The sequence below is a fragment of the Magnetococcus sp. PR-3 genome (assembly GCF_036689865.1).
Lineage (GTDB): Bacteria > Pseudomonadota > Magnetococcia > Magnetococcales > Magnetococcaceae > Magnetococcus.
The window spans coordinates 1-170,616 of record NZ_JBAHUQ010000008.1; the positions used below are offsets into that span (position 1 = coordinate 1).

Annotated in this window: 133 protein-coding genes, 2 tRNA genes, 1 other RNA gene and 1 pseudogene; 49 read left to right on the top strand and 88 right to left on the bottom strand. The window is 48.5% G+C overall.

Features of this window, described 5'->3' with window-relative positions; genetic code table 11:
* Positions 1-113: 113 nt before the first annotated feature.
* Complete coding sequence (locus V5T57_RS06460; RefSeq protein ID WP_332890359.1) at positions 114-515, bottom strand: hypothetical protein; 402 nt, start codon at positions 513-515, stop codon at positions 114-116.
* 199 nt (positions 516-714) lie between these two features.
* Between V5T57_RS06460 and V5T57_RS06465 the strand changes: the two genes are divergently transcribed.
* Together V5T57_RS06465 and metG are read left to right on the top strand one after the other, a co-directional pair.
* A complete protein-coding gene (locus V5T57_RS06465; RefSeq protein WP_332890360.1) occupies positions 715-1,182 on the top strand; it encodes a helix-turn-helix domain-containing protein in 468 nt (155 codons plus the stop codon).
* Between the two features lie 273 nt (positions 1,183-1,455).
* Complete coding sequence (gene metG / locus V5T57_RS06470; RefSeq protein ID WP_332890361.1) at positions 1,456-3,519, top strand: methionine--tRNA ligase; 2,064 nt, start codon at positions 1,456-1,458, stop codon at positions 3,517-3,519.
* A gap of 152 nt (positions 3,520-3,671) precedes the next feature.
* Here metG and V5T57_RS20875 read toward each other — a convergent pair whose 3' ends face one another.
* From V5T57_RS20875 to V5T57_RS06490, 6 genes are all read right to left on the bottom strand, one after another.
* Complete coding sequence (locus V5T57_RS20875) at positions 3,672-3,929, bottom strand: hypothetical protein (protein WP_442918173.1); 258 nt, start codon at positions 3,927-3,929, stop codon at positions 3,672-3,674.
* Positions 3,930-4,219: 290 nt separating this feature from the next.
* Positions 4,220-4,438, bottom strand: a complete 219-nt coding sequence (locus tag V5T57_RS20880; protein ID WP_442918174.1) for an IS630 transposase-related protein — start codon at positions 4,436-4,438, stop codon at positions 4,220-4,222.
* Between the two features lie 446 nt (positions 4,439-4,884).
* The gene (secG, locus tag V5T57_RS06475; RefSeq protein WP_332890362.1) at positions 4,885-5,250 is read right to left on the bottom strand and encodes a preprotein translocase subunit SecG; all 366 of its coding nucleotides are present in this window, start codon (positions 5,248-5,250) and stop codon (positions 4,885-4,887) included.
* 85 nt (positions 5,251-5,335) lie between these two features.
* The gene (gene tpiA, locus V5T57_RS06480; protein WP_332890363.1) at positions 5,336-6,103 is read right to left on the bottom strand and encodes a triose-phosphate isomerase; all 768 of its coding nucleotides are present in this window, start codon (positions 6,101-6,103) and stop codon (positions 5,336-5,338) included.
* Positions 6,104-6,468: 365 nt separating this feature from the next.
* Positions 6,469-7,656, bottom strand: coding sequence for a phosphoglycerate kinase (locus V5T57_RS06485; RefSeq protein ID WP_332890364.1), 1,188 nt, complete (start codon positions 7,654-7,656; stop codon positions 6,469-6,471).
* A 60-nt stretch (positions 7,657-7,716) separates the two neighbouring features.
* Positions 7,717-8,277, bottom strand: coding sequence for a ubiquinol-cytochrome C chaperone family protein (locus tag V5T57_RS06490; protein WP_332890365.1), 561 nt, complete (start codon positions 8,275-8,277; stop codon positions 7,717-7,719).
* Between the two features lie 422 nt (positions 8,278-8,699).
* On the opposite strand from V5T57_RS06490, the gene V5T57_RS06495 reads away from it, so the two are divergent.
* From V5T57_RS06495 to V5T57_RS06540, 10 genes are all read left to right on the top strand, one after another.
* On the top strand, positions 8,700-9,389 hold the full coding sequence (locus V5T57_RS06495) for an outer membrane protein assembly factor BamE (RefSeq protein ID WP_332890366.1): 690 nt from the start codon (positions 8,700-8,702) through the stop codon (positions 9,387-9,389).
* Between the two features lie 2 nt (positions 9,390-9,391).
* Positions 9,392-10,108, top strand: coding sequence for an MTAP family purine nucleoside phosphorylase (locus V5T57_RS06500; RefSeq protein ID WP_332890367.1), 717 nt, complete (start codon positions 9,392-9,394; stop codon positions 10,106-10,108).
* A gap of 159 nt (positions 10,109-10,267) precedes the next feature.
* The gene (locus V5T57_RS06505; protein WP_332890368.1) at positions 10,268-11,530 is read left to right on the top strand and encodes an amidohydrolase family protein; all 1,263 of its coding nucleotides are present in this window, start codon (positions 10,268-10,270) and stop codon (positions 11,528-11,530) included.
* Between the two features lie 57 nt (positions 11,531-11,587).
* Complete coding sequence (locus tag V5T57_RS06510; RefSeq protein WP_332890369.1) at positions 11,588-15,103, top strand: tetratricopeptide repeat protein; 3,516 nt, start codon at positions 11,588-11,590, stop codon at positions 15,101-15,103.
* Positions 15,104-15,404: 301 nt separating this feature from the next.
* Positions 15,405-16,622, top strand: a complete 1,218-nt coding sequence (locus V5T57_RS06515; protein WP_332890370.1) for a 6-phosphofructokinase — start codon at positions 15,405-15,407, stop codon at positions 16,620-16,622.
* Positions 16,623-16,947: 325 nt separating this feature from the next.
* Positions 16,948-20,796, top strand: coding sequence for a DUF3683 domain-containing protein (locus V5T57_RS06520; RefSeq protein ID WP_332890371.1), 3,849 nt, complete (start codon positions 16,948-16,950; stop codon positions 20,794-20,796).
* 87 nt (positions 20,797-20,883) lie between these two features.
* Entirely contained in the window at positions 20,884-23,535 is a 2,652-nt protein-coding gene (pepN, locus tag V5T57_RS06525; protein ID WP_332890372.1) for an aminopeptidase N, read from the top strand.
* 80 nt (positions 23,536-23,615) lie between these two features.
* On the top strand, positions 23,616-23,972 hold the full coding sequence (locus V5T57_RS06530; protein ID WP_332890373.1) for a PilZ domain-containing protein: 357 nt from the start codon (positions 23,616-23,618) through the stop codon (positions 23,970-23,972).
* Between the two features lie 157 nt (positions 23,973-24,129).
* Positions 24,130-25,374, top strand: a complete 1,245-nt coding sequence (locus V5T57_RS06535; protein ID WP_332890374.1) for an urea ABC transporter substrate-binding protein — start codon at positions 24,130-24,132, stop codon at positions 25,372-25,374.
* Complete coding sequence (locus V5T57_RS06540) at positions 25,371-27,746, top strand: ATP-binding protein (protein WP_332890375.1); 2,376 nt, start codon at positions 25,371-25,373, stop codon at positions 27,744-27,746. Before V5T57_RS06535 ends, V5T57_RS06540 begins: the two co-directional genes overlap by 4 nt.
* Here V5T57_RS06540 and V5T57_RS06545 read toward each other — a convergent pair.
* The 10 genes from V5T57_RS06545 to V5T57_RS06590 form a co-directional block, all read right to left on the bottom strand.
* Positions 27,741-28,118 (bottom strand): iron-sulfur cluster assembly protein, encoded by a 378-nt coding sequence (locus V5T57_RS06545; RefSeq protein ID WP_332890376.1) that lies wholly within the window; start codon positions 28,116-28,118, stop codon positions 27,741-27,743. The two genes, V5T57_RS06540 and V5T57_RS06545, sit on opposite strands and share 6 nt — an antisense overlap.
* Before the next feature lie 11 nt (positions 28,119-28,129).
* A complete protein-coding gene (gene sufU / locus V5T57_RS06550; protein ID WP_332890377.1) occupies positions 28,130-28,588 on the bottom strand; it encodes a Fe-S cluster assembly sulfur transfer protein SufU in 459 nt (152 codons plus the stop codon).
* 3 nt (positions 28,589-28,591) lie between these two features.
* A complete protein-coding gene (sufD, locus tag V5T57_RS06555; protein ID WP_332890378.1) occupies positions 28,592-29,914 on the bottom strand; it encodes a Fe-S cluster assembly protein SufD in 1,323 nt (440 codons plus the stop codon).
* On the bottom strand, positions 29,911-30,696 hold the full coding sequence (gene sufC, locus V5T57_RS06560) for a Fe-S cluster assembly ATPase SufC (protein WP_332890379.1): 786 nt from the start codon (positions 30,694-30,696) through the stop codon (positions 29,911-29,913). Before sufC ends, sufD begins: the two co-directional genes overlap by 4 nt.
* A gap of 12 nt (positions 30,697-30,708) precedes the next feature.
* The gene (gene sufB, locus V5T57_RS06565; RefSeq protein ID WP_332890380.1) at positions 30,709-32,154 is read right to left on the bottom strand and encodes a Fe-S cluster assembly protein SufB; all 1,446 of its coding nucleotides are present in this window, start codon (positions 32,152-32,154) and stop codon (positions 30,709-30,711) included.
* Between the two features lie 44 nt (positions 32,155-32,198).
* Complete coding sequence (locus V5T57_RS06570; protein ID WP_332890381.1) at positions 32,199-32,666, bottom strand: SUF system Fe-S cluster assembly regulator; 468 nt, start codon at positions 32,664-32,666, stop codon at positions 32,199-32,201.
* A 99-nt stretch (positions 32,667-32,765) separates the two neighbouring features.
* Positions 32,766-34,865, bottom strand: coding sequence for an SUMF1/EgtB/PvdO family nonheme iron enzyme (locus V5T57_RS06575; RefSeq protein WP_332890382.1), 2,100 nt, complete (start codon positions 34,863-34,865; stop codon positions 32,766-32,768).
* Positions 34,866-34,935: 70 nt separating this feature from the next.
* Positions 34,936-35,472, bottom strand: a complete 537-nt coding sequence (locus V5T57_RS06580) for a hypothetical protein (protein ID WP_332890383.1) — start codon at positions 35,470-35,472, stop codon at positions 34,936-34,938.
* Positions 35,473-35,843: 371 nt separating this feature from the next.
* A complete protein-coding gene (locus tag V5T57_RS06585) occupies positions 35,844-36,059 on the bottom strand; it encodes a hypothetical protein (protein WP_332890384.1) in 216 nt (71 codons plus the stop codon).
* Between the two features lie 77 nt (positions 36,060-36,136).
* Positions 36,137-37,237, bottom strand: a complete 1,101-nt coding sequence (locus V5T57_RS06590) for a glycosyltransferase family 4 protein (protein WP_332890385.1) — start codon at positions 37,235-37,237, stop codon at positions 36,137-36,139.
* A gap of 82 nt (positions 37,238-37,319) precedes the next feature.
* Here V5T57_RS06590 and V5T57_RS06595 point away from each other — a divergent pair, with 82 nt between their 5' ends.
* Positions 37,320-37,652, top strand: a complete 333-nt coding sequence (locus V5T57_RS06595) for a hypothetical protein (RefSeq protein ID WP_332890386.1) — start codon at positions 37,320-37,322, stop codon at positions 37,650-37,652.
* 3 nt (positions 37,653-37,655) lie between these two features.
* On the opposite strand, the gene V5T57_RS06600 is transcribed toward V5T57_RS06595, so the two are convergent.
* Both V5T57_RS06600 and V5T57_RS06605 read right to left on the bottom strand, forming a co-directional pair.
* Positions 37,656-38,024: a YbaN family protein gene (locus V5T57_RS06600; protein WP_442918177.1), complete on the bottom strand. Its 369-nt coding sequence runs from the start codon at positions 38,022-38,024 to the stop codon at positions 37,656-37,658.
* Positions 38,025-38,076: 52 nt separating this feature from the next.
* Positions 38,077-39,327 (bottom strand): DUF1015 domain-containing protein, encoded by a 1,251-nt coding sequence (locus V5T57_RS06605; RefSeq protein WP_332890388.1) that lies wholly within the window; start codon positions 39,325-39,327, stop codon positions 38,077-38,079.
* A 301-nt stretch (positions 39,328-39,628) separates the two neighbouring features.
* Between V5T57_RS06605 and V5T57_RS06610 the strand changes: the two genes are divergently transcribed.
* On the top strand, positions 39,629-40,504 hold the full coding sequence (locus tag V5T57_RS06610; protein ID WP_332890389.1) for a phosphate/phosphite/phosphonate ABC transporter substrate-binding protein: 876 nt from the start codon (positions 39,629-39,631) through the stop codon (positions 40,502-40,504).
* A 125-nt stretch (positions 40,505-40,629) separates the two neighbouring features.
* On the top strand, positions 40,630-42,939 hold the full coding sequence (locus tag V5T57_RS06615; protein ID WP_332890390.1) for an ATP-binding protein: 2,310 nt from the start codon (positions 40,630-40,632) through the stop codon (positions 42,937-42,939).
* Between the two features lie 49 nt (positions 42,940-42,988).
* On the opposite strand, the gene V5T57_RS06620 is transcribed toward V5T57_RS06615, so the two are convergent.
* Complete coding sequence (locus V5T57_RS06620) at positions 42,989-43,858, bottom strand: hypothetical protein (protein ID WP_332890391.1); 870 nt, start codon at positions 43,856-43,858, stop codon at positions 42,989-42,991.
* Between the two features lie 177 nt (positions 43,859-44,035).
* Between V5T57_RS06620 and V5T57_RS06625 the strand changes: the two genes are divergently transcribed.
* A complete protein-coding gene (locus tag V5T57_RS06625; RefSeq protein ID WP_332890392.1) occupies positions 44,036-45,073 on the top strand; it encodes a glycosyltransferase family 2 protein in 1,038 nt (345 codons plus the stop codon).
* A gap of 2 nt (positions 45,074-45,075) precedes the next feature.
* Here V5T57_RS06625 and V5T57_RS06630 read toward each other — a convergent pair whose 3' ends face one another.
* Together V5T57_RS06630 and V5T57_RS06635 are read right to left on the bottom strand one after the other, a co-directional pair.
* Positions 45,076-48,492 (bottom strand): acyl-[ACP]--phospholipid O-acyltransferase, encoded by a 3,417-nt coding sequence (locus V5T57_RS06630; RefSeq protein ID WP_332890393.1) that lies wholly within the window; start codon positions 48,490-48,492, stop codon positions 45,076-45,078.
* 9 nt (positions 48,493-48,501) lie between these two features.
* Positions 48,502-49,104 (bottom strand): TetR/AcrR family transcriptional regulator, encoded by a 603-nt coding sequence (locus tag V5T57_RS06635; RefSeq protein WP_332890394.1) that lies wholly within the window; start codon positions 49,102-49,104, stop codon positions 48,502-48,504.
* A 272-nt stretch (positions 49,105-49,376) separates the two neighbouring features.
* Between V5T57_RS06635 and V5T57_RS06640 the strand changes: the two genes are divergently transcribed.
* Entirely contained in the window at positions 49,377-49,736 is a 360-nt protein-coding gene (locus V5T57_RS06640) for a DUF805 domain-containing protein (RefSeq protein WP_332890395.1), read from the top strand.
* 15 nt (positions 49,737-49,751) lie between these two features.
* On the opposite strand, the gene V5T57_RS06645 is transcribed toward V5T57_RS06640, so the two are convergent.
* The 10 genes from V5T57_RS06645 to V5T57_RS06690 form a co-directional block, all read right to left on the bottom strand.
* A complete protein-coding gene (locus tag V5T57_RS06645; protein WP_332890396.1) occupies positions 49,752-50,687 on the bottom strand; it encodes a YbgA family protein in 936 nt (311 codons plus the stop codon).
* Positions 50,684-51,508: a hypothetical protein gene (locus V5T57_RS06650; protein WP_332890397.1), complete on the bottom strand. Its 825-nt coding sequence runs from the start codon at positions 51,506-51,508 to the stop codon at positions 50,684-50,686. The genes V5T57_RS06645 and V5T57_RS06650 overlap by 4 nt, the downstream gene beginning before the upstream one ends.
* A gap of 133 nt (positions 51,509-51,641) precedes the next feature.
* The gene (pgi, locus tag V5T57_RS06655) at positions 51,642-53,285 is read right to left on the bottom strand and encodes a glucose-6-phosphate isomerase (protein ID WP_332890398.1); all 1,644 of its coding nucleotides are present in this window, start codon (positions 53,283-53,285) and stop codon (positions 51,642-51,644) included.
* A 282-nt stretch (positions 53,286-53,567) separates the two neighbouring features.
* On the bottom strand, positions 53,568-54,416 hold the full coding sequence (nfo, locus tag V5T57_RS06660; RefSeq protein WP_332890399.1) for a deoxyribonuclease IV: 849 nt from the start codon (positions 54,414-54,416) through the stop codon (positions 53,568-53,570).
* A 9-nt stretch (positions 54,417-54,425) separates the two neighbouring features.
* A complete protein-coding gene (locus V5T57_RS06665) occupies positions 54,426-54,734 on the bottom strand; it encodes a hypothetical protein (protein ID WP_332890400.1) in 309 nt (102 codons plus the stop codon).
* 108 nt (positions 54,735-54,842) lie between these two features.
* Entirely contained in the window at positions 54,843-55,175 is a 333-nt protein-coding gene (locus V5T57_RS06670) for a hypothetical protein (protein WP_332890401.1), read from the bottom strand.
* Between the two features lie 46 nt (positions 55,176-55,221).
* A complete protein-coding gene (locus tag V5T57_RS06675) occupies positions 55,222-56,400 on the bottom strand; it encodes a hypothetical protein (protein ID WP_332890402.1) in 1,179 nt (392 codons plus the stop codon).
* A gap of 3 nt (positions 56,401-56,403) precedes the next feature.
* Complete coding sequence (locus V5T57_RS06680; protein ID WP_332890403.1) at positions 56,404-57,234, bottom strand: hypothetical protein; 831 nt, start codon at positions 57,232-57,234, stop codon at positions 56,404-56,406.
* Positions 57,235-57,318: 84 nt separating this feature from the next.
* Positions 57,319-57,405: transfer RNA gene (locus V5T57_RS06685), tRNA-Leu, on the bottom strand.
* A gap of 103 nt (positions 57,406-57,508) precedes the next feature.
* Positions 57,509-58,690: an O-succinylhomoserine sulfhydrylase gene (locus V5T57_RS06690; RefSeq protein WP_332890404.1), complete on the bottom strand. Its 1,182-nt coding sequence runs from the start codon at positions 58,688-58,690 to the stop codon at positions 57,509-57,511.
* 144 nt (positions 58,691-58,834) lie between these two features.
* Here V5T57_RS06690 and V5T57_RS06695 point away from each other — a divergent pair.
* Positions 58,835-58,921 (top strand) — tRNA-Leu (locus V5T57_RS06695).
* Between the two features lie 1,213 nt (positions 58,922-60,134).
* Here V5T57_RS06695 and V5T57_RS06700 read toward each other — a convergent pair.
* Entirely contained in the window at positions 60,135-60,665 is a 531-nt protein-coding gene (locus tag V5T57_RS06700) for a cereblon family protein (protein ID WP_332890405.1), read from the bottom strand.
* A 235-nt stretch (positions 60,666-60,900) separates the two neighbouring features.
* Here V5T57_RS06700 and V5T57_RS06705 point away from each other — a divergent pair, with 235 nt between their 5' ends.
* A complete protein-coding gene (locus tag V5T57_RS06705) occupies positions 60,901-61,215 on the top strand; it encodes a hypothetical protein (RefSeq protein ID WP_332890406.1) in 315 nt (104 codons plus the stop codon).
* 105 nt (positions 61,216-61,320) lie between these two features.
* Here the strand turns inward: V5T57_RS06705 and V5T57_RS06710 are convergent, their stop codons facing one another.
* From V5T57_RS06710 to V5T57_RS06720, 3 genes are all read right to left on the bottom strand, one after another.
* Positions 61,321-62,859 (bottom strand): HD domain-containing phosphohydrolase, encoded by a 1,539-nt coding sequence (locus tag V5T57_RS06710; protein ID WP_332890407.1) that lies wholly within the window; start codon positions 62,857-62,859, stop codon positions 61,321-61,323.
* Between the two features lie 193 nt (positions 62,860-63,052).
* Positions 63,053-63,790 carry a hypothetical protein gene (locus V5T57_RS06715; RefSeq protein ID WP_332890408.1) on the bottom strand — a complete coding sequence of 246 codons (738 nt, stop codon included), beginning with the start codon at positions 63,788-63,790 and terminating at the stop codon, positions 63,053-63,055.
* Between the two features lie 270 nt (positions 63,791-64,060).
* Entirely contained in the window at positions 64,061-64,987 is a 927-nt protein-coding gene (locus V5T57_RS06720; protein ID WP_332890409.1) for an OmpA family protein, read from the bottom strand.
* A gap of 374 nt (positions 64,988-65,361) precedes the next feature.
* Between V5T57_RS06720 and V5T57_RS06725 the strand changes: the two genes are divergently transcribed.
* The 4 genes from V5T57_RS06725 to V5T57_RS06740 all read left to right on the top strand — a co-directional run bounded on the left by V5T57_RS06725 (position 65,362) and on the right by V5T57_RS06740 (position 68,859).
* Positions 65,362-65,592 carry a hypothetical protein gene (locus V5T57_RS06725; protein ID WP_332890410.1) on the top strand — a complete coding sequence of 77 codons (231 nt, stop codon included), beginning with the start codon at positions 65,362-65,364 and terminating at the stop codon, positions 65,590-65,592.
* A gap of 17 nt (positions 65,593-65,609) precedes the next feature.
* The gene (locus V5T57_RS06730) at positions 65,610-66,374 is read left to right on the top strand and encodes a competence/damage-inducible protein A (RefSeq protein WP_332890411.1); all 765 of its coding nucleotides are present in this window, start codon (positions 65,610-65,612) and stop codon (positions 66,372-66,374) included.
* 84 nt (positions 66,375-66,458) lie between these two features.
* Entirely contained in the window at positions 66,459-67,487 is a 1,029-nt protein-coding gene (locus V5T57_RS06735) for an ABC transporter ATP-binding protein (RefSeq protein ID WP_332890412.1), read from the top strand.
* Complete coding sequence (locus tag V5T57_RS06740; protein ID WP_332890413.1) at positions 67,477-68,859, top strand: hypothetical protein; 1,383 nt, start codon at positions 67,477-67,479, stop codon at positions 68,857-68,859. Before V5T57_RS06735 ends, V5T57_RS06740 begins: the two co-directional genes overlap by 11 nt.
* Here V5T57_RS06740 and V5T57_RS06745 read toward each other — a convergent pair.
* Together V5T57_RS06745 and V5T57_RS06750 are read right to left on the bottom strand one after the other, a co-directional pair.
* Entirely contained in the window at positions 68,856-69,275 is a 420-nt protein-coding gene (locus tag V5T57_RS06745; protein ID WP_332890414.1) for a GIY-YIG nuclease family protein, read from the bottom strand. The genes V5T57_RS06740 and V5T57_RS06745 overlap by 4 nt on opposite strands.
* A 2-nt stretch (positions 69,276-69,277) precedes the next feature.
* Positions 69,278-70,534 carry a NupC/NupG family nucleoside CNT transporter gene (locus V5T57_RS06750; protein WP_332890415.1) on the bottom strand — a complete coding sequence of 419 codons (1,257 nt, stop codon included), beginning with the start codon at positions 70,532-70,534 and terminating at the stop codon, positions 69,278-69,280.
* Between the two features lie 76 nt (positions 70,535-70,610).
* Between V5T57_RS06750 and V5T57_RS06755 the strand changes: the two genes are divergently transcribed.
* Entirely contained in the window at positions 70,611-71,366 is a 756-nt protein-coding gene (locus V5T57_RS06755) for a hypothetical protein (RefSeq protein ID WP_332890416.1), read from the top strand.
* Between the two features lie 88 nt (positions 71,367-71,454).
* A complete protein-coding gene (locus V5T57_RS06760; protein WP_332890417.1) occupies positions 71,455-72,402 on the top strand; it encodes a chemotaxis protein in 948 nt (315 codons plus the stop codon).
* A gap of 88 nt (positions 72,403-72,490) precedes the next feature.
* Here V5T57_RS06760 and V5T57_RS06765 read toward each other — a convergent pair whose 3' ends face one another.
* From V5T57_RS06765 to V5T57_RS06775, 3 genes are all read right to left on the bottom strand, one after another.
* Positions 72,491-72,799 (bottom strand): anti-sigma factor family protein, encoded by a 309-nt coding sequence (locus V5T57_RS06765; protein WP_332890418.1) that lies wholly within the window; start codon positions 72,797-72,799, stop codon positions 72,491-72,493.
* Positions 72,800-73,098: 299 nt separating this feature from the next.
* Positions 73,099-73,914 carry a Crp/Fnr family transcriptional regulator gene (locus tag V5T57_RS06770; protein WP_332890419.1) on the bottom strand — a complete coding sequence of 272 codons (816 nt, stop codon included), beginning with the start codon at positions 73,912-73,914 and terminating at the stop codon, positions 73,099-73,101.
* A gap of 108 nt (positions 73,915-74,022) precedes the next feature.
* Entirely contained in the window at positions 74,023-76,494 is a 2,472-nt protein-coding gene (locus V5T57_RS06775) for an O-linked N-acetylglucosamine transferase family protein (RefSeq protein ID WP_332890420.1), read from the bottom strand.
* A gap of 353 nt (positions 76,495-76,847) precedes the next feature.
* Here V5T57_RS06775 and V5T57_RS06780 point away from each other — a divergent pair, with 353 nt between their 5' ends.
* The 3 genes from V5T57_RS06780 (at position 76,848) to V5T57_RS06790 (ending at position 81,510) form a co-directional block, all read left to right on the top strand.
* Positions 76,848-79,733: a molybdopterin oxidoreductase family protein gene (locus V5T57_RS06780; protein ID WP_332890421.1), complete on the top strand. Its 2,886-nt coding sequence runs from the start codon at positions 76,848-76,850 to the stop codon at positions 79,731-79,733.
* A 45-nt stretch (positions 79,734-79,778) separates the two neighbouring features.
* Positions 79,779-80,465 (top strand): 4Fe-4S dicluster domain-containing protein, encoded by a 687-nt coding sequence (locus V5T57_RS06785; protein WP_332890422.1) that lies wholly within the window; start codon positions 79,779-79,781, stop codon positions 80,463-80,465.
* Between the two features lie 70 nt (positions 80,466-80,535).
* On the top strand, positions 80,536-81,510 hold the full coding sequence (locus V5T57_RS06790) for a dimethyl sulfoxide reductase anchor subunit family protein (RefSeq protein WP_332890423.1): 975 nt from the start codon (positions 80,536-80,538) through the stop codon (positions 81,508-81,510).
* Positions 81,511-81,962: 452 nt separating this feature from the next.
* Here the strand turns inward: V5T57_RS06790 and V5T57_RS06795 are convergent, their stop codons facing one another.
* A complete protein-coding gene (locus tag V5T57_RS06795) occupies positions 81,963-82,934 on the bottom strand; it encodes an SO_0444 family Cu/Zn efflux transporter (RefSeq protein WP_332890489.1) in 972 nt (323 codons plus the stop codon).
* Between the two features lie 633 nt (positions 82,935-83,567).
* On the opposite strand from V5T57_RS06795, the gene V5T57_RS06800 reads away from it, so the two are divergent.
* Complete coding sequence (locus V5T57_RS06800; protein ID WP_332890424.1) at positions 83,568-86,216, top strand: ATP-binding protein; 2,649 nt, start codon at positions 83,568-83,570, stop codon at positions 86,214-86,216.
* Positions 86,217-86,387: 171 nt separating this feature from the next.
* The gene (locus tag V5T57_RS06805) at positions 86,388-88,529 is read left to right on the top strand and encodes a putative bifunctional diguanylate cyclase/phosphodiesterase (RefSeq protein WP_332890425.1); all 2,142 of its coding nucleotides are present in this window, start codon (positions 86,388-86,390) and stop codon (positions 88,527-88,529) included.
* An 802-nt stretch (positions 88,530-89,331) separates the two neighbouring features.
* Here the strand turns inward: V5T57_RS06805 and V5T57_RS06810 are convergent.
* Complete coding sequence (locus V5T57_RS06810; RefSeq protein WP_332890426.1) at positions 89,332-89,928, bottom strand: NapC/NirT family cytochrome c; 597 nt, start codon at positions 89,926-89,928, stop codon at positions 89,332-89,334.
* Between the two features lie 556 nt (positions 89,929-90,484).
* On the opposite strand from V5T57_RS06810, the gene V5T57_RS06815 reads away from it, so the two are divergent.
* From V5T57_RS06815 to V5T57_RS06830, 4 genes are all read left to right on the top strand, one after another.
* A complete protein-coding gene (locus V5T57_RS06815) occupies positions 90,485-92,326 on the top strand; it encodes a GNAT family N-acetyltransferase (RefSeq protein WP_332890427.1) in 1,842 nt (613 codons plus the stop codon).
* 692 nt (positions 92,327-93,018) lie between these two features.
* A complete protein-coding gene (locus tag V5T57_RS06820) occupies positions 93,019-93,321 on the top strand; it encodes an STAS domain-containing protein (RefSeq protein WP_332890428.1) in 303 nt (100 codons plus the stop codon).
* Positions 93,322-93,623: 302 nt separating this feature from the next.
* Positions 93,624-94,538 carry a type IV pili methyl-accepting chemotaxis transducer N-terminal domain-containing protein gene (locus V5T57_RS06825; protein WP_332890429.1) on the top strand — a complete coding sequence of 305 codons (915 nt, stop codon included), beginning with the start codon at positions 93,624-93,626 and terminating at the stop codon, positions 94,536-94,538.
* Positions 94,539-94,676: 138 nt separating this feature from the next.
* Positions 94,677-96,734 carry a methyl-accepting chemotaxis protein gene (locus V5T57_RS06830; protein WP_332890430.1) on the top strand — a complete coding sequence of 686 codons (2,058 nt, stop codon included), beginning with the start codon at positions 94,677-94,679 and terminating at the stop codon, positions 96,732-96,734.
* A 134-nt stretch (positions 96,735-96,868) separates the two neighbouring features.
* Here V5T57_RS06830 and V5T57_RS06835 read toward each other — a convergent pair whose 3' ends face one another.
* From V5T57_RS06835 to V5T57_RS06885, 11 genes are all read right to left on the bottom strand, one after another.
* The gene (locus tag V5T57_RS06835; protein ID WP_332890431.1) at positions 96,869-97,690 is read right to left on the bottom strand and encodes an alpha/beta hydrolase; all 822 of its coding nucleotides are present in this window, start codon (positions 97,688-97,690) and stop codon (positions 96,869-96,871) included.
* 71 nt (positions 97,691-97,761) lie between these two features.
* The gene (locus V5T57_RS06840; protein ID WP_332890432.1) at positions 97,762-98,193 is read right to left on the bottom strand and encodes an NUDIX hydrolase; all 432 of its coding nucleotides are present in this window, start codon (positions 98,191-98,193) and stop codon (positions 97,762-97,764) included.
* 139 nt (positions 98,194-98,332) lie between these two features.
* Positions 98,333-99,526 (bottom strand): nickel pincer cofactor biosynthesis protein LarC, encoded by a 1,194-nt coding sequence (gene larC / locus V5T57_RS06845; RefSeq protein ID WP_332890433.1) that lies wholly within the window; start codon positions 99,524-99,526, stop codon positions 98,333-98,335.
* Between the two features lies 1 nt (position 99,527).
* Positions 99,528-100,307, bottom strand: coding sequence for an energy-coupling factor transporter transmembrane component T family protein (locus V5T57_RS06850; RefSeq protein ID WP_332890434.1), 780 nt, complete (start codon positions 100,305-100,307; stop codon positions 99,528-99,530).
* A complete protein-coding gene (locus V5T57_RS06855) occupies positions 100,288-101,889 on the bottom strand; it encodes a type IV pilus assembly protein FimV (protein WP_332890435.1) in 1,602 nt (533 codons plus the stop codon). The genes V5T57_RS06850 and V5T57_RS06855 overlap by 20 nt, the downstream gene beginning before the upstream one ends.
* Positions 101,890-102,274: 385 nt before the next feature.
* A complete protein-coding gene (locus tag V5T57_RS06860; RefSeq protein ID WP_332890436.1) occupies positions 102,275-103,294 on the bottom strand; it encodes an aspartate-semialdehyde dehydrogenase in 1,020 nt (339 codons plus the stop codon).
* Positions 103,295-103,420: 126 nt separating this feature from the next.
* Positions 103,421-104,497 (bottom strand): 3-isopropylmalate dehydrogenase, encoded by a 1,077-nt coding sequence (leuB, locus tag V5T57_RS06865; RefSeq protein WP_332890437.1) that lies wholly within the window; start codon positions 104,495-104,497, stop codon positions 103,421-103,423.
* A 72-nt stretch (positions 104,498-104,569) separates the two neighbouring features.
* Positions 104,570-105,211, bottom strand: coding sequence for a 3-isopropylmalate dehydratase small subunit (gene leuD, locus V5T57_RS06870; RefSeq protein WP_332890438.1), 642 nt, complete (start codon positions 105,209-105,211; stop codon positions 104,570-104,572).
* Between the two features lie 53 nt (positions 105,212-105,264).
* Positions 105,265-106,668, bottom strand: coding sequence for a 3-isopropylmalate dehydratase large subunit (gene leuC / locus V5T57_RS06875; protein ID WP_332890439.1), 1,404 nt, complete (start codon positions 106,666-106,668; stop codon positions 105,265-105,267).
* A 794-nt stretch (positions 106,669-107,462) separates the two neighbouring features.
* Positions 107,463-108,131 (bottom strand): HAD family hydrolase, encoded by a 669-nt coding sequence (locus V5T57_RS06880; RefSeq protein ID WP_332890440.1) that lies wholly within the window; start codon positions 108,129-108,131, stop codon positions 107,463-107,465.
* On the bottom strand, positions 108,128-109,114 hold the full coding sequence (locus tag V5T57_RS06885) for an RluA family pseudouridine synthase (RefSeq protein ID WP_332890441.1): 987 nt from the start codon (positions 109,112-109,114) through the stop codon (positions 108,128-108,130). Before V5T57_RS06885 ends, V5T57_RS06880 begins: the two co-directional genes overlap by 4 nt.
* 380 nt (positions 109,115-109,494) lie before the next feature.
* Here V5T57_RS06885 and V5T57_RS06890 point away from each other — a divergent pair, with 380 nt between their 5' ends.
* Positions 109,495-112,461, top strand: coding sequence for an Rne/Rng family ribonuclease (locus tag V5T57_RS06890; RefSeq protein ID WP_332890442.1), 2,967 nt, complete (start codon positions 109,495-109,497; stop codon positions 112,459-112,461).
* Between the two features lie 179 nt (positions 112,462-112,640).
* On the opposite strand, the pseudogene rpsU reads toward V5T57_RS06890, so the two are convergent.
* Positions 112,641-112,829: pseudogene (gene rpsU, locus V5T57_RS06895) on the bottom strand (30S ribosomal protein S21); the annotation flags it as partial.
* Between the two features lie 303 nt (positions 112,830-113,132).
* Between rpsU and V5T57_RS06900 the strand changes: the two are divergent.
* Together V5T57_RS06900 and V5T57_RS06905 are read left to right on the top strand one after the other, a co-directional pair.
* Positions 113,133-113,411: a hypothetical protein gene (locus V5T57_RS06900; protein ID WP_332890444.1), complete on the top strand. Its 279-nt coding sequence runs from the start codon at positions 113,133-113,135 to the stop codon at positions 113,409-113,411.
* A gap of 143 nt (positions 113,412-113,554) precedes the next feature.
* Positions 113,555-114,922, top strand: coding sequence for a sulfotransferase domain-containing protein (locus tag V5T57_RS06905; protein WP_332890445.1), 1,368 nt, complete (start codon positions 113,555-113,557; stop codon positions 114,920-114,922).
* Between the two features lie 68 nt (positions 114,923-114,990).
* Here V5T57_RS06905 and V5T57_RS06910 read toward each other — a convergent pair whose 3' ends face one another.
* The 3 genes from V5T57_RS06910 to rpoE form a co-directional block, all read right to left on the bottom strand.
* A complete protein-coding gene (locus tag V5T57_RS06910; RefSeq protein ID WP_332890446.1) occupies positions 114,991-116,463 on the bottom strand; it encodes a DegQ family serine endoprotease in 1,473 nt (490 codons plus the stop codon).
* 141 nt (positions 116,464-116,604) lie between these two features.
* A complete protein-coding gene (locus V5T57_RS06915; protein WP_332890447.1) occupies positions 116,605-117,084 on the bottom strand; it encodes a SoxR reducing system RseC family protein in 480 nt (159 codons plus the stop codon).
* A 96-nt stretch (positions 117,085-117,180) separates the two neighbouring features.
* Positions 117,181-117,804 (bottom strand): RNA polymerase sigma factor RpoE, encoded by a 624-nt coding sequence (gene rpoE, locus V5T57_RS06920; RefSeq protein ID WP_332890448.1) that lies wholly within the window; start codon positions 117,802-117,804, stop codon positions 117,181-117,183.
* Positions 117,805-118,178: 374 nt separating this feature from the next.
* Here rpoE and nadB point away from each other — a divergent pair, with 374 nt between their 5' ends.
* Positions 118,179-119,804 carry an L-aspartate oxidase gene (gene nadB, locus V5T57_RS06925; RefSeq protein ID WP_442918178.1) on the top strand — a complete coding sequence of 542 codons (1,626 nt, stop codon included), beginning with the start codon at positions 118,179-118,181 and terminating at the stop codon, positions 119,802-119,804.
* A gap of 161 nt (positions 119,805-119,965) precedes the next feature.
* Here the strand turns inward: nadB and V5T57_RS06930 are convergent, their stop codons facing one another.
* The 5 genes from V5T57_RS06930 to folE2 all read right to left on the bottom strand — a co-directional run bounded on the left by V5T57_RS06930 (position 119,966) and on the right by folE2 (position 124,892).
* Positions 119,966-120,763, bottom strand: a complete 798-nt coding sequence (locus V5T57_RS06930; protein ID WP_332890450.1) for a bacteriohemerythrin — start codon at positions 120,761-120,763, stop codon at positions 119,966-119,968.
* 327 nt (positions 120,764-121,090) lie between these two features.
* Entirely contained in the window at positions 121,091-121,738 is a 648-nt protein-coding gene (locus V5T57_RS06935; RefSeq protein WP_332890451.1) for a chemotaxis protein CheX, read from the bottom strand.
* A gap of 15 nt (positions 121,739-121,753) precedes the next feature.
* Positions 121,754-122,230 carry a chemotaxis protein CheX gene (locus tag V5T57_RS06940; RefSeq protein WP_332890452.1) on the bottom strand — a complete coding sequence of 159 codons (477 nt, stop codon included), beginning with the start codon at positions 122,228-122,230 and terminating at the stop codon, positions 121,754-121,756.
* A 124-nt stretch (positions 122,231-122,354) separates the two neighbouring features.
* Entirely contained in the window at positions 122,355-124,079 is a 1,725-nt protein-coding gene (locus V5T57_RS06945) for a proline--tRNA ligase (RefSeq protein ID WP_332890453.1), read from the bottom strand.
* Between the two features lie 3 nt (positions 124,080-124,082).
* Positions 124,083-124,892 (bottom strand): GTP cyclohydrolase FolE2, encoded by an 810-nt coding sequence (folE2, locus tag V5T57_RS06950; RefSeq protein ID WP_332890454.1) that lies wholly within the window; start codon positions 124,890-124,892, stop codon positions 124,083-124,085.
* A gap of 161 nt (positions 124,893-125,053) precedes the next feature.
* On the opposite strand from folE2, the gene V5T57_RS06955 reads away from it, so the two are divergent.
* The 6 genes from V5T57_RS06955 to clpA all read left to right on the top strand — a co-directional run bounded on the left by V5T57_RS06955 (position 125,054) and on the right by clpA (position 132,400).
* Complete coding sequence (locus V5T57_RS06955) at positions 125,054-125,956, top strand: ATP-binding protein (protein ID WP_332890455.1); 903 nt, start codon at positions 125,054-125,056, stop codon at positions 125,954-125,956.
* Positions 125,953-126,864, top strand: coding sequence for an NAD(+)/NADH kinase (locus tag V5T57_RS06960; RefSeq protein WP_332890456.1), 912 nt, complete (start codon positions 125,953-125,955; stop codon positions 126,862-126,864). Before V5T57_RS06955 ends, V5T57_RS06960 begins: the two co-directional genes overlap by 4 nt.
* Positions 126,865-126,867: 3 nt before the next feature.
* Positions 126,868-128,547, top strand: coding sequence for a DNA repair protein RecN (gene recN / locus V5T57_RS06965; RefSeq protein ID WP_332890457.1), 1,680 nt, complete (start codon positions 126,868-126,870; stop codon positions 128,545-128,547).
* Between the two features lie 238 nt (positions 128,548-128,785).
* Entirely contained in the window at positions 128,786-129,238 is a 453-nt protein-coding gene (locus V5T57_RS06970) for a hypothetical protein (RefSeq protein WP_332890458.1), read from the top strand.
* Between the two features lie 379 nt (positions 129,239-129,617).
* Positions 129,618-129,932 carry an ATP-dependent Clp protease adapter ClpS gene (gene clpS / locus V5T57_RS06975; protein ID WP_442918175.1) on the top strand — a complete coding sequence of 105 codons (315 nt, stop codon included), beginning with the start codon at positions 129,618-129,620 and terminating at the stop codon, positions 129,930-129,932.
* Positions 129,933-130,075: 143 nt separating this feature from the next.
* Complete coding sequence (gene clpA / locus V5T57_RS06980) at positions 130,076-132,400, top strand: ATP-dependent Clp protease ATP-binding subunit ClpA (protein WP_332890460.1); 2,325 nt, start codon at positions 130,076-130,078, stop codon at positions 132,398-132,400.
* A 144-nt stretch (positions 132,401-132,544) separates the two neighbouring features.
* On the opposite strand, the gene V5T57_RS06985 is transcribed toward clpA, so the two are convergent.
* The 5 genes from V5T57_RS06985 to V5T57_RS07005 all read right to left on the bottom strand — a co-directional run bounded on the left by V5T57_RS06985 (position 132,545) and on the right by V5T57_RS07005 (position 138,687).
* Positions 132,545-132,784: a hypothetical protein gene (locus V5T57_RS06985; protein ID WP_332890461.1), complete on the bottom strand. Its 240-nt coding sequence runs from the start codon at positions 132,782-132,784 to the stop codon at positions 132,545-132,547.
* 26 nt (positions 132,785-132,810) lie between these two features.
* Positions 132,811-134,589 carry a single-stranded-DNA-specific exonuclease RecJ gene (gene recJ, locus V5T57_RS06990; RefSeq protein WP_332890462.1) on the bottom strand — a complete coding sequence of 593 codons (1,779 nt, stop codon included), beginning with the start codon at positions 134,587-134,589 and terminating at the stop codon, positions 132,811-132,813.
* Positions 134,589-135,734, bottom strand: coding sequence for a hypothetical protein (locus tag V5T57_RS06995; protein ID WP_332890463.1), 1,146 nt, complete (start codon positions 135,732-135,734; stop codon positions 134,589-134,591). Before V5T57_RS06995 ends, recJ begins: the two co-directional genes overlap by 1 nt.
* Positions 135,735-136,111: 377 nt before the next feature.
* Positions 136,112-137,428, bottom strand: a complete 1,317-nt coding sequence (locus V5T57_RS07000) for a homoserine dehydrogenase (RefSeq protein WP_332890464.1) — start codon at positions 137,426-137,428, stop codon at positions 136,112-136,114.
* 65 nt (positions 137,429-137,493) lie between these two features.
* A complete protein-coding gene (locus V5T57_RS07005; protein ID WP_442918179.1) occupies positions 137,494-138,687 on the bottom strand; it encodes an aminotransferase class I/II-fold pyridoxal phosphate-dependent enzyme in 1,194 nt (397 codons plus the stop codon).
* 393 nt (positions 138,688-139,080) lie between these two features.
* On the opposite strand from V5T57_RS07005, the gene V5T57_RS07010 reads away from it, so the two are divergent.
* The 3 genes from V5T57_RS07010 (at position 139,081) to V5T57_RS07015 (ending at position 143,863) form a co-directional block, all read left to right on the top strand.
* Complete coding sequence (locus tag V5T57_RS07010; RefSeq protein ID WP_332890466.1) at positions 139,081-142,158, top strand: ATP-binding protein; 3,078 nt, start codon at positions 139,081-139,083, stop codon at positions 142,156-142,158.
* Positions 142,159-142,711: 553 nt separating this feature from the next.
* Positions 142,712-142,960, top strand: a complete 249-nt coding sequence (locus tag V5T57_RS20885; protein ID WP_442918176.1) for an Hpt domain-containing protein — start codon at positions 142,712-142,714, stop codon at positions 142,958-142,960.
* 525 nt (positions 142,961-143,485) lie between these two features.
* Positions 143,486-143,863, top strand: a complete 378-nt coding sequence (locus tag V5T57_RS07015; RefSeq protein WP_332890467.1) for a response regulator — start codon at positions 143,486-143,488, stop codon at positions 143,861-143,863.
* Between the two features lie 108 nt (positions 143,864-143,971).
* Here the strand turns inward: V5T57_RS07015 and V5T57_RS07020 are convergent, their stop codons facing one another.
* Complete coding sequence (locus tag V5T57_RS07020; RefSeq protein ID WP_332890468.1) at positions 143,972-144,208, bottom strand: hypothetical protein; 237 nt, start codon at positions 144,206-144,208, stop codon at positions 143,972-143,974.
* A 347-nt stretch (positions 144,209-144,555) separates the two neighbouring features.
* Between V5T57_RS07020 and V5T57_RS07025 the strand changes: the two genes are divergently transcribed.
* A complete protein-coding gene (locus tag V5T57_RS07025; RefSeq protein ID WP_332890469.1) occupies positions 144,556-146,007 on the top strand; it encodes a formate dehydrogenase subunit gamma in 1,452 nt (483 codons plus the stop codon).
* A 526-nt stretch (positions 146,008-146,533) separates the two neighbouring features.
* On the opposite strand, the gene V5T57_RS07030 is transcribed toward V5T57_RS07025, so the two are convergent.
* The 19 genes from V5T57_RS07030 to V5T57_RS07120 form a co-directional block, all read right to left on the bottom strand.
* Positions 146,534-148,579, bottom strand: coding sequence for a sodium-translocating pyrophosphatase (locus tag V5T57_RS07030; protein WP_332890470.1), 2,046 nt, complete (start codon positions 148,577-148,579; stop codon positions 146,534-146,536).
* A gap of 257 nt (positions 148,580-148,836) precedes the next feature.
* Positions 148,837-149,478 (bottom strand): adenylate kinase, encoded by a 642-nt coding sequence (locus tag V5T57_RS07035; RefSeq protein WP_332890471.1) that lies wholly within the window; start codon positions 149,476-149,478, stop codon positions 148,837-148,839.
* A 43-nt stretch (positions 149,479-149,521) separates the two neighbouring features.
* Positions 149,522-149,818, bottom strand: coding sequence for a succinate dehydrogenase assembly factor 2 (locus V5T57_RS07040; protein ID WP_332890472.1), 297 nt, complete (start codon positions 149,816-149,818; stop codon positions 149,522-149,524).
* 10 nt (positions 149,819-149,828) lie between these two features.
* Entirely contained in the window at positions 149,829-150,467 is a 639-nt protein-coding gene (locus tag V5T57_RS07045; RefSeq protein ID WP_332890473.1) for a pentapeptide repeat-containing protein, read from the bottom strand.
* An 18-nt stretch (positions 150,468-150,485) separates the two neighbouring features.
* Positions 150,486-151,364, bottom strand: coding sequence for a 2-oxoacid:ferredoxin oxidoreductase subunit beta (locus V5T57_RS07050; protein ID WP_332890474.1), 879 nt, complete (start codon positions 151,362-151,364; stop codon positions 150,486-150,488).
* Complete coding sequence (locus tag V5T57_RS07055; protein ID WP_332890475.1) at positions 151,364-153,082, bottom strand: 2-oxoacid:acceptor oxidoreductase subunit alpha; 1,719 nt, start codon at positions 153,080-153,082, stop codon at positions 151,364-151,366. The genes V5T57_RS07050 and V5T57_RS07055 overlap by 1 nt, the downstream gene beginning before the upstream one ends.
* Before the next feature lie 64 nt (positions 153,083-153,146).
* Positions 153,147-154,019 carry a succinate--CoA ligase subunit alpha gene (gene sucD, locus V5T57_RS07060; RefSeq protein ID WP_332890476.1) on the bottom strand — a complete coding sequence of 291 codons (873 nt, stop codon included), beginning with the start codon at positions 154,017-154,019 and terminating at the stop codon, positions 153,147-153,149.
* Between the two features lie 2 nt (positions 154,020-154,021).
* Positions 154,022-155,188 (bottom strand): ADP-forming succinate--CoA ligase subunit beta, encoded by a 1,167-nt coding sequence (gene sucC, locus V5T57_RS07065; RefSeq protein ID WP_332890477.1) that lies wholly within the window; start codon positions 155,186-155,188, stop codon positions 154,022-154,024.
* A 179-nt stretch (positions 155,189-155,367) separates the two neighbouring features.
* Complete coding sequence (locus V5T57_RS07070) at positions 155,368-157,029, bottom strand: FAD-binding protein (RefSeq protein WP_332890478.1); 1,662 nt, start codon at positions 157,027-157,029, stop codon at positions 155,368-155,370.
* Positions 157,030-157,036: 7 nt separating this feature from the next.
* Positions 157,037-157,786: a 4Fe-4S dicluster domain-containing protein gene (locus tag V5T57_RS07075; RefSeq protein ID WP_332890479.1), complete on the bottom strand. Its 750-nt coding sequence runs from the start codon at positions 157,784-157,786 to the stop codon at positions 157,037-157,039.
* A gap of 356 nt (positions 157,787-158,142) precedes the next feature.
* The gene (locus tag V5T57_RS07080) at positions 158,143-158,940 is read right to left on the bottom strand and encodes a hypothetical protein (RefSeq protein ID WP_332890480.1); all 798 of its coding nucleotides are present in this window, start codon (positions 158,938-158,940) and stop codon (positions 158,143-158,145) included.
* Between the two features lie 179 nt (positions 158,941-159,119).
* Positions 159,120-160,757 (bottom strand): thiamine pyrophosphate-dependent enzyme, encoded by a 1,638-nt coding sequence (locus tag V5T57_RS07085; protein WP_332890481.1) that lies wholly within the window; start codon positions 160,755-160,757, stop codon positions 159,120-159,122.
* A 62-nt stretch (positions 160,758-160,819) separates the two neighbouring features.
* Positions 160,820-162,853 (bottom strand): 2-oxoacid:acceptor oxidoreductase family protein, encoded by a 2,034-nt coding sequence (locus V5T57_RS07090; RefSeq protein WP_332890482.1) that lies wholly within the window; start codon positions 162,851-162,853, stop codon positions 160,820-160,822.
* Positions 162,854-163,075: 222 nt separating this feature from the next.
* Positions 163,076-163,678: a recombination mediator RecR gene (recR, locus tag V5T57_RS07095; RefSeq protein ID WP_332890483.1), complete on the bottom strand. Its 603-nt coding sequence runs from the start codon at positions 163,676-163,678 to the stop codon at positions 163,076-163,078.
* A 5-nt stretch (positions 163,679-163,683) separates the two neighbouring features.
* Entirely contained in the window at positions 163,684-163,986 is a 303-nt protein-coding gene (locus tag V5T57_RS07100; RefSeq protein WP_332890484.1) for a YbaB/EbfC family nucleoid-associated protein, read from the bottom strand.
* A gap of 170 nt (positions 163,987-164,156) precedes the next feature.
* A complete protein-coding gene (gene dnaX / locus V5T57_RS07105) occupies positions 164,157-165,887 on the bottom strand; it encodes a DNA polymerase III subunit gamma/tau (protein ID WP_332890485.1) in 1,731 nt (576 codons plus the stop codon).
* An 80-nt stretch (positions 165,888-165,967) separates the two neighbouring features.
* Positions 165,968-166,065: signal recognition particle sRNA small type (gene ffs, locus V5T57_RS07110), an RNA gene on the bottom strand.
* A gap of 257 nt (positions 166,066-166,322) precedes the next feature.
* Positions 166,323-167,357 carry a CobW family GTP-binding protein gene (locus V5T57_RS07115; RefSeq protein WP_332890486.1) on the bottom strand — a complete coding sequence of 345 codons (1,035 nt, stop codon included), beginning with the start codon at positions 167,355-167,357 and terminating at the stop codon, positions 166,323-166,325.
* Between the two features lie 46 nt (positions 167,358-167,403).
* On the bottom strand, positions 167,404-167,595 hold the full coding sequence (locus tag V5T57_RS07120) for a YgaP family membrane protein (protein ID WP_332890487.1): 192 nt from the start codon (positions 167,593-167,595) through the stop codon (positions 167,404-167,406).
* 349 nt (positions 167,596-167,944) lie between these two features.
* On the opposite strand from V5T57_RS07120, the gene V5T57_RS07125 reads away from it, so the two are divergent.
* A complete protein-coding gene (locus V5T57_RS07125; RefSeq protein WP_332890488.1) occupies positions 167,945-170,566 on the top strand; it encodes a bacteriohemerythrin in 2,622 nt (873 codons plus the stop codon).
* Positions 170,567-170,616 lie beyond the last annotated feature (50 nt).

The window sequence follows — 170,616 nt, forward strand, 5'->3', positions numbered from 1 at the left end:
TTTTGAGAATACTTCGCATCTTAAGAGATGCCGGGGGCTGGCAGGCCCCCGGCGAAGGAATGAGTTTGCACAGCCATTCCCCCAAACCCACGATTAAGGACCGTCCAAGAACCTCACCGTGGAAAAGATCTTACCGGGATAAAATCCCGGTCTAATTCTTTCCGCTTCATGAACCAGACTTTACGGCTTTTCGGGTTCCCATCAAAACAAACCACATGCTTGTTTTTCATAGCCCACTCCTTAAAACCACCCGACTCACGAAGCAGACTATCACCGACTTTTTGAATCTCATCCCCAAGCCCCATAAGAACAAGCTCCCAGCGGATTTCATTCCACTTTACAAGTGTGCCATCCCATGGAATCACACTTATTTTTTTAGGCTTCCCCTGATAAAGCTGGCTCATACCCACCCCCAAAGCAGAGATGCAGAAACCACAAAACAGAGGATAAAAACCACATAACCTAAATTTTCTATTGTTTTGTCCATCGTTCGCCCCTTTGGTGAGAATTTGCACCCCAACCTTTCCCTTTTTATCGAGATAGGGGAGCCGGTTTCGAACCCGACCCCCCAGGGGGGCAAACTTGTGCAGAAACGTGCTTGTTGCTTACCGCGATACAAACATGGCAGCTTTGTTCTTGTCAACTGTCACTAATCAAAATAGGCTATTTTTTCATAAACACCCTGATTTTCAGGGCGTTCAATAGGGGCAGACTATGAAAACCATCGATATGTATTGTGATTTGGCTATCAAACGCCAAGGATTGAAAAATGATACAGCCTTGGCTAATGAAATAGGGATTGGGCGTGCTGCAATCTCTCAATGGAGAACAAAACGAACCGTTCCCAGCGACGAAACCATGATTAAACTGGCAGAACTCGCCAAAGAAGACCCAGAACTAGCACTCTTACACCTTGCAATGTGGCGAACCGAAGGCGAGGCCCATTTAGTTTGGCAACGAATTTTAAAAGGAATTTCAGCAGCAGGGTTGGCTTTTATGATGGCATTACCATCGAACAGCAGTGCGGGAACACTACCCGGATACGAAGATACATCGAATTGCATGCAAGGTAATACAATACATCTTATGCGACACTATGGCAGAACCCTAAAGGAGAGCTCCAAAACCAACCAGCTCAAGTTACATTTAGTTACAAATATAGAACCAACAGCACTATACTAAATACGCGAATATAGACAAGGCAAAAAGGTAAACTCTAAAATACATACTCGAATACAGATACCCAAGTCATCACCGCACAGTCTCGTTGTAATCAGACTCAGTAATAATTCACAGATCATGCCAAATAGCAGTCATAGTCATGCTTTTTCCTGAGCTTCACCTTTCTTCTTTTATCTCACATAAACCGGCCTGCTATCACTTCTTTTTAAAGGCTACTCCTGGTAGCATGAGCGCTTCATCGCTCACCCTATCTCAATAAGATGTGAAACCGACATGCGCCGAATTCTGGTAACCAGTGCTCTTCCTTATGCTAATGGACATATTCACCTTGGACATCTGGTTGAATATATCCAGACAGACATCTGGGTCCGCTTCCACAAATTACGTGGAGAAGATTGCATCTACATGTGTGCCGACGATACCCACGGCACGCCTATCATGCTTCGCGCGCAAAAAGAAGGCATTACACCAGAGCAATTGGTTGGCCAGATGCATGAAGAACATGCTAAGGATTTCAGCTCCTTCCATGTTGAGTTTGATGAGTATTACACCACAAACTCAGAAGAAAACCGGCTTCTATCCGAAGAAATTTATCTCAAAAACCGTGACGCCGGCCATATTGAAGTTGATACCATCCAACAAGCCTATTGTGAACATGATGCCATGTTCCTACCAGACCGATTCATCCGAGGCATCTGCCCTCACTGCGGTGCTGAAGATCAATATGGTGATAGCTGTGAAGTGTGCAGCGCCACATACCGCCCGACAGAGCTTAAAGAGGCCAAATGTGCTGTTTGTGGTTCGCAGCCTGTTGAAAAATCATCTGAACACTACTTTTTCCGGTTGCAGGATTTTTCTGACTACCTCAAAGAGTGGACAAAGTCTGGTACCTTACAGCCTGAAATGTCTGCCAAACTAAATGAATGGTTTGAACAAGGCCTTAAACATTGGGATATCTCCCGTGATGGACCCTATTTTGGTTTTGAGATTCCCGATGCTCCAGGTAAGTACTTTTATGTCTGGCTGGATGCTCCAACAGGCTATATGGCGACGACATGGCACCACTGCAAAAAGACCGGCAAGAGTTTTGAGGACTATTGGCGCCGTGATGATAAGGCAGAAGTCTACCATTTCATAGGTAAGGATATTCTCTACTTCCATACACTATTCTGGCCTGCCATGCTTCACGGTTCTGGCTTCCGTGTACCTACCGCTGTCTATGCCCATGGCTTTTTGACTGTCAACGGCCAAAAAATGTCCAAGTCCCGCGGTACTTTTATTAACGCGCGGGAGTATCTGGAACATCTAAATCCAGAATATCTTCGTTATTACTATGCGGCCAAGCTCACCTCCAAAGTAGATGACTTAGACCTAAGCTTGGATGATTTTGTCTTAAGGGTAAACAGTGACCTGGTCGGCAAAGTGGTCAATCTAGCCTCCCGTACCGCTGGTTTCATTTTTAAGCGTTACGACGGTAAGCTTTGTGAAACCTATCCTGAAGATGGCGGCTTGTTTAAGCAGTTTCAGCAAGCGGGAGAAGAGATTGCTGATCTGTATGAAAAACGGGAATTTTCTAAAGCGATGAATGCAATTATGCGTTTGGCTGACAGTGCAAACCAATATGTTGAGAATAATGCACCGTGGGTATTGGCCAAACAAGAAGGGCAAGAACAGAAACTGCAGGAAGTCTGTTCCGTCACTCTAAACCTGTTCCGATCTTTAATGATCTATCTCAAACCTGTATTACCACACATGACCACACAGGTTGAGGCCTTTTTCAATGCCGCTACACCGTTCCGTTGGCAAGATTTGAACGCTCCCCTAGAAGGTGGCGCAACAATCAACAAGTTCAAACACTTAATGAGCCGAGTTGAAAAAGATAAAGTTGAGGCTATGGTCAAGGCTTCCCGAGCCGAAGCCCCCTCCCCTACGCCAGCAGAGACTAAAAAGAAGACAGAGAATAAGAGCAAAAAGAAGGCAAAAGTTGACCCCAACGCCCTTGCTGAGACCATTGATTTTGATACCTTCATGCAAGTGGATCTGCGTGTCGCACGCATTGTAGCGGCCAATCATGTAGAAGGTGCAGACAAGCTTCTGCAGCTCACCTTGGATTTAGGGGAAGAGCTGGGTCAACGCAATGTCTTTGCAGGTATTAAAGCGGCATACGCTCCGGAAGATCTAGAGGGACGATTAACTGTTATGGTGGCAAACTTGGCACCACGTAAAATGAAATTTGGCATGTCTGAAGGCATGGTTTTGGCTGCTGGTCCTGGAGGAGAGGATATTCAAATTCTCTCACCGGATAGCAAGGCTAAACCAGGACAGCGCATTAAATAGCCCAGTACCTTTTTTCAACAGAACGCCATGTAAAAGGGAAAGCAGCCTCTGCTTTCCCTTTTTCTTTTCTTACTATAGTCACCGCAAACCATAGCTAGACATCATGAATGGCTCTAACATTGGTGGTGGCACAGTGAACTCTCTACGTTTTTTCAAGAGTGCGAATGTTTGCTCAATAGGGTTGAGATCTGGGCTGTACGGGGAGAGCGGGAGGCGTACATGACCTTCTCTTGCCAGTATTTCACTGTCATACACCATTTATTGTGGAAACTAGCCTTATCCATAACGATTACACTGGGCTCTTTCAATTGAGGCCATAGCATCTTTTTAATCCATACCTCAACCAACGGAGCATGACACGAACCCTCAAAGATCATGGGCGTTAACCACCCATTACCGCGTTGGGCCATGATCAAGTTGGTTCATTTACACTTACCCCCCGCAAAGTCACCATAGACCTTCTTACCCTTTGGTGCCCACGCATGACGGCGAATCACCTCTTCTTCAAATCCGCTTTCATAAAAATAGACTATACTTTCATGACCACACTTCTCCCAGTGATGATACAGATCAGCCCAATAGTACGCTCTTTTTCTGTATATCTCTCAGTGAAGCACTTCGTTTTTTTACTGGTCCCAAGCTTCCTTAGCGCAGCACTAATGGTGGTGTCACAAATCCCGAAATGAACGGCGCGCTCTCTTCACAAAGCATCTGGATAGGCTTTGACATGCTCTAGCAAGGCTGCCTTGTTTAACTTTTGCTCGCTTGGAACGCGTGGGGTTGGTTCTAGGCTGTCTCGTGACAACCAGTTGTAAATCGTCGCTCGACTTACTTGAAAAATCCGGGCAGCCTCGGCCTTCTTACCTCCAGATTCCACAAAGTCGATTACTCGTTGGCGTAGTTCTATGTCATAGCTCATAATCGATAATCATGCACTGTCGAACTTTGATTTTCGATAGCTATAGCTTACGATCTTTGGTGTCTCTCATTTGTTAAGCCTAACTTAACAAGATCAGCTTTACTTTAAATTATTCTTACCTGCTAAAAACACAACCAACCGTCAATACAAGTATAGTTTCCCCCCCCTACCCCATGATGGATACACCAAGGCTCACACCCAATCAGGGCAGGCAGATAATTGCTTGCTCTGGTTTGCACCGCAAAAAAAGAGATCATCTTCCGTGCAGGTATTTTATTACTGCTTGGCGATCGATGGAATAATGCTTTAACGGCCACGTGGATTACGGCCAACTTGAAGGGGAAAAGGCTCACAAGCAATAAAAAGGGGCTTATTTCTCATAACAGAGAAACAAGCCCCTTTGATCAAACAATATGTCTGCAGCAGGACGGAACAAAAAGTCCTGATTACTGAACAGGGATAGGCTTCGCACTACCACTGGTTTCAGGTTTGGCTTCTTTTGGAACAATCGGCGCAACAGGTGCTTGCTGCTCTTGAGCAGCCGGAGCTTTAACCCCTTCCATCACAGAGGAAGATCCACCATCTGAGGTGGTGATGAAGGCCAGAGTCAGGCTGGTAAGCATAAATACCGTACCCACACCTGCGGTAAACTTACCCATAAAGCTTCCGCCGCCAGAGGCTCCAAAAACACTCTGAGAAGAGCCACCACCAAAAGCAGCGCCCATATCGGTACCGCTGCCTTTTTGCAGCAACACAACACCGATCAGGATAAAGCAGGCCATCACATGGAGTACAGTAATCAGCAGGGTCATGGTAGGTCGGGCTCCAAAAGCAAGACAGCGAAAGAGGTCACCCACTCCGCTGCCAAATCTGTTCATTCGGCAACTAAGCCGCGTATTATGCCGTTAAACCATCAATGATGGCAAGGAAATCATTCGCTTTTAATGCAGCACCACCAATTAACCCGCCATCAACATCTGCTTGTCCTAACAATTCCTTAGCGTTACCGGGCTTCATGGAGCCGCCATAAAGAATACGAACATGGTCAGATACATTGGCACCCAGCTCTTTAGCCAACAATTCACGGATAAAGGCATGTGCGGCTTGGGCCTGCTCTGTGGTTGCCACTTTACCGGTACCAATGGCCCATACAGGCTCATAGGCTACGACCAACTGCTGCTGCTGTTCTTGCTCCGCAGGCAGACTTGGCAAACAGGCAAGAATCTGTTTTTGCAGAACCTGCATGGTTTGCTCGGCTTCACGCTCCTCTAAGGTTTCCCCCACACATAAAATGGGCGTTAAACCATCGCGGTAGGCTGAGGCCACCTTCTCTGCCACTAAGGCATCGGTTTCACCAAATAGGGTTCGACGCTCAGAGTGCCCTAAAATCACATAGCTACACCCGACATCTTTGAGCATTTCACCAGAGATTTCCCCAGTAAAAGCCCCGCTGGTGGCCACCGCCATATTCTGCGCACCCAGATCAACACCTGAGCCAGTGACAACCTCTGACACCGCACTAAGTACAGTGAAGGTTGGACAGACCAGAACATCACATGCTGGCTTACGTGCAGCAACACCATCCCTGACATCACCTGAAAGGGTTTTCGCTACATCGGTTATACCATTGAGTTTCCAGTTGCCTGCAATCAGAGGTCGCCGCATTGTGTCTACTCCACGCATGGATAAGAGGTTTTTTAGAGATAACAGTGTTAAATCAAACTAAAAGATAAGCCCACTCACGTTCTACGATCACAGAGCTCATATTCACATCAAAACATGGAGTGTGACACTTTGCTGTGAATGGATGATGACAACAAAGGCACACCATCATTAAAACAGCAAACCTATTCCCATTCTCCTAAAGAACCTCTCCAGCACGACTTGGAATAACGCCAAGTCAGGGTTCCTTTAGACAGAACCCCATCAAATAGAGTCCCTGTTCTGACCTAAAAGCTCCAGGAGGTCGGAACATAAAACATGCAAAACAAACGGAGCAGGGTCAACAGACCCCCGCCCCGCTTTAAACCCTATTTATCATCCAGAGAGACAATACCAGGAAGCTGTTTACCTTCCATCAGCTCCAAAGAAGCACCACCACCTGTGGAAATATAAGAAAGTTGCTCAGCAATACCCGCTTGCTTCACAGCGGCAGCGGTATCTCCACCACCGATGACGGACAAACAATCACTCTGCGCCAGAATATTCCCAATATGGTTGGTACCACTGGCAAAGGCTTCCATTTCAAAGACCCCCATAGGCCCGTTCCAAGCAACGGTTTTAACCCCTTCAAGCTCAGCGGCAAAACGCTTAACACTCTCAGGGCCTATATCCAGCCCCATCCAGCCTGCTGGTAGCTCTTTAACGGAACAGATTTTGGTATTAGCGTTGGCATCAAAGGCATCAGCAGCTACACAATCAACGGGTAGCAGTAGCTCTACCCCCTTCTCTTTGGCTTTGGCTAAGGTTCTTTCTGCCACCGGTAACATTTCATCTTCACACAGAGAGTTACCAATCTCATAGCCCATAGCCTTAAAGAAGGTAAAAGCCATACCCCCACCGATGAAGATTTTATCCATCTTATCCATCAGTGCTTCAATAACATCAATCTTTCCAGAAATCTTCGCGCCACCTAAAATCGCCGCAACAGGGCGCTCAGGGTTACCCAAAGCTTTATTGAAATAATCGATCTCATCGGCCATTAAAAAACCAGCGACCGCAGGTCGTACATGTTCGGTAATGCCAACATTTGAAGCATGGGCCCGGTGAGCGGTTCCAAAAGCATCGTTGACCACCACATCAGCCAGCTTGGCAAACCCTTTGGACAGTTCAGCATCCCCTTTGGTCTCACCTGCATGAAAACGTACATTCTCAAGCAGTACGACGTCGCCATCGTTCATGGCAGCAACCATGTTCTCAACTTCAGGCCCGACACAATCAGGTGCCAATGGTACCGGTTTACCCAACAGCTCAGCCAAGCGCTCCCCAGCGGGTTTTAGAGAGAATTCAGCCTTTCGCTCTCCTTTTGGACGCCCTAAGTGAGAGGCCAAAATGACACGAGCCCCCTGCTCAACGGCATATTGAATCGTGGGTAGCGCCCCTTGAATACGTTTATCGTTACGGACCGAACCATCCTCATTGAGGGGGACGTTAAAATCCACACGCATAAAGACCCGTTTACCTTTGATCTCAATATCACGAATGGTGCGCTTGTTCATGAGGACCTCATCTTACATGGAAGAGATTTCGTAAGAGCGAGAAAGTAAGCCTTTATGGCTTTACTCCGCTGGCAAAAGCTGAACAGGAGGCTGTGTAACCAGTTCAAGCTTGGCGATATCATCCAGACTTTGAAACAACAGATCAACCCTGCTATCGCTCAGATCTGCGTTTCCATCCAGAATATTGCGAATAATGGCATCTTTCATGGCGGCGTCATTATCTGTTTCAATGGCACTTACATAAACATTACGCCGGCCATGAGCGTGAGGTAGCAGTTTTTTCATCCGCGCCCCTAAACGCACATCCAATACCCCCCGATCACGCAAGCTGTAATCAAACCCCTCAAAGGTGACATTCCACAAAGCTTGGTTGAGCAAAACAGCTTGGTTTTGGGAACATTTAGCCTTGATATGGGCCTGTGCGGCACTTAACCAAAAGACCGCAAGCTCAAAGTGTAGATCAAAGGAGGGCTCCATATTCAGCCCATTGTCTTTACTCAACGCCACAGCCCGATCCGCAACATGATTATAGAGATCGGTTGCCCAAGGTTTAAGGGCATCTTCCAATTTTTCTTGGTCAGATTTACCGATAAAAGGGAGTAAACGTTTCAAAAAAGACATAATCAAGTGGGCTCCAAACCCAAGAAAGTTCGTACATAGAGATTAGCCCCCTTCATTAAACAAATCCCGTCAGGAAATGCCTAAAGAGGTAGACACAAATCGCTCACAGTGTACACCCCTGCCTATCTGGCGCAAGGGCCGCACTGTAGGTCATAAAGGCTAAGTTGACCATTATTCCCCCATATGCCTAGAGCTGGTATATACCATGCATTGTAAAAAAGCATGTTAAACTGTGTTGTGTTGGCAAAATAATCGCTGCCAGATGTGGGATAATTGGCGCTTCTTCGGTACGCCCTTGTTCCAAATGGCTCCCCATGATAGGTATGAGGCGTAGTCAGCGATGATTTTGTGTCACATAACACACCCCTTTGCCTTGGTTTTTCCTTGTGCAGTGCTTTTCATACGGTCAGGACCTCTTTAACATGCTTAAGCAGACTCTTTTCTATCTCGCCATCACCTTGGCTCTGGGGCTCTCAGGCTGTAAAACGCCCCATGTGGACAAAGGTTCCATCTTGAACCCCACAGCCTTGGCGCAGTTACAGGAAAACCAATCCAACGTGCGGGATGTTCATAAACTACTGGGCCCCCCTACCCTTGTTAACATGTTAGAGACTCCCCGCTGGATCTACGTCATGGATCGTCGTAAAGAAGGTGAACAAGCCTTGAATAGGGTTGAGATCACTTTTGATCGTTCTGGGGTGGTCCGTAAAATCAATCGGAACTTTGAGGATGAGTTACACAAACCTGTGGTCACGGAAAAGCTCTCCGACAAGCCCGTCACCTGGTGGAAGCGGGCTTGGAGTGAGGCCAAAGGGGATATTATTGTTCACCCCAAAGGATCCCCAGAGTGGTTGAAAAAAGATCTTTCTGCGCAGGATGAAACCGTTAAAATTCATCAAAAGCTTTGGAAGCGCATTAAAAACTTTGGCACACAGCCGTTCAAACCTAGCAGCACAGCGGTTTCAGAAGCTGAAGCGTCTGCCATGGAAGCTGAAAAAGAGAAGGAGAAAGGGCTGTGGGGGTGGATTAAAAATGACAAAACCCCACCACCGCCTGCAGAGCTACGCGACCCAACTGTCTCAGAGAAGCTACCCAGCTGGATGAAAGAATAAGCATGTCTTCTCAACCAAAAATTGCGGTCATTGGCGGCACCAGCCTGCTCGAGTCGCCACTCTTTAGTCAAGCTAAGGAACACCAAATCACGACCCCTTTTGGTAATATCACCCTGCTCGAAAAAGAGCGTTTGGTATTTTTACAGCGGCATGGTTTAGGTCATTATACCCCCCCTCACTTGATCAACCATAAAGCCAACTTAGCGGGGCTTAAGGAGCATGGTATCACCCATGTTCTTGCCGTGGGGTCCGTGGGGAGTATGAAACTGGAGTACCCCCCCGGTACTTTTTTGATCCCAGACGATTTTCTTGGGTTGGATGTCACCCCCACTTTTTTTGAAGATGCCCGTGGCCATCAGGTACCAGGATTTGACACCCCTTGGCGTCAACAAATTCTGAATGCCTGGCCTGCACAGATGAATGGTTCAGTCGTTAACGGGGGGGTTTATTGGCAAACCCGAGGTCCTCGCTTTGAAACCCAGGCAGAAATCCGCATGCATCAACCGTTTAGCGATGTGGTGGGGATGACCGTTGCCAGTGAGTGTGTGTTGGCCCGTGAAATAGAACTGCCTTACGCCGCAATCTGTATTGTGGACAACTATGCCAATGGTATTTCGGATGAACCCCTGACCTATGAGGCTTTTAAGGCCAAGGTTGCGGAAAATGAGGCCCGTTTGATATCTTTATTGCGCGCACTCCTTGAGCAACTTCCAAGCTAAGCCTATAGAGTTTTAAGGCCATAAAAAAACCACCCTGGCGTATCATGGGTGGTTTTTTTATGGCCTGCACACTAAGTTCCGCTCAGCTGCCGTGGACAGCTCCCCCCCACTTCGGTCACAATGCGCTGTGCGTGATAACCCCAATTTCGAAAGTGTATAATGGATCTCTACGTTAGCAATGTTCGTCATCCGGATCTTGGCCTAATCAACATGGTTGTCCGTGGTGGTTGTATTGCAGCCATGGCAACAGACCTTGCCCAACCAGCAGATGTACAAAACTGCCTAAATGCCAACAAGCAACTGGTTTTACCTGGCCTGGTCAATGCCCACACCCACGCGGCCATGACACTTTTCCGTGGATATGGGGATGATATGCCGCTTATGGAGTGGCTAGAAACCCGAATTTGGCCAGCTGAAGCCAAACTCACAGAAGAGGATGTCTACTGGGGTACCAAACTGGCCTGTTATGAGATGATCCGTTCTGGAACACTCCATTTTCAAGATATGTACTGGCACTTCCACGGTGTTGCCCGTGCGGTAGAAGATAGCGGCATTCGTGCGGGTGTAGGTGCCATCTTTATTGATGTCGCCGGCGCAGATCAAGCCCAGCAGTTTAAAACCCAGGCAGAAACGCTGCTAGAGGAGCGGGCTCGTTACTCGGATCGTGTCGAGTATGTACTCACGCCTCACGCCATTTATACGGTCAGCCCAGACACCTTGCGGTGGGTGGCCGATTTTTCCGAAAAACATCAACTCCCGGTACACATTCATCTCTCTGAGACTCAGCATGAGGTGGATACTTGCCTAGAGCAGCATGGCGTACGTCCCACGCAGCATCTGCATAATCAAGGTTTACTCACCCCTCGAACTTTTTTAGCCCATTGTGTTCATATGGAAGATGAAGAGCTTGATCTCATTGCACAAAGTGGAGCAACCGTGGTCACCAATCCGGTTTCTAATATGAAGCTGGCGGTCGGGGGGGTATGCCCTCTTGATAAAATCATGGCGCGTAATATTCCTGTCGCTATGGGTACCGATGGTACGGCATCTAACAACAGTCTGGATCTTTTCCAAGACATGAAGGTCTTAGCCCTTATCCAGAAGCATCAGCAGAATAATCCCACAGCAGCACCAGCGGCTGAAGTATGGGAAATTGCCAGTGGCAAAAAGACCCATTTATATGGGGAGCACGGGCGCGTCACCGTTGGAGATCGTGCTGACTTTATCCTGGTTGATCTGAATGATACAGAGACCGTGCCCCACCACTGTCTCACCTCTAACCTGGTTTACGCCGCCACAGGACACCAAGTTCGCAGTGCGGTAGTTGATGGCCGAGTGGTGATGAACAATCGTGTGATTGAGGGCGAGGATGAAGCAAAACGGCAAGTGGAAGAACGGGCACATAAGTTGTGCCAGAGCTGATGTTTCACAAAGATAGAACGTTATTTAATGGGTGCTTAAACCCAGAGGCAAGAGAATATGCTTAAGACCGAAACCCGGATCACACTAACACTCACCCCTAATGGTGAGGCACTTGATCTTTCTTGGCTTCAAGAAGATGAGCCGCTGGGGAACAAGCAGCAGATTACCCCAGAGATGATGCAGCCTTTACAGGCCGCCCTCAGTGGTTACTGGCAAGCTTGCGCCCGCTCCACCACCCCTGATCTTTTGCAAGAAGCGGCTTTACAAGCAGCTAGCCAGGAGCTGAAAGCACTGTTAATCACACCTATTTGGGATGATCTAGCGGCTCTGCTCCCCATGGATGGTGATCCTCCTCTATTGATCAGCTTCACCAGTTCAGACCCCGAGCTTTTGGCGTGGCCGTTTGAACTGATAATGTTGGAAGATGCCCCTAAAACACCGCTGGGCTTGCGTGGCGACCTCTCTTTACGTCGCCTACCCGCAGGGTGTAACGATTCCGTACGTTGCTGCACCACACTGCCCCCTGCACCACTACGGACCTTTTTTCTGTCACACGCCAGTGCCGATGCCGCGGCCCTTGGACAAGAAGAAGAAGCCTTTTTACAGACCATGGGACGTGCCATGGCCATGGATAATCTGGAGATCATTCCCCGCGTGGGCGATGATATCCTTATTGATGACATCCGTCAGGCTATTCACCACTTTCAACCCCATGTGATTCATCTTAATGGGGCTGTGGTTCTTGATGAACGCAACACCCCTATGTTGATTCTTGATGGCCCTAAAGGCCATGCTCAACAGGTTACCGCTAACCAGTTTGAGGAGGAGGTACTACGCAGCAGTGGTGCCCAGGCTGTCATTATTTCCGCCCGCCTCAACCGCAGTGGTGAAACCCCCATGGCGGCGATGCATGCCTTTGCCCATCGATTAAGTGGCTTGGGTGCTCCGTTTGTTATGGTCTGTGGCCATACACTGGCCACCGAGGCAGGTAGTGACTTCTTCACCCCATTCTATGGAGCCTTGGCCGCGGGCTTGCCGCTGGATACAGCACTTACCCGTGCCTATCAAGGCGTTAAGGCCGCGGAAGGATTGACCGGTCACTATACAGCCGGCGCACCTGTTCTATATGGGCAAAACGCCCGTTCTATGCTGCTAAACCATGCACCCGATGCACCGCGCATTCACCCAGAACCGATTAAAGAGCACTTCCCAGTGCCTGATCAGGCCATTTTTAAAGTGCCACAGCCTTTTACAGGGCGACGCATGGAACGGATGGCCCATGAAGAGGCTCTGCACAGTGGTGCCACCCAATCTCTTCTACTTTATGGGCCGGAAGGGGTCGGTAAAAGTGCCTTGGCCTCTCTATTTGCCTGGAGCCTTTCCCGCGGGCAACATATCCCGATCGTACTCAGCGGCTCACCGGCCAACCCCATCACGGTACACCGGTTGGTAGAAGCGGTGGGGCAGGTTCTTATTCGCCATGATCTGCACGAGGAACATCAACTGCTGGATAGTGAACAGCTGGGTCTCGAGAACCGACTAACCTTTATCGTTGAGCTGCTCAATCGACGCTTATGTGCTGTGCTCTTTCTTGATGGCCTGGATCACTCCATTAATTCAACAGGCCATTTCTCCGACCCTCTGTTAAAAACCTGGCTTTCTACCCTGCTTATTCGTTTGAGTGGTGTTTCACGTTTGATCGCCACCAGTCGCATTAAGCCTCAGTGGGAAGCGACTGTTTTACCCCATACGGTTGTTACCCATGAACTTGAGAGCATCCCAGATGCGGACTTCCTCAAGGGATTTTTCAACCATGCCGGTCTGGTGCGCCGCTTGGCTGCTGGTGACCTGCAATGGTCGCAAGTAGAACGTCTGTATGCGCTGTTTTTGGCCACCTTTGCCCCTGTTCGTTTGCTGCTAAATTGGGCGGATGCCCTACCCGCCGATGAACTGGCCAAACAGTGTGAGCTCATCCTAGCGCACAACAAAGTAGAGCTGGACCCCTACGGCAACCATGCACCGGGTCGTGATGCCAATGGGCAGGGTTTGATGCAAGCTATTTTAGAGAGCGCCGCAGAGGAGGATGCCAAAGCATGGCGCACATGGGCCATTACCCGTGCCTGGCTCCCTCAGTCGAGCTTTAAAGATCTGTGTGATGAACAAGATGCAGAGACCTTAAACCTTGCCTTAAACCGATGGGCCGAACAGGGGATTGCGCAGACCATTCCAGGTACCGACACCAGTGAACCACTCTACCGTCTTGCACCCTTTGTACGTGAGGCTTTGCAATCCACCGACTTGGGTATTGATGAAAGCACCTGCAAACGTCAGCACGCCCGTATGGGGGAGATTCTTAAAACTCTGATTATCACCGACCGTAGCGGTCAGGTTGGTAGCAGTTGGTTTGACCTACTCCTGGAAGCCCGTGAACACTACTATTTGGCGGATGAACCAGAGCGGTATTTTGAGTTTACTGAATCCGCAGGTACAGCCCTGGCCCGTCATGGCCATATTGATGCAGCCATTCGTCTGCATATGGAATCTCGTGAACGGACAGGTGAACCAGCCCCTATGGTGGCCATTGCCCGCTTACATTTGGAAACCAACCGGGCTGATGAGGCGCATACTTGGCTGGAACGTGCAATTGAAGCCTCGACAGGGGGAAAATACCCTCAAGTAGAAGGAGCCGCCTTACAAACCTTGGCGGCTATGGCGATCTCCATTCGTAATACAGAGCAAGCCACAACCTGGCTTAACCAAGCTTTGGCCATACAACGTGAGTATGGCGATGCTGCCGGTGAAGCCGCCAGCCTTAATCAGCTGGCAAGCATGGCCATGGCCGATGGTGATCTAGGTACAGGCATGAAACACCTACAAGCCGCCCTGCCTTTATGGAAAGCAGCAGGTAACCGGGTTAATCGGGCGGCAACGCTCCACCAGCTTGGTATACTCTTTTTACAGAGCGGAGAGATGAAAGAGGCGCTTAAGAACCTGGAAAAAGCTTTGGCCCTCTATCGTCTGATGGGTAACGCCCAAGACTTGGGGATGATTCTCTCTCAACTTGGTGGCATCTATTTCCAAAAAGAGAGCATGGATACCGCCAAAGAGTACTTTGAAGAAGCCCTGGAGCATCTACAGCAAGAGTCCAGCTTGGTACCACAACTGAGCTTTGTTCTACATCAGCTGGCCACCATCCACCTAAACAGTGGTGCGTTAAAAGAGGCTGAAACCCACCTAAAACAAGCCTTGCTCTTAAAGCAAAAACTGGATGATCGCCGGGGAGAAGCCGCGGCATTCTTCCAGTTAGGCCGTCTGGCTAAAGAGAAGGATAAAGTGGAAGAGGCCATGCGGCTTATTGGTATCAGCTACCAAATTGATACTGAGATTGGCAATCCTGACGCCCATCAGGAGCTCGAGGTGTTCAACCATATTGCCAAAACCATGGAAATTCCAGAATATGAAGCTGACATGATTATGCAAGAGGCCTGGGAAAGCTATGGAAAAGACCGAGGCCAAACCCTGATTGCGGAGATCTTCCCGATCCCCAAAACCATCCCCATTCAGGCTATGTAAACGCAACGGTATTTTACCCCAAAGCCCCGGTAACCCTGTTACCGGGGCTTTTTTTTACAAGACCACGCCCCCAGCCAGGCCTAACGCTTATGCATGGTGCTGCAAATAGAAACCAAGGTTTCGCATACTGCCTAAAAACAGGGCATTTAAGCCGCTCACCATCATGTCATCGAACATTCTTTAACTCTTTACAGCCAAAGGGGTGTAACGACTCCCCCAGCCGTTGTACTATGTCTAGGTTAATGATTTTGGCGGCCCCTGGCGGCATTGGTGGTTGTCCCATCCCATTAGGAGATCCTGCATGAAAAGCGGTAAAGTTCTCATCGCACAAGGTGGCGGCCCCACCGCTGTTATCAACCAATCTCTGGTTGGTGCGGTCCTGGAAGCACAACGCTATGCCCAGGTTGATCGTATCTACGGTGCGGTACACGGTGTTCGCGGCATTATTGATGAAAATTTCATGGATCTCTCCATGGAAACTTCCGGTAATTTAGAGCGTGTCGCCAACATGCCCAGCTCAGCACTGGGTTCCACCCGTGATAAACCTGACCGTGAGTACTGTGCGGAGATGTTTAAGGTGCTTAAAGCCCATGACATCCGCAGCTTCTTCTACTGTGGCGGCAACGACTCTTCCGATACAGTCCGTATCGTCCAAGAGTTTGCCAATGAAGCCAATTATGAATTCACGGCCATGCATATCCCAAAGACCATTGATAATGATCTGATGGCCAATGACCATACCCCCGGTTTTCCCTCTGCTGCCAAGTTTGTGGCCAGCGCCTTTGCTGGGGTAAACTTAGACAACCGCGCTCTACCTGGTGTCTATGTGGGCGTTGTGATGGGTCGTCATGCAGGCTTCCTGACTGGTGCTGCAGCCATGGCACGGGTATTCCCTGATGATGGTCCACACCTCATCTACGTACCTGAGCTGACCTTTGACATGGATAAGTTCCTGGCCGATGTCAAAACGACCTACGAAAAGTACGGACGTTGCATTATTGCGGTTTCTGAAGGTATTCATGATGCAGATGGAACGCCCATTGTGACCAAGCTGCAGGAAGATGTGGAGCGTGATGCCCACGGTAATGTTCAGCTTTCAGGGACCGGTGCCTTGGCTGATCTGTTGTGTGATGAAATTAAATCCAAGCTTGGCATCAAACGTGTCCGTGGAGATACCTTTGGCTATCTTCAGCGCAGCTTCTTAGGTGTGGTTTCTGAGGTTGATGCCCGTGAAGCCCGTGAAGTGGGACAAGCTGCTGTGCAACAAGCTCTGGTCAACAATGCCAGTGGCACCATGACCATTAAGCGAGTTGGGAACTATGCCTCTGCCTACCAACTGGCAGATGTTAAAGAGGTAGCTGCCCTGACCAAGGTTATGTCAGATAACTTCCTCGCCGCTGCTGGCAATGATGTGACCGGGGACTTTATTGAATATCTGCGCCCCTTACTGGGTAAAAATCCCTTAGAAAATGCGGCCCGATTGATGGCCCCTACTGTTGAGAAAATTCTCAATAAATAACCATGGGTGGTTGTACATGATCGCCAGCCCGTCATTGAATCATTCAATGACGGGCTGTTTTCATTGATAAACATGCATCAGGGTTTGATCTTTTGCCCCTTCTAGGGTAAAAAAAGGAACTTCATATCAGCCTTGAATATCTGATCATCGTTGATCTGTTTTGGTTTGAACTCCATCGCTTCATACCAGTTATCCAACGCTCCCCTGTTTTATGAGCGATTTACCCAGCGGCCCGCTTTTGTGCGACAGGCCGCTAACCCTGGTTTTATAAGCGGTTTGTGACGATACCCCATCCCTTTGTAAGGATGGATCTGGAGAGTTTCCCATGCGTCTGCGCGAGATCCCGTATAACTATACCTCTTACTCCGATCGTGAGATTGTCATCCGCTTATTGGATGAATCCATGTGGGAGGTTCTTAATCGCTTGCGCAAACAGCGCAAAACGGGACGTAGCGCCCGAATGCTGTTTGAAATTCTTGGCGATATCTGGATGGTCACCCGTAATCCTCTGATCCAGGATGACCTACTGGCCGACCAAGGGCGCCATGACTCCATGCTGCAGACCTTGCGAGATCGGGTCCGACAGATGCGCGAACGTGCTGTGGGGACCGATGCCACACCCGATGTCCATGAGCTTATCGACCGCACCGACGAAGCGGTACGCAGTTTTGATAGCTGGCTGAAAGAGGCGGGGCAACTGCGGGAGCGATCAGCCAAACGCTTTGCCAGAGACTTACCCAAAAATAATGTGGATTTTTCGGGGACTGCACGGGTATCTCATGTAACCGATGCAACAGACTGGCGAGTAGCCTACCCCTTTGTGGTGCTTACCCCAGATACTGAAGAAGAAGTTGCGCTGGCGGTACGTGCCTGTATTGAGCTTGATCTGATCATTGTTCCACGGGGTGGTGGTACCGGTTATACCGGGTCAGCGGTACCTCTGTATGAAAATACCGCGGTGATTAATACAGAAAAGCTGATCCAAATTGACCCCGTCACACTACGTGATGCACCAGGTGTTGATGAACAGGTCGCGACGGTTTTTTGCGGTGCCGGTGCGGTAACCCTTCATGTTTCCAATGTGGCTGCTGATAGTGGCTATGTCTTTGCTGTGGATCCAACCTCGCAAAGCTCCTGCACCATTGGTGGAAATATTGCCATGAATGCGGGTGGGAAAAAGGCTGTCTTATGGGGTACGGCCATTGATAACCTGCTCTCATGGCGCATGGTTGAACCCACGGGGAACTGGTTGGAGGTCACCCGCCTGCAACACAACATGGGTAAGATCCATGATGTCCCTGAGGCATCCTTCCGTGTTGCCCGTTATGGAGCCGATGGCAAAACCCCCCTCGGTGACCCAGAGGTCATTACCCTACCGGCCCATGAGATCCGTAAACCCGGTCTAGGTAAAGATGTAACCAACAAAACACTCGGTGGCCTGCCAGGAATCCAGAAAGAGGGTTGTGACGGCATGGTCACCAGTGCCGTTTTTGTTGTTCATAAAATGCCCGCCAGCACCCGTACGGTCGCATTGGAGTTCTTTGGCCATGATCTCTCAGAAGCTGTACCTGCCATTGTTGAGATCAAAGACTATCTGGATGGAGGAGCCGGTGATACCCGCTGTGCGGGCCTGGAACATCTAGACGATCGCTATATCAAAGCCGTTGGCTACAACACCAAATCCTCCCGTCAGCAACAGCCCAAGATGGTCTTGATCTCAGATATCGTAGGGAATGATGATGCGGAAGTTCAAGCTGCTGCAGAGCATGTGGTTAAACTGACCCAGGCACGTAATGGTGAAGGGTTTATTGCGGCCACCCCAACGGCCCGTAAGCGCTTTTGGGCTGACCGTAGCCGTACCGCGGCCATTGCGGCCCATACCAACGCCTTTAAAATTAATGAAGACGTTGTTATACCGCTGGATAAACTGGCGGAATACAGTGCAGGTATTGAACGCATCAATATTGAGCAGTCCATCCATAACAAATTGCGCACCATCGCTACGGTACGTCACTACTTCACCAATGGTGACTTTGGTAAACATCTTCCAAAAGGGTACCCTGCCAGTTCAGAGAGTGAAGAGATTATCCAGACTAAAGTGGAAGCTGCCCTTAAAATTTTGGATGATATTGCAGCTCAATGGCAGGCTTTTTTGGCCAATCTGGATACGCCATGTGGTGAGATGCAAGCACTGCTCTCATTACGCACAGTTTCAGAGTATCGATCAGATGAATCTCTGCTAAAAATCATGCTTCGCCATGCCATGCGTATCTCCTACCATCAGGAGATTGCGGCCCCTGTGAAAAATCTCTTCAGTGGCGAGCTGTGGGATGGTGTGCGGGCGCATCTGGACCACATACATCAAGATGTACGCTCCAGCCGGTTGTTTGTTGCCCTGCACATGCATGCTGGGGATGGTAATATCCACACCAACATACCGGTCAACTCCAACGATTATCAGATGCTTACCTCTGCAGAAGAGGTGGTTGATCAGGTTATGGAGCTCTCCACCAACCTGGGGGGGGTTATCTCGGGTGAGCACGGTATTGGCATTACCAAAGCGCAATATATCCCTGAAGAGGCCCGAGAGGCTTTCCGTGTTTACAAAAGTAAGGTAGACCCCGCAGACCGCTTTAACCGGGGTAAACTAACCCAAGGCTTTGACCTGTCCGAGGCCTACACCCCCTCCTTACGTTTGGTCCAGCAAGAAGCATTAATTTTACGCGAAAGCGCTTTGGGGGATCTAAACGACATGGTCCGCAACTGCCTGCGTTGCGGTAAATGTAAGCCTCACTGCTCAACCCACGTGCCACAAGCCAACCTGCTCTATTCACCACGTAATAAGATCCTGGCCGCAGGCTTGATGATCGAGGCCTTCCTCTATGAAGAGCAAACCCGACGGGGTATCTCTGTACGACATTTTGAGGAGATGAATGACCTAGCTGATCACTGTACCGTTTGCCACAAATGCTTCAACCCCTGCCCTGTTAATATTGATTTTGGCAAGGTCACCATGGCCATGCGTGGGGTGTTGAGCAACCGCAAACAGCGTGTGACCAGCATCGGCAGTAAAATGGCCATGCAGTTTCTCAATACCAATGATCCAAAAGCCATTAAATTGATGCGCAGTACCGTCATTAAAGGCGGCTATACCGCCCAGCGTATGGCGCATAATTTGGCGAAAAAAAGTCTGCATGTTGGTACGGATAAAGAGCCACTTCCCATCAATACCACAGGACGCCCCAACCTTCAGACACAAGTGTTGCATCTCATCAAGCGACCTTTGCCTGAACAGCTACCGCCAACCACCATGCGGGCTGAGTTTGATTTAGAAGATGGGCGTTATGTACCACTGTTTAGGGACCCTACCCATAAAGAGAGCGCTAGAGAGACCGTTTTCTATTTCCCAGGCTGTGGTTGTGAGCGGCTCTTTAGTGATGTTTCTATGGCGGTAATGGCCATGCTCAACCATGTGGAGGTCAATACGGTTCTGCCTCCCACATACACCTGTTGCGGCTACCCACAAGCAACAGCAGGCAATGAAGAGCAGAGTCGAAAAATCACCACCGATAACCGCGTTCTGTTCCACCGGGTCGCCAACCAACTCAACTATCTGGATATCAAAACCGTCTTGGTCTCGTGTGGAACCTGCCTGACGCAACTGGAAAAATATGAGTTTGAAGCAATTTTCCCCGGTTGCCGTGTTATGGATATTCATGAATATCTCATGGAAAAAGGGGTAACCCTGGGCGAACAAGGGGCAGGACGTAAGTATCTGTTCCATGACCCCTGCCATACCCCATCCAAAGTGCATGATGCCCATGAGGTGGTTAAAGCAGTGACCAACGCAGAGGTATCCCATACCGAACGGTGTTGTGGAGAGGCCGGTACATTTGCCGTCACCCGCCCAGATGTCTCCACGTCGGTACGGTTTATTAAAGAGCAGTCTATTGGTCAGAGCCGTGATCAGTTGAAACTGGCCCAGGATGAATCTGCGACCCTGCTCACCACCTGTCCAGCCTGTGTGCAAGGGCTCTCTCGCTATAGTGATACCACCCAAACAAAAACCCGTTATGTGGTTCAAGAGTTGGCCGACCATCTGCTGGGCACCCGCTGGAGAGATCAGCTGAAATCACAGGTAGATAGCGGTTGGATGGAGAAGATTTTACTGTAGTGAAATCAGCATCAGAGGCTTTTGGCCTCTGATGCTTGTCACATGCTTAAAGCACTCATTTCATCATTATCATACTTGGAGTAATCCATGTCTCAACGCACGGCACATAACCTCAAAGATTATGCCCCCCCTCACTTTTTGGTGGAGCAGGTGGAGCTGACCTTTGAACTGGATCCCTCCAAAACCCGCGTTGAGACGGTTACACAATACCACCGACATCCAGATGCTCCCGTTGATGCACCCCTTATTCTCAACGGAGAAGAGCTGGAACTAGAAAGTTTGGAGATTGAAGGACAACAGGGACCAGCACTCTATAGCATTGAGAATGACCTGCTCACCCTGACCCCACCAAGTGAGACGTTTACCTTACGCTGTGTCACCTATATTGCCCCTGATAAAAACAGCGCCCTGGATGGCCTGTATATCTCCAGTGGCATGTTCTGCACTCAATGTGAGGCTGAAGGTTTTCGCAAGATTACCTACTACCCAGACCGACCAGATGTCATGGCCAAGTATACGGTCACACTTATTGCAGATGCCAACGCCTACCCTGTACTGTTGAGCAATGGAGATAAAACCGCCACTCAGCAGCTTGATGATGGGCGCCACAGTGCAACTTATGTCGACCCCTACCCAAAACCCAGCTACCTCTTTGCACTGGTTGCTGGCGACCTGGCGCTACTTGAAGATCATTACACCACCGCCGAAGGGCGTGAAGTGACGCTGCAGCTCTTTTCAGAGGCACATAGCATTGATCAATGCGACCATGCTATGGAAGCCCTGAAAAAATCCATGAAGTGGGAAGAAAAGCGCTATGGCCTAAGCTATGATCTAAATACCTATATGATTGTCGCTGTTGGTGACTTCAATATGGGTGCCATGGAGAATAAAGGGCTCAATGTCTTCAATACCAAATATGTGCTCGCAGCACCCCATGTCGCGACCGATACCGAATATGAAGCGGTCGAAGGGGTTATTGCCCATGAATATTTTCATAACTGGACAGGTAACCGCATCACCTGTCGTGACTGGTTTCAATTGAGCCTTAAAGAGGGGCTGACCGTCTACCGCGACCAGAGCTTCTCTTCGGACATTGTCTCCGGTCCGGTTCAGCGTATTCAGGATGTACGCATACTGCGCAATCATCAGTTTCCAGAAGATGCTGGCCCAACGGCACATCCTGTACAGCCAGAATCCTATATTGAAATCAATAACTTTTACACAAGCACTGTCTACAACAAAGGGGCTGAAGTCATCCGCATGATGGAGACCCTGCTTGGCTGGGAAGCTTTCCGTAAAGGTATCGATCTCTATGTGGCACGTCATGATGGTGAAGCGGCAACGGTCGAGCAGTTTGTCTCATGTATGGAGAATGCCTCGGGCCGTGATCTAAGCCAGTTTAGACTATGGTATGTACAGGCAGGTACGCCAGAACTGACCTTTAATAGTCTCTATTTTCCCGAGAGCCAGCGCTATGTACTGAATGTTGCTCAGCACTGCCCTGCAACGCCTGGACAGAGCAGTAAAGCCCCGATGCACATTCCCATTCGCATTGCCCTACTGGACCCTAAAGGGGAAGCACAAACGCTTAAATTGGTTGAGGATGAGCACCCCTTAGGTAAAGAGGCAACCTTAGAACTAACCCAAAGTGAAGCAACCTATACGTTTGAAGGGCTTAGCCATCCACCAACCCCATCTTTAATGCGTGGTTTTTCTGCACCGGTAAAATGGGATGCCGCTTTGGATCATGAACAGCTGGCCTTTTTATGGGCCAATGATAATGATCCATTTAATCGATGGGAATCCGGGCAGATTCTGTCCGTATTAACCATTCTGGATATGGTGGAAAAAACTCAAAAAACGGGTCAGCTCCCTGATCTACCCAGTAGCTTTGCTGAAGCCTTTGAAACGGTGATTAAAGACAGCAGTAGTGACCCAGCCCTACTGGCGCTCTCGTTAACCCTGCCAACAACCGGCTACATAATGGACCGCATGGATAAAGCGGATCCCCATATCGTCTATAAAGTCCGCCAACATTTGCGTCAATCCCTGGCTACTCGTTTCCGTCCACTGTTCCTGAATCTGTATGGCCGTTATTTCAGTGAAGATGCCTATACCTACAGCCCAGACGCTGCGGGTGCCCGAGCATTAAAAAACCTAGCTCTGGACTATCTATTGGAAAATCCAGAACCGACGGTACTGGCTTTGGCGCGTAAACAGTTTAAACAAGCAGATAACATAACGGACTGGCTTGGTGCCTATGGTCCACTTTTACGCTGTGGCTGTGGTGCCAGTCATGATTTGACGGATGCACTCTATGACCGCTGTAAAAATTCCGCCAATGCTTTGGATAAATGGTTTGCCACGCAAATCAGTATGGTACCAGGCGAGCACGGTTTAGCGACCGCCCAAGCCCTGGCCAAACATCCTGATTTTTCCTGGAGCACCCCCAATAAAGTACGCGCTGTGGTGGGGAGTTTAAGTGGTGCCAACCCCACGGCTTTTCATGCCTTGGATGGTTCAGGTTATCGTTTTTTGCAAGAGGTTATCAGCCAGCTGGATGAAAAAAATCCCCAACTGGCCGCCCGCTTATGTGCCTACTTTACACGCTGGCGCCGCATGGTACCGGAACTGTCATCTTTAATGCGTCAATCTTTGGAGGTGCTGGTCTATAAACCAGGGCTTTCAAACGATACCTATGAAATTGTCAGTAAGAGTTTGGATGATTCCAGCACATAAGGGTTGACATCTTCCACGACTGAGGAAAAATGGAGAGGAGGATTGTTTTACACCGCCTCTCCAACACGTATGGGGTACACATGTCTGAAGAAGCCAAAAAGCCAGATGAAGAAGAACAGGATGAGGTTACCCGACAAGAAGAGCGCAAGCCCTTTGTCACCGAACTGATCTTTCATGCTGAAGATGGTACGATTTATACAGGGCAAACGACCGATGTAAGCCTTAGTGGTGCCTTTTTACACACCCAATTACCCGAAGGGACCAAACTGGCCCATGGGGATGAAGGGGTTGTGGAGGTAACCTTAGACCAAGGAGGAAGGAGCTACACCATGTCCTTTCCCTGTCGTGTGGCCCGTATTACACCGGCAGGCATTGGTTTGTTTTTTGATGAAGTTGACGAAGAAAGCGATCTGGACCACGGCTCCATTGAACTGTAAGGCCTGACATTTATTATTCTGCTTGTCTGTTTGATCACACCTTCTCCGAGCTGACCCTCCTGGCCATCACCCTGGCCACCTGAGGTTGCCTTCAAAAGCCTGCCCAAAAATTCTGCGTTTTGTTAGTATTGAGGTTATCCGCAATACTGGAGACGATATGAAACGTTACCATGCCATAGGGGGAGTGGTAGGGGCCGTACTCTGTACGCTTGTCCTTGCTTTTTTTACCCTCAACAGCACAGCTGCGCCTATTCGAATTGGGGTGCTCCATGCCCTAACAGGGACCATGGCCAACAGTGAAGCACCCCTTGTTGATGCCCTTAAGTTTGCAGCTCATGAGATTAACCAACAAGGTGGCCTACTGGGGCGAACCCTTGAAGTTGTGGTTGCGGATAGCCGGTCTGATTGGGAGCATAGCCGTAAACAGGCTCTACGCTTGATCAAAGATGAGCAGGTTGCAGCCCTGTTTGGGTGTTGGACATCAGCCTGCCGTAAAGCGGTTTTACCTGTTGTGGAAATCCATGATCACCTACTCTTCTACCCTCTCCAATATGAAGGTTTAGAATCCTCACCAAATCTAATTTATACCGGCTCTGCACCCAATCAACAGATCATTCCAGCGTTTCAATGGGCGCAAGAGAACTTTGGACCTAAGATCTATCTCGTGGGGTCAGACTATATTTTCCCACGAGCAGCCAACATGATCCTAAAGGATATTGCCCCTCTGCTGAACGGTCAGGTGGTGGGAGAGCGCTATCTACCACTGGGCTCACCTGATGTCGATGAAATTATCGCCGATATTCGAGCCAAAAAACCGGATATTGTACTCAATAGTATTAATGGTGATAGTAACCTTTTCTTTTTCCGTCACTGGCAGAAACAGGCTTCCCCAGCTAATCCCATACCGATTCTATCCTTTAGTGTCGCGGAGGCACTGGGCCAACATATGCCAAAAGCGCTCACTGGGCACTACCTAGCTTGGAGTTATTTTCAAGAGATTCAAACACCGGAAAACAAGGATTTTTTACACCGTTTTCAACGCTTCCATAAAAGCCAACAACCCGATCACCCAACCCATGTCATGGATGACCCCATGGAAGCGACCTACATTGGCCTAAATTTGTGGGCACAAGGTGTTCGAGATGCCCAAAGCATACACCCCAAAACCGTTCGCCAGAGTTTGAGCCGGCAAAGCTTTGCTGCACCACAAGGCATTGTGACCATTGACCCACAAACCCGCCATCTTTGGCGAAACATACGCATAGGACAGTTCCAGCCCGATGGTCGTGTTAAGGTGGTTTGGGCTCAACCACGCCCTATCCGCCCCACCCCCTTCCCGACATTTCATACTAAATCGTACTGGAAAAAACTGCTTTTCAAAGAGCTTGGGGTGAAGCTATGAAGCTTTTTAAAATTCCCCTATCTCAGCGCTTATTACTCTCACTTATTCTTTTCTCTTTATTACCTGTAGCTGTTGTTGGTTATGGTCTACTTAATATTTTTGAGTACTCCATGCGCCAAGAGATGACGCAACGTATGGCACATTTGGCAGACCAGAAGACAGACCAAATTCGTGACTACCTAAATGGCCGTATGCGCGACATTCAACTTTTGGCACAATCTCCAACCGTGCAACAAGACCTAACCTTATTTACAACCCGTTTTCATGAAGGCTACTCCTCGAAAGAGTATCAAAATCTTAACCATGAAAAGCGTGAGTTTTACTTAAACTTTATGGAACAGTTTAAGTACTATGATCTCTTCATGATTGATGTGAAGGGGGATGTGGTTTTTAGTGTATTACAAGAGGCTGATTTTGCGACCAACCTCAAGCATGGCCTTTATCGCCAATCTGAGTTAGGACAAGTTTTTAGCCAGGCACAAACACAACTTTCCGCCAATATTTCTAACATTAAGCCTTACACCCCTTCTGCAGAACCTGCGGTTTTTATGGCAGTCCCTGTTATCAAGGATACAACTCTTTTGGGGGTCATCGCCCTACAGATTGATATCAAACATTTTCACCAAGTTGTCGCTGATCGCATAGGGATGGGCAAGAGTGGAGAAACAGTGATTGCTCACCGTCAAGGAGAGTATGCCCAGTTTGTGATGCCCCTGAAACATGATCTGCACTCAACCTCTATTCATTCAGTCAAGCTTGGTGATCAACAAGGACAACCCATTCAGTTAGCGGTTAAGGGAGAACATGGTAGCGGTGTTCAACAAGATTACCGTGGGATTACCGTCTTGGCAGCGTGGCGCTATATACCAGAGATGCGCCTGGGTATGGTGGTTAAAGTCGATCAACGAGAAGCGATGGCCCCCGTACACACCATACGCAGTTATGGAATATGGGTGGTGACGACACTGCTGCTTCTGGTTGGTCTGTTTGGCTCAGCACTGCACCGTTCGATCATCCAGCCTCTTCAGCTCTTAAGTCACGCCACAAGCCAACTGGCTGCGGGGCAGATGGAGAACCGGGTTTCGATCCAAAGTCAGGATGAAATAGGTCAACTGGCCACCGATTTTAATGCCATGGCTGACCATCTACAACAGAGCCATGAAGAGTTGGAAAAACGTGTACAAGCAAGAACCTTGGCACTCACACACGCTAAAGATGAAGCACAGAAGGCCAGCCAAGCCAAAAGTGCTTTTTTAGCCTCCATGAGCCATGAAATTCGTACACCCATGAATGTTGTTATTGGTATGAGTGATATCCTGCTGGAGCGTATTCAAGATCCGACACAGCAAGCTCATTTAATAAAACTCCAACAAGCTGGCGATAGCTTATTGGCACTGATTAATAACATTCTCGACCTCTCAAAGATTGAGGCAGGCCGCTTAGAACTTCAAAATAGAGCTTTTGATCTCATTCCCTTAATAACAGAGACAACTGAACTGTTTAGCTTAAGCTGCCAGGACAAAGGACTCGATCTTATTTGTCAAATAGATGCAGATTCTTCTCTGTGGATACAAGGTGACCCAGATCGCCTACGACAAATCATCATGAACCTGCTTTCTAATGCCATTAAATTTACAGAAAAAGGTTCCATCCAGGTCAAGCTGACTCTGCATACAGATTGCTTTGAACTCTCCGTTATTGATACGGGAATGGGGATTGAAGCAGAGTATCAACACCATATTTTTGAAAAATTCACCCAGGTAGACCCAACCGCGACGCGCCGGCATGGGGGCACTGGGCTTGGTTTGTCTATCAGTAAAGAGCTTGTGACATTAATGGGGGGTAGCATCCATTTAACGAGTCAAATCAAGCAAGGGTGTCAATTTACGCTTAATATACCGATGCAGACCTGTAAACCTGTTCAACAAAAAGCCCCCATTTCACCCCCATCACAGCATACCGAACCATCTTCAACGGTCTGTTTACATATACTGATTGTTGAGGACTCTGAAGATAACCGCGCGTTACTAGACGCCTACCTAAAAACCAGCCCCCACCGCGTAACCTACGCCTTCAACGGCCAAGAGGGGCTTAAACTTGCCACCACACAACAGTTTGATCTCATTTTTATGGATGTTCAAATGCCGATTATGGATGGTTACAGCGCAACGTCAGCCATCCGAAACCATGAGAAACAACATAACTTACCACCAACCTCTATTGTTGCTTTAACCGCCAACGCGTTAGATGGCGATGCCCAGTTAAGCCTTCAAGCAGGTTGTACCGATCATTTAACTAAACCCATTAAAAAAGCGGCCTTTTTAGCTGCGATTGAATACTACACGCAAAAACAACCACCCACTTTATTATAAACCAACCTGCCAGCGAGCAGCACGGCTCATACGGCTTCGATCCCATGGAGGGTCCCACACCAGCTCTAGGCGTACTTGACGAATAGAGGGTAACCGGGCAACCGATTGGGCCACCTGCTTGGGTAGTGAACCTGCAACAGGGCAGTTGGGACTGGTTAAGGTCATTTGAACATGTGCTGTACTGAACTCATCCACCGCAACATCGTAGATCAGCCCTAAATCATAGACGTTTACCTTTAGTTCAGGATCTTCCACAGCACGCAGTGCCGCGACAATCTGCCTAAAAACAGGATCCATGACTTGATCATCTTCCAGTAGATCCGGTGACGGAGCCGGATTATCCGTATTTTTTTGCCAAGGCCAACGCATCATAATCCACTCTCCTATTCCGTACAGATGGTCGCACGGTCTCCAACCAGTGCGGCATGAAGAATATGCCAACCCAAGGTTGCACATTTAATACGGGTGGGGTGCTCTCTAACCCCCAACATGACCCGTAATTTACCAACCTCATTGGGGATCTTTTCGGGTAAGGCATGATGCGTCAAAAGGTGATGCATCATCTCAAACAACTGCTGGGCCTCCTCTGCTGTACACCCTTGAACACGCTCCAACATCAAAGAGCACATTGCCGTAGAGATGCTGCACCCAGCACCTTCAAACCCAACATGAGCGATAACCCCCTCGTGCATCTCTAGATGGATATCAAACTCATCTCCACAAATGGGGTTAAAACCATGGGCATGGTGGGTACACGGTTCAGGGTGTTCAGGGTAAAAACGGGGATGACGGTTATGATCCAGAATGGTCTGTTCATAGACCTCTCGCAGCATTTGATCCATGGTTTATACTCCCTGATGAGTCGGCGCCGTTTGTTGCAGACATTGGGCATACCAGGGCTTTAAAATAGGAGACGTAATATCACCAACCACCTCTTCCAGAAAACCTTCAATCAGTAGATTTTGGGCTTCCATTCGGGCAATGCCACGACTTTGTAGATAAAAAAGAGCCTCTTCATCCAATTGGCCAACCGTTGCACCATGACTGCATTGCACATCATCAGCTAAAATTTCCATCTGAGGTTGGCTTTCAACCACCGCATATTCGCTCAGAAGAAGCGTATCATTGCGTTGTGTCGCATGCGTGTGGGCTGCGTGTGGGTGAACCTTAACCATGGCATCAAAAACACCATGAGCATGGTCACACAGCATCCCTTTATGGAGTTGGCTGGACTGCCCATGGGCAAAGGCGTGGTTAACCTTGGTGCCCATATCCACATGGCGATGACCATCACCGGTATAGAGCCCCCTTAGCGTACACTGTGTTCCTTCCTCTTTAAGATTAACATGCATTCGGTATCGAGAAAGGGCCCCACCAACTGCAAAAGCATGGCTGTTAAAATGGCTGTCTGAACATTGCTGAACATGACATTGAGCCAAATGAAAACCTTCATGACTGATCTGTTGTACCCAGCCATGGTCCATGATCACCCCTGGGTGGAGATGGATATCTGTCTGGCAAAGTGTCAGATCATGCTGAGTGTTGGATAAACTGACGTGGTGCTCCACAATCTGGGCACCACTTCTGCGTTCTGCAACGATTAGATTATGTAGCGGGTGTAGAACAGGTGTATGAGAAGGGGTGTTAAGATAGAGCAGGTGGAGGGGCTGCTCCATAACAAACCCTTCCTCCAAATGGATAAAAGCTCCATCCATTAAATAGGCTAACTCAAGCAGTTGAAAGGGGTCCATCTCCTTCTCAGGATCAATTCTGAGATAGGGTTCCACCTTCTCTGGCTGCGATGCCAACATAGCCCCCAAACTGCCAACATATACCCCATGCGGAACCAAGGGGAGCCGAGAGAGCTGAACCGTAAAACGGCCATTCACAAAAGTGAGCAGGTTGCCTTCCTGCCAACTGCCCAGAAAGGGGTGAAGATCATCCAGATCCATGGCCAAACAACTGGGGGGGCGCGCTTCAAAATGTACCTTTTTTAAGGGATGCATGGGTGTATGTTTCCATGCCTCATCTTTACGGGTAGGCAGCGGCATTTGCGAAAAACGCTCCAACGCCCACGCACGCTGCTGCTGTAACCAAGGCGCCTCCCCGGGTAGAAGTGACCTTAACTGTTGCTGTTGTGCCACCTGTTGTGCCATCCAGCTATTCATGATGGATGCCTCCCCACCTCTGTTAAGGCAGAGTCAGGCGTGTCGCCTTGCATCCCGGTATAACCATGCTGTTCTAGCTCCATGGGCAGAGATGCATCACCAGAGCGAATGATACGTCCGCCACTCAATACATGCACGCGATCCGGCTGTATATAATCCAACAACCTTTGATAGTGCGTAATTAAGAGCATACTGCGGTGCGCATCCCTTAAGGACTCCAACCCCAGAGCGATATCCTTGAGTGCATCAATATCCAGCCCAGAGTCGGTCTCATCCAAGATGGCTACCGAAGGCTCCAGAAGCGCCATATAAAAGATCTCATTGCGTTTTTTCTCTCCTCCCGAGAACCCACTGTTCACCCCCCGGCCCAACATCTGTTCATCCATGCTAACGCGACTCAATGCCTGTTCGACCCGCTCTTGAAAATCATAAGCATCCAACTCAGGCTCACCACGAAAACGTCGGCGTGCATTTAAAGCAGCTTTAAGCAATTGAAGGTTATTAACCCCAGGGATCTCCACTGGATACTGAAAAGCTAAAAAAAGCCCCCGCAGCGCCCGCTCTTCAGGTTCTAACTGTTCAATGGCTTCTCCATTCATACGAATGGTGCCGCGTTGCTGTTCATAGCCAGGATGTCCAGACAACACATGAGCCAATGTGCTTTTGCCAGAACCATTAGGCCCCATGATCACATGTACCTGACCATCTGGAATCATGAGATCCACCCCATGAAGAATTTTTTTACCTGCAACAGAAGCGTGTAGATTACAGATCTCTAACATGATACCTGCTCCTTAACCAACCGTACCTTCCAGGGTCAACTCCAAGAGCTTGTGGGCTTCAACCGCAAACTCCATAGGTAGTTCATGGAAGACCTCTTTACAAAAACCTCCAACGATCAGGTTGATGGACTCCTCTTCACTTAATCCACGCTGACGGCAGTAAAAAAGCTGATCGTCACCGATACGTGATGCCGTAGCCTCATGCTCTACAACCGCAGTAGGGTTTTTGACTTCAATAACCGGATAGGTGTGCGCACGACACAGGTCTCCCATCAATAAAGAGTCACATTGAGTGTGGTTGCGTGCACCATGAGCACCAGAGCCCATACGTACCAAACCTCGATAGGCATTGTGACCATGCCCAGCAGAGATTCCTTTAGATAGGATTGTGCTGCGGCTATTGCGTCCCAGATGAATCATTTTCGTTCCGGTATCCGCTTGTTGATGGTTCGCTGTTACGGCAACGGAGTGAAAACTACCCACCGTATTATCCCCACGAAGGATCACACTGGGGTACTTCCAGGTAATGGCAGACCCGGTTTCAACCTGAGTCCAATCAATCCGGGAACCATGGCCACGACAATCCCCCCGCTTTGTCACAAAGTTGTAAATACCGCCGCGCCCTTGCGCATCACCGGGATACCAGTTCTGTATGGTGGAATACTTGATGTGAGCCCCCTCCATAGCAACCAGTTCGACCACCGCAGCATGAAGTTGGTGTTCGGCACGTTGTGGCGCTGAACAGCCCTCTAAATAGCTCACATAGCCGTCGCGATCACAAATAAGCAAGGTGCGCTCAAACTGACCTGTTTTAGCCTGATTAATACGAAAATAGGTGGAAAGCTCCATGGGACAACGGACCCCAGGAGGTATGTAACAAAAAGAGCCATCACTGAATACAGCTGCATTGAGCGCGGCAAAAAAATTGTCCGTTGGGGGGACAACACTCCCCAGATAGCGCTCAACCAGTTCAGGGTAGTTTTGAACGGCCTCTGAGAAGGAACAAAAAAGAATACCATCTTTTGCTAGGCGCTCTTTAAAGGATGTCGCCACCGAAACGCTATCAAAAACCGCATCCACAGCCACCCCTGCCAGAGCGGCACGTTCATCCAGAGGGATACCTAGCTTTTCATAGGTTTTAAGAAGTTCTGGATCGACATCCTCTAAACTTTTGGGGGCATTTTCACTATTTTTTGGCGCAGCATAGTAAGAGATGCTCTGATAGTCGATAGCAGGATAGCGTACCGATGACCAACTCGGCTCCGTCATCTCCTGCCACTTTTCAAAAGCTTGTAAACGCCACTGTGTTAACCATGCAGGTTCTTGTTTGAGTTCGGATATTTTTTCAACAACCTTTCGGTTTAAACCAGGAGGAAACACATGAGCATCGACATCTGATACAAAGCCATGAGGATAGCTTTGATCCATAAATTCAAGACCTTTAACTGCTTGATTCATGATGGTCACCTTTATCCGTCATGCCAAACCTTCTTAGTCAGGCATTATGATAACCTCGCCCCAAGTCCGTTAAACGGTACCTCTTTTAGACCTGTGGTACTTGATCCGTGCCCCGGGTCATCCAAAAGATCCGCAAGGGTGATCCCCTCTAACGCGCCCATCACTGCATGGTGTATGCGTTGCCATTTAACAGGCATTGGACAGTGATCCAAATGCTCACACGGCTCATCACTACAACAAGAGGTTAGATGTAAGGGTCCATCAAAGACCGCAATGATGGCGAGTAGAGATATTTCCTGCACAGGTAACCGTAAACGATAACCACCATTTGCTCCTCTTTGCGAAATGAGAAGTTGGGCGATGGTTAGTTTTTTAAGAATTTTCCGGACTGTTTGGTCCGGTAGGTAGGAGCAGGCGACCAACTCTGTGGCACTCATGGTGCGATGCGGATGCTCTGCAAGCACACGCATCACAACAATGGCATAATCGGCAAGTTTACTGATACGGAACATGGCCCCCTCCTTTACTAACTAGGACCATAACAGTACTATATTGGTTCACATAAAAAGCATCGCCTTATCGGGATGCTTAATCACAACAGGGTAAGATACCTACTGCCGATCCTCTACCCGTAACACCAAACGAAAACCAAGCGTACTGCTTTTAGAGGTAGGAGATACACGATTTCGATAGGCTACCCGGCAGGCTTTAACGGTACTGCGCCAACTGCCGCCACGGCAAACACGTACTTCACCAAAAGGCGCACCTGTTGGGTTACAGACACCATGGGCACATTTTTTATAGGTATCATCCCCATACCAATCCTCGACCCACTCCCACACATTACCCAACATGTCATACAAGCCCCACGGGTTTGCCTGTAGCTTGCCAACAGGGTGGGGAACATCCCCTGCATTTTGGTTATACCAGGCATATCCATGCAGCTCGGACATGTCATCTCCAAAGTGGAATTGGCAATCACTCCCAGCCCGTGCGGCGTATTCCCATTGAGCTTCCGTGGGTAAACCCATGTGTAAATTGGATCCACTCAAATGGGTAAAGTTACGTAAAAAGCTTTGGGCATCCTCCCAACCAATACCTGAAGCAGGCAGAGCGGCTTCCACCTTTTTACGTTTTTTCCCTTCATCCAGTTTATGAACACGGTTCCAAGCATCCCAAGTCACTGGATGTTGTGCCATCCAAAATCCATCCAACTCCACCGTGTGTACAGGGGATTCATCCGCACGCCACCCTAAGACACCCTTGTTGCTACCCATTTGAAACTGACCTTGGGGTATCCATATAAAGGATAAACCGGTGATGGGCTCTTCCCAACACTGACCCGCTTCTGGATGCGTCGGCAGTGGCTCTTGGGGTTCAGGGGGAACATAAACTTCCCCTTGGTCCGCCTTCGTTGAGGCTGCATGTGCTTTGGGAATGGTCGTCTTGGGGCCTGCACTGTTGTTGGATTGGGTACCAAAATCATTGATGGAAGCCACAAAACTGCGCCAAGCATTCTTCTTTTTCTTGGTCTTCTTTTTCGGGCTACTACCTGGCTCAGCCGGGGCCTGTGCCGCTGGTTTGGCAACCTGTTGCGCAGAGTCCTCTTTAGGGGGCGCCGTTTTAGCAACAACTTCTGCTTTCGACGTTGGCGTCGGCGCTACAACTGGTGCTTCACTCTTCGGTATCGGTTTGGCTGTCGGTGTCGGTTTGATGGTTGGTGCTGTTTTCGTACTTTTTTCAGCAGGTTTCACAACTGCTGCAGGTTTTGGTGCCTCTGAACTACCCTTTGTAGAAACAGTATTGTTTGCCGTATCTTCACCAAACAGTTGGGCTTTCCAGTCACTTACACATTGGGGGCGATCGGTTTCCAGTACCTGCAGCGCCAGATCAATATTTTTAAGAAAGTTGGCACTATAGCGCTCTTTTGCGACATCCACCGCGCGGATCATAGGATCAGGCTGGTTACGCAGCTTAGCATTAATGCGTAGGGCAGCATCCATGGGTTTTTTACCCGTCACAGCATGGTAAAGTACCGCTCCCATGGCGTAGATATCCGTCCAGGGGCCTTGGCGCGCTCCACTGCTGTCATACTGTTCAAACGGTGAATACCCCAAAGTCAACAGACTGGTCATATGCTGATCGGTCTGCCCCAGAGATTGACGGGCCGAACCAAAATCGAGAATAACCGGTTTACCATCTTTACGAATTAAAATATTGGCTGGTTTCAGATCGCGATGGATAAAACCTGTTTCATGGAGGGTCTCTAGCGCAGAGAGCAGCGGGGTAAGCAGCTGTCTAAGCTGCCCTTCAGTCAGAGTTTTGCGTTGTTTAAGGATGGCATCTAGACCCTTACCTTCCGCAAACTCCATCACCATATAGGCCGTATTATGGTCCTCAAAAAAACTAAGAACCCGCACAATATGGGGATGTCGGAAACGCGCCAGGGTGCGGGCTTCACCTAAAAAGCGGTCAAGCCCCCAACGAAAAGTTTCTTCTGCTTCGGGAGAGTTAGGTAGAACGGTCTCGCTCTGATCACGGCTGGCAAAAGCTGAGGGCAGATATTCCTTAATGGCAACCAACTGATCCAGGTTGGTGTCTTTGGCCAAATAGGTAATGCCAAAGCCCCCTTTACCCAGGACCTTAATGATCTCATACCAGAGGATCTGTGCCCCCTCTGGGAGTGAATCGTTAAACTTGGAAGCTGCCATTACGTACCCGCTTTGACCTATCCCTCGTATCGCTTACCGCTCGGGGACAGCACGCCTTTGCGTATGCCACTCAGCAGGATCGATCCCGTACTGTCCAGGCGGCTTTCAGTTGTGCGGCCTGATCTGTCAGTTCATCTTCTGACAAGTCAGACTCTTCCCAATCCTGAGCATCCATTTTTTCTTGTGACATCTGCTGATCCTGCCAAGCTTCAGCCTCCATGATCTGTAGTAGATGATCATTCTCACCACCACCACACAGAGCCATATCTTCAAGCAGATCATCACCACAGCACGATGCTTTATGATCAGAGCCATCAAAGAGTGATACAAGACTACCCAGTGTTTGACGCACCAAATAGTAAATACCACCGATAACCATGACCGCAGCTTGCAGAAATAAAACCAGCCACCCATCTTGGTGGGCCTGCTCTGCACGTGTGGTGATGCAGCAGCGGCGCACATGCCCGGAGCCCACACCAGATAAACTACGTTTCATATCCTGATTCAACGAATCACAACTACGCTCAAAACGTTGAATTTTACTACCGCTGCGGGGGGAAATTTTTTGACTTCCCAACACCCGTTTACGCGCAAGCTCAGGATACATATGTCCTGATCCACGCACCCCATTAGGGTGCTTGAAATAAGCTCGGTTCCTCGTCATGGTCTGCCACCCATTCCTTGGATTATAATGCCCTATCCTATCTCACATCACATCTTTAGTGAGATTGAACACGTTGCTCCCCAGCATTGTGTTCATGGTCTAAGCGACCAATGGTTCACCTATATTTTATTGTGGTGTCTCAGCCACACCCCCTTTTCACTTAATCATGAAAAGGATCCATTGGCTGGCCCATATGGTGAACTTCTTTTCTCTACCCTCTAGGTCTACAACAGCCAGAGGTTGGAGGCAAGGCGATATCCCTAAATCCTCTATTTTTTTCGCAGGATTATGCCATATCGCGCTTGAAGCTGTGGTTAAACATAAATATCAACCCGGGGGGCTTTATTGGCCTGTCGGGCATCATTTTGTCTGGCGGTTTGTTCAGCTCGGTCAATGCCATCATGTGACTGAGTAACAGATTCCGTCTTTTTTAGAGCAGAACCAACCTCTGGACTTTGGGTGCGATTAGACGGCTCCACACTATTGGCTGGGTGCCGTACGGATTGCGCCACTGAGTTAACTGCATCCATTGGAGATCTCCAATACCCACCATTTATACTTAAATCTATCATTAGTTTAAGGGGAAAGATGGATCAGGTCTATTGCTTTATGCCAACAAGGCATAAAAGCGAGCTTCCATTTGATCAAGCATATGATCCAACCCAAAGTTTTCGTGGGCATCCGCATGGGCTTGATTTGCTAAGCGTTGACGGTGGGCTGGGTCTTCTCGCAAATGGGTTAACGCGTTGGCCAGTTGTTGACTGTTTTTAGGCTCAACCAACAGGCCATTATGATCATTTTTAAGAATTTCCCCAATACTCCCAGCCGGTGTTGAAACACACGGCAACCCACACGCCATAGCCTGCATAAGGGCTTGGGGCACCCCTTCATTGGCATAGGAAGGCAGGCAGAAAAGATCCATGGCCTGCAACCAAGGCACAACATCCTGCTGTTGCCCAACAAGGGTAACATGATCTTCCAGCCCCATTTTGGGGAGCAACTTTCGATAGTGGGGTCCCATGGGTCCATCCCCAACCACCAGCAGTCGGCAATCAGGTGCTGCTAACGCTTTAAAAGCCTTAAAAAGATATTCATGACCTTTCCAGGTCCGCAACGTAGCCACAATACCAATGGTAAAGGGGGTTTCTTCAAGCCCTAGCTGCTTACGAGCCTGCTTGGCATTCGCAGGCTTGTACCGCTCAAGATCAATCCCGGTGGGGATAGCTGTTACATGATCTCTGGAGAGCCCGTTGTAATCAACCAACATGTCACAAATCAGCTCCCCCGTCGTAATCACATGTTGACTGAGCGTGCCGTAAAGCCATTTGGTCGGTAAATTTTTTGTCACGGGAGCGGAAATGTGCCGGAGTCGGATGACAGGTATGGATCGACGGCGAAAACGTGCGGCTAAAGCGGTAAGCCAACTATCCGTTGAGCTATGGGTCACAATAATATCTGGCTCATGCTCGTTCAGCCAGCGTGCGACAGCGCTCAACCCTTTAACTCTTTTTTTATGGATGGGCAGTGGGATTGGGGTTATCCCATAGTTGGGTGCATTCTTATACAGTAATGATTCTGGAGAACACAACACAGAGACGCGGTGGCCGCGCCCGATCAACCCTTTGGATTCGGTGAGAATACGTATTTCCTGCCCACCCCAACCCAAGGAGGCTTCGGTATGAACAATATGGAGTGACTGACGGCTCATGAACCTGAAATCCAAAAAAGAGGAATGATTCCATCTACACAGGGTCCAACTTTTCACAGTCAAGAACCAAGGAGATGGGATAGTGCCCAATGTAATAACACAGCCCGAAGATTTACCCCCTGCCCTTCAAGAGGCTTTTCTAAAACTACGACAAAAGACCTGTGTTCCCAGCTATATATGGCAACATATGCGCAAAGCACCTGCCCATGGTAATAGCCAGCCTCTACTCATGCGCAACAGCAGCCTAAAACGGCTGCAACCGTATTTGGAGACCCTGCAACAGTATGGCTATATACGAGCTGTTACCACGACACCATACGCTAAAAAAAAGAGTTTCTGTATGACAACCATTGAAGGGGTAGACCCCGCTTTTCAAACGATTGCTACTGCACTGTTTCCAACGGCCATGGTGTAAGGTTCAAGTATCTGGAGCACGATCGGGGCGACTCCAAATATAGAGGGCCACAATGATCAGAATAATAATGACGCCAACCTTAAGCCATAAGGGTAGATAAGGCATCCATACCACCACCAGTGCACTCACCAGCATCGCACCAATAGCAGCCATTTTTGCACGGGCCGGGATCACCCCCCAGCGTTGCCAACGTTGCAGAGGGGGGCCAAACAAAGGGTGGTCGTAGAGCCAACGGTGAAGATGCTCACTCCCTTTTGAAAAGGCCCACAAAGCCAATAACATAAAAGGGGTTGTTGGCAGTACCGGCAAAAATGCCCCAATAATACCTAACACAAAAAAGAGCCACCCCAAAAGCAGATAGAGGTGGCGGATTATGCCTCTCTGTCTCATCCAGGGCAGCTCCCTTTAAGATAACGCAGTGACTTTAAAAACCTTGGGTAACCAAACCATCGCGCAGTTTAGGCTCAAACCAAGTGGATTTGGGTGGCATGACTTGATTATCATCCGCAACAGCCATCAGCTCATCCATGGTGGTTGCATTCATGGAGAAAGCCACTGCCATATCCCCACTATCAACACGGGCCATCAATCCTTCCATACCACGAATACCACCGACAAAGTCGATCCTTGGATCACGTCGCAGATCTTCAATACCGAGGATAGGGCCCAACACATGATCACTAAGCAAGCTGACATCTAACCGCTTTGTGGGATCTTCAGGATCCGTGATTACAGATTTTAAGGTAAGCTGATACCACTGCCCAGACAAATACATACCAAAGGTACGCCGTTGGTCAGGGCTGAAAGGTGCATCCTGCTTGCTCACATCAAACGACTTTTCTAACTGTTCCATAAAGCCGTCGACAGTTAAGCCCCCTAAATCTTTAACCACACGATTGTAGTCAAGAATACGCATTTGATTATCTGGGAACAAGACCGACAGAAAGCGGTTATGGGGTGCCTCTTCCTGGTCGGTTCCCTTACCTTCTTCGACAAAACGACGGTGTACCCGGGAGGCTGCAGCGCTACGATGGTGCCCGTCTGCCACATAGACATGCCCCAACGCATCAAATGCTTGTGAAATCGCCTGGTTATGCGTCGCGTCTGCCGATACCCACAGCGTATGCTGAATACCGTCCGCCGCCGTAAAATCGTAGATAGGCTCATCCTGACAAATCTGCCCAACCAACGTATCGATATGAGTATTATGCCGGTAGGTCAAAAAAACAGGGCCTGAATGGGCCTGTAGACGCCAGGCAAACTCAGTTCGATCATTCTCTTTATCTGGCCGGGTGAATTCATGTTTTTTAATGCGGTTGCTGTCATAAGCTTGCACCGACGCAGCCGCGACCACCCCTGTTTGAGCCCGCCCATCCATAATCAACCGATAGATGTAGTAACAGGGGGTATCATCTTGAACCAGAACCCCTTGTTCTTTTAAAGCGGCAAAATTCTCAGCAGCTTTTTGGTAGACGCTCGCATCGTAAGGGGAGGTACCTGAAGGTAGGTTAATCTCAGCTTTAGAGACCCTTAAAAAGGAGTGAGGATTATCCCCTGCCATCACTCGGGCCTCTTCCGAGTTTAAAACATCATAAGGAGGAGCAGCGACCTGTGAAACATGCTCAGGTGGGGGGCGCCAGCCATTAAAGGGTTGCACCAGGGCCAATTGTGACATGAGACTGCTCCTTAACAACGCAGGATTGATGGCACTTGAAAGTGTGCTGGGATCCATTTTCTGGTCGCCATTATGGACATCTCAGCCTCGTATCTCAAGCACTTAACCCTCAAGGCCAACCTGAAAAGAGGATTTGTCAGCCGCGCAGAGGAAGTTATCTTCTTTTTTTCCTGCAACTTCCCTTACTTAAATCCTTGAAATTCGCATTAATGCTACCTTCATCAATGGGGGATATGGCATACTCAATAAAGGTCAATGGAAATCCAAAAGAACACTTGCCCTCAAGGTTAACTACGGACTTATGCTTCTTTCCTCCCGCTTTTCCATCAAGCCCCTTTGTGTGGCTCTTTTCGCCCTGCTCTTCACCATGGGGCCCACACTTAGCCTTGCGGTTGAACCGTTGACCCTTGGGGTTTTTCCTCGGCGAAATGCCAGTGTGACTTACACCCTATTCAGCCCACTTGCCAGTTATCTAGAAACCCATCTGGACCGCCCGGTTCGCCTGGTGACTTCCAAAGATTTCAAAAGCTTTTGGAAACATGTGGAATCGCAAAAACTGGATATCGTGCACTTTAACCAACTGCACTACCTGCGTGCCCACACACAGTTTGGCTACAATGCACTGGTCATGAATGAGGAGTTTGGCGCGGGGACAATCCGTGGGGCTCTGGTGGTTCGACGGAACACCGGCATTCACACCATTGATGATCTGCGCGGCAAAACCATCATCTTTGGTGGTGGACCTTCAGCCATGATGAGCTACGTGGTACCCATGAACATGTTAAAAAACGCTGGGATAACCAGTAAGGATTTTAACACCCGTTTTGCTATTAACCCTCCCAATGCGGTGCTCTCGCTTGCCCACCATCAGGCTGAAGCGGCTGGTACTGGGCATGTTATTCTGGATCTACCCACTGTCAAAAAACGAATTGATACGCGTCGTTTAAAAATATTGGCACAAAGCGCTCCCCTGCCCCACTTACCATGGGCAACCCGTCAAGACATGCCAAAAGAGATACGGGATCAGCTCCGTAGCATCTTTACGACCATGAAACAGGATGAAGAGGGGCGGATGGTACTTAAGCATGCCAGAGTGACCAACTTTATAAGCACCGATGACCAAGCCTATACCGTACACCGCGCTATTGTTAAGGAAACACTGGGAGAAGCACACTAGGGACAAGCAACACCTCTGCTCACACAGGTAGGGTTGTTATATCCTGATCAGGGGTACTTAAGGTTACCTCACCGATATCCGCACCCCTAGGTGCCCCATTAAACGTTTGATTGGATCTTACCTACATGCGTTTAGGACTCTCTACACGCTTTATCCTGTTTATCAGTTCTCTGCTATTGATCGCTTCAGTAGTGAGCAGCCTTCTGATTATTCAACTGGAAAAACGTTTCTTAAAAGATCAGTTCTCACAAAGAGCCAATGCCCTTGGACAATTTGTGGCCAATATCTCACCTGACGCCATACTCTCATATGACTTTGTGCAGTTGGAGCATTTTGCTGAAATGCTCATGGATCAGCCTGATCTGATCCTCTCCGCTATTGTCGATCGTGGTGGCAACCCCTTAGCTATTCACCAAAATGATCATCTTCCAGCCGCGCTACAGTTCAGCCATGAGGGATCGCTGTTTGAGATAGATGCTTTCAATAACATGCTGCACTTCTATAAACAGCAGCCCGATGCCATATGGTTCTCTTACCCCATACGATATCAGCGCACCATGCTTGGAGAGGTGATCATTATTTTGGATCGCTCTAGCCAAGTAGAGATACAAAACACCCTTTTCACCCAGCGCATGGCTGTTTCGGGCGGAGTTATTCTCCTGGTAATTTTTTCACTCTACCTTGGGTTTAAGCGCTATATTCTCAGCCCGATCTTAGACTTAGTTCGTGGTGCCAACCGTATTGCGCACGGTAACTATAAAGAACCCATCCCCCACACCACAGGTGCGGAGTTGAATGAACTGACCTCCGCTGTCAACCATATGATGGAGAGCATTCAACAAAAAACGGAAGAGAACGCTAAGATCTTCCGGGCAGTAGAACACAGCCCAGCATCGGTGGTTATTACCAATGCTGAGGGTAACATTGAATATGTTAACCCTAAATTTTGCCAACTTACCGGCTACCAATCCGAAGAGATTATCGGTGAGAACCCCCGCTTTTTAAAAAGTGGGGAGATGAGCCAAGGCTTCTATAAGGATATGTGGACAACCATTACCCATGGTAAAGAGTGGCATGGTGAATTTTATAACCGCGCCAAAAATGGATCACTCTTCTGGGAAGCCGCATCCATCTCTGCCATCCGCTCTGATGAGGGGGAGATAACCCACTTTGTTGCAGTAAAGGATGACATCACCACCAGAAAAAAATTGGAACGAGAGCTTCAACAAGCACGAGACCGCGCTGAAAGTTCCAGTCGGGCAAAAAGTGAATTCCTGGCACTGATGAGCCATGAGATCCGTACCCCTATGAATGCCATTTTGGGGATGTCTGAACTCTTGGCAGAAAGCAGCTTGGATGATGAACAGAGTGAATTACTACACGTACAGCGTCGTGCAGCTCTGGCGCTGCTGGATCTGATCAATGATATTCTGGATCTATCCAGGGTAGAGTCTGGTCGCTTAGAGCTTGATCCCATACCGATGAATTTGCCCGATTTTCTCCATGAAATTCGGGATCTTTTTCGACAGGAAGCAGAGAAAAAGAACCTCGCCTTATCGGTTACTTTGGAAGATGAACTGCCTGAAAACTACCATGCCGACCGCGCACGTTTACGCCAAGTTTTGATCAATCTAGTCGGTAATGCGATTAAATTCACCAAAGAAGGGGGGGTTTGGATCACCGTTGAGGCCGTTGGCCAACAGAGTGGTTTACACCAGCTCAAATTCTCAGTAACTGACAGCGGGTGTGGTATTCCTAAATCTGCCCAAGAACAAATTTTTGATCCCTTCACCCAGGCAGATGCCTATGTCACACGGCAACATGGCGGTACCGGTCTGGGGCTCACCATTAGTAAACGTTTGGTACAGCTCTTTGGTGGGCACCTAAAAGTTGAAAGTCAGGATAACCGGGGAAGTACCTTCTACTTTAATGCCAACTTACCGGCATTAAAAAATGATGTCCCCCAGAGACAATCTGAAGAGAAATTCTCTGCCCCGACCTTCAAAACTCAGCGTGATACAAACCGCCTGCCTACCATCTTGTTAGCAGAAGATATGCCTGACAATGCCCTACTGATTGAGCGCTTTTTAAAGAAATTTCCCTGCTCATTGGATATTGTAAGCAATGGTCAACAAGCTGTTGAGCATTTCATAGGGAACAAGCCGTATGATTTGGTGTTAATGGATATGCAGATGCCCGTACTGGACGGCTATAGTGCCGTACGTGAAATCCGTGAGCACGAAGCCATGAATGATCTCCTACCAACCCCCATATTGGCCCTGACAGCACACGCCTTAAAAGGGGATGCAGACAAAAGCATGGCTGCAGGATGTGATGATCATTTGACCAAGCCCATTCGTAAAGAGGCACTATGGGCAGCCCTCTCTCGTCACCTCTCGTTTGCAGAAGCGGAGCGAGAGCCTGTACAGCCATAGTACCACTCTACGGGATATGAACCATGATAGAGCGGCGGCTCCCTTCTGTTTACAAGAAAGGGTTCTCCATATCTTCTAGGATTTTTTTCTTTTCCATCTGACGCTTAGCATAACTACTGCTGACATCAAAGTCTGATAAAACAGCTTGTGCCATGGACAGACGCCTGGCTTTAACGGCAGCGCCAGTAAACTGGGAGCGGATACCACTGCTTCCATGCTTTTTGGAGACGCCGTCAAAACTACCGCCATCTTCGCTTAAGCGATAAGATTCCACCATATTAATAATCTGTTGCAGCAGAACCTCAAGTGTGCGTGGGCGGTTGGTTCGGATAAAATTGGTCAAAAAGGCCATTTTATCGCTGCTAAACGAATCTTTCTCGGCACTTTTCTCTAAACAGAGACAGACAAGATCCAAAGCTTCAGGTCGTTCCCATACGCGATCACGACCTAACATGCGTGCATGGAACAGAGCGTCGTCTTGGGCAACCCGATTAATAATCGTTAATAGCTTTTCAGGAATAGCCCGTCCAGCCCCCAGTAAGGTTACGTAGCGTTCCAAAACAATTTCTGGCAGATCAATAGGGCCTGTACGATCTTCGAAAGATCCAACCCCTTGTATCCCTTGAGCCAGCAAAGCCTTTACCAGCTCCTCTTGCTCTGCGTCCGTGAACCCTGCTTCAGGAAAAAAAGGTTCGCACGCAAAACAGTGTTCTTTATCTGGGGTATATAAAGGCGAGAGAAGCAGTTCGAGCTCAAACTCCTCAAGCTGTGCCAATGTTTCGTGGTCCAAAGCATCCAAAGGATGTTCCACATTAAACTGAGCGACAAGATGCCCAGCCATTTTTAAACCCAACAGGCGCTGTTCTTGCAGTTGTTGGGTAATGGTTGCTTTCAGTTGCTCCATGGATGGGGTCTGCATAAAACCAATTCCTTAAAGCCGTATGCCCACCTGATTAGACAGGTGACAAGCACGGATTGTACGATAAATGAGGGTTACACTCCCTGTTATGGACATGTAAGGTGAAGATGAGTTCACAAAAGCTTTTCTTCAAGGTATAACCAACCGGTCCCAATCTGAGAGTAAACGTCAAACATAATGACCCAAACGCCGACCATCACCGTTTTAATCAGTGCCTACAACAGCGAGCAGTATCTCACAGAAGCTGTTGAGAGCATTCTGCTGCAAACTGAGACTGATTTTGAGTGCCTACTGCTCGATGATGGTTCCAGTGATGGCACCTGGCAACTCATGCAGTCTCTCGCCAAACAGGATCACCGGGTTAATATCCATCAAAACCCCAAAAATATAGGCCTAACCCAAACCCTAAACCGTGGTTTAAAGATGGCCAGAGGTCGGTTTATTGCACGACTGGATGCCGATGATGTCGCCCTCCCCCAACGCTTGGCGTTGCAACGGCACTACTTGGAAAACACCCCGCATATTGATGTAGTTGGGGGGGGAATTGCCTGTTTTATTGATGAACAGAGCACCCCATTAGCTAAACCCCCTGAGCGGCCAACCATCGACCCTTGGATGATTGATTGGCAAACCCGGCTCCGTTCCGTCATGATCCACCCTGCAGTCATGTTCAGAAAGCAGGTTATTTTAGAGCTGGGTGGATACGACAGCAACTATACCTACAGCCAAGATTTTGAGTTATGGGGGCGCCCTGCATTACAGGGGCGCATGAGCAATCTCTCTGAGTCTGTTATACAAAGCCGTCAGATTGCCTCACAAATTAGCCTAAAACATAAACAGACCCAGCAACAGTTGGCCTATACCATCGGTCAGCGCAATTTAACCCCTTATTGGCCCAGCAATACCCCACCAACGCTGGAAGAGATTGAGCGGTTACGTTTTTTAACCCAGTTTATTCCCCAAACCTATAACCCAAAAGATTTTCATTTGGCCCTCATGTTGATCCAAAGCTTTCAGCACTTTTGCCGTGCACACCCAGGCCCCACTCATGTGATGAAACAAGCACGCCATAAGTTGGCCACACAGCTTCTCTCCATTATCCCCCTCAGTCAGCTACATGATGCATGGCAGGTGGGGTTATTACCTGCTCTTTTCAAGCTGGCTCCCATGCCATGTATGCGCCTTGGCTTAAACCGAATGTTGAAACGTTTTTAACGCTAAGCCACCTGCTGTTCCTGGGTTTTAACCAGATTCGAAATATGGGTATAGTCTGTTTTGCCACTACCTAGCAGGGGTAACTGCTGAACATGGATAGCATGCCGAGGCAGCTGTATCTCTGCAACCCCCTGCGCCCTTAGCGTACGCCCGAGCTCTGTGATATCTAACGACGCCACCTCAGATACCAAAACCAACCGCTCCCCTTTTTTTTCATCTGGCCTGGCAACAACGGCATGCCTTTGGTCTGGATAGATCAGAGCGACCAAGTTCTCAACAGCTTGTAGTGAGACCATCTCTCCTGCAATTTTGGCAAATCGTTTAACGCGCCCTTTAATACGCATAAACCCTTCTTCATCCATATCCACAATATCTCCCGTGTCATACCAGCCCCCTTCAACAGGTTGCAGTTGGCCTGGGGCATCTGTCTTTAGATAGCCCAACATGACATTTGGCCCTTTGACCCAAAGCTGTCCACCTTCATCAATACCGGGCACGGGGTCCAGGCGCATTTCCATACCCGGCATAAGCCGACCCACACTACCTGAACGGTTGTGCATGGCTGTATTAATCGCCAGCACAGGGGCTGTTTCCGTCGCACCATACCCTTCGAGAATTCGTAAACCAAAACGCTCCATCCATAACTGGCGTGTTTGAGCTTTAACGGCCTCTGCACCTGCAAATACAAACCGTACGCTATAAAAATCGTAGGGATTGGCCATACGGGCATAACCCGCTAAAAAAGTATCGGTACCAAACAGTATGGTGGCATTACTGTCGTACACCAGCTCTGGTACAATCCGATAATGCAATGGAGAGGGGTAGAGAAAGCTGCGAATACCTGAAAAAACCGGCATTAAAAAACCTGCACTTAGGCCAAAAGCATGAAAGACCGGCAGGGCATTGAAAACCACATCCTTAGGAGAATAGTCGACCCGAGCCCCCATTTGGGCACAATTGGATAGTAAGTTATGGTGACTCAACACCACCCCTTTTGGGTTCCCTTCACTGCCCGATGTAAACAGCACCACGGCCGGATCGTGGGGATTAATGGCTTTCCAAGCGTGTAACCAGCCACTCATCGGCGCTAAGAGCCATGCCCAAGCCTTTTGCCACACCGTGATGTTTTGTGTCAGCTCTTCTAAATAGAGAACCTCGACATCAGAAGACAAAGCATCAAGTAGCGGTTCCAATTTTCCCATCTCAATAAATTTGCGCGATGTGATCACCTGTTTAAGCTGTGCGGTATGCACAGCACTCTGTAGATGTGCTGGCCCCGCACTGAAGTTCAACATGGCAGGCACCCGCCCACCGTATTGCAAACCAAAAAATGTGGCTGCAACTGCAGAGGTGTTGGGCAATAGAACCCCTACCCGAGCATGCGGCTTGGTCACCTTATTAAACAGACCAGCCATGACCAGAGAACTCAAATACAAGCGGTCATAGCTCATGGGTTTGCGTTGAATATCTTCTAATATTATCCCAGAGCCACCATGGATATCCCGTGCACTGCGCAGTGCTTGAAATAGGGTTTGATCCCGTTTAGAGGTTTCAAATAACATTTCCGTTAAGATATCGTACAGCGACAAAGCGATCTGTTTCCGTCGTTCACGGCCAACAATAGAGGCATCGACCGAGATTCTTTGGGGCGGGAGGATGCTCAGGGTTATGGCAGGAAATAAGCGTCGGCGCACAACCCCCTTCAGACGACTGAAAAAGGTATACTGTGCGCCATCAATACGGATCGGCAAAATGGCGCTATGGGCACGGTCTGCAATTAAGCCCGGGCCTTCAAAAACTTTCATCAAGCTCCCCGTGACCGTAATTCGCCCTTCAGGAAAGATAATACAAGCGTTGCCCTGCTGCACAGCACGCGTTAAACCACGCAAAGCCAAAGGATTGGTCGGGTCGAGAGGGTAAGCATTAAAGAGGGGTAAAAAGGGTTTTAACCACCACCGCTGGGCCATATGTGTATTGATGGCAAAGTAGGGTTTTATGGGCAGAAAAGCCGCCAGTAACAGTGCATCTAAAAAAGAAACATGGTTTACAACAATAACAGGGTTATCTCCTGCTTTTTTCAAGTTATCCAACCCATGTAACTGCACCCGGAACAGAAGCCGCAAGACCATACGTAATGAGGTCATGAGCACCTCATTAGGAAGTAGGGTTACGATATAGGCTGTGACAAATAGATTGGCAATAGCCATGCTCAAAAACAGCTCTGGAATACTCCACCCCATGGCCAACATACCCATGGCCAACAGCGAGCTGACAACCATGAACAGCGCATTAAGAATATTGTTACTCGCTATTAAGCGTGCTGTCTCTCCAGACTTGCCATGGGTTTGAAGCAAGGTGTAGAGCGGTACCACAAAAATCCCCCCTGCTACGGATACACCAAATAGGTCCAGCATGATACGCCAGCCCTCAGGCTGCATGATAAACTGATGTAAGGATACGGGCCCCTGAAGACTCCACTGCCCCATGGCAACATAGAAATCAAAGGTAAACAGGGACAGCGCCAAAGCACCAAACGGAGCATATGTGGTATTAGGACGGCTGTGCTGTAACCGGTTACACCAAATAGAACCCACACCAATACCAACTGAAAACAGGGTTAAAAACAGGGTTACCAATGGGGCATCACCACCCATATGGTTTTTAACCAGGGTAGGAAACTGTGTTAAAAATGTTGCCCCCACCAACCAAAACCATGAAATCCCCAAAATTGCCCGCCAAGGGCGGGTTTGCTGCGCGGCTAAAGACAACATCGCCATGGTTTGCTTTAAAAAGTTGGCCCCTACCTGTAAAGAGGGGTTAGCAGCGGGGCCATCGGGCACCTGACGCCCAGTCCACCACCCCACAAAAGCCACCAAAACAAGAAGGGTGGATAAAAACCAGATGCCTGATTCCACCGTGGCTAAGAGGCCACCACAAATGGTGCCCAGCAAGATGGCCAAGAAGGTACCCGCCTCCACCAACGCATTCGCAGGCAATAATTTATCCCGTGATAGAATTTCAGGCAGAATGCTGTATTTAATTGGGCCAAAAAAACTGGATTGAGCACCCATGGCAAAAAGCACAAGCATGAGAAAAGGTATGCTTTGTAGATAAAAACCAAGGCCAGCTAAAACCATCAAGGCAATCTCCAGCAGCTTGATGGTTCGAATGAGTGACGCTTTGGGTGAACGATCGGCCAAGTAGCCCGCCGTTGCAGAAAAAAGGAAAAAGGGCAAAATAAAAATACCCGCCGCCAAGGGCAACAGCAGCGCAACGTTATAACCAGCCTGTTCTGCCAGCCCAAATGTCAACAACATCACCAAGCCATTTTTAAAAAGATTGTCGTTAAAAGCGCCCAAAAATTGCGTGAAAAAGAGAGGACGAAAAGCTGAATCTTGTAATAGTTTAAGCGGACTCATATCCAGCTCCTAAATAGCTTGAGTTAAACCTTTAAGGTAAGTTGCGACAAAGTGATGGGCAATATTTGCAACAGGCTCTTGGGAGACAGCATCCAACTTACCTGACCCATGCAGTGTCAGGATGCCATGCAAACCACTCCACAAAACACTGACAGCACGACGCTTGTCTGTATGAGGTAGATCTGGCATTTGAGACTCCACCTGCTGAAGCACCTTTTCTACCTGAGAGCTATACCAATCCGGCAGTGGTACTTGCTCTGGCAAAGAGAACTCAATAAGAACCCGCCACCGACGTGTGTGCTTTTGGATAAAACCCAAATAGGCATCCAATAGAGTGGCCATAGCTTGCGGGGTGTACGGCTGTGTTGTTGCTTGTTGAATCACATCCACAAAATGCTGCTCTAAGGCTTGTAATGTTTGAGCATTCAGGTGCAAAATCAACTCATCTCGATTGGCAAACAGGTTGTACAGCGTTCCGACTGAGTAGCCAATCTCCTTAGCAATTCGCCGGGTAGAGAGCTGCTCTAGCCCCTCCTCTTCCACAATCAACCTTGCGGCTTGCAACGCCATATCATAAAGCTCTTCTCGGGTGTGATCAGAACGTCTTGCCATGATGTGATCCTCCACTCTTTTTGAACGATGTTCACAATATACAAAACTCGCCCCCTGACTTCAAGCTTTTTTGAACACCGCTCAAAACATAGATATTTAGATTATGAAAATCACATTTTATAACTACAAACCCATTTTTTCCTTCTATTGAGAGAACACCACAGCACGGCTTGAAATTTCAGTGTGAGCAAGGTAGTTTTTATATGCCCTATCTATGGTAGGCGCAGGAGTGTTTCTTGCTTTTTAATGATAACTGCTAATGAATAGATTTTATGTACGCTGACCTCTTTTCGACAGAAGGTCGCATGACCCGCAAGCACTTTTGGAAGTACTATCTACTGCCGATCATTGCAGTACATGTATTTCTGACGGTCGCCCACATCTATGCTGGTCTCTCACCCATGGCCCATTACATCTGGTTTTGTCTGGCAACTTGGTTGCTCATTGTCGCGAGCATCAAGCGCTTACATGACCGAGGCCGAACAGGCTGGTGGATTATCCCCATGCTCTTGGTGCCGATTATTGGTTGGGTTTGGTTTTTCATTGAATTGGGTGTCATGAAGGGCACACGCGGCACAAATATCTATGGTCGAGACTTTAGAAATTATCTAAGAGCTGAAGAGAGCGCCTAGTTTAGCAGCAATCCATCAGACATGATTTCTGAGCTTTAACTCAGCAGGATGCGGATGCAGATACCACTGCTGAGCCAGATAAGAAACTTTAAATTTCCGAACATAATGATTGACCATCGTCACAGGCACGATGAGCGGTATAAGCTCTTGATGGTAATGTTCAAACAACTCTATCAACTCTGCCTTTTCATCCGCACTTAATTCTTTTTTAAAAAAACCCATGAGATGAAACAGAACATCCACATGTTTTTTTACCGTGGCACGTTTGGTTAAGGCAGACATTAATACCTGACCATACTTCTCAAATGAGGCCAGTTTAGAAGCTTTACCAACCATTTTACCCAGTGCCCGCATCTGCACCGGATCATGTGACATAATCAAAAACTTATGACGTGCATGAAAATCCACCAGCGCCTGAACCTCACCCTCAGACTCTACCAAGCTCAACCAGCGATCATAAACAAAGATGCGCTCAATAAAGTTTTCTCTGAGCGCTGCATCGCGTAAACGCCCTTCCTCTTCCACTGGGACCATAGGGTTATGCGCCATAAAAGCCTGGGCAAAAACACCCACACCCGCAGAGTTAACAGGCATACCTTGATCGGTATATTGCTTAACACGCTGCATGCCACAAGAAGGCGATTTGCTTTTAAAGATAAACCCACACAAGCGCTGCTGAGCCAAAGAAGCCGCCTTTTGCTCACTCCATTGCGTTAAGGGCGCTGTAAGGTCCCGAAGGGTCCGGATAGAGATGACACGAGGGGTCGGTTCTGCTTGTTGCAGATGCATGGGTTCTCTTGGAATACCAAGACCCGCTTCCACTTCAGGGCATAGGCTCTTTAATTGAAAATGATCAGATAATATGTGTGTAATATAGCGGTCATGCTTATGCCCACCATCATAACGCACCTCATTTCCGAGCAAACACTGGCTCACTCCAAGGGTAATCATGGTTGCCCCACCCTTTTTTTGGATTCAACGAGAACTTTACCTTTGCGGCCCAGGCGGGCGATCCAGTCAGTTTCATGAATAGGGCCACAAAAAAAACCAGAAAAGAGTATTCGATCCCGTTCAAGCTGATAAAATTCAATGATCTGGCCACGACGATCAGCCAGTGTTATCCATTGATGATAAGGGTCTACACCAACGGCTAGGGCACGTTGATTAATTTTAAGCCCTGTTTTTTTGAGCAGATACTCTGCCGTTTTTTTGGGTGCCTCAGCCTCAACACACACATAAAACCAAGGATCAGGGAAAAGCGTTTGAGTCGTTAATGGCCGTGACAGGCTATTCATCTCAAAAGCCCGACTGCGCAGCGTGTCCATAATCCTGAGCGGGGGAGATTTAGCGGGGAATTGCTCATAACAGTATGTGACGCGGTAATCAATACTGACATGAACCCATAAAGAAATCGCGCCATAGACTAGCGTTAAAGCCAGCATATGCGAGGCATTAAACCGACCAGAATGTCGCTGAATCCACAACACAGCAGCCATACAGGCCATCCCCAGCACAATAAAGAGCATGGCACCATATAAATAGTGCACACAGGGAAAACCAACCATGGCATACAGCATGATCCCACCCAAGAAAAGCAGTGAGAGTGCTGGCGGGACAGGGTTACATAAAAACAAACGGAACCAAGCAGGCCCTTGAGCTGACCAGCGCAAGGAGATAACCAACATGAGCCACATGACCCCTTGGGCCACACTAAGAATTAGCATGGTCTCTTGGGTAAAGTCCCACTGCTGCATGGTTTCCGCTAAGGTCATAAATAATCCTGTAGTAGTACATACTCCAGACATGTAAGAGCAGACATATAGCCTGCTCTTATCATGACATATCCAGATGAGAGGGTCATCTGTGGGTTTATTTTTTACCTGTGCTCCTAAATGATGTTTAGATCTACTTGGTGACCATACGCTTATAGTGATTGATCAGGCCGTTGGTTGAACCATCATGACTCTGCACGATCCCCTCTTCCGTAAGCTCAGGAAGAATTTTTTTAGCCAATTGCTTACCCAACTCCACCCCCCATTGATCATACGGGTTGATCCCCCACACCATCCCTTGGACATGAATGGTGTGTTCATAAAGCGCGATCAACTGACCAAGGGTATAAGCATCAAATTGGCGCACCAAAATTGAATTGGTTGGCCGGTTACCATCAAACACCTTATGGGGCTGTAGTGCCTCTATGGCCTCGCCATCCAAACCTTCGACCTCAAGCTCAGCACGAACCTCCTGAGCTGTTTTACCCCGCATCAATGCCTCAGTTTGGGCAAAAAAGTTAGAGAGTAATTTGGGGTGGTGGTCACCAAGGGCATTCTGGCTTTCGGCTGCAGCCAGAAAATCAGCCGGGACTAAACGAGTGCTTTGATGAATCAGTTGGTAAAATGAGTGTTGACCATTGGTACCAGGTTCACCAAATAAAACTGGGCCTGTTTTAGTCGTTACCCGATCACCATCACGGGTGACATACTTACCGTTGGACTCCATATCAGCCTGTTGCAGATAGGCCGCTAAACGGTGCAGATATTGATCATAGGGAAGTACAGCAAAACTCTCAGCACCCAAAAAATTGTGGTTCCAGATACCTACAAGAGCCTTGATCACAGGCATATTTTGTTCAAGGGGTGCTGTGCGGAAATGCTCATCCATCGCATGAGCCCCCTCATGAAGCTGCATAAACCCTTCAAACCCTACGGCAAGAGCAATGGGTAGCCCAATTGCCGACCACAAGCTGTATCGTCCCCCCACCCAGTTCCAGAAAGCAAACATATTTTTAGTATCAATACCAAAAGCCGAAACAGCCTCAGCATTGGTAGAGAGCGCCACAAAGTGCTTACCCACAGCCCGTTCGCCCAATGCATCGACCAACCACTTACGGGCAGTGTGGGCATTGGTCAGGGTCTCTTGGGTCGTAAAGGTTTTTGAAGCTACGATAAACAGAGTGGTATCAGGCTGGAGATTTTTTAATGTTTCAGCCATGTGGGTACCATCCACATTGGAAACAAAATGAACGTCTAACCCTGACTGCATATAGGGTTTAAGCGCCTCACAGACCATAACAGGCCCCAGATCAGAACCGCCAATACCAATATTCACGACATCCGTTATGGCTTTACCAGTCTGGCCTTTCCATGCACCAGATCTAACGGCACTGGAAAAGTCTGACATTTGATCCAATACCTTCAGGATGTCGGGCATGACATCCTGACCATCGACATAGATTGGACGCTTAGAACGGTTGCGTAAGGCCACATGTAGGACAGCACGATCTTCCGTATTGTTAATCGCCTCCCCCGCAAACATTCGATCACGCCAACCCTCAACATCCTGTGCCCGCGCTAGATCCATCAACAAACCCATGGTCTGTTCTGAGATACGGTTTTTGGAATAATCAAAGAGCATCTCACCCAACTGCAAAGAAAAATGCTTAAACCGCTCTGAATCTTGATCAAACAGATCCCGCATATGTACTGTTTTATTTTGATCCATATGTGCGTGCAGAGCTTGCCATTGGGGCAGATCAGACAGGGTAGGCATGGTGCCAATCTCCAGATGGGTGGAACATAAAATAAAGTCACACAGTTTAGCGGGTTTTACAGAAATGATCATGATGGCTTTGTAACAATGTGATGCCCAAAACAGTCATCTGCTTAATCAATTCGCTCAGGATATCTCAGCAAGCATGTTCACACCTGCCTTCTTTAGCAGGTATCTACTTTTCCACTTAGGCGCAAAGAGTTTCTAATGGGTACAAAGATACCTTAAAGAAAAGACCACCCTATAAGGGTGGTCTTTTTAAACGCCATGTTCTGGGTAAGATTAAGCTGATTCCTGCATACTGTACAGCAGCTTAATCTCTTCATTCCATATGGTTTCATCAATGGTTTCAAGAATAAGAGGAATGCCATCCAGACGGTCATCATTCATGATCAACCGGAATGCCTCTAACCCTAATTTACCTTCACCAATGCTGTGATGACGATCCACCTTTGCGCCTAAATCAGGCTTGGAATCGTTTAAGTGCATGCCACGGAGATATTTAAAGCCAACAATTTGCTCAAACTCCGCCATGGTTTTTTCATAAGCATCCGCCGTGCGCAGATCATATCCTGCCACAAAGGTGTGGCAGGTATCCAGACAGACCCCCACCCGACTTTTATCTTCCACACCTTCAATAATATGGGCCAGATGCTCAAAACGGTAGCCAAGGTTAGAACCCTGACCTGCCGTATTTTCAATCACGGCCACAACATCATGGCTCTGATCCAAAGCCCGGTTGAGGCTGTCAACGATCAGATCGAGACACTCAGTCTCCTCAATTTGACGCAGATGACTACCTGGATGAAAATTCAGAAAAGGCAGCCCCAGCTGGGCACAACGTTCCATCTCATGAACAAAAGCATCCAGTGACTTCTGGCGTTTCTCTTCATCAGGATTACCCAAATTGATCAGGTATGAGTCATGTGGCAGCGTATGCTCTGGTGCATAGCCGTATGCCTGCATACGGGAATGGAAGAGTTCGATTTGCTCATCGGTAAGAGGCTTTGCGGCCCATTGACGCTGGTTTTTGGTAAACAAGGCAAAAGCCTTAGCCCCAATAGCCTTCGCATTTTCAGGTGCATTTTGCACACCACCAGAAACACTTACATGCGCACCAACATATTTCATAAACCACTCCTACTTACTTTGATCTTCCTGGGGAGTTTTTTTGTCCAAGGATGCTTCCAAAGCCTCCCAAGCACCTGCCTGATCGTCCCCTTGTAACCAAGTCAGGTCAGCCTGGGCATCATCCTGGGCAAAGGTTGCAGGATCCGGCAAGGCATCGTGCCCATGAGAAATCTCTTCAGGCTGGGATTCGGCTGGGGCAGAATCATCTTGCCAAGCTTGGGGGATAGAGGGGTTACGCACCAGTCCATCCAGGGCGGTCGCAAAGGCACGAAGCGCGCCACTGATGCCCGTAGAAACTTTATGTGTGGGATCCACCATGATCGGGTCCTCAATAGACCGAAGGTTCGGAAAAAGGAAAGCCCAAACAAAAACGCCCATAGTGGGCGTTTTATCAACTGGTGGGGAGTATACGGGAAAAGAGAGGATTTACGAACGGATAAAAAGTGAGACGATAAAGAGCAAGGTAAAAATTACAATGCTGATCACCAGACCAGAGTTACTGTCTTTTTTGACAGACTCCACCCGCTTTTCCATGTGGGACTGAGCCTTATGGTTACGAACCAGTCCATCTTTTAGATCTTTAACATTCTTCTGGACCTTGGCCCACTCATCCGGATTTGCCGCCCCTTCACCAGAGGTCAGCTTCTCCATTTTACCACGCAGCTCTTCAATCTCCTCCTCCATGGCGGTGAAGCGCTTATCAAATTCCACCACGAATTTGAGCAACATTTCATTTTTTTCAGGATTGTTGTCTGTCATGACGCAACCTCACCACTCACCAAAACTGCAAATACCGTTGAGATCATTACCAAAGTTCGGGCCACTGCTGGCGTAGCTTCGCCAAACGTTGACGACCTAATGCCATACCGATGTCAGCCCCCTTATACCCATCGGCCATAATCGCCTGGGGCTTTACCGATTGCCAAATTTTCATTGCTTTTTTTATGCCAACAGTCGGGTTTGGCCACCCAAAAACCTCAGAGTGCAACGCACAGAGAGACAGTAACTGACTGCTTCTTGGCTGTTGCAGCCCACCTTTTAGCCCATTAAGAACAGGAAGTAACTTTTCTGGAGCATGACGTGACACAAACAAAGCATGCGGTAACGACTCCAAAAGCCACACCAGCTCTTTTTGTATACGGCCCGGCATGCGCATATACCGCCCCATTCGAGTAATCAATGGGGCTACAGGCTCTTGATCGGGCAGCACATCTCCAATCCAAGCAGCCAAACGCAAGGTTATCTCCCCCTGCCACTGACACATCAGTGTCAATAGGGGGAAGGTCGAGTGATGAGCGCACGTTGTATCAGGAAAAATCAGAGGTTGAGCCCCTACTTTTTGCACCAAGTAAGCATATTGCCCACCCTGCTCTTCCATTAACCCTCGTTCACTTTCAACCCAAATACGTTCAGGGCTCAGCTCCTGCAACTCCTCTTTAACTACCAGCTCCTGACATAGCAGCAATGTCTCATCATTCACCTCAAAGCCCAATGAGGCAAAGCGGGCATAAAATCGGGCTAAGCGTAATACCCTTAAAGGATCTTCTGCAAAGGCAGAGGTCACATGACGCAGATGGCGGTTAGTCAAGTCCTGCACCCCACCAAACGGATCAATCAACACTCCACCTAACGAGCGTGCCATGGCGTTAACAGTTAAGTCACGACGGGCAAGATCCTGCTCCAAGGTCACCATAGGGGTGGAGGTTACAGAAAACCCCAAATAACCTTTACCCTGTTTACGCTCCGTACGGGCCAGCGCATACTCTTCATGATTAACCGGGTGTAAAAAGACAGGAAAATCCGCCCCTACCTGCTTAAAACCCAGCGCCAACATTTGCTCTGGGGTCGCACCTACAACAACCCAATCCCGATCTTTTGCAGGAACTCCAAGCAACGCATCCCGTACCGACCCCCCCACCTCATAGATAGAGATGGTGGGGTGCTGCTCCAAGCCAAGGTGCTGGTTGGGCATTGGAGACGACATACGTTAGACCAAAGCAGCTTCACGCACAGCCTGCAACCAGATCAAACCTTCCACCTCATCATTTACGGCTGGCTGATAGCCCTTAAGCACATATTCAGAGGCATAGATTTTAATGGCCAATGGTGGCCAGTGCTCACCTTGCATGGGAACCCGAAGTTGTAAAGCGGCAAAGCTGATGCCTTCTACCTCAACCCAATCCACCTCTTCAACAACCCCACGGACACCATAATCATCCAGACTATCTTCAGCCCCGATCAGGAAATGGGATCCTTTCAGGTTAACCGAAAGGGTACGCCCCTCCTCTTCAGGGGAAGAGTCCTGCTGATTCTGCGCCACAGCACTTAAATTCTGTTCATCAACCTCAATGCGGTCTCGCTGTGCGGGGTGCAGAGTATACGCCAAACCCGCCATGCTATACCCGTAATATTCACCCGCAACCAGCTCAGTTTCCCGGAAAGCATACAGAGGGTTAAAGGCTGTGATAGAGCGCTCTTCGCCGATCTGTATACGCTCCCAGCAATCCCCCTCTTCGCCTGATTCAATAGCCTCAAAGATAGCGGTATTCTGACCGCCGCTATAAAGAAAGGGAAAAATACCCACCATATGGCGGCTCTCATCTTCTTCCACAGCAATGATCATCAAGAAGCGCAAAGGCCCATCTTCTGGATAGTGCAACGCCATGAGCGTGGCCTCGTGAGCAGAGCCATTGTCCCCATGACTAAATCGAGTTGCCATAGGCCAAGGCTGGGCCTCAGCGGTAAAACGGTGCACCACTCCCCGCAACCACTTTTCAAAATCGGGCAGGATAGCACTCCAGTGATAACCGTGATCCATAACGTTCTACTCCAGGATTTTCTTGAGCCTGCTGACAAACAAAAAAGGGTCAGGCATAGATGCCCAACCCTTTAATCTGTTTCATGGTGCCGGAGGCCGGAGTCGAACCGGCACGTAGTTGCCTACGGCAGATTTTGAATCTGCTGCGTCTACCAATTTCGCCACTCCGGCACTGAAGGTTGCGAATGTACCGCAACCTTTTTTCGCTGTCAATACATTCATAGACAGAAGGTGAACTTATCTTAAAAACTCTGCCTTTTTTTGTATTCAGCCCTTAATTCAAAGCTTGGAGAATGTCCTCAATCACATCTTCAACATCTTCCAACCCCACAGAAAAGCGAACCAAGCCTTCCCCGATACCAGCTTGCTGACGATCTTTTTGAGGAACTCTCGCATGGGTTGTGGTCGCAGGGTGGGTAACCAGCGTCTTACTATCTCCTAAGTTTGCAGTAATCGTTGCCAGTTGCAGACGATCCATAAAAGCATGGGCAGAAGCCCGATCCCCTAGGTCCAGACACACAACCCCACCAAAACCGAGCATCTGCTTTTTAGCCAGTGCATGCTGCTTGTGGCTCTCCAACCCTGGGTAGAGTACGCGATGCTGAGTATCTGGGCGTTCAAAAAGAGCCTCAGCCACTTTCATTGCATTCTCACAGTGGCGCTCCATGCGAATACCCAGCGTCTCTAGACCTTTATAGAGAACCCAAGCATTAAAAGGAGAGAGACTAGGCCCTGCATTGCGCATATAACTACGCATGGGCCCTTCTACAATCTCCACATCACCAATAATCCCACCACCCAGCACCCGCCCCTGACCATCCAAATACTTGGTGGCTGAGTGAACCACTAAATGTGCACCCATCGATAAAGGGTTCTGCAAAATGGGCGTGCAAAAGACATTATCAACAACCATTTTGATCTTATGATCACGGGCTAGTTGCCCCAATGCAGGAAGGTCAGCCAACTCTAACGTTGGGTTAGCCGGGCTCTCCAGATAGAACATCTTGGTATTGGAACGGATGGCATTTCGCCAACCGTCTGTATCGGACAGTTCGACAAAGTCCACTTCAATACCAAATTTTCCCAAATAGTTTTTCGCCACATTAATGGTAGAGCCAAAGACTGAACGGCTCATTATCAAATGGTCACCCTGCTCTAGCAGCGCCATAAAAACACCAAAAATCGCTGCCATGCCTGAGGAGGTTGCGACACAAGACTCGCCATCCTCTAACTCAGCAAGACGGTTTTCAAAGGCTTCCACCGTCGGATTACTGAAGCGACTGTAGATGTTTCCCTCTTCATCGTCCCCAAAAACCGCAGCAGCCTGTGCAGCATCTTCAAAAAAGAAGCTGGATGTTAGGTGCATGGATAAGCTGTTCTCCCGCGCGCTACTGGCTGGCACCCCAGTGTGAAGGGCCCGGGTGTTTTTGCCATATCGGGATTTACCATTTTCCATCTGTGAATTCCTCAACAATAAAACAGTCACTATATGGACTACGCATGCTACGGTGATTACACCTTTTTGTCCAGGCAAACCCCATTTTGATCACTTTCTTGGTTGACCTTAGCCCTTCAGATATGGAGTATATGGGTCCCATAAGCCCGCATGGTGAAATCGGTAGACACAAGAGACTTAAAATCTCTCGACCCTTGGGTCGTCCCAGTTCGACTCTGGGTGCGGGCACCATTTAAGATATAAGGCTTTTTAGCCCGAAAGGCCCGGTCAATAGACTGGGCCTTTTTTATTACGCAGCAGAAGAGCAACAGATTCTTTTCATTTTACTCTGAATATCTGCTAAAGATGGCGCATAAACCATCTCTCCACCCCACCCCATTGCACATGAGTTAACCCTCTTACTGCGCAGAACATGCCCCCGTTGTGGTGCTATGCCCCCCAGCATAACAGGCACCCTGCCTAGCTTTCAGCCAATACGGAAGATATTCCGACTCGTAAAAGGTTCATGCTCAAACCCATAAAAGCCATCTATCCGTGAGAGAGGCGCAATCAAACCCAAACATGCCGTTACCTGTATTGCTCGACTGTTTACATGTTCTGGAACACTCAACGCCCTTAAAGGTACAGGATTGAAAGCACCATAGATTAAAAGCAACCGACCGTTTCCAGCATACATGACTTGATCGTTTAAACCTTTGATCTTGAACCTATCCAAAATACTCTAGCCCATACCCCTACTAGATTCCAGAGCCACCCCGCAATCACCACACAACCCTAAATCTGCTCCCTTCTAATGCCTCAACCGAATCCCTAAGCCCCTGCCATGCGCATGCTTGGCAATATTCTGCACACCATAAAGAGACAGGTCAGTCTCTTTATGGTTTTGGAGGTACACACCAACCCAGCTGGTAAGCTTTACACTAGAAACCGTATACCCGAGAAAAGGCGCAGAAAAAGACAATAGATTATCAACCCCCCCCCCAACATAAGAGAACCGAGCAACACCCCACCGATCATCGACCAGATCTCGTGACCAGGACATCAGATCAACAGAAACAGGTACGCCACTGGCGCACCCAATCGCTCATCAGAGAAATAATGGCTTCTATCTGTTTTTAACGCGAAAAACATGCAAATAACGCTTGAAGAGAATGACTGGGTTTCCCCATAAAAAAAGACTCCGAACCTGAAGATTCGGAGCCCTCATATGGAATCAGTACCGGTGTCAACCGTACCTGTTGCGCATGTACTATCCCGGCACCATCCTGTGAGGATTGAGAGATAGAAAAAGGTCTGTACCTACTTTGTACCATCAATTCAAAAGGAGTTTCCAGGAAATCCGAACAACAAGATTCTCTTTTAATGTAAAAAACAACTACACCCTGCATACATCCATGAATTTTTTGAAATTTTCGTAAAATCTCATGTTTGCTTTTTAATAAGATTATTTTTTTTCTTTTTGTTCAATCAAGCGACCATCAATAAGACCCCAAAAACGATCTTCTACAGCCTTAAAATACCATCCCAATTGGGTCTGACAATGGGCACAAACAGATAACTGCCATTGATAACCCGCAAACCAACTAAACTCACGACTTTCCTCACCAGCCACCGCGACATTTACAACCTGACCATAACAGGTGATTTTAAAAACATATCCAGCCGGGTTGAAAAAAGTATGCGCTGAACTCCCTTGCCGCTGAACTTGCCAATCACGATCAGTCACCACATGCCTACACACTTTGCAAAACAACCGGGTATTCGGGAACGGTTCATGCACTATACCCTCATCAAGAGCAGCTAGCTGTTCAGAGGTATCCGTGCACGGTTCCTCTTTGAAGCTAACTATATCTTTTTTTTCAAAAGGATAACTTCTATCCCAAGTCACAGGCAAAAATTGCCTACTCGTTATGGCAAGCATGTTTTGCCCGTTGCGTAGCGGCAATTTTTTCGAGTGATCTTGGATCAGGAGCATGGTGCATCCAACACAGGTATCCAGGTTTTTTTATTAAGCCTGAGTACCAAACGGCACACCATAACCATGGATGGAGCCTGCCCTTCTCGTGATTTAAACCCACGGGATGGACAGAACCAAGCCTGCCTTGGTAAAATGGTATCAGGAAGTGAAGCGCTAACCGGACATTGTACAACGTGTTTCATACCTGGAATAGAAAAAACTGACAGAATCGATCCCAGGAGAGGATGGAGCCATGTTAGAAGATCTGCAGAAACAGATTGATGAAGAGCGTCGCGAAAAAGTAGAGCGTCAAAAACAAGAACAGCTGATGCGGGTAAGACTTGCCTTCTACATGGTGGCAGGCTTTGGCATTATATCCATGATTGGTGGAGGCCTGTACGCCGGAGGTGCTTTTGACCTTGAGATCTCATCCGCCGGTAATATGGTAGCCAGCCCTTCAGAAAAGCGCGCACGCACACAACGCTTTCTCGATGATAGCCGCCAAAACCATATGCAAGGCGTTTTAACCATGCATGACCCCTGGCCCAGGGTTAAGATTGGCCAATAGAAGATCACTGAGAAAAAGGCAGAGTTTTAATAAACTGCCCAAGAACCAAAAAAAAGGGGGGCCCTGCGATCAGGGCCCCCCTTTTTCTTAATACTCAAAAGCGCACTACAAACCACAAATGGTATGAAGCTCTCTGGTTTTGTAGAGTTTTTCCAGAATATCTACCACACCTGGATCAAAGTGAACACCACGGCCACGCATGATCTCTTGCATGGCATCTTCTACACTCCAGGCCGATTTATAAGGCCGCATATTTGTCAAAGCATCAAAGACATCAGCAATGGCCACGATACGAGCCGCCAGCGGGATTGCCTCACCGGATAAACCTTGCGGGTACCCTGTTCCATTCCACTTTTCATGATGGAATAAGGCGATATCATGCGCCAACTCAAACCAGTTTTGCCCCCCAAGGATTGTCGCACCGATGCCCGGATGTGCCTTGATCACCTCAAACTCTTCATGGCTGAGCTGATCTGGTTTTCGTAAAATTTGGTCAGGTACACCAATTTTACCGATATCATGCAGCTTACTCGCCTGCCCCATCCGCAACGCTTCGGCCTGTTTAACCCCTAAATCTTCTGCAATTTTGGTTACTAAAGAGGCGATACGCTTAATATGGTTACCGGTATCTGTATCTTTAAACTCTGCCGCAATGGCCAACATATGCATGGCATGACGGTTGGCTTCTTGCAAATCCATGGTTAGCTGTAAATTAGCTAAAACCGATGCAAACTGGTTGGCCATGACATGAATGATATGGCGGTCGTTGTCGGTCAGCTGGTCGGTGTTTTCTAAGTAGATATAGCCCATATTACGTTGATGGGTCTTTAAGGGAATAAGTTGAACATTTTTTCCCAACTCATCAACATTACGCTTGGATTGAACAACTTCATGACACAGGTCAACCACGGTTTCTGTTTTGTGGCTGTGAACGTCTTCAAAATCCCCAGTACCCGCCTGCACCACAACTTTTTCACCTGAAAGCGTCATGATCAAACCATCACCACTGGTGACGATACTGTTTTTCCCCAGATGGCACAGACTAATAATCTGCGTTAAAACACCTTGGAAAAATTCAGGAACAACATCAACATTACGGGGAAAGAGATTAGGTGTGCTTTCAAGAATACGCTCAAGACCCAAACGGTTTGTTTCAATAACCTGCAGGTCTCTATAGGCTTTAATGGCAGTGCGCAGCGCTGTATAGAGCCGGTTTGCCGTAAGCTCGGTCTTATCCTTGTAGTCATCAATATCATAATTATCAATAACGTAACGCTCTGGTGCAACCCCAGGCTGCCCAGTACGAATAATCAGCCGAATCTGTTGATCACCCCAAGTTTTGCGAATCCACTCAACCAACTTTAGACCGGCACTCTCCTCCTCCATAACCACATCAATGAGCGCGACCGCAAATGGATCTTGCTCCATAATGATACGCTTGGCTTGTTCCGCAGAGTTGGCCGAAATGATCTGCGCAGAGTGACCAGAGAAAGAAAAATCGCGCAAGTTTAATCGTGTCAGGACATGTATATCTTCATCATCATCAACCACCAGCACACGCCAAGGCGTTGCATCAGAAACCTCTGGTTTCTGAACGGGGTGGGAATTTCTAGATTCCGGACGTTTTTTTCGAATAAGTTTCATACAGTCCTAAAACCACAGGTATTTAATGCCACACTCGCCGTAATGGCATGACCGAAACAGATGACGACCATTCACAACGTTTGTAGATAATAACAGAAAATGTCACATTCTCACAACATTCTTATACCCATGTTTTTGTTCATACATTTAACACCAAGATCTTTATAACCTTTAAAGGTAAGACATTTTAGCGTCAAAAAGCATTGTGAAAACCGAAGATCAAACGCTCATCTTCTTCACTCAATTGAGTCGTAACACTGCTAAAAGGGGAGAAACGATATTGGGTTTCCATCTTATAGCGATTACCCTGCACATCACCGACCGCACTGTTGACAGCCCAATCCCCTTTTTGCCACTGCGCTTGTAGATAGTGCCCTTGTTGGTGGGACACAACCCCTTTCATCTGCACAGGCTGACCGTGTACATGCTGTAATGAACGACGAGGTGTCAATTCCAGATGGCCCGGCTTAGTGACACTCCATTGTGCTTGCAGAGGAACCCCAACAGCTGGTTTTTTTTCAGATCCAACATCCTCATAACCTTGTTCTCGCCCCATCCAAGCCGGCAACGATACCCGCTTGGACAGGTGGCGAGCTTGCATATTAAGCCAACTTTTAGAGCGTTTTTTAATCTGTTCTGTATCCCAACCCCACTGTGTTGTCGTAGCTAGGGGTTCAACAACACGCTCAAAGCTGATATCCCTTGGTTCGTTCTTACTGGTATGGCCAAACACATAGGCGGTTTGTTGAGATGACATCATCCAAGCAGGCCCATCAAGCCAACCACCATGCATCGCTGCTGTCCAAGCACAGGACTCTATTTCACACACAGCGACTGAATAACGATCCTGCTCGGCTTGAGCAAACAATGGGCTGGTGACTGACATAAGCACCAACACACAGGTCGATAAGAAAACCTTAAAATTAGACATAACAGACGCCCCTCTCTTAAGCGGAGTTTGGGCCGGGGGTGTACTTGTTTTTCCAAGTCACCGGAATAGCTGTGACGCAGCCATCCAACTCCCTAAACACAGAATTTCATTGTGCCTGACTTCACAAGCATGGAACAACCGCTCCTGGGTCCAAAACCCATAAAATCAGCTTCCTTATTTATAGGTGTACAAATAGCACCATACTGTTCCACAAAAAAAGGCACCCCAAAGGGTGCCTTTTCTCAAAACTTCTTGTGAAAAAGAGAAGAATCAGGGAATGCGGTGCAGTTCCACACGACGGTTCATCATCATCTCATTATCATTGGACTCACGTGTCATCAGCTTCTTTTCACCAAAACCAACGGCGACGAAGCGGCTACGATCCACACCTTGCTTGGTCAGGAACCAGATAACAGCCTGGGAACGCTTGCGAGACAGCATTTCGTTATAAGAAGCATCGGCACGGCTATCGGTATGACCCTGAACTTCAACACGGATCTGACTATGCTTCTTCATGGTCATGGCCGCGTTGCCGAGCAATGTCTGCGCACTAGGGTTCAATGCCCAGGAGCTGGTGTTGAAGTTAATGCCAGAAAGCTTCCAGCAACCGTTGCTACCCACCACAAGGCCAGTTGGCGTATCTAGGCAGGCATCTGCACTATCCATAACGCCATCTTTATCTCCATCCATCTCAGCCTTACACCCACTCTCATTTACATCAACATACATGCTGGTACCGGGGCATTTATCGTACCCATCAATCACACCATCACGGTCATCATCCAAAGCACAACCACGCGCATCAACTGCTAAACCCATTTTAGTATCTGGGCAACGGTCGGTGGCGTTATTCAGACCATCACCATCACGGTCCATGGAGCAACCAACGCCATCCACTTTCATAAAGATAGGCGTTTCAGGGCACTGGTCCTTATTATCAGCAACACCATCACCATCGGCATCACCCATGATGCATTTACCCATACGATCCATGCCATGCTCACATGCCATTTGTTTAGCACCAGGCTTATATGGGAAAAACTGTGTCCCCGCTGCTGAAATGGTATTTGGGCCAGTCTGTGGGTGCCACTGGATCCAGCCCTTATAGGCTTCCTGAGCCTGAGCTACAGGAGCGACTGCCATTAAAGCCAATGCACCGGCTATCGAAAAAAGTAGTTTGGTCTTGGACTTCAACATGGTTCTTCCACTCCCTTATCCTTGAACGGAAAGCTCGCAAGCTAACTAAAAAGACAAAAATATTCAAACGGAGCAGATATCGTTATTTCCAACATATATCCCCCGCATAGTTTGATCTTAGCCAAAACCATGCCCACAAAACAACCGCCGGATAAAGATTTTTCCGCGTTGTTGACTGTTTATGATCAAGGTTCACGGCTTTACCGGCCTAACAAAATGAGGGATTGAAAGCCCTACGCCCCCCCTTTGCCCTTGACCACACCTTGGTTTTAGCCATTAAACTGTTGTTTACTAGCGAATGCAACCACCATTGTGTACAGGTTTTTACACAATGGTTTCTGCAGATCATATTTTTTAGTTGAGGGAGTAAAATCATGACTGGACATACACCAGAAGAAGCCCAACGCCATTGGTGCCCCTTTGTACGCCTGTACAACCCCAAAGAAACGGGGGCTTCAGGCTATAACTGGCTACATATAGAAGGGCGTGACGCAAGCGCCATGGATTGGCGAGATACCTCATGCAAAGGAGAGCTCTGCATGGCATGGCGCTGGTTGGATACCGCCAAACAGCGCGGCTATTGTGGCATGGCTGGTAAAAACTAAGTGGGATACCCTCGACCATGACCACCTGTTTCATTCGTCAATGTGGCGCTGTGATCATTGGAGATGAAATTTTATCTGGCCGTCGCGATGATGCCCACCTCCCCTTCCTTATACAGACACTTGCTCAAAAAGGGGTCTCATTGGGTCGGGTAACCTATGTGGGCGATGATGCAACAGAACTGCTGCAGACTCTGCAACAGAGTCGTATGTGGCAATACCCAGTATTCTGTTTTGGTGGTATTGGTGCAACCGAAGATGACCGGACAAGGCAGATGGCGGCACAGTTGTTTGAACAACCACTGTGCCGCCATCCAGAGGCCGAAAAGATGATCCGAGAACGGTTTGGGGATGCCGCAGAGCCCAACCGTATACTAATGGCTGACCTACCTCAGGGGGCTCACCTTATCCCCAACCCTATGAGCCAAATACCTGGGTTTCAGGTTGATCAGCACTTTTTCTTGCCCGGTTTTCCGCAAATGGCTCACCCCATGGTTCAGTGGTGCCTGACACACCGTTTGACGGTACCAGGCCACCCTACAGGTGCCACCTTTGCTTTATGGGTTCGCACACCTGAGAGTGACTTGGTCCCTATAATGAGAGAACTTAGCCGTACATATCCGCATTGTCGTTTTTTTAGCTTACCCCATGTTGACCCTGAAGCCCCGAAAGAGCTGGGGTTTAGAAGTAAGGTAGAAGAACCCACGGTTCAACACGCATTGATCAAGGCTCTGCAACAAGCATCTATTCCCTGGTCAACAACCCCAGACTCTTTAGGAAAATAGCTGCGGCTTTCCTGTTCTCTAGGGTGTCGTTCATGTTAGTTTAGCAACTCTACAGCCCTTTAACCGGTTATGATCCTTCGCCCTATGCATGCATCTAAAACGGCAACACCTGAATCTACACCCCAGTTAGCACACCCCGTTCTGGAAGCGCCACAAACGCTACCTGATATGATTGAGGTGGATGCTTTGGTATTTGAGTATCCGGGCCGCCGGGTTCTAGATGGCATTAGCTTTACGTTACCACGCCAAAGCATCACCGCACTGGTAGGCAATAACGGTGTTGGAAAAACGACCCTCATGCGCTCTTTGGCCGGGCTGCACACCCCTTTTTCTGGCCATATCCGAGTGGCGGAGATCGATGTCATACGCCACCCGCGCCGCTGCCATAGAAAAATTGGTTATTTGGCCGACTTTTTTGGTCTGTACGATGATTTATCAGTTTCACAATGTCTACTGCATGCCGCTCGATCACACGGGCTACGAGAGCAGGAAGCCAAACAGCTCAGGGACGGCGCCATTGAGCGACTAGGCTTAAGCGCCCATACCAATAGCCGATCTGGCCACCTCTCCAGGGGGCTACGTCAGCGACTAGCCATTGGTCAAGCTATTGTTCATGAGCCCCAGGTATTGCTACTAGATGAGCCCGCCTCTGGTCTGGACCCAGAAGCACGCCGTGCACTCTCTCAGCTACTATTGGAACTACAAGAATATGGTATGACCATTATGGTCTCTTCGCATATTCTGGCCGAGCTTGAGGAGTATTCCAGTCACATGCTGGTCTTACGTGACCGTAAACATATTGAACTACAGCCGATTATGCCGACACCTGCAACGACAGAACGACGGCTCAGGCTCATGCTTACCCGTGCGCATGAACCACTAATGGAAATTCTCCATCAAAATGATGCGATCAGTGAAATTGAAGCAAATCAACACCGGGCAACTTTTTTGTTTCATGGTTCAGCTATAGATCAACAACAACTGTTACACCATCTGGTACAGCTCGGCGTTCCCATTTACAGCCTCTCTGAAGAACGACTTCACCTTCAGGATGCCTATCTGCGCCATATGCATAACACCCCCTCCCCAGAGGTTGAACCTTATGCGCCTTAATCCTGAGTTTATGCGCAACCTGTGGGTAGAGATGAGCCTTCACCGCATTATTGTTATGCCGATGGTACTGGGCGGTCTGTTTTACCTAAGCTGGATGACCAGCAGCGTAAACACCCTGTGGAACCCACGTAATTTTTTACTGCTCACCTATGCTGTTTTGGTCATGTTGTGGGGGGTTCGCCAATCTGGCGACAGTGTGGTTCAAGAGATTTTAGACCGTACCTGGGATAGTCAGCGGATGTCTATTCTAACCCCCTGGTCTATGACATGGGGAAAACTGTTAGGCTCAACCAGCTTTACCTGGTATGGCGGCTTGCTGGTTCTAGGGATGTTCTCACTGGTTATCCACCTGCACTACCCCTACTTCCCCACTGAGCGCCTCTATCAGCTCCTCATCTACTCTGTTGGCTGTGGCTTGCTGGGGCAATCCTTAAGCATGCTGCTCAGCCTACTGAATATTCATAGTGGAACACTACCTCAGCGCCGCTATATCAGTGGCCCTTTGGCTGTAGGGCTTTTTACTACGCTGTTTTACCTTTTAGGGGTCGTCTTCTTCCTAGCTTCCCCTGAGGGTAAGTACAACGGTGTTGTCTGGCACCATTGGTCTTTTTCTCTGCCAGAGTTCATTCTCTATTCGTTAGGTATTTTCTTATTATGGAGTTGGCTTGGCTTGTACCGGCTTATGAGTCAAGAACTCCAAAAGCCTAAAGGACCGTTTGTCTGGATTTTTTTCTTACTGTTTTTAAGCTGGTATGGAGCAGGATTTATACAACGCAGCCCCACCATGGAACTTGGGGATCAACAGATGTTGCAGCTGTGGCTGGCGCAAATCATCATGGCGTCTATGACCTACTTTGCAGCCTTTTTTGAATCCAAAGACCTGCTGGCCTACCGTAAAACGCTGTTTTATGCACGCCATGGTGCTTGGCGCAATTTAATTCACAGCATCCCCTTGTGGTGGGTCGGTGTCTGTTTGGTTGCGGCCATTTTACTCAACACACTGCTCACCCCTTTTAGGGATGATTTTACCCAAGCCACCATGCTGTATGAACATGGAACCACCATTCATCTGAAATGGGCCATGCTTGCAACCTTGCTCTTCATGTTACGCGATTTGGCGTTAATGCAGTTGCTCTACTTAAATCCTCATGCTCAGCGGGCCAAGCTGACCATCATTCTCTATCTACTGGTATTGTATATTTTGCTACCCAGGGTGACGGAAATTTTAGGGGTTGGGCATCTCACAGCCCCACTCTTCTATCCAATGGCTGGGTATGACCCGCTGCTCATTGTCTCCCCACCCCTGGTAGAGTCAGTCCTAATCATGGGGTTGGCATGGTCCCGCTGGAAAAGCTTAATGAAAAGTGCCTAAAAAGCATGAGGAGGATGCCAGGAAACATACCCCATGGCTTTCAGGGTCAGACGGATCTGTTTAACTTGAACGCTCTTCAAACAGTGGGCTGGACAGTGACAATCTGAAGCCCCCATGCGCGGTACACCAGGCGTCACCCCGTCGAGTTTTAACAGTGCTTGCGCCGTTTCACACTCCTGATCACGCTGGCTAATCCATGCTCGGACAGGTTCAGTTTCCGGGTGAGAGGTCAGATAGTCGGCGTGCCAACGTAATTTTTTCTCCGCAGCCAGATGCCGAGCAATACGGCTATCCCAGGATTTTTTAGCCGACCCTACATAGAGATAACGCCCCGGAGTAAAGAGGAAGCTACCCAGTGCACCAACGGTAATATCAGATCGTTTGTTCAGTTTAAGCTCAATAACGTAACTTGCCATGTTTAGCCCATGACAATGGCAACGACTGCACCGGTCATGCAACTACCGATAGTACCGGCTACGACAGATTTAAAACCCAATGCCATAACCTCATGGTGGCGCTCTGGCAATAAAACCCCCATCCCCCCCAACATCACGCCCAAAGAACCAGGGTTGGCAAATCCACACAGTGCATAGGTCATAATAAGCGCACTCCGTTCACTTAATTGATCAGGGCCAAGCTGTGCCAAGTGCAGATAAGCCAACAGCTCATTAAGTGCAGTTTTAATGCCCATAAGAGAGCCCGCAACCACCGCTTCTGACCATGGCACCCCTAACAACCATACAACCGGTGCAAAGAGCCAACCCAACACTCTTTCCAGAGTGATCGGTGCAGCATCTATTAAGGGCAAGACACTGAGCATCATGTTAAGCAAATGGACTAAAGCAACAAAAACAATCAGCATTGCTACAATATTCAAGAATAGTTTCAGACCACTACGCACCCCTTCAGTAATGGCTTCAATACTACTCCGGTACAGCGATGATGAGTCCATTATTACAGAAGGTTCTGTCTCTTGCTCCGTTGCCGGGACCATAATGCGTGCGACGGTGATGGCAGCAGGCGCACTAATTAAGGATGCAATTAATATGTGGCTCAAAGCATTGGGAATACGGTCTTGCAAAAATGTGGCATAAAGCACCATCACCGTGCCAGCAACCGTGGTCATTCCGCATACCATCAAAGCGAACAGCTCACTTCGATTCATACGTGCTAAATATGGCCGAATGACCAGAGGGGCCTCCAACATACCCATAAAGATATTGGCTGCCCCGCCTAACCCCAATGCTCCACTCACCCCCATACTGCGCTGTAACAGCCGACCAAGCCCTTGCACCAATACAGGCAGAACCCGCCAATGAAAGAGAAGTGCCGACAGAGCAGACATGACGATGATGATGGGCAGCCCACGAAAGGCAAAAATAAAAGTGGATTGCCCAGGCTGTTGTTCAAAAGGTAATGGACCCCCACCCAGATAGCCAAAGACCATGGATGTTCCCGCAGCTGTCGCCTCGTCAATAGCGAGCGCCATACGGTTGAGTAGGCTCAGGAGATCAAACATGCCTGGTATTTTCAATAACACCAAGGCCAAGATAAGTTGCAAACCTACACCTATAATAATCCAGGAGAGACGTACTTTATGCCGTGCTTCACTCAACCCCCAAGCAATCAAAACCAAAACCACCAGCCCTAAAACACTCTGTCCCACCTCTAACATTTGATCACCTTGTCAAACCGAGCTATTGCCCGCATAGTAAATTTATTCTGCTTTTCATCAAACAAGGTAATATAGCATGAGCGCCCAGGTATCCACTGCCCTTTTAGTTCTACGCACTGAAGAGAGTAAACAGCTTATTGGTCAAGCTGTCGCCCAGCTCCCACAAGTTCAATCTGCCACACATAAAGGACATATGGTTGTGGTTGGGGGCGGCACGACCCGCTATGTCGCTCAAGCACTTACGGGGCAAGATCCAACGACCGAACACTTTGCCATTGGCTGGATCCACGAAGGGGCGCTGGGGGAGACCGATCAAACAAACCGTGGCCCTGGCCCTTTTATCTGGGAGAATGGCCAAACACGACGGGGTTGGCCGGCAGATGTTTTACAAAACTATGGTGCAGGCGATATCTATATAAAAGGCGCCAATGCTTTGGATGTGGAGGGAAATGTCGGCATATTAATGGGCTCCCCTACTGGGGGAACCATTGGAGCAGCCTATACCATCCTTCTGGCCAGGGGGGCTGAGCTGATTGTTCCGGTCTCATTGGAAAAATTAATTCCAGGCTCAGTCTTTGCTGCGGCAGGACTGTTAGGCCAACAGCGCATTGATCGCGTCATGGGTGACCCTGTGGGTATGATGCCAATCCACCATCTCAATGCCACTGTCGTTACTGAGATCACAGCTTGTGCGTTACTCTATCGATTAAAGGCGACAGCTGTGAGCGCAGGTGGGGTTGAGGATTGTCGGGGCGGGGTAACCTTGCATGTAGAGGGTCATGAAGCCGATATTGAACAGTTATGGCTTTATCTACAACGACTGCGCGCTTAAAAGTTTGATAGGATTTATGCAGGAAATTTGCATCCACCCCTGCGATTGCCTAAGGTAGTGACGTCGTTAACCTTTACTGGAGCCTTCCATGTCTGCCAACTTCATGGATGAGATCGATCAACGAACCAATCTGGCCTTTACCAACCAGATGGAGATGTTGACTTTTTATCTGACCGACCATCAACAGTACGGGATCAATGTCTTTAAAATCATTGAGGTCATTGAAACCCCCAAGGAGGTCACTCAGGTTCCAAAGGTACACCCCTCAATCATAGGTACCATTAATTTCCGAGATGACATGGTAACGGTGCTTGATCTCAGTGCTGCGCTGGATTTGACACCTATGGATTTTGAAAATGAGATCAGCTATGTCATCATTTGTGAATATAACAATACCACTCAGGGCTTTTTAATCAGTCACCCCAATAAGCTGCTTCAAAAAAGCTGGAAAGATATTAAGCGCCCTGGACATGGGGTGGCCGACCAGGGGTTCTTGACCGCCATTACCTACGATGAAGAAGAACGGGCTATCCAAATACTAGACATTGAGCGTATTCTCACTGAAGTCCTTGGATTAGAAATGGCGGTTTCTCAAGATGTTGTAAACCAAGGCACCAGTGTTGATTTTTCCAAATTTTTGGTTCTGATTGTGGATGACTCACGTTCAGCCCTTAAAGTACTGGAACACACGCTCACCCAGCTGAACATTCCACATATTGCACATAGTAGTGCGGAAGATGCGCTTAATTATCTGGAAAACAGCCTGAATGAAGAAGAATCTAGCCCGGTTGATCTCATCATTTCAGATATTGAAATGCCCGGCATGGATGGCTTTACACTAACCCGCACCATTAAAGCACACCCTGCCCTGCAGAGCGTCTCTTTGATTTTACATAGCTCCATGAGTAACAAAGCAAATCGGGATAAAGCCATTCAGGTCGGTGCGGATGATTTTGTGCCAAAATTCAAACCAGACCAGATCGCCCGCTCTATTATGGAGCATCTTGGCGTGATGCTGCCTGGCCAAGAGTCCTGAATAAAACAGCGACCAAACCAGCTTGAATGCCATAAAAAAACCCGCACCATAATGGTGCGGGTTTTTTGCGTGTATCACTCGTGTGTGATTAAACCCTCTGGCGCTTTGTTTCGGGCAGGGGGTCCTTGGCACCACTGGATTTGCTATACTCCACACGACCACCTTCCACAACGGCTTGGGTTTCCCCATTGTGAATCGTCATCATGATTCGTTCAGTCATATTCTCAGGATTGTCCAGTGCACAAGAACCAGACATATACCCTTTTAATTGACCGAGTGTTGCCAACAGCACCTGACACTCTGGACACTCCAGAAGATGCTCAATAAAGGCATCACGAATCACCGGTTCCAATTCACCATCTAGGAAGGCCGATACCAGTTCAGGATTACACTCCATTAAATTCCCCCCTTTTGCTCAGGTTTTATACGATCCATCATTCTAATTCCCTAAACCAAATCTCAGCCGACCATTACAATCGACATGAAAAATGGTTAATCCTAATGGCAACCCCCTCTATCCACGACATGAGAAGAGGGTGCCGCGGGTCTCTTGTGCTGCCCGCTTGTAACTGTAGACCGCTTCGACTCCACGAAGTTCCTGTTCCGAAGTGATGAGACCGGGCTCTTTTTTTAAAGTTCACCCTGTTTTTTTCTTCTCACCACGTTTTTCCCTAGAAACTCTCGTTTTTCTTATATTTAAGAATAGAGATTATCGATGTTTTGGAAGTGGTCGATCTGTTGCTGTTGTTCACGCATCTGTACCGCACCCGCGGTCATTGCCTGATGCCATGCACGACTGGCAGCTTTGGGAATTAGATAACCATCACCTGCATAATACTCTGAAGGATCAAGTCCTTTGGTCTCTAGGGCACGCATCATATTACTGGGTAACTTGTCATTGAGTTTAACCATCTCGACCTCTTTGACATTATCCCCTTTTTCAATTTTAGCTTTTAGCCCCCCCAAATGGGTAATGACCATACCATCTTTCCCCTCATAGATGACACGATTCATTCCGGCGGCTTGACGTTCCCGAGCTTTTTCGAAAGGATTTTCATGAGCGATTTTTGTGGGGCCACCTGCATTCTCTTCCATCACCGAGCGTAGATCATCGAGATGCTTGATCAGAATCATGATCAATTTATCCTTGATCTTATCACGCACATCAAAAGAGAGCTCTTTAAGCATGCTGCGGTGAAACTCAATGAGGAATACATCATTGTTGCACACCACACTGGTGGTACGCTTACGAGGGCTTAAAAAAGCCACTTCACCAAACAGGTTTCCTGGCTTAAGGGTCGCAATTTCATCCCCGATGCCGCGCTTGTAAACAGCCAGTGTCCCCTTAAGAATAATAAAGAAGGAATCCCCCGCATCATCTTCATTAACGATGGGATCACCTTTTTGATACTTAAGAAACCGAGCTCCATTGAGTTGTGAGATCGCCTCTTTTTCCTCTTTGCTAAAACCACGAAAAAAAGGAAGCTTGTCCAGAAACACCCGTTTGATCATGCGATCCACTCCACAATACTAGGCCAAGATAAGGTCATTGACATTCACACCCTCAATCAAAGCAATAAAGCACAAACCGGACCAGTATACCTGGAACCTTCTGCCCCCTCAAGCACACCAACGACGCCATGTTTTTCTTAATAAGGCTTCAAAAGCTGGCGAAAAACGCAAAGCAGAGCCCACGTGGCTTTGCGACAGCTTGTCACGCAACCCGTCACGAACAGCGGCAAGCGCATCCAAGTTTTGTGCTTTGGCAACAGCACAGTCAATATAAGCTTGATCACTGTCAGCAATCCATGACGTCATTTCTACATCGGTCATAATACTGCCACCAACCCGATCCCGATGCCCCACGCCCAGTCGGGTAACCATTGGTACGCCCTGCCACAACCCTTGCAATGTGGTTATTATGCCATTGCATGGCAGCGTGTCCAAAGCAAGATCAATATGCTGATAATCCTCCCCACTGCTCGCATCCTGCTCATGCTTAAAAAACTGTACGCGATCACGACCGATCCCAAGCTGTGCGAACTGCCGCACGACTCTATCTAAAGTCGATCGGTCTTGCAAAGAGGCCGCCCTTAAAGCCAAGCGACTCTCAGGCATCTTCTTAAGGATCTCAGCCCATAAACGTAAGCTACGCGGGCTCCAAGCTCCCATATCATTAAAACAGCCAAAGGTGACATACCCCTTTAGTCGGGCAGGAAGTGGCGTTAGGGGTAGCCATGGTTGGTCTGGCTCATAACAGTAGGCAACATGGGGTAAACGCAGAACAGGCTCACTATAGAACGGCTCAGATGCCTCGGGAGCTGTAAGCTCATCTAAAACAATCCCATCGATACTCTCCAAACCACGGGTATTGGCATACCCCGCCCAGCATAACTGTACTGGGGCCGGCTTCAAGGCAAAGACGGGCAGACGATTATGGGATGCATGCCCCCCGACATCTATCAAAATGTCCACACCGTCACCCCCAATACGTTGAGCAAGCGCCTCATGAGAGAGGTGACGACACGAAACAACCTCATCGGCCTGAACATAAAGACCTTCAGTCTTAGCAATGTCTTTGTCGGCATTGTCATACAGATAATGTTCTAGCCCCCAACCCCGGAGCCCTCCAAGCACAGCGCGTAACATCTCATTCATACCCTGCTGTTCAACGCTGGATAGAACCCACCCAACACGGATATCCCGCTCAGGGTCTGCTGTATTTGACCATTGTTTTTGTGCAATGAATCTTTTTTTCACCTCTGCACCAAAACCCAGGTGGTGATAGAAGAGTGTATAAGGGTCAATATCTTGATAGTTCAACCCCAAAAGATAGCTGGAGTAAGCCCCTAATGCTGAAGGGTTAAGCGCCAACCCGACGGCCATGGCGTCACTACCTTCTGAACACTTACCTTGTTTGATCAACGCAAGTCCTAAATGAATGTGCGCCTGCGGCAATTTATCATTCAAAGCCAGCGCATGCCGACACCAATGTACCGACTCTTCCAGACGGAATTGCTGACTGAGTGTCAGGCCAAGGTTCGCGCAAACCATCGCAAAATCTGGCTTAAGAGAGATCGCTTGCCGAAAAGCTGTTTCGGCTTGCTTAGTATCCCCCATAATCTGATGCAACATGCCATAGTTAGCATAGACAGCCGCCCGGTTCGGATTCAATTTCAAGCTGGTTTCAAAAGCAGTTAACGCCTCTGGCCACGCCCCTAAAGCTTGAAAAGCAACACCTTTGATATCCCAAAGAGCCGCATCCATCACCCCCTCATGTTCCGCTTGCTGAAGAAGGGTCAATGCCTCTTCATACTTCCCTTCTAGTTGCAGCGCACTCCCATAAACCATCCAAGGGTTAATGGAGTCTGGAGGCTCTTGTCGCATGTGATCAAAGAGTTGCTGCTTAAGCACGGCTTTATGCACACTTCGAAAAAGAGCCACCCACTGATTAAAGGTCAACAGATGGTACCGCTCCCCTTGCAATAGAAGCTTCCAAGCATCAACAGAACGTCCCAAACGCAGCAACAGTGAGGTCTTAAGATGTTGGTAACGCACCCGGTTTGACGCCACAAACAGGGCTTGATCTATCGCTTCCAAAGCAGCTTGCCACTGCTGCAGCCCTTCATAGCAACTGGCAAGTGCTGCCCAAAGTTGTTCGGATGGTTTATCTTGTTTTTGTAGGACGTTAAGATGTTCGAGCGCCTTGGCATATGCACCACGAAGAATCTGTACCTGAGCCAAATTAAAACGCGCCCCTTCAAGTGAAGGGTGTAACTGCAACGCCCTATGGAATGCGGTTTCAGCCTCTTCTAACAAACCAGCCTCTTTGGCTGAGTTCCCTAAATTATAGTGCCACACAAAGAGCTCAGGCCACTGTTTGGTGACCTGACGTAATACCCCTAATGCAACTCTGTTACTCTTCAAACGACGAAGCATCACCGCCAAATGCCCTAAGAAATAGGGATCTTCCGGTGGTTCAATCATTAATGGCTTGATCAAGGAGGCCAGCTGATTCAGATCTCCTTTGGCCATGCAGCGCAAAGCAGCCTCCAATTCAGGATAACTTTCATCTATAGTTTTTTCGGTCATGTCATATCCTAAAGAGAAACCAATCTTTCCATCCTTAGAATAACATGCTTAAGAACAAGCAGGTAAGGTAAGGACTACCAATCTTAAGCATTTCCTGATATTGATAGGGGCTTGGTCATTGATTCATTTAGCCCTACAGCAAGCCAATTTATAAATGGGGGTTGACATCGACCACATGATCCAACAGAGTGTTGGGAATGTCTGCGAGATGCGTGCGGCACATAAAATTTATTTATCTATAATAAGTTAAAGGGACTAAACCGGTCTCCATTTCAACGGTTTAAAAAGCCCTATCTACCGTCGGATTTATGTAAATTCGGCATTCCGTTTGTCAGCAACAACCGGTAAACGCCATGCAAGACCCCACGAAGATCAGCGATCGTGACAATGGCAAGGTGGAAGTTAAGCATACCACCTGCTATATGTGTGCCTGCCGCTGCGGAGTCCGTGTGACCCTGCGTGATGGTGAGGTTCGTCACATTCAGGGTAACCCTGAACACCCCTTAAATAAGGGGGTCATCTGCGCCAAGGGCTCCTCGGGCGTGATGAAACAACTTTCGCCAGCCCGCCTGCTTAATCCCCTCAAACGTAAAGAGGGTAGTGAGCGTGGAAATCCTGAGTTTGAAGTGATTACTTGGGATGAAGCGTTTGGCATCATGGAAGATCGCTTAGGAAAAATTCGGGCAACCGACCCTAAGAAATTTGCCATGTTTACTGGTCGTGACCAGATGCAGGCCTTAACCGGCATGTTTGCCAAAAACTTTGGTACACCAAACTTTGCCGCTCACGGTGGATTCTGCTCGGTCAACATGGCCACAGGCATGATCTACACCATGGGTGGTTCCTTCTGGGAGTTTGGTGGACCTGATCTTGAGCGTGCCAAGCTGTTTGTTATGATCGGCACCGCAGAAGATCACCACTCCAATCCACTTAAGCGTGAGATTGGTCACTTCAAGAGCCACGGTGGCCGGATGATTTCGGTCAACCCAGTACGTACCGGCTACTCGGCTGTTGCTGATCAATGGATCGGTATCAAGCCCGGCACCGATGCCGCTCTGTTTATGGCCATCATCAACATTCTGATCAGCGAAGGACTCTACGATAAAGAGTTCCTGCGTGAGTTCAGTAATGCCGGTGAACTGGTCATTATGGATGAAGGTGAACAGGAAGGTATGCTGCTGCGTACCGGTGCTGAAAAGCCCGCTGGAACCTTTGATCCTGAAGATCGTATGTGGTACGACCGCAAGACCAAAAAAATCGTTCCCATGCGTACCGAAGGTGCCGACCCTGCTTTCTTAGGTGAGTACACCACCGAAGATGGTAAAAAGGTTAAGCCCTCCTTCCAGCTGCTGATGGAATCTGCTGAGAACTGCACCCCTGAGTGGGCTGCAGAGATCACCGGTATTTCAGCGGAAACCATTCGTAATTTAGCCGTTGAAATGGGCGTGGTTGCGCGTGATGAACGCTTTGAGTTGCCGATTGAGTGGACCGATGCCTGGGGTCGTAAGCACGATAAAGTGACCGGCGTACCAGTCGCATTCCATGCCATGCGTGGCTTGGCTGCCCACTCCAATGGTTTCCAGACCATCCGTGGCTTGGCCATCATCATGTCACTGCTGGGTACCATTGATCGTCCTGGTGGCTTCCGTCACCGTGCACCGTTCCCACGTCCAGTACCTCCTGGCCCAAAGAACTGCACACACCCCGAAGAGATTCAGCCCAATACACCTCTGCCTCATGCACCGGTGGGTTGGCCTGCAAACCCTGAAGAGCTATTCCTCACTGATGAGGGTGGCCCTGTGCGTATTGATAAGGCGTTCTCTTGGGAACACCCTCTGTCTGCCCATGGTTTGATGCAGAATGTGATCACCAATGCTTGGCGTGGCGATCCCTACAAAATTGATACTCTGTTCTTGTTCATGGCTAACATGGCTTGGAACAGCTCCATGCACACCAATGATGTGCGTGACATGCTCACCGACAAAGATGAAAACGGCGAATACAAAATTCCGTTCCTCATCGTTGCCGATGCGTACCACTCAGAAACTGTAGCCTTTGGTGATTTGGTTCTGCCAGATACCACCTATTTGGAACGCTATGATGTGATGTCCATGCTGGACCGTCCCATCTCTGAGTTTGAAGGTCCTGTTGATGCCTGCCGTGTGCCCATTTTACCACGTAAAGGTGACAGCAAGCCCTTCCAAGATGTTCTGATCGAGATAGGTTCGCGTCTTAAGTTCCCCGCCTTTACGGATGCCGATGGCAACCGCAAATTTGAGGACTATAAGGACTTCATCACCAACTTTGAGCTGGCTCCCGGCGTCGGATTCCTTTCCGGCTGGCGTGGTAAAGATGGCGATAAAGTGATGAAGGGCGAGCCAAACGCCGATCAGTGGAAGAAGTATGAAGAGAATGGCTGCTTCCACTACAATAAACTGCCGGAATCCATGCATTACATGCGTAACTGGAACCGGGAGTATTTGGATTGGGCCAAAGAGAATAATTTGATGGGCTTTAATGATCCTATCAATATTCATCTCTACTCTGAAATTCTACAGACTTTCCGTCTGGCCGCTCAGGGTAAGCGCCCTGGACGTCAGCCACCGGATCATCTGCGTGCGCGGGTTGAGAAATACTTTAACCCACTGCCTTTCTACTATGCACCGCTGGAAGATCAGCTTGTGGATACGCAAGAGTATCCCTACAACGCGCTGACGCAACGTCCCATGGCGATGTACCACTCCTGGGATTCTCAGAATGCATGGTTGCGGCAGATACATACCTATAACTATCTCTATATGAGCCCTCAAGTTGGTAAAGATAACGGCTTTGAAGATGGTGATTGGGTCAATGTAGAGTCACCACACGGTAAAATCCGCTGTTTGGCCCGCTTTACGGAAGCTGTTGAACCAGGCACAGTTTGGACCTGGAATGCCATTGGTAAGAGTGCCGGTGCATGGGCCTTGTCTAAGGATGCCTACGAGTCACAACGAGGCTTCCTGCTCAACCATGTGATCTCTGAGGAACTGCCAGCCCATGAGGCCGGTGACCATGTTTCCAACTCAGACCCGGTTACAGGTCAAGCCGCATGGTTTGATGTACGGGTGAAGATCACCAAGGCAGAGGATTGCGAGCCTGTCTCCGATCCCCAGTTTACCCCAATGAAAGCCTACCCAGGTATGACACGCATTTTGGATAAGTTGCGTGGTTATATGGCGGGTAATGCTTCCAAACGGTAAACCCATTTATTTTGTGTTGACGAACCAGAACGAAGGCCAAGGATCATGACCCAACTGGCTCTAGTGATCGATCTGAATATCTGTGTGGGATGCCACGCCTGCGTAACCAGCTGTAAAAGTTGGAACACCTCAGGTTGGGCAGGTCCGCTGACCGACGTTAACCCTTATGGAGAAGATCCCCACGGGACCTTCTTCAACCGGGTTCAAACGTTTGAAGCGGGCTCCTTCCCAGATACGGAGACCATTCACTTTCCCAAAAGCTGCCTCCATTGTGAGGATGCCCCCTGCGTGCCGGTCTGCCCCACTGAGGCCAGCTACAAGCGCGAAGAGGATGGCATTGTACTGGTCGACTACGATAAGTGTATCGGCTGCAAGTACTGCTCCTGGAACTGCCCTTATGGCATGCGGGAGTTCGATCCCGGTGAGAAGGTGATGAAAAAATGCACCCTCTGCGTGGATCGTATCTATGATGAAAAACTGCCGGAAGCAGAACGTAAGCCATCATGTGTCATGGCTTGCCCTGCAGGCGCCCGGGTCTTTGGTGATGTGCATGACCCAGACTCTCAGGCTTCCCAGCAGATCCGTGAGAATGGCGGCTTCCAGCTGATGCCTGAGCTGGGTACCCAACCGGCCAACCACTATCTACCTCGCCGCCGCAACCATGCGGATATCAAAGAGGAAGATGTGATCCGGGGGGATAACCCGATGGCTGAAGAGAAGTCATCCCTCTGATTTGGAATTTCGTTGGGTGGGTATCTTTTGATACCCTAACCCAGGATTGCTTTGCTATTCGGAGAACGCCATGAAACCGGCATATTCCGTCGTTTTTCTCACCACCTTAATCGGTGCAGGCCAAGGCCTAGCGACCTCGGTGGTAACGACTCAAACTTTTGCCAAAGCCAGCGGCATTGATGTCGCAGCGAGTGGCTACTATGGAATGGGTGCCATTGCTGCACTGGGCTTACTTGTGCTCGGTCTCTTTGCTTCACTATTCCACCTAAGCCACCCAGGTCGTGGCTGGCGTGCCGCTACCCGTTGGCGCACATCATGGCTCTCGAAAGAGGTGCTATTACTGCCAGTGGTTATGGGTTTGGTCTTTATTTATGCGGCCTTGCACTACCTCAATCTGGATTTTGTGGCAGATCTAGGTTTTGCCAAAGTTGAGTGCTCTTTACTCATCGGGTGGCTGACCATTGCTGCGGCCATGTTGTTGTTTGTTGCAACCGGTATGATCTACGCCTCGGTACGTTTTTTCCCAGAGTGGAATACACCCCTGACGGTTTTCAACTTTATCCTCATGGGTTTATCTTCAGGGTTCGTCGCCGGTGTGGTTTATGCCTACACGACAGGTAATGAGAAGATCATTGCCCTTAATGTGACACTGGCTGTCATACTGACCGCATTGGCCATGGTGGTACGTATCTGGACGGTACTGCGTAACGGTAAGCTCGGTGAGGCTATGACCCTACGTAGTGCCATTGGCTACCATCATCCCAATATTCAGCAAAAATCCATGGGCTTCATGGCGGGTTCTTTTAATACCAAGGAGTTCTTCCATGGTAAGCACCCCCTAACCTTGCTTGTGGTTAAGTGGATGGCGATTGGCATTGCCTTCCCGACCACCCTGATGTTCCTCGCCATTGGTGCCACCATGAACCTGCAAGATCTATTGATCTTTACCTTTGCATTCCAAATGCTCGGTTTGTTCATGGAACGTTGGTACTTCTTGGCTGATGCGACACACATACAGAATGTCTACTACCAGAAGGTTGGCTAAGTAGTAAGTAAACCATTCAAACAAAAAACGGGATCCTTTTGGATCCCGTTTTTTGTTGCGAACGACTGTATCGTGAAAATCACACACAGGGATCATCACGAATAGAAGCTTAACTCCGTCCCAAACACAAAGCGGGATCCGTAAGGATCCCGCTTTGTGTTTGGGACAAAATCCTGTAAATGATTCACTCAAAATTGAATATGAATAATCCCTGTTAAAAGGCAATACCATTACTTAAAAGTCAGATACAGCGCGCAGCGGCCTAATTGCCCCCCCAAAAAACGGTATCCTGTCAACTGACCAACTAGAGGTGTTCAGTTGATCTTTCACATGCCCCTTAAGAGCAGATCCTTTGTATACAATGTACCTCGCCTGAGCAACGCAAGCACTGCGATATAAAGGCATCTGTTGTCCCACAAACAAGCGTATGTGTTTTTTACACACAGACCTATTTATCGGTAAGACTTCCAGAGAAACCGAAGCACCATCGATAAAAAGAGAGCGGTACTCAGCCACTGAACTCCGATCAAGCCGAACGCATTGATACCCGCTTCTGAAGCGAGGGGTGTAAAGGTTACAGGCCATGCCATACGTTTAAAAAGCCAATCCGTGACCACACCACAAAGAATGCCACCCATGCCAATACCGACCAGATAGGTCACCAGGGTCGCACGGCCCAACTCTTTACCTAATAATGCCAGGGTGACCATACTGGTTGCGGGACCTGTCAATAAAAAGACCAACGCCATACCTGGTGATATACCCGCATGCAACATCGCGGCAGCCAACGGTGTTGAAGCTGTGGCACAGACATAGATCGGGACACTCATAAGCATCACGACAAAAAGTCCGGTTACGCCCCACCCTGCAAGGTAAGAGAGTTGACCTGGAGGAACCAGCATAAGAACCACAGCAGCTAAGAGTAACCCCGCAAAAATCCATAACGCCAGATCATCAAAGAGATCATTGATGGCATAACGAACACCGTAAAGATTACGTTGCCAGAATATTTCCGGTAACGGCACGGCATTATCATCACAGCAGCTGCTGTTACTGCAACATCCACCAGATTCTAGATTTTGAGAAACAACAGATATGCTAGAAGATTGAACGGGAAGAGAAACAGCCGTTGCAGGCGCAGTGACCACAGCACGGGTACGATAATGTTGCCACCACCAGGTAAGAAGCCCCGCAAAAATGGCGCAAAATATGGCTGAAACAGGACGGATCACCGTTAGCCAAGGCCCCAGCATAATCCATGAAACAAGTATGGAATCAACACCTGTTTCAGGGGTAGCCACTAGAAAAGAGACGGTGGAACTTTTTGAGGCCCCTTGCTTACGTAAGGCAAGGGCCATGGGAATAACACTACACGAACATAGGGGGTAAGGGGCACCGATTGTCGCGCCCCAAAAAATGGGTATTACTCCTTACCCACCGAGAAAACCGACAACCCACTTATCAGGTACCCAGGCCTTGAGTAAACCTGCGAGCACTAACCCCAAAAGAAGCCATGGGGTGACATCATTAAGTAAAGCCAACCAAACCTCAAAAAAATGAACCACGTTCCTGTCCAACCCCAACTCTGTTAGTTCTTTGACATCTATGCAAACAAGAACGATTAAGAATACAGATTATCAGAGTAGCCGTTCGATACGCAATGTCGGGCAGGATTTCATATACAGCAAAGCGGGACCGGCGAGAAAATGGATTATTATAAATCCCGTTCTGTTGTACGTAACAGGCTAAATACACTGCTAATTAGAGCTACAGCAACGGCAATCAACAAGAAAAGAGAAAATAGTGTGGTCATAATGACCTCCCCATACCTATTCATCGGGCTAGAGTCACTCCAGCAACTTAAAAACTATCCGTAAGATGGGCACCATTTATGTCCCATCTTAACCAAGCTGCATTTTTTAGACCACGCCTTCTAAAGAGAAACACTCTATCCTATTTTTATTTCCTATTCTTTTTGAATCAAGATATTGCATTCTAGTCATGCATGTTTAACGGAATGACTTGAGCATACAACTCTGGCAGGAAGGGAAAGCAGGATGGTCCGACATATGGTGAGTACTACCCTAAGTAAACGGCTCTCCATTCAGGTTTTTGTGGTTGCTTTTGTGCTGGCACTTCTAGCGAGTGTGATCCAAATTACAACGGATCTTAGCCGTGAACGGGAGCGCATCGATCGGACTGTCACCCAAATTCTGGAAATGATGTCTCACTCTGCCGCTTTGGCCTCCTATCAACTGGATAAACAGTTGGCTGAAGAGGTCATGGATAGTCTCTTTGCCTATGGTCCTATCCGCTGGGCTGCACTGCGGGATGACTTTGGCCATGAATTGGCATCACGCTCAGCGCTGCACGATACCCATGTCACCGATACCCTGGCGCTTTGGTTATTGGGGGAACAAACTGATTTTCAGCAACCTTTGGAAATACATAAACCCAAACAGCAGGCTGTAGGGTTGTTGACTGTACAGCTAGATGGGCCTCGCATTGCTGAGGATTTTCTAGTCAGAGCCTCTCTGACTATTCTGGATACGATGTTTCGCACCATTGGTCTGGCATTTATTCTTACACTTTTGTTCCATCTTAGACTGACCAAACCCCTCAAGGTCATGATTGATGACCTTGACCATACAGGACCCCATGACGCGACACGTACCGGCATTCACCCCCCTGCTGGCCATGAAAATGATGAGCTTGGAGAGCTGGCTGCCCATATGCACACCATGCTTACCCAATACCGGCAAGTATTGGGGGAAAGCCTTCATAATGAAGCGCGTTTACGTGCCGTAGTTAATGCACTACCTGACTTGGTTTTTCTGGTGAGTAAAGAAGGCCGGTGTCTAGAGATCCTCACCACCCACGAGGAGCTGTTACGAAACTATGCGCTACAAACTCCAGGCCATACCCTGGAAGGATTGTTTGTACATGATCAGGCAGAACATCTCACCGAAGCGATCTCCCGAACCCTGATTACAGGCCGGCTCCAGACTTTAACATTTACCATCATAGGCCGTGAAAAAGCCTATACGTTTGAGGCACGCCTAACCCCCTTTGGACAGAGCGGAAGTCAACAGCCAGACTCTGTCGTGATGGTGGCTAGGGATATTACGACTCAGCAAGATGCTGTCAATCAACTGAAAGATCAACTCCACTTCCAAAATGTTCTGCTGGATAATATTCCAACACCGGTCTTCCACAAAGATAGTAATGGACGCTACCTTGGGTGTAATAAAGCTTTTGAGGATGTCCTAGGTCTGGAAAGTGCACAATTGGTCGGGAAAACCGTTTTTGACATCGTTCCTCCTGACCTTGCCCGTCATTACGATCAAACCGACCAGTTTCTGTTTCTCAATGGTGGCAAGCAATCCTACGAAACGGTACTTACCTACGCCGATGGTCTGCGCCATGACATCATCCTTAATAAAGGTGTCTTCTATAACAACAATGGCGAAGTGGCTGGTCTTGTCGGTGTTATTCAAGATATTACCGACCGAAAAGGTATGGAAAATCAGCTACGTCAAGCCCGTAAAATGGAAGCTGTGGGTACCTTAGCAGGTGGAATCGCTCATGATTTTAACAATATACTCAGTGCCATCCTGGGCTTTACAGAACTGACCTTCAATCAGGTTCCAGAAGAGAGCCGAGCCTATCGAAACCTAAAACAGGTCTATGATGCTGGCAATCGTGCCCGGGATCTGGTTAAGCGCTTGTTAGATTTTAGTCGCCCTTCTGATGAAGGGATGGTGGCCATGGATCCGATTACAGTGATCCGCGAAGCCCTAACATTACTACGTGCAACCCTACCCAGCTCCATTCAAATCGTAACAGATGTACCTAAAATGGAGGTGCTGGTTCGAGCAGACCCTACCCAGCTCCAACAGGTGCTCATGAATCTTTGTACCAACGCTGCCCGTGCCATGCGTAAAGATCAAGGCGGAACACTGACCGTCACCTTACAGCGTAGAGACCTTCAGGACGATCTGCCTAGTGCGCTAAAAAAGGGTAGCTATATCTGTACATCCGTACGGGATAGTGGTTGTGGTATTCCTTCCCACCATCTAGAACATATTTTTGATCCTTTTTTCACAACCAGTAAGCTCGGGGAAGGCACAGGCTTGGGTCTCTCTGTGGTTCATGGGATTGTCCATAAACATGGAGGAACCGTAACGGTAGAGAGTGAAGTTGGGGTCGGCAGTGTTTTTCATGTATATCTACCCACTCTGGAAAAAGAGTTTGATCAACCAACGCTAACACCGCCGAGTAATCGTGGGGAAATTCCACAAGGTATACCTGAAGCCAGTATTATGCTGGTGGATGATGAACCAGATGTCTTGGAAGCCGCACAGATGCAACTCAAACGGGCTGGTTTTTATGTACAACCCTTCCCAAACCCATTGCAGGCATGGGAGGCCTTTCAGTCACAGCCAGATGCCTTTGATCTGATCATCACCGATCATAATATGCCAGGCATGGTTGGCTCGCAGTTGGCCAAACAGGCTCTCTCTGTGCGGGAAGATATCCCAATTATTCTCTGCACCGGTTATAGTGAAGAGTTGGATGAAGATCAGGCCATAAAGATGGGCATACAAGCGTACTTAATGAAACCCCTGCTTGGTAAAGAGCTTGTTCAAGAAGCAACCCGCTTGCTGACACCAACACCAAAGAGAGATCTACCCGATGATGGGTAATCACTTTAAATACATCGAAGGGTGCAAGCTGGCTAAGACCTGTTTATACTTACGCTAGTGCTTAAGATTTAGAGAGTTCAAACCGAACGTGCAGATAAAGTTTAAGAACACTAAGCGCATGACGCTAAAGGCTTGGAACGGTTACACAGCCTGGACTGGATATCCCTATTGATGAAGAAGCCTTCGAAACAGATGTTGCTGCCTGCTCATTTTCCAAGCCAATGGATTCCTGTGGCCATTGTTGGTGTGGATCATAACGGCACCCTGCACTATTTAAATAGCCGTGCTCGTAAACTCTTAAAAATTACCGAACAGAGCTCAGATCAAAAACTGGACATCCAACTGTTTTTTCCAGAGCTTGACGCCAGTCGCCCTGACTTTGGTATGGCAGATGAGTTGATCTCCTGCCAGCCAGGGGCACCGTTGGTACGCTTTACAAAAACATATCCCTACCAGCAGACAAAGCACCCTATTGAAGTAGAAGCCTACTTCATGATTATAAAAGAACCTAACGAGCCCTCCTGGTTATGGGTTGCTTTTCACTCGATGGAAGAGACCCGGCATTTAAGTGACCGCTTAGAGAGCCTTGAGGCTATGCTGATTCAGGCCAAAGATCAGCTGACCTACTACGCACGCTTGGTTAATACCCTCTATGATAATACCCAAGAGGGGGTCTTGTTACTGGATCATCAAGGTTTGGTTCAAACCGCCAATGAAGCCTACAGCATTATCAGTGGTTACCATTGGGAAGAGCTACTGGCTAAGCCAGCACAACTTTGCCGAAGTGGCCCGTGTATGGAGACCCACTCAGGATTAAGTGAAATCCTAGATCATGTGCGATCGGATGGCAGTTGGCATGTTCAGTGGCAAAACAGCCGTCGAAATGGTGAACTCTATCAAGAACAAGTTCGTGTCAACTTGATCAAAGATCACACAGGGGAACCACAAAGTTATGTGGTGGTGGTTAGAGACCTAAGCGAACAGAGCAAACAGGCCAACCCAACCCAGACAGCAACCCATGAGGATGCTTTAACCGGGTTACCTAACCGCACCCTGTTTTCTGACCGTCTTCAGCAGGTATTGACCCACGCCCGACGCAGCAGTGAAAAAGTAGCTGTTATCCTTTTAGGGTTGGATGGGTTCCGTAAGGTCAATGACTCATTAGGACATGAGGTGGGTGACCTTATTCTTACTGAAATGGCCCAACGTTTTAAAAAAACCCTACGTGCGGGTGATACGGTCGCACGGATGGGCAGTGATGAGTTTGGCTTTATTACTCGTGATCTTCTCTCAACCCAATCCATTTTGTCCGTTCTGCGAAAAATTCAAACCACCCTTGCAGAACCCATAAAAATTAAAGAGACAGAGCTGGTCTTTACAGCTGGCATCGGTATTAGTATCAACCCTGATGACAGTACAGAAACCACGACTTTAATTCGCTATGCCGACTCTGCGTTAGGTCGTGCTAAAGCCAGTGGTGGAGATACCTTTACCTTCTTCACCCAAACGATGGAGCAGAGCGCTTCCAAGCGCTTGAGCTTGGAAGGTCGTTTACGTAAAGCGATTGAGCAGGAAGAACTTACACTCTTTTATCAACCTAAAGTGAGCTGTGGCGATGATCCACAGGTCTCAGGCTTTGAAGCTCTGGTACGCTGGATTACCCCAGAAGGTGAAATTATCTCACCAGGAGATTTTATTCCCATTGCAGAAGAGACGGGGCTCATTATTCCTTTGGGCAGTTGGGTTATTAACCGAACCTGTCGTGATATTGCCTTGTTGGATAAAAAAGGCTTTCCACCTGTGGTGCTTTCGGCCAATTTATCCCCCAGACAGTTCACCCAGGAAGGATTGGTCGATGTCGTTAAACAGGCCCTGAAAGAGCATAAAATCCCCCCTCAGCGGCTGGAATTAGAGATAACAGAAAGCACCGTTATGGGGAGTGTGGATCAAGCCACTGCACTGTTGAAAGAACTGGTTGATCTTGGTGTTCATATCGCCCTGGATGACTTCGGTACCGGCTATTCATCTCTGGCCTACCTGAAGCGGTTCCCCTTTCATACACTTAAAGTTGACCGTGCTTTTGTGCAGACCGTAGAAAAAGATAAAGCAGACCAGGCTATTTTGGAGGCGATCGTCTCCCTAGCCCGAAACTTAGGGTTAGATGTGGTTGCAGAAGGGGTTGAAAATGAAGCCCAGCGCTCATTCATCACCCAGTCGGGCTGTCATCTGATACAAGGCTTTTACTACAGCAAGCCACTACCGTTGGATGAAGTTATGACAAAATGGGATCAGTTAAGCGTAGGGGATGCTTAAACACCCAAAAATGACCCCATGTATCCCCACCTACTAGGTATTCTTATTCCAGAAGAACATCGCCCACTTTGATCTAAAGCCAGGTTTTTATTTCCATCATGGTTGTGAACCTGACACAAACCCACTCTACATACCCATCATACTGCTGACCGTTTACCATAGAATAAAACAGCAGGTACACACTGACATCGATCAGGTAGCACGCTATTTAGTCCACGCCTCTACACCCCTCCCCCACTTCTGAGCACGCTTATACCCCTCACAGGAAGGGAATAACAGAGGGTTTTTATACAGCTTCTATCCATGCTATGAACTCAGGAAGAGGAGCTGATAACCTAGTGCACACTTTCTCGTAGATGATCAGATTGAACCGCGTCATTACGTAGCTTCTCCTGTTTGTTCGAGCTCAAAATACAGCCCCTTTTGCAACCATGGCCAAAGATTTCTGCTCTCACACAGCTCAGCCCTCTTCTTCCATAAGCCCAACATACCGCGAGATGCTGATTCCGAATGATAAAATAAAGGATGGCATCTTGTAGAGGGCATAGAGTTACTCATTCATCTGGATGGTGGTGTAAGCATCATCATATCAATGGCTAGAATCCTAGCTTAAAAGGGACGTTCTCAAACCCACCTATCCACAGATGTATCAGTTTTTCCCTTTTAGCCCCTTCACTGAGTCAATATCCATATACACCATCAAACCATGACACAGCCCCACCAACGGGAACTAGAAAACAAATAAAAAAGCGCACCTCAAAGAGGTGCGCTTTTGAATACTGAGTTCTATTGGAAAAGTAGCTTAGCTCTTTTCTTCCTCTTCAGGCTCTTCAGGTTCTTCGTGAGCAATACCTTTATGACAGTCGATGCAGTGCTTACCATTTTCCACGGCTCGTTTGTGTCGCTTACTGGCCATGCGGTCTTGTTCACCAAAGTCCATGAACTCAAAGTTATGGCAGTGCAGACACTCTTTAGAACCACGCTCACGCATTTTGTCCCATACGCGGTTCGCCATGGTCCAGCGGTGCGCCTCGAACTTCTCTTTGGTACTGGCGGTTCCTAAGATCTCATGGTAGACATCCTTGGCTGCCATGACCTTGGCAATCATTTTGTCAATCCACCCTGTTAGATCTTTATCATGGGGTACATGACAGTCAGCACATGTGGCACGCACACCTGAGGGATTACGATAGTGTGGGGAGTCCTTATACTCTTCATAGGGGAACTGCATAGAGTGGCAGGAGACACAAAACTCCAGACTATTGGTCGTCGCCAGACCAAACTGAAGTGTACCAATAAACAGAATGCCAGCCACACCACCCACAGCAACTAAAATCCCTAAGGGATATTTACTGCTGGGTTGACGCAGGAGTTGCCACAAAGATTTCAACCAACGCATCTACTTCCTCCTCATACGCTCTGCGTATACAGCCTGACTCCATGAGGATCGATCTCAGCCTGATCCATGCAGCCATCTGCACAAGCTCCCTGTCCCCCCCAGGTTCAGGAGCCCCCCTATTAATTTAGAGCAAAAAAACGGACTCTAAATATCATAAACACATCATTTTGGAATTCAGCGTATCAATCTACTAAATATTTACGCTGGGAAAAACTGAATTATATCGAGAAATGGCACATTTTTGGTTTTTTTTTCATCAATAAATCATTTTTATAATGCCAGACCATATTTTAATCATAAAAAAACCTCTTAAAAACAGGCCCAAAAGAGGCTCTTTTTCATGAAAAAACCTCTTCATTATCGTTATTTTTTTGTGACTTTTTGCAGAACATATAACGGGTTGCTTACATAACGCCGGGTGATCATCCTTATTTCAAATCAGGCTATAGACTTTTCCTCCAAGCAGGCGCATACAGGAGGTAGGGGGGTGAGGCTCTCCCCTAAATTTCAAGGCCAATAGGGCCTGTGGATTACAGGGAATTGAGGAGTGGATAGCATGGAAGTGGTTTCAGTTCTTGGTAAGAAAGAGTGGAAACGGGTCATTAAGGCAGGCGATCGTGTGTTTATAGGCTCTAATGCTGCAAGCCCTGTCGCTGTTGTTGATCAACTTCTTGCCCATATTGATCAATTCCATGATATTGAGCTAACCCATATTCTCACCTTGGGGGATACCCCATGGGCAGAAGAAAAATATAAAGATCATCTCCGTCTCAACTCTCTTTTTCTAGGCCGTGGCCCAAGAGAGGCCGTACGAGATGGTTATGCCGATTACACGCCCTCCTTTCTTTCAGAGGTACCTGCGCTGTTTGAGGAGGGTATTCTTCCTCTAGATGTTGCAATCATTCAAGTTACCCCACCGGATGTAAACGGGTACTGCTCTCTAGGTGTTTCAGTGGATGTTGTCTCCAGCGCAGTTCGCCATGCCAAGCATGTTATCGCACAAATCAATGCGTATATGCCACGAACCTTTGGGGAGAGTTTTATCCATATTAATCAGATCGATTATGCAGTTGAGATCAATACCCCAGTTGTAGAACTCCCCCTACAAAAGGTTGATGATGTCAGCCATCGAATCGGCCAATACGTCTCCATGTTGGTCGAAGATGGAAGCTGCTTACAATTGGGTATTGGCAGTATTCCCAATGGAGTGTTAGCAAGCCTGAATCAACATAATGATTTGGGTCTGCATAGTGAGATGATTAGTGATGGTGTGATTGATCTACTGCAGAGTGGTAATATTAACAATCGCTTCAAAAACACCCAACGTGGCCGTAGTGTGACCTCATTCTGTATGGGCACCAAACGCATCTATGACTATGTCGATGAAAATCCCCACATTGAATTTTTACCCTCAGAATATGTGAACAACCCAGCAACCATTGGTAAGAATGATCAGGTGGTCGCCATTAACTCTGCCATTGAGGTCGATCTAACCGGACAGGTGGTCTCAGACTCGGTTGGTCATCGGTTTTATAGCGGTATTGGTGGCCAAGTGGACTTCATTCGTGGTGCGAACCTCAGTAAAGGCGGGCGCCCCATTATCGCCCTGCCCTCCACGACTAAAGATGGGACCATCTCACGTATTGTGCCCTTTATTGCAGAAGGCTCAGGGGTCGTAACCTCGCGAGGGGATGTACATTATGTTGTGACAGAGTATGGGATCGCTTCATTAAGGGGGAAAAGTATCCGTGAACGTGCTTTGGAGTTGATCCAGGTCGCACATCCAGATTTCCGGGATTGGCTACTGGAAAAAGTCCGGGATCATTTTTGGGTACCAAGTTATCAAAAGGTTCATGGCACTTCTTTGAAGGAGTTTGGAGAAGTGGAAATGGAAAAAGTTGAACTGAAAATTGATGGACACTTTTTCTTACGCCCCCTACACCCCTCGGATGAACGCCATCTGCAGGAGTTTTTCTACTCACATACTCAGGAAACCAAACTTCTGCGCTACCGGTTTAACCCGGAACAGATGTCTCGTGAAAAAGCGTACTCTCTGGTCAATGTTGATCAGGACAAAGACCCCGCGCTCTGCATTATCCGTAAAGAAGGTGTGATCGAACAAATTGAAGCGGTAGGACGTTACTACTACATACCGGAAGTTAATTTAGGGGAAGTTGCATTTGTCGTCCGTGAAACCATGCGTGGCAATGGCTTGGCCCAAACCCTGATCAAACGGTTATCTGAAATTGCCAAACAGCGTGGCATACGCCGTATGGTGGCCTATGTACGTCCTGAAAACACCCCGATGCTCAAAGCCCTGGAGAAAATGAACTTCGTCCGGGCCCCTTCGGATGATCCAATGGAAGTCTGCATGGGATACGATCTGGACCCAGAATAAAACTGAGAGGCATGGAAAAGAGGGGTTATGCTCTTTTCCATGCCTCTGCACCGTTTCTTTCCCCTTTCTCTTATTCAAGCGCACGCCCTCAGGATAAACCTTCCGATAAAGATTCATTAAAGGACAGTTTTACGCCCATGATATATAAGATCAGACTCGCTATATCAGAGAGATAAGGGGTAAAGCAGCATATGCAACGATCACCATGGTTGCATGGTGGATATGTCAGAAAAGTCCGTTGGGGGATCTATTTAGATAGAACTGAACAGATGGTCAGATCTCACCAAACTCATGATGGGTGGTTTTCTTTTAGAAGCGGTTGCTGGCAAGTATTTTATCACCGCCATCCCCGGCCCTTAGACCGTAACACAACGTTGGCTAAGCACGTTCAGCTGAGCAACTCTATTAAGGTTGCTGACGAACAAAACGTAACCCCTGTGTATAAAAAATCAGCATATCTGTCTAAAAATGATCCAACCAACCTCTCATCGGAAAAAGTGTAACAGATTTTCATCGATCCTCCTGCTCTCCCCCCCTGTTACAACAGCTTATCAGCTTATATATAACATCCGCGCAAAACATGTAAATACCAACACCCTGCTGTTTACATCACACATATTCATATATTGATATCTACACTTAAAAATATAATAGTGAACCTGCGTGATAACCACAGAACCAGGGATGGGCTGATGTCTGTACATGTTGTGCGAAATGGTGACGTTGTTAATGTCTTTCTACGTGGTTTTTTTAACCATTCACTTTTAAACAGCTTTAGCGATGCTCTACATCCACATATGCAGGCAGAAAAAATGGTTATTTTTATGGGTGGGTTAACAGGCATGGATGGTACTGGCCTGGGGTTACTGGCCGCTTTACGGCAAAATTTTGGCCCTGAGAAACATATTATTTTGGCCTCTCCCCCTAAGCATATTGAGAATTATCTAACCAATCATCAACTCCACCGTTGCTTTACACTCACCACACCCTTTTAAGCTCTATTTTACTAAACACAGAGTCATAAATTATATCTATACCCCGTTGGACCATGCCTTCATCTCTGATGTGAAACAATTTGTGACCTTTAGGCTTGTATTTTGATCTATATCAATTTTTCCAGCCTTTGATACCCATACAATGAACGCCAAGTTTCTTTAATATGGCTGGGCTTAGACATCATTTCCCGCATTAGAAATTCCTGATATAGATCATTTCCCTATTATGTGGGAAATTGCAGTCTGCACGATTGATGCGGCGTTATAGCCCACCTTCATCCATTCCCAATAAGGGGGGAAAAATGGCACGTTTGAGATGGCAAAAACGGGTAGGCCCAATGGTTTGGGCTCTGCTACTACTGGTTGGCCTAATTCCTGTCCAGCTCCACGCCATGGGTGGACCAACGGCAGCTGAATATGGCGTAGTGCTCAACTTATCGGGCAAACAGCGCATGCTTACTCAGAAAATGAGTAAGGAAGTCATGCTCATTGCTCTGGATGTTGATAAAGCCGCAAACCTCACAAACCTTAAAGGAACCGCTGCACTTTTTGACAAAACCTTAAAAGGGTTGCGTGATGGTGATGCAGATCTCAAGTTGCCACCAACCAACACCAAGCGTATTCGCCGTCAGCTCGGCAAAGTTGAAAAGATTTGGGGGTCTTTTCAACCCGTTATTGATGCTATCTTAGCTTCTGGCAGTGTTAGCAAAGAGCAAATCGATCTTATTTCCGCCCAAAACCTACCCCTGCTTAAGCAAATGAACAAAGGTGTTAAGCTTTATGAAAAAGATGCCAGTAAAGCGGGTATGAAAGCTGACCCAGGCTTGGCTGTGACCATTAATCTCTCGGGGAAACAACGTATGCTCACACAAAAAATGAGCAAAGAGTTTCTATTAGCCGCCTATGGGCATGACACCGAAAATAATAAGCTGAACCTACTTGAGACCTACTCACTTTTTGAGCGGACCTTAAAAGGCCTGCTTGATGGTGACTCGACACTCGACCTTCCAGGGACAAAGAGTGAAACGATCCGCACGCAGTTAGGTGTGGTTAATGGATTGTGGACAAGCTTTAAACCCATCGTGGCATTTGGGGCAGACCCTGCGACATCCTCTATCCCTATGGATAAAATTCAAACATTGGCAAAGACCAACCTGCCATTACTTAAACAGATGAATAAGGCCGTTAAGATGTATGAAAAAGAGGCCGCCAAATAAATCCCGCTGATGGGGAGGGTATACCCTCCCCATCACTTGATATCACAAGCACACGTCATATTTTTAGTGCACATGGGGAAACACTAAATCTCAAACAGGGCATATGCTGGTTTAAGGATGGTTGGGGGGATGTAACGGATGACACTGAAACAGAAAATAATCGGTAACGGTATTGTCATGAGCTTGCTCATGGTTCTACTGCTGTTTTTTACGCACCTTTTCTTTGGGCAACTTAACGAAGGCTTTCAATCTATTTTAGAAAAAACAGGCCTTGGTGTAAAAAACAGCCAAAATGCTCAAGAACGCATTTTGAGTGTCGATCAAAAACTATCGACCACCTCTGCCAACTTCAGTGCCATTGCTGTTGATATTTCAAAAGCCAACCAACGTATACGTATTACCGACCGGAAAATCCGCAAAATTTCAGAAGCCTTAACCGACCTGGCTCAAAATGTAGAGGATATTGTTGAAGAGCTACCTGAGGGCGAAGTTCAAGATATGTTAATGGATATTGCAGATGAGGTAACCGATCTGCAAGAGACAACCAAGCGTGAAGCCCTGATTGGGTTGAAGCAGTCTGTCACACAGATGAAGCAGTTTACCGATAAAATTGATCAAGAGGTTGAAGGGTTAACGACACTTTCAACCGACCTCAATGGCACAGTGACCTTAAGCCAAGGGGTATTAAAAACCAATGCGCAGATTGAAACGGTTGTTCAAAATAGTAAATCTCAAACCGCAACCAGCCAGCAGTTACTCATTTTAGCGATCGTTGTCTTTATCATGATCACACTGGTTTCTGCGTATCTCTATGCCGGTATGATTATTCGCCCAATTCAACATCTGACCAAACAGATGCGTGAATTTGCCGAAGGTGAAGAGCCTGACTTAGCCCATCGCCTACCCGAAAACCGTAAAGATGAACTGGGCAACCTCACCAGCTGGTTTAATAGCTTTGTTGAGGTCATTCAAGGCATTGTTGTCAATACCAAACAGAACGCCAGACAGGTTTCTGAGGCATCACAGAAGCTGGTACAGGTGTCGGAGAGTATGTTTGCCGCCTCTGAAGAGATGGCCAGACGAACAGAGGCCGCAACAGGTGCCACACTGAGCGCCAATGACGGTATGGATGCCATCTCTCATGAGACCGAACGCTTGAATGGTGATATGCAGTCCGCTTCGCAGCTCATGACCCGTATTAACCAGGGAAGTAGCTCCATTGCATCGGCCGCAGATCAGGCCAGTGAAAGCCTAATGGCCGTTGCCAGTGTGTCAGAACAGGCCTGTGATGGTATGTCGCAAGTGAGCACCACCACGGAGCGTACGACAGAAGTCGTGGGTTCAGTTGCCTCTAGCCTGGATGCCATAACCGTCGCACTGCAGGATGTACGCAATAAATGCGAAAGCGCTACTCAAGAGACGGATCATGCTAAAGCAAGATCCAATAGCATTACCGATGTCGTGGCCCACCTAACCTCAGCAGCGGAAGAGATTGGTAATGTCGTAGGGCTCATCAGCAACATTGCCCACCAAACCAATATGCTGGCCCTTAATGCCTCTATTGAAGCCGCTGGCGCGGGTGAGGCAGGCATGGGGTTTGCCGTCGTTGCCAATGAGGTTAAAGATCTGGCCAAGCAGACCAGCGATGCCACCAAAATGATCTCTAGCAAAATCACATTAATCCAGCAACACACCAAACAGGTCGCTGAAGTATCCCACACAGTTGTTGAAGCGATTGATCGAATTGCACTGGCCAATGAAGAGATTCTTGAATCTATGGTGGATCAAGGGGCCGCTGTGACAGAGATCAATGGTTCTATGATCTCTGTTGCCAATGATACCCAAGAAGCTTCACATCAAGTGACCGATACCGCACAGGATATGGTCGCCTTAAACTCTCAGGTCCAAGAGATCTCGCAGCGTATTCAGGATGTCACCCGCAATGTGGCTAGCTCTTCTACCGATATGGAACATGCCGCTCAAAATGTATCCAGTGCAGCGCAAGCTAGTGCGGGTATTGCAGGTCATGTAGGCGATGCTTCAGACGCTTCGCAGGATGTGACAGGTGCCATGGTCAAGGTTAAACAAGTGGTTCAGGAGCTCAATGCGCTCAGTGTTGATGTCAAAGAAAACTCCAGCGGGTTAACGGGTGTAGCCTCTGAGCTGAACCGCATGTTGGACCGATTTAAAAGTTAAACCGTTGCTGTCTGCCATACTGTTGGGCTTTATCTATTGTAGGATTGAACCTGCATCTAACATGCACAGCCTCTACATTCTACGAGAGACCGATATGGTCCCGCTTTAGCCACACGATAAACAGGCTCAAACGATTACTGTTGGTGATAGACCTTCATACGCCCCTCAAGACCGATGAGCCCATTTCGAATAGCCTCTATATTGAGTTCAACACCGCCATCATGGGGACCAACCGTCGTCACCATGCTCTTATCCCCAACAGCCGTTCGGTAGAGGGTACGGCCATGTTCAATAGGGATAATTTCATCTTCCTGACTGTGGATAATCAATAAAGGCAGCTTGACATCACGTATATTTTTTAAATTGGGAAATTGGATATGTGCCAACATCCTTATGGGTAACCAAGGATAGAGCTGCGCTGCACGATCAGGTATCGAGGTAAACGTCCCTTCCAACACTAAGCCACCCACCGGTTCATGGACCGCTAGCCATGTTGCAGGTCCACCACCAAGCGAGTGTCCAAATAGAATAACCCGCTCTGGTTTGAAACGCCGAGTCTGGACCAGATGGGCCAGAGCAACCTGCGCATCCTGATAGAGCCCCTGTTCGGAAGGTTTACCTTGGCTTTGGCCATACCCTCGGTAATCCAATAATAAACTGCTGTAACCCAAACCATGAAACAGTCGGGCATAATCAGAAAGGTCACCAATATTACTGGCGTTCCCATGGAAAAAAAGCACCACAGGTTTATGCAACTCTCCGGGTAGAAACCAACTACTTAGAAGATGATCTTCGCTTTTAAGCTGAACAGATTCATAATCTAGCCCCCATTCTGCCGGGGTTGTGCGCCAATCTCTAGGCGGTACAAACACCTGCCGTTCCTGTGTAAAAAACATGAAGGCACAGACACCGGCATAAAAAAACAGAATGGTTCCAACCCAGAGCGCCCAATGCATGAGAAAATCCTCTGTTTGACATCACAGAAGCTTAATAGCATAGAGCATTAAGCTGTTAGAAACAAAGGGAACTAGTGAGAACGACTGGACAAACGATTGGATAATGCCTTCAGTGAAGGGAGAAAACCAGATTCACCAACCTTTTTCGGGGCATCGGCTAAATCAACCCACCGTCGTTTACGAAAATCTTCCTGCCATTTTTTTAATATCTTATCAACATATAGCGCATAGATCTCAACCTCACAAACACCACGCCGCTTTTTGATTCTATAACTACCCAGCGCTACCTTATCCACCCGCCCTTTCACACCTGCCTCTTCCAAGGCCTCTTTAGCCGCTGAATCCCTTGGCTTCATTTTTGGCTCAACCATACCTTTGGGAAAAATCCAACGACGACGCTTACGGCTTGTGATCATCAAAACCTGCCACTGCCCTTTGGCATGGCGTCGCACAGGGATCACGGCAGATTGATGATAGACAAGCTTGGCTGCAGTCAAATCCATAGGGCAACATCTCCATAATGTACATATCAGATAAAGGTCCCCATGCTTCTACCATATAAATATGGCGTGATTAAAGCAGGAAACTCTTTTATGCATAGGAGTTTGCACGCTATTTATGCATCTGTCATAGGGGAGTGATTTATGACATTTTTACACCATTAAGGTGTGCACTTAACCACTGCATAATCTGCCACTGGGCATGAGGTAAACCCCACCCCTGTTTTTGGGCAATGTGATACAGGTCATCATGTTCCAATCTCGGCACTGCGTCTACCCATTTTACGCTTAGCGGACCCCACGGCGTCTCATAGGCAACCAACTTGCGTGACAACACCCAGCGCTGGGTTGTCTCATAACGTACCCCCAGTGTGGTGGTATGCATCAGTAACAACCGTGCCAGCTCTTCTTGATTTTGAGGGTGACATAACACCTCCATGCGCGCGCCCAAACGATTTTTTTTCATCATGGCTGGCGCAATAGAGACATCTAATGCACCAGCAGATAACAGTAGACCATAGAGAGGGCCTTGCCACTGGGGATCCATATCGTCAATATGCGCAACCAAAACCGTGACAGACTCCTGCTGTAAATCACGCTGTTTCTCCTGGTTCACCATCGCCAGAATGCGCAATCGGTTCGCGTGACTGGAAAACTCACGACTCCCCAACCCAGCCCCTTCATGGTCAAAACGGGACAGAGGGTTCCCCCCATATTCCCCCTTCAAATGGGCCAAAATGGCCACACCTGTCGGTGTCGCCAACTCCCCTTGAAGTTTTTCATCATCCATAGGTAAAACAGGAATAGCATGCTGTTGAATCATCTGTGTCACAGCAGGAACGGGCACCGACATATGACCATGCGCACAGCGCACCATGCCCTGCCCCACACGTAAAGCGGAAGCGTACACCTGCCCAACAGACAAATGCTCTAAACACCACGCTGCGGCACAAACATCTAAAATAGCATCCAGTGCGCCTACTTCATGAAAATGCACCTGCTGCACGTCAACCCCATGTACATGTGCTTCAGCTTTTGCCAGCAGTGTAAAAATCGACTCAGCCCGCCTCTGAACAGCCGCACTGAGTTGAGATTGCTTAATTAATTGAAGGATGGTACTTAGGTGTCGATGGTGATGTTCGGGCTGGAACTGGAACTGAAGATGTTTACCTCTTAGCCCCCCACGTGTCGTTTCAGTCACCACCATATGCCAAGGAGGGAGATCTAGGGAGTTTAAAGCTTGCTCCAACTGAGACTGGTCAGCCCCCAGATCTAGACAGGCGGCAACAAACATATCCCCTGCAATACCGGAGGTCAGATCTAGAAAGATGTTCATTCTAAAGCCATATTCCCATGAGTGTTACGGCTATTGGTCCACTGAGTATGGCCCCTTCTCGCACACCCCATGTTTGATGGGTTGCAGAGAACCGTGGCAGTTCATGATCAAAACCCCGTACACGTAAGGCCTCTTCATGGGCAGGAAGATCATCTAAAATACGGTTGAGAAGGAGCTCACCGCGTAATTGCCACCCTTTAAGCCAGCCGAGGAGCCCTTGTTGGGTTTGATCTCTCCTGCGCAGTTGCAACGCCTGTTGCAGCTGATTACCCATCGAGACCATTCTAGGGGCACTCAATAGTGTAAACCCCAGCAGGTTGATGAGCCGTTGCCCATACCTATTCAACCAGCCCTGCCTGGGTAGGCACCGATTTAGCGCCGTTAAAATCTGTATCGCTGTTGTATTTTGCACAAACAGCAAGCCAAACCCTGTAAAGATGATGAGTCGGGCACTCTGTATACCCCCATGCATCAACCCCTCTTGTGTCAGCAAGTCCCCAAAGCGTTGAACTATGGGGTGGCCTGGCGTCATAAAACCATGCAGCAAGACAATGCCCAGGAACAACCAACGTAACCGCCACCATAATACAAACAAGGGAGACAAAGGTTGACGTTGAATAAAGGTGGCCAGCAACAACAAACCGAAAGAACTGCCCCAAGCAAGATGGGTAACAGGTAGTGCCATGACCGGCCATAACATCAATAACAGGGCGACCATCTTTGCACCCGCAGCCACGGGCATAGGCTTGGAAATGCGTCGGTTAACGCTTCTCCACCTCATCAAGGTCATCATCTTCCAGGTCGTCTTCCCAGATCCCCTCATCCTCGTCCTCATCCTTACGGTCTTGCATACGCATGGCTAACAGCACACCACCAATACCGGCAATCAGTCCCATAAGTCCAGAAAGAATCCAAGGAAGATACTCAGAGGCCTCTTCTATTTGTTGGTTTTCACCTTCCATCATGACCAAACGTTTTTCCAATGCCTGGATACGTCTTTTCATCATGGCTTCGCGGTCACTAACCAGTTTTGTGGCGGGCGGCAAATCTTCATCCATCCTCACCCTCTTCTGGCTGTCAGGCTTTGCTGGAACTTTAATATGCTCAATAACGCGCTTGGGCTCTTGTTTAGCCACATGAGCTGATTCACTCTTTTTGTCTACCGTTTTAACGGATGGCTTGGTCGCCTGTTGTTCAACCATCTCCACCGGTTTAACAATAGCTTTAGGCGCCATATCTGGTAGCGCAACCTTTTTGGCTAACTCTTTTTTGGAAGCTGTTACGGTCTCTTTTTCTACATCTTTGGGTTTCTTAGCTTTAGGGGCTTTTTGAGAAGGGGCAGGTGTCACCTTAAGAATAGGTTTAGCCGGTGGCACCGGCAGAACATGACCCTGTGATTTTGGTTGACTACTTACAGTCTCATCAGATTTTACAGACTTTTTGTACGGTGCATCATGGGTCACCAAGACACCATCTCGCTTAAGTTTACGCTCTAACTCTGAGATGGAAATAATGGGGGCCTGCATCGGTTTTTTTGCCCACAAGCGTTGCTGTTGCTGAATCATCTTCTTACTTTTATCGAGGGGCAACTGCGCAATATCTTGTGGCTCTGGCCAACGAATCTGCGCCCCCTGTTGCACCCCACCAAACATATTTTGTTGGTTAAAGCGATCCCGATTAGCCAGCCAAATTCCAACTTGAGCGCGCGCCAGATCCAGGGTTGTGTTTTGACGTAGCTGGTTGGCAAGACGAGTGATCTCTTTTTCTGCCAAAGAGCGAGACGCGACAGAGAGCTGAGACTCTACTGGCACAGGAGGAATTAACCCTGGCTGGGCACCCAAAGTTTGTACCTGGGGAGCCGGAGATTGCGGGGTTGGATCACCATATCGGGCTGTCGGTGAAGGGTTGTACGGCAGAGTATTATGCCGAAACTTGGGCTGTTTCTGAGGCATTAAGGTTGCAGGATCAAGTGCATTCAATTTCAAGGACACATTGAATGCATGATAATGAACAACCCCATAGGTATCCTGATAGTTGAGTAACACAGGGAAGAGAGGCTCTTCCACCGGGATGCGGCCCCGAATGGTGTAAAGCGCTAACCGATCCTTTTTTTGAACGGATACCTCGGCCTGATAGACGACCAGGGGCATGTCCATACCTAATAGCTGCTGGTATGCACCGCGGTTGGCAATCCCTACCCGTGGTGACTCTCCACCCGCACTATCCTGGACTGCGATCTGCAGATGAAGAGGCTGTCCAATGCCACTATAGAGCATCGGTTGGCTGAATTGGACCCCAGCAAAGACTTGTGTCACCAAACCAAAAAGTGCCACAGCCACCATTGCAAGCTTCTGTTTCAACATATGCTCAACCCTCTTCATCCCTAAAAACAAGCTTCTCCTTCGATTTGTTTCGGCGTTTATCCGTCAACTCTTGACCTTAAACGTAAAAAAAGAGGGTTTTTCGATAAACACCCCCCTATTTAGAAACCTATGACAGGTTTATAGTGTTCATCCCCCCTTACGGGACACCAACGATCTTGCCCCATTCAGAGCATCTAATGACCTCCTCTTCAGCTCTACCACACCACTCTTTTTATAAAACGTGACCTAAAAATAATGATCGTAGCAAACCATCCCCCCTATACGAGCCCCCCTTTTTTTATAACCAACACAATAGACCCCATAAAAAAACGCCCGTTCCAATAAGGAACGGGCGTTTAATGAATCAGCTGTGAAATAAACAGGCTTATTTCAAATGATCGCGGATCAGAACTTCAGCGATCTGCACAGCGTTGAGGGCTGCACCTTTACGCAAGTTATCTGCAACACACCACAGGTTCAGGCTATTCTCTTTACTCTCATCTTCACGAATACGTGAGACAAAAGTAGGATCCTCACCAGAGGCCTCTACAGGTGTGGTGTACTCCAGTTTAGCGGGGTTATCCACAACAGTGATGCCCTCGGTTTTCTCCATGGCTTCACGAGCTTGAGCAGCGGTCACCTTGCGCTTGGTTTCCACCGTAATAGACTCAGCATGGCCATTAAACACACCCACACGAACACACGTGGCGGTCACACCAATGCTAGAATCCATGATCTTTTTGGTCTCATTGACCATTTTCATCTCTTCCTTGGTGTAATCATTATCTAGGAAGACATCGATCTGGGGGATCAAGTTAAACGCAATAGGCTTGGTGAACTTCTTGGGGGGAACCTCAAGCGCTTCCACATATTTTGAGCGGGTCTGCTCAAACAGCTCATCCATGGCATCTTTACCAGCACCAGACACGGCCTGATAGGTGCTCACAATGATACGCTCAATGGTACCCAGTTCATGGATAGGCTGCAAAGCCACCATCATCTGAATGGTTGAGCAGTTAGGGTTGGCAATAATCCCCTTCTTCTTGTATTCCGCAATGGCGTCAGGATTAACCTCAGGAACCACCAGAGGAACATCAGGATCCATACGGAAAAAGGAGGTATTATCAACCACCACACACCCCGCTTCAGCAGCCTTGGGTGCATAGATCTTGGAGACACTCGCCCCAGGTGAGAACAGGCCAATTTCTACCTTAGAGAAATCAAAAGTCTCTAGGTTTTCAATCGTCAGCTCGCCATCCTTAAAAGGGACCTTTTTACCTGCTGAGCGCTCAGAGGCCAGGGGATAGACGTTCCCCACAGGAAAGTTACGATCTTCAAGAATCTTGAGCATTTCACGGCCCACGTTGCCGCTGGCGCCCACGACTGCCACATTATAGGTACGCATGGTACAATTCCCACTTCTAAGAAAATGTTTGGAGCACCAACATAGGCTTATGCCCATGTCAGCTTTGCCTTAAACCCTTGCCACCCCTACCCCACCACGTGGGTTGCAAAGGTTCAATATACTTGGTTAAGCATTCAGCGCCGCAATAACGGCATCACCCATCTGAGCGGTATTCATTTGCTTCATCCCCTCTTGCATGATGTCACCAGTACGTAACCCCTGGTCGAGAACCGTCGTCACAGCCGCATCAATTTTATCCGCCAAATCAACCAGATCTAACGAGTAACGCAACATCATACTCACCGACAAAATCGTTGCCAGTGGGTTAGCCACACCTTTACCTGCAATATCAGGTGCTGAGCCATGAATAGGCTCATAGAGTGCAAACTGATCACCTAAGCTGGCAGAAGGCAACATCCCGATAGAGCCCGTCAACATCGAAGCTGCATCTGACAGAATATCGCCGAACATGTTGGTTGTCACAATCACATCAAACTGACGTGGATTGCGGATCAACTGCATTGCCGCATTATCGACATACATGTGGCTTAGCTCGATATCGCTGTACTCTTTTTGATGCAGTTCGGTGACCACATCACGCCACAGCTCGGTGGACTCCAGAACATTGGCTTTATCCACACTGCACACTTTTTTACCGCGTTTACGAGCAGCTTCAAAAGCTTTACGGGCAATACGTTCAATCTCATCGGTTGTGTAAACCAGCGTGTTATAGCCCTTTTTACGGCCATCACCCAGATCTTCCACACCACGAGGAGAACCAAAGTAGATACCAGCAGAAAGCTCACGCACCACCATGATATCAATACCAGCAACCACCTCTTTTTTAAGGGTGGAAGCATCTGCTAACTGAGGATAAACCGCCGCAGGACGCAGGTTGCAGTAGAGATCCAATGCTTTACGGATACCCAGCAAACCTTTTTCAGGCCGAACACTGATATCCAGGGGCTCCCATTTGGTCCCCCCGACAGCGCCCAGTAGTACAGCATTGGCGGCCTTGGCTTTGGTAATGGTCTCTTCAGGCAAGGGGGTACCGGTCGCATCATAGGCGGTACCACCAATCAGCCCCTCTTCCAGGGTAAGATCTGCACCATTGCTGATGGCCCAATTCAATACTTTCACTGCCTCTGCAGTGATCTCCTGACCAATACCATCACCGGGGAGAACCAGAACCTTCTTAGCCATTGTCTTATGTCGCCTTATTGTTGGTTTTTACAGCGTGGTGCGGGCTACAACCAGCACCACGCGTCTATGCTATTAACCGAGGAAAGACCAAGGAGCCTCGGCTTTGCGCTTGGATTCGTAAGCTTCAATATCAGAGACATGCTGCAGTGTTAGACCAATATCATCCAGCCCATTTAGCAGGCAGTGCTTACGGAACGGGTCAACATCAAAAGAGATATCACGACCCTTAGGTGTTGAAATAGTTTGAGTTTCCAGATCAACGGTCAGTTGATAACCTTCCTCAGCCTCAACCTCTTTGAACAGACTCTCGACAACCTCGGCATCTTGCACAATGGGCAAAATACCGTTCTTAAAGCAGTTGTTGAAGAAAATGTCTGCAAAGCTTGGGGCGATCACAACCCTAAAACCAAAATCCTGCAACGCCCAAGGGGCATGCTCACGGCTGGAACCACAGCCAAAATTATCCCGAGCAAGCAAAATTCGAGTCCCGGCATAGCGCGGCAGGTTGAGTACAAACGCTTTGTTTAAGGGGCGCCCCTCATTGGACTTACCGGGTTGCCCTTGATCCAAATAACGCCACTCATCAAACAGGTTCGGTCCAAAGCCTGAACGCTTAATGGACTTGAGAAACTGCTTGGGAATAATGGCGTCAGTATCCACATTGGCACGATCCAAAGGAGCGGCAATAGCGGTTAATTTTGTAAAGGCTTCCATGGATAACCTCTTCTTCTCTTTTCGTTCAACGGTCTTCTAGAAGACCGGTCAGATCACCAGTTACGGATATCCACAAAGTGCCCTTTAATGGCTGCCGCAGCGGCCATAGCCGGACTAACCAAGTGGGTACGGCTATCCTTACCCTGACGCCCTTCAAAATTACGGTTGGAGGTGGAGGCACAACGCTCACCAGGCTCCAGCACGTCATCATTCATGGCCAAACACATGGAACAGCCAGGCTCACGCCACTCAAAACCAGCCTCAACAAAGATCTTATCCAGACCTTCTTTTTCAGCCTGCTGCTTAACCAAGCCTGTTCCAGGCACCACCATGGCAAGCTTAATGGCAGCAGAAACCTTATTGCCTTTGGCTACAACCGCAGCAGCACGCAGATCTTCAATACGGCTATTGGTACAAGAACCAATGAAGACCTTATCCACAGCGATGTCTGTAATGGGCGTACCGGCTTTTAGATCCATATAAGCCAACGCCTTCTCCATAGCCCCCTGCTTTATGCTATCACCCGCATCGGCAGGGTTGGGTACCTTACCATCCACATTGGCAACCAGTTCAGGGGAGGTCCCCCAACTAACTTGGGGGACAATGTCCGAGGCTTTGATCTCAACGACAGTATCGAACTTGGCCCCTTCATCGCTATGCAAGGTGTTCCAGTAAGTTACAGCTTTGTCCCACTCGTCCCCTTTAGGACCGAAAGGGCGACCTTTGACATATTCAATGGTTTTTTCATCCACAGCGACCATACCGGCCCGGGCACCACCTTCAATGGCCATATTACAGACAGTCATTCGCCCTTCCATGGAGAGAGCCTGAATGGCACTCCCCCCAAATTCGATGACATAACCAGTTCCACCAGCTGTTCCGATCTGACCAATGATGTAGAGGATAATATCCTTTGCAGTGCTCCCCTCTGGCAGCTCACCATCCACACGGATCAACATGGTCTTGGGCCGTTTTTGCATCAGTGTCTGAGTGGCCAGAACATGCTCCACTTCAGAGGTACCAATACCAAAAGCCAGCGCACCAAAAGCCCCATGGGTTGCTGTGTGGGAGTCTCCACACACCATGGTAAAGCCTGGCAATGAGATTCCCTGCTCAGGAGCCATGACATGCACCACACCCTGGCGGATATCACCCATGCTAAATTCGGTAATACCAAAGGCTGAACAGTTATTATCCAGCGTATCCACCTGTAGCTTGGAGACGGGGTCCTTAATGCCACCCGCCAGATCCTTGGTAGGTACGTTATGATCCGGCACCGCGAACGTGGCTTCAGGGTGGCGAACTTGGCGACCGGTCAGGCGTAGCCCTTCAAAAGCCTGAGGGCTGGTTACTTCATGAACCAGATGCCGGTCGATATAGATCAAACTTGTGCCATCTTCATCGGTACGAATAAGATGCGCATTCCAGATTTTTTCAAACAGCGTTTGGGCGCTCATGATACTCCTCGACAAAACCCTGTGTAGCACAGCGTCTGTGTAAACAGGTAAGCTGCGTGGACACCCACTTCCAGATCGTGTGTCCATTTTTATGGGAACCCATTTATTTACGCCAAAAACACATTTTTTTCAAGGGGCAGCTCTCCGACAGGCTATAGAGCCCCCCACCAAATAGAATCTATTTATTATAAGCTTGGCATACTTATCCAAATGGACCATAGAGATTCCCCGATAAGACATCCCTTAACAGCCCGCACAACTCACCATCCAACACACTGTTTAATAGGCTTATACTATTTTAAAACATCTTATACTTCGTGCATGCGCCAGCTCTGATCTAACCAGCCAGCCCCACCCCTTAGGCAGGTGATACTCAGGCTTGCCCCCCTACAGTTACACCGCTATTTTTTCTGAGCAGAAAACACTGGACACCCTCAATGCCCCCGCCCCCCCCATACCATAAAAGAAAAACAGATTGCCCAGCAGCCCCCCCACTTAGAAAAGGGGCAAAGCGAGACAGGTTAGACATCTATAAACGCGAAATATTTAAGGAGAGGGAGAAGACGAGAAACAAGACAGCCATAGGCGGGCTGGTCGCTCTTTTCTAATCAGATGAACAAACAGGCTCAAAGAAGAGGAATAGTCCCACAACAGGCAAAGGTAGGGGGACCCAGGAAAGTATCTTTAGCTTTAAGCCATCTCCCCAAGAACCAACGACTATCACCTCCCCCTACATCTACCTACGGGCGCAGAACCCATAACAGCTTGTATTATAGGGGGAGACGATCGGTCATTTAGTTTCGTATGGGTTTGAGATCCAAAACCTGAGGAATTTCATGAACCCAATGGCTGGGCCCGCAGCGCTCTAAATATTCGCGGGGGTGACAGCCAGAAGGGAAAGCACAGGTATCAACACCAGCTGCACGCCCCATATCCATATCAAAGGTGGTATCCCCAACCATCAAAGTAAGCTCTGGGGGAATAAGTGTTTGATCTAAAATTTGCTGTACCATACCAGGATTGGGTTTGGAGGGCGCACAATCGGCCGTTTTAACCGCCACAAAAAAACCTTCCAGGTGATGATCCCTGATGGTTCGTTGCATACCTGCCATAGACTTGCCTGTCGCTACAGCCAATGTCACCCCATCAGCTTGCAGTTTTTCCAACGTCTCCTTAACCCCAGGAAACAGAGGATGGTCCAGCTGTTTTTCATCCGCCATGGTGCGATAGATTTTACGATAATAATCGACCACCTGCGTACGCTGCTCTGCCGTTGCATCTGGCAACAACGTATCGGCAGCCTGCTGTAGAGAGAGCCCCACAATAGAACCAGCCTGGGCATGGGTGACCTGAGGCAACCCGACCTCTTTTAAAGCCAGGTTTAAGACGTGAGCGATTCCACCCTGACTATCGACCAAGGTTCCATCACAATCAAAGATCACCAACTCATAGCGGCTGCTCATAGATTTTCCCCTTCCCACAACATACGGTCCACCACCTTTTGCAACTCAGCTTCCAGTGGCGCTTGATAGGTCATCATCCTTTTTTCATGGGGGTGGGCAAAAATCAGTTCAGACGCATGCAAAAACAGGCGTTTCAAACCACGCTCCCGCATCCATTTATTAAAGGTTTTATCCCCATACTTACCATCGCCAGCCACCGGATGCCCTAAATGCTGCATATGTACCCGAATTTGATGGGTGCGCCCTGTTTCCAGCTGCACCTCCACAAGCGAGGCTGAGCCAAAGTCCCGCACAACACGGTAGTGCGTAACAGCCTCCTGCCCACCCTGCTCGACCGTAACCATACGTTCTCCACCGCGCACAACCCCCTTGCTTAAGGGTTGTTCAATCACGCCACGCCGTTTTTCAGGCACCCCTTGCACCAAAGCCAGATAGGTCTTGCCAACCTTATTTTCGCGCATGGCCTCGGTGAGTTGTCGCACGGCACGGGGACGAAGCCCAAACAACAGCAGACCTGATGTATCTTTATCCAGTCGGTGGCATAGCTCAGCCTGGGCTTCAATTCCCAATTTCTCTAAGCTTGCTCGCACCGCATCCACAATGCCCCAATCATGCCCACTACCGCCATGAACGGGTATACCAGCCGGCTTATTCAACACCAAGATCCATCCGTCCCGAAACACAGTACGGGCTTCAATATTGGGTGCTTGCTCTTTAATTTTAGCTTGGCGCTTACCATCACTCTGTTCAGTTTTAGGGGGATGAACCGGTGGAATACGCACCAGATCCCCATACGCAAGACGCCGATCTCCCTTGGCACGCCCTTTATTTACCCGTACCTGCCCGGTACGCATGAGGCGTTGAATAAGAGAGAATGGGACACCAGGAATCTGACTTTTTAAAAATTTATCCAGTCGGGACCCAGCATACTCTTCGTCCACAGTTACTGTACGGACACTTGTTGGTTTCGAATTTTCCGGCACGGTTCGTTGCTTTTCTTGATTGAGGTACGTAGAATCATCGCACGGAAGCTTACCGAACACGGACGTAAAAGTCCCTGTTTGAACGCACAATGCATACAATTGTTCGTTCGTGAATGTGGTATCTTCCTTATTTTAATGGTTATTTAGGAATAAAAAAGTTCTAACACAGAAAATCACAGGCCACTATTTTAAGCCTGAAGAGTACCATTCTTTAATGAATCAGTCAGTTTGGCGGATGGCACAGAGCCCCGCCTGAAAAAACATACATCGCCTCGTGCGCCATACTGTAGCCACTTAATACCTTAATCGGTGTTAACAATTAATGGGGCTACATGTTGAAGAGGCGCCGTACGATTAACCATACGGAGTTAATAATTCACATGACCAAGCGTATGCTGGTAGATGCCACCCATCCTGAAGAGGTGCGCGTCGCTATTGTCCACGATCAACGCCTGATTGATCTGGATATCGAAACCTGCACCAAGGCTCAGATCAAAGGCAACATCTACCTGGGCAGGGTTACCCGGGTCGAGCCCTCTCTACAAGCAGCCTTTGTAGACTTTAACGGTGGACGGCAGGGTTTCCTCTCCGTCAACGACGTTAACCCCAAATACTACCCTGTGCAAGAGCCCCCAGAACCTCAAGAACCTTCTGAAGCCCCTCCCGAACAACCCGCCTCAACTCAGCCTGCTGAACAAACGGAACAGCCTTCGGAATCGGCACCAGAAAACAGCGAACAACCCTCTTTGCAACCCGTGATAGCAGATGAACAAACGGAACAAGAGGAGCAAAAAGCTGAGACGGCAAAGGTTACATCTGAGCCTGAAGAAAACAGCGCAACTGGGGAACCAGGTAACACAGAAGAGCCGCCTACAGAGGCTATAGCTGAAAACAAAGCCAAAGAGCCCTCTCAAAGCGATAAAGACAAAGGTGGTGGCCGCCGCCGCCGGGGCAACGACCGCGGTGGCCGTGGTCGCCGTCGCCAAATCCCTATTCAGGATATCTTGAAAAAAGGTCAACTCCTGCTGTTGCAGGTGGTTAAAGAGGCACGCGGAACCAAAGGCGCCTCCTTAACCACCAACATCTCCCTGGCAGGGCGCTATACCGTTTTGCTCCCTGAAAACTCAGGTGGTGGTGGTATTTCCCGTAAAATCATGGATAACCAGGCTCGAAAAGCCTTGAAGACCATGCTTGCCAGCATGGAAATTCCCCAAGAGGTTAGCCTGATCATCCGTACTGCAGGTATGGAACGCACCAAGCGTGAGATCACACGGGATATGAGCTACCTGACCCGTTTATGGAAAACCATTCAGGACAAAGTGGAGACCTGTAATGGTCCTGCTTTAATCCATGAAGAGGGCGACCTGATTATCCGTACTATTCGGGATCTCTACTCCACAGAAATGGAAGAGATTCTGATTGAAGGCAATGAAGCTTACCGCCGTGGTAAGGATTTCATGCGACTGCTGATGCCCCGTTATGTCAAAGCGGTTCAACCTTATAAAGATCGCATTCCTCTTTTCTCCCGTTATCAGGTAGAGCATCAAATTGAATCGATGCATGAGCGTACCATTTCGCTCAAATCTGGTGGATACCTGGTTATTGAACCAACGGAAGCTTTGGTCTCCATTGATATCAACTCAGGGCGATCAACCAAAGAGAAGAATGTAGAAAACACCGCCTTTAAAACCAATATGCAGGCTGTTGATGAGATCGCACGCCAGCTACGCCTAAGAGATTTAGGTGGGCTGGTTGTCATTGATTTCATTGATATGGAAGAAAAAAAGCACAACAGCGAAGTAGAAAAACGCCTGAAAGAGGCTTTAAAAGGCGATCGCGCCAAAATCCAGCTCGGGAAAATTTCCCAGTTTGGTCTCATGGAGCTTTCGCGCCAACGTATGAAACCGGCTTTCAATGAGAGTAACCGTGAGGTTTGCCCGCGCTGCACAGGTCTGGGAACCATTCGTTCGGTAGAATCCACAGCCATTCGCCTGTTCCGTTGTATTGAAGAAGATACAAGTAGCGGTCGCTTTTCTAAGCTTATCTACCATGCACCTGCCGATGTTGCCAACTATCTGCACAACCATAAACGCAGACAGATGGTCGAGCTGGAAATTGAGAATGATCTTGAGCTTCTGATCGAGATTGACCCTGAGCTACAGACCCCTCATTTCCGTAAAGATCGCGTGGCACGCACCTCACAAGAAGAGCCCAATAAAGAGCGTGAAGCCAAAGAGGAAAGCAGCCCAGCCGTTCAGCCGTCGGAAGGTGAAGAAAAGAGTAGCGAGACACCTGAAGCAGGTGAAGAGGGCAAATCTGAAGGTAAAAAACGCAAGCGCCGCCGTAAACGCAAGCGTAATCGTGATCGTACAGATGGTGCTCCAGGTGAAGAGCAGCAGGAACAGAGTGGTGATAGCCCCACCCAAGAGACAGAGAGCTCTGAAGTGGTCGGTGAGACAAATGATGGTGAAGCCAGCGAAGGTGAAGCCAGTGAAGGTGAAGCATCCGCCTCTGATACTGCAGATAGCAGCGGAGACTCACCCAGCAAAAAACGTCGCCGCCGCCGTCGCCGTCGTCGGGCTGCTTCTCAGGAGGAGCAAGCCCAGACAACAGAAGCGGTCGAACAAAGTTCCGAGGCACCACAGCCACCGAGCCATGAAGAGGCCAAGCCGGTTGAGGTATCTACCTCTTCTAATGAGCCCCCTCCTCCTCCTCTACTGATTGAGGAGCAGCCGGACACACCTCAGCCTGTCTTGGTTGTACCAGAGCCAGACACCCCTCAACCCAGCATGTTTGAACCTGCTGTTGAGGCAAAAGCTGAACCTCAACCCGCTATTCAGCCTGTGGTTGAAGAGGCTGCCGCAGAAGAGGCCCCGGCCAAAGCTGTGAAAAAACCCGTGCGTAAACGGAGAAAGCCTGCGGCAAAAAAGGTTGCGGCTGAAGAGACCACAACGGAAGAGTCGGCCGAACAGCCTAAAACGGATGAGGCATCACCTACAGCTGATCAAGCAGCTGAGGAGAAGCCAAAACGTCGGCGACGGACCACGACCCCTCGCAAAAAGGCTGCCCCTAAAAAGAGCACAGAAGAGGCGACACCCGCAGAACAGTCTGAGACTGAGGTAAGCGCAGAAGCTTCATCAACACCAAGTGATGATGAGCCAGAGGTTAAGAAAAAACCAGCGGCACGCAAACCTCGCAAACGGGCAACCACCACCACCCGCAAACGCGCCCCTAAAAAAGCGGCCAAACCAAAGAGTGATGGTGACGAAGCGAGCACAGAAAAAGCTGAAAGCCCAGCAAAAGAGCCGACAACGACGGCTGAAAGCCCTTCGACTGATACAGAGTAAAAACACACTTCAGTTGACATGCACAAAAAGAGACGGCGCGATTCTTTAATCGCGCCGTCTCTTTTTTTATGACATCGCTTAAGGCATAAAAAAAGGAGAACCTAAAAGGTTCTCCTTTTTTACAGCCATGTTTGATGTGGATAGACCCACACAAGCATGTTTTCTTACAGAAGCCCAGCCAGAGAAGCGCGGCGCAGCTTCTTACGCAGACGACGAATCGCCTCGGCCTTCTTACGACGGCGGCGCTCGGAGGGCTTTTCGAAGAACTTGCGTTTCTTCATCTCGCGGAACATCCCCTCGCGGTTCATCTTCTTCTTCAGAACGCGAATAGCTTGGTCCACATTGTTATCATAGACATCAACCCGCACAGTACATCACCCCCTCTCAAGGTTTGGTTTGGGTTGTATGGAATAATCCATTAAATAAAGAAGCGCGCATACTAGCGGTTCACCCCGCCTAATGCAAGGAGAAAGCGACCCTTTTTTGATAAATATGAGATGATTTAACGCAACCATGCCGTATTAGGTCAAACAGAGATTCGGTCATCCATTTGCAACTTATTGAAAATTGAATTATTCTAAGAATAGTAAGTTGCCTAGAATGATAACGGTTGATCGAATGGAAACCTCGTAAAAATCAACGGGGAACCCATTTTCAAGAGGGGAAACATTATGGCCATTTCTGGTGTAATGGTAGGTGGTAATCTTAATCTTGCGCAAAACGCCCGACGGCTGGATCAAAACCAGCTTAACGTCAATGATATCACAGCATCTAGACAACAAACCTTAGCGGCTGATCAAACAGGACTAAACGAAAGCACCCGTCGTGTCCACAGCCTTACCCGTACTGGGGATGATGGCTTTATGGCTGAAAATGCCAGCAAAGTGGTACAGCCAGATGTAAATACGAGCGCTGCCCGCCCCGGGGGCATTATTGATATCTTTGTATAAGCTCTCTCCTTCCGTCAGAGCCTATATCACAAAAAGGCCTTGTACCCATTCGGTACAGGGCCTTTTTGCATCTCATCAGAGGCACAGGAATGGCTTTTGCATTCTAAAGCAGCAGCTTTTAATCATTAAATGAGGATGCAAACATGGCCGCGAGCGATACCACACAGGGCAACCAAGATGCGATGCTTCTGCTCTATCGAACGGCACTGCTCGCCCACAAACATGGGGATTATCAAAAGGCCGCAAAGAACTATCAACAACTGTTAGCCCATGACCCCAATCGTTCAGACATCTTGCTGCATCTCTCACACCTGGCAAAAGAGCTTAACGATCAAGATGCCGAACGGGACTATCTCAACAAATACCTCCAATTGGTGCCCACAGACCCTCATGCTTTAATACGTCAGGGTCATTTGTTCTGTTTACTCGCCCACCAGAAAAAGATGGGGCTTGAGTACCTACTGGCTGCAAAAAAGTATGCCTCAGCCAACAATGAGGTCTACCACCAGTTAGGTGCAGCTTATCTAAAGCATGAATATTATGAACAGAGTATAGAAGCTTTTAAACAAGAGCTCATGGTCAACCCTGCCAATACAAAAAGTCATATGGGGTTAGCCTTGGCCTATCTTCGCCATGATCAGGAACAGCTAAGCCGGCCACACTTTCAACAGGTCCTTAAAACAGACCCTACCTTAGTAAAGACCCATCTCCCGACCCATCAGAATGTTCCCCACCCTACGGAAGCAAAAGGGGGGGCAGGCCCCAAGCATAAATTTGTGATCTGTTCTTACCCCAAGTGTGGAACCTATTTACTCTCAGATGTGATGCGTAGCCTAACAGGCCTACAACACCACTGGCCTTCAGAAGGTATGCAGGCCATAGCTCCCGAACTGTATCAAAATATTCCAGCACAACATTTTCTGTTAGGCCACTGGTTCCCTGATCCTGAATTTGTCGCCTATTTAAAAACAAACGACTATCGGGTCATTGTACAGCTACGTGACCCAAGGGATCAGCTTGTCTCTTTTTACCATTACCAAAGCAAAACACTGTCTCACCACAGCAATCAAATGGGCAATTTATTAAGGAACATCAGCCAAAAGCAGGCTCTAAGCCTTTTATTGGCAGGCAGCTCCTTTGCCGAGCACGCCTCACTCTCCCTCACTGCGGCCATGGTGCAGTGGGTTGAGAGCTGGCAAAAGACCGACCTACCGATCCTCTTTACCCGTTTTGAAGATATGGTTAACCACAAAGCAGAGGCAGTTGGCCAACTGGCAGACTTTATTGGGATGCCCTACCATCAATCTGACCTAGATCGTGTCATTCAAGAAACAGCCTTCGAAGCCAAATCCCAAACACTAAGCAATGAGCAAGAGCCCCAAGGCTTTAAACGAAAAGGGCAAGCAGGAGATTGGCAGTCGCATTTTGATGATGATCTTAAGCACCTGACCAAAACGTTGATCGGCATGCATTTAATCGGCTGGGGATACGAAGAGGATTTTAACTGGTAGGTGTTGCACAGAACCCCTAACCAAACCAGGAGTTCTGTGGTAAAGACACAGAACCCCTGCTGGTTGGGTTATTTTACTTTTATGGGGATAAACAGTGGCTCACCATTACGGATGACATAGACCAAGGTCATGCTGTTTTTCTTAACCGTATTCAGCGCGCCAGCAAGATCATCTATGCTTTTTATCGTCTTGCGGTTGAACTGGGTAATGACATCCCCACGGTTTAAGCCCGCTGTTTGACCACTGCTGTCACCATGCACAGTGGTAATGACGACCCCCTGAATATCTTCAGGCAGCTTTAAACGTTTAACAAGCGCACTATCCATCTCTGCAACCGTCAAACCAAGCCGCTCTTTGATGGCAGCCCCATCGCTCTTTTCAGGCTCTTTACCAGATTGACCGGAACGGGAACCCTTACCTTTTTTTCCATCATTCAACTTGGCAATGCGTACCCACAGGGTGCGCTCTTTACCCCCGCGTTTAACCTTAACCGGCACCCGGGCCCCTACAGGCGTATTGGCAACAATAGCAGGCAAGGTGTTCATCTTGGTAACATGCTTACCGTTGAAGGAGATGATGACATCTTCTGAGCGAATCCCCGCTTTTGCTGCTGGGCTTTTTTCGATCACCTCAGCCACCAGCGCACCTGACCGGTCATCCAACTGCAAGGCTTCTGCTAGCTCTTTGGTAATGGTCTGAATACGTACCCCTAGCCAACCCCGCTCAACATGACCATTGCTTTTAAGCTGCTCCATCACATTACTGGCCAGATTAACCGGAATGGCAAACCCGACACCAACACTACCGCCCCCACGGGAGTAGATCGCGGTATTAATCCCCACCACTTCACCATCCAGATTAAACAGAGGGCCACCCGAGTTACCGGGATTAATGGCCGCATCGGTCTGGATAAAATTATCGTAGGGACCGGCGCCGATCACACGCCCCTTGGCAGAGATGATCCCTGCTGTCACCGTGGCTTCTAAACCAAACGGATTACCAATGGCCATCACCCAAGATCCTACCTCAGCACGGGAAGAGTTCCCTAATTTCGCCACGGCAAGAGGTTTATCCGCGCGAATTCGAATCAGTGCCAGATCTGTTTTTTTGTCTTTGCCCACAACCTCTGCACGGTACTCACTCTCATCATGCAGCTTTACGGTAATCTCCGTCGCTTTATCAATGACATGATAGTTGGTCAGAATATATCCGCTGGCATCAACAATGACCCCTGAACCCAGTGAGTTGGACTTAAAAGAACGCCCTTGATCAGGTAAGCGGTCAAAAAAATGCTTAAACAGCTCCTCAAAGGGTGTACCTTCAAAATCTTTTCGCTTCTTACCATCTGGCGATTTACTCTGACGTTTGACCGATTGGGTGGTACTGATATTGACCACCACCGGTTTCAACTTTTTAACCAATGGCACCAAATTGGGAAATCCAGCTTTGGCATGGGAGGCTTGTACACCCCCAAACATAGCTAGGGAAACCGCAAAGATGACCAATAGGATACGGTAAAAAGGGGACAAAGCAGATGTCATGGATTTCACCCTCTAAACGGATAAGCGCACTGAGCCCGGTAAAAAAACATACCTCGGCAGCACGAGCTAATGTTTAGTCTCATACAAGTAACGACTGATATGCCTTAAACGTTAGAAGGATCACAGATCCTTCGCACTGTTTCAGGCAGAAGGTACAATAGGAATACGGGTAGCGTGGACAATTGTACGGACAACAGGCATATCGTCAGGCTTGATATCCTGACCAGCATAGTAGCGACGCATCCACATGAAGACCCCTCCTAGAGCAGCCAAACCACATAGAGCCCCCACCCCTTCCGCATTTTCTACCATCATGCCCATATTCAAACCAATACTGCGTACAAAGAGAGCCACAACGAAAAGCGCGATCAGGGGGAGCAGGTAGGCCATGAAGGAGGCCGAGAGAAAAGCACCTTCACGTATTTCTAAAACGACATGATCCCCGCGTTTCGCGCCTGCTTCATTATAGGCACGGAACAGAATGGGTTTTTTACCCAGGCCACCAGAAAGCGTATTACAGCTACTTTCACCACCACAGTTGCCACAGGCACTTTTACGCTCGGTGGCAATAATGGCAAAATCACCTTCTAGCTCAACAACTTTACCTTGTTCTTGCATCATGATCAGATACCTCAACAGATGTGGGATTCAAGGCGTTTGAGTCTTGACTAAGGGAAAAGTTCGTCTAACCCTGAACAGGGCTATATAGAAATGTACTTACAGTCCGTGATTGCCAGCCAGATTACCATTAGGTACATGGTCTTTTAGCTTATTGACGATCTCTTGCCGACCACGGAAAATACGTGAGCGTACCGTACCAATGGGGCAATCCATGATCTCTGCAATCTCTTCGTAGGATTTACCTTCCAGATCGCGCAGAGCAATAGCCTGTTTCATGGTTGGGGCCAGCTCATCAATGGCAATTTTTAATGCATCCATCAACTCGCCACGGAGCACCTGATTTTCAGGGGTATCGTAATCACGCAGCTGGGGAGAGAGTCGATCGGCATCTTCAAAGTCCAGGTCACTCATGGGGACACCACGATCCTGGGACATCACAAAGTTTTTAGCCGTGTTAACCGCAATACGGTAGAGCCAAGTATAAAAAGCGGCATCGCCCCTAAAATGGTGCAAAGCACGATAGGCCTTCAGGAAGGCCTCTTGCGTTAAGTCCTGAACACGCACAGGGTCTGAAACTGTACGGGAGATCACAGAGGCTACCCTGCCCTGGTATTTACGTACCAGGACCTCATAGGCTTTTTTGTCGCCCTCTTTAGCCTTATCGACCAGGATGCTGTCCGCTTCGTTCACGCCATTACCTGCCAGTTGCCAACGCGCCACCCCAATTAAGCCGAGGCGCCATTGATGAAATTGGGAGTCTGGATACTAGCATGGCTTCCAAGCATTTGCACCACCCGTATAGGGGGTTGCGATAAATTTCTTTATTAGGCCACCTGTCATCATCCATCCCTATTTCAGGATGGAAACCGACTTATCCACCCAAACAAACGCGGTTTGCTTTGCACACCTGTCAGATTGGAGTACAGTAGAGGACCGATTATGACGATAGTATGTCGGATAAATCACTGTTTGGAACCTCCTTATTACGATGACCTAAGGAGAGCTCCCTCTTAATACCCTATCATTAAGGATGATCCCGTTTTATTAGGGTAATGCAGGCGAGCACGGTTCAAGGGGCTTTAAGGAATCTCATGATGGTTAGTAATCAAGATCGCCGTTTTGTAAGCGATTTTCTTATTCTAGGTGGTGGTTCTGCCGGTTTGGACCTTGCAATTCGCTTGGCAAAGCACGGCAAAGTTTTAGTCCTGACCAAAGCCCCTATTGGTGAATCCAACAGTATGATGGCCCAAGGTGGTATCGCGGCCGTGCTGGATGAGGATGACAGCTCAATCCTGCATTATGAAGATACCATGACAGCAGGGGCTGGGCTCTGCCAACCCAAAGCTGTTCGCCATGTGGTTGAAAATGGTGCCCGTGTTATCCAACACCTTATTGATATTGGCACCCCTTTTGATAAAAACGGGGATTCAAGCAGTGGCTACCACTTAACCCGTGAAGGTGGCCACAGCCGTCGTCGGGTAATTCATGCGGCAGATGCCACAGGCCGTGCCATGATGGAGACCTTAATTAGTAAGGCTCAGGCTCACCCTAATATCGAGATCTTACCCAACCAGATCGCGATTGATCTGATTACAGCCCATAAACTTGGACACTTTGTACCCAGTGAACACGATCGCTGCTTCGGTTGTTATGCACTGGATACTGAGAAAGATGTTATTCGGACCTACCAAGCACGCTTTACCATTTTAGCCAGTGGCGGTGCAGGCAAGGTCTATCTTTATACATCCAACCCTGACACGGCAACGGGGGACGGTATCGCCATGGCCTACCGGGCAGGATGTCGTGTTTCCAATATGGAGTTCATTCAGTTTCACCCCACCTGCCTTTATCACCCTCAGGCCAAATCCTTTTTGGTCTCTGAGGCTGTACGTGGAGAAGGTGGGCATTTGCTTCTGGCAGATGGCACGCGCTTTATGGAGCGTCATCATCCACGCAAAGAGTTAGCCCCACGGGATATCGTAGCCCGCGCCATCGACTATGAGATGAAGCGCACGGGACAAGAGTGCGTGCACTTGGATATCACCCATAAAGGGGCTGACTTTATCAAAAGCCACTTCCCCACCATCTATGAAAAGTGTCTTGAGTTTGGTATTGATATGACCAAAGAACCCATTCCGGTGGTGCCTGCAGCGCACTATACATGCGGTGGGGTTGTGACTGATCTTCATGGTAAAACGGATATGGATGGTCTCTATGCCATTGGAGAGGTTGCCAGCACAGGTCTGCACGGTGCCAACCGGCTTGCCTCTAACTCTCTGCTGGAGTGTTTGGTTTTTTCAGAGGCTGCCTATAACGACATTTTAAGTAAGCTGTTCTGCGATGATCGACCGGTACTCTCCCGACTGCCTCTTTGGGATAGTTATGAAGCAGGTAACTGTGAGGAAGAGATTCTCATTGCCCATGATTGGCAGGAGATCCGACGCTTTATGTGGGACTATGTGGGTATTGTGCGCAGCAACCAGCGCCTAGCCCGTGCCCGCCGCCGGATAGAAATGGTCATGCAGGAGATCAATGAATATTACTGGAACTGTAAAGTCAGCCAGAACCTGATTGAACTGCGCAACTTGGCTCTGGTAGCCAATCTGATTATTCGGAGCTCTTTGCACCGTAAAGAGAGCCGTGGCCTGCACTTCACCACCGATTATCCAGAGCGTAATGATGAGGATTGGTCGAAAGATACCATCCTACCCATCGAATAAGAGTTACTCAATGCGTTTCAGGCCAGGGTTCTTTGGCCTAACGGATCAAAAACGCTCTATCAGTGGCCTGTGATAGAGCATTGTCCATTTTTTGTCTTACAAGCCTTTATAGCCCCCCATTTTCATGAGCCAAAATCTTATGAAAATGAGGGGGCTTTTTCTTAGGCAGCCGGTTGTGCCTTGATCCAAATAATCGCTTTCATATCATACTCAAGAATATGTGGAAGCAATTTATTCTTGACCCACTCCTCGGCCTCGAGAATAGGGTTATCCAACAGGTAATAATCGTCATAGAGTAAAGAGATATCCTTGTAGAGCTGCTTGTGAAACTCTTTATGCTCATCCAAGGTTTCTAAACGGGAAGCGGTGTAAAACTCAATTTCATCACTAAAATGAAATTCCGTATAATCCAGCAGTGCATGCAAGGCCTTTTTGCCATCCTCTTGCCCAGCCCCCTGCTCGTTCAGATGATGAAGTTCATTGTAGAGATCAAACAGCTTTTGATGCTGCTCATCAATGGTGTCATCCCCCACATTATAGCTGCTCTCCCACTTTAGAGCCTCTTTTCGGTTCAAGACACGCATGGCCTCCATATCCTGCTCAAGAATATGTGGCAACAGCAACGTACGGATCCACTCTTCCGCTTCAAAAACTGGATTTTCCAGCGTGTTATAATCTTTATAGAGCCCAAGCAGCTTGCCATGCAGATCTCTGTGCAACAGCTTATGGTTTTCAAGCGTGGGTAACTCAGAGGCCGTATAAAATTCAATTTCATCGGTAAAATGCACATCGGTATAATCAAGAAGCTCTAAAAATGCCTGTTCACCATCTTCTTTGCTTGCACCGCTCTCCACCAAGGCATAAAGACGATTAAAAATATCAAATAACTTCTGATGTTGCTGGTCGATGGTCTCATCACCAACATTATAGGAAGCATCCCACTGAACAATTGATTCCATTAACCCCACCCTTCGCTCATTTTTACAGCCCTAAACCTACTCATCATCTAGCCGACCACACCCCTCTAGACCTGATCAAACTATCTCATACCAGCCACAAAGATCAATATGGATAAACAGCTATAAATTGTACTGTGCAGCTTAAACAGAAGAGAGGATCGTCGGATGGTTTAAAACCGTTCAAAAACCAGTCAGACAACGACCCTCACACCGTTAAACCATGATTGGTCAACACCCCACATATAAGCCAAGACATCACAGGGCAAAAAAAAGATGCCCCCGGAAGAAGACATCTTTCTTGTACGCTAACACCCTTTTGGTAACCGGTCAGACAGGTCCGGTTTGAACCTGCTCAATCGCTTCTTGGATGACCCGCTCAGCCACCGCAGGTAGCTGTTCTTGCACCAAGGGTCGAGCCAGTTCATCAACCAACTGTTCCAAAGAGCTGTTCAGGCTCTCTTTAATCTCCAAAACATGCGGTGGATCTTCCACTTTCTCTTCAATGGCATCGGCGGCACCAACATCAAAGTAGATTTCACAGAAAAAGGGCTCACCTTCAAGGTGAAAAACCTGGTGAACCACCTCAAACCCTGTGGCACCTTCCACTTCATAGCTCGAGCCCTTTACAACCATAGGGGGGCTCATACCAATGGCACCAAGATCCTCTTCCAAACGGGACTGAATACCACCAGCAACCATATTGGCCATTTCACCAAAACCATCCTGCATTTCGGCATCCATCTCATCACGCTCCTCCCCCATCAAAGCACCCGCAACTTTAAGGGCACCTGAGGTAGGGGCAGAGAGACGCACACTGCCTTCCAGGTTTTGGTTATAACCCACAACGGCACAGATATTTTCATCCATACCGGTACGGCCTTCCCCACCAACACCAGACTCCAACTCCATGAAGAGCATGGTTTCGACGATCTCATGGACCGCTTCTTTGACTGCCGTAATCAATCGATCATGCATGGTCGATCACCTATCTTACATACGTTCCAAGGACTCAATATCATAGAAGATATGCACACAGAACGCTAAACCGTTGAGGATAAAGTCCTGACTTACACAAGCGTAATGTTTTTCACTACGTACCTTGTGTCCCTCCCCCTGAATAACCACCGGGGTACTAAGTTTTACCGGACCTAGCTGTGCTTCTAAGCGGCTTTGCATGCCACCGGCCATCATGTTGGCCATTTCGCAGAAGGCATCTTCCATCTCATCATCCATCTGCTCACGCTCTTCACCCAACAGGGCGCCTGCAAGTGCGATCGCGCCACCCTCTGGAGCTGAGAGAGCAAAGCTGCCTTTAAGGCTTTCACTGTAGCCTAAAACAGCACTATACGCCACGGTCAGTGGTGAGTTCCCCTTACGCCACTCCCCTTGCTGTACCTCTGTAAAGAGCATGGTCTCGGCAATCTCCTGCACAGCCTCCCGAAGAGCCCCCAAAAACCGTTCTGCCATGATGCTTCCCCTTACCAAAATCCATGCAAGCTAAAAAGATGTAAAAAGAGAGGCCTAAAGATAGGCCCCTCTTGATCACTTGTTTTCAAAAAACACTTACGTAACCCTAACGTTAGCGGTTCACCTATTTTTCGTCAACCATTCGCTGCAAAAGTGTCGATACAACCGCATCCACAGGAATTTTTTCCACCTCTCCACTACGGCGGTTCTTAACCTCACAAACCCCCTCTTTAAAGCTACGCCCCCCAACCAAAATTCGGTAGGGCGCCCCGAGCAGGTCAGCATCCTTAAATTTAAAACCAGCCCGTTCATCACGGTCATCAAGCAAGACATCCAGGTTACCATTTTGAAGCTGAGTGGTAATCTCTTCGGCCTTTGCCATCGCTTCCGTCTCTTTGGGGTTCATCACCACCACTTCAACCTCAAAGGGGGCGATGGCGAGCGGCCAGATAATGCCATTGTCATCATGGTTCTGTTCAATGGCAGCGGCAACGATACGGGAGACACCAATACCATAACAGCCCATAATCAGAGGTTTCTCTTTACCACTTTCATCCAGTACTTTTACACCCATGGACTCTGAGTATTTGTAACCCAGCTTAAAGACGTGACCAACCTCAATACCACGGCTTAACTCCATACTGCCAGGTCCACAACGGGGGCAACCGTCACCCACCTCAACATTGCGTAAATCCACAAAATCAGGCTTGGGGAGGTCACGTTCCCAGTTTACACCGGTCAGGTGGAACCCAGACTCATTGGCACCACAGACCATATTTTGGGCTTCACGCAGGGCACTGTCTGCTAAAATTTTCACCGGCTTTTTAAATACATCCGTACCAACTGCCCCCAAATAGCCCACAGGGGCACCCAGCTCTTCAGCCGCTTTTTCAGGTGCTGGAATTTCACCAAAAGGTGCTGTGGCATTTTTGGCTTTCACCTCATTAAGCTCATGATCCCCGCGCAGTAACAGCAGATACCACTGATCTTCTTCTGGATCATGCCAGGTCAGGCATTTAACTGTCTGGGCTTTATCCATATTCAGAAAAGCTGCGACATCCTCAATACTCTTTTGATCCGGTGTCGCGACCTTTTCCATGGCCTGCTCGTCACCGGTATCAATCTCAGCAGCAACCCCAAAGGCTTTTTCCAAGTTGGCGGCATATTGACAATGGCTACAGGAGGCAATGACATCCTCACCAGATTGAGCCAGCACATGGAACTCATGGGATGAGGCACCACCAATGGAGCCCGTATCTGCTTCAACCGGTCTAAACTTAAGGCTCAAACGGTTAAAGATGCTGTTATAAGCCTCAAACATAACGTTGTAGCTTTTATCCAGCGCCTTTTCATTGATATCAAAGGAGTAGGCATCCTTCATCAAAAATTCCCGACCACGCATAATGCCAAAACGCGGGCGCACCTCATCACGGAACTTGGTCTGGATTTGATAAAAATTGGCAGGAAGCTGCTTGTAAGAGTGGATCTCACGACGAACCAGATCGGAGATGACCTCCTCATGGGTCGGCCCATAACAGAACGCACGGTTGTGCCGGTCATTGATGCGCAGCAACTCCTTGCCATACATCTTCCAGCGCCCTGACTCTTCCCACAGCTCCGCAGGCTGGATAGAGGGCATCAACACCTCTTGTGCACCCGCTTTATCCATCTCCTGACGGACAATATTTTCTACCTTACGAAGAACTTTCAGCCCCAAGGGCAGCCAGGTATAGATACCCGCCCCCAACTGGCGGATAAGCCCCGCCCGAAGCATTAACTTATGGGAGATTACCTGAGCCTCGTTGGGCTCCTCCTTCATCGTGGGAATAAGGGTCTGGCTGAAACGCATGACTTAGCTCCGCTGGCCGCCTTCGATAAAGGCATAGGCCGAATGGTTATGAATCGATTCAAAGTTTTCTGACTCCACAGCAAACCAACTGATGCGTTCATCGTGGGTCAATTCTTCGGCCAGATCACGCACCATGTCTTCCACAAACTTGGGGTTTTCATAGGCCTTTTCTGTCACATATTTTTCGTCTGGACGCTTAAGGATGGTGAACAGCTCACAGGAAGCATTGCGCTCTACCAGATCCACAATCTCTTCAATCCAGACAAATTCACTAAACTGCACGGACACCTTTACATGAGAACGCTGATTATGCGCACCATACTCACTAATCTCTTTGGAGCAGGGGCATAGCGAGGTTACCGGCACCTCGACTGTAAGGGTCAGTTGGTAGACATCTCCACGAATGACACCAGAAAAATGAACCCGATAGTCCATCAGTGCTTCGACACCGGAAACGGGGGCTTTTTTGGTCACAAAGTAGGGAAAATCCAGTTCAATATGGGCTTGCTCAGCATCCAACCGTTGCCGAACCTCTTTAAGCAAACCCGGCAGGTTTTCAATAGAGATCGCCCGCTTGTTCTCAGCCAACACCTCTAAAAACCGGGACATATGCGTCCCTTTAAACTGGTGGGGCAAGTTTACATACATATTGATACGTGCCGTTGTTGATTGACTGCCCACACTGCGATCCTTGACCACAATGGGATAGCGGATATTCTTCACACCCACTTTATCAATATCTAAACGGCGATGATCCTGACGAGATTGTACATCGGTCAGGGGCAGCTGACAGTTGTTCACATTTTGATCCATGAGACGGTATCTTCCACACTCTTGGCGTTACTGCCGAAGAGCTCATACGCACAAAAATGGCCCTACAGAGTCATTGCGTAGCGACCACAGAATTCACCATAATAGGGGATTTCCACTTCGGGCAAAAGCCTCCATTACAGGAAAAGAGCAGAGATACGGTTATGAACATAGGACAGATTGCTGAGCGACGAACCCTATCCCGCCTAATGGCTACCTTGGAACGCTTTCTTAGCCGAGGGGAAGATGATCTTGCACCAGATGCGGCAACACTGTCTCACTGCCATACCTACCGCTGGGTCCCTAAACCCCATGGCGGCTTCCGCTGGGTTGCGGTGAACCATCGAGATACCATCGAACTGGGCCATTTACTGGGCATTGATCGGGTTAAACAGATCTTAACCCGCAATACCCAACAGTTTGTACAGGGACATGACGCCAACCACGCCCTGTTATGGGGGAGCCGGGGAACCGGTAAATCCTCTTTGGTCAAAGCTTTGGGAAACCGCTTTGGGCCACAAGGATTACGTCTTATTGAGGTGCAGAAAGAGGATCTGATGCATCTACCACGCTTACTAGGACAGATCCGTCCCCTACCCTATCGCTTTATTCTCTTTTGCGATGATCTCTCTTTTGAGGAGAGTGAAGTCTCCTACAAATCCCTAAAAGCGATCCTTGAGGGTGGCCTTGAAGCCAAACCTGAGAACCTTTTAATCTACGCCACATCCAACCGTCGTCACCTCATGCCCAAACACTTTGCAGATCAAGGTCCGCAAGTGGATGATGAGATGCATCCCCAAGAGCGTATGGAAGAGCGAATCAGCCTTTCAGATCGGTTTGGCTTATGGTTGGGTTTTCATGCTTTTGATCAACAAACCTATCTGAGTGTTGTAAGCGCCACCTCGAAACGGCTACAGTTAGCCATGGATGAAAAGACACTGCATCAAGAAGCCCTAATCTGGGCACGTACCCGTGGTGCACGCAGTGGCCGGGTGGCTCATCAGTTTATGATTGATTTGAAGGGACGTTTGGCCTGCCATGAAACAAAGGATGAGAAAACACCATGAATAGCATTGGTCTGGTCACTAAACTCTCTGACCCCACAGCTATCCGCGCAACCCGTGAGTTGACTACATGGTTAACCGACCAAAATAAGCGCGTGACCATTACCGCTGAAGCGGCTATTGCTGCAGAGATCCCCAAAGGACAGGCCGATCAAAAAAACCTTCAAGATATTGGTGAAGGACAAGATCTTATTATTGTCCTGGGTGGAGATGGCACCTTTATCGGGGCCGCTCGGGATGTTGTCCGCTGGAAAGTACCGGTCCTAGGGGTAAACATGGGTCGCCTTGGTTTTCTTACCGAGGTTAGCCATGACGAGATGTATGATAATCTAAACGAGGTATTTGCTGGCCACTATCGTGTCGAAGATCGCATGATGCTCACGGCATACGTCCGCCGTAAGAGTGGCGAAGTACTCAGCCACCATGTGCTCAATGATGTGGTTGCCCATAAAGGGCATCTGGCACGGATGATGGAGTTCCAAGTTTCCATCAATGGTCAACATGTGTTTACCAGCCGAGCCGATGGCCTTATTGTTGCCACCCCCACGGGGTCAACAGGATACTCCCTATCGGCAGGTGGGCCTATTATCCACCCCAGCCTGGATACCATCATTATCAACCCAATCTGCCCACATACATTGACCAACCGACCCATCGCTGTACCAGGGGATGGACAAATCAGTTTTCGCTTAACCCAGGATGAGCCCGACCGCTTGCTAACGCTGGATGGCCAAACGGGTGTGGATCTGCTGGATGGTGATGAAATTGTGATCCGAAAATCAGACCGGGCTTTGCGGGTTATTCACTCCCCTGAACGTAACTATTACGATATTTTACGTAAAAAATTGCACTGGGCAGAAACCGTCGGGACCCCACGAGATCTCTCCTTGCGCCCTGCAGATGATCGGTAAACCATGCTTCGTCAATTAACCATTGAACACATTGCCCTAATCGAACGACTGGAACTAGAGTTCAATGCTGGGCTTTCGGTAATTACCGGTGAGACTGGTGCGGGTAAATCCATCGTGCTGGACTCCTTAGGTCTTATCCTTGGGGAACGGGCTGATTTAGGGCTTATCCGAGCAGGCTCTGAACGGGCTATGGTCTCCGGACACTTTACCCCCCCAGCCGGACATCCAGCGTGGGATTGGTTGCAAGCCAGAGATTTAGACCGAGATGAAGACGGGGTCTATCTACGCCGGGTCATCAGCCATAAAGGGCGCGGAAAGGCATACATTAATGAAACCCCCGTGCCCGTTGCGACCTTAGGGGAGTTGGGTAACTTGTTGGTGGATATCCATGGTCAACATGATCACCAATCTCTGGTGCACCCACGCAGCCATTTGGATATTCTCGATGCGTTTGGGGAACATCTCAAACTTGCCCATACGGTAAAAAAGCATCACCGCACATGGCATGAAGCACACAAAGCACTGGCCTTACTCCGTGAAAAAGGGCGTGATGCCTCTGAACGAAGAGCGTTCCTCTCTTTTCAACTGGAAGAGCTGGAAACTGCTGCGGTTCGTCCTGGCGAGTCAGAAGCGTTAGAGCATCGACGTACCCGCTTGGCTCATGCCGGACGTTTGGCCGAAGCCGCACATGGGGCTTTGCAGATGCTCTCGGAATCTGAATATTCCGCCATTAGTACCACTGGAGGGGCCGCCAATGTTCTTGAGGGTGCCGTACGTATGGATACCGAGCTTGAGGCTGTTGCCCAAGCCATTCGTTCTGCCCAGTATGAGCTGGAAGATGCCGCCGAGCGCGTTCGCCACTATGAAAGTAGTTTAGAAACAGACCCACTGGCCTTGCAAGAACTGGAAGAGCGGCTAGATACCATTCAACGGGTCGCACGGAAACACCGCCGGGAGCCCGATGAGTTAGAAGAGCTGGCCAATCAATGGCGAGAAGAGCTGGATACCCTGGATAGTCTGGATGAAGGGGAAGCGACTCTTCTAAGTGATGTAGCAGCGGCGGAGCAGATCTACCATAAAGAGGCCGCCAAACTGAGCAAAGCCAGACGACGAGCATCGGACACCCTAGCCCGTGAGGTGGAAAAACAGCTGAAGGATCTGTATATGACAGGTACCCGCTTTGCTGTCTCATTAACCCCTCGCCCACCGGATGAAATTCACAGCCGTGGCATGGAAGAGGCTGAGTTTTTGGTCAGCGCCAACCCAGGGGAGCCCCTTAAGCCACTAAGACAAGTTGCTTCTGGTGGGGAACTTGCGCGTTTAATGTTGGCTCTTAAGACCGTATTAGCCGATGCCGTAACGGTGCCCACGCTTATTTTTGATGAGGTGGATGTGGGGGTTGGCGGTCGTGTAGCTGCTGCCATTGGGTCAAAGCTGGACCGTGTATCTGCAGCTGAGCGACAAGTTTTTTCCATTACCCACCTACCCCAGGTTGCTGCATACGGTCACCGACACTACCGGGTAGAAAAAATCTCAGAAAAAGGGCGCACCCATACGCAAATGGTTTATCTGAACGATCAAGAACGCATAGAGGAGCTTGCCCGAATGCTGGCCGGAGATACCATTACAGATTCAGCCCGCGAAAATGCGCAAGCACTTATACAAGCGGCGCAAAAGCCATAAGCTTTGTGTGACAGGGCAGATCTTATAGATTTCCCCTTAAAGATCACCTTTGCTGCATCCAGGTATGCTTGAGCAAACCTATGCATGAACAGCGCTTAACAGAGCTATTTATCGGTACTTTTCAAGCTCTATCATCCGTACCGTGTACGTCCCTACCTTTCCTACACAGTCGCCAAGCTGATCTGTTCTCAGCGGGTGTGGAAAGAGGTGGACACCATGTTCCAGCAAGAGAGTAACCATGGAAATCTACTTTGACTATAAGACCACAGTGATGGATTCGGTCTACGAAGGTTATGATGATGTCCCACGTCTGGCCATTAGTGTGCATCTGCACGGTTGGGTTTACCCAGAACAGGCCGGCAAGGGTATTGCTAAATTTCGGGTTGAAATTCGTGAAGGTAGTACAGACCCTAAAAAGAAGATGGTTGGACAGGGGTTTGTTGAGTGCAGTGAACAAAAGATCTTGGGCGCCACAGGCTATGCACCTCTTAGTCAGGCCATACTGGATGGCATGCTCACCCATGAGCAGGTCTGTCAGTTTTTTATGGACGCCGCCAAGACAGGCCTTGATGCCCCTGAGCCAGAAAAGCCCAAACCTGGTATGGCTGGACGAAAAATGCCCCCCGAAAAAGCCTTTTACAATCCAAAAATGCATGTCAATCAAGGCTGGGGAGAGAGTGAAAAATCCTGATCCTGAAAGGCCATGACTTGTAGAAATAAGCGTGAATAGAGTAAGCGCTCCTCCTTAGTGGGGGGCGCTTTTCTTTTAATTTCTCGATCTATAGGCAACCTTCAACCAAATGTATACAAGCCCTCATCAAGAAAACCTTTAGATCATGAACACTAAGAGCCCACCCCACGGTCTCAATATTCTAACAAATGCACATGCCCCCTTTTTTCCATCAAACTTTTCACCCCTTAAGGTTTACAAATAGGAAAAGCTCTTTTACTCTCTAGGCTGAGCCCTTTCGCGCTATACGGTCCGGGTGAATGGACGGAGCCGGAACCACTAGAGAGGCGCTTTTGAATGGAGTGGCGTAAAAGAGATGGGAAAGTTAGTAGAACCAACCATGAGTGATCACGATTTTGACCATGATACATCCGTAGCCGTACATTCGGATGTGGAAGTTCGGGAACCTCCCATGTACCGCGTCGTCTTACTTAATGACGACTTTACGCCAATGGAATTCGTGGTGGAGCTACTGATGCACCTCTTCCGCAAGACATCGGAAGAGGCTACGCAGATTATGTTGCACATCCATCATGAGGGGGTGGGGATTTGTGGGACGTTCCCCAGGGAGATTGCAGAGACCAAGGTGGCCCAAGTGCATCAGCAAGCCCGGACCAACGGTCACCCGCTGAAATGCCGCATGGAACCCAATTGATTCTGGTCCACCAGAACAGCGCGGCTTAACATCTGACCATCCTCCACGTATGCAGGCTGTCTCGTAACAGCCGCCTACGCCATACCCCCCCACTTACTTGATGCCATCCTACGGACAGGATTGGCTTATACAGGGGATGTCTTATGATTAGCAAACATCTGGAAACCTCCCTCAACAAAGCTTTACAGCTTGCTCATGAACGGCGGCACCAGTTCGCCACCCTAGAGCATTTGCTTTTAGCCCTTTTGGATAACCCTGAGGTGGTGGATATTCTCATTCCATGCGGCTGTGACATGCAGCAACTTAGCTTGGAACTGACAGACCACCTTGAACAACATATCCCTCTATCTGGTGATAGTACGCCCTCCATCGCCGATATTACCCCAACCATTGCCTTCCAACGGGTCATACAAAGGGCTGTTCAGCAGGTTCAATCCTCTGGACGTGATATGGTGACTGGCGCCTATGTACTGGTCGCTATGTTCAACGAAAAAGATGCCCACGCCGTCTATTTTCTGGCCAAACAGAACATCAACAAACTGGATGTTCAGTCCATGATCTCCCATGGTGGTGAAGCCGAAGGTATTGGCGGAGATGGTGAGCATGAGCATGAACATAGTAGTGAAAGTGCATCAGCCAGTGGTGGTGGAAAAGATAAAGCTGATCCGCTGGAAGCATATACGGTTAACTTGAATGAGCGTGCGGAAGCAGGAAAAATTGATCCGCTGATTGGCCGTGAAAATGAGATCAAGCGTACGCTTCAAATCCTCTGCCGTCGCCGTAAAAACAACCCTCTCTATGTCGGGGATGCCGGTGTGGGCAAAACCCACTTGGCTGAAGGGTTGGCCTTAAAGATTGTTAGTGGTGAAGTGCCGGAAATTTTAGCAGATGCTGAAGTTTTCTCACTCGATATGGGTAGCCTTTTGGCAGGTACCAAATACCGGGGGGATTTTGAATCCCGCCTAAAAAATGTACTTAAAGCCCTAAAGGAAAGAGCTAAATCTATCCTGTTTATTGATGAAATCCATACAGTTATTGGCGCCGGTGCCACCAGTGGAAGCACCATGGATGCCTCTAACTTGCTCAAACCCATGCTACAAAATGGTGAACTTCGCTGTATAGGCTCCACAACCTTTGATGAGTATCGCACCATCTTTGAGCAGGATCGTGCCCTTGCCCGCCGCTTCCAAAAGGTTGATATCCTAGAGCCCTCCTTGTCTGAGACCATTAAAATTCTTAAGGGTCTTAAGCCACGTTTTGAGGACCACCACGGTATTCGTTTTACCCAACAAGCCCTACAGATTGCAGCTGAACTCTCCGCACGACACATCAATGATCGTAAACATCCAGATTCAGCCATCGATGTGATTGATGAAGCAGGCGCGGCCAGTCAGCTACTACCCAGCTCTAAACGCAAGAAGTCCATTGGCGTTAAAGAGATTGAACAGGTTGTAGCTTTGATGGCACGCATCCCTACCCGCTCAGTGAGTAAAGATGACCGCCAGGTTTTGATGAATTTGGATAAAAATCTACGTCTCTCATTGTTTGGGCAGGATAGTGCGGTAGATAAAACCTGTGAGGCGATTAAACTCAGCCGTTCAGGCCTGGGTAACCCTGAAAAACCCATTGGCAGCTTTCTGTTTGCTGGTCCAACTGGTGTTGGTAAGACAGAACTGGCCCGCCTTCTGGCCACAGAGATGGGGGTTGAACTCATACGCTTTGATATGTCGGAATACATGGAGCGCCATGCTGTCTCCCGGCTGATCGGGGCCCCTCCAGGCTATGTGGGTTTTGAGCAAGGTGGTTTGCTTACGGACGCTGTTACCAAGAACCCTCATGCCGTACTGTTACTGGATGAAATTGAAAAAGCCCACCCAGATGTCTTCAACATTTTGCTGCAGGTGATGGATCACGGCAAACTGACCGATAACAACGGCCGTCAAGCAGACTTCCGGAATGTGGTTTTGATTATGACCACCAATGCGGGTGCGACAGACTTAGAGCGTGCCTCTGTTGGGTTTGTAACCCAAACCCATGCAGGTGATGATATGAAAATCATCAACCAGACATTTGCACCAGAGTTTCGCAACCGTTTAGATGCCATCATTCCCTTTATTCACTTGGATGAAGGGACCATTCTTCGGGTTGTTGACAAATTCCTGGTTCGCCTGGAAGCGCAGCTGGAGGAAAAAGGGGTCTCACTGTTTGTGGATGATTCAGCGCGTCATATGTTGGCCAAAAAAGGCTATGATAAAAAACATGGGGCACGACCCATGGAGCGCACCATTCAGCAGGAACTTCGTAAACCTCTTTCAGACGAACTGCTGTTTGGTAAATTAGTCAGTGGTGGTTCTGTACATGTTTCCGCGGTTGAGGCAGCCAATGAACTGGCCATCAAAATTGAAAATGATGATGAGAATTCCGACAGTAAATCCGTCAAGAAAACAGAAGAGACCAGCGAAGCTTAATCTTCGGTAAAGCATACAAAAAAAAGGCCGACACGTTGTCGGCCTTTTTTTTTTGCGCGCTTACCATTTAGGGCCATGACCAGAACATAAAAACACTGTTTTCAACCACCAGACCTAACATATCGAGCCACAATAAATGCAACCCTAATTCAGATCGAACAAGGGATAGCTTTGATTGGCCTGAGAACGCAGATCTAAAGAGTCAACAGGAAGATCATGTACGACGACTTTTTGCGTATACATCATAGCTACAGAGATCCCATCCATAGCAAACAGACATAACAGGCTGACCTTTGTTGGAAGAACAATAAGGGCATCATAACAGTCTTGCATGTTCCACAGCGTAAAGAGAAATAGGGCCTTAACAGGGCTCTTTACGCGCAAGTGGCCACCCCTTTAGCTTTATTTACCTATACAGCGACACGTATATCGCTAAGCTGCATTTTAATTTTTTCTCTACCCCGCCAAGTCTCAATGGTCAACTTGCCCGCAACATCCCATAACGCCACATCACCCGCTTGTACAGCATCCACAATAGGGCCTGGTGCCATACGAAACCCAATAGACTCAACTTGCTGATGGGTGCGGGGACAGACAATCGTCATCGCCAAGTGACGTTCTTTAAGGACTTTGATACCCCGCAGTGAAACCCGCGGAAGAATAAAGATGGGTTCGGGGTTCCCTGGCCCAAACGGACTAAAGGATTGTATTTGGCGTGCCACCGAAAAATCCAGCTCATCCAGAGGTAACTGCGCATCCACCGTCAAACGTGGGAAAAAGGCCGATGCTTGATAGTGTGTTGTGAGGTGTGCTTCAAAAGCCTCCATAAAGGCTGGAATATTTTCTCGCTTAATGGTCAAACCAGCAGCCACTTTGTGGCCCCCAAAATGCTCTAAATACTCCGAGGCTGACTCAATGGCAGCTAATAGATTAATACCTGGGATGGAACGACCTGAGGCTTTGCCGACTCCTGTTTCAGGATCAATGGCAATAACAATGGCAGGTTTGCTGTGTTTATCGCACATACGGGAAGCGACAATCCCAATCACACCGGGGTGCCACCCTTCACCAGCGGCAACCAGACCACGTCGTTGTTCAGGCTGTTTCTCTTGCTCTACAAGATCCATGGCCTGTTTAAGAATGCCCCGCTCAATATCTTGACGTTCTTTGTTAGAGGCGTCCAATGTTTCAGCAATGGTAAAGGCTTGAGCCGTATCGCGTGACGATAACAGCTGATACCCCAACTCACCTTGACCAAGGCGGCCACCCGCATTTAAACGAGGGCCTAACTGGAACCCAATATGGGTGCTGGTTAGGGTTTTGACATCTTCACGAATACCGACCACCTGCATCAACGCCGCCAAACCTGGGTTACTGCGTGAAGAGAGCACCTTTAAGCCTGAGGTAACCAGCGCACGATTTAACCCCCGCATACCCGCAACATCCGCGACGGTGCCAACCGCAACCAGGTCTAATAGCGGCTTAAGTTGGGGTTCAGTGCGGTCATGATTAAACCAACCCATTTCACGCAGTTTTCGGTTCAGGGCCATCACCAGATAGAACGCCACCCCAACACCTGCCAGCTCCTTGTAAGGGAACGGTTCATCCTGTCTATTAGGGTTAATCACAGCCAGTGCTTCTGGCAGCTGTTCACGGGCTTGGTGATGGTCCGTGATGATGACATCTACCCCCTCAGCTTTGGCGGCTTCCACCGGTTCAAAGGCGGTAATGCCACAATCAACCGTAATGACAAGCTTTACCCCTTCTGCCGCTAGAGTCTGCATCGCGCCTGCACTGGGGCCATAACCTTCTGTCAAACGGTTAGGAATATAGATACGTAGGGAGACCCCAAGATCATGAAAATAGCGCATGAGTAGGGCTGATGACGTTGCACCATCCACATCATAATCACCAAAAACAGCAATCTTCTCATCCTGCTCCAGTGCTGTGACCAACCGCTCTATCGCAGGCTGCATATCCAATAGATCATAAGGATCAGCAAGATCTTTAAGGCGAGGTTCAAGGAACTGCCGTGTCTCACCTGTTGCACAGAGCTGACGACTGGCCAAAAGAGGGGAAAGATAGTGAGAAAGCCCCAATGTACCAATCACCTTATTATGGCTTTCATCAGGCTGACAACGCAGTGACCACAATTTACCGGAAACAGATTGTTTTTCAGGTGCAGGCATTAACGCCACTCCTGACGTAGTTTGGTCCAGCTCATAGGAATACTCTTTGGGTTAGTGCCCAGGATCTTTTGCCAAAAGCGGGTTGGCTTCATCAATTTAGCAGCGGGTGCATGAAACCAAATGGCTTCATCTGAAAGGGTACCAATACCCTGTTCTTCCAGTGGAAAACCCTCAATCACAACGAGACCCACCTTTTTTTTTGCAAGCTGCGCTTCAAGCGCGACAAAATGTGTACGGTCCCACAATGCAAGCAGTTTGTTACGATCCTCTTTCATGCCATGGCGGGCGTAGATCGCAGGCCCTTGAAGATGCAAAACCACATCTTCACGTTGCGCCATATCCAGATAAGGCTCTAGCTCCTGATCCCACCGCCAGTTACTTTCATCTTCGGGCATCACCTTCGTTTGCCAGTCACACCACTTGCCCATACCCAATACAGCTGCATCACTGGAAAGGAGCCATGTACCTTTCCAGCGCTTATCCTCCGGTGCATCTGGCGAGCCCCCCATCCCCCAAAACCACGGGGTGTTAAGCACCAAACGCTTGGCTTCTTTACGGGTTTCATTCACCGTATTTCGGGCTAAGGCCAGTTGTAGTGTCATGGTAAAGTCCTGCAACCGTTTGCCATCTTCCCCTGTAGGCAGAATCTCTTGGGCAGACGCCCCCTCAACCACACGCATGGATAGAGATTGCGTTTCCCAAACGGTCTCAGAATGAATAACCAAACCTTCACTATCTTGATGACAGACAGACCAGCCATCATGGCTAAGAAAGGAGGTTAACTGCTGTCCAATTTCCTGAATCTCATCTCGGCTTTGCCCGGTACGGGAAGGTGAGACAAAACGGAGCTCATCCTGCTTCCTAAACAGATGGGTAAAGCCTAAATGGCACCAGCTCCCCTGCCCAGGCTCGGCCACCCTTGCTTGATAGGCACTAAACCAACCCGTTGAAGGTGGCAAATCACCATAGGGAATACCCAATCGGTCCATCCATGGCACTAAAGATTCCGGTAAATAACACTCGCGCTCAACCGTTACAGTCCCTTTTTTACCCATCTGAGATAAACGATGCAGATTAGGCAGCCAGGAAGCCCAAGGTGCATCTTCAGGTGCACTCAGACCATCAATTACAAGTACCAAAGCCACGTTTGTTTCCCATCACTCAAGGAGTTGCCAAAAAAGATTCGCAATGGCGCATGGCGCAAAAAAGCAAGTCCAGTGTTATAAAAAAGGTATCGACGACACTGACATACACGGGTGTTTGCAACTGAACATATGGCCTATGTCCGTCCACACCAGCGCTGACCACATCACCCTAGCTTAAGACTAAAAAAAACCAGACAGGCATAGAACAAGGCCTTACACACCCTACAACAGCCTCATTCAACCCCTATTTTAAGGTGATAAAACCAGCGCCAGGTCCATGTACACCCAACCTGATCCCTCACTTTTCACACAAAAGGGGAGCCCCCTACAGAGCTCCCCCCTTATGCATTAAAACCGTTTAGCTGTGAGCACCACCATTAACCTTCCAGATTCTCAATCCTGATAAAGCGTGGCTGATCACTCACTGAATCAAGTTTTTCAATGGCCTGCAGAGAATCTAGAATCTGCTTCTCTGAGACTTCATGGGTCACCATAACCAACGGAACGTGATCGACGGGTGAACGCTCTTTTTGCACAATGGCATCAATAGAAACCGAGTGCTCTTTGAGAACGGCGGTAATCTCAGCCAAAACACCCGGCTGATCCAGAACAGAAAGGCGCAGATAGTAGGCGCCTTGCATCTCCTCAACCGGGCACATGGGTGGCATCTTCAGCTGATCCGTCGGTTGCCCCAAAGGATAGATACGGGGCATTTTGGCGCCAGACTGAATATTGCGGGCAATATCAACCAGATCAGATACCACCGCACTGGCGGTAGGATCTTCACCCGCGCCACGTCCGTAATACATGGTCGCATCAGCAAAATCGCTGTTTACAAAGACAGCGTTGAAGACCCCCTCTACAGCTCCCAACATACTGCTGGCATCTACCAGGGAAGGTTGAACGCGCATTTCTACTTTGCCATCCCGACGTTTGGCAATACCAAGCAGCTTGATGCGGTATCCCATCTCCGTCGCCCAAGCAATATCGACATCAGAGACATGACGGATACCCTCAACCGAGACAGAATCAAACGAGAGAGGCATACCAAAGGCAATGGAGGCCAGAATAGTCAGTTTATGTGCCGCATCAATACCTTCAACATCAAAGGTAGGGTCAGCTTCTGCATAACCTTTTTCTTGGGCATCTGCTAACACAGAATCAAATGGCAACCCTTTCTCACGCATCTCTGTGAGAATGTAGTTACAGGTACCGTTCAAAATACCGTAGATCTCGGTAGTCTCATTACCCGCCAGAGCTTCACGCATGGCCTTAATGATCGGAATAGTGCCAGCTGTTGAAGCCTCAAACATCAGCTCAACACTGTTGGCATCTGCAGCAGCGATCAACTCATTACCATGGGTTGCGATAAGTGCCTTGTTGGCTGTGACCACATGCTTGCCATGATTGAGCGCTTTCAAGACCAGATCTTTGGCAATACCGGTACCACCAATTAACTCACAGATCACATCGACATCATCTGACTGGATCAGCTTTTCAGCATCATCAACCATGGTAACATTGGCGGGTAATTCTACACCACGATCTGCTTCCAGGTTACGATCGGCAATACAGCTTAACGTCACTGCACATCCCGTACGGGCAGCCAGTAGATCGGCATGATCCAACAACATACGTACCACACCTCGGCCTACTGTGCCGAATCCCATAACGCCTACGCGCAAAGCTTTCACCTGTTCACCTCTTTGGTAAGGATGTCTTATTTCTATAGACCGTTGTGTTCAAAACGGTTTGTGGATCAATCACCAGCTACATCAGAACCAGCACTTAGGAAACGCCGCATACTACGCAGTGCCTGACGGGTTCGATGTTCATTTTCAATGAGTGCAATACGTACATGTTCATCCCCATAAACCCCAAAGCCCACACCAGGGCTTACCGCCACCTTGGCCTCTTTGAGTAACAGCTTGGAGAACTCAAGAGAACCCATGGCCTTAAACTCATCGGGAATTTCTGCCCAGACAAACATGGATGCCTTAGGACGTTCAATCTGCCACCCTGCCCGATCCAAACCATCAATCAAGACATTACGACGCTGGCAGTACATCTCATTAATCTTGGTCACACACTCCTGAGGTCCATTCAGCGCCACTGTTGCGGCAATCTGAATCGGTTGGAACATGCCATAATCCAGATAAGATTTAATCCGTGAGAGCGCCTTGATCAAGTGAGGGTTCCCTAAACAGAAACCGACACGCCATCCCGGCATATTATAGGTCTTTGATAAGGAGTAGAACTCAACGGCAATATCCTTGGCACCTGGGATCTGTAGGATAGAGGGTGCCTTATAATCATCAAAACAGATTTCGGCATAGGCAACATCAGAGATTACCCAGATATTATGCTCTTTGGCAAAATCGATAATCTTCTGATAAAACGCCAAGTCCACCACCTGCGCGGTTGGATTGGACGGAAAGTTCACCACCAGAACCTGAGGATTAGGCCAGTGATTACGCACAGCCTCTTTCATATCCTCAAAAAAATCATTGTCTCGACTAATTTTAACGCGCTGAATATGTGCTCCAGCGATTAAAAAACTGTACTCATGAATGGGGTACGTCGGGCTAGGTACAATCACATTCATACCTGGCTCGGTAATAGCCATGGCCAAAGATGAGAGCCCCTCTTTGGAACCAATGGTAACAATCGACTCTGTCTCAGGATCCAGGTCGACATTAAAACGTCGTTTATAATAGGCACAAACCGCTTTGCGCAGCCCGCCGATACCTCTAGAGAGTGAGTAACGATGGTTACGTCCATCACGTACCGCCTCAACCAACTTATCGGTAATATGCTTAGGCGTGGGTTGATCCGGATTACCCATACCAAAGTCGATAATATCCTCCCCACGATTACGTGCTTTGTATTTCAGATCATTAACCACTGAAAATACATAAGGAGGCAGGCGTTTGATGCGATGAAACTCTTCCATAACAGACCCATTCATACTCAGTCGAAACTTCTTATAACCGAATGCGCTCCATAATAAAGAAGCCAAACTTCATCAAAGAGCACATTGCAGTAACAGCGGTATAAACATCCCAATCTAAGATCCAACCCCTACGCTGTCAACGGACTCTCGGTAAAGTTAAGCATACAGTTGGGTGATTTTGAATGGATACCCGCATAGATACCATCTTAGCAGCCTGATAAATGACCAGTAAGAATAACGAACCAGGTATCACAGGATTGTTTTTATAAGACAACTTGTTTGACACAGTTTAGAATGATAACCATCGAGATAACAGCCCTAACCATCGCATAAAACAGGTATTTATGCGTATAAGAATCCGTATTCACCCCTGCAATAGTAGGCTGATTATAGATGCCCACCGAACCCCAGAGCACGATCAAACTAGAGATACGGCGCCCCATTGTAGGGATGCTGTTGCTGGCAATTGGGCTTTTCTCGCTGATTTTTTTTCTTTCTGTTTTTTTACTCTATTGGGACCATACCCAAGCTGAACAAGATCGCGTGGTCTCCACGTTCCAATCTCATGTCACTAAATCCATCGATAATGAGGTCATTCTCTATGAGCGGGTCATGCGTAATTTTATGCAAAACCCAGCTTTTATATATCTGACCATGCAGCAAGATCGGCATCATTTAGAACAAAAAGTTGTGCCCATTTATCAACAGCTCCAGACCCACCTGGGTATTACACATTTTTATTTTCATACGCCTGAAGGTATTAATCTATTTCGGGCACATAAACCTGACCGCTACGGTGACCCAATACAACGTTTTACCTTACAACAAGCAATTAAACTCAGACGTGTAAGCCATGGTATCGAGTTAGGCCCCTTAGGCACACTGACCTTACGCGTGGTGGTGCCCTGGCAACATAATGGAAAAATTATTGGCTATTTAGAGATGGGAAAAGAGCTTAACCATCTTTTAAAAACACATGGACACCTACTGCCGTTTGACTACTACGCCTACATTTACAAAAGGTTCCTAGATCAAGACTCCTGGCTTAAAGGGATGCAGATGATGCACCGCGATGGTCAATGGTCTAAGCTCAGTGATATGGTTTATACGGGGGAACCTCAGCAAAACCCACCGGATGATATTTTGTCATTTATAGAAACCAATCAAGAATACTCTGCTTCGATATGGGACCTTTTTAGCCATGGGCAGCACCATGTCTTTATTAAATTTCCCGTGTATGACTCCAGCAATAGCCAAGTAGGCATTATTGTGGCCAGCACAGATGATACCTCTGCACGCAATCGTAATCAGATTCACCTTATGGCGGTGTTTGGTACCTTTTTACTCCTCATGGCGTTACTCATTCTATTTTTCAACAGGTTCAGTCGAAAAATAGAATACCGCTTTCAGAGCTTGACCCAAGACCTGCAAAGCCACCAAAAAATTCTCGATCGCGCTCAATCTGTGGCCAAAACGGGCCACTGGGAGTGGTCGATTAAGAGTAATACGCTCTATTGGTCTGATGGTGTTTATCAGCTTTTTGGGTTAGATCCTCAACAACAGAAGGCCAGTAATCGACTTTTTTTAAGGCATGTTCATCCAGATGATCGGCAATCCATTAAATTGGCGGTGGACAGAGCAATTCAAAATCCAGATGTGCCCTATACCATTGAACACCGTATTATCCAGCCCGATGGTACGGTACGCACTTTACACGAAGTGGGAGAGGTCATAACCAACCGTCACGGACAGCCGGTGCAGATCTTAGGTACAGCTCATGATATAACCGACCGAAAAGAGCTAGAAGATGAGACCCAACGAGCCTATTACACCCGTATTATTATCAGTTCACTGTTAGAAACAGCTTTAGATCCGCTCTCCCTTAAAAAACAGCTGCGCAAAGCCCTCTCTATTATTTTCAGCTTACCCTGGTTAAAGGTACAACAAAGAGGGGCCATTTTCCTTTTTGACCCCCAGGATCAAAAGCTACATTTGGCAGCACACCTAAACCTTGAAAAGAAATTGCAGGAACAGTGTTCTGAACTTGAGCTTGGGCACTGCCTTTGTGGGCAAGCCGCCCAGCAACGCACCCTTCTTTTTCGCCAACATGTGGATCAAGCCCAAGAAACAGAGTATAGGGGCATGTCCGATTATGGGCACTACTGCGCACCCATTCTTTATCAAGATGATCTTTTAGGGGTTTTGAATCTTTATCTGAAACGTGGACACAAACCTTTTCCTGAAGAGGAGAGTGTCATACACACCATCACCCAAACCTTGGCTGCGCTTATTCATGAAAAACGCCGGGAACAACACCTTATTCAGGCAAAAGATGCAGCCGAGGCAGGAAATCGTGTTAAGGATAGTTTTTTAGGCATCATGAGCCATGAACTACGCACCCCTATGAATGCCATTTTGGGGACTAATGAACTCTTAAGAAAAACCCAGACAACACAGGAACAAAGTGAACTTCTGGTCATTCAGGAACAGTCCGGGGCAGCCCTGCTTGCCCTGATTGATGATATTCTGGATCTAAGCTTAAGCCACCATCACAACCCTGTGATCTCCCATGACTCATTCAACTTAGAGGATCTACTGCTAAGCATTCACCACACGCTCCAACAACAGGCTGAACAGAAGGGGTTAACACTTATTTTCCCCCCTTCTAACAGGATGAAACAAAATGTGTATGGTGATTTAAAACGACTACGGCAGATCCTGTTGCACCTACTGGGGAATGCGATTAAATTTACACCTGATGGTGAAGTAGAGCTCTCCGTTCCTAGACATAGCCCCCCTTTCAACACCCTAAAGTTAAGTATTCGTGATACCGGTATTGGTATAGCTCCCCATCAGCATGAACATATTTTTGAACCCTTTGTGCAGGGTGATGCTTCATTTACCCGACTCTATGGTGGTTCTGGAATCGGTTTAAGCATCGTCAAACGGTTACTTGATGCCATGGATGGTACGCTTCAATTAGAGAGCACCCCTGGTTCGGGCTCAATGTTTACCATAACCCTGCCTCAAACAGAGCCCCACCAGCTCTCTCCACTTTCTTCCTCGGCTGAAATCCATCATTCGGTTCAATCAAGCCCACACACGGCCAGGAACATTCTTTATGCAGAAGATAATAAAGAGAATGCCCTCTTGGTGGATATTTTTCTGCGTAAAACGCCCCATAAACTAACCATTGTCGGAGATGGCGCCCAAGCTGTAGATGCGGTTAAAACGGGGGCGTTTGATCTGGTTTTAATGGATATTCAAATGCCGGTTATGGATGGCTATCAAGCAACTCAGGAGATTCGAAAATGGGAAAAACAGAGCAACCGTAGCGCAATGCCCATTTTAGCACTGACAGCCCATGCCCTTGATAAAGATGTGCAAAAGAGTTTAAAGATGGGCTGTAATAACCACCTAACCAAACCCATCACCAAACAACGCCTATTGGATGCCCTTTTAAACACCTGATCCTGATATCTTTTTTGCAAAAAACCTTCATCACACCTTTTGGTTCAAGCCTTTACATCATCTATAGATCACATTGAACGATGATAGACCGTACACCATGGCTGATTAAGCTGCTTATATGCATCCATATTTTTGGATCTCCCCTTAGGCAGCCACCCTTTCGCCGAGTCCCATGGTTTACGTTAAACAACGTGCAATTATGCCGCCTTTGCTAGCCCGGTTATGAACACTTCCCGTTCAGGCTATTGTTTGGTATCCCCGTCAAATTATCCAACACCCCTCCCTGTAATCGACACCGGCAATGGGTCACCAAAACCTACCAAGCTTCAAAAAAACCTATAAAGTTTAGAAAATCAGTGTCTCTATTCCTCAATTAATCGTGAAAAAACCATTAACGGCGACACACATAATCTCATAGCTAAACCTATTCATTTGGTCGATATGTTCACCATTATGCCCAAGTCGCTAACCCCACAAACCTCTTCAGGACCTCCTATCCCAGCTAACCAAGCTGGTAATAGCAAGCCAGATAACACGGCCAGAATGGCATGGGTTGGATACAACGGCAGGGCTGGCAACAACCCAGAACAACAAGTCACTCCCTATCAAATTTCTGCGCAAGAAATATCATACCCAACCCTGGTTTAAGAAACAGTATCGATATGCCCATGAACAAGACCCAAATGCTGCAACCCGTATGGCCCATACATTAAAAGGGGTATCAGCTAAGATTGGGGCACATCATGTGCAAGAAGTTGTACAACAAATTCGAGCAGGCATTCCTAACCCAACTGAACGTTGAAGAGGCTTTTTAATCGGGTGTTGTGAGCGCTCAAACCTATTGTGGACACATTAGTTACATGGTCAGCACAACAAAAGCCTAGCGTGCAAAAAACCTATTTTCGAAAGCTGCTAGAGGGGGGGGGGCTATACCGAAGCTGCCGAGTTTTGGAGAGGTTAACCGCTCAGAGAGAGGATCAACTGATTCTTGACCATCTTAACCCCATAACACGAACTGTCGCTCTGTGTGATTTTGAAAAAGCCTTGACGAAACTTATCGTACTGGAAATTATCTATCATCTAGAGATCTTCTTGTCATAATTGAGTATAAAGTGTCTCTGTAAAAACAGCTTGAACAACTTCGTCACGACTTAGAAAATGAGGACGCTGAAGCTGCGGAACAGATTAAAGCAAGCGATCAAGTACCAGAAATGAAACCTCATACACAAATTTTACAGCATATGAGGCGTTGTATTGAATCGTATCAGTATAAAGAAGCCCTACAGCATCTTTCACTGTTAGAAGAGCAAACCAAGGAAAAGTAACAATGAATGACGTTCTTCCCATTATTCTGGCTGTAGATGATACCCCAGATAATATTGATGTCCTGGCTGGCATACTGAAGCCCGCCCATAAAGTAAAAGTGGCATTAAACGGTGAAAAAGCGCTTAAAATTGCAGCTAAAGCACCTCATCCAGATCTTATTTTACTGGATGTTATGATGCCGGGTATGGATGGATATGAAGTGTGTGAACAGCTAAAAGCTCATCCAGAGACAGCGTCTATTCCGGTCATTTTTATCACAGGGAATACCGCACAAGAAGAGATCGATAAGGGGATGGCGCTGGGTGCGATGGGATACCTGAGTAAACCCATTGATCCCGATGCTTTGTTGGCACAAGTAAAGAAAGCCCTTCAAGGCTAATTTTTTAGGTTGTTTTAAGAGATTGGGCGCAACGTCACGGCCCTGGAGTGCCGAACACTCCAGGGCATGACGCAGCCGCTTCTGCGTCGATCCTCCGCGGACCGCCGCCTACTGAGGCTTGGGGTACCAAGGACCCCGCGAAAGTGCACCTGAAGAGATGGATAAAGAGTAGGCCTTGTTGGCAAACCCTTTGGTCTTAGAAGAGGTTTGAGACTCTCCTTGCATCGCCTTCTGAATACCCATTTCACGGGTTCTTCGAGACTCCTGCTTGTTACTACTGGCTATCTTACCTTCTGCCGAACCAGCACGGCTCCTGTTTAGTGATATTACAAAGGACTGGCTCATGAGTCGACCCTTCCTACGTTGCGACCCCCTGCACTATTATTATGTTTTGCAGGTAGATATGAACAAGCCCTCTTCCCTTATCTCTTTTATCGTCGGGACCAACCCAGTTCCTTAAGCTTTTTTTCGAAACCAAATACATTTTTTTTCAAAATAAGGTTCAAACAATGCCTAACGGGCTAATGAATATATGTTTTTTTTATGAGAGAACCCCTCATATACATCAACTCAGAAACCAATGCTTATCACTACTGTCAAAGCTAGGTGTAGTGGAGGTTTTTCATCATAAGCCTTCTACGGCTGTGTTGAAGTCAAACGCATAAAGTTACCCCTTGCAAATGGGTGTTGATATGATCAAAAAGCACTCTTTCACCATCGGCTACATGATTGGCTTTTTTACTCTTTATAGCCTATTTATACTTACCGCATCGGCTCAAGCCAAGGATGCCAACCCCAACGACCCTGCACTTTTTTTCACCCCCCTCAAACAAGATCTTCAACATCTACACCCCTGGGGCCCTGGGCATGGTCCTCAACGGCTCCACTCTAAAAAACCGGATGTTCACGACACTGTTTCGGGCTATACACCTGCTCGCCGCTGCCTCACCTGTCACGAGGGACAACAAAATAATCTCCACTATGCCCGCACTCAACTTATCTGTCGCGATTGTCATATCTCAAAACCCATTGCAGGCATACGTAACCCCAACGCAGCCATATATGCCCCACACAGATATGAACAGGTGTGTGCCAAATGCCATGAGGGGGCAGGTCCAGGTATGGGTAGCTACGTGATCCATGAGCGCCCCCCCTGGAGCCAAGCCAGTCAAGAGAGTTTTCCAGCACTCTATTGGTCAACTTGGGTCATGCTATTTTTAGCTGGATCGGTATTTGCCCTCTTTTTGCCCTATATTGCAGCTTGGTGGTGGCGTGAAATCAAACAACGCAAGGCCGCTCAAACACAGCCCCCTACCCCGATAACCAAGGGTCCCCATATGGCCCGTTTCTCTCCCTTTGAGCGTGGCCTGCACACGCTACTGGTCATCTGCTTTATGCTACTTAGCATCACAGGGGTCGCATGGATGTATGTAGAGACCGACCTGGGTAACCTTTTAAACGGCCCTTTGGGTGGTTACCAAAATGCCGTACAAATCCATCGGCTTTTTGGCCTATTACTGATGGCCACCTTTGTCATTCATATTATCCATCTGTTGAAGGGGATCAAACAGAGCAACGCTCAAAGCTTATCAGGACCTGATAGTTTGGTATGGAGCTGGCAGGATTTTCGTGCGTTCTATCACCACTTAAAATGGGTCGTGGGTTTAGCGCCACACCCTGTTTTTGACCGATGGACTTGGTGGCAAAAATTTGATTATTGGGCAGTCTGGTGGGGACTTGTCATTGTGGGTTCTACAGGGATGATGCTTTTTGATACGGTATTAACTGCGCAACTACTACCTGGATGGACCATGAATGTAGCCCGGTGGATTCATAAAATTGAAGCCATACTGGCCATGGGGCATATCTTTGTGGTGCACTTTTTTATCGAGAGCTACCGCCCCCATGCTTTTCCATTAAAAGATCATATCTTCCATGGTGCCACTTCGCTGGAGCATCTCAAACATGAGCATCCACAGTGGGTTGAGCGCCTGGAGGCTCAAGGTGACTTAAAAGAGCATTATATGGCACAACCACCTCGCATGGTTCAGATCGCTTTTTTTGGTTTTGCCATCTCCATGGTTCTTTTAGGACTCTTTCTACTCTTTGCCATGCTCTTTTACGCCATCGATTTAAGCATCTAAGGTGACATCGTTCATTACAGGTTTAGACTTAAGATGGTAACGAACACAGCACCTTATGGTGGCTGTTTATCGACCCTAAACGATCTCTGATTAAGGGTATGAAACAACACACACCATGAGGGTTGAACACAGCCAGAAGATCTTCTTTTTATGCTATGCCTCAACCAGTACCACACTGGTTATAGAGAGTTATACCTGTCTAAGCATTAATCAGAACTCTGCTTTCAAGATGAATAACCGCGCGAACACCGATTCGTGCGCTACCCTAAGAATGCATCAATCTTAGTGAAGCATGGTGTCGACACTTCCAGGGTCGTTTTAACCTCCGGGGAGTCCCCCTATTTTCATGTCTTAAAGGAAAAAAGGATTCTTTTTTTAACCCTACTTAAAGGGCACAAGCTCCCTAAGCGCGCCAAAGATCAGATCGCCTGCGCTCACCCAATACTTATAGATTTAGCTAAGTTTTAGAACAAAAAAAAGGGCCACCCGGTTGGGTGGCCCTCTCCATTTCAACTGAAAGCCTGTATTAGGCAATCATACCAACGATCATCAGTGCCACGATATTAGCAATTTTGATCATTGGGTTTACAGCTGGGCCAGCAGTGTCTTTGTAGGGGTCGCCTACGGTGTCACCAGTGACAGAAGCTTTGTGTGCTTCAGAGTTCTTACCACCACAGTTACCATCTTCAATGTACTTTTTAGCGTTATCCCATGCACCACCACCTGTGGTCATGGAAATAGCAACAAAGATACCGGTGATGATGGTACCCATGAGTACGCCACCCAGGGCTTGAGGACCAAGCAACAGGCCAACGACGATGGGAGCCAAAACAGGCAGCAGAGAAGGAATAACCATCTCTTTAATGGCTGATTTGGTCAACAGATCCACCGCACGGGAGTAGTCAGGCTTGGCTGTACCTTCCATGATACCAGGGATCTCACGGAACTGACGACGAACCTCCAGCACAACACTACCGGCTGCACGGCCCACGGCTTCCATACCCATGGCAGCAAAGAGGTAAGGCAACAAACCACCAATGAACAGACCAATGATCACCATATGGTTGGAAAGATCAAAGCTCATATCTTCCACATAATGTGAAAGCTCATGGGTGTAGTCTGCAAACAGAACCAAAGCAGCCAGACCAGCAGAACCAATGGCATAACCTTTGGTTACGGCCTTCGTGGTATTACCAACAGCATCCAGAGGATCGGTAATGGCACGAACTTCTTCAGGCATCTCAGCCATCTCAGCAATACCACCTGCATTATCGGTGATCGGACCATAAGCATCCAACGCAACGATGATACCGGTCATGGAAAGCATGGCCGTAGCTGCAACAGCAATACCGTACAGACCAGACAGAGCATAGGCAGCATAGATGGAAGCACACACAGCAAGAACAGGCGCTGCGGTAGACTTCATAGAGATACCCAAACCAGCGATGATGTTGGTCGCATGGCCTGTTTCAGAAGCATTGGCAATGGTACGTACTGGGGACCATTCAGTACTGGTGTAATACTCAGTGATCACAACCATAGCACCGGTCAGGAAGATCCCGATCAGAGCAGCAAGGTAGAGGCTAGTAATGGAGAGACCTAAGGGGTTACCTTCCATCAACCAAGCCGTAATAGGCAGGAACAGAACCGCAGAGATCGCAGCAGCAACGCCCAAACCTTTGTACAGTGCAGGCATTACGTTGGTCATGCCAGGCTTGGAGCGAACAAACCCCACACCGACAATGGAACCAATAATAGAGGCCGCGCCCAACATCAGCGGATAGATAACCACGTTACCAAACGCTGGCATCAACAACGCACCCAGCAGAATGGTTGCAACCACGGTCACCGCGTAGGTTTCAAACAAGTCTGCGGCCATACCGGCGCAGTCACCCACGTTGTCACCCACGTTATCTGCAATCACGGCAGGGTTACGGGGATCATCTTCTGGGATACCCGCTTCAACTTTACCAACCAAGTCTGCGCCAACATCAGCACCTTTGGTGAAGATACCACCACCAAGACGGGCAAAGATGGAGATCAAGGAACCACCAAAAGCCAGACCCATCAGAGGCTTCAGTGCTGCAGACATCGTAGTTGTTGGGTCGGCACTCTTCAGCAGGTATGCCACAAATAGGGACACACCCAGCAGACCAAGACCTACAACCAACATACCGGTGATGGCACCACCCTTAAAAGCCACCTGCAACGCTTGATCCAGTCCCTTACGGGCTTCCTCAGCGGTACGTACGTTGGCTTTAACAGAGATGCTCATACCAAAGAAACCGGCTAAGCCAGAGAGGATCGCACCAATGGCAAAACCAATGGCAGTCATCCAATCCAAGGTTACAGCAATACCGGCAAACAGCGCCAAGCCCACATAGGCAATGGTCTCATACTGGCGTCGCATATACGCTTGTGCACCTTCTTCAATAGCACCCGCGATTTCCTGCATTTTTTCGTTACCAGCAGAAAGGCCCAAAATCCAAGCCCGCTTCTGCCAAGCCCAGTAGATTGCAGCCGCCCCGGCCACAATCGAAAGAACCAAGGCCATTGAACTAAAATTACCCATCTATTTCCTCCTCCAAGTACTGAACAAGATCGTTTTCTGGCAAATGGACACGCTGCCAGTATGATTGATTGCAACCAACTCATCTGCTCGTTACCTAACCAGTAACAACTGGCTGGATCAGCTTTACATGCTGATAGTGGCAGACTTCACCACGGCTAACCCAGAAAGCCGTGAATCCTCAACCTGCAAAGTGGTTATCGGACAACACCACCCAAAAAAGAGGCCCATCCATGATCAGGTGAGCCTACTTTATTGACTTAACCAAGAATCGCGCAAAGGTCATCCAGAACCTTCGCCATATCCTGCATACCATCAACACCTTTGACCAAACCTTTGGCGCCATAATAATCAATAAGCGGCGCAGTTTGCTCATGGTAAACACTCAGACGATTGCGAACTGTTTCCGCATTGTCATCGGCACGACGCTTCAACGTACCTGAGCACTTATCACACACATCAGCTTTAGCAGGTGGTTTGAACTCATCGTGATACCCCTCACCACAATCACCACAGGTACTACGGCCTGTAATACGATTGACCAGGGGCTCATCTTCGACCTTAATATCGATCACAAAGTCGAGGTTCTGAGTACGTGTTGAGAGCATTGCATCCAGACCTTCAGCCTGGGCAACGGTCCGAGGGAAACCGTCCAATAGATAGCCTTTGTCACAGTCGGCTTCTGCAGTACGGTCTTTGATGATACCGAGTACGATCTCATCGGTTACCAAAGAACCACTTTCCATGGCTGCTTTGGCTTTCAGCCCGACCTCACTCCCCGCAGCGACTGCAGCACGCAGCATATCGCCAGTCGAGAGTTGAGGGATGCCATATTTTTCGGAAATCTTACGCGCCTGTGTGCCTTTACCAGCCCCTGGGGGGCCCATCAGTACAACCTTCATATAAGGTATCTCCGCTCAAAAAACTTCGAAAAAAACCGCACCCCTAGGACGATGCACCACGTTTGCTCGGCCAATGGCGGTTTACCCTCTCCAACAGGTCTCGATCCACCTCAGCAGGTGGTTCTTTGATCCCTGCCATCCAATCCAACAAATCTGCATCGGGATACACTAACAGATTCAAAAACGCTTCGCATAGAGTTTCATCAAGTTTATTTAATTCGGCATCTAAAAAACGTTGGAAAAGAAGTTCAGCCTCAAACATAGAACGGCGCGTGACCTCAAAGGCCACGCGCCGTTTCAAAACTTCAAGCTGATCATTCTTGGATGCATCACCCTGCATGGAATCTCACCTACTCTCCATCGAAGGTTACCAATTTCTCCTTGAGATTCTTTTCATCGGAAAGTTGACTATCCCAAGGGGACTTTCCGTAAAAGATGGCACCTTCAGATTGAATATCTGTGTAGGTAGCATCATGCAGGTTGACTTTACGTAAATCAACCCCACGCATGTCACAGCTTTCAAATTTTGCGTCTGTTACCAATGCATCGCGCATAATCACGTTAATAAGTTTAACGTTGGCAAAGATGCATCGGCTAAAATCACTACCCTGCAGATCTCCTTCAGCAATATCGGATCCACTAAAATCAGAACCACTAATATCACTGAGATAGAGACGGGCGTGGGTCAGATGGGTGTCCTTAAAGTTGGCACCACTCATCTTGACCCGCTGGAAGAAGGCAAGCTGAAGCTTGGCCCCCTCGAAATTGACCCCGGTAAAGTCGCTCTCTTGAACATAGATATTGGAAAGGTTGCAACGGGAGAGGTCAGTGCCATGAAGAATGGCCCCTGAGAGAGTGGACCCGGCGAGATCAAGCCCCGCCAGGTCCAGTCCACTTAGGTCGAGGAAACTAAGATCCGAGTCCACCAACGTTCCATCTGTGCCATGCTCGGCGATAAGCGCCTCACGGCTTTCGAAACGGGTTTTCACGGTGTTTCCCCTTAAACGTTACGGCTTAGAAAGGGCAATGATCTGGTTCTTATCATAGCCCTCATGACCACCGACACGCTCACGGATTTTGGCCAAGTTTTGATCCAGAGTAGGTGCTTTCTTCTGGAATAGCAGACCTGTCGGTGCTTTACCTTCAGGCTGACGCGCCAACTCCATAGCCGCACCCAGATCGGAAGGATCATGATCCTCAGGGATAGGCTGAACCAGATCACGGTAGTAGTCCACCGTATCGATCTTATTAAAGGTGGGGCACTGAGAGAAGATGTTCACATACGAGAACCCTTCATGCTCCATGGCACCTTTGATCATTGCGGCACAATCCTTAGGCTTACCTGCAAAGGCCTGGGCAACATAAGTTGCACCATAGGTCAGCATGTAAAGCATAGGGTTCATGGGCTGCTCAGGACCACCATAAGGGGTGGTGTAAGCCGTCATCTGCGGACGTGATGTGGGGGAGTACTGTCCCTTGGTCAGACCATAGATGCCGTTATCCATAAGAATGTAGGTCATGTTGACGTTTTTACGCGCCATGTGGGGCATATGACCACCACCGATGGAGAAACCATCACCATCACCACCAGCCACAACAACGCACAGGTCAGGACGTGCGACCTGAGTTCCTGTTGCAACAGCACCCGCACGGCCATGCAGGGTGTGCATTTTGTAGCTGTCTACAAAGTAAGGCATCCGTGATGAGCAACCAATACCGGAGATTGCAACAAACTGGGTGGGATCAATACCCAACTCAGCCATCGCACGGTAGGTACCATTGAGAATACCAAAGTGTCCACAACCGGGGCACCAAGTAGTAGGAACCTCAGACTTATAGTCCTTGGGCTTCATGTTCTCAAGCTTGTGGAAAGCTTCAACAGTCATTAGATTTCCTCCTTGACCCGGTTCACAATCATTTCAGGGGTGAACGGCAAACCACCACACATGGTGTAGGGAATGGGCTTGATGGATGTTTCCGCACGGATAAAGTGGGAAAGCTGACCCTGGAAGTTAACCTCAGGCACAATGACTTTCTTACAGCTGTCACCAAAGGCTTCATAGTCTGCTACGGGCATAGGCCACATCAGCTTAGGATACATCGCCTTTACTTTCAGACCTTGTGCGGTCAGACGCTGCATCGCTTCACGTACAACACCGATGGTGGAACCCCAGGTGATGATACCGATATCGGCTTCACCCTCAACACCTTCGATTTCCATATTCTTATACGTTTTAACAACGGCATTCTGCTTGTCAAAACGCTTACGATGCATACGCTCATGGTTCTCAGGACCATAAGCAGGGGCACCGGTTTCGCTGTGCTCCAGACCCGTAGCAATGTGCTTGGCATTAGGGGTGCCAGGAGCCGCCATGGGGGAGATGTTATCTTCAGTCAACTCATAACGCTTATAGGTACCTTCGCCGTCCCAGGTCTTACGCGTTACCAGCGTATAGTCTTCGGGCTTGGGGCGAGGAATGGTCTGCGTAGAGAAGGCCAAAGAGCCATCGGACAACAGAATCACGGGCGCCTGATACTGCTCAGCCAGGTTCAGTGCATCCACGGTCATGTCGATGCAATCCTTCACATCTTCAACCGACAGCACGATACGTGGGGAGTCACCATGACCACCATGAATCGCCAAGAACAGATCGGACTGCTCATGCTTGGTAGGCAGACCAGTTGAAGGACCACCACGCTGTACGTCAACCACCAGACATGGGGTCTCAGACATGTGGGCCATACCCAGCAGTTCGGACATCAACGCCAAACCAGGACCAGAAGTGGCGGTCATGGATTTCTTACCAGCGTAAGAACCACCCAACACTTGAGCCAAAGAGGCGATTTCATCTTCTGCCTGAACCAAGTCACCGCCACATTTGGGCAGGTGGGTTGCCACATACTTGGCGACCTCGGTTGCAGGGGTAATGGGGTAAGCGGAGAAGAACTCCAGACCACCCAAAATGGCACCCAGACCAACGGCGTCGTTACCAGCCATGATGATGACATCTTTAGGCTCTTGGGCATCAGCTACCCGGTAAGGATCACTCTTGGTCTGTTCTTTAGCCAGCTCTTTACCTTTTTCAAAGGCTTCCAGGTTCAGACGCAGAACATCTTCCCCTTTGCTGCGGAACTTATCGCTGAGAACCTCAATCAAGGTATCTTCATTGATATTGAACAGCTGGGACAGGGCCCCCAAAGCCACCATGTTCTTTGAGCGGTAGGATTTCATTTCCTTCGCTGTCTTGGACATGGGGATTGGGTATGCATGCACACCCTCAGGGATTTCATCAGGCTCGAAATCACCACCTGGATAGTCATAGATAAATGCAGTACCAGGCTTGATCAGATCCTTGTTCTGTTCATATGCCTCACCATTGAAGGCACAGAACACATCAAAGGTATCACCTTGATTGTAGAGTCTCTCATCACTCATACGGACCTGGTACAAGCAGTACCCGCCCTTGATCTCCGCTGGGAAGGTTTTAAAGGTATAAACCTCCAAACCGGCCCGCGCACAAGCGGCCGAGATGAAATCACCGGAGGAAACAACACCTTCACCCCCTTCACCGGCAATGCGAATGACCAAATCTTTCTTCTCCATGGAAACTCCCCTTGGGTTGTTTCAGGGGCTGCCCTCTTGGGCAGCCCCATTTAAGTCTGGGACGTTACTGTCCCAAGGCTTTTTTCACCGTTTCTCCGATTGCAGACGGAGATTGGGCGATAAACACGCCGGCTGCTTCGAGCGCGGCAAACTTCTCAGCGGCGGTACCTTTACCACCTGAGATAATAGCCCCGGCATGGCCCATACGCTTGCCGGGAGGCGCGGTAGAGCCAGCAATAAAGCCGACCACCGGTTTTTTCATATTAGCCTTAATCCACTCAGCGGCTTCTTCCTCAGCGGTACCACCGATCTCACCGATCATGACTACCACTTCGGTCTCATCATCTTCATTGAACTTCTCGAGACAGTCGATGAAGTTGGTGCCGTTGATGGGGTCACCACCAATACCGACACAGCTGCTCTGGCCCAAGCCAATGGCTGTTGTTTGAGCAACCGCTTCATAAGTCAGGGTACCAGAGCGTGAAACCACACCCACGGAACCTTTTTTATGAATGTGACCAGGCATGATGCCAATTTTGCACTCATCAGGCGTGATCACACCTGGGCAGTTTGGCCCAACCAGACGGGTCTTACGACCTTCCAGGTAGCGCTTCACCTTCATCATGTCCAGCACAGGAATGCCTTCAGTGATGCAAATGGCCATATCCAGATCGGCAGCAGCGGCTTCCATAATGGCGTCCGCTGCAAACGGAGGTGGGACATAGATGACGGTTGCATTGGCACCAGTAGCTTCAACAGCTTCTGCAACCGTATTGAATACGGGTAGACCCAAGTGAGTGGTCCCACCTTTACCTGGGGTTACACCACCAACCATTTGCGTACCATAAGCAATGGCTTGCTCAGAGTGGAAGGTACCATTGGCACCAGTAAAACCCTGACAGATCACCTTGGTATTTTTATCAATGAAAATACTCATGCTCAACCCTCCTTCAGCGAGGCAACCGCTTTGGTCGCGGCGTCGTCCAGGTTATCGGCAGAAATGATAGGCAGACCGGAGTTGGATAGGATTTCCTTACCCTTCTCCACATTGGTACCCTCAAGGCGAACAATCAAGGGAACACTCAAGTTCACCTGCTTGGCAGCCTCTACCACACCATTGGCAATGACATCACAACGCATGATGCCACCAAAGATGTTAACCAGTACGGCTTTCACGCTCTCATCAGAGAGAATAAGCTTGAACGCTTCAGTCACGCGTTCTGTGGTAGCACCACCCCCAACATCCAGGAAGTTGGCCGGTGCGCCACCCTTGATCTTGATGATATCCATCGTAGCCATGGCCAAGCCAGCACCATTAACCATGCAACCGATGTTACCATCCAAGGTAATGTAATTCAGTTCATGCTTAGACGCTTCAATCTCCTTGGGATCTTCTTCATCGAAGTCCCGCAGCTCTTCAATCGCCTTTTGACGATAAAGGGCATTGGAGTCAAAGTTCATTTTACAATCCAAGGCCAACACATCACCGGAACCAGTAACCACCAGTGGATTGATTTCCATCAATGAGGCGTCGGTTTCCATGAAGGCGCTATACAGGCCCATCATGAATTTAACAGCCTTGTTCACCTGCTTGCCCTCAAGCCCTAAGCCAAAGGCAAGGTTACGTGCTTGGAAAGCGACCAAACCAACGGCTGGATCGACGATCTCACGCAAAATCTTTTCAGGTGTCTTCTCAGCCACCTCTTCGATCTCCATGCCCCCTTCAACAGAGGCCATAAAGGTCACACGGCTGGTTGCTCGGTCAATAACGATGCCCAGATACAGTTCCCGGGCAATATCGCACCCCTCTTCCACGTAGAGGCGCTTTACTTCTTTACCTTCTGGACCTGTCTGGTGGGTAACCAGTGTCAAGCCAAGCATGCGGTCGGCCTCTTCACGTACGGCTTCGGTGCTTTTTACCACCTTTACGCCGCCCGCTTTACCACGTCCACCGGCGTGGATCTGGGCTTTAACCACGAAGACATCACTGTCGAGTTCTTTAGCTGCCATCTCCGCCTCTTGGGGGGTATACGCTACCCGACCCCGAGGGACGTTGACGCCGAACTTGGCGATGATCTCTTTGGCTTGGTACTCATGAATATTCATGGCGTCTCCTGCCTGTTACAGAACTTGGAACCCACATCGAAAGATGGCATACCTCCGCCGCACCCCACCATCCGACATGGCGTGAAAGCAGGTAGTGTACGACTTTGTTGGATAACACACCAACTAAATAAGCATATCCTTATGAATGACCGCAAGTAATTTTATGAATCATAACCCAATTAAATGGCCAAAGCCTTACCATACCTTGGTAAAAGCATAGGCGCTGTACGGGTTTCTTCGACATCTGCGGCCTTCAAATCATCCAAATACGACTCAATGTGCGAGAGACCTGCCTGACCACCAGATCCAGTTTGGCTGGCAAATTCAGCGGCGGCCCGTCCAGCTCGAAGGCCAAAGACGATCAGCTCAAGCAGCGCATTACCCATCAAACGGTTTTTTCCATGTACGCCGCCACTCACTTCACCCGCAGCATACAAACCAGGTAAGCCGGTCGCACCATCCACCCGTATACGTACACCACCGTTTTGATAGTGAAGGGTGGGATAGACCAAAACAGGGACTTTGGTCAAATCAATTCCATGGCGGTAAAATTCGCTATACCGGCCTGGAAACTCTTTTTCAATGGTACCTTTCCCATGCAGATCATCAATCATAGGAATATCCAACCAGACACCAACATTACCACTTGGTGTCGTTGCACCATGACTGAACTCACTACATTCGCGAATAATAGCGGCTGTTGTCACATCCCGAGGTTCCAGCGAGTAGACAAACTCATCGCCAAACCGGTTGACCAACTGAGCCCCTAATCCACGGAATTTTTCCGTAATCAACAGACCCGCTTTTTGCTCAGGAAAAGCGATGCCTGATGGATGGTATTGGTTATGCTGCAAATCACGGAATGGCAAACCTGCTCGGTAGGTTAAAACCAGACCATCTGCGGTGGCGCCATAGTGGTTTGACGTAGGGAAACTCTGCAAATGCAGCCGCCCTAACCCACCCGTGGCCAAAATGACAGATTTAGCTTTAACCACCTTCATTTCGTTACCATGGTTCAGGCGCTCCATCACCGCGCCAACCACCCGACCATCATCATCGGTAAGCAACTCTACAATGGGGCAAAACTCCATGACATTGACATTGCGCAAGTTGCGGCACTGATCCCACAAAACCCGCATCATTTCCAGGCCCGTCATATCACCCGAGGAGTGCAGACGTTTTCTGGAGGTACCACCGCCATGGCGTACTTTCATTCGGCCTGTGGGATATTTATCAAATAACATCCCCAACTCTTCAAGCCAAGAGAGGGCATCAGGACCATCATGACAAAGTGCTTCTGCCAAATCGGGATCGTTGCTAAAGTGCCCTCCACCTAGAACATCCAGGTAGTGTTGCAAGGGAGAGTCACACTCCTGATCCGCACCTTGGATACCACCTTCAGCCATAATGGTATTGGAGTCACCAGCGCGCAATTTTGTCGTGATCAGAACGTCAAGACCACTTTTGGCAGCTTCAATGGCCGCCGTCACCCCTGCCCCACCTGCACCGATAATCAACACATCGGTCTCAAAATCCGCTTCAGGGATACGACCATTTTCAACCAGATCACGCACTGATGCCCGTGGCCAAGCTTCTAATAAATTTGCCAGCTCAACAGGAACACCTTCATCTTTATTGACACCCACCTTAAGTGCGCGCTTACCATCGGCACGATAATCTGGATGAAAATCCTCAAGCCAAGCCTTGCGGTCTGTCAATGAAAGCTGAGGAAAACTCTCACCACGTTGGATCCTCCGAATGCGATCCTCACGGGTTCGGGCAACCTCTAAAGCAGACTCCCGAAGCTCCTCGGGCAGATGATTAAGTGCACGTTCTGACATCTTTAACCTATCCCAACAGGGTAGTATCTTCAGGAAGCCAGGTTCCGGGGGCAGATTGAGCGGGTTCACTTTCCCGCCTCTGATAGAGGTTTTTAAGCTCCTCTGCATCCATCCGCTTCAACCGACGGAAACCACGCTTCATATCTTCAGTATTGACTTTTTCCCGTGCTTTTTGCAGGTGCTCAGCGCGATTCACCATATGGGCACCATAGAAGCGCCTAGCCGCTAATGCTGCATTAGGTTGTGAAATACGCGCCGGGCAGCGTGCGGCACATGCTTGGCACTGCACACAGGTAAAAGAGGCTTCGGCCGCCGCCTTAAAGTCACCCCTTTTAATCATACCAACATAGCCCATCACATCGATACCGACGGGGCATATACGGGTACACTCCTGGCACATAATACAGCCACCGACCTCTGGGTAGAGCTGCATAACCTGACGTTGAGGCGTCATCCCTTTTGGCAGTTCCAGATCATAGGACATCTGATTTTGAGGGAAAAAGGGCATGGGCATAATCGACATGCCATCGACCACCTCTTCCTGACACATCAGGGCGCTTTTTAGTTGGGCATCTTCAGGAGTACGGTAAAAGGCTGTACAGGCACCACATACACCACCGCGGCAACCGATACTACGAACAAAACGAACACCTGCCGTCTCCAGAGCGGAAACCATGGTCCGGCCCGATGGTACCTTATAAGGCTCACCATCATAGTGAATGGTGATCCACTGATCATTTCCAGGTGTCATCATCATTCCGTTTCCGTTTATCCATCAAACTGCCCAAACAGACATGCAGACAGAGCGTTTGAAAAGGACGACCCACACAAAAAAGGGAGTCAGCCTAGAGCCACCCCCCATTATTCAACGACCAAGGGGTGATACCCTGATGCCTGCCCCCCTTCAGACAGAACATGTACCACATCAGCATCCAAGCATTGTTATATCTACAGTTGCGGGGGAGGATGCCATGATCCCCCCTATTTCGCAAGATTATTTAGAAACAAAAACCCCGAAAAGGTCGCTTCTAGGACCTTTTCGGGGCTCTTTTTTGTAACGCATCAGTACAAAATTTTACAATTTCGAACCGAACCAATCCTCTCTACGAAAGATCAGCTCGCAGTCTCAAGATCTTTCAAAATAGATTCTGTCTGAGCGAGGCGAAAACTTTTCACTTCGTTACCACACAGCTTGGAACGAATGTTATCCGTTTGAACCTGCTCTAGGCGCTGATTGAAAATAGGGCGCTCTTGCTCATTGCGATAGGACTCTTCAAGATTCGTCAGCTTTTGAGCCAACTCCTCTTTATGAGCAGGTTTGTGGGTACGCACAAACTCATCAAGAAAGCGCATTTTGTCTAAGCTGTAACTACGCTTAGCCACAAATAACGACAACAACTCCTTGAGCAGGTCAACTTGCTCCTGCCCCTGCCAATGGGGCATACGCAACAGGGCCAACACCTCTAGGGTATCATTCCCATCACTTGAAAGGTTTTCCAACTGAGCTTTAATCTCTGCATCTACCTGGTTACAGGGATAAAGCAGCTTAACATGACGCTCAATAGCATCCTCAGGAACCGTCATATCCACAACGCGATCCCCAAAAGAGACCTGACACAGTGGCTTCTCTTCAGTGAGGTCCTTGATCAACTGCAGCCAAGCGGCTTGATCTACACCGGCAGGCTCCAACCCACTCTCGCTATGCTTGCGATCTTCAAGTGTTGGGGTAAACAGAGGAGAAAGCGCATATTCTTGCTCCCACAACTCCATATTATCCAACCGCTCAGGCAATAACAGATCCAGCGGATCATCCACTCCTTCCAGGGTACCAATGTCTGCAGCATGCTTGGCAGAAAGCATTCTGGGGCGCGTAATATTATCTCTTAAAACCGCTTTGTAGACTTCGGTCATCTTCCTTCTCCTCATACACGCATATACGATTTAGTTGATCCAAATCAGGACACACGCGGTCTTCTTTCTTTTGTGAAAAAAAAGCACCACAAGCATGTGGTGCTTTTTAATCATTGGGAGTGGAAAAGCACAACAAAAGTTCCGCTTACCCACCCCCTTTTTTCAACCGCTATCTGCGATTATTTTTTAGCCTTTTTGGCCGCACGCTCAGCTTCCCAGTCGGCATTGTTCACACCGGCTAGATCCTGCAGCTGACGCCAGTTCTCCAGACGCTCCTGCATAGAGATATGCAGAACATCAGAGGCTTTTCCATCTTTGTCAAAATGCTTCTGGAAACGACCTTCAGTCTTCGCAAAGGAGATGAAGTCTACCTTCTCTTCGCCCTCTTTGGTCTTTTTGTGGTGCCAGTCACGCTTCACTGAAGGGTTACCTTGCAGTGACATACGCTCCGCCATGGTCTCACCGGCCTCAGGGTCGTAAGAGAAGATGGGGAATGCACGGGACTCTACAGCCAGCAACGCTTGGGTGTAGGAGAGATCGTCAGCTACCTGGTGCTCAGGCTGACAGGTGGTGTAGACGTTGATCAGTGCAGGACCATCATACTCAAGCGCACGCTCTACACACTTATAGAAGTGTGTCGTCATAGGACCAACAGTCTGGGCCACATAGACGTTGGGGTGCATCATGGCGATCTGACCGATCTCCTTACGACGCTCCATCTTACCAGGAATGGCCTTACCGTGGACAGACATCTTAGCTTCCTGACCAATGTAAGTTGCCGTCGAGGCTTGACCACCAGTGTTGGAGTAGACCTGAGTATCCAGAACCAGTGCCTTGATGTTCATACCAGAGGTCAACATACGGGACAGAGCCTGGAAGCCGATGTCCAACATGGCGCCGTCACCACCGAAGGCCCACAGTACGTGGTCTTCCTTACCGGTGCGGTTCCAATGCTCACGGATCCCCATCGCCACAGTCGGTGCGTTTTCGAACAAAGAGTTCATCCAAGGCACACGGTAGGGGTTGTAGGGGTAGGTAGAACCGTACACAGTTTGACAACCGGTCGCCGCGGTGATGCCATACTTATGGCCCACCTTCTCATGGGTCATCGCCAGCAGCTGACGGATAACCGAAGCTTCACCACAACCCATGCAGGAACCTGCGCCACCCACATACTGGTTGGCTTCATCCTTAAGCATGATGTCAATCTTCAGCTTAGGATTGATGTACTCCTTCGGCGTATCAGGGGTGGTCTTGAAGAAGTCCCACATCGCGAAGTAGTTAGGCAGGTTATCTTTGGTCTTTTTGATCATCTTCAGAGCATCGTGCTCGCCACAGGCAATCACACACTCACCACAACCCTTACACTTGGTAGGATCGATGAAGATACCAAACTCAGCACCACCAGGGGCACTGGCATCTTTGGCTTTTTTCTTCTCGTAGGTTTTCCAGAACTTGGTGGTCTGAACCATCTGTGCCTTCAGCAGGTCACGGGTGGCATCATCTTCAGCCTTGGCCAGTTCAGCTTCCAAGGTCTCTGGTGTCATGACTCGACCCCAGATAGAAGAGTCTGGACAGTTCTGTACACACTCCATACAGGCAACACAGTTATCTGCAATAAACTCGGGCAGATCTGGTGCAATGTAAGAGAAGTCACGGAAGGAACCAGTCGCCGCAGGGACAGCAGATTGACCCACAAAAGCATCCGCTGGCTGGCTGGAACCTTTACCAGTACCATAAGCGTTTACAATCTCTTTGGCACGATCGATATCGTACCACTGAGGGGTATTCTCGGTATAGATCTTAGCTTGACTCATTATATCCTCCAGACGCCACTTCGGCGTCAATGTTCACTTGCTTCGGAAAAGGGATCGTAGCCTTAGATGAAGAACGCGTTAACGTCTTTACCTTTGGCATCCCACTCTTCCTTGCCCTTGGCCAGTTCTTCTGCGGAGGTGGCGTCCATAATTTCATCGGTCACTTCCATGACACGATCAAAGCCACGCTTCACGGCATCCAGGTTATCGTCTACAACCTTCTGACCACGCTTACCGAAGTACTTATCCAGAGGCTTACGCACCTGCTCAAACAGTGCCTTGTCATCCATACCAGCATTCTTCTGGAAAGGAGTCACCCGCAGGAAGACACCCAACAGAACCACACCCTGGAAGCGCTGAATCAAGGAAGAGTCAGAGAGGCAAGACTCACGGGCGATGTCGATGGTATCCACACCGTAGAACTTCACCTTATGCTCTTTCATGAAGTACTTAGCGTAGGAAGGTAGAGAATCCCACAGCGCCTGAGCATTGGGCTCATCGGTGTGCTGGAAGACAATACCACCATCAGACAGACCAACCAGAGGGTTGCCCATGAACCACGTGGTGGGATCCATCAGAGGCACAAAGTCCACCTGACGCAGCTCACAGTGGCTGAGGATCTTACCGGTAGGCGTTACGGTCAGATAAGTATTGGTGGGTAGACCCTTTTTCTCGGAACCGTACTTAGGCGCAGCCTGTACACGAAAGCCGAAGATGTCACCCAACATTGTTGCGATAACCTTGTTGGTGGTGACCGAACCGAAACCACCGACAGAGTGTGCACGAACCGAGAAGGAACCTTCGGGACGTACATCGGGCTCGTCCTCAGGATCCAGAGCGGTTTCATGCTCAATACCCAGGGAGAAGAAGCGCTTGCCCTCTTTACCCAGAGTCATATTGGTCAACACCGCCAGGATGTGACCAGGAGTTACGTCACGGGAACCCAGACCAGCGGTACCACTGAAGACGTAAGGAATGTTCTCTACAGCATCAAAGCCCTCGATACCCATAACCGCTTTGGCCAGTGAAGCCTCGATATCGGTGGTCAGAGGGTTGTCAACCATAGTGGGGACGTCACAACGCTCAAGAATGGAGACGGCCTTACAGTTCTTGATGGCACGTACAACCTGCTTGGCTGGGAAAGGACGATAGCAGGTGATGTTAACCACACCCAGCTTCAGACCGCGGGAACGGGCCAGTTCGATAACAGACATGGCGGTTTCAGCGGTGGTACCCATGGCGATAACGGCATAATCCGCATCTTCCATACTTACTTCTTCAATGAGGCTGTACTTACGCCCGGTGAGCTTATAGAACTCTTCCATGGCGTTTTCGATGTGGCCTTCCAGCTCATCGTAGTACTTACGGGCAGCAATCTTACCCTGCATATAGGCATCCTGGTTCTGCACAACACCGGTCTGCAGAGGTGCCTCAGGATCAAACAGATTGCGCATACGATCACGGGGATTACCCAGGTATTCGCGAATCAGGTCATCCTCAGGATAGTTGAGGTTCTCAATGGTATGAGAAATCAGGAAGCCGTCCTGAACGTTCATCATCGGTGTGAACGAATCTTCTGAAGCGCGACGGGCAATCAGGCACAGGTCAGCAGAAGCCTGTACACTGTGGGCAAACAAAATACCCCAGTTACAGTCTGCTACAGCCATAACATCATCATGACCGGCGTGCACGTTCAGACCCTGGTGGGTCAGCGCACGAGCCGCTACGTTCAATACGTGGGGCAAACGCTTACCAGCGATGGTGAACAGAACCTCTTTCATCAGGACCAGACCCTGACCTGAGGTAAAGTTGGTCACACGACCACCGGCCAAGGCATAGCCTTCGCAAGCAGAAGCGGAGGAGTGTTCAGACTCCAGCTCCATCCAGGCTAAATCATTGCCCCAAACGTTTTTAAAGCCGTTAGCCACTGCCACCTGGAAATTCTGTCCCATGATGGTGGATGAAGTGATGGGGTAAGCGGCTGCACCGTCTGTGGCGCGAGTTTCCACATAAGCAATGGCATCGGAACCATCACCTGTGCCGGGGATACCCGGATAGGGAAACGCCTGTTGGTCATCTGCTTTCAAGGTAGCCATACCAAGAACTCTCCGTTGTCTGCTTTGGGTTAGCGCAAACTGCGCATCCCCCCTCATATCAGCCGATCGCTTTGCGGACATACACTGTCTCTAATAGCATTTCGGCGTCTTAATCTTTGAAGGTGTGCATTGTAGCCAATTCATTTCGAAAAAGCATGATATCTTTCTACGAAATGAGTGAAGACGCACCCCTCCCTACATATAGCTTGTTTAAACAAGCCTTTAAACCACACCTCTACGCCCCTGAAGGGCCTGAAAAAGTGTGGATTCATCTAGATATTCCAGCTCTCCCCCCATGGGCATACCATAGGCTAGGCGACTGATCTGCACTGCATGTGCTTGTGCGATCTGAGCAATATAGTGCGCGGTGGCCTCACCTGAGACGGTTGGGTTGGTCGCAATGATCATCTCTTTGAGATCATCTCCACCCAGTCGCTTCTCGAGACTTTCCAGGTTAAGTGCATCTGGACCAACACCATCCATTGGGCTTAAGCGACCACCCAAGACATGATAAAGCCCCTTGTATGCACCTGCACGCTCCATGGCCAGCACATCGACCGGCTCTTCAACCACACAGATTAGGCTCACATCTCGTTTGTGATCCATACAGATACTGCATAACTCATCTTCCGCCAAGTTATGACAAACGCTGCAGAACCCAATCCGCTGGCTGAGCTCAATCAGCCCCTCCCCCAGTCGCTTGGCCTCTTGCCCCTGATCTTTCAGGAGATGATAAACCATGCGCTGAGCACTTTTACGCCCAACCCCTGGCAAACGAGCGAACAACTCAATAGCCCGCTCCAGGGTGGGTAGACCGGTACTCATCTCGATTAAAACAGCCCAGGAATATTCATTCCGCCCGTTACTTTGGACATCTTCTCCTGAGTGATCTGAGCCATACGAGCTTGGGCATCGTTAAAAGCAGCGACCATCAGATCTTCCAGCATCTCCATATCCTCTGGGTCAACCGCTTTAGGGTCAATTTTCACCCCTTCAACCGTTTGCTTGCCATTGATGGTCACTTCAACCATACCGCCACCGGCTTGTCCGGTTACTGTCAGTAGAGCAAGCTCTTCTTGCATCTGCGCCATTTTGGCTTGCATCTGCTTGGCCTGCTTCATCATGTTTCCCATGTTTCCGAAACCCTTCACGGAATCACCCTTTACGCTGGTTGGGCTGTCTACCACTTACTTGCGTTAACCCATCTGTGACAGATGCATTAAGCAGGAGGTTGGAGCACAGCCAATGGAAATCGTTCCCGGATTGAGAGAGATTGTTACTTTTGCACCGCAAAAATGTCAAGTCAAACCGGTTCGACATGGATAATTTTAGCATCAAAGACCCGCTCAACCTCTTGAATTAACGGATCTTGTGCCACCTCATTTTCCAAGGCATTTTGATAAGCATCCTTGGCTTTTTTCTGTTTTTCAGCCTCTGTATCCGGCCGATCACCATCTGCACTTTTGCTGAATTTCACCACACCATTGGAAAAATTCAGACTTCCCAGCAGATCCATTAAGCTCTTATGGACCCGACTTGGCTCCCCAGCAAAAGCGTGAGCAATCATTACCTCCATACGAGGTGGATCGTCTGCCCCTAGGCCACCTTCATAGCTAAGTATGCTCAGGTGACTTTCCATTTTTTGAGCCAGCAGGGGCATTTTTATACGTGCCGCTTCAATCAGTAACTCCCAACTGTTTAACTGGCTGGGTAACGGCTCTGAGACCTGACCAGCAGGCTCCTCTGTCATGGGAGGGGCTGGTGGTAAATCCGGCTCAGGCTCGGCAGAATGGATGACTGGGGGTGCTTCTTGTACCACAGGGGTTATTTTTTTCTGCCCTTCCCCCTGGGCTTTAGGCTTTTTTACAGGTGGCGACTCCTCTTGAGCAGCTACTTCAGGACCTGCTTGCCGCTGCAGAGATTCAACCAACTGCTTTAAAGGGGGGACGGCACGCAAGTGGGCGGCCCGCAATAGGAGCATCTCCAAAGCTTGCCGTGGTTCACGGGCAATGTGTAGATCTTCCCGCCCTCGCAGAAGAACCTGATAAATCATCTGTAAATGTTCACGACTGAGCTTTGGCCAAATAGAGGATAAACCTTCAAGCTCAGAAAGGGCTTGGGCCACATCCTCAGGACCAACCGTCATCTCACGGGTCGCCATATGGGTCACGGCCAACAGATCATCGACCAGAACCAAAGGCTCAACCCCATCCCGATGAAACAGCGCAGCCCGCTCTAACATCTCTAGAGAGCGGCCACCACATAAATCTGTAAACAGACCAACCACGGCCTGGCGATCGGTCAACCCCAACAAACTGCTCACATGGGCATGCTCAATACTTCCCCCACCATGGGCAATGGCCTGATCCAGTAAAGATAGCGCATCCCGCACAGAACCATCGGCCGCATGACTAATGGCAGAGAGTCCCTGCTGGTCATGGGTAATTTCTTCAGCATCGAGAACATGCGCCAAATAGCGGGAAAGAGCCTCGCGATCAAGACGGCGCAGATCATAGCGCTGACAGCGACTCAGAATGGTGGGGAGAATTTTACGCACTTCGGTGGTTGCGAAGATAAACTTCACATGTTCAGGGGGTTCTTCCAACGTTTTGAGCAAAGCGTTAAAAGAGGAGGTACTGAGCATATGAACTTCGTCGAGAATATAGATCTTATAGCGGCTCAGGGTCGGGGCATAGGCCACACCATCGAGCAACTCCCGCATTTGATCGACTTTAGTACGGGATGCCGCATCCACCTCAAACACATCAGGGTGCTCACCACGAACAATGGCAAGGCAGCTATCACAGGAACCGCAAGGTTCGGCCGTGACACCACTGGTGCAGTTAAGACACATGGAGACAAGACGGGAGAGTGTGGTCTTACCGATGCCACGAATACCGGTAAAGAGAAAAGCATGGGGAATACGGCCCTGCTCCAGTGCATGACGGAGCGCCTGGACCGCGTGCTCTTGACCAATCAGATCTTCAAAACGGCGAGGCCGCCACTTACGTGCCAGTACAACGTAGGAAGACATGACACCCAATAGGTAGGGAAAACGATACGCCCAGTCATAGAACAACAGATTCTATAACTGGGCAGATCAGGGAGGGCGGCTCCGATCAAACGAAATGCGGCACACAAAAGGTCCCGTTACCGTTGCTTCCTTCCGGACCTGGCGGAGTTCGCGGGTTTTCGTTGCGCATGGCCTGACCATCAGCGCCGCCCATAAAAGGGGCCGGTCTTAATCCGCCCATATCGCAGACAAAAAACCGTTCAAACAGGATTTCGTCCTCTGCGCCGACTTCCCAACAGGGGCGTCGCAGAAACGAAGATAATTTCGAAAGAGAATAAACTTTTAGCCCATATCCATGTTGCTGTCAAAGTATCATCGTAAAAAAGCACAACATAGCTTCCAACACTAGGATCCCACATCTCAAGCTATTACACCAGAAAAGCTTATACAAACAAGCTAAGCACGCTTTTTCTTCCAACGGCTGCCCATCATGGCCTCTTCCAATTCCAACCACTGAGGTTGACTATGCTGATCGGATAAAATCACCTCAATGCGACTGTCCCGCCAATACGCGATGGAATCGTTCACTGTTAACGCTTGCCCCACACGGTCAATAAGAATACGCCGTCCGGGCCCCACCCTAAAAAGCCCCTTAAGACGAACAACCTGATCTAAACCAGGCAACTTACCTTCAAACAACTCCATCAATTTATATTCATGAAAACGCTCTTCCACATGGAAGATCCAACCACCCCCAATATGGTCAAAGCCTTTATTTTCAAAAAACACGGGTTGATCTAATTGAGGTTCGCTGGGTTTGGAGGTTTTATGATGATGATGCGCATGATGGTGAGATGTGTGCCCTACCTGCTGCAGCAGGTAATTATCCAGACGGTTTTCAATGTGTAAATCCAACCACTCTGGACTTAACGCCCCATGTTCAACCTTACCAACCACCTCTTTGGGTGGAAACAGATCTGCGGCCCACTGTTTAAAGCCGTGATAGGCCGTATCATCTAACCGATCCCCTTTGGCTGCTAACAGCACATCAGAGATCGCCACTTGATCAATAAAGGTTTTTCGCTGGGTGATTTGTGGATCAGCCAACATGGCGGCATCGACCAGACATAACACCGTCTTTAGAGAGAGCTTGTCTTTATATTTACCCTCGGTAATAGCCTCGATAACACCACCAGGATGCCCCAAGCCTGTGGGCTCAATAAGTATTCGATCAGGTTTAACCTGTTCCAAAAGCTCACCTAAGGCAGCTTCCATATCCGAACCCAAGGTGCAGCAAATACATCCACCTGCCAGTTCTTTAACCGCAAGCCCCCCACCTTGAAGCGCACCACCATCAATCGGTACATCACCAAACTCATTCACCAGAACAGCCCAGCGCGCCCCTTGTGGGCTTTGCGTTAAAAGATGTCGGATTGCGGTACTCTTACCAACACCCAAATAGCCGGTGATAATATTAACAGGGGTTAACATACAGCACATTACTCTTAATGAGGTTATGGAATGCTCTAACGATCGATCACTGTTCGGGCATACCCAGTTTTTTAAGCACAGTGGCTAAAGGGCAGAACCCGGTAATACCGCTTTGGAAGAGGTTAATACCCACAAATATGGTCAAGACAACCCAGTTAGCGTGGATGTAATGGGTTAATAAAACACTAAGCAACACCATAAACCCGGCTACAATGGGAATCATTCTTGTAATTGTCATATCACTTTCAAGTGGTCAGAAAACCACTCCTCCGATTTAAAAAAAATGGGCACGAAAACCGAACATGCCATAAATGTCACGACAGGTAATCAAAAAAACAACACGACACGTGTGTACGATACCTTTGATAACAGCTGAACAGCTTTTATTTTCACTGCTCTAAACGCACAAATCAGGCATATATTCACGAATCTAGATTTATCACAAAAACAGACAAATATTCATAAAGATAATGTATGAACAAACAATTTTATACGGTTATTGAAATGCGGCATTATAAATTCTTGTTTTCATTATTGAGTTAAGGCAAACTGAGATTTTTCTATATCACTTCCTGCGGGAGGCGCAGATGAACCGCATTAAAAAGGTCGATGTGGCCACGGGCATTACATGGGTAGAGATCCCTGAAGCGGAGCTTTATATCCTGTGTGGATGCCCTGCGGACAGCGTAAAACACCTTATGCGTCGAGGGCTTATTGTACCCTTGGAAGATAATGGTGTGCGCTTTGAGTCAGGACCAAACACCATTCTATTATCTGATATCATGCTACAGAACGGCCAGTTTTCGAATATGGCCGAATTTCCAGTTCTACAAATGCTCTATCGACAGGGCATGATCATACCTAATCATCCGCGCAATACAGGGGCCCAACCCCTTATTCTCGGATCTAAAGAACAGGTTGACGCGCAAAAACGCTATATCTATCGGGGCAACTATGGCTTGGTTAATGAAGAAGAGCTATGCCAAGCAGGTTTGACAGAAGCGCAAGCTCGCGAAATGATGCGGATGAAGTTGAAGTTTGCCTTTGGAGCCATCAAAGAGACCGATGCCTTTATTGAAAGCCGCACCATCTCTGATGAAGCGGTGGAAGTACGCAATGGTGTAAAGATCCGGCGTAGAGCGCTCAATGTCTTTGAGATCACCTTTGCTGGTGAGTCGGTTACCGTTGACCTTAACCTTTCAACCCATGAACAGTATGAACCGCCCTATCCTCTTGGTCAGCACCATATCAAGCGGGACTATTTTGGGGTTGTACATAGTGGTGATGGTGATGGCTGGGACCCCAACCGACCTTGCATGAGCAGCATCCTCATGTATCAAGGGCGTATCTATTTGGTGGATGCAGGACCCAACATTGAACGATCACTGATCTCTTTAGGGATTGGCCTTAATGAGATTGAAGGCATCTTCCATACCCACTCTCATGATGACCATTTTGCCGGGCTGGCCTCATTAATCCGCGCAGACCGCCGCATTAAATACTTTGCCACCCCATTGGTTCGCCACTCGGTGGTCAAAAAATTGTGTGCGTTACTCTCCATTGATGAATCAAACTTTGCCCACTATTTTGAGATTCATGATCTCGAATTTGACAAGTGGAACGGCATTGATGGGCTCGAGGTTATGCCTCTATTCTCCCCCCACCCAGTTGAAAATAATCTCTTTGTATTCAGAACCCTGTGGGAAGATGGCTACCGGACATTCTCTCATTACGCCGATACCATCTCTTTTGATGTGCTCGATGGTATGGTAACAGAGGATGAAACCTCAGTAGGGGTAAGCCCCGTGTTTGCTGAACGGGTTAAAGCAGACTACTTACGGCATGCGGATCTTAAAAAAATAGATATCGGCGGCGGTATGATCCACGGTAATGCCATCGATTTTGAAGAAGACACCTCTTCTAAAATGCTGCTGTGCCATACCGCACGCACCTTGGATGCTAAAGAGCGTCAAATTGGTAGTGGTGCACCCTTTGGTACCGTCGATACGCTTATTCCAACCTATCAGGACTACACTTTGCGGCTTGCTTGGGAGTTCTTAAGCATTCACCTGCCTAAAGCACCAACCCATGCGATTCGCATGCTGCTAAACAGCCGTATCAAGGTTTTCAATCCTGAGAGCATTATGCTCAAGGTGGGGCAAGTTCCTACAGATCTCTATCTTATTCTAACGGGTACGGTTGAGACCCTAACCCAAGATACAGGGCACCGCAGTCACGTCTATGCAGGCACCCTGATCGGTGAGCGTTCCGGTTTTTCTCAAATTCCGTCCAGTCGAACCTACCGAGCTGCAAGTTTTGTACAGGCTTTACGCATTCCAACAACCCTCTACAGAGAGTTTATCTCCAGCCATAACATGGTGGAAGATATTGAGCGGTTAAGAGATTTCAGGGAGTTTTTGGATAGCACCACCCTGTTTAATGATGGTATTTCACACGCAACACGTAACCACATTGCTCAAGATCTACAGATCAACACCTATCGAGCGGGTCATATTTTTAAACATGATGAGCTCACCTGCCTGTTCTTAATACGTCATGGTCGGGTTAATCGCTATTTTGGTGATGAACTCATCGAGGAACTTGGCAATGGCAGCTTTTTTGGTGAAGAAGTTGCGATATTCCAAGCCAAGAGTGTCTTTAAAATGGTTACCCAATCTGAGGTTGAACTCTATTGTATTCCGGGTGATCGCCTTGAAGATATTCCGATTGTTCGCTGGAAGCTCTATGAGGTGTTTGAAAGGCAGATGCAGAACATTACCCGCGGGGGCAAGGACTCCATGCTGGTTTTTGACCCCAGTGATACATCCTCTATGGGTTTGAAGGATCTGGATGCCCAACACCACCGGCTGCTAGAGCTGGCCGGGCGCTTTATTCATGCCATGCAGGAACAGGATGAAGTGAATGCACGTACGACCTTGGATGCCTTAATCGCCTACACACACTTCCATTTCTATTCTGAAGAAGCCATGTTGGCGAGCATGAACTTCCCTGAACTGGAAACCCACAGGGCGCAACACAAAGAGATGCTTGAAGAGATCCACGCTTTACAAAAAAAGCTAGAAACAACCAACTATCAAGATGGTGAACGGGTCTTTAGTTTCTTTAAAGAGTGGCTTATGGGGCACATTGATTCTGAAGATCAAAAATTTTCGGACCATGTTAAACTACCTGAAGAGCCTCAGTCCTAAACAGAGCACTCGACTTCCCCTGCTTAACAAATGCAGTTGATAGATAACAA

Excerpts from the sequence above, each read along its gene's own strand:
- V5T57_RS06465 (WP_332890360.1), top strand. The coding sequence starts at position 715 with ATGAAAACCATCGATATGTATTGTGATTTGGCTATCAAACGCCAAGGA.
- metG (WP_332890361.1), top strand. The coding sequence starts at position 1,456 with ATGCGCCGAATTCTGGTAACCAGTGCTCTTCCTTATGCTAATGGACAT.
- V5T57_RS20875 (WP_442918173.1), bottom strand. The coding sequence starts at position 3,929 with ATGGCCCAACGCGGTAATGGGTGGTTAACGCCCATGATCTTTGAGGGT.
- V5T57_RS20880 (WP_442918174.1), bottom strand. The coding sequence starts at position 4,438 with ATGAGCTATGACATAGAACTACGCCAACGAGTAATCGACTTTGTGGAA.
- secG (WP_332890362.1), bottom strand. The coding sequence starts at position 5,250 with ATGACCCTGCTGATTACTGTACTCCATGTGATGGCCTGCTTTATCCTG.
- tpiA (WP_332890363.1), bottom strand. The coding sequence starts at position 6,103 with ATGCGGCGACCTCTGATTGCAGGCAACTGGAAACTCAATGGTATAACC.
- V5T57_RS06485 (WP_332890364.1), bottom strand. The coding sequence starts at position 7,656 with ATGAACAAGCGCACCATTCGTGATATTGAGATCAAAGGTAAACGGGTC.
- V5T57_RS06490 (WP_332890365.1), bottom strand. The coding sequence starts at position 8,277 with ATGTCTTTTTTGAAACGTTTACTCCCTTTTATCGGTAAATCTGACCAA.
- V5T57_RS06495 (WP_332890366.1), top strand. The coding sequence starts at position 8,700 with ATGCTTAAGCAGACTCTTTTCTATCTCGCCATCACCTTGGCTCTGGGG.
- V5T57_RS06500 (WP_332890367.1), top strand. The coding sequence starts at position 9,392 with ATGTCTTCTCAACCAAAAATTGCGGTCATTGGCGGCACCAGCCTGCTC.
- V5T57_RS06505 (WP_332890368.1), top strand. The coding sequence starts at position 10,268 with ATGGATCTCTACGTTAGCAATGTTCGTCATCCGGATCTTGGCCTAATC.
- V5T57_RS06510 (WP_332890369.1), top strand. The coding sequence starts at position 11,588 with ATGCTTAAGACCGAAACCCGGATCACACTAACACTCACCCCTAATGGT.
- V5T57_RS06515 (WP_332890370.1), top strand. The coding sequence starts at position 15,405 with ATGAAAAGCGGTAAAGTTCTCATCGCACAAGGTGGCGGCCCCACCGCT.
- V5T57_RS06520 (WP_332890371.1), top strand. The coding sequence starts at position 16,948 with ATGCGTCTGCGCGAGATCCCGTATAACTATACCTCTTACTCCGATCGT.
- pepN (WP_332890372.1), top strand. The coding sequence starts at position 20,884 with ATGTCTCAACGCACGGCACATAACCTCAAAGATTATGCCCCCCCTCAC.
- V5T57_RS06530 (WP_332890373.1), top strand. The coding sequence starts at position 23,616 with ATGTCTGAAGAAGCCAAAAAGCCAGATGAAGAAGAACAGGATGAGGTT.
- V5T57_RS06535 (WP_332890374.1), top strand. The coding sequence starts at position 24,130 with ATGAAACGTTACCATGCCATAGGGGGAGTGGTAGGGGCCGTACTCTGT.
- V5T57_RS06540 (WP_332890375.1), top strand. The coding sequence starts at position 25,371 with ATGAAGCTTTTTAAAATTCCCCTATCTCAGCGCTTATTACTCTCACTT.
- V5T57_RS06545 (WP_332890376.1), bottom strand. The coding sequence starts at position 28,118 with ATGATGCGTTGGCCTTGGCAAAAAAATACGGATAATCCGGCTCCGTCA.
- sufU (WP_332890377.1), bottom strand. The coding sequence starts at position 28,588 with ATGGATCAAATGCTGCGAGAGGTCTATGAACAGACCATTCTGGATCAT.
- sufD (WP_332890378.1), bottom strand. The coding sequence starts at position 29,914 with ATGAATAGCTGGATGGCACAACAGGTGGCACAACAGCAACAGTTAAGG.
- sufC (WP_332890379.1), bottom strand. The coding sequence starts at position 30,696 with ATGTTAGAGATCTGTAATCTACACGCTTCTGTTGCAGGTAAAAAAATT.
- sufB (WP_332890380.1), bottom strand. The coding sequence starts at position 32,154 with ATGAATCAAGCAGTTAAAGGTCTTGAATTTATGGATCAAAGCTATCCT.
- V5T57_RS06570 (WP_332890381.1), bottom strand. The coding sequence starts at position 32,666 with ATGTTCCGTATCAGTAAACTTGCCGATTATGCCATTGTTGTGATGCGT.
- V5T57_RS06575 (WP_332890382.1), bottom strand. The coding sequence starts at position 34,865 with ATGGCAGCTTCCAAGTTTAACGATTCACTCCCAGAGGGGGCACAGATC.
- V5T57_RS06580 (WP_332890383.1), bottom strand. The coding sequence starts at position 35,472 with ATGTATCCTGAGCTTGCGCGTAAACGGGTGTTGGGAAGTCAAAAAATT.
- V5T57_RS06585 (WP_332890384.1), bottom strand. The coding sequence starts at position 36,059 with ATGGATGCAGTTAACTCAGTGGCGCAATCCGTACGGCACCCAGCCAAT.
- V5T57_RS06590 (WP_332890385.1), bottom strand. The coding sequence starts at position 37,237 with ATGAGCCGTCAGTCACTCCATATTGTTCATACCGAAGCCTCCTTGGGT.
- V5T57_RS06605 (WP_332890388.1), bottom strand. The coding sequence starts at position 39,327 with ATGTCACAATTGGCCCTGGTGCAACCCTTTAATGGCTGGCGCCCCCCA.
- V5T57_RS06610 (WP_332890389.1), top strand. The coding sequence starts at position 39,629 with ATGCTTCTTTCCTCCCGCTTTTCCATCAAGCCCCTTTGTGTGGCTCTT.
- V5T57_RS06615 (WP_332890390.1), top strand. The coding sequence starts at position 40,630 with ATGCGTTTAGGACTCTCTACACGCTTTATCCTGTTTATCAGTTCTCTG.
- V5T57_RS06620 (WP_332890391.1), bottom strand. The coding sequence starts at position 43,858 with ATGCAGACCCCATCCATGGAGCAACTGAAAGCAACCATTACCCAACAA.
- V5T57_RS06625 (WP_332890392.1), top strand. The coding sequence starts at position 44,036 with ATGACCCAAACGCCGACCATCACCGTTTTAATCAGTGCCTACAACAGC.
- V5T57_RS06630 (WP_332890393.1), bottom strand. The coding sequence starts at position 48,492 with ATGAGTCCGCTTAAACTATTACAAGATTCAGCTTTTCGTCCTCTCTTT.
- V5T57_RS06635 (WP_332890394.1), bottom strand. The coding sequence starts at position 49,104 with ATGGCAAGACGTTCTGATCACACCCGAGAAGAGCTTTATGATATGGCG.
- V5T57_RS06640 (WP_332890395.1), top strand. The coding sequence starts at position 49,377 with ATGTACGCTGACCTCTTTTCGACAGAAGGTCGCATGACCCGCAAGCAC.
- V5T57_RS06645 (WP_332890396.1), bottom strand. The coding sequence starts at position 50,687 with ATGATTACCCTTGGAGTGAGCCAGTGTTTGCTCGGAAATGAGGTGCGT.
- V5T57_RS06650 (WP_332890397.1), bottom strand. The coding sequence starts at position 51,508 with ATGACCTTAGCGGAAACCATGCAGCAGTGGGACTTTACCCAAGAGACC.
- pgi (WP_332890398.1), bottom strand. The coding sequence starts at position 53,285 with ATGCCTACCCTGTCTGATCTGCCCCAATGGCAAGCTCTGCACGCACAT.
- nfo (WP_332890399.1), bottom strand. The coding sequence starts at position 54,416 with ATGAAATATGTTGGTGCGCATGTAAGTGTTTCTGGTGGTGTGCAAAAT.
- V5T57_RS06665 (WP_332890400.1), bottom strand. The coding sequence starts at position 54,734 with ATGGTGGATCCCACACATAAAGTTTCTACGGGCATCAGTGGCGCGCTT.
- V5T57_RS06670 (WP_332890401.1), bottom strand. The coding sequence starts at position 55,175 with ATGACAGACAACAATCCTGAAAAAAATGAAATGTTGCTCAAATTCGTG.
- V5T57_RS06675 (WP_332890402.1), bottom strand. The coding sequence starts at position 56,400 with ATGTCGTCTCCAATGCCCAACCAGCACCTTGGCTTGGAGCAGCACCCC.
- V5T57_RS06680 (WP_332890403.1), bottom strand. The coding sequence starts at position 57,234 with ATGGATCACGGTTATCACTGGAGTGCTATCCTGCCCGATTTTGAAAAG.
- V5T57_RS06690 (WP_332890404.1), bottom strand. The coding sequence starts at position 58,690 with ATGGAAAATGGTAAATCCCGATATGGCAAAAACACCCGGGCCCTTCAC.
- V5T57_RS06700 (WP_332890405.1), bottom strand. The coding sequence starts at position 60,665 with ATGCTCCTGATCCAAGATCACTCGAAAAAATTGCCGCTACGCAACGGG.
- V5T57_RS06705 (WP_332890406.1), top strand. The coding sequence starts at position 60,901 with ATGTTAGAAGATCTGCAGAAACAGATTGATGAAGAGCGTCGCGAAAAA.
- V5T57_RS06710 (WP_332890407.1), bottom strand. The coding sequence starts at position 62,859 with ATGAAACTTATTCGAAAAAAACGTCCGGAATCTAGAAATTCCCACCCC.
- V5T57_RS06715 (WP_332890408.1), bottom strand. The coding sequence starts at position 63,790 with ATGTCTAATTTTAAGGTTTTCTTATCGACCTGTGTGTTGGTGCTTATG.
- V5T57_RS06720 (WP_332890409.1), bottom strand. The coding sequence starts at position 64,987 with ATGTTGAAGTCCAAGACCAAACTACTTTTTTCGATAGCCGGTGCATTG.
- V5T57_RS06725 (WP_332890410.1), top strand. The coding sequence starts at position 65,362 with ATGACTGGACATACACCAGAAGAAGCCCAACGCCATTGGTGCCCCTTT.
- V5T57_RS06730 (WP_332890411.1), top strand. The coding sequence starts at position 65,610 with ATGACCACCTGTTTCATTCGTCAATGTGGCGCTGTGATCATTGGAGAT.
- V5T57_RS06735 (WP_332890412.1), top strand. The coding sequence starts at position 66,459 with ATGCATGCATCTAAAACGGCAACACCTGAATCTACACCCCAGTTAGCA.
- V5T57_RS06740 (WP_332890413.1), top strand. The coding sequence starts at position 67,477 with ATGCGCCTTAATCCTGAGTTTATGCGCAACCTGTGGGTAGAGATGAGC.
- V5T57_RS06745 (WP_332890414.1), bottom strand. The coding sequence starts at position 69,275 with ATGGCAAGTTACGTTATTGAGCTTAAACTGAACAAACGATCTGATATT.
- V5T57_RS06750 (WP_332890415.1), bottom strand. The coding sequence starts at position 70,534 with ATGTTAGAGGTGGGACAGAGTGTTTTAGGGCTGGTGGTTTTGGTTTTG.
- V5T57_RS06755 (WP_332890416.1), top strand. The coding sequence starts at position 70,611 with ATGAGCGCCCAGGTATCCACTGCCCTTTTAGTTCTACGCACTGAAGAG.
- V5T57_RS06760 (WP_332890417.1), top strand. The coding sequence starts at position 71,455 with ATGTCTGCCAACTTCATGGATGAGATCGATCAACGAACCAATCTGGCC.
- V5T57_RS06765 (WP_332890418.1), bottom strand. The coding sequence starts at position 72,799 with ATGGAGTGTAATCCTGAACTGGTATCGGCCTTCCTAGATGGTGAATTG.
- V5T57_RS06770 (WP_332890419.1), bottom strand. The coding sequence starts at position 73,914 with ATGATCAAACGGGTGTTTCTGGACAAGCTTCCTTTTTTTCGTGGTTTT.
- V5T57_RS06775 (WP_332890420.1), bottom strand. The coding sequence starts at position 76,494 with ATGACCGAAAAAACTATAGATGAAAGTTATCCTGAATTGGAGGCTGCT.
- V5T57_RS06780 (WP_332890421.1), top strand. The coding sequence starts at position 76,848 with ATGCAAGACCCCACGAAGATCAGCGATCGTGACAATGGCAAGGTGGAA.
- V5T57_RS06785 (WP_332890422.1), top strand. The coding sequence starts at position 79,779 with ATGACCCAACTGGCTCTAGTGATCGATCTGAATATCTGTGTGGGATGC.
- V5T57_RS06790 (WP_332890423.1), top strand. The coding sequence starts at position 80,536 with ATGAAACCGGCATATTCCGTCGTTTTTCTCACCACCTTAATCGGTGCA.
- V5T57_RS06800 (WP_332890424.1), top strand. The coding sequence starts at position 83,568 with ATGGTCCGACATATGGTGAGTACTACCCTAAGTAAACGGCTCTCCATT.
- V5T57_RS06805 (WP_332890425.1), top strand. The coding sequence starts at position 86,388 with ATGAAGAAGCCTTCGAAACAGATGTTGCTGCCTGCTCATTTTCCAAGC.
- V5T57_RS06810 (WP_332890426.1), bottom strand. The coding sequence starts at position 89,928 with ATGCGTTGGTTGAAATCTTTGTGGCAACTCCTGCGTCAACCCAGCAGT.
- V5T57_RS06815 (WP_332890427.1), top strand. The coding sequence starts at position 90,485 with ATGGAAGTGGTTTCAGTTCTTGGTAAGAAAGAGTGGAAACGGGTCATT.
- V5T57_RS06820 (WP_332890428.1), top strand. The coding sequence starts at position 93,019 with ATGTCTGTACATGTTGTGCGAAATGGTGACGTTGTTAATGTCTTTCTA.
- V5T57_RS06825 (WP_332890429.1), top strand. The coding sequence starts at position 93,624 with ATGGCACGTTTGAGATGGCAAAAACGGGTAGGCCCAATGGTTTGGGCT.
- V5T57_RS06830 (WP_332890430.1), top strand. The coding sequence starts at position 94,677 with ATGACACTGAAACAGAAAATAATCGGTAACGGTATTGTCATGAGCTTG.
- V5T57_RS06835 (WP_332890431.1), bottom strand. The coding sequence starts at position 97,690 with ATGCATTGGGCGCTCTGGGTTGGAACCATTCTGTTTTTTTATGCCGGT.
- V5T57_RS06840 (WP_332890432.1), bottom strand. The coding sequence starts at position 98,193 with ATGGATTTGACTGCAGCCAAGCTTGTCTATCATCAATCTGCCGTGATC.
- larC (WP_332890433.1), bottom strand. The coding sequence starts at position 99,526 with ATGAACATCTTTCTAGATCTGACCTCCGGTATTGCAGGGGATATGTTT.
- V5T57_RS06850 (WP_332890434.1), bottom strand. The coding sequence starts at position 100,307 with ATGAGGTGGAGAAGCGTTAACCGACGCATTTCCAAGCCTATGCCCGTG.
- V5T57_RS06855 (WP_332890435.1), bottom strand. The coding sequence starts at position 101,889 with ATGTTGAAACAGAAGCTTGCAATGGTGGCTGTGGCACTTTTTGGTTTG.
- V5T57_RS06860 (WP_332890436.1), bottom strand. The coding sequence starts at position 103,294 with ATGCGTACCTATAATGTGGCAGTCGTGGGCGCCAGCGGCAACGTGGGC.
- leuB (WP_332890437.1), bottom strand. The coding sequence starts at position 104,497 with ATGGCTAAGAAGGTTCTGGTTCTCCCCGGTGATGGTATTGGTCAGGAG.
- leuD (WP_332890438.1), bottom strand. The coding sequence starts at position 105,211 with ATGGAAGCCTTTACAAAATTAACCGCTATTGCCGCTCCTTTGGATCGT.
- leuC (WP_332890439.1), bottom strand. The coding sequence starts at position 106,668 with ATGAGCGCCCAAACGCTGTTTGAAAAAATCTGGAATGCGCATCTTATT.
- V5T57_RS06880 (WP_332890440.1), bottom strand. The coding sequence starts at position 108,131 with ATGAGCAGCCGCTATGAGTTGGTGATCTTTGATTGTGATGGAACCTTG.
- V5T57_RS06890 (WP_332890442.1), top strand. The coding sequence starts at position 109,495 with ATGACCAAGCGTATGCTGGTAGATGCCACCCATCCTGAAGAGGTGCGC.
- V5T57_RS06900 (WP_332890444.1), top strand. The coding sequence starts at position 113,133 with ATGGCCATTTCTGGTGTAATGGTAGGTGGTAATCTTAATCTTGCGCAA.
- V5T57_RS06905 (WP_332890445.1), top strand. The coding sequence starts at position 113,555 with ATGGCCGCGAGCGATACCACACAGGGCAACCAAGATGCGATGCTTCTG.
- V5T57_RS06910 (WP_332890446.1), bottom strand. The coding sequence starts at position 116,463 with ATGACATCTGCTTTGTCCCCTTTTTACCGTATCCTATTGGTCATCTTT.
- V5T57_RS06915 (WP_332890447.1), bottom strand. The coding sequence starts at position 117,084 with ATGATGCAAGAACAAGGTAAAGTTGTTGAGCTAGAAGGTGATTTTGCC.
- nadB (WP_442918178.1), top strand. The coding sequence starts at position 118,179 with ATGGTTAGTAATCAAGATCGCCGTTTTGTAAGCGATTTTCTTATTCTA.
- V5T57_RS06930 (WP_332890450.1), bottom strand. The coding sequence starts at position 120,763 with ATGGAATCAATTGTTCAGTGGGATGCTTCCTATAATGTTGGTGATGAG.
- V5T57_RS06935 (WP_332890451.1), bottom strand. The coding sequence starts at position 121,738 with ATGCATGATCGATTGATTACGGCAGTCAAAGAAGCGGTCCATGAGATC.
- V5T57_RS06940 (WP_332890452.1), bottom strand. The coding sequence starts at position 122,230 with ATGGCAGAACGGTTTTTGGGGGCTCTTCGGGAGGCTGTGCAGGAGATT.
- V5T57_RS06945 (WP_332890453.1), bottom strand. The coding sequence starts at position 124,079 with ATGCGTTTCAGCCAGACCCTTATTCCCACGATGAAGGAGGAGCCCAAC.
- folE2 (WP_332890454.1), bottom strand. The coding sequence starts at position 124,892 with ATGGATCAAAATGTGAACAACTGTCAGCTGCCCCTGACCGATGTACAA.
- V5T57_RS06955 (WP_332890455.1), top strand. The coding sequence starts at position 125,054 with ATGAACATAGGACAGATTGCTGAGCGACGAACCCTATCCCGCCTAATG.
- V5T57_RS06960 (WP_332890456.1), top strand. The coding sequence starts at position 125,953 with ATGAATAGCATTGGTCTGGTCACTAAACTCTCTGACCCCACAGCTATC.
- recN (WP_332890457.1), top strand. The coding sequence starts at position 126,868 with ATGCTTCGTCAATTAACCATTGAACACATTGCCCTAATCGAACGACTG.
- V5T57_RS06970 (WP_332890458.1), top strand. The coding sequence starts at position 128,786 with ATGGAAATCTACTTTGACTATAAGACCACAGTGATGGATTCGGTCTAC.
- clpS (WP_442918175.1), top strand. The coding sequence starts at position 129,618 with ATGAGTGATCACGATTTTGACCATGATACATCCGTAGCCGTACATTCG.
- clpA (WP_332890460.1), top strand. The coding sequence starts at position 130,076 with ATGATTAGCAAACATCTGGAAACCTCCCTCAACAAAGCTTTACAGCTT.
- recJ (WP_332890462.1), bottom strand. The coding sequence starts at position 134,589 with ATGCCTGCACCTGAAAAACAATCTGTTTCCGGTAAATTGTGGTCACTG.
- V5T57_RS07005 (WP_442918179.1), bottom strand. The coding sequence starts at position 138,687 with ATGGAAGAGTTTCATCGCATCAAACGCCTGCCTCCTTATGTATTTTCA.
- V5T57_RS07010 (WP_332890466.1), top strand. The coding sequence starts at position 139,081 with ATGCCCACCGAACCCCAGAGCACGATCAAACTAGAGATACGGCGCCCC.
- V5T57_RS07015 (WP_332890467.1), top strand. The coding sequence starts at position 143,486 with ATGAATGACGTTCTTCCCATTATTCTGGCTGTAGATGATACCCCAGAT.
- V5T57_RS07020 (WP_332890468.1), bottom strand. The coding sequence starts at position 144,208 with ATGAGCCAGTCCTTTGTAATATCACTAAACAGGAGCCGTGCTGGTTCG.
- V5T57_RS07025 (WP_332890469.1), top strand. The coding sequence starts at position 144,556 with ATGATCAAAAAGCACTCTTTCACCATCGGCTACATGATTGGCTTTTTT.
- V5T57_RS07030 (WP_332890470.1), bottom strand. The coding sequence starts at position 148,579 with ATGGGTAATTTTAGTTCAATGGCCTTGGTTCTTTCGATTGTGGCCGGG.
- V5T57_RS07035 (WP_332890471.1), bottom strand. The coding sequence starts at position 149,478 with ATGAAGGTTGTACTGATGGGCCCCCCAGGGGCTGGTAAAGGCACACAG.
- V5T57_RS07040 (WP_332890472.1), bottom strand. The coding sequence starts at position 149,818 with ATGCAGGGTGATGCATCCAAGAATGATCAGCTTGAAGTTTTGAAACGG.
- V5T57_RS07050 (WP_332890474.1), bottom strand. The coding sequence starts at position 151,364 with ATGACTGTTGAAGCTTTCCACAAGCTTGAGAACATGAAGCCCAAGGAC.
- V5T57_RS07055 (WP_332890475.1), bottom strand. The coding sequence starts at position 153,082 with ATGGAGAAGAAAGATTTGGTCATTCGCATTGCCGGTGAAGGGGGTGAA.
- sucD (WP_332890476.1), bottom strand. The coding sequence starts at position 154,019 with ATGAGTATTTTCATTGATAAAAATACCAAGGTGATCTGTCAGGGTTTT.
- sucC (WP_332890477.1), bottom strand. The coding sequence starts at position 155,188 with ATGAATATTCATGAGTACCAAGCCAAAGAGATCATCGCCAAGTTCGGC.
- V5T57_RS07070 (WP_332890478.1), bottom strand. The coding sequence starts at position 157,029 with ATGTCAGAACGTGCACTTAATCATCTGCCCGAGGAGCTTCGGGAGTCT.
- V5T57_RS07075 (WP_332890479.1), bottom strand. The coding sequence starts at position 157,786 with ATGATGATGACACCTGGAAATGATCAGTGGATCACCATTCACTATGAT.
- V5T57_RS07080 (WP_332890480.1), bottom strand. The coding sequence starts at position 158,940 with ATGACCGAAGTCTACAAAGCGGTTTTAAGAGATAATATTACGCGCCCC.
- V5T57_RS07085 (WP_332890481.1), bottom strand. The coding sequence starts at position 160,757 with ATGAGTCAAGCTAAGATCTATACCGAGAATACCCCTCAGTGGTACGAT.
- V5T57_RS07090 (WP_332890482.1), bottom strand. The coding sequence starts at position 162,853 with ATGGCTACCTTGAAAGCAGATGACCAACAGGCGTTTCCCTATCCGGGT.
- recR (WP_332890483.1), bottom strand. The coding sequence starts at position 163,678 with ATGAGTACCGGTCTACCCACCCTGGAGCGGGCTATTGAGTTGTTCGCT.
- V5T57_RS07100 (WP_332890484.1), bottom strand. The coding sequence starts at position 163,986 with ATGGGAAACATGATGAAGCAGGCCAAGCAGATGCAAGCCAAAATGGCG.
- dnaX (WP_332890485.1), bottom strand. The coding sequence starts at position 165,887 with ATGTCTTCCTACGTTGTACTGGCACGTAAGTGGCGGCCTCGCCGTTTT.
- V5T57_RS07115 (WP_332890486.1), bottom strand. The coding sequence starts at position 167,357 with ATGTTAACCCCTGTTAATATTATCACCGGCTATTTGGGTGTTGGTAAG.
- V5T57_RS07120 (WP_332890487.1), bottom strand. The coding sequence starts at position 167,595 with ATGACAATTACAAGAATGATTCCCATTGTAGCCGGGTTTATGGTGTTG.
- V5T57_RS07125 (WP_332890488.1), top strand. The coding sequence starts at position 167,945 with ATGAACCGCATTAAAAAGGTCGATGTGGCCACGGGCATTACATGGGTA.